Here is a 230,686-nt window from a genome sequence, read left to right on the forward strand (position 1 = left end):
GGAACCGACAGTGACGTCGTGGTCTCCACATCCACCGGAGCCGGATCCGAGACCGTCACCGTCTGAGCCGACGCCGAAGAACTCACAAACCCAGCACCGGCAGTGAAGTCAGCCGTAACACTCTGAGCACCAGCAGCATCAAACGCATGGCTCAATGTCGCAACACCCGAAGCAACTGCAACCGGAGAACCGATCGCAACACCGTTCGACTTGAACTGCACCGAACCAACAGCATTGTTCGGAGCAACCGTCGCCGTCAGATCAACCGCAGAACCCGTAACCGCAGTAGCCGGAACCGACAGTGACGTCGTGGTCTCCACATCCACCGGAGCCGGATCCGAGACCGTCACCGTCTGAGCCGACGCCGAAGAACTCACAAACCCAGCGCCAGCGGTGAAGTCAGCCGTAACACTCTGAGCACCAGCAACACCGAACGCATGCGACAGCGTCGCAACACCCGAAGCAACCGTCACCGGCGAACCGATCGCAACACCATTCGACTTGAACTGCACCGAACCAACAGCATTGTTCGGAGCAACCGTCGCCGTCAGATCAACCGCCGTACCCGTGACCGCCGAAGCCGGAACCGACAACGACGTCGTGGTCTCCACATCCACCGGAGCCGACTGAATGTTGATGGTCGCCAAGGGGCCTGCACCAGCATTGAGCGGTGCGTCCTTGTTGGCGCGCGGGGAGCATCTGGTCGGCGCCCACTGGGTACCGAGGAATGTGCTCGCCCGAGCAAGCTGCGTGCTGTAGTTCTCCATCGCACCAGCATTTCCGGCGTTTCCGGCTGTTCGCACCTTCGGCTGAATCACGCCGGATGCTCCCGCAATCACGTTGATGTCTACGGCTGGCAACTGGAACCATGTATCGCCGTTACTGCTGTTCGTTCCGTCAAGATTCTTCTTGGTCTTCGGTGCCCGGATACCGCCCTCGGAGTTCGTGCTCACCGTGGGACTGTTTCCAATCACTTGGTTGTTTCCAGAGATCCGCAGAATCTGACCAGCCCCGTCGGCTGCCCCCGCTTCGTTGACGCGAATTACGGAGGGCGCCACGCTGTCCAAGCCGATTGCTGTTCCACCGACGATGTTCGCGGAAACAAAGGTCGTGTTTTCGGGGATCATGAAATCAAATTTGATTCGTGAGAGATTCGTTGTGGTCGCGATGCTCTCTTTGTCCGGATACGAGCTCGGTCCGGGTTGCAGTCGGACAGTGAAGGCCTCGCCGGGGTCCACGGTGGCAGGCGCATCGACCCTCACCGAGGTTGCGGGGTTTTTGTACTGATCACCAATTGACGAACCGGCGATACATGCATTGGTGAAACTCGTGGTAGTTGGATCAGCCGACGCTGGTGCACCGACAAGCATCATTCCGGCAACCATTGCGGTTCCAGATATAGGCACGACAAATCTACGAAGGAGGGTTGCTGACACGGGCACTTCCTTTGGAAGGCGAACATGGACGAAGTGAAATTCGGACAAAACGTGTGCGCGCCGTCACAACATAACGAAAAAACTAGTACGTGTACTACTTTTGGCAAGACACTTGTCCAAATCACCCCGGACTCACCCTCACATCACCTGACGGGGGATGGAAAAGCAGGGTATGGAAACCCGATTGAACGCAAAACTATCGCCAAAGCGGCCCATCGACAACGCTTTTGGTGGTCAATTCGTCAATCGTCGGGAAAAAGTTGATTTTGCGTCAGTTCAGAAAAAGTTCCAAACCTACCAGTACGAAAGTACGAAAAGGGCCGCGACGGAGTCCGTCGCGGCCCTGATTGTGTTGGTTCAGCGTGTCAGCGAAGCACATCCGTGCCGACAAACGGCACCAATGCCTCGGGCACTCGCACCGAGCCGTCGGCCTGCTGATGGTTCTCGAGAATCGACACGATCCAGCGCGTCGTAGCCAAGGTGCCGTTGAGAGTGGCAGCCGTCTGCGGCTTGCCGTTCTCGTCGCGGTACCGAACTCCGAGGCGACGGGCCTGGAAGGTCGTGCAGTTGGACGTCGATGTCAGCTCGCGGTAGGTGCCCTGCGTCGGAACCCACGCTTCGCAGTCGAACTTACGCGCGGCCGAAGAACCGAGATCTCCGCCGGCGACGTCGATCACGCGGTACGGAACGTCGATGGCGGCCAACATGTCTCGCTCCCAGCCGAGAAGACGCTGGTGTTCGGCGTCGGCATCCTCGGGACGGCAGTACGTGAACATCTCGACCTTGTCGAACTGATGGACACGGATGATGCCGCGGGTGTCCTTGCCGTAGCTGCCGGCCTCACGGCGGAAGCACGAGGACCAACCGGCGTAGCGCTTCGGGCCTTCGTTCAGTTCGAGGATCTCGCCCGAGTGGTAGCCGGCCATCGGCACCTCGGAAGTTCCGACGAGGTACAGGTCGTCATCCTGCAGGTGGTAGATCTCGTCGGAGTGAGCACCGAGGAAGCCGGTACCGGCCATGATTTCCGGGCGCACGAGTACAGGCGGAATCATCATCGTGAAGCCGTTGGCGATCGCCTTCTGCGCGGCCAACTGCAGCAGTCCGAGCTGGAGCATGGCTCCGTAGCCGGTCATGAAGTAGAAGCGCGAACCCGAAACCTTGGCGCCGCGTTCCATGTCGATCAGGCCGAGCGACTCACCCAGTTCGAGGTGATCCTTCGGCTCGAAGTCGAACTTCGGAATCTCACCGACGTGTTCGAGCACGATGTAATCGTCCTCGCCACCGGCCGGCGCACCTTCTTGTACGACGTTGGAAATCGCGCGGTGTGCGGTGTCGAGCGCGGCCTGCGCCTCGTGCTGCGCGGCCTCGGCTTCCTTGACCTTTGCCGCCAGTTCCTTGGAACCCTCGAGCAGCGCGGGGCGCTCCTCCGGAGATGCCTGTCCGACCTTCTTGCCGAAGGCCTTCTGCTCTGCGCGGAGGTTGTCTCCGGTCAGGACGGCAGCGCGTCGGGACGCGTCGGCTTCGAGCAGAGCATCGACCAGTCCTGGATCTTCTCCACGGGTGCGCTGCGACTCGCGGACGATTTCGGGGTTCTCACGGAGAAACTTGAGGTCAATCACGACTTCGAACTTTACCCACTCACCGCAGCTCCCCGACGCTCACGTCCACGTCGAAGAGGGGGAGATCACGATTCGAGCAGACTCAGGTAATCCTCGCGTCCGAACATCCGAGCCGCGTCGACGGCAGTCGGGTGTCCGCCTTTCGGGTCGGCTCCACCGTTCACCAGCGCTTTCACCACCGCATCCTCGCCCTTGAAGACGGCTCCGGCGAGTGGTGTCTGATTCTTGTCGTTGGGCCGGTTGACGTCGGCGCCGCGATCGATCAAGGCAACGACGGCGTCAGCGTGACCGTGATACGCCGCCAACATGACGAGCGTGTCGCCGCTCTCGTTGGTCAGATTGACGGGAACTCCGGCATCGACGTACGACGCCAGCCCGGCTGCGTCGCCGGTTCGTGCCATGTCGAAGAGCCGGCCCGCCAGCTCGACAGCCTCGGGATCGAGTGGGGTGTTTTCGCTCATGACTACAAAATACTCACAGACGCGATTGTGAGTTTTGTAGTGAAGGTTCGATATCGCCACGGCAACAGGCATGATGGAATCGATGTCCGAAGACAAGATCGAGAAGTCGCCAGATCCGGCAGATCCCCAGGGGGCGCCGGCGAAGAAAACTGTCTCCGCGAGTCGCACCCGTCGGGTCCTGGCTGCCGTCGCGGTGGGTGCGGTGGTCGCCGCGATCGCAACGATCGCGATTTCCGGAGGATTGAACAAGGACGACTCGTCCTCGGTCAGTGTCAGTGGCGGCGGTCCAGCAGCGACGGGCTCCGCTCGCGACGACGCTTTCACCGCGGCTGCGGCCGGCGACTGCCTCAACTGGACGCCTGCGACCGAGTCGGGCGGGGACCGCACGGACATGTCGAAGGTTCAGTGCGGAAGTGAGCATCGCTTCGAGGTCGCCGGTCCACTCGACCTGTCGGTGTTCCCCGGCGCCGAATTCGGCCCCGGTTCCCGGTACCCGGGCGCCCTTCGATTCGCCGAACTCCGCGACGAGCACTGCACACCCATCGTCATGTCCTACCTCGGTTCGAAATTCGATCCCAAGGGCAAGTTCAGCGTCGGCCTGATGTTCCCGAGCGAATCCGGTTGGGCCTCGGGCGAGCGCGCACTGCGTTGCGGCTTGCAGTTCTCGACGACGACCGGCGAACTTCAACCGTTCGCGGGCCGCGTGGCGGATCAGGATCAGTCGAACGTGTGGGACGTCGGCACGTGCATCGGCATCAACCAGAACCTCCCGACCGATCCGGTCGACTGTGCGAAACCGCATGCATACGAAGTTATTTCGGTGATCGACCTCGGCACTCAGTTCCCCGGCGCGATGCCTTCGGTGGAAGATCAGGACCGCTATCTCGAAGGCGTCTGTACTCAGGCATCCAACGAGTACCTGGGTTCCGCAGACGCACTTCGCGACAAGACGCTGACGCTGTTCTGGGACAACATTTCACTGGAAAGCTGGTTGGCCGGTAGTCGCCGAGTCAATTGTTCGATCGGCAAAGAGGTCGAAACCGGCGGGTTTGCCGCGATCACCGGAAGCGCCAAGGGCGAGATCCTGATCAACGGTGCCGCTCCGGTTCCGCCACCCGCTGCACCGGAAGGTCGGTCGTTGCCGACGCCGTTGCCCGGCGCAGCTCCGCCGTCGTAAGCCATGACGGTGACTATGACGCCCGACCGGTTCGAGGAACTGGTCGGCGAGGCACTAGATCTGATTCCGCCCGAACTTGCGAAGGCCATCGACAATGTCGTGGTGCTGGTCGAAGCACGTGACGAGGAAGAACCGGGGCTGCTCGGTTTGTATCAGGGCGTCGCTCTGACCGAGCGGGATTCTCATTACGGTGGCTATCTGCCGGACACGGTCACGATCTTCCGCGATTCGATCCTCGACATCTGTGAATCCGAGGACGAGGTTGTTCACGAGGTTGCAGTGACCGTCATCCACGAGATCGCGCATTACTTCGGCATCGAAGAAGACAGGTTGCACGAACTCGGCTGGGGATAGGGGCAAAGTCGTCCGATTTTGGGGGGAACCAAAAGCGACCGGCATGCATCAAACTAGGTGCGGGGGGATTTCGACGGCTGTGTGCACGACCTCCCGACCACTTATCCGCCCTGGTCAGGAAGGAGTTCGGCACTATGTACGTCGATCCTCAAGCCCTAGTTGCCGCCGCAATAGAACTCGAGTCTGCGGCGACGCGCTTGCGCGGAATCGTCTCTACTGCGCAGCCGACGCTGCGCGTCCTTCCGGCCGGGTCCGAAGAAGTCTCCGGTAGCGCGGCACATTACTTCAACACCATCTCGGGCAGCCTTGCCTCGTCCACCGATCGGGCAATCGAGGAGCTCACCGCGGCTGCGGCGGCTCTGCGCAAGAATGCAGCTGCCTACGAGCTCGAAGACCAGCTCACCAAGACCAGCCTGGCTGCCGCACCGATCTGATCGACAGCGATCGAACTCGACAACTTCGAACTCGACAACTTCGAACTCGGCAACACAGTCACACTTCCTGGGGGGAAGAACAATGGTCGGCATCACGGGCGTCATCTGGTATCCGCGGGGCGCAGCACCCAACTCTGCAGCACTGGTCGCCGGGGCCGGGCCGGTCCCTCTCGGTGTGGCGGCCGGTGCTTGGTCCACCGTTTCGTCCGGACTTACCGACACCGCTGCGTCCATCTCTCGCGTGATGGCGGACCTTCGCACCGGGTGGTCAGGAGAAGCAGCCGATGCCGCGTTGAGCAAGTTCGCACCGTTCCAGGAATGGGCTGGTGCGGCCGCGCTGCTCGCGGGAGAAACTGCAGGTAAGGCCCAGGTGCAGTCCGGCTCGTACACGGTTGCCACCCTCGCCATGCCGTCCCTGCCCGAGATTGCAGCGGTTCAAGCGGCCAAGGTCGCCGCGTACTCCATCGGCGGGGCGCTGGTAGGCGGGGCCGCTGCAGCCGAGGCTGCCGAAGAAGCTCTCAAAATTCGAGCGGCGGTGACGATGGAAACGTACGACGCCGCAACGGCCCATCTGGCCGTGCAGCAGAACTTCGACTCACCACCGTCCATCGCGGAACCCACCGCTGGGGCATCCGCTTCGGCCGAAAGCCCAGGCAGCGCCGCTCGACAGTCCGTCGTGCACGCGGCATCCACGCTCGCTGACGTAATCGCGGATCCTGTGCGCGCCGCAACCGCTGCTGTCGCATCTGTAGTTTCCAGCCCGGTATTTGCCACCGCTGCCTCGCAGGCCGGTGCCATCGCCGGTGGAGCGGCTGCCGCCGCCGGGGCCACGACAACCGCAGTCACGGGCGCCACCAGTGCCGCATCAGCTCTCGCGACGGCAGGAGCAGGACTCACCGGACTGGGCGCCACAGGGCTGGGCGGCAGAGGACTCGGCGGCGCAGGGCTGGGCGCTTCCGCACCGTCACTGTTCGGCTCCCCGTCGGCAGGCCGGGCACCGGCACAGGTCAGCGCAGCATCCGCGACTACCGGAGTCGGAACAAGTGCAGGCTCGTCGTCGAGCGGCAGCATCGGCCGGCACGCTCTTCCCGATCCCTCCACCGGCCAGAGCGCCGCACGCCAGAACCCCGTGACCTCGCCGGTTCAGGGCACCGCGGATACCGTCAGAGTGGATCCCACCCGAACCGCAAGCGGATCTGCGCCAATCGCCGGCGGTCGTCATGCCGCCCAAGCGGAAGACGAGACCGAGCACGACACACCCGACTATCTCAAGCACTTCGAACACTTCGCCGACGGCCGGACGGTCATCCCTTCGGTGATCGGTGGCGCGCTTGAAACCGCAGAGCGTTGACGGTGGATCTCGGCACCTCACCTGACGGCTGGAATTTGCCGGTCGTCACGGTGTCGCAGGACGAAATCGACTATGTACGTGAGCGACTCGGTCTCGATGCGCTTCCCGTGGTTCTCGGTGGCGCGTCGGTCCACGGCAGTGCGAGCGCTCACCATACGGCGATGCAGTCCGCGGCGGATTCACTCTCCGAGCGCGATCTCCTCCCGGGTGGGGAGATCCATCACGAGCTCAGTGCCCGCCTGCGCGTCCTGACTCACCCCAAGTGGGAATTGGCGCTGCGTCGGCATGCCGGCGGAAGCATTTCACGCCTCTGCATCGCGCAGGGCGAATTCCATTGTGTCGAAGCAACATCAACCGAATCTTCGTTTGCACTACGCAGTGTCACGTCCGAACCGGCCGTACCCGTGGTCACCGCGCTCGGCAGCGCCGAAGCAATGCCGATCGCCGTGATCAACGCACCGACCGAAATGCTGAGCCTGGCATTCGGCGCCGGCCCGGATGCAGACAGCGTGACCTCTGCCTTGATCAACGCCGGGATACCCGAAGACGAAGCGCACCAACTGGGTAGCGCAATCGTCACCTGTACCGCTTTCGCCGAATTGGTCGGAATACCACACAGTTTGGGAGCGACGACGCTCATGACCGGCGCAGTGACGGTGTACGACACCTTGGCCGGCCGGCTCGTGGGTTCGACCACTCGGGCTGCCGACGGCACCGAATGGACATCCATCAGTTCCGGAACACCCCACCGCCTTCGGCAAGCCGTGAACGCGCTGGTAACCGAACTCGAGGAATCGACGCCGGACACTTCCGGGTAACCTCGGGGCGTCCCTTCAACGCCCGGAGCCTTACTTCAGCATGCAGTTCTCGCGTCAACCGTCGTCACCGGGCGAACAAGGCTCGGTCGGCACGATCGATCGGCCGACCGAAGAACGGGCAACAACACCTCACCGACAAGATCTGAACGGCCTGCGTGGCCTTGCCATCGGTTTGGTGGTCGTGTTCCACGTGTGGTTCGGACGGGTATCGGGCGGGGTGGATGTCTTCCTGGTTCTGTCCGGGTACTTCTTCGTCGGCTCACTGGTTCGACGCGCCGAAGCCGGGGGCTCGTCGAACCCGCTCCCAGCACTGCGGCGAGTGTTTCTGCGGCTGTTCCCTCTGATCGCGGTGGTCAGCGTCTTGACTGCGATCGGGACCGCGCTGCTGTTGCCGCGGACGCGCTGGGCAGATCTGGGTGATCAACTGATCGCGGTGCTCGGCTTCTTCCAGAACTGGCAGCTCGCCAGCACCGCAAGCGATTACCTGGCCGCCGATGGTTCGGTCACTCCCCTGCAGCATCTCTGGTCGATGGCCGTGCAAGGTCAGTTCTATCTCCTGGCCATTGCACTCGTCTCGGTGATCGCCTACCTGGCTTCGCGCGTGAATCCGAACTACTTTCGACCCTCGCTCGCGGTCACCCTCTTCGTTCTGGCCGCCGGATCTTTCCTCTACGCGCTCGCCAAATCGTCACGCCATCAAGCTTGGGCGTACTACGACTCCGGCGCCAGGTTGTGGGAATTGGCTCTCGGAGGGCTGCTCGCGGTTCTGATGACCAGCACGCGCAGTCGGCAGATCGCGTCGTTGCCGTTCTCGATCCGGGCGACAATCGGTTGGGCGGGTCTTTCGTCGATCCTGTTGTGCGGAGTCGTTCTCGACGGCGCGGCGCAGTTCCCCGGCCCGTGGGCGCTGGTACCGGTGCTGGCAACTCTTGCGCTGATCCTGTCCGGAGTCGGCGACGACGCACCCTGGACGTCGCAGACGCTCGCCCATCCGGCTCTGACGTGGCTCGGCTCGTTCGCGTTCGCGCTGTACCTGATTCACTGGCCCATCCTGGTGTTTGCACTCGTGATCACCGGACGCCCCGAAGCCGGCCCGCTCGGCGGGGCACTGATCATCGCCCTCTCCGTCGCCGGGGCGCTCGCACTCCGGCGCCTGGTCGAGGTTCCGGTGGAGCGCGGAGGCCGCTCGCGCCGATTCACCGTTCTGGCTTGTTTCATCACCGCTGCCGTGGTCCTCGCAGCTTCGGTCGCTTGGCAGTCGTACGCGAGCAGCCAGACGACGGGCCAACGGGCGGTCGACACCCTCGACCTCCCGACCCATCCCGGCGCACTCGCACTCACGGACGGTGCCGATGTACCCAAGGCGTCGATGGTTCCCTCGATCTTCGATGCGCCGCTGGACCTTCCGGCCAGCACGCTCGACGGTTGTATCGCCGATTTTCTCGAGCGGGACGTCGTCCACTGCGCCTACGGCGACGCCGAGGCCGACAGAACCATCGCTCTCGCGGGCGGTTCGCACTCCGAACACTGGCTCACTGCGCTCGACGAACTCGGCAAGAGCCACGGGTTCCGCGTCGACACGTATCTGAAGATGGGCTGCCCGCTCACCATCGACTCCATGCAGACGTTGTCGGACAACGACTATCCGGATTGCGTCGACTGGTCGCGTGGAGTGCTGACCGAGTTGGCCGACGCCTCACCCGATTTCGTGTTCACGACGGCAACCAGGCCGAGTTCCGACGGCCCTGGCGACGTGACGCCCGAGTCTTACGTACACGTGTGGGAGGAACTGGGGCGCGACGGTATCGACGTGCTCGCCATCCGCGATACCCCGTGGTTGCACCACGACGGCGTCGCCTACCGCGCGATCGACTGTCTGGCGACCACCACGTCACCCGATCACTGCGCGATGCCACGGTCGGAGATGCTCAGCGACGTCAATCCGGCGCCGTCGGCAATTGCCGATCTGACCAACGTCCGGCTACTCGACCTCAGCGACGGCGTGTGCGGACCGGAGTTGTGTCGCGTCGTGGAAGGAAATGTGTTGGTGTATCACGATTCCCACCACCTGACCGCCAGTTACGTGAGAACCCTGTCCGCCGAACTCGGGCGCCAACTGAGCGTCCAGACCGGCTGGTGGTGAAGCAGGCGGTCAGCCCATCACGTCGTCGGCACCGGGGATGAGCCGATGCTCGAACGGCGGATTCACAGCTCCCCAGCGCAGGCACTCCCAGCCGCCGTCGGCCGAGGGCAACAGTTCGACGGTCTCGGTGTTGGCCAGGTGGTTGTTGGCGGCGAACAGACCGGGGACACCGGCCAGTTGGGCGGCGACAAGACGGATCGCCGCACCATGACTGACCACGACGATGTCTCCGCCGTCGCGTGAGCCTTCGAGAAATTCTTCCCGCAACGCGTTGACCACGGGGACGTACCGTTCCAGCACGTCGTATCCCGTTTCGCCGCCGGGAATGCGGGCGCCGAGGTTCCCGGTGTGCCAGTGATGGAACGTCTCCATGAACAGTCGGTGCGCTGCTTCGTCGGTGCGATCCTCGAGATCCCCGGCCTGCACCTCGTGCAGTCCGTCCCGCACATCCAGGGAGACGCCCGCTGCCTGCTCCACGAAACCTGCTGTCTGCCGTGCACGCAACGCCAACGACGACACGAGTGCGAGGGGCGGGGCCGAAGCGAGGCCGATGCCCAACGTTTCGGCCTGCACCAATCCTGCCGGCGTGAGTTTTGCTCCAGGCAAGGCGGTGTCGAGACGCTTGGCGACATTCGCCTCCGTCTGACCGTGCCGAACGAGGATGAGCCTTCCGGTCATCGTTCTCCCTCTCCCCGCTTGAGCTCGTCGATCCAGTTGATTGCTTCTTCGTCCGAAGGTGGTTGTGGCCCGGTCGAATTCGCTGTTGCCCACGATCCGAGGAAGCGGACTCCGGATTTGCGATGCAGTGCACGCATCGCCTCGGCCACCAACGAGTCCTCGATGTGCCCGACGCAGTCCACGAAGAAGCGATAAGTACCCAATTCCGTTCGCATCGGCCGCGATTCGATCCGAGTCAGATCGATGCCGCGAGCTGCGAATTCGGAGAGTGCACGTACCAGGGAGCCCGGAGCGTTGTCGAGGTGAAGCACCAGCGCGGTGCGATCGGCACCGGTCCGCGGCGGAACCGGGGCCGGCTTGGTGACCAGCACGAAGCGTGTGCGGGCACCGCCCACATCGGCGACGTTGTCCGCGAGGCTGTCGAGTTCGAGCATCTGACCGGCCAGCGCCGTGGACACACCGGCGTCGACGGTTCCGGCCTGCACATCCAGGGCCGCACCGGCATTGGACGAGGCCAGCACCACCTCGGCTTGTGGAAGGTTCTCGGCGATCCATCCGCGGACCTGTGCGCCCGCATGTGGGTAGGCCCCGATCGTGCGGACCTGATCCGGGGTAGTCCCGGCCCGAACCAGGATGGAGAAGCTCACGTCCAGATCGGTTTCGGCCACGATCTGCAGCGGCGAACCGAGGGCCAGCGAATCGAGCGTCGGCGCTACGCCGCCTTCCACCGAGTTCTCGAAGGGAACCACGGCCCCGTCGACCGAACCCTCGCGAACCATGTCGAGCGTCGCCGGCGGACTTCCTGCCGGTACTCGCTCGACGATTTCGCCGAACGCGCCCTCAGCCTCCAACTGGGCGAGAGCTATCTCCGTGAAGGTTCCCGACGGACCGAAATACGCGATTCTTGGCACGCCTACGAGATTACGCACCGACCCGCGCCGGTCACTGCAAACCCGCGGCACGCAGAGCGGTTTCCACCGCCTGCGGATCCGCGACCTCGATCGTGAGCAGCACCTCGCGCATCGCGGACGCGGCTTCCGGGATCAGAGCAGTGAGTTTTTCCGGCTTCGGATCGACTATCGCGGCGCGAACGTCATCGCCGCGCAGTGCGGCGACGGTGCCACACAGCAGGGCGATCACCTCGTCGGCGTCGGCTGCGCGGGCGACGAAACCGACGGACTCGTGCGCGAGTACCGCCAGGAAATCGGCCACTTCGGTGGGAGTGCGACCGGCGGCGAGTCCGGGAATCCGGCCACCTTCGCACAGTCGCAGTGCCGCTTCGGCAGGCGTCAGTTCCTCCTCACCGCCGTCGACGTACACCGCGAGCGGAGCGGGCAGACGCAGCGCGATCGCGTCGTCGATCTGGTCGGTGGTGACGTCGAGGTCGAAACGTACGGCCTCGTACGACGCACCGGTGTCCGCACGTAGTTTCTCGGGATCGATGTCGAGACGGACGACCACCCGGCCCGCGGCTTCGGCGCCGATCAGGGCGGACGCCGGAACGACCGGGGGAAAGAGTGCTTCGAGGAGTCCGCGCGAGTTTCTCGGGGCGGGCAGCCCGAGTGAGAGAGGAATGGCCACGGACAAACCGTAACCCCGGCGAAGTCGACGGATTCCACGCGAGTTGCGTAAAAGTCTTGCGATTCACACCGGAGCACCTTAGGTTAGGGTTACCTCATCATCCGATGGAGTTCGAGAGAACACCCGCCAAGGGGGCAGCATGGCAACGAAGACCAGCACCGGCCCGTCCACCGCCGAACGCGTCCGCAGCGCCTGTGTGCGCGCACAGGACGCAGTTCTCGCCATCGAAGGCAGCGATCCCACCGTCACGTCGGTGCATCACCTGCGTTCGAACGGTGACGTCGTCGTTGCAGTCCCACATGCCTCCGCAGCTGCGGCTCTGGCCTGGAACTCCGGCGGCGGCGGCTTGCCTGCCGTCCTCGAGATCACCGATCACGCACCACTGCGACTGCGCGAGCCGGTGCGCTCCCTCGTGTGGCTTCGCGGCTCCTTGCACGCGGTGCCCGACTACGAGGCACGCGTTCTCGCCGACGACGTCGCATCCGAACATCCCCACCCGGGACTTCTCGACATCGGCCACACCTCGGTCCTTCTTCGTTTGAGCCTGGCCTCGGCTGTAGTCGCTGATTCGACGGGAGCAGAACCCGTCGCCGTGGACGAACTGCTGAACGCCAGCCCCGATCCCTTCTGGGAAATGGAAACGGCGTGGCTGCAGCATCTCGACGAAGACCACCGCGACCTCGTGGACCTGCTCGTGCGCAAGCTTCCCCCGTACATGCGCACCGGACGTGTTCGGCCACTCGGCATCGACCGCTACGGCCTGCGCCTGCGGGTCGAGGATCACACCGGTGACCGCGACGTGTGGATGCCGTTCGCCAACCCCGTCGACGACGCTCCCGCGCTGAGCCGCGCCATCCGCATGCTGGTCGGGTGCCCTTTCCTCAACGGCCTCCGATCGGGCGGCGCATCGAACGGCTAGCGTTGCGCGGGTGAATGCCCGCGAAACCGTCCGCACGTGGTTACGGCCGCCGTCTCCCGTTCCGGCCGGCCCGGCGCTCGATCCGGCCGCCAGACGCGGAGTCTGGATCGAGATCACGATCGTCCTGCTGGTCACCTTCGGACTCAGCGGATTGTCCGGGATCCTTTCGCTCGCCGAATCCTTGGCGACGCCGGTTGCGCTCTCGGATCAGACGGTTGCGCTCAATCCCTCGCGGGCCGCCATCGACTGGATCGACCTGGCGCGCCAATTACTGGGCGTCGCAAAGCTTCTCGCGTGGGCAGCGCTTGGGCTCTACCTACTGTGGCGTTCGGGGATCGGTCCGCGTGCTGCGGGGCTGACTCCCAAACCTCGATTGAGGCGCGACATAGCCCCGGGTTTCGGCTTGGCCGCCGTGATCGGTCTCCCCGGCCTGCTGTTCTACCTCGTGGCTCAGGCGCTCAGCGTCAACCTCACCGTCCAGGCCAGCGCGCTCGACGACCACTGGTGGCGGGTGCCGATCCTCGTACTGTCCGCAATCGCGAACTCCGGCGCCGAAGAGGTACTGGTCGTCGCCTACCTGATCACTCGCCTCCGAACGCTGGGTTGGAGCGAGAACAAATCACTGCTCGCATCGTCACTTCTGCGCGGCAGTTACCACCTCTATCAGGGGTTCGGCGGCGGCGTCGGAAACGTGATCATGGGGCTCGTGTTCGGCCGGTACTGGCAGCGCACCGGGAAACTCTGGCCACTGGTCATCGCCCACGCTCTCATCGACATGGTGGCGTTCATCGGTTACGCCCTCCTGCGCGATCACGTCTCCTGGCTGCCGTGACCGGTACCGTGAACTGGTGACCGGCGACTCCGAATATCCTCAGCGCCCTCCGCGGCGCCAGCCGCCAGGGCCACCTCCGCGTGGACCGATGCCTCCGAGGCAGAACCCTCCACGCCAGAATCCACCCCGTCAGGGCCCACCCCCGCAGCGGCGCCCACCGATGCCGCCGGAAGGCCCGACAGTCATTCGCCGCGACGGACGCCCGCCGCAGCAGAATCCGGCCAATCAGGCCTGGTCACAGGCCCCACAACAAGCTCCGCAGCAACCCAGGCGCGAGGACTGGGCACCGACCCAGCGCCCGCAGCCGTTCCAGGACGACCCCCGCCGTCAGGGTGGGCAGCGTCAGGATCCGCAGCGCCAGGCCAAGTACGCGCCCGCTCCGCCGCGCCGAACCCCGCCGAACGCCCCGCCGCGCCCTCCTGAACCACCGAAGCAGCGACGCCCACGTAAGCGTCGTAGCTGGGGTAAACGTATCGGCATCACGTTGTTGGTGTTGCTGCTCGCATTGGCCGGTGCGCTCTATTACGTCGACAGTTCGCTCAATCGAATCGACGCGCTGCCCGACTACGCAGGACGCGTCGCCGATACTCCGGGAACGAACTGGCTGATCGTCGGCTCCGACAGTCGTGAGGGGCTCACCCCCGAGCAGGAGCAAGCCCTTGCGACGGGCGGCGACACCGGACCCAAGCGCACTGACACGGTCATCTTGGTCCACGTCCCCAAGAGCGGGAAGACGACGATGATCAGCATCCCGCGCGACTCGTACGTTCCGATCCCCGGCTACGGCTCGGACAAGATCAACGCCGCCTTCGCCTTCGGTGGCGCTCCCTTGTTGGTGCAGACCGTCGAGGAGGCAACGGGGCTTCGCATCGACCACTACGCCGAAATCGGGTTCAGCGGGTTCGCGGGCATCGTCGACGCCGTCGGCGGCGTCAACGTGTGCCTGGCGCAGCCGATCGACGACCCGCTGGCCGGGATCAACCTCCCCGCCGGATGTCAGGACTTGAAAGGTTCGGACGCACTCGGGTTCGTGCGAACTCGCGCCACGGCGCTCGCCGACCTCGACCGCATGAACAACCAGCGCCAGTTCATGTCGGCGTTGCTGTCGAAGGCGACCAGTCCGACCACGTTCCTCAATCCGTTCCGGTTGTGGCCACTCGTCTCCGATACCGCCAAGTCCCTACAGGTCGACAAGGGCGATCACATCTGGAATCTGGCCTCACTCGCCTGGGCGCTTCGGGGAGGGATGACCACCACGACGGTTCCCGTTGCTGGTTTCGAGGACGTCGACGGTTCGGGCAACGTGCTGTTGTGGGACAAGGCACGCGCTTCCCAGTTCTTCGACGCCCTCGCCAACGATCAGCAGATTCCGCAGGATCTGATCACCACCGGGTGATCGCCCTGAGTTCCCGTCGTACCGAGGGAGGACAATCCGGGCCAACAAATCGCTTTTCGGCAGGACGCGGAATCGGCGGCCGAAAAATACCGTGAAGGTATGAACAAAACACACCACAGGTACCGCACTCTCGCCGTCGTGGCCGCCGCCGTCGGAGCTGCTGCACTCGTGACATCCTGCTCCGGAACCTTCGAGAAGTTCGACGACTCCAAGGCGTACAAGAAGACCGAAACCTTCTCGTTTGCACGAACATCCAACGGAATCGACACGCTGCCGAGTTGGGTTCCGGCCGGCGCGACGGATATCGACGAGATCATCCGCACCACCGGCAACGAACGCATCCTGCGAATGAAAGCGAACGTCGCGGAGATCGATCACAACATCTGTACTGCACTTCCCACTGCCGAAACGCGCCCGGCCTCCCTGTCCGCTCAGTGGTGGCCGGCGGGGATCGAAAAGAGCAGCTCGTTCCAGTGCGGCGACTGGTACGTCGGCGAAAAGGACTCGTTCGTCTACGGGTACCGACCGGAAACTGTCGGCTTCATCATCGATCAGCTCGACAAGAAGTAGCTCCCTCTCAGCGGCGACGACCCAGTAACCTGTTGGGATGACACAGGCGAAGAACTCGAGCGAATTCACCACTCTGCTGCGTCAGCAGATCCGTAACGAGTTCACTGCATCGCAGCAGTACATCGCGGTAGCGGTGTACTTCGATGCACACGATCTTCCGCAGATGGCCGCGCGCTTCTACAGCCAGGCCACCGAGGAACGCGGTCACGCGATGATGATGATCCAGTACCTGCTCGACAACGACCTCGACGTGGACGTACCCGGCATCGACGACGTCGTGACGAAGTTCGACAGCGTCCGGGCTCCGGTCGAATTGGCACTCGAGCAGGAGAAGACGGTCACCGAGCAGGTGACGCAGCTGGCACGTACAGCTCGCGATACCGGCGACTACCTGGGCGAGCAGTTCATGCAGTGGTTCCTCAAGGAACAGGTCGAGGAAGTGGCAAGCATGACAACACTTCTCACCATCGTCGACCGCGCCGGCGACAACCTGTTCCACCTCGAAACGTTTGTCGCACGCGAGATGAACACCCCGGCCGCTGCCGACGCAATGGCGCCGACGCCCGCCGGCGGCGGCGTCTGAGGGCCACCGGCCTACCGAGTCTCAGGCCGCTCGGCGGCGCTCAGTGATCTGAGGAAGTTGTTGTACGCCTCCAGATCACTGTCGCCGTCGATCTCGGCGCGACGGTCCAGGGCGGCATTCATCCGTTTGTCGTCCCGGTTCCAGCGCATCGCGAAGATCACGACCACCACCAGCGCGACGGGCTCTCCGTACGACCACGCGAGGGCGCCCGCGAGCTGCTGATCCTGCATGACGTCCACGCCCCACTCCGGAGGCGGATCCACGAACGTGGTCAGCAGCGGCTTTGTGGCCATCATGAGTACGACGCCGATGAACACGTGCAGCGGCATCTCCACGAACAGGTCGAAACAGCGCCCGAGGTAGCTCTGCCGCACCGGGAGTGGGCCGGTCGCGAGCACCGGCATGATGAAGAGCAGACCGCTGGCGAGAAAGAAGATCTCGAGCGAGACGTGTCCGGCCGGTAACGCCGAGACCGTATCGAAGATCGGCGACAGGTAGATCCCGTAGTAACTGAACAGAAATACCGGGATCGTGAAACCGGGGTGCAGCATCCACCGCGCCGGCGGGCTACGCAATGCCGAGAGGGCAAGCGCGAGAATGCCTTTCCCCATCCCTCGGTGCGGCGTCGAACGCAGTAGCAGCAGTCCCGGCGAGCCCAGTACCCAGAGCGGCGGGATCGCCATCGAGAGCGTCAGGTGTTGGAACATCCAGACACTGAAGAGTTCGTAGCCGTAGCTCTCGACCTTCAGTCCGGTTACCGCGATCAGCAGCAGGCACCCACCCAGGAAACACGCTGTCCGATGCCACGGCCACGGTCTCCCACTCGCGCGAACTCGCTGAGCGCCAGTCCAATACCAGAGTGCAAGAACAACTCCCAGCGCAGGAAGAAGCGGGAGGGACGAAGTATCCCACTCCAGCATCTGCCCGATCGACGGCGGCGGCGTGTCGTTCACGAACGCTTCACCGGCAGGTCCTCCTTCGTCTCCATGCGGGTACCGTCGACTCTACACCTAACTACTATGTTGGATAGTATTTAGGAATTCGACGGAAGGTCCAGGTGCACAGCAGTGTCCAGAAGCATGAAGATATCCGCCGCCCTGATCGCGGTGTTCGCGGTAGCACTGATCACGTTCATCACCATCGATCCGATCCGGGCGGACAACGAGAGCACCGATCGGGCAGCACAATCCACCGCCGTCCTCACCGACGACGCGTACCGATTGACCTCGGCCGCCGACGGCAAGGTGAACCTGGTCGAGTTCCTCGACTTCGAATGCGAGGCCTGCCGCGCGCTGTACCCGACGATGGAGCGAATCAGAGCCGAGTACGAGGATCGAATCACGTTCGGGATCAGATACTTTCCGATTCCGAGTCACACCAACAGCACTCTCGCGGCGCAGGTCGTCGAATCCGCATCTCGCCAGGGCAAGTTCGTCGAGATGTATCAACGGATGTACGAGACGCAGTCGCAGTGGGGTGAATCTGCCGAATCGCAGGAGGTGCTGTTCCGCTCCTACGCACAAGATCTCGGCCTGGACATGACCCGATTCGACTCCGACCTCGGCAGCCGCGGCGTCCGCGAGCGGGTCGAGCGCGACTTCGAAGAAGGTCGACGCCTCGGCGTCCAGGGCACGCCGACCCTCTTTCTGAACGATGTGAAACTGGCCCCGATGCCGACCTACGAAGATCTGAAAGCCCAGATCGACACCGTACTGGGACAATGAACTCCGTCCTCACCGGTCGCATTCTGGCTGTCGCCGGCCTTGCCGGCCTGATCGCGTCATTCGTCCTGACGCTCGAGAAGTTGGCAACGCTGAGCGACCCGGCGTACGTACCGTCGTGCAGCATCAACCCGATCATCAGTTGCGGCACCATCATGAGTTCACCGCAGGCCGAGGTGTTCGGATTCCCCAATCCGATATCGGGCCTGATCGGCTTCACCGCGCTCACCACTGTCGGGGTCCTCGCTGCTACCGGAGTATCTCTCCCGCGGTGGTGCTGGTTCGCCACACTCGCCGGGCTGGCCCTGGCCGCGACATTTGTTCACTGGTTGATCTTCGCGAGTCTCTATTCGATCCAGGCGCTGTGCCCCTACTGCATGATCGTCTGGATCTCGGTGGTGTGTTCACTCTGGTATTGCGCCCTGCACCTTGCGGTTTCGCGAACCAACAGTGCCATGGCCGCCACCGCCGCCAGATACCACTCGGTAGTGCCCACGGTATGGATGATTCTTGTGGTGCTTGCAATCACCGAGGCCTTCTGGTGGTACTGGCGGACACTCGCCTGAATACGGGATTCAGGTCAGAGCAGCGCAGATACCCGCCGAGACGGCTAACGTCACGGCTGCGGCAACGGCCGTCGTGACAGCCGCCGGCACACAGGCCGCCACCGCGCAGGTCAGTCGCCGAGGCGACGCCACGTCGCCGTCCACCAGGGAACGCAATCGCACTGCGGTCGCGCCGCCGCGATCGCCCAAGCTCCAGTCCGGCTGAGGAAGCGGCGATTTCGACACCACGACAAGAGCGGAACGCACCGCAGCCGGGCTGGTGACGCGAGCGGCGTGCCGGTCCGCCGACAGTTCCACGATCGCGCCGACGGCAGCAGGTGCCGCCGCGAACAACGGCACTCGCGGCAGAACAGCGGCCAAGACTTCGCACGCACCGACGATTCGGTGATGACCGCCGCTCAGGTGCGCACGCTCGTGCGCGAGAACCGCGTCACGCTCACCTCCGGTAAGAGCGGATGACAAGCCTTGCGTCGCAACAACAAATCCAGGCTTTCCGGCGACGCTGTAGGCCATCGGCAGAGGATGATCCAACCACAACACGTCGGACTCCGAGTTGTCGCGGCGCGCGACGATCGAGAGAACATCACGATGGAAATCTCGGACTCTCGCGTGCTCACGTGCCTGTTTGCGGCCGGCCGACACGATCCGAACGGCGATCAAACCCACCGCAGCAACGGCTGTACCGGTGATCAGTTCACCCACCCACGAACTCGTGCCGTGCGCGAAGGCGCTGAAGCACCGAGCAATACCGTCGACCAGCCCCTCGACCGGCGCGTGGCTCGGCCACACCAGAACCAAGACCGCGGAGAGAGCAAGATACAGAGCCGACGCCATACTGCCGAGCCACGCCGCGAGTAGCACCGCCGGTGACAACGCCGAGGAAACAGCTCGCAACACTCTCGGGACCAAAAATCCCACGAGTACCGCACCGAGAAGCATCGGCAACGCCAATGTCATTGCGCACCTTCCCCGGAAAGACCTCGGCGCAGGGCCTCGTTCTCGGCGTCCGTCATGGTCTTGGCAAAGTGCAACAGCACGGCAGCGGAATCGGAACTGCTGTCCAACAATTCGCGCAGGGCCCTGGAGGTGGCTTCTTCACGGCTGCGGCTCGGCCGATAGAAGTAGGCGCGACTCTTCTTCTCGCGACTCACCCAGCCCTTGTCGTAGAGATGCGTCACGACGGTCAGGATGGTGGTGTACGCGAGCTGTCGACGCTCACCCAGGATCTCGACCAGATCCTTGACCGAGAGCGCGTCGTCGGACTGCCAGAGCACATCCATGACCTCGGCTTCGAGTCCGCCCAGCCCCTGCATTGCTCCTCCATCGCGTCGTGACAGAACTTCAGTCGCCCGTGGTCTTCTCCCCGAACGACACGCCCCGAGAATTCAGATATGCGAGCGGATCGGTCTTCTGTCCGTCAGATTGCCACACCTCGTAGTGCAGGTGTGGTCCCGTCGATTGTCCACGATTGCCGACGGTCGCGATCAGCTCACCCGCCCGCACCTTCTGACCGGCAACCACGAGCGCCTCGTTGATGTGTCCGTAGACGCCGACTGTCCCGTCATCCTGCTGGATGCGGACCCAGAGCCCGAACCCCGCGGCGGGGCCGGATTCGAGCACAACTCCGTCGGTCGCGGACACGATGGGCGTTCCGATCGCGTTCGCGATGTCGAGACCGTAGTGGGTGGTTCCCCACCGTGGACCGAAGTTGGACGTCATCGTCCCGCTGACGGGGGCCATCACCTGTGGCTTCTCTGCCTCGTACGCCAGCGCCGCACGCTCGGATTCTAGTTGTCGCGTCTTGCCGAGTTGTTCGGCTATTCCGGCAAGATCCGTCGTACGAACAAGGTCGAGGATCTCCGGCACCGACACCGCCGCCACATCCTCGACTGCAACCGGCGGCGGCGATGCGTGCCCGATGGAAGTGCCGGACGCCAGGATTGCGCCCGTCGCCACGGAAACCGCGGCTATGCGCCCGCCGGGTCTGATCGGCTCGGCTTTTCGATGTCGTCCCACTTCTCGGTCCTCGCGTCGGTGACGAATGAAGGTCTACGCCGCCACCCTACAACTATGTTGCATAGTTTTTAAGACATGCACTATTGCGCATATATGCATATGTGTCTAGGCTGACGTCGACGAAAGGATCTTCGATGTCACACGGACACGGGCACGGAATCTCCCCCGCCGAGGCTGCGACCAGCAACAGCGGCAAGCATGTCAACAAACTGTGGATCGCCGCCGGCCTCGGGTTGGTGACGTTCGTGCTGCAGGTGACGGTCGGACTCTTCACCTCGTCGCTGGCACTGCTCTCGGACTCGGCGCACGTGTTCACCGACATCTTCGGCATCTTCATGGCGCTCGCCGCGATCCTCGTCGCACAGCGTGCCGCCCGGCGCCCCGACCGTACTTTCGGCATGTATCGCACGGAAGTGTTTGCGGCACTGGCCAATGCGATCCTGCTCTTCGCAGTCGCCGGATGGGTGCTCTACGAGGCTGCCAGCCGATTCTCGGATCCGCCCGAGGTTCCCGGCCTCCCCGTCGCGATAGTCGCCGTCGTCGGATTGGCGATGAACGTCATCGCCTTCCTGATGCTGCGCAGCGGCGCGAAGGAGAGTATCAACATCCGCGGCGCCTACCTCGAAGTCATGGCGGACATGGTCGGGTCCATCGGCGTCCTCGTCAGCGGCTTGGTCACGCTCGCGTTCGGTTGGCGTTACGCCGACCCCGTCATCGGCGTAGCCATCGGCCTTTTCGTCTTGCCGCGCGCCTTCAACCTGGGCCGCCATGCCGTCCGCATCCTGCTCCAGCAGGCCCCCGATCGCATCGACGTGACGTCGATCATCGAGCAGATCAACACCCTCCCGGGCGGCGTCGACGCGCATGATCTACACGTCTGGACGCTCACCTCGGGGATGGAGGTTGCTTCCGTTCACGTCACCGCGGTCAGTGACGCCGATCCCACAACGGTGCTCGCGGCCACCCAAACCTTGCTTGCCGAGGCCTTCGAACTGGAGCACGCCACCGTACAGGTGGAACTACAGGGAAGTGACGGTAAATGCGCGGAACTCGCCTGGTGAAATGGACATTCCTAAATGAAACATTCGATTTCACCGGGCTCGATAACCTCACCGAATTCGAAGAAAAATTAGGTCTTCTTTAGTTTGGGAACGCTTACCACAATAAGGTCAGACTGGGATGACAGGGCCTCTGACCTGCACTATCTTGGAATTCATGACTTCTGGGGAGACTCACATGACCAAATTCCACGCACTACTCCGAGACCAGATTCGCAACGAGTTCAACGCTTCGCATCAGTACATCGCGACAGCGGTTTACTTCGACAATGCGGATCTGCCACAGCTGGCAAAGCACTTCTACAAGCAGGCTGTGGAAGAGCGTAACCACGCCATGATGATCGTTCAGTATTTCCTCGATCGCGACATCAACGTCGAACTCACCGGCGTCGACGCTGCGAAGGCCGACTTCAAGGATGCCCGCGAGCCCATCGCTCTCGCGCTGACGCAGGAGAAGACGGTCACCGAGCAGATCGTCCAGCTCGCGAGCACTGCCCGCGAAGAAGGCGACTACCTCGGTGAGCAGTTCATGCAGTGGTTCCTCAAGGAGCAGGTCGAGGAAGTGGCAAGCATGACAACACTTCTCACCATCGCGGATCGCGCAGGCGCCAACCTGTTCGACCTCGAAGACTTCGTTTCCCGTGAGATGAGCACCGTCGGTGACACCACCGGTGCGCCGAACGCAGCAGGCGGAACCATCTAGCCTGCAGCACTCACAGATTTTGCCCTCGAGCCGAACGGTTCGCTTCCTGCCAGCAGGATCGAACTGATCAGCTCGGGGGCATCTGTCATCGGTACGTGCCCCAGACCGGGCAGAACCATCAACTTTGCCTGCGGGAACGGCTTTTTCACGCGCTGCGCCTGATACACGGGCAGGATGAGATCGCGTCGGCCCCACGCAACCGTCACCGGCACAGTGGGATCCACGATGGGCGGCAGCACGAAGTCCATCTCGAGACCGAGGTCGACGAGTTCGTTGGACACGAGCGAACGGCAGTCGGCCAATGCCGCCGCATACCCGACATGACTCGGATGAGCGAAGAACGCGGCGAGCGCCGGATAGCGAATCAGCTTGTACCGCAATGCGCGTGGCAATCCGTCGCCCATGAGCTTGGCCGTGCCGCGCAGTGCACGGAACGTGTTGATCGCTCGCACCTGATCGAGGTGATTGACAAAGAACCCGGCCGGCGAAAGAGCTGTTGCCGACGCGACGTCTCCGCGCGCCGCCAGCGAGAGTGCAATCCAGCCGCCGAGCGAGTTTCCGGCGACGTGGGCGCGCTCCCCTGCCGGAGTTACTTCCTTGACGAACTCACTGACATCGTCGATCAGCTGTCCCATGACGTCAGGACCGAGTTCGGGCAGCAGTGACTCTCCGTGACCCGGCAGGTCGACGGTGACGACGCGGCGGTACGGCGTCAGCTGGTCCAAAAGCGAATCCCACGCCTGCCGTCGATGGACGATTCCATGGACGAGCACAAGCGTGGGACCACTACCGGAGATGTCATGCGACAAGGTCATGTCGCCAACATTAACCGTAACTTTGCGTAACGCCTATAGCTCCGGCGAAAAAATCAGCGCAGCGTGACCTGACGACCACGAAGTCCGTCGCGCGAGCGAAGCTCGGCCGAGGTGAGCGGAGCATCGACGGCCAGAGCCTCGGCAAGACGCTCACCGAGCTCGACGGTTGCCGCTACCCACTCGTTTGCATGCTTTTCGCGGTCGAGGTCGAAGACGGGAACCAACAGGCCGTGGGTGCGGAACGAGCCTGCGTAGCGCGAGCCCTCACCCAGGTGCAGTCCACCGGTCGCGTGCACGCGCGCCAGCGCGAGCATCAGGTCGTCTTCGCTCTCGGGACGAACCCAACGCAGGTGCGCCTTCTCGCCGGCGTCTACCCACCACGCGGCAACGAGGCCGTCGCCTTCGAGGCGTGCAGAGGGCATGATTGCCGAGTTGGCGTGCTGCACGGTGGCGGCAACCTCGGGATCAGTTTCGACGCCTTCCGGAATCCACCAGTTGAAGTTCTGGTGCACGGTGATGTCGAGCAGCGCCGACGGATCGACGACAGCGGTGACCGCGGGGGTCTCGGAATCGGGGTTCGCGGCAGAAAGCGCGTCGCCGGGGGCCGCGTCCTTGATCCAGTTCACCGAAGCGGCGAGGTCTGCGCCGAGGTCGGCCGAGTGCGCCTGAACCTGGACACCGACAAATCCGGTGGCCGTCTCGCCCTCGTCGCGGACGAGTGCGGCAACAGCGCCGGGGAGGACCGTCGCCAACGTGACGGGACGGTCGGAGCCGATGACCGGCAACGGAGCCGTGGCGGACGGAACGAATTCACGCAGCGCGACCAGATCGCACTCGGCGGCAAGGCCCTCGAACGGGCGGCTGACTACGCCGGCAGCGGCTTCACGCTCTGCTTGGCGTGCCGCCAGCTTCTCTGCGCGTGCGCTGCCCTGCTTCGGTCCACTGTTTCTTTTGCTCTTCTTGGCCACGAGGGCAAAATCTACACGCTGCCCAGCCATTGCTTCGTGCGCCCGGGATGGTTGGTGGCAACCCAACTGACCCCGAGCTCACGACACAGGTCCACATCCGCCTTGTCGTCGACGGTCCAGCAGTACGTCGCGCGACCCGCAGCGGCGGCCCGATCGACCAGATCGGGATGTTCGCGCAGCGCCTTGATCGACGGCCCGATCGCCGTAGCGCCCACAGCCGTCGACGCACCGCCGCCGAGGTACCGCGACGCGTCACCGAGCAGGACCGTCGGCAGCAGCGGTGCCGAACGACGCACTCGCCACACCGCACTCGCCGAGAAAGACATGACCACTGCGCGCGAGTGATCGGCCGACGGCGGCGACGCGATCCCGAAGCGGTGCAGTTCCGCCAGGAGTTTGGCTTCGACCAATCCGCCGAAGCGCACGGGGTGCTTGGTCTCGATGAACAGCTTCACGGGGCGCGCAAAATCCAGAGCGAGGGTGATGAGGTCGGAGAGAGTCAGCAGTTCGGCCGGTTCGCTCGTCGACCCGTAGTCCAGAGCGTTCAGCGAATCGAGAGTCATCTCGCTGACGATCCCCGTGCCACTGGAGGTGCGGTCGACCTTGCGGTCGTGAACGCAGACCAGGTGTCCGTCGCGGGTGAGCCGGACGTCGCATTCGAGCCCGTCCGCACCCTCCTCGAGAGCTAGTTCGTAGGCGGCGAGGGTGTGCTCCGGCCGCGCAGCCGACGCACCTCGGTGCGCAACGACGAGTGGACCTCGGCGATCTGGGCTCACAGGGCAGCGGTCTCTTTCTGTTCCAACACCGTCTTCTCTTCCGACACCGTCTGCTCCTCCAGCACCGAGCGTGGCACCGGTACCCACCGGGTTTCCAATTCGGGCTCGCCACGCCAACTCTTGCGCTCGATCCGTCGGATCACGATGAGCGTCAACGCGGCGGTGACGGCAGCGATCAGCGCTATGAATGCGTTCAGCAGAACCCCGTCGGCCATTGCCTGAATCCCTGGGCGTGATCGCCAGTACGCGTTGACCACCAGCAGCAGAGCGCTGAATCCCCAGAAGCCCCACCAGATCTTGACCAGCAGGGTTCCGCGCGGATCGCGGCGAACCAGCTCGAGGAGATAGACGGCCGGCATCACGAGGTTGAGGATCGGCACAGCGCAGCCGACGACCACTTCCGAGGCGGTACGCGGATCGGATTCCCGGGTGCGTGCGAAGTGTTCACGACGCCGACGAAGCAGCCAGCACACGGCGGCGACGGCAGCGAGGGCGGAGACCAGCAGTCCACCCAACTGAGTGAAGTAGACGGCAGCGTCGGAGACCGTGAGCAACGTCTGCGGGATCAGCGTGGTGCGGTTGCGGACCAGGATCGCGTATCTGCCCAGTTCGGCGAACACCGCCAGTCCGTAGAGGATCGTCGCGAGCGTCAGCAACGGCCCGACTCGATCGGCCATCCGGTCCGCACGCGATGGCGGTACCGGTGAGGTGTCGACGACGTCCTGGAGTCCCCACTGCGGGACCGCGTCGTATCGCGGGGTGGAGAAGCTACGACGCACTGGTGCGTCCCCCACACCTCGTGGGTCGGACGGTGAGCGCGCGATCCAGCGGAAGCCTCGGCGGTTGGGCGGTTGGTAGATCTCGGTGCGGGTGGGGATGAGGAGAACGCCGCTGCAGCGCGGGCACCACTGCGTCGGGCCACCGACGACAGGCCAGCGTGCGGCGCACCGGGCGCAGACCTGAACGACACTCACAACTTCGATTCTGTCACGCCGTATCGGTAACGGCAGCAAATGGATTCACTCCCGATTTGTGATCGAACCTCCACCGCCTTCACCTGCATTGTTCGAATAATGTGACCTCCACCACTTAAAAACTCGAGTTATCCACAGTTTCCACAGGTTCATCCACAGTTCTGGATGAATGAATCGGGCTTTATCCACAGGTCACGGGCAAGACCCTGAGAATTCGCTGACAGGTGTTAGCGAACGATGCACAGGCTCGAGGATGAATTTGACACCGCAGGTCAGTGAACTTTTGGGCGTCGGCGTCATTTATCCCGGCAAAGTTCACAATCCATTCAGAAATTGCTCCCAAAAGGACAGAAAAGACCGTTATCCCCTTTTTCCGTGGAAGGCCGGTTTTTGACACACCTGGAAGCATGACCGTCGATGACTTCTCCGTCGATGACTTCTCCACAGCCCGAGCGAATTCTGACGTTCACCCCGAAACGGGTCACGCAGCTCGCGTTCGTGTTGATCGGATGTCAGCTCGTCATTCGCGCCTGGGTGGCCGCGAGCAACTACTTCTACTGGGACGACCTCATCCTGATGGGCCGGGGCGCACGCTTCCCGCTGTTCTCGAGCGAACTCCTGCTCTACGACCACGACGGTCACTTCATGCCCGCGGCCTTCTTCTTCACCGGGTTGATCGCACGCATCGCACCGTACAACTGGGCGCTGTCGGCGACACTTCTCGTCATCGGTCAGGCCGCCGCGTCGTTGGCGCTTCTGCGCACTCTTCGGTTGGTCCTCGGCTGGCGACCGGCGCTGTTGATTCCGCTGATCCTGTATCTGTTCGTCCCGCTGACACTTCCGGCATTCTCGTGGTGGGCGGCCGCACTCAATGCCTTGCCGCTACAGATCGCACTTGCCTGGGCGTGCGGGGATGCGATCAAGCTGTACCGCACCGGGCATGTGCGCTACGTGTTCTCGGGCACCGCAGTTTTTGTCGTCTCCCTACTGTTCTTCGAGAAAGCAGTGCTCGTTCCGTTCGTGGCACTCGCTTTTCTGGTGCTGTACTTGCGCACGCAAGGCGAAGGAACGCCGATCCGGAGTGCGATCACGAAGTGCCGACTCCTGTGGACGGCCTGCGCCGCTGTCCTCGCGATCTGGATACCGGTGTACCTGACCACCGTCGAATCTCCGGTCACCGGCTACGGCCGTTCCATGTCCACCGAACTGCTGCATCACGGCACGTCCTTGGGGATGCTTCCCACTCTTCTCGGCGGTCCCTGGCACTGGGAGCGGTGGATCCCCAGCCCCGCGTGGGCCGATCCGCCGACGGTATTGGTGGTCGCGGCCTGGGTCGCATTACTGACGACGCTCGTGGTGACAGTGCGTGCCAGACGCGGCGCCGCCTGGATCTGGGCCGCCGCGGCACTGTACTTCCTGGCCTCCGTCGTGGCGATGACTGCGACCCGATCCGACGCCGACACCACCTACGAATTGGCGCAGACCTTGCGCTACTACACGGATTCGGCGACGGTGTTCGCCCTCGCCGCCGCCCTGATTCTCGCCTCACCTCGGCGACGTCCGGCCCGCATGCCCGTCGCAGTCGCCGCCGGACTGTCAGTGCTCTTCGTTGTCAGTTCGCTCGTCTCGACTGTCACGTTCGTCGACATCTGGCGCGAGAACCCGACTCGCGACTACCTCGCCAACGCACGAATGTCGTTGTCCCAGAATCAGGACGCTCCGCTGCTCGAGCAACCCGTCGCGATCGCGGTACTTCTTCCCGTCGCCTTTCCGAACAATTTGGCAAGCAACGTTCTCGCCCCGTTGTCTGATCGACCCGAATTCTCTTCCAGCACTCCGATTCTGCGCACGATCGACGACAGCGGAAAGATTGTCGATGCCGAAGTGACCTGGACGAGAAGGATTCCCGAAGGAACGGCGCCGAACTGCGGCACCCGCTCCGAAGGCCCGATCGAACTCCCACTCGACGGCCCCCTTGCCGGCTGGGAATGGACGGTTCAGCTCAACTACCTCGCGAGCACCGACGGAACGATCGATGTTGCGTTGGAGTCCGGCGACGCCGTATCAGTACCCGTGACGCAAGGTTTGCACTCAGCGTTCGTACGCCTGGTCGGCCACGGAAACAGTGTGAAAATCACGCCGACAACGCCGGGACTGACCCTGTGTTTCGGCGGTGGACAAGTCGGTGCCGTCGTCCCGACCTCCGCAAAATAGTGGCAGAGTAGAAGTCATGGAGCTGCGTATATTCACCGAACCCCAGCAGGGCGCTACCTACGAACAACTACTGACTGTTGCCCAGACCGCCGAAAAACTCGGCTACGGCGCATTTTTCCGATCAGATCACTATCTCGCCATGAATACCGACGGCCTTCCCGGACCTACCGACGCGTGGATCACGCTCGCCGGTATCGCCCGCGAAACGTCCACCATCCGCCTCGGCACTCTGGTGACGTCGGCTACGTTCCGTCACGTCGGCCCGCTGGCCATCTCGGTCGCGCAGGTCGATCAGATGAGTGGTGGCCGCGTGGACCTCGGCATCGGTGCCGGTTGGTACGAGGAAGAGCACCAGGCGTACGGGATCCCGTTCCCCGCGCTCAAGGATCGCTTCGAACTGCTCGAGGAAACTCTCGACGTGGTGACCGGTCTGTGGCGTACGCCGGTCGGCGACACGTTCGACTACGACGGTAAGCACGTGCAGATCAAGAACTCTCCCGCGCTTCCCAAGCCGCACCAGGTCGACGGTCCGCCGATCCTGATCGGCGGCACGGGCAAGAAGAAGACTCCGGCGCTCGCCGCTCGGTTCGCGAACGAGTTCAACATCCCGTTCAAGTCCCTCGAAGAAACGAAGGACATCTTTGCGCGCGTTCGTCAGGCTTGCGTCGACATCGAGCGGGATCCGAACGAATTGGTGTACTCCAACGCTCTCGTCCTTTGCTGTGGCCGCGACGAGGCAGAGGTCAAGAAGCGCGCCGAGGCCATCGGGCGAGACGTGGACGAATTGCGTGAGAACGGTCTGGCCGGAACACCTTCGGAGCTGGTCGACAAGATCGGCACTTTCGCCGAGGCCGGTTCACAGCGCGTGTATCTGCAGACTCTCGATCTCGCCGATCTGGATCATCTCGAACTCGTCGCAAGCGAGGTCATGCCCCAACTGCAGTGAGATACGGCCGGGATCTACAGCGCGTTCGCGTCGAGGAATGCGCGTAGGTCCCGGTCCCACTGGGCCGAGCGCGAACGGTCGAGAAACACCCGCACCAGCATGAACGCGATGACCAGCAAGGACATCACGCTGAACCAGGTGAAAACCCCGGTCACCACGGCTGCGACGTCGGCAGCGCTCTGAGTGATCGGGGCTACGGACTTGTCACCTTGATCGTTGACGTAGATGTCGACCTCGGTACCGGCAGGCGTCGCTGAGTCGACAGTGATGTCGCTCGTGTGAACCTCACCGTTCCAGTTCCACTGTGCGCTGGCCATTTCCGTCGTCGGCGCAATGTAATCGGCGTTGGAGACGGTGGTTTGCTTCGAATCCGCCGTTGTCGTCGCCGAAAGGCTGTGCAGTTCCGAGGATTGTTTGGCGATCAGTGCGTTCTGGCTCGAAGCCGTCGCGGCACCGGCCCACACTGCGAGTGGCAGCAGCAGAATTGCGAAAATGATCAGACCGAAGGACATGAACCCTTCGATCCGATCACTGCGGCGAACCATCGGATCGTGGCCTACGTGAATGGTGCGTCGAAGCAGCGACGCAGTTCCTCGCGTACTACCTGACATTGTGAACTCAGTTCTCTCGACGACACACTGTTACTTCGAGATTCCCTTTGTTTCGATCTAGTTGCAAGTGTTAACGAGCTGAATCACATGTGTCCTCCAACACCTGTTCCAGTTATTCGCTCGGCGGAAGGATATCCGTCTGCGCCGGAACCTGATCCTGACGGAGTAATCCCACCGGGCAACTGACGCCCGTGGCATGCACCGGGCAGTAACCGCCGGGATTCTTCGCCAAATACTGCTGGTGGTAATCCTCCGCGTAGAAGAAGTCGCGCAGCGGACCGATTTCGGTGGTGATCGCCCCGTATCCCGCTTCGGCAAGCCTTTCGCCGAAAGCGACGGCCGACGCGTGAGCGATTTCTTCCTGCTCCGCGGACGTCGTGAAGATCGCCGAACGGTACTGCGAGCCCTGGTCGTTGCCCTGACGCATCCCCTGCGTCGGATCGTGGTTCTCCCAGAAGTGCGCCAGGATCTGCTCGTAGGAGATCACTGCGGGGTCGAAGACCACCAGCACTACTTCGGTGTGCCCCGTGCGGCCGGAGCACGTCTCTTCGTATGTCGGATTGGGAGTGAAGCCGCCCGCATAACCCGCAGCGGTCGTGTACACACCGGGAAGCTGCCAGAACTCCTTCTCGGCGCCCCAGAAACAACCCATACCTACGACGACGGTCTGCATTTCGGCCGGAAACGGCGGCGTCAACGGATGTCCGTTGACGTAGTGCGCGGTAGGTACCGGCATTTTCTGCTCTCGCCCGGGGAGGGCGTCCTCAGGCGCGATCAGCGTGGATTTTGCGGACGCTCGTCCCAGAATGTCGTCGTACCAGCTCATGCTTCGATGCTACGCGCGAGCGGCTGTTTCGCCACGCCGTGACCGCGCGAGCACCTGGCAGCTCCACCCAGCGGTAGCCGATTTCTGCTACCGCAGCCGTGACCAGAAGGAACAGTGCGAAGGCCAGCGTCGGTCCCACGTACATCACGGTGTTCTCGACGACGCGGTACAGGATCAGGGTGTGCACGAGATAGATGACGTAACTGCGCGTCGAGAGCCACTTCACGACCGACCAGCGCGTCGGGACGCCGTCGTAGCGGCCGATGAGGACAACCGCTGCGGCGACCACCGAGATGGTCCACAGGTAGTGCTCGCCGGCCCAGTACACGCGGAACTGGGTCGCCACGATGATGACGTGCATCTGCATGAGGACGGCCGCGATCAGCCAGCGGCCGGGAGCGAGCTTCGCCCACGCGAGGTACATGATCTGGCCGAGGAAGACGGCCGGCAGCGTCGCGGCGATCTTGGACAGCATCGGCACGGTGTACGGCAGCGGCGCGTAGACGTTGTAGAGCAGAACCAGTGAGCACAGCGCACCACCGGCGAGCGGCATGACGATCGGTCGCAGCCGCAGTATCGGACGAGCGGCGACGCACGCGAGATAGAAGAGGAATTGGACGGTGAGCGTCCAGGTCACTCCGAGAACTGCCACCTCGGGCTTGAGAAAGAATCCGCCGAGAAAGAAGCTCATCAACGCTTCGGTATCGGAAATACCTTCCTGACCGCTGAACATTCCGTTGATTCCGAGGCGGACCAGAAGAATGGCAATCGCGGTTGCCACCCAGAATGCGGGCAGCAGTCGACTGAATCGGTTGGTCAAGAACTTTCCGGGGCCGTCGCGAATCGCGGACCGCGTCACCAATGCGCCGGTAAGCATCATGAATACTGCGACGCCGACAAAAGAGAGGTGCTGGTTGAGTTCGGCCGGCTCGATCAAAACGCCGTAGACGACGTCGATCACCCACCAACCCGAGCCGAGATCGTCGATGACGTAAAAAGAGATGTGGGAGTAGATCACGGCGGCAACCGCCAGGGCTCGCAGCAGGTCAGCGCCCGGAAGATTCACCCGAGGCGCGGCCGCCTCTGGTGATTCCGGGAGGAAAACTGGTGCGGGCATCGCGCAAGTTTAAGGTTCCGTTCACCTTTACGACGAATTTGCGCATATTAGCTTACCCTTAGATCACGGTAAGTTCGGTTGCCCAAACTTTATTCTTTGGTGATTACTACCTGAGCCGGACTGTTGCGGACGGTGTACGAATGTTATTGGGTGGAAACCCGAAGAATGATTTGCACATACGCGAGTGACGTCACGCCGTGACCGGTGATCGACGCACTCTAAAGCACCAGGGCTCACCAGCCCGCAAAGAAGGGACCCTCGTGTCTGTTTACACGCTGCCGGAACTCCCCTACGACTACGCAGCCCTCGAGCCGCACATCTCGGGCAAGATCATGGAGCTGCATCACGACAAGCACCACGCGGCTTACGTTGCCGGTGCCAACGCTGCACTCGAGAAGCTGGCCGAGGCTCGTGAGAACGACACCATCGCAGCGCAGGCCAACCTGCTCGAGAAGAACCTGGCGTTCCACCTCGGTGGCCACACCAACCACACCGTTTTCTGGAACAACCTCAGCGCTGACGGTGGCGACAAGCCCGAAGGCGAACTCGCCGCAGCGATCGACGACAACTTCGGTTCGTTCGATCTCTTCCGCGCTCACTTCTCCGCGAACGCCAACGCCATCCAGGGCTCCGGCTGGTCCATCCTCGCGTGGGACTCGATCGGACAGCGTCTGATCATCGTCCAGCTCTACGATCAGCAGGGCAACATCTCCATCGGCCTCACGCCGCTGCTGCTCCTCGACATGTGGGAGCACGCCTTCTACCTCGACTACCAGAACGTCAAGGGCGACTACGTCAAGGCATTCTGGAACATCGTCAACTGGAACGACGTCTCGGCTCGCTTCGACCGTGCACGTACCCAGACCGCAGGTCTGATCGTCTAGTCACGCTCTTCTCGCGAACGGCGGCGCCTCACCAGGGGCGCCGCCGTTCGTGTCAGCAGAGCACCACCGAGCAAGACCGTCGTCGCTCCGAAGACCAATGCCAGTGTGCGAGTTCCGGAGTCACCACTGCTCGCGGTGGTCTGATTGACGGCCACCGGATCCGACAGCACCGAGGTCAGCTGAACCTGCTGCGGAGTGGTCATCGCGGGAATGCCGGATTTTGCGCCGTCGAGGCCCGTGACCAATGACTTGGCGATCCCTTGCAGCGTCGTGAATCCCTGGGTGATCTGGTCGGTCACGTCACCGAGCATCTGCGGCGCCTGATCGGCTATGGGGATGAGTCCGTCGTTCAATTGTCCGGCAGCACTGCTCAGTTGATCGCTCGCCCCTTGCAGCTGCCCGACGGCGGTGCGGACCAGATCACCGAGCTCCGTATCGGGTCCGACCGAACCACCCAACAGCGCCGGAACGGTGCCCAATTGCGCATTCAGCGCACCGAGATCCGAACTCACACCGGCCAGTTGCGCTGTCACGTCAGGCGGGATCGGAAGGCCGTTCAACGCGGTCTGCAACGTGTCGATTCGTGTCTTCAATTCCGCGGTCGAGGACGACGCCTCCCCCAGCGTCAAGCCCAGCGAATCAGCGCGCGTAGCCAACTCTTCCGCCGATCCCGATGCCTGATCGACAACACCGGATACCTGTTCCGCCACGCTCATCAACTCCAACGCCCCGGACCGTGCGGTCTCGAGATACGGCAGCAGTGTGCCGGCGCCCGCCTTCACCTGATCGATGGACATTCCGGCCTCGTTGGTTCCGGCGACCAGAATCTGTGCGGTGGTGAGGTTTTGATCGATCGAGCGTCTGGCGGCTGACGTCTGAGCCAGCAGACCCTTGATTCCGTCGGCGCCGACCTGCGCGGAGACCGCCCGAGTCAGTTCGGTCGACCTCTCCGGATCCGAGCCCTTCACCGCCAGCTCGACACTCGCCTGGCGGGGGTCCGTGCCGAACATCGACGCAACCGATTCACTGAAGTCTTCCGGCACCGTCAACGTCGCGAAGTAGTTGCCGCCGGGGTTGTCGACCACCTGGAAGTCGAAGTCTTCATTCTTGCCCAGAGTGTCCACCAGCGTGTCACCCGCTCGAAGTTCCTTGCCGTCGAGAGTGGTTCCGGCGTCTGCGTTCACGATCGCGACGGTGCGCGAATTGTCAGCACCACCGCCCGCGAAAATCACGAAGCCGATCCCCGCGACCGCAGCGGCGACTATCGCCGCTACACCACTCACCGCCAGCCGCCGACCGAGGCGTGACGGCTGGCGGTGGGTGTTCTCGGTGGTGTTCTCGGCGCTCATGGGCGAGACGATAAAGCAACAACTTGTAGAAACACTGAGAGTCGCGGAAGCCTGCAACCCTTCGTCCCCATCAGACTGCCTGTTGCCTGAGTCACACCTGTGAGCTAGTTTGAAAGTGAGACGAGGATGTCTAACACGAAAATGTCTAACACGGAGGACTAGTGAAGAGTGGGCGTTCTGTGACCTTCATCGGGAAAGCATCAACAGTCGGCTCGGGCGACATGCTCCTCAAACGCGTAGCGGGATACCGGAGTACGGCAATTGTTGCCACCTGCGCCGCACTGGTGATGGCCACCTTCGCCGCCGCGCCTGCCGGCGCCGCCCCCACTGCGGACCAGCCCGCCGTCTGCGCGGAGCCTGCGCCTGGCCAACTCGCCGCCCGCGAGGATCCGGAGGACCTGGGAATTGACGCGGCCGCCTTGGCGGAAGCGCTGGACTTCGGGCAGACGAAGGGCGCCGCCACCACCCAGGTTTATCGGCACGGTTGCCTCGCCGGCGACCGCACCGGAACGGGAAACCTTCCGATACCGTTGGCCAGCACCACAAAGGGCGTCGCCTCGGTAGCGGTCGGCCGTGCAATCACCATGGGGCTCTTCACACTCGACGACCCGCTCCGAAAGTTCTTCCCGCAGGCCGACGACGCCCACGGTGCCCTCACAGTCCGTCAGATCCTCACCCAGACGACAGGCCTGCATTTCAGCTGGCCGGCCGAGGGTGCAGGCATCGGCACCGATCAGATCCTCCAAACACTCAGCACACCAATTGATTTCCCGGCAGGAACGAAGTTCCAGTACGCACAGAACACGCTGGCCCTTCTGCCGAAGATCATCGAGATCACCGCACGATCGGATTTCCAGGACTTTGTGCAACGTGAGGTGTTCGGCCCGGTGGGAATCAGCCGCGACAGCTGGGTGTGGTTGCGCGATCGCAGCGGTAATACCGTGGTCAGCGGCGGATTGGCGATGCGCGCGGACGACCTGGCTCGACTCGGACGACTGATGTTGCAGAACGGAAGTTGGAACGGGCGCGAGATCGTCGACCCCGACTATGTCCGCGACGCCGCCCAGCCGACGGACGCCAACGGCGGCTACGGATTCCTGTTGTGGACCAATGTCGGTGATACTCACTGGCCTTCGTTCTCCGGTCGCTCGGTTCGCCGCATCGACCATCCGATTCTGCCGGGTTCCCCCCGCGACACGTATGCGTTCTCCGGGGCGCTCGGACAGCTCATTGTGGTGGTGCCCAGTCGCGACATGGTCATCGTCCGTCAAGGAATCCCTGTCAGCATCGATCCGAACAACCTGGGTGCCAACCTCGTTGGCACCGGAAACCCTGACAACCAGGAGCTGATCCGCAAGATCACGGCCAGTGTGCGAGATCTGCCGCCGGCACCGGTCGATGATCCGTACCGCTACAACGATTCGACCGGCCCACTGTTCCGAGAGCCGGCGGACGTCCTGTTCTGGTCGGACCCGGCCAACGTGCTGGCCATCCTGCTCGGCACCGGAGATTACGCCGACACCGGCTGCAATCTCCTGTGGTGCAACGGGAAGCCTCTACCGGTGGATCTGTCCGACACGGTCGTAGATGCCAGCGCCCAGATCGCGGCCGCAGTCGCAGCCAGCTCCCGCGGACCACGTTAAGAGCAGTTGAAAGCAGTTGAAAGCAGTTGAGAGAGAACGATGCCGACACAATTGGGGAGACGCTCGATGCGTAAATTGATCTTGGGAGTGGCGCTCGGTTTGACTCTGACACTTTCCGGTGCCGGAATTGCCTCCGGCGAGCCGAATGACGTTCCGGGACAGCAACCTGTACCAGGGCCTGGACCCGTTCTCGGAGCGGTGTTCCCGGCGACCGTCCAAGGCGCGATACACCAGAAATTTGCCGTCGCCGGAGCCCACGATGTGACCGTCTCGCAACAACTGACACAGTGCAACGACCTCTACGGAGGTTTGCAAAAGCTGCTCTCGCCACTGGCGGGAATGAAGGATCCGGAGCAGTTGCGATGCACCAACGCATTCCCACACGGTCCCGATTCACCAATCGGTGTCCTGTACTACTACCCCACGGATCTACAAGAAATGGCAGCGGCGCCTGCGTTGGTATGGGTACCGGGCATCGACGGCGACGCCGGCCAGTACGACGACGCGGCGCGACTGTGGGCAAGCCGCGGATTCATCGTGGCGATACCGTACAACTTTATCAATTCCACCACCACTGAACACTTGTGGGGGACGCAAGCACTGATCCAGGAGGAAGGCCGCCCCGGTTCACCTCTGCACGGGAAGGTCGATCTGTCCCGCGTGATCCTGGGTGGCCATTCCGGAGGCGCAGGTTCCCTCATCTACGCGGCGTCGTACCTCCCGCCGGTTCAACAACTGCTCGACCCGCGCCTGCGCATCGTCGGCGCGCTGAGCGTCGCTACCGGAATCCAGGCCCCCATCGGAGCCGCCATCACGGTGCCCACTCTGACGATCACAGGGACCCGCGATTGGGTCACGGCGCCATTCCTGTGGCCGTACTGGGCCTACGCCACCATGTTCCAGGCGCCCGCCTACAGCGCCCCCATGGTGAACGGCACCCACTTGAGCATCAACGACGATCTGCCGAACAATCCAGCCGCCAGTTTGTCCATGGCATGGTTCGAGCACCTCGTCGGCGGAAACCCGGAAGCGGACGCCGTGTTCGTCGGTCCACAGTGGGGTCTGGCGAGCGATCAAGCCTTCGTCGACGTCAAACGCAACGCCCCGGCCGATCGGCTGAATTAGCCCCGAAGCTACTTACTTGTTTGGTCAGGTCCACCGTTCGGCTCGGATTCTGCGGGTATTTTCGGCTTTTCAGGCTCCTCCGGTTTCTCCTTCGGCATGTCCCGAGGCCCGCTGATCAGGATGTCGGCCCAGCGTGTGGCTGGGTCGATGTCGAGCAGGACGGCCTTCACCAACAACGAAAGCGGGATCGCCAGCAACGCTCCGAGCGCCCCGAGTACCCACGACCAGAAGACAAGTGAGAGGAACGTCATCGTCACCGACAGTCCGACGGCGTCGCCGACGAACTTGGGTTGGATGATGGACTGGATCACGAAGTTGATGACGGAGTAGACGACGATCACCCAGAGCATCAGCCAGGGGCCGCCCTGCAAGAGCCCGAGAAGTGCCGGCGGGATGACGCCGATGACAAACCCGATGTTGGGGATGTAGTTGGTGATGAAGGACAGCAGCGCCCACAGAACGGGTAGCTGAATGCCCATCAGCCACAGCGCTCCACCGTCGAGTACCGCCACGATGAGGCCGAATACCGTCGAGACCACCAGGTACTTGCGAGTCCCTGCGGCAAAAGTGGAGAGCGCGTAGGAGATTTCGGGACGCTGCTCGGCCAGCACGCGCAACCGCGAGCGGATACTCATGCCGTCGAAGGCCATGAACAGCAACAGCGCGAGGATGAACACCAGATCCGACAGAATGCCGAGCAGACCCTCCAGCCCGCTTTCGAGTACACCCACTACCTTCGTGAGATCGATACTGCTGAGCGTGCTTTGGATCTGTTCGGTGCTCACTCCGAAGTCGGCCAACTTGTCGCGGCCCTCGTCGAGGAGGTTGGTCATCTCCTCGGAATACTGGGGCAAGATCGTCGCCAACTGTGCCGTCGACACGATCAACGAGGCAGCGAGCCCGAGCAGAATCAGATAGACGGTGACAAGCGAGCCCAACATTCCGACCCACTTGGGCCACCCTCGTCGCTGCGACCAATCCTGAATGGGTTGAACGGCAATCGTCAGCACCAGTGCGAGGAAGACCGGTCCGAGGATGCCGCCGAACACTTTCATTCCGCCGACGGCAACCACGGTGGCCGCGATACCGAGAAGGACGATCAAACCGCGAGGGATCGACCAGTTCTCACTACCGGACAGCGTGGGGATCGGAGCGGGAGCCGCGACGGCCGGCTTTCCCTTCTTAGAGAACACCGACTTCCTTTGCCCGGCTCCTGATCTGGAATGCTCCCACGATCATGAAGAGGCCGAACAAGATTGCGTACCAACCCAACAACCAGATGAGGCTGATGATGCCTTCGCCGGGCGCGACGAGAAGAATGATGCCGAAGATGACAGCGAGTACCGAGGCTGCGAGCAACCATCCCCAACTGGATCCGGGCAGCGCCTTCATCTTGAAGGCGCCGACGATTCCGAAGATTCCGAACATGATGGCGTAGAAGGCAATGATGTACAGCAGCACCAGCGCAGTGATGCCTGGCCAGACCAGAGCGACCACACCGGCTCCCACCGAAACGACGCCGGTGAACACCCACCATCCCCAAGAACTCAGGTGCTCGCGGTCCCGGATGGCTCGAACGATCGTGATCAAGCCGTCGGCAATGGAGTAGATACCGAACAGGAAGACCAACGCCACCACGGTGATTCCCGGCCACACCAGTGCGATGATTCCGAAGATCACACCGAAGATTCCGCGGATCAGGATCATCCACCAGATCTCTTTGCCGTACTGCACGAACGGATTCTGCGTGACCATCAGTAGCCTCCGAAGCAAGCGGGTGTCTCTGACCGATTCAACAGCTCTTCAAACAGGGCAATACCGACAGATCGTATGGCTATCGAGACCTTTCCGCCCATCGAAACGCGCGGCTGATACCGAGTTGTGCTCTTCGGGTACGAGGCGAGAGGACCTTCAGCCTGCTTCCTGAATACCTGCTTCCCGAATACCCGGCGCAGTCCACGATCCCGACAGCACTGCCGCCTTCGGCCAGTACAGGCGCAGAAAGACGTTGAAGTCACCGGACGGAGCCGGCAGCCAGTTCCGCTCCTTCTCACCACCAGGGGATTCGTGCTGGAGATAGATGTCGAGGGAACCGTCGTCGGCAAACACCAGATCGCTTCGATCACCGATCGCGTATCGGTCGATCGGGTTGTCCACGAAGAACTGCCGCTCGTTCATCATCGTGAGCGACCAGAAGCCCTCGACCGGCGGCAGTTCGTCCTTCTCGAAATGAAGTACGTACTTCTTCTCGCCGGTCAGAGGCTTCCCGTCGACGTCCGTGGTGGCGTGCGGGTACACGGCATCAGCGTCGAGGTTCGCGCCGAAACCGAGCCAGACGATCAAAGCTCGCTGAGCGTAATGAGTTCCGTAATGCCCCAAGCCGCGGTGCATCGTCCAGCCGTTCTTCGGACTACCCTCGGCCTCTTTGGCGATCTCGCTCAGCACGTCCATTCCGGTTCGTGCTGCTCGGTCGAGGGCATCACGCACCTCTTGCGGACGCGACTTCCAGGGCAGCGAGGAGCCGATTCCGATGTCGGACAGCTGTTTCATCATCTCGGTATCGTCCGGGCGGGGAGGATTGTCGTCGAGAAGTGCATCGAGTGTGGTGAAGAAGGCCTCGCCGTCCATGGCGGCCACCTGGTCCACCGGCGGCGTCCGGGTGTCGACGGCAGCGTTCACCGGCACTTCGCCGGGCGTGAAGTCCTGCGGGTCACCCATCCACTCCGACAGCGGTGTCAGTCGCGTCCGGTCCTGCAGGCTGTGCACTTCAGCCAGGTCCGTTCCCCCCGACGTCGCATAGCGGGCGACTATCCAGTTCATCGCCGTCGGAGAACGCAGCAGCGTCAAACCCTTGGGCACGTTGCCTTTCCAATTCGGCCCGGAAACCAGATACGGCCCCCCGGTGCGTCCCACCGTCCGAGATCCCGGCACCGTGAACACGTCGCTCCACGCGTCGAGGATGGGGACCAGCCAGTACCGCGTGCCGAAGTCCGGTAATGAGAGCACCTGCGGTTCCGTCGAGACGTCCAGCCACCCCGACGAGTAGAGAGTGTCCGCGTTGGGTGAGACGACATCGGTGAAGGTCGCGTCGGGCGTTGTACGCGCATAAGCAAACTGGTTGAGCGGGGCTTTCATCGCCACCGGGGCCGGCACCGCCGTCATGACGTCACGCGATACCGCCGCAATCAACAGTGGATACCCGAAGATCCACGCCTGCGTTGCCAGGTCTTCCAGCCGAGAACGGTTCTTCGACAGAGTCATGCCTGCGCATACCACCGCCCTCACCAGCGCAAACCTGGCTGGCACTCTCCCCGTCTTGTGTGCCAGTACCGAATGGGTGCATATTTCGATTACCCAACGAGGTGTGCCGGACCGACGCATGCGCGTCTGCCCGAGATTTGCCCCAGCACCGAGGGAGGAACAGAAATGAACAGAAACGAAGCAATAGGCATTTCTCCGTTCCAAGCCGCCGGATCTTTGCAGGGGTTTGTCATTTCCGGGCGTTGGCCGGACACCACCCAGGAGTGGGCTCAGCTTCTCGCCTTGGCTGTCCGAGTGGCCTCGATGCCGGGTATGTTGCCGACGACGACGGTCTTCGGGGTTCGTGAGGACGTTCCCGAGGACCCCCAGCCGGGCACTGTCGGTCTGGTGGTTGCCGAAGGTCCGGTGCTGGGCGATTTTGCCCTGACACCCGGCCGTTTCTCCGATCACCAGCCACCGGCCCTGATCATGCTGCACCCGCCGTCGGAAACCACGTCCAGCCTGCCGGAATGCGAGGGCAGCGCGTCGGGGTGCGTACTACTGCCCGGTCTTCCCTACCTGGGTTTGGAGCATCGCGCGGCCTGGGTCGAGGCAGAGCCGGACGGCACAGTCGTCTCCATGATCAGCCGTGTCGGCATCGATCCGATCAGCGATCCCGACACCGCTGTTTTGGCCATGCTCCTCGCCTCGTGACGGCCCCGGTAAGCGATAAGTTCGGACTCCCAAACTTGCTGCGCGCTTTGCCAATTCGTTTCGACCGCGCTAACGTGGGTAGCAACGAAGGGGAGTAGCCCCCAATCGCCTGTGTCGACATACTGGTTCGACGCGCTCCGTCATGTGCGGATCGCGAAGCACCCGGCCTGGCGAACCGAAGGTCCTGTGGCCTCGGTGGGCGAGACCTTCGGCCGGACAAGCGCACCCGCTGCGCCTGCCCAGGCCGGAGGCTCGCATTTTTCCTCCGACCTACACCGACCGGAGGAGTAAATCTTGCTTGCCGCAATACTTTTGAGTTTCGGCGTAATTTTCGTCGCGGAACTCGGCGACAAGTCGCAACTGATGGCAATGACGTTTGCCTTGCGCTATCGCTGGTGGGTCGTTCTCGGCGGAATCACCGTCGCCACCACCCTTGTTCACCTTGTCTCCGTCGCCGTCGGCCACTACGTCGGCGTCGCACTTCCGACCGCGGCAATATCGATCGTCGGCGGGATCGCGTTCCTGATCTTCGGCCTCTGGACGCTGCGCGGTGACGATCTCACCGACGACGAGCAGAACAAGGCCGGTCGCGTCACGCGGTCCGCCTTCATCGCCGTCGCATCGGCGTTCTTCCTGGCCGAACTCGGCGACAAGACCATGCTCGCCACCATCACTCTTGCCACCGACAACGACTGGATCGGCATCTGGATCGGATCGACCGTCGGCATGGTGGCGGCCGACGCTCTGGCCATCATCGTCGGCTCGGTACTGGGCAAGCACCTTCCGGAGGGATTCATCAAGATCGGTGCCGCGGTGCTGTTCTTCGTCTTCGGCGTCTGGCTGCTGCTCGAGGGCATTTTCCCGGACTCGTCGGCCGGCATCGTCGGCGGCGGCGTTGTCCTCGCAGTGTCCGTGGTGGGTGCGCTGGCCCGGATGATCTGGAAGCGCACCCACCCGAAGCCGCCGTCAGAGCTTCGCTCTGATCTCCTCGGCGATCGGTTGGAACTGCTCGAGGAACGTCAAGGCCCAACCGAATGAGGCGACACCCTCGTAGTCGAACGAGTACACCTGATCGTTCTTGACGGCGCGCAGACGCTGGAAGATGGTGTCGCCAGCCAACTTCTCGTCGATAGGCCCCTTGCCACTGTTGGTGATGATGACGTCGGCCTCGTCGAGTAGCTCCAACTGCTCCTTCGGGAACCACTCGTTGCTGCCGGCAGGAATTGCGAGCGAGCGGTCGTTGAACTGGAACCCGGCCTCGCTGATCACCGTCGTCTGATACTTCGTGGGCGAATACAGTGAGAAGCCACTCTCCTCGAAGTACGTGGTGTAGACGACCTTCACCTTGCTCAGCACATCAGCGTTGTCGCTGCGGAACTTGGCGATCCGCGCCTCGTACCGGTCTGCCAACTCCTGAACCTTCGCGCTCTGGTTGAGCGCGTCCGCGACCCCGAGGGCACGCTCTTTCCATGCGTACTGCCCGTCTTCGGCAAAAACCGCGGTCGGTGCGATCGACCGGATCTGCTCGTAAAGATCCGGGTTGTTCTGCGACAGCAGGTTGGTCATCACGATCAAGTCGGGAGACAAAGCCGCTATCGCCTCGGCGTTCGGCTCGTACCAGCGCCCCACCTTCGGGAGAGACCGCAGAGCAGACGCATAGGGTTCCGGGACGCCGTCGGCGTTCTCGTAGTCCACCGGCAGTCCGACGGGTGTGAATCCGGCGTCGAACATCGCGGGGCCCGTGTAGTAATCGGCGCTGACCACCCGTTGCGGGTTGGCGGGCACTTCCACCTGCCCGAGAGCGGTATTGATGGTGCGCATCGACCCTTCGGCAGACTCACTGGTGCTGGTTCCGCAGGCCGTGAGTAGACCGATCCCGGCCAAGGCGCCCGCTCCGAGAAAGCCGCGACGGGTAAGCGCGGCCGTAATGCGTGCGAACTCTGCGTCTGTGTCGAGAGTCGGCAAGAGAAGTGATGTCATGGGCTTCCTGACGGTATTCCGAATTAGGGTCGCCTAAAATTACTCTCACCTGCGCCGTTACGGTGAAGCTTGTTGGCCAAGGGGTATCTCTTTCACGCCAGAACTCAACTGGTAATACCACTTGACCTCTCACCAGCAAGCGCTTAAGGTCGGTACATGTTCCAACCCGTTGCACGCACCTCGGCCTCCGGCGCAGTCTTCGACCAGATTTCCGTGAAAGTGCTGGCCGGAGAGCTGGCTGCCGGCGAGACACTACCCAGCGAGCGCAAACTCGCCGAAGCATTCGGTGTCTCGAGGCCGGCAGTCCGAGAGGCTATTCAGAAGCTCGCCCAAGCCGGACTCGTCGAGGTCCGCCAGGGCGAATCCACGTCGGTGCGCGATTTTCGACGCCAGGCCGGACCAGAACTTCTCCCCCAACTGCTGGTTCGCGATGGCGTCCCCGACCTGACGGTGGTGCGCAGCGTCCTGGAAACTCGCGAGTTGATGGGACCGCAGATCGCGGTGCTGGCGGCTCGTCGCATCTCCGCGGAATCCGCCCGAGAACTCAACACGGCCGTTGATCAACTAGGCTCCACCGAAGATCCAGTGGAGTTGCAAGACCGCGCTCTGGCGTTCTGGGACGTCGTCGTCGACAGCGCAGATTCCATCGCCTTCCGTTTGATCTTCAACAGCCTTCGGGCTGCATACGAGCCGGCTATGACTGCACTTGCATCCGTCATGGTCGCCGAAGTCGGCCAGACCGACCTGTATCGAAAACTGGCCTCCGCCATCACTTCACACGACGAGCCAACTGCCGAGGCGTCAGCCGCACAGCTCCTTCACACCGGCACGACGGCAATCGGCGACGCTCTCACCTTCCTGGAAGGACTGAAACCATGAGCAAGCCTCTTACTCTGGCCGATGCCGCACGGACGTTTCGTAAGTCACCGACGCCGTGGATGATCGGCACCATGCTGCTGGCCGCCGCAACGGCGCGCATCGCATTGGGCGACTGGCAGATCACCGACGCACTTGTTCCGCTCGTGATGATCGCCGCATTCCCGTTCGTGGAGTGGATCATTCACGTCTTCGTTCTACATTGGAAGCCGCGGACCCTTGCCGGCGTCACACTCGATTCACGGCTGGCGCGCAGCCATCGGGAACACCACTTTGCGCCGCGAACCGTCTCACTCATCTTCATTCCGTGGCAGACGCTCCTGATCGTGATCCCCGTTCTGACAGCCGTCGCCCTCCTGGCGTTTCCCCGCGTCGAACTCGGTCTGACCTTCCTGACCTGCATTTCCGTGCTCGGCCTCGGTTACGAATGGACGCATTTCCTCATCCACAGTGACTACAAGCCGAAAACTGCTCTCTACCGGTCGGTTTGGCGCAACCACCGCAACCACCACTTCAAGAACGAGCACTACTGGTTCACCGTCACCACCGCGGGAACTGCCGATCGCGTACTGGGCACGTACCCCGATCCCAAAACCGTCGAGACATCCCCGACAGCCAAGAACCTGCACGGCGCAGCGTCCAAGCTGTGAAGGAAGGCCGGTTCCTGGCCCCCAGCTGGCAACAAACTTGAACTTGACTGTGTATCAGTCATTTTCGTTGAAACTCACCACAACCGTGCTTAGTGTCGTTGGAGTCAGAAGTTCGAAAAACGCTGTAACCGAAGGACACAAAACATGTTCAACGATGTATTCAACAACGTCATCCACCCGATGGTCACGAACTTCCAGCAGTTGGGCCCCCAGCAGTTCTTTCCGCAGCAGTTCATCCCACAGGGAGTGTTCCAGCAGGCGCCGCAGGCGGCCGAGCAGGCAGTAACGTTCTTCGGTAGCTGATACCGCAATCCACAGATAGCGCCACTCAGGGGTCGTCCGTCCAATATGCTGGACGGACGACCTGAGTGCCTCCGCCTGACAAGGATCCCCATGACCGCGAACACCCCCGTCCACGCTTTCACCGACGACGCCCTGAGCGACCTCGACGCCACCGGCGTCGCCGCCCGGATCGAATCGGGTGAGGTGACCGCACGGGAAGTCATGGAGGCGTCGATCGCCCGCGCCGAGGCCGTGCAGGGGCAATTGAACGGTCTGGCCTGCACTGATTTCGATCGTGCCCTCGCCAGGAGCAACCGGCCCGCCAAGGGCGTCTTTGCCGGTGTCCCCACCGCGATCAAGGACAACACCGACAGCGCCGGCCTTCCCACCCAGCAGGGCAGTACCGCCTTCACCGCGATCCCCGCCAAAGCCGACAGCGATTTCGGGAAGCAGTTCCTCTCCACCGGGGCCATTTCGATCGGCAAGACTCGACTACCCGAGTTCGGATTCAGTGCGTCCACCGAATACATGACGGAAGAACCCGTCCACAACCCGTGGAATCCGGCGTACTCGTCGGGCGCTTCCTCGGGTGGCGCAGCCGCGCTTGTTGCTGCCGGCGTACTCCCGATCGCGCACGCCAACGACGGCGGTGGATCGATTCGCATTCCCGCCGCTGCCTGCGGACTGGTCGGACTCAAACCCACTCGCGGTCGTACCGTTGCCGACCCCGCCGACAAGTCGATGCCGATCCGGCTGATCGCACAGGGCGCCGTCACCCGTACAGTTCGCGACACCGCCAGATGGATGTCAGCGGCTGAAAGTTATTACCGCAATCCACGACTCGCGCCGGTTCGCCTGATCGAAGGACCCAGCTCAACCCGATTGCGCGTCGGCGTCATCACCGATTCCGTGACCGTCACCAAGACGGACGACGAGACGCGTAAGTCCGTCGAAGCGACTGCGGAACTCCTTGCAAGCCTTGGCCATCACGTCGAGGATGCCGCATTGCCCGTCGGCCCGGAATTCATCAACGACTTCAGCATCTACTGGGGTTTCCTGTCTTTTGCCATCTCCACCGGTGGCAAACAGATGCTCGGACCCGACTTCGACAAGTCCGGCACCGACAATCTCACCAAGGGCCTCTACACGCTGTACCGGAAGAACCTCGCGAAGACGCCGCGCGTGCTCTACCGCTTGCGACGCCTTCAGCAGCAGTACAGCGCCATGTTCTTGAAGTACGACGTCGTGCTCTCGCCGGTACTTGGTCACACCACCCCCGAGCTCGGATACCTCTCCCCCGCTCAGCCTTTCGAGGAACTCTTCGACAAGTTGATCGCGTACACGTCGTTCACGCCACTGAACAACATCTCCGGTGGTCCCGCCATTTCCCTACCGCTGCATCAGACCAGCAATGGTTTGCCGTTGGCCTCGCATTTCTCCGCCGATCTCGGCGACGAGCGCACGCTCCTCGAATTGGCCTTCGAACTGGAAGAGGCTCAGCCCTGGAGACGAATCCAGGACTGAGCCCCACCCGGTGGAAACTGTCAGTCTCGCGGCAACCCGAGCATGCGCTCACCGATCACGTTGAGTTGCACCTCGGTCGTGCCACCGTAGATGGTGGTGGCACGGCCCGAAATGAGCTGCTCCATCGCCTTGTCGCTGGGCTGACCTGGGATGCTGACCGCTCCGGCAGCACCCAGTTCGGCGACGACGAATTCGGCGATCGACTGGCTGATCTTCATCGCCAACAGCTTGCCGACGCTCGATGTGGTACTCACGTCGATTCCCGAAAGTTGCTTGAGCACAACGCGGGAGCCGATGAGGTCGATCGCCTGACTTTCGGCAACCAGCTCACCGACACGGTAGCGACCGATCGGGCTCAGATCTGCTGACTTCGCGAACTTCAGCAGATCGGAGTCCGACGCGTACGCCTCCATCTTCTGGCTCAGTGCGACGCGCTCGCCGGCCAGCGTCGTGCGTGCGACGTTCCAGCCGTCGTTGACCTCGCCGACCACGTTCTCGTCGGGGATGAACACGTCGTCGAGGAACACTTCGTTGAACAGCGCCGAGCCCGTCATCTCACGCAGCGGGCGGACGGTGATGCCCGGTGTCGACATATCGAGCACGAAGTAGGTGATGCCCTGATGCTTCGGCTTGGTGGCGTCCGTGCGGGCAATCAGCATTGCCCAGTCGGAGAACTGAGCGACCGTCGTCCAAATCTTCTGACCGGTGATCTTCCAACCGCCGTCGACCTTTTCGGCCTTCGTCGACAGTGATGCGAGGTCGGAACCAGCACCGGGTTCACTGAAGAGCTGGCACCACACCAGCTCACCCTGCAGGGTCGGCAGCGCCAATTCCTGCTTCTGCTTGTCCGAACCATGCGCTACGACGGCCTGCACGGCCCAAGTTCCCATCAGGAGTTGCGGCATCGAGATACCCGCAGCCTTGATCTCCTGGGAGATGACGATCTGCTCGAGCGGAGCGGCGCTGCGTCCGTACGGCTTCGGCAGGTGCGGCTGAACCCAGCCTCCGTCGCCGAGTGCAATGAGCTGGTCGTCCTCGTCGAGATCGACCAACTTGGCCAGCTCAGCCGCGATGTCGCCGCGGATATCCTCCGCCTCGGGCGGAAGTTCGAGAACCGAAGCCCGGCTGACACCGTCAAGTGCCTGCTGCGCAACACGATTGGCACGATCCTCACGGGTGCCGAGAATGCCGCGGATCGAGAGCGCGCGGCGGTAGTACAGGTGCGCGTCGTGCTCCCACGTGAATCCGATGCCGCCATGGACCTGCACGCAGTCCTGCGCTACCCGCACTGCAGCGTCGGGAACGATGACCGCTGCGATGTCGGCGGCAAAATCTGCAGTGTCGTCGCCCTTGTCCAATGCGCTTGCCGCATCCCACACAACGGCGCGGGCCTGCTCGAGCGCAATGCCCATCTGCGCGCACTTGTGCTTGACGCCCTGGAACTGGCCGATGGGTCGTCCGAACTGCACACGGGTCTTGGCGTACTCCGACGCGGTGGAGACGCACCAGGACATGACGCCGACGTCTTCGGCGCCGAGAACGACTGCGGCAATGGACCGTACCCGCGCCTCGGTGAGACCGTCGAGTACCCGTTCGGCGCTGATCTGCACTCCATCAGCGTCGATTCGCGCACTGCCGCGAAGCACGTCGATGCTGTCCTGCACGGTGATCGAGACAACGCTGCTCTCGAGCACCGCGTAGCGAACGCCCTCGGGCAACTGGATCGGAATCAGCAGCACGTCGGCATGTTCACCGCCGAGCACACCGTCGAGTGCGCCCGTGACCGTGTACCCGCTGTCCGACGCCTCAGCTGCGAACGGTGCACCCAAGGCGACTGCAGCCGTACGGCTTCCGTCGATCAGGCCGGGCAGGAACTCGAGTCCCGCCTTGGAATCGGCGGCACCGAGAACGGCGCTTGCCAATACCGTCGGAACAAACGGGCCGGGAGAGACGGTGCGGCCCAGCGCTTCCAGTGCCACCGCCAAGGTCAGCAGACCGGCACCGTGGCCACCCTGCTCTTCCGGAACCGCGAGCCCGAGAAGGTCTTGCCCGACCAGTGCCGTCCAGAACTCGGGGAACTTGTCCTCGGTCCGCGACTCCACCGCCGCGCGCACCTGCTCGGTGGTGATGGTGCGCTCGGCGAAGGAGCGCACCGAATCTGCAAGCGCGGTGTGCTCCTCACTCAGCCCGAGGCCGAGTTCGTATGCGTTGCGTGCCATGCGCTTACAGACGTTCTGCGAGGTCGGCGGTGGTCCAGGGACCCTCGCTCTCGATGGTGTTCACGCCGTGCCAGCCGGCAAGTTCCGTGATGGCCCCACCCTGAACTGCATACACCTTGCCGGTGAGCTTGCAGTCCGCGGCCGCGAGATATGCCACGAGCGGCGAGATGTTGGACGGCGCAAACGCGTCGAACTCCCCCTCGGGAACCTCGGCCGCGAAGAGCGCACCCATACCGGGTGTCGCCAGCGTCAGTCGAGTACGCGCGATCGGCGCAATTGCGTTGACACGCACGCCGTATCGATCGAGCTCGTCTGCGGCCACCAAAGTCAGGGCTGCGATGCCCGCCTTGGCGGCGCCGTAGTTTCCCTGGCCCGCATTCGGCATGAAGGTACCCGAAGCCGAGGCGGTGTTGATGACCGAAGCATTGACGGTCTCGCCTGCCTTGCTCTGGTCCTTCCAGTACGCGGCAGCGTGGTGCAGCGTCGCTGCGTGCCCCTTGAGGTGCACGGCAATGACTGAGTCCCATTGGCTCTCGTCCATGCCCGCAATGAACGCGTCACGAAGAATGCCGGCGTTGTTGACCAGGACGTCGAGTCGGCCGAACTCGCTGACGGCCTGCTTGACGAGGCCCTCGGCGCCGTCCCAGGTAGCGATGTTGTCGGCGTTGGCGACGGCCTTGCCGCCTGCAGCGACGATCTCGTCGACTACCTGCTGCGCGGGGCCGGCATCTGCACCCGATCCGTCGTTTGCACCGCCGAGATCGTTGACCACGACGCTCGCACCCTCACGAGCGAAGAGCAGCGCATGCTCACGGCCGATGCCGCGTCCTGCTCCGGTGATGATCGCTACGCGACCGTCGAGACTTCCCATCAGTTCAGATTCCCATCAGTTCAGTTGTCGGACATGAAGACTCATTTGTCGGTGATGACAGCAAGGCCGTCCTTGATGACCAGGTCACCGACCGCGCTGGTTTCGTACGAGTACGACGTGGCTCCGTCTGCCGAGCCCGACTTGTAGAACACCGTCTCGATGTCTTGGGTCGGAAGCACGGGTTTCGCGAATCGCACTGCGAGACGACGCAACCGCTCGGTCTCGCCGCCGGCCAGTTCGGTCAGGGCTCCCCACGACGTGAACGCCATGGTGCACAGTCCGTGGTTGATAATTCCGGGGAGCCCGGACATGCGAGCGATCTCTTCGTCGAGGTGGATCGGCATCGGATCGCCGGACGCCGGCGAGTACCGGAACGTCTGGTCCTCGTCGATGTGCTGATTCACCACCGCTGCCGGACTACCCGCGCGAAGAGCGTCGTCGAATCGGTGTTCGGGAGCCTTCTCACCCAGGCCGGGGCCCGCGTCGACCTTGCGGAAGAACGCCGTCATCCACTGCTCGTTGACCAATTCGCCCTTGTCGGTTTTGGTTTCGACGTAGATGACGACGGTGGAACCGTTGTCGCGACCCTCGAAACCGATGGGCTTGGCGCGAGCGACCAGATGGTCACCGGGGTAGATCGGACGGTGGAACAGGAAATCCTGCTCACCGTGAACGAGCTTCATCAGCAGTTCCACCGGTGCCACCGACAGGGCAGCCGGTGCCATCGACATGAAGACGGGTACCACCGCGAAGACCGGCGGAGCGATCTCGCCCTTCAGATGTCGCTCGATGGGATCGTTGGTGGCAGCGGCGTATTCGGCGATACGCTCGGCTGTCACCTCGAAGTGCTCCGGATCAGTCCATACATCCAGTCCGGAAGTATCGAATTCGACCGCGTTGGTCTTCGGTGTCGTCATCGAGCGTTATCCGACCAGCTCGGCGAACTTCGCCAGCGAAGCCTCGAGGTCAGCCTTGGCGTTCTTGGCGACTGCCTTGCCGATCGGCCCGACAATCATGGTGCCCTTGAAGCTGGCGTCGACGGTTGCCTTCGAGCCCGCACCGTCGGCCTCGACCGAGAGGATGAATTCGACGGTGACACCGGCCATTCCGGTTCCGGCGATCTTGACCATCTTCGGAACCTCGACCTCTTCGACGGTCCATTCGATCTTGTTGGCCATACCCATCACGGAGACGACCTCGGTGAACTTGGCGCCCAGCGCAACCTCGGTGGGGAGTTCACTCTTCCAGCCCTGGTGAATGGTGAGCCACTCTTCCCAGCGAGACAGGTCGGAGAGCGCATCCCAGGTCTTCTCGGGGGACGCGGGCAGTACGGCGGAGACGGAAACGGAAGCCATGATGAAACTCCTAGTGGGTAGCTAGCGGGTTAAGGGTGTGATTCAGCGTGCGTAGGGCTTGTATGCGGTCACGACGACTGCGCCGCCGAGGCCGATGTTGTGCTGGAGTGCAACCTTCGCGCCGTCGACCTGACGCTTGTCGGCGGTACCGCGGAGCTGCCAGGTGAGTTCGGCGCACTGTGCGAGGCCCGTTGCTCCCAGGGGGTGACCCTTCGAGATGAGGCCGCCGGACGGGTTGACCACCCAGCGTCCGCCGTAGGTGGTGTCGTCGGCGTCGACGAGCTTGCCGCCGTCACCTTCGGCGCACAGCCCGAGCGCTTCGTAGGTCAGCAACTCGTTGGTGGAGAAGCAGTCGTGGAGTTCGATGACGTCGACGTCGTCGGCGGTGATCCCGGCCTGTGCATATACCTTCTCGGCGGCCTTACGGGTCATGTCGGCGCCGACGAGGCTGATGGCGCTCTTGCCCTCGAAAGTGCTGTTCATGTCGGTGACCATGGCCTGTCCGACGATCTCGATCGCCTGAGCAGCAAGCCCGTGCTTCTCGACAAATGCTTCGCTGGCGATGATCGCCGCGCCGGATCCGTCCGAGGTGGGCGAGCACTGGAGCTTGGTGAGCGGCCCGTGGATCTGGCGTGCTTCGAGGATCTGCTCGAGGGTGTACTCGTCCTGGAACTGCGCGTACGGGTTGTTGAGCGAGTGCTTGTGGTTCTTGACGGCGATCTTCGCGAACTGCTCAGCAGTGGTTCCGAAGCGTTCCATGTGCTCGACGCCGGCCGCGCCGAACATGTACGGAGCGGGCGGCATCGCGAACTCCTGCAGCTCGGCGAGAGCGAGGAGGTGCCGCATGAGTGGCTGTTCGCGGTCGTCGTAGGTGGATCCGAGCGACCCGGACTGCATCTTCTCGAAGCCCAGCGCCAATGCGCAGTCGGCCTGACCACTCTTGACTGCCTGCGTGGCGAGGTAGAGCGCGGTCGATCCCGTCGAACAGTTGTTGTTGACGTTGACGATGGGGATACCTGTCAGACCCAGCTCGTAGACAGCCCGCTGACCTGCGGTGGACTCGCCGTAGACGTAGCCGACGTATGCCTGCTCGACCTCGGAGTAGTCGATACCTGCGTCGTCGAGCGCCTTGGTACCCGACTCGCGTGCCATGTCGGGGTAGTCCCACTCGCGGGATCCCGGCTTCTCGAATTTCGTCATGCCGACGCCGACGACAAAAACCCTGTTACTCATTGCCACTCCTGAAGAGAACGGTATCTGTGTGTGACACGCTGTCCCACCAAAGTATGTGAGACATCTTGTCCAGTCAATGGCGGGGTGAGTATCGTTCGATTTATGACAAAGACAGCCGAGTCGGCGCAGCCCGACGGGCGCAGCACTCGCTGGAACGATCACAAGGAGCAGCGCAAAGCACGGATCCTCGACGCAGCCCTCGACGCAGTCAACGAAGGTGGCGCCGACGTCGGCGTCCAACAAATCGCCGAGCGCGCCGACGTCCCCCGTTCCGTTGTCTACCGGATCTTCAAGGATCGAGCCGACCTCGACGAGCAGCTGCGAGTCCGCATCCTCGAGATGATGATGACCGACCTGACCCCCACCCTCACGCCGCAAGGCACCGTCGGCGAGGCTATCTCGCGGGCCGTCGACACGTACCTTCGCTGGATTGTGAAATACCCACGACTGCACCACTTTTTAGGCAAGGGATCCCCGAGCACCCGAGCCACCGGTTCGAAAGTGGTGACCGGAACTAAGACGGCCATCGCCGTCCAGTTGGGAAACCTGTTGGGCGCGATCCTCGCCAGCCGCGGCAAACCGTCGAAGATGGCGGAGCCCTTGGCTTTCGGCGTGATCGGTTTGGTCGACGTCAGCGTCAACCGTTGGCTCAGCCAACCAGGTTCCGACGTGACCAGCGCAGAATTGGCCGAATTCCTCGAACGCTCCATCTGGCAGGTTCTCGACGGCAATCTCCGGAGTATCGGCGTCGATATAACGCTGTCGACCCCGATCGCCGACCTGTGACAGTCACCGAACTACCCTGGACTCTCGACGGACGGGGGCTTCGACTGATCCACGTCCCATCACCAGTCCTACACGCACTGGGTGATGATGACGCCACTCTCGCAATGGAACTCGCACCCGAAATCCTGACCCCGTATCTCCTCGGCGAAGAATGCCAGGGCTTGTGGCGCTACCGGAGCAAGCAGATAGCAGGGAATCCGCACGACAGCGCTTGGATCACCCGCATCGCGGTCGACACTCGGACGTCGACGCCGGTGGGGTTGGCAGGATTTCACGGCCGTCCCGACGCGCGCGGGATGGTCGAGATGGGATATCGCATCGACCCGGCGTTTCGACGACAGGGCTACGCACGAACCGCCCTCGAGATACTTCTCGACGTCGCGAGTCGCGAATCCGACGTACACGTCGTTCGCGCGACCATCAGCCCGGACAATGCCGCATCTCGAAACCTGATCAGCCAGTACAATTTTTGCGAAGTCGGTGAGCAGTGGGACGAAGAAGACGGTCTGGAAACCATCTTCGAAGTCAGTGCCTCTCGATCGGCCGAGGCCGCCAGCGATTGATCACACCGAATACCGACAAGGTAAGAATGTCGGGAGTCAACCGCACGGCAACATCACGCACCGCCGCCAGCGGGCGACTCGCCGGCATCACGACGGTTGACATGTGCCGCGAAATCCATTGAACAGCTAGAACTCTACGACGCCGAGCCTTTGTGTAGCCAGCGAGATCGTGCGCATAGGCAGCAAGAGTAACGGCGTCCTCGATCGCCAAAGCCGCACCTAGCCCGAGGTGAGGGCGCATGGCATGAGCGGCGTCGCCAATCAACGCAACTTTGCCGCGTGTCAACAGCTTCGGGGTCCGAATCTCGAGCAACTCGTTCTCGATGATGCGAGCCGGATCAGCGTTCGCGACCAGTTGCGACACCGGTTCGGGCCAGTCGGCAAAATGCGCGAGACTCTCGACGCCGCGTTGCGCACCCGCGAAGGCGTAGGTGCGGTTGCCCGCCAACGGGAGAATCCCGAACTCCCCTCGAACCCCCCACACCTGTCCTACAAAATTCGGCGGTGGGCCATCGACGATCCAGCGCCAAGCTGACACTCCGGTATGTACCACGGTTCCCTCGCCGGGCCAGAGCTGCTGTCGCACAACACTGTGCACACCATCCGCGGCAACGACAAGGTCGTATCGAGCGGTATCACCGTCGGTGACTATCTCGGCGCGGCCGTGATCTCCGCAGCCAACACCCGTCACCCTGGTTCCGGTGCGTAGACATTCGGCGGGGAGGGCGCGAACCAACACTTCAATCAGATCGGCGCGGTGGATTGTCACCAGATCGCGTCCGCCGGCGAGGTCACCAATTCTGCGCGTCACCAGATTTTGCCCGCGCAGATTCCTGATCGCGCCCGAGCTGTACGGAAGGGAATTCGCCCTGACCTGTTCGCCTACACCGATTTCGTCCAACGCTGCCAGCGCGTTGGGAAACAACACGACGGCGGCGCCTACCTCCGTGAACTCGGACGCACGCTCGTACACGGTGACATCCCAGCCTGCTTTGCGGAGCGCGATGGCAGCCGTCAGCCCGCCAATTCCCCCGCCGACGATTCCAGCGCTTTGTCCTTCCGGCACAGGTCAGATCCTCTCCGGAACTGTGACAGCCGTCAACCCGCTGGTGTTGTCGGTCCAGTGAATGGCTCGATCCTCCAGCATTACCGGCGTCCACAACCTGTATGTCTTCACCTGATGGTGATGACGACACAGGCATTGGAGGTTGCTCGCAATGGTCCACCCACCACGTTTCGGATCGGATGGATCAAATTCGGTGACGTGGTCGAGTTGGCACCTGTTCGCGGGCACCGAACAGCCAGGGAATCGGCAGTGCCCGTCGACAGCCCGTACCAATGCGGCCAGTGCCGCTCCCGGAGTGTAGGTCAGCGCGCCGGGAGGTGGATCGGGCTGGGCGCCATGCCCATCCGATCTTCGAACTATGTCCGGTGCGTTCGCAACCTTCAGTTGCATTGCCCGAATCCGATCGCCGCAGCCGTTCGGTTCGCGGCCCGGGCGATCAGGCCGGGTGACAGGCGGAAGGACAGCCGGAGCATGTTGCCGGCGCGGTCGATTTCCGGCGGTCTGGGCCCGGAAATCTACGAACAAAGCCTGCCAGGTGGAATCAGCAGCAAGCTCGCGAGCAAAATCAGGATCGATCGGTCCGTACCCGTCGATGCTCGCGGGATCTGACGTCAATCCGAGGAGCGTCGCCAGATCACACACGATGTGCAACAACGGCTTCCGACGTGAGAATGTAGTTGATTGGGCTGCCGTGGATGCAGCCTCGCACGTTTCGCTGCCACACTGGCAACGTAGCCCGTTCTCGCCGTGCAGGAGAGCGACCAGCGCATCGGCCCTACGGGTCGAGACATTTCGCGGATCGTTGGTGCAGACACTTCCGGCGGCCTCGTTGATCAGGCCGAGCGCTTCGACGGCCTCGCTGGCGCTGAGTGTTGCCTGCAACTGCGCGAGGCCGTGACGGTCGGCACGCGTACGAACATCGCGGTGCTCCAGCATCTTCCGGCGACGTTCGGCAGCAGCATCCGGATCGTAGGCAAAGAGCTGACGTTCGATGTCGCGCTCGAGTTGCCCGGGAGGAAGACGGTGCGCCGAGGCCAGTACCCGGCGCTCGAGTGCTGCGATCGCCTCGGGGTCGGCCCCGGTGAGTCCGTCGACAATCTTGCGCACACGCGCATAGTCCAGCTCGCCGGCGGCGAATGCGGCCTTGGTGAGCGGAAGGAACTCGCGTAGGGCGTCACCGATCTCGATGTGGACTTCGGCAGTACGACGTGAGCAAGTGAGCATGACCGCTATCTCGTTGCATGCGATCCGCCACGCCTTGTCGACATCACCGGACGCGTCAAGTTCGGCATTGAATCTCGACTCCGACAACATGGATGCGCCGAGCACCTTCTGCGCGGCAAGCATGTTCTCACTCTGCGCCGTTGCAAAGAGCATGTCCGGCAGCACGAGTGGATCGACGACAGGACGGCCGTCATCGACGGATGTCCCCACACCGCTCGTCAATCCATCATCGAACATACATTCGACACTAGACCCGCCCACCGACAAGAAAGCTAGAGTGCCGGTTTGTATCCCTTACCCTGCATCCACGCCAGCACGTCCAACACCCTGATGACCGGAACGGATTCGTCGAGACCTGCACGTGCACGTAGATCGAGGAGTCGACTCTGCAACTCGTCTTCCCGCATGGCTACGCGAACGGGTTCCAGGTGGGCCGACTTCGTTCCCAACTCTCGACCGATGACGTCGTCGTAGATCGGATAGAACCTCGGACGCTTGCGGGCGATGAGCTTGGACGCCATGGTGCGTCCGACGCCGTGAATCTCTCGAAGCGCCGTCTCCAAACGCCACACCGGAGATTCCGAGGTGAAGGGGTCTGGTTCGTTCGAGAGATCGCGATCCGGGCCGACGTCGGCCAGAAGGCGGTTCAATTCGGCGTTGTTTTCGCCGAGAAGGAAGAAGGCTCCCTGAGCCGGAACCTGTACCGACAGAAGCGTCACCGCAACAAGGTCTTCCGCGGTGAAGATGTTTGCATCACGCTCGCGATTGCCACTGGGATCCCAGGAATCCCACAGCGCGCCGGTCCGCAGATAACCCGTCTTGCGGAGCGGTCGCGTGAAGTATTCCTCCAACACGTCGAGCGCGCCGGAATCGTCCCCGTCACGCAGCACACGCGGGAGGCGGATGGGCAACTGATCAACCATGGTCGAGCGACCTTTCCAGTACATATTTGGCGAACCCGGAGTTGTGATATTGCCGAAATGGGCCCTTACCCTTGGCAACAAGATGCTCCGCGAGGGGACGAACCGTCTTCACGTCGACGGGCAGTTGAGCAAACTGCTCCAACGCATCCGAGTCCTCGAGACTGCAGTCGATCACGGTCCCGTCGCCGTCGGCCGACGCCAATTCCGTGCGTCTGATGGCGACCAGATCGTGCTTGGCGTCGAGTTCTTCGATGCTGCAGCCGGTTCGCGATTCCAGTGCCGAACTGGACACGTACACGGACATCACGTGCTCGATCGGCTCACCGCCGACGAGATGGCACTCGACGCTCAGAATCTCCATCGGACCGATGTTGAGTGTGAACAACCGATGGCGCTCCGCCGATCGGTTGGTCGAAGGCAGGCAACTGATCGTCCACTGTTCGATCTCGACGTCGGCCGGCGCGTCGAAAGCGTAGGAGAGAACCTCGGCAATCAGCTCGGCAAGATCTTCGAAGAGCGGGTCGCGCTGCAACCGCTCGAAATTCTCGACAGAAGCGGCGGGACGCACAGGCGCCTTGCTCACGCAGGTCCCCTCTCGTCCGGTGCTTTGCTCTCAGACCTCGCGTCCAAGGTACCCAGCCCTGCGCGGGTCTCGCGCGTTCGCCCTCACATACACCCTCGCGTTATGGTTCTCGACACGTACCACCGCCTTACCGATCGCTAACTCGAGGAGCACACGAAGTGGAAATCAAGGGAACCGCAGCACTGGTCACCGGAGCGGCATCAGGCCTCGGCGCCGCAACAGCCAAGCGCCTCGCCGACGCCGGCGCTACCGTCTTCGGCCTGGATCTGCCCGCGTCGATCGAGCGCGCAGGCGACAACGTCCCCGCCGGCGTCACCCTCATCCCCACCGACGTGACCAGCGGCGAAGAGGTCGAAGCAGCGATCAACCAGATCGTCGAGTCGGGCTCCCCGCTGCGCATCGTCGTCAACTGTGCCGGTGTCGGCTGGGCCGGACGCATCCTGTCCAAGAAGGGTCCGCACGACCTCGAGCTGTTCCGCACGGTCATCACCGTCAACCTGCTCGGCACCTTCAACGTCATGCGCCTGGCCGCCGACGCCATCGCCAAGACCGAGGCCGTCGACGAGTCGGGCCAGCGCGGCGTCGTCATCAACACCGCGTCCGTTGCCGCCTTCGAAGGACAGATCGGCCAGATCGCGTACTCCGCCTCCAAGGGCGGCGTGCACGGCATGACGGTTCCGGCTGCCCGTGACCTCGCACAGTTCGGCATCCGCGTCAACACGATCGCTCCCGGCATCATCGACACCCCGATGCTCGCAGGCGTCACCGACGAGTACCGCAAGGGCCTCGAAGCCGGCGTCCCGTTCCCGTCGCGTCTGGGCCAGCCGTCCGAGTACGCGCAGCTCGCGCAGATGATCGTCGAGCACGACTACCTCAACGGCGAGACCATCCGCATGGACGGCGCACTGCGCATGGCGCCGCGCTAACTTCCCTGCTGTGCGCCTTTATTAACCGCCCGCGGTTAATAAAGGCGCACAGTTGTCAGAACGAATGAAAATATCCACCATTGGTTTGTGCAGTTGCGCTCAGGTACTCGGCCACTTCCGTCGCCGGCATCGGTCGGCTGATGTAGTAGCCCTGGACCAATTCGCAACCGGCGGTACGCAAGAGCCTCAACTGGTCGGCAGTCTCCACTCCTTCTGCCAACGACTGCATTCCGAGCGCCTTCGCCACCTCGACCACAGACGTGACAACTGCCGAATCACCTTCGCTCAATTCGGTGATGAACGATCGGTCGATCTTGAGAATGTCCAATGGCAGTTTCTTCAAACTCTCGAAAGACGAATAGCCGGTTCCGAAGTCGTCCAAGGCAATCGCAATCCCGCTGGCGCGTAGGCGATCCAACTCGGCGACGGCAAGCTCCTCTACCGCTCCCGTTTCTGTGATTTCCAGCTGAAGTCGTTTGCTGGACAGACCGGTTGCCTCCAGCGCATCGTTGACTGCTGATCCGAAGCCGGACGACATCAATTGCACCGGAGAGACGTTCACCGTCACGTAGGTGTCGTCGGGCCACATCGTCGCCTCGGCGCACGCCATGTGCAGAACCTGAAGCCCCAACGGGACTATCAGGCCTGTCTCCTCCGCGACATCGATGAAAATGTGCGGCGCAAGCACTCCCCGCACCGGATGATTCCAGCGAAGCAGTGCCTCGAATCCCTCGACGCGTCCATTGTCTGCCAGAACCTGCGGTTGGTAGTACAGCTCGAACTGCCTGGACTCGATTGCAAGCCCAAGCTCTTGCAGGGCCGATGCTCGTTCCCTGGCCCGCGCCCGCAGCACCGGTGAGTATCTTTCCACCCGGTTCTTACCAGCGGATTTTGCCGCATACAGCGCCAGGTCGGCGGACATGACAAGAGTGTCGGCGTCTTCGGAGTCTGCCGGCGCGCCGGCATAACCAATCGATGCCCGAACCTCGATGCGATTTCCCCGCACGAAAAACGGCTCACGCAATGCGCCCAGATAACGTGCGAACACCGTGCCGCCGTCCTGCGACCCACGCACGACGAGCCCGAATTCATCACCACCGATTCGGGCACACATGGCGCCGTCAACCACCCGATTGAGCCGTGCAGCAACGGAAATCAACAATTTGTCTCCGACGGGGTGCCCTAGCGTGTCGTTCACCGACTTGAAATTGTCGAGGTCAAGGATGCCGACAAGAACCTGCTCGCCTGTACGGACGGTGCCGAGCGCGTTGGACAGCTCCGAGCCGAACGTCCGGCGATTCGGGAGCCCGGTCAGTCCGTCGGTTGCAGCAAGCCACAGAATTCGCCGCTCGTAGTTGTACTTCTCGGTGATGTCCGAGCCCACGCCTCGCCAACCCACGAACTCCGTGGCCTCGGATAGCCTGGGATGACCCGACAGAGACCACCATCGGTCGACGCCGTCGACACGAACGGGAATGACGACCTCTCGAAACGGCATGAGGCGGTCGAGGTGATCTCCGATGACCTGGACCGCGGCTCGACCACTCTTCGTCGAACCCACGTCGAGCCGATCCAACAATCCGCGCAGCGACAGGGTTCGCAGGTCGGAGACGGGAACTCCCGAGATCTGCGACAGCCGAGCGGAGGTGTGCGACAACGTCCCGGTGGTGTCGACTTCCCACAGCCAGTCGCGGGAACCGCCTTCGAAATCGTCGAGAAGCAAACTGACCGTCTGGCGCTCGGCAGCAGCCTCGAACTCGGCGAGACAACGACTTCGGAACGACGCCCACAGGTAGACGACACCAACGCACAGAATGCTGATGTAGACAACGAGCTGAAATGAAAGGACGAAGTATTCGGCTGTCGCCCCGGCAAGCATGACGAACAACAATCCCAGACCGTGCACCAGTATCCAGGCCAACCCCAGCGACCGAACCGTCGAGAGCGCAACTGCACCGGCACCCACCACACCGGCCATGGTCGCGATCAGAACCAGCTTTCGTGAACCGTCTATCACCGGAAGCATCTGAGCCGCGAGGATCGTGTACAGAACGCCCAGCAGTACCACTTCGAGCATGAGAGCCCAGTAGTCGTACCGAGTCGTGTGCTTGGGCGAATAGCTATCCCCCTGAATGACCCTGGGTAGCCATACACGCACCGAGTTGAGGATGACCGCGAGCGTTGCGGCTCCCCAGATCAGGCGGAACTCTTCGTACCCGGGAGGCACGACATAGGCCAACAAGGCGCACGCACTGAAGAAATTCGCGACGTTGGCCAGCGGAGCGACCGTTGTCACTTGACGGACTTGGCGAGAGAAGAGGTCGCGCCGCTCCACTTCGGACAGTTCGGCGTCGCTTCCACTCGAAGTCAGCCTGCTCAGCATTCAACACCCTCCATCGTGGAGCCGACCAGATGAAGGTAGCGCGTGCGCGCAGGAGAGACACCCTATGGGAGATAATTGGGTAGCGAACCCCCTTGCTAACTTGGGCATTTCATACTTTTAGGACATGTAAGGCGCTACGACGGATCGATCCACCCCAGATACTGCACACCCAAGGGCATTACCGGAGCCACAAACCTTTCGGCTGGCGCCGCAACTGCTCAGTCGGAGTCTCATAGATCCGCTCCGGAAACTGTTGCAACCACCAATCCTGGCACCCTGGCGGGATACCGTTGCCGCCATTCCCAAGGGGATTCGACGACCCCGAGAGATAATCAAAGGGCTGAATCTTCCATGACCCGAACACATCCCACGATGGCGACAACTCATTCGGCACAAAGTTGGCGAAGGCCGGAACTGCCTCTTGACTCGTTCCACCGCCATCGGCGTCCCATGTGCCGCAGGCGGATACGTTAAACATCGACGCGCACGCCACGAGAGACACGAAACTCCTCAGCCGATCACTGTTCCACTGCAGCGGTCAGGAGCGAGTGGGCCGACTATGTCTCATTCGCCGGACCGATCCACTCCGGGTACTGCACAGCCAACGGCATAGTCGGCATGACATACCCGGGCGGCGGCAGAACGGCTCTACTCCCTTGGGTGTCCAGGGTGAACGTCGGGAACTCCTGTTTCCACCAGTCGATACAGCCCTGCGAGATCGCGTTGCTCAGAATCGACGTGTAGCCCGTAATTTTCCAGTTCCCGAAAACATTCCAGACCGGTGTGCGTTGGGCACGAGGATCATGACCTTCCACATCGGTGTCTATGATTCCCGGCTTGCCTGGAAGTTCGGCGGTATTCGCCAAGGTTATCTGTGCAGAATCAGAAAGCACCATCGAACTATCAGATTTTCTCGGCTCCTGATACAGCCGGTAGCTACATACTGTCGCCGACACCGAATTCGAACTATCCGAGTAATCGATTATATGTCGAAACCACGTGTATACGTTTCCGTCGTTCGCTCTCCCATCGGTATGGAAACGAGGATTAGCGGGAGAAATCTTGCTATCGATATCACGAACCGCATCGAGGTAGCCAGGATAGGCGTATTCCATCCCGGCAGCGTACGCGCTATCAACGGATTCCTTAGTCGCACGAATCAACTCGGCACCGCGGCCGAACAGATCGATACCAGGGTCAGCAGACCACACAGTCGTATAGGGCAATGGTGAAACCGTCGCTACATCGGGAGAAACCGCAGGTGAGCCGCCGCCGCTTCCACACGCTTGAATAGAGACCACACAGACCAGGGCTACGGTCGCCGGCACCACTCGCCTACTGAGCATGGAATGTCACCTCGTCATAACTTTCCTGCATTCTCGAACCATGTCTATCGGTTGGATCACCAAACTTCGAAAAAATCGTGTCGATGTCGCCCAACTTTTCTGTATTGCTCCCTACTTCATCCAGAAGGCCATCCCAGGACATCAAGGTTCCGTCATGATTGAATGCCCACTTGAATTCATTCTTGAGTTCAGGTGACAATTCTGGTGCCGCATTCAGAATATTATGCGCCTGCCGAGCTGAATCGAAACCCGCAAGTTCAGCCGTATCGGGCCCTGAAGGCTGGGCACCGATTATCGACTCCTTCAACGGATCTCCTCCGGCACCGATCATAGTGTTGATGTAATCTCCGCCAGGTAAGTTTCCGATTCCCAGCGTTCCGAGACTCATCAAGGCACCATATGCATTGTTCTTGCGCGCATATATTTCGGCTGCCTGGGTCGCTTTGTCGTCGTAACCATCCTGGGTGCCGAGAAGCAATCCGACATCCGTCAGTCCGGCAAGTCTTCCCGCAGTATCCAGTTTGTTGACTGCACTCCCCTCTGTGGGGTTCAGCGCATACTCACCCTGCTTCGCGAGCATCTCTTGATACGCCGCCCGAGTAAAGTTCGTGCCAGCGGTTTCATCGGTATTCATCAGAGCGAACACGTTTGCCGAACCACTGAAGTGATGCTTTCCGTCCGGATCAGCCCATCCAACAGTTTCGAAACCCGGAAGATTCTCAGAAACTGCCCCGGCCAAATGGGACACATAGGGACTCATACTGTTCGAAACTGTCTGCAACAGATCGGGATTGAGCTGACCAGTCGACTGGCCCTCGGCTTCGGGAACATTGGACAGCAACTTCCACGCGTCGTCGGTACTGACCGCTTCCCCAACAGCTGACATGATGCTGCCGGTACGAGTTGCCGTGGCCACATCGTTGGGATCATCCGGATTCTCCGTTGTGGCATCACCATCCGGGAAATCGAAGAGCGTCGACGCAGCTTTACCGTCGTCAGTCCAGTTGTGGGACAGCACATCCTTCACGAAGTCGCTGCCGGTATCTGGATTGTTAACAGCGGCATCGACTGCAATTTTGTCATCTCCCACAGCGGCGAAGATCGGCTCGGTGATCGCCATGTCCTGGGTACCACGCCCATCGACCGTGAAGTACTCGAACTTGTGTTCCGGGTTCTGTTCATGAGCAACCTGCGCATCCAGGTATTTCTGCCCCACGTCGAGAAGCGCACTGTCGAGGGCACTGCCGCTCTTGTACTGATCGTCGCCCATCGAAACGATGTCGGCGATCGCGTGATTGTCGCCAACGCCGTTGAGTGCAATGCTGGGAAGGCCGGATCCGCCGACTACTTCAAAGCTGTTTACCACCAGGTCATCCCGAGTCAGAGACTCTCGCATCTTGTCGGGTAGAAGGTTCAGACCGCCCTTGGTCGGAACGTCCGGATCACCCTCCACCGACGCGCTGACATTCTCGTTGGACAGTATCTGCAGCGAGTTTGCGACCGAAGCCTGCGCATCGGGCGGTAACTTCGAGAGCAGGTCTTCGATCTCCTGGGGCGATTTCCCGTCCAGTGATCTTCCCAGTTGATTGAGGTACTCCATCTGCGACGCCGAAATTGTCGCGGTTTCACCCCGCTCCAACGCCGTAGCCTGTTCCGATGTCAGGTGGCCGGTTTCCGTGATCCGCTGCAATTGCTCGAGTGTCAGCGACGTTGGGTCGGTCGCGAGAGCGTCAGAATCACTCTTACCCTGCTCCCCACCCGAGGTAGCTGCGGATACGAATGTCACACGTAACCCGTCACGAGCGCCGGCCAGCGAGCTTCGCACAGTATTGTCCGCATTCTCGGTGGCATGTGCAGCGTCGGTCAGCTCACGTTGCCGTTCGACCATCAGGGCAACACGGGCGGCTTCCGGTTCGGCCGCGGTGTCCGTGAGCAGAAGCGCATCCGAGACCACAAATCGATCCGCTTCTGCTGCAAGAACAGCCATTCGAGCCCGCCGCAAGGGAGCGTCGATCTCGTAAAAGCCTTGCTGTGCGGTCTTTGCCAGAGCTTCGAGAGCATCGACAACCTCGCCGGCAGTCTTCCTGTCTGCGGCGGCCCTGTCCTGAGCCGCTTCCGCGGTCTTCCCTTCCCAGTAAGCACCGTGCACGGCGGTAACACTGCTGAGGTACCGGGAAAACAGATCTTCCACCTTGCTGCCCAAGGCAATCCAGGCGTCGGCAATGGCGGTGAGCGACGCTGGATCCCACGATTCGATCTGTGCACGCGTCGGGGTCATGCGGTCGGTTCCTGGGCGACCCAGGCGCCTGTGGCGTCGGTGTACGTGGTGGCAAGTTCGGCAGCAGACTGCTCGTCACGACTGCGGAACTTTTCGGCGACGTTGGCCATGATGTCGCCGGTCTCGCCCAACCGTTCCCGCAATGAGGGAACCAGCACCCCCTCGACAAGCTCGTGCGAGATCGCTGATGCTTCGAGAAAAGAGGTCAGCACCGTATTCGCAGGCGCAAAAGAAGAATTCCCGAGCAAGGGCCCAGGCGCCATGGGGACAAACGTGCCCCCAGCGGCCGGAGGAGCACCGGCCGACGGTCCCACGCTCAGCCGACCAGCTTCATCCGCGAGCCCGTGCAGCACCCCGCCCAAGCTTTTCAATTCAGCGATATCTGCCGCAAACGTACCCACGATCCCCCCCTCGGACGTACGAGTCAGCCCCCCTGACTCGTGCAACGTCGGCCAAGTATACGTCGAGGCTGCCGGCTTACAGGTCCGAGGCGAGTGGAATTTCCTTCTCCGCGCGGTCCGTCATCCACTCACGTAGGACCTTGGTGGCGATGACGTCGTCCTCGTTGTACTGCAGGATGCGTGTCCGCTGCGTCTCGTCCGGCTCACCGTCGTAGCCGACCGCCTCGCGGTACCACGCCATCGACGCTTCACCACCGGCTTCGGCGTCACGCCAGTTGAACCCGGCGACGGGGGCAATCTTCTTGAGTCCCTTGCCGTTCGGGCAGATGAACTGATCACTCACCGCTTGATAGATGTCGACCCACTGCGGACTGTCGATGAACTCACGGATCTCGTCCTTACTGGGAATCCCGGGTTCACCGGCAAACCTGCGCGCCGAGTCCAACAACCACTTGTCCTCGGCCGAACGCGAATAGCAGTACGCGGCAAAGGTTTTACCCGAAGCAGCGGCTGCGGCGCGCTCCGCCATCAGCCAGCCCCAGAACTCTGCGAACGACCGCGCCTCGTCACGCGTCGGCAGCGGATCCCACGTCGCAAATCCTCGATACATCGAGAAGCCGCCGACATTGAGCAACGTCCCCCACAGGTAGGCGCCGTGCTCCTGATAGCTCTCCATGTCGACGTCGATCTCGATGTCCGCCCGAGTCACCGAGATCTTCTCGAACCGCCGCACCAACGGAGCATCCACCAACCACGCCTTGGCGATCACCACTGCGTCGTCGAAATTTCCGTGCGGCCAATCTTCGAGCGGCTCACCGTCCCAGGCGGCCAGCTGATCGATCGTGTTGCAGCCGACGTCGCGCAGAAGCTCGGCCCGCGATCCGACAGCGACGAGGCTGACGTCGCGGTTGCGGACCAACTCCTGCTTGCATTCGGTCCACCACGGGCACGATTTGCACTCGCTCACCTGTGACGGAGACGTCAGCACCTCACCGCGGGCCACAGCGATACGGTCGGCGAAACGCTCGTCGTAATCGTCGAGAATCGCGCTGAGGTCGTGGACGAGGATGCAGTCTCCGTTGTATCCGATCGCCCCGGCGGTCAACGACGGGCTCGCCAGCCCACGACGCTCGAGCATCCGATAGACCTGCGCGACGCGCATCTGATCGCGGACCTGACTGCGGACCTTGCGTTTGGGATCGACCGCGGGCTCCCATTCGAAGAGCCCCGAGGTGATCGCGCCCTGACCCGGATCGGTCACCTTGTGATTGACGACAATGACGGGGATGTACCCGCCGCCCTCGTCGTCACGGATGAGCATTTCGCAGCGGCCCTTGCGGCCGGTATCGCGCTCGACCGGCAGGACCGCGCCCCAGATCCGGTCCGCGCCGGCCTCACAGGCAGCCAGAGTGTCGCGAGCCTGCGCCGACGCCGATTGATCGGGGTTGATCTTCACCCAACGCTCGGGAGCAGCGCCGATCACCAGGTCGGCGATCTCCGCGCGCTTCGCGATCGCGGCATCCTGGCGCTGCTTCACGCCGGTGTCGACGGGTTCCGAAGCCGATTTCCCGGGAAACAACCCGTCCAGACGCACCCGATGACGGCATCGGGTCAACGCCCCCGAATCGATGATCGGGAGCTGGGGCGCGGGGTTGTTAACGGAACACACGATGACGAAGATTATGTGCTCCCCTAGGCTGAAGCCGAAGCGCAGGTACCTGGCAACACACAAACACCTGGAAACGGGGTCCTTTTCGATGGGGTTGTTCAAGAAGCGAAAGTCTCGTGCCACCCGCAAGGCGGAGGCAAAGGCTCTCAAGCACAAGGCTGAGGTCGAGGCGAAGCTCAACGCCAAGAGCCAGCGTAAGCGCGACAAGGTCGAGACCAAGTCGCTCAAGAAGCTGGAGAAAGCCGAGATCGAGTCAGCGCACAAGATCGAGAAGGCGCAGATCGCGACCCTGAAGGCGCAGGAGAAGGCCGCTGCGAATCAGGGCCTGACCGTCGCCAAGGTGCGTAAGTACCTGGGTGTGGCACGTCTGCTTGCCCCCGTTCTCCTGCCGATCGCCTACCGTGCGGCCACGGCAGTGCGCGCCCAGCTCGACACCACGCGCGCACAGAAGATGGGCATCGCCGTCGACCAGCTCGGTGACTACACCGGTCACGGCGCGAAGTTGAGCGCTCGTATCGCCGGTGCCGAGAGCTCGGTCACCGAGATCCTCAGCCGCAAGCCCGACGACGCGGAGACGCAGCGTTTTGCCGCCGCCATCCGTGAGCGCCTCGGCGACCTCAGCACGGCAGTTCGCGCTGCGGAGCAGATGCCGCAGGCTCGCCGTAAGGCAGCTCATCAGGCAATTTCTTCCGAACTCGACGGCGTCGAAGCAGATCTGCTCGCACGTCTCGGCGTGCGCTAGACCTGAGTAAGCCAGTGAGAGCAGCCGAGCAGACCGCGACCCTCCGGGGGACAGCTGTCGGTTCCGCTTCGGCTGCTCTCGCTGTCGCTGCGCACGGAATCGGTGGAGGCGAGCTGCCACAGTCGTCGTCGCTGACCCTGCTGCTCGCGGTCTGCGCAACCGTCGGCGCGGTGACGGCCACCCTTCCCGCCCTCTCTCGGGGGCCCGCTGCACTGATCGTGGCTCTCGGCCTGGGTCAGCTTGCCGCGCACACCACCATGACGCTCTCCGGGCACGCTCATTCGCCCGCTCCGGGATTGGTGATGCTCGGTGCTCACGCCGGTGCCACCGTCGCCTGTGCGGTGGCGGTCCTGGCCGCCGAGCGCCTCTACCGGGTTGTCACCCACGCTCTTCACGTCGTCCTGGCGTCCCTGGCGCCTGCCGCCGTCACTTCCCGCGGTCACACCGTCTCGACCGGAATCCATCACGGACCCGTCGACGCTCTACTGCGCGCCAGCATCTCGCGGCGCGGTCCTCCTGCCCTGGTCTGAAGATTCGTAGAACTCCCCACCCCTTCACCAGACCAAGAGGACACTTCCCGACATGAAGAACACCCTGATTTCGCGTGCGGTTGTCACGACCGTTGCTACCGGCAGCGCCGTGCTGCTGGCCGCCGGAATTGCTTCAGCACACGTCAGCGTCGTCGCACCGGGAGCTACGCAGGGCGGATACTCCGTTCTCACGTTCCGCGTGCCCACCGAATCCGACACCGCTTCGACCACCAAGCTGACGGTGGCGCTCCCCGACCTCAAGTCGGCACGTACCGAACCGTTGCCCGGCTGGACCGCCGTCGTGGAGAAGGACCCCACCACGTTGGTCGCCAAGTCCGTGACCTGGACCGCCGACCCCGGCGTCGGAATCGCGCCCGGCCAGTTCCAGCAGTTCGTTCTTTCGGCCGGCCCGCTGCCGGAGCAGGAAGAGGTCGAGTTCAAGGCCGTACAGACGTACAGCGACGGGAACGTCGTCAACTGGGATCAGGAAGAGCTTGCCGACGGCAGTGAGCCGGACAAGCCCGCGCCGACGCTGACTCTCGCCGCATCCACCGGCGATGCCCACGGAGCCCCCTCTGCCGATAACACTGCCGAGACTTCCGCCGCATCCGAATCTTCTTCCTCGGACAACACCGCCCGCTGGCTCGGCGGCGTCGGCCTGGTGCTCGGCGCGTTGGGCGCTGCACTCGGCCTCGGCGCACTGGTCAGGAGCAAGCGCTGATGAGTACCCGAATCAAGGTCATCGCCGTCGGCATGCTCGCGATGCTGGCCACGATGCTCGGAATGGGCACTGCCAGTGCACACTCCGCGGTGGTCGGCTCCAACCCGGAAAACGGTGCGTCCGTTCAAGTTGCGCCTGACAAGGTTTCGGTCACGTTCAACGAGGCCCTGCAGGCGCAGTTCGCGGCACTGACCGTCACCGGCCCGGACGGCAACCTCTGGACCAAGAGCGATCCGTCCGTCGAAGGTCCCACTGTCAGTGCAGACCTCGGTGATCTCGGACCGACCGGTGTCTACACCATCGCGTACCGCGTCACCTCCGCTGACGGTCACCCCGTCAACGGAACCCTGACCTTCACCCTCACCGAGGCAGGGTCGGGAACTCCCGGCGCTGCCGCCGCGTCGAGCACAGGTGAGTCGGAGTCCGGCAGCATGCCGGTGTGGATCTTCATCGTCGCCGGCGTCGTCGTGTTCGGCGGTGCGCTGTTCTTCGTGCTCCGTAAGCCGAAGTCGAGCTGATCGCGTGACGGGTACGGCAAACAGGTGGTGGTTGCTGTTTGCCGTACCCACAGCTCTGCTGGGAGTCCTGATCGCCTGGGGTCTCGCCAGTCCGTCGGGACCCGAATCGTCGAGCACTGTCCGCGTCCTCGCAATCGGATGCGGCTCGTTGACGCTCGGTATCGCGACTCTCGCCTGGATGGGTCGCGGTGAACGCCGCCCGGCAACGAAGCCCGCTGTCATGTGGACCCAGCTCACCGCCGCGGCGGCGGTCTGGCTCGTTGCCGAGATCACGCTCCTCGTGCTCAATGCCGCAGCGGCCGACGGCGCCCCGGTCACCTCGCTGACCATCGGGCACTTCGGCGCATTCGTCTCCGAGGTCAACGTCGGCCGCGTCGGCGTCGCGATCATCACGTGCGCGTTTGCCGTCGTCTGCTACGGCGTCTACGGATTCACCAATCCCGAGACCGTTCCCGTCGCACCGGCATTGGTCGTCTCCGCGTTGGCCCTCGCTGCCCGCCCGATCACCGGGCACATGGCGCAGCAGAGCTTCGGATCGATCCTCGACGCCGTTCACGTCCTCGCTGCGGCCTTGTGGTTCGGCGTGCTGGCCGCACTCGCGCTTGCCGTACCGTCGCGCGGTGCGTGGGCGATCTGGTTGCCCAAGTACTCCGCCCTCGCCTGGCGATGCGTCCTCGCGCTGATCGTCACCGGTATCGTCAACGCCGTCGTGCGACTCGACTCGCTCTCCGCCTTCTACGACACCGCATACGGCCGGGTGATCCTCGCCAAGATCGTGGCGATCGCACTGCTCGTCGCACTGGGTTGGTGGTGGCGCCGGACGTGGGTGGTCGCAAGTGCCGCACACCGCATCAGTGCGGACGGATCCCTGCGCCGCGCCGTCGGTGAAGTTGTCTTCATGGCCATCGCTTTCGGGCTCGCCGCGGCCCTTGCGACAACTGCGTAAGACGTGCCTCAGCGCGACATTTCGTGACCCGCACATTTAACGTTTCACGTCGAGATTTAACCTCTGCGTGAGTTTATTTTCCCAGCTTGCGGCAGTTTCCGGCCCCCCTTAGCGTTGCTCGCATGACGGAGGCCCAACGCTCGTTTCTCGTCTGCGCTTCGCAGCGCAGCGGCAGTACTTTGCTGGTCGAATCCCTGCGAGCGACCGGGGTCGCGGGTGAGCCGGAAGAGTTCTTCCAGTACCTCCCCGAGACCTCGCGATCGCCGCAACCGAGGCAGTGGTTCGAGGACGTCACGGACGAGTCCGTCCTGGGTCTGCTCGCCCCGTTCCACCCGGGCACGCCGGACACTCGCACCTCCGAACAGTGGCGCACACAACTTCTCGAACTCGGCCGGACCCCCAACGGAGTCTGGGGTGGCAAGCTGATGTGGAATCAGACGCCACTCCTGCTCGATCGCGCGGCTGGATTGCCGTGGCGCAGTGGGACGGATCTACGTTCCGCGCTCCATGACACCCTCGATCACGACCTGCAGTTCATCCACGTCTATCGAGAAGATGTTGTCGCTCAGGCTGTGTCGATGTGGCGCGCCGTGCAGACGCAGGTCTGGCGCGACGACGCCACCCCACCGAATCTCTCCGACGGTGCGCAGTACAACGCACTCGGAATTGCACACCTGGTCACAATTCTCAGTGAGCAGGAACGACAGTGGAAGCGCTGGTTCGAAGAGGAGGACATCTCCCCCATCGAGATCGGGTTCCGCGATCTCACCGAAGACCCGCAGTCCGTGGTCGCAAAAACCCTCATCTCCCTCGGCCTCGACGGACAACTGGCCCCACCACCGCCGCTGCGTCGTCAGAGCGACGGGCGATCCCGCGAATGGGTGCAGCGCTATCGCATCGACGCCGAACAGAACGGATACCCCGTCACATGAGCACCGTCACCGATGTGGTCGACGAACTCCGAGTTCTCGAATCCGAAGCGGTTCACATCATTCGAGAGGTGGTGGCAGAACTCGAAAGACCGGTACTACTCTTCTCGGCGGGTAAGGACTCGATAGTCCTGCTTCGGCTCGCCGAGAAGGCGTTTCGACCGTCGCCGCTCCCCTTCCCCGTCCTGCACGTCGATACCGGTCACAATTTCGAGGAGGTCATCGAATTTCGCGACCGCCGAATCAAGGAGGGCGGACACACACTTCTGGTTGCCTCCGTTCAGGATTCGATCGACCAAGGGAGAGTGCAGGAGTCGACCGAGACCAGCGGATCGCGAAACCGACTGCAGACCAGAACCCTGCTCGACGCTCTCGAAGGTGGGCGATTCGACGCCGCATTCGGTGGCGCCCGCCGGGATGAAGAACGTGCGCGCGCCAAGGAAAGAGTGCTCAGCTTCCGGGACGAGTTCGGCCAGTGGGATCCACGGGCGCAACGTGCCGAACCGTGGTCGCTCTACAACGGGCGAATCAGACGCGGCGAGTCCGTTCGTGTCTTCCCACTGAGCAACTGGACCGAACTCGACATCTGGCGCTACATCGCCCAGGAGGAACTGGAACTGCCGTCCATCTACTTCGCGCACGAACGGCGGGTATTCGAGCGCGACGGAATGCTCCTCGCCGCTTCCGAATTCAGCACCGATGCTGAGAATGCCTCGGCTACCACCGAATGGGTGCGGTATCGAACCGTCGGCGATCTGACCATCACCGGCGCAGTTCGATCTCATGCCACCACCATCGACGACGTGGTCACCGAGATCTCGGCCGCGACGGTATCCGAACGAGGCGAGACTCGCGCAGACGACCGAACGTCGGTCGCCGCGATGGAAGACCGAAAGCGTGAGGGCTACTTCTGATGACCACCACCATCACTCGCCAACTCCTGCGACTGGCAACGGCGGGTAGCGTCGACGACGGCAAGAGCACCCTGATCGGCCGACTGTTGCACGACACCGGCAGCCTGCCCACCGATCACCTCGATTCCGTGACCGACGAGGATGGTGTCGCTGATCTGGCCGCACTCTCCGACGGACTGCGCGCCGAGCGTGAACAAGGAATCACGATCGACGTTGCCTACCGATTCTTCTCCACTCCCACACGAAGTTACGTCCTCGCCGATACTCCGGGACACGAGCGCTACACGCGCAACATGTTCACCGGCGCATCCAACGCACACGTTGCCGTCCTGTTGGTCGACGCGAGAACCGGAGTGCTGCGTCAGACGCGTCGGCACGCCAGAATCGCTGCGCTGCTCGGTGTTCCGAACCTTGTGGCAGTAGTGAACAAGATCGACCTGGTGGACTTCGACGAAGCGCGATTCGCTCAGGTACAGGAAGAACTGCGGGCCTTGGCGCGGCAAGTGGGACGCGAGGACGTACTCGCCATCCCGGTTTCCGCGAAAGCCGGCGACAACGTCGTGACCCGTTCGGAGAACACCGCGTGGTACGACGGTCCGACGCTCCTCGAGTACCTCGAAGGCGTTGAACTCCATGCGCCTGCGACCCGCACCGAAGAGCTCCGGCTTCCCGTGCAGTGGGTTTCGCGCCCCGATCCGCAGAACCGTCGCCGATACACCGGCCGAATTTCGGCAGGCACGCTGAGCGTCGGAGACGAAGTGGTGGTTCTGCCGTCCGGATCGAAGAGCACTGTGATCGGATTGGACACTCTCGACGACAACCGCATCACTGCCGTTGCACCACTGTCGGTTTCGGTGGAACTGGCCGACGACATCGACGTCGGACGCGGCGACGTTCTGGTCAGTGGCGGCGCGCAGGCTCATTTGCCCGTGCTGGCCCGAGAACTGGACGCCACGATCTGCTGGTTGTCCAACGCCCCGTTGCGCGCCGGTGACCGCATAGCACTCAAACACACGTCCCGGACCGTGCGAGCGACGGTTCAAGAGCTGCACACCCGACTCGACCCCGAGACACTCGACGAGCAGGACAGCCCGGTGGAGCTGGGGCTCAACGACATCGGAACGGTGACGCTCCGAACGAGTTCCGTGGTGGTCGCCGATACCTACGACCACAATCGGGACTCTGGTGCGTTCATTCTGATCGACGAGCAGAGCAACGACACCGTCGGCGCAGGCACCATTCTCGAACCCCGCGTCGTTGTTCCCGGCGAGCAGACCCGCAGTGACATCAAATGGCACCCGTCCTCACTCGAGCGTCAACGACGGTGGGCGTCGACTACACAGAAGGGCGCCACGATCTGGCTGACCGGCCTACCTGCCTCCGGAAAGTCCACCGTCGCCGTGGCTGTCGAACGTGCGCTGGTCGAGGCCGGGCGCACCGCGTATCTTCTGGACGGCGACAACGTGCGCCACGGCATCTCCGACGATCTCGGGTTCTCGCCGGGAGACCGGGCTGAGAACATCCGTCGCGTCGGGCATCTCACTCGACTGTTTGCCGACGCCGGCGTGGTGGCCATCGCGTCGATGGTCTCGCCGCTGCGTTCGGATCGAGCGATTGCGCGTGCTCTCAACGAAGCTGCCGGACTCACCTTCCTGGAAGTTGCCGTCACGACTCCCGTCGAGGAATGCGAACGTCGAGATCCCAAAGGCCTGTATGCACGTGCGCGGGCCGGTGAACTGAAGGGGCTCACCGGAATCGACGCACCGTACGAAACGCCGGAAGCTCCGGACCTGGCTTTCGACACGACCGGCGCTGACATCAGTGAACTGGTCGAGCGGGTCATCGCATTGTTGGAGGAGCGAGAGACCGCTCAAACCTAGGGGTTTTCGGTGTCCGACTCGAGATAGCCGCGGTCCGCGCTGTAGGCGGACCGCACGTTGGGCCGGACACCGATCTTCTCGAGGTACGCCGCCATGCGGTGCACGGCCATCGCACTACCCAGCGCTTCGTCGGGGAGACGATCGTCGGTTTCGGCGCGCCAGTTGTGAAGCTGCGAGGACAATTCCGCCTGTACCGCCGAGACTTCCGGTCGATCGATCAGATTGATCTTCTCGTCCGGATCGGTTCGTAGGTCGTACAGCTCCCGGGGTGCTCGTACCGCCAGATGCTCGGTGCCCAGGGCTTTTCCGGAAAGACTGTCCTCGATGTCGAGCGGTAGATCCAGAGCCGGGCGGACGGCGTAGTTCTCGATGTAGCTGTAGTCCTTGGTTCGCACGGCGCGAATGGGATCAAAGCTGTCGTGAAAGGTCTTCTCCGTGAACAGGGAATTCCGGACGGGTTCGGACGGCTCGGTTCCGCGATCGACGAGGGCATCGGCGTGCGAGCGCCCTTCCACCTCGGTGGGGACGTCGATTCCGAGGAGATCGAGAATGGTCGGAACAAGATCCACACCGCTGAACAGTGTCTCGTATTCCTTTCCGCCACTGCGATACCGCGCGGGAGGCCGAGCGATCAAGGCAATGCCGGTGCCGGGTGCATAGAGCGTCGATTTGGCGCGCGGGAACGCCGCGCCGTGATCGGTGAGGAAGAAGACCCACGTGTTCTCGTCGAGCCCCTCTTCCTCGAGGGTCGCGAGCAGATCACCCACTGCGGCGTCCGCTACCTCTACGCTGCCGTGGAACTCGGCCAGATCCTCGCGCACCTGCGGCACGTCGGGAAGGTATCCGGGAACCTCGAGCGCTGCGGTGTCCGCCGGGGTGTAGCGATCCGCCGGGTACGGCCGATGCGTTTCGAAGAATCCCGTGGTGAGCAGGAACGGCTCGGGCGGGAAGCGTCGTAGCCAGTTCTGGGCACGCGGAACCACGTAGTCGCAGAACGAGTTCGTGACGTCGTACTCGTGATAGCCCAGTCGCTTCGGATACGCAGTCTCGTGCTGCATGCCGAAGAGCGAGGTGTACCAACCGTTGTCGGAGAGGATCTGCGGAAGCGTCTGCACCTCCGCGTGGTACTCCCAGCCGTGGTGCGCCAACCCGATCAGACCGTTGTTGTGCGGATACCTGCCCGAGAAGAGCGATCCGCGCGAAGGCGAGCACAGCGGCGCCGTCGCGTGTGCGTCGGTGAACCGGATGCCTTCTGCCGCCAGCCGGTCGAGGTGGGGGCTGTTGACCCCGGCGACACCGTAACTCGCGAGGTGCCGCCCCAGGTCGTGCCAATGAATGATCAGGACGTTATCTCGCGCAGCCGACACGTGGGCAAGGCTAGTTGCCCTGCCCACGTGCGGCAACAGCTCGAATCAGCAGGATCTCAACTGTTTCTGCCGAGCTGTCTGATCCATCCGCGGGTATCGGCCGGATCGATGACGTCATCCAGTTCGAACGTGGTCGCCGCCATGAGCGCCTTGCCCTGTGCGTAGGCCAGTTCCACGAACTGACCGAACAGTGTTTCCCGAGCCACCGGATCTTCGACGGACTCGAGTTCCTTACGGAAACCGAGACGCACGGCGCCTTCCAGACCCATCGGCCCGATCTCGCCGGTCGGCCACGCCACCGTGAACTCGGGTGCGTGGAAGGAACCACCGGCCATCGCCATGGCGCCCAACCCGTAACCCTTGCGCAGGATGACCGTTCCGAACGGCACGGTGAGTCGAGCACCGGCCACGAAGAACCGGCCGAACCTTCGGACTGTCGCCTCCTCCTCCGAATCCGGGCCCACCATGAAACCCGGTGTATCGCACAGGGTCACCAGCGGGATGCGGTGTGCTTCGAGGAGTTCCAGGAAATCCGAGGCCTTGTCCGAGGCTTCCGCGTCGATCGCTCCGCCGAGATGCTCGCTGCTGTTGGCCAGCACACCGTACCGAACTCCTTCGACGCGAACGAGCGCAGTGACTACACCGCGTCCGTAGTCTCGACGCAGTTCCAGGACGCTGTCGACGTCCGCGATTGCGTCGATCGCTCCACGAACGTCGTACGAGCGCAGGCGATTCTCCGACACCACATGCCGGGAGAGCCGCGGATCCGGAGCCGTCCACTCTCCGCTCGCACCCTGGAAATAGCCGAGGTACTGCTTGGCCAGGGCCACCGCATGAGCGTCGTCGTCAGCGACCAGGTGTACGACGCCGTTACGGCGCTGCACGTCGATGGGGCCGATGTCCTCGGGGCGGAAGGTTCCGAGCCCGCCGCCCTCGACCATGGCAGGACCACCCATGCCGATATTGGCGTCCGGTGTTGCGATCAGCACGTCGCACGCGCCGGCCAGGGCCGCGTTGCCCGCGAAACAACGACCGGACACGACGGCGACCATGGGCACCCGCCCGCTCAGCGCCGCCATGGCGCGGAAGGTTCCCAGCTCGAGGCCCGCCCCGGCGCCCGCATCGGTGTCACCCGGGCGACCGCCGCCGCCTTCGGCGAACAGCACCACCGGAACTCGCTTGCGGTCGGCGATCTCGAGCAGGCGGTCGGTCTTGGCGTGATTACGCATGCCCTGGGTACCGGCGAGCACCGAGTAGTCGTACGAGATCACGACGCTCTCGCCGCCGCTGATGGTCGCCACTCCGCCGATCAAACCGTCAGCCGGAGTGTTGGCGATCAGGTCTTCCTCGCTGCGTCGACTGCGCTGCGCCGCCAGCGCGAGAGCGCCGTACTCGACCAGGCTGCCGTCGTCGACCAGGTCGTAGATGTTCTCGCGAGCCGTCCGGCGTCCCAGCTTGTGACGCTTCGCCACTGCCGCGGGCCGGGCCGCGTCCAGGGTCACCTCGTGGCGAGCGATGATCTCCGCGAGATCGGGACGCACGTCGTCGAGGTTCACCTCGTCGACCTCTGCGAGCTTCGATCCCGCGCTTGCACTACGGACGACGAGCAACGGTTCGCCCGCACCCACCGACCTCCCCGGTGACGACAGGACCCGGACCACTTCGAGATCACCGGGAGCCGAGAGAACATGCTGCATCTTCATCGCCTCGAGGACGGCAACCTGGCCACCCGCATGGACGCCGTCACCGACGGCGGCGAGTTCGACGACGATGCCCGCCATCTGCGCACGAACCACATCCTCGTCCGGTGCCACGTCTACAGCCGAGGAGGGCGTGTGTGGACCGGCTTCGGGAACGAGGTCCGCCAACCGCGAACCCAACCAGTCGACGTCGACCAAGCCGTCACGGAAGTCCTTGTCGGACAGAATTGCCTGCAGGAACTCGATGTTGGTCGCTACGCCGTCGATGGCGAACTCACTCAAAGCAGCAATCGACTTGCGCACCGCGGCAGGGAAATCCGATCGACGCGTGTGGGTGATCACCTTCGCCAGCAGGGAATCGTAACGTGCACTCGGCGAGAGCCCGACAGCGCCGAAGGTGTCCACTCGCACACCGGGCCCGCTCGGAGGAGTGAAGGTGTCGAGCGTGCCCGACGACGGCAACGCATTGCCGTCCGGCGTCATGGTTTCCATGTTGACGCGGGCCTGGATCGCGATTCCCGATGCGACTGCCACGGATCCGACTGTCTCCGAGTCCTTCTCGACAGCGGTGATTCCGGTTGGTAGGTCCAGGTTCTCGAACGGAACTCCGTCCGCGATCGCGAGCTGCACGGCGACGAGATCTATCCCGGTGACCTCCTCGGTTACCGTGTGCTCCACCTGAATTCGCGGATTAACTTCGAGGAAGACGAAGCCGCGTTCCTCGACGAGGAACTCGACCGTCGCGATTCCGCGGTAGCCGACCTCGGCACACAGCCTCGCGGCCGCGGCGTGCAGACGCTCGCGCAGGGCCCCCGACAGCCCCTGCGCGGGCGCTACCTCGATCAACTTCTGATGCCGACGTTGGACGCTGCAATCACGGTCACCCAGAGCGAGCGCATGGGTTCCGCCTTGCCCCGGTGCCGCCACGATCTGCACTTCGATGTGCCGAGCGTGCTCACTGAGTACCTCGGCGAACAGTGCCGAACTGCCGAATCCCGACTGGGCTTCGGCCGCACACACACGGTACGCGTCGTCGATTGCTTTCGGGTCACGCACCGCGCGCATGCCGCGGCCACCGCCGCCGCTGAGCGCCTTGATCATGATGCCGCGGGGGTTGCGCTCGAAGAATTCGCGCACCTCGTCGAGGGCGGCGTTCGCCGATGTCGACGGCAACACCGGTACGCCGGAGTCGACAGCCGCAGTGCGGGCGCTGGCTTTGTCTCCGAAAGTCCGGAGGACCTGGGCGTCCGGGCCCACGAAGACGATGCCTGCCTCTGTGCACGCCTGCGCAAATTCGGCGTTTTCACTGAGGAATCCGTAGCCGGGGTGCACGTGTGTGGCGCCCGTTTCGGCCGCGATCTTCAGCAAGCGGCCCTGATCGAGATAGACGGAAGCGCCCGAAGCTCCGAGCGGCACCGACTCCGTGGCCGCCGCGACGTGCGGGCTGGACGCGTCGTCCTCGGCGTAGACCGACACCGTCTCGATGCCGAGTTCACGGGCAGTTCGAATGATCCGCAGCGCAATTTCACCGCGGTTCGCAATCAGCAGTCTCATTTGTCCCCCTGAGTGGCCGGGGCCGCACATGAAGACTTCGTAGTGCGCTCGAACAGATCGCCCTTGCGCACCTTTCCTGTCGCAGTCATCGGAAGTGCCTCGAGCACTTCCACTTCGGGCACCTTGTACGTGGCCATGTTCTCCTTCGCCCACGAGACGATCTCGTCGGCCGCGGTGTCGGAACCCTCGACCAGCTGAACAAACGCAAAAGCCACCTGCCCCTTGTCCTGGTCCGGCTTCGGCACCACCGCAGCCTTTTCGATCGCGGGATGCAGCATCAGCAGCGCTTCCACCTCGGACGGGAAGACGCTCATGCCGTTGGTCTTGATCATTTCCTTGTTCCGCGCCAGGTAGTGCAAACCACCACGCTCACTGAACTTTCCGACGTCGCCGGTCTGCAACCAGCCGTCACGGATGGCGTCGGCCGTCGCAGCGTCGTTGCGGTAGTACGCAGAAAGGATCGACGGACTGCGCACGATGATTTGTCCGTGCTCGCCGACGGGAACCGGCCTGCCGTCGTGATCGACGATCAGAACGTCGGTGCCGGGCACCGGTATTCCGCAGAACACCGGCTCGCTTTTCAGGTCGTAGTCACCGTCCTGGAAGCCGAGGGTGATCGTGTCCGCGGTATGGGTTTCGGTCATGCCGTAGCTCGCTTCGCGCAGAACACCGCCGGTGGCCTCGCGCCACCGCTGGCGTGTGGCCGGATCGAGTTTGAGGACAAACGAGACTGCCATGGCGTTCTGGAGTGTCGAGAGATTTCGCTCCGCGAATCCTGGTGTGTCCATCAGTTCGACGTAATTGTCGACGGTTCCGACCAGTGAGGTCACGCCGTAAGCCTCGACAGCGTCGAGCGTGGTTTCCGCATCCCAACGATTCAGCAAGACAACGGTTCCGCCGTTGACGAGCGGAACCAGGATGCCGAAGTCCTCACCAGCGATCCAGAAGATCGGCAGAAACACCAGGGACACAGGCGGATTGGCGCCAACCTGGTCACCGCCGGCAAGCGTCGCCGTGGCCGCGGTGTAGACCATGTGGCGCTGAGTGTGCTCACAGCCCTTGGGCATTCCCGTCGTTCCGCCCGTGTAGTTCAGAGCAGCAAGGGAATCGAGATCGGTGGCAACCGGAGTCGCCCGCTCACTGGTGATGATCGACTGCCAGTCGCTCAGGCGCGGATCGTCCACCTCGAAGGGCAGTTCGACGGTCGGGATCGCGGTCAGCATGTCCGACACTGCGGTCTTCGCGACGTGTTCGAGCGGAGTCTGGGAGCGAACCTTCTTCACCAACTTCGAAAAAGTGTTCTGCGTCAGAAGAACCGTGACGCCCGCATCGTTGAGTTCGTGAATCAATTCGTGTTCACGGAAGAGCGGATTGATCGGCACGTGAACCGCGCCGACCTTCAGAATGCCGAGCATCGCGATATGGAACTGCGGGCAATTGACCAGGTGAACGCCGACGCGATCGCCGCGTTCGACGCCGAGCGAAAGCAGCCATCCGGCAAAGCGATCCGAAAGCTCGTCGTATTCGGAATACGTGATGACCCGGCCGTAGAAGACGATTGCGGGAGTATCCGGCCGCTCTGCCGCCCAATGCCGCAAGTAGTCGACAAGCCCCCCGCCTTCGAGCGGATACTCGACGGCACGGGGAATGCCGGCGGGCCAATGCGCTTGTTGCAGCGCGGAGATTTCCGCCAGAGCCGCTTCGAGCACGTCTTGTTCTGCCACCGATCACTCCATTCGTAAAAGAAATCTATTTCGACTCTTCGAACCCGATCAACCGCTCGGACATCGTCGTCATATCTGCGATGAACTGGTTCTGCTCGTCAGCACTCGCTTTGCTCAATCGTGCTCCACCGGCCATCTGCGCGTCCGAGATCATCTGCACGAGCACCGGAGGCGAAACGCAGGGATCTACGTCGTGAACCTGTCGAATACGTTCGACGAAGCGCACGTAGCGGCTCACGAGCTTTTCGCGGACCGCCGACCAACTGCGCTCGACCTCGGAATCCACCCGCGCCCGATGCTCGATGACTGCGAGCAGGTCCCCATAGGTGTACACGGCCGTGATGAACGCCGATGTGGTCGTTCTGAGAACTTCGCGTAGATCCTCGGCCGCTGGCCCCTCCATGTGCTGGGCATCGAGAAACCGTCGGCACATCATTTCGGCGACGGCGCGGAAGACCTCGTCCTTGGACGAGAAGTACGCGTAGAAGGTCGCCCGGGACACATCGGCCCTGGTCGTGATCGTCTCGACCGTCACGGCGTCGTATCCGAGTTCGCCGAAACAGAGCGCCGCGGTATCGAGCAAGCCGGCACGGCGTGGACCGTCCCCGAGCTTGCGGGCTGTCCGCGCTCGCTCCTGCGTTTCGCTGGTGGTCACCGTCACAGTGTGTGTTGACGTTGACGTCAATGTCAAGAATCGCAGCCCCGACGACCGACTTCGGCCTTTTGTTCGGGTTGGCCTTTCACAGCCCATATATCGGGTGTAAGACTCTGCCTCTAATGCTTTTCGCCTTTTCCAGAAGGAGTCAGTTCCGTGCCGGAAGAATCCGCGTCACCCTCCTATTCCACGATCAAGGAAACAGTTGCCGGTTTGATGCCGACTCTGGTGTCGGAACTAGTCGAACTTGTTCGCATCCCGTCGATAGCGACCGAGGGTTTCCCCAGCGAACCCCTCTTCGAGGCTCACGATCTGATCGTTTCTCTACTGGAAAAATCCGGAGTCACGAAGATAGAGAAACTCGAAATAACAGGTAAAACCGCGCCCGTCATCATTGCAACAGTTCCCGGCCCCGCCGGATCCCCGACGGTATTGATGTATTCGCATTACGACGTCGTTCCCGCCGACGACGTCGAACTCTGGGATTCTCCGCCTTTCGAACCGACCAAGCGTGATGGCGCGATTTACGGCCGCGGTACGGCAGATTCGAAGGCAAATGTCATCGGCATGATCGGTGCACTTCGAGTCTTCGACGGAAAGCCGCCGGTGACGGTCAAGCTCGTCATCGAGGGCCAGGAAGAATTCGGCAGCCCCTTCGACAACTATCCGCCGGAAGCCCCCGAATTGTTCGCGGCCGACGCAATGGTCATCGCCGACGTCGGCAGCGTTCGCCCCGGATCACCGACCCTGACCGTCGCACTGCGCGGATCCGCCCAGGTGATCGTCGAACTCACCACTCTCGGCGCCGACAAGCACAACGGCCTCTACGGCGGCGCCGCACCGGACGCCCGCCTCGCGCTCATCCGCGCACTGGCGTCGCTGCACGACGACAACGGGGACGTGGCAGTCGACGGCCTCCTACGCGAACCGTGGACCGGTAGCTCGTACACCGAGGAAGAGTTCCGCACCCTCGCCGAGATCCGCGACGGGCTCCCCCTGCTCGGGACCGGCGGCATCGGCGAACGCATCTGGTCGGGCCCGGCAATCACCGTGACCGGCATCGACGCTCCCCCGGTGGACGGTGCGGTCAACGCCGTCGCAAGCACAGCCCGCGCCGTGATCAATCTGCGCGTGCATCCGCGTCAGCCGGCGGTGGAGGCACAAGCTGCCCTGATACGGCATCTGGAAGCCCTGCGCCCCTTCGGTTTGCAACTGACCGTCACCGCGGGAGAAACCGGTGACGGATTCGCGGCAGCCGAAAGTGGACCGGCCTTCGACGCAGCGCTGTCGGCACTCTCGCAGTCGTGGGGTGAGCCGGCCGGCCTGATGGCTGGCGGCGGCTCGATCCCCCTCGTGATGGCTCTGGATACAGCAGTGCCCACCGCCGAGAAGCTGTTGTTCGGCGCCACCGACGGTTACGCAAACATCCACGGCCCCAACGAACGTGTACTGCTCGACGAGCTCGAGAAGGCCGTCGTCGCCAAAGCACTGTTCTTCCAGGAGTACGCCGACACCTTCGAGGGGAAGAAATGAGCACCGAAACCGACACCGGGTCCGCGCAAACGCCGGCCAAGAAGAAGTTCGAGTTTCCCGGTGCGGTCACGATGCTCGCGATCGTCACCATTCTCGTCTGGGTTGCGGCACTATTCATTCCGGCCGGGCGCTTCGGCGTCGACGTGGACGGCTCACCCGTTCCCGGCAGCTTCGAGACCGTCACGTCTCCGCTCTCGTTCTGGGAACGAATCCAGCAACTGATCCTCTCTCCCGTCAACGGCCTTTACGGCGTACAGGATTCGATCACCGGGTTCGTCGACACCGACAACATCGGACGGCTCTTCGGTTCGGTCGGCGTTGTCCTCTTCATCATGGCGCTCGGTGCGTTCATCTCGGTCAGCTTTGCCACCCGCAGCCTGGAAACCGCTGTCTCCCAGCTGGCTACCAAGCTCAGCGACAAGGGCTGGTTGCTCATCACTGTCATCATGGTGCTGTTCTCGCTGCTCGGTTCGACGATGGGCTTCTCGGTCGAGACGTTCGGCTTCTACGCCCTGCTCATCCCGCTGATGACGGCACTGGGTTACGACCGCATGGTCGCGGCGACGATGATCATCCTCGGCGCTCTGGTCGGAAACATGGCGTCGACGGTCAACCCGTTCTCGATCGGCGTCGCCTCCGGTGAGGCAGGCGTCTCCATCGGTGACGGCATCGTGTTGCGCGTGATCTTGTGGATCGTATTGACCGCGGTGGCAGTGGCATTCGTTCTCCGCTACGCCGCAAAGGTGAAGAAGGACCCCACGAAGTCGCTCGTCGGTTTCGACATCGAGGACGACAACGAAGAACCGGCCGAGCCGGTGGACATCGACGGCAAGCTCACCGGAACTCAGAAGTTGGTGCTGCTCATCACCGGACTCACATTCGGATTGATGATCTTCTCCGTCATCCCGTGGTCGAGCATCTTCGGCGCCACGACCGGGCCGGCCGAGTACGACGCGTACCACGTCACGGCAACCGAGCCCTACTGGTTCGAGTTGAACTGGTGGTTCCCGCAATTGGCGATGCTGTTCATCCTCGCGGCAGTTCTCGTCGGCATAGTAGCGAAGATGGGTGAGAAGAAGATCGTCTCCCTGATCACGCGTGGAGCCGGCGACATGGTCGGCCCGGCGATCGTCATCCTGCTCGCGCGAGGTGTCTCGGTGATCATGACGAACACCGAAACCCTCGACACCATCCTCAATGCGATGGAGCAGTTGGTCAGCGGTGCTTCGGCGGGAGTCTTCGCGATTCTCGTGATGCTCGTCAACATCCCGTTGGCGTTCCTGATCCCGTCCAGCTCCGGTCACGCCACCCTGGCGATGCCGCTGCTCGCCCCGCTGGGCGACTTCGCCGGCGTAAGCCGCGCACTCGTCATCACCGCCTTCCAGATGGGTCACGGCCTGATGCTGATGGTCGCCCCGACCAACGTCGTCGTTGTCGGCGGGCTGGCCATGGCGAAGGTCGGCTACGACAAGTTCCTGCGCTTCGTCTGGCCACTGTTACTGATCAACTTCGTGATCGTTGTCGTGGTGATCGGCGCGGCAGCAGTATTCGAATAGTTCAGGCGTGGTGGGCCTCGCGTGCCGCCGTCTCGAGACGGTCGGTGTACTCGGCCCACCACGCCTCATCGCCGGGAGCCAGATTGTTGTCGCCCGCCTTCATCCCAGCGGCGCCGTCGATCAGCTCCCGCACGATGTCCGCGTGGCCGGCGTGCCGATGGATCTCGGTGACAACGTGAACGAGTATCCGGTGCAATGTGACGTCGCGACGATCCTCCGGCCAATGCTTCACGAAGCCGGGGGCATCCAGATCGTGCTCCTCGATCGTGGCGTCGGCGAAAGCCCAGGTGCGGCGATAGGTTTCGACGATATCGACACTGGACTCGTCGGCGCGGGCCCACATGTCGACGTTGAGTTCCTCCGAACGCAACCACGCAGGCAGATCGGGAACCCGACGGCCGAACGTCGGACCGAAATACCCGAGCTCGACGCCGATCATGTGTTTGACCAGACCCAACAAGTTGGTCCCTGTCCGGGTCATCGGGCGCCGAATGTCATACTCCGACAGCCCGTCGAGCTTCCAGACGAGCGCGTCGCGCGCCGCCTGCAAGTACCGCTGGAGATCTTCCTTTTCCGAGTTGGTGGCCATGAACCAACCTAAACCGAGTGGAGTAAAAGTGACCGCGGTGGAGGATCTGACCGAGGTTGCCTCCCGGGCCGTCGCCGCCGAGCGTGACGCCAGGTCGGTGCGCTGGCACAACCCGGCAGCCGTCCGCAAGGCTGCCGCGTCCGTCCGTGATTCGCTCGACGACGAACGGTCAGCGCTGAGCCGACCGTCGTACAGCGGGTTGTCGCCGTCACCGCACATGGCTCGCCAACTCGAACTGATCACGACATTGCAGCCGCCACTGCCCGCCGACGCCGGCATCAGCACCGCCGCGCAGGCCGAGGCCGACGCCGTCGCCGCGGTGACCACCGCACGGATAGCCTTGCGCGCCGCCCACCTTGCGGTTCTCGAAGCACGCGTCGCCGCTCTCGACGCCGGTGACACGGATACCGTCGCCGCTGCGATCCGTGGTTACCTCCCGCTGAATTCGGGCAACCCCGTCGTCCGGCATGTGCAGGATCTTGGCTACCGGATCCGTGAGGAAGCACGGCACGTCGTGAGTGGTAAGCCTCGGTCGATCGCTTTTCGGCTGGGGCTGAGCCTCGGAATGGGCTTGGTGTACCTGGCATTCATTCGCCTCTTCCAGTGGGACGCCAAGGAAGATCGACTGCCTTACCTTGCGCTGTATGCACTCTCGGGTGTGGTCGGAAGCATCGTGTGCACCAATGCACTCAGCTTCGACGCCGGCCGCGTGCGCGCTGCGCTGTCCGGTGGAACGAGGCTCTGGCACGTGCTCGTCGCCAAGAACGCGGTGATGCTGCTCCTCGTCGGCAGCGCCGGGTTCCTGCTCAGCGTCATCCTCGCGTGGCGATCCGGAAGCAGTACAGATCTGGTCAAGGCCTGCGGCCAGGTGCTGACCATGATCCTGCTCTGGTTGGGAGTCGCCAACGTGATGTCGGTGAGCCTGCCGCTGCGGGCCGAACCGATGACGGCACGGCGCCACGACGGCACGTGGAAGCAGTTCCTGCTGTCCTTTGTCATCTCGTACGGTGTCGGACTGATCGTCAATCTGATGCTCTACTGGCGAGTCTGGGCCAAGACGACGCTGCTCGAGCAGATGGGTGGGCCGTGGATTCCGGTCCTGTTGCTCCTCGCGAGCGCGGCGGCGACCTGGCTGTTGCTGACCGTCCTGGCGGTACTCCTGGCCGACCAACCACGCTTCCGACGCGCCTTGCAACGGGAGATGGTGGTCTACCGCGAAGAAACCAACCGCCCGCAGGCGACCATTCAGCACAATTCCGGCTAATGTAACCGTGCGTGGCTGATCCGGGCACGTCGCGAGTACACGCAGTGTCGAGGAAGGCGTGACCCATCATGTCCGTAAAGCCTGGCGCGGCCGCCACATCGGCCGCCGTGAGCACCGCCTCCTGGCTACCACTCATCGTGGTAGTCCTCACCCAGATTCAAGCGTCGTTCGCCGTCAATGCTCTGACCGTCTCGATGGCCGGCATCACCACCGATCTCGACACGCCCGCAACAAGTGTCGGCACCGCGATCACCGCGGGCACCTTCGCCATGGCGGCCTTCATTCTGCTGGGAGCCAAGATCGGCGCCCGCTACGGAACGCGTTTGGTCTTCCAGATTGCCGTCGCGATTCACGGTCTCGCGATGGCCGCGGTCGCTTTGAGCCAGAGCCCGGCCATGCTGTTCGTGGCGCAAGCTGCGTCCGGCGCTGTGATCGCCCTCATTGCTCCCGCGTTGACGGTCTTCATCGCCACGAACTTCAGCGGCGATCAGCAGGCAAAGGCCATTGGTTACCTGGCAGCAGCAATCCCCGCGGCCGGAGTGCTGGCGCTGCTGATCGCCGGTTCCTTCGCGACGACGATCGGTTGGCGCTACTCGTTCGCCCTCGTCGTGGCTCTCGCTGTGGTCAACCTGATCCTCAGCTTCCGGGTCAAACCTGTTCCCCCGCAGAAGGACATCACTATCGACTGGGCCGGCGCCGCCATTGCTGCCGTTGCCGTCATCCTGCTCAGTTTCGGTTTCAGCGGCCTCAACTCGTGGGGCGTCATCCTCGCCACCGACGCTGCGCCGTTCTCGGTCATCGGTGTTTCACCCGCGGCCATCCTGATCGTCCTCGGCGCCATCTGCGCGCAAGGCTTCTTCCAGTGGACGCGAAACCGCAAGGCTCAGAACAAACCTCAGCTCTTCAACCTAGACGTTCTCAAGACCGGCGCGGAGCGCGCCACCACGATCTGCATGGCCACGATGATGTTCGTCGGAACCGCGGCCAACTTCCTCATCCCGCTGTACATGCAGATTATCCAGGGCCGCAGCAGCTTGCAGACGTCGTTCTCGATCATCCCGTACACACTCTCGATCTTCATCGCGAGCACCGTCGTCGCTCGTCTCTACAAGACGTACTCCCCGCGTCTGATCGCACGAGCCGGGTTTGTCGTCGTGGCCGCCGGGCTCATTCTGTTGGCCTTCACCATCCGCGGCGATTGGCATCAGATCTTTGTCGTCATCGGCCTGATCACACTCGGCCTCGGACAGGGCGCCATCGTCGCATTGGTGTTCAACACCCTCCTCACCGCAGCGCCCAAGGAACTCGCCGGTGACGTCGGCGCCTGGCGAGGACTGGTACACAACATGTCCGGCAGCGTCGGCATCGCGGTGGCCAGCGTGTTCGCCGTCGGAATACTCGGTTCTCTGGTCAGCTCGCAGCTGATCGACAACCCAACCATCCCGGCGTCACTCAAGGTCGAGTCCGGGATCAACCTCGACCAGGTCAACTTCGTACCCAACGATCAACTCGTCGTGACGCTCGAAAATACGTCGGCAACTCAGGCACAGATCGACGAAGCCATCCGGATCAACACCGAAGCACGCCTGCGTGCGCTGCGGACCTCGCTACTCGTCCTCGCCGGACTCTCCCTGCTCGCCATCATTCCCGCCGGCCGCATGCCCAACGAAGTACCTGCTCTGGAAGAACCGAAACTCACGAAGGGCAAGAAGTAACCGATGTCCAACCAAGACCAATTCGGCCCGATCGAATACGTAGCCGTCGAGTTTCCCGGCGGTGCACCGACTTCGGCAGGATTCGAACAGCTGCTCACTCTCGTCGACACCGGCGTGATCCGCATCCTCGACCTCGAGTTCGTCACCAAAGCCGCCGATGGATCAGTGGCCGTCGTACCAGCGTCGACCTTCGAGCTTGCGGATTTCGACTTGGCGCAGTTCGACGGCGCTGCCTCCGGACTGCTCGATGCCGGAGACATCACCGCCGTTGGTGAAGAGTTGGCCGCCGGAAGTGTTGCCGCCGTGCTCGTTTACGAGGAACTGGCGATACTGCCGGTGATCGACGCCTGGACCCGCAGCGGCGCAAAGATTGTCACCGAAGGTCACCTGACCTTGGACGAACTTGCTGTTGCACTCGACAATACGGAGAAGGACGCATGAGTTTCTTGAGGCGAGCCGGCCGGGTAGCCGTCGCCAGCTCCATTCACGGCAATGTTCAGCGCCGTCAGCGCACGCGTTGGGCGGCAGAAGATCAGGCCCGTGCAGCACAGGCCCAGCCGGTGCCACCGATTCCCGATCTACCACCCCTGCCGCAGCAGGCAGCTCCGTCAGCATCGATGGACTTGAAGCTCGAACAGCTCACCAAGCTGGGCGAACTCAAGAATGCGGGAGTGTTGACCGAGGCCGAGTTCGAGACCCAGAAGGCACGTATTCTCGCCTGAACTAGCTGCGCCTCCCGAGTGCAAAAGCCATGACGGGAAGCTGCGTCGTCGCGAGATTCAACAGAGATGCCACTCGCGCATCCGTGAATCCTGCGATGGCGCAGCCCGCAAGTCCCATTGCCTCGGTCACGAGGTACAGATTCTGAACCAGCACACCGGCATCCACGTGCATCGTGCGGTAGTGCCGCATCGCGTACTTCTCGAGCGGAGCTTCGACGTCGGCGACCACAAACAGAAGAACCGGGAACAGGTCGACAAACTCGGGCTGGAGAAGGCTCGCTCGAAGGTGCTCTCGCACTTCGCCTGGCCGGACAGCTTCGGCGCGGCCCTGGGCGTACCGGTACACCCCGACTCCGAGCGGATCACAGGGCCGGGTGAGACCCATCAACACCGTCAGTTCGCGCATCCCGCCCGCCGTCGGGCTGCTGACAAGACTGTGGTGCAACACGTTTGACAGCTCGCCTGCTCGGAGTGCCGTCTGTACGGGGTCGTAGCGGCTCCGTCGTGCCTGCAAGACGTCCGCGAACCCGCGGGCCGGCAGTGACGTCGGGGCCGGCAGTTCCACGAATTCACACGTCACCGGCGGCAATGCGTCCGCGTCGAACGGTAGCTCCGACGAACTCACCGTCCGGTCCAGCGCAGCATGCAGCGATACGACGGCCTCGATCCGCTCGAGTGCGGTCACGAACCCGGGTGCAGCAGGCGAGACACCTCGCCAGCCCCGTCGATCGAGACCAACTCGCCGGCGAACCACGCCTCCGGAACGGCAAAGATCGCATTCGACGCCGCGGCCGGGGTCCCGGCAAACGCCGTGCGCGCAGCCTCCAGCGTGGATTCCCGCGTCGATTCGGTGGAGTAGACGACGAGGATTGCCTTCGGCGACTTCGCGAGCACCGATTCGGTGGCTACCTGACCGAAGTACTTTCCGTCGGGAAGGTCGTTCTCGAAAAGATTGCTTCCCCCGGCGGCCTCGAGCACACTGCTGTAGAGGCCCCTGGCCAGAGCATAGGACTGTCCCTCCGAAACCTGAACCATCACAGTGGGAACCGGCTCTTTCCCGGCGACAGATGCCTCGGTTGCTGCGAGCGACTTCTTGCCGTCTGCCAGGAGAGTTGCTGCCTCCTCACGTGTTCCGGTCAAGGTACCGAGACCGTCGATGTCGGACCAGACGTCGTCGATCCGTCCCTCGGTGACTGCCTTGTGGCAATACCCGCTGTTCACGAAGATCGGGATGCCGAGGTCGCGCAATTCGTCCATGCTCTGCAATCGGTCACCGTCGAACCAGTATTCCCCGTCGGAGACGATCAGATCCGGACGGGCGTCGAGCAAGGCTTCTTTCGCGGGAACTCCGGTACTCAGTACCGGCACGGCGGCGAACTGTTGCGCGAGATCGGGGCTCGGTGGCGACAGGTCGGTATTCGACTGTCCGACAATGCGGTCGGCAGCACCTAGCTGAATGAGAAGCTCCGTCATCGACGGATACAGCGAGACTATCCTTTCGGCAGTCTTGGGCAACGTGATGTCGCGATCACAATTGGTGACGGTGATCTTCTCGGACGAGGCTGCCGCCGAATCGGCAGTGGAGTTCCCGCACGCGGTCAGTACGGCGGTGGTGGCCACGGCCGAGCAGAACAGCGCGGCAGTACGTATCGAGGTTTTCAAGAGACTGCTTCTTTCGTAGGTAGGAGAGGAGGGGCGAACGAGAGCAGGGGGCGCCCGGTCAACGGATGAGTACCGAGATGCACCTGAACCCCGAAAACTTCGGATAGCAGATCCTCGGTCAGGACCTCGGCGGTCGGTCCCGATGCGACAACTGCACCCTCTGAAAGCAGGCACACGTAGTCGCAATACGCTGCGGCCAAGGCGAGTTCATGGATCGCGACAATCGTCGTGGTACCGAGTTCGGCGACCAATTCCATCAATTCGAGTTGAGCACGGATGTCGAGGTGGTTGGTGGGCTCGTCCAGGACCAGCACCGACGGTTGTTGAGCGATCGCCCGGGCCAACATCACACGCTGCTTTTCTCCGCCGGACAGTTCGGCGAAGAGACGTGATCCAAAGCCCTGCATGCCGGTTCGCACCAGTGCTGCGCTGACGATGTCTCGGTCGATCTCACCGAGTCGAGAGAACGCGCTGTGATGCGGCGTCCGACCCGTTGCAACCACCTCGCGGACGCTGAACGAGAAATCGGATGAATGCTCCTGCCCCACAACACCAATGATGCGTGCCGCCGATCGAGGCGAGAGATCGTCCCAAACATTCACCTCGTCGACCTTCACGATTCCGCTTCTCGGCTTCATCGAGCGATACAACGCACGTAGGAGGGAGGACTTTCCACTGCCGTTCGGTCCGACGAGTCCGACCACGCTTCCCTCGGGCGCTTCGAGATCTACACCCGAAACCACCAGACGCCCACCCCGAACGACGTGAATCCCGCTGGCCGACAATCTCATGACTGCGCACCTCCGTCGCGTCGAAGTAACCAGAGGAAGAATGGTGCACCCAATCCGGCGGTGATGATCCCGAGTGGTAATTCGTTGGGCGCATCCAACATCCGAGCCGCTAGATCGACGATCACCAGGAAGGTGGCACCAACCAACGCGGTCGCGGGGAGCAGCTTGCCGTGATCGGAACCCACCAGAAGTCGTACGGCGTGCGGCACGAGTAGCCCCACGAAACCGATTCCCCCGGCAACGGATACGACAACCGCGGTCAGCAACGACGCGATCACCAGTAGTAGCAACCTGGTCCGGCGCACGTCCACGCCGACCGATTGCGCGCTCTCGTCTCCCATGGCCAACGCGTTGAGTTGGCGCGATTGTGTCAACAGAATTGCCGCACACACGGTGATAACCGCAGCGGGCACACCGAGATCCGACCAACTGGCCCCGCTCACCGAGCCCAGCAACCAGAAGAGCACTCCCGAAAGCTGACTCGGATCGGCGCGCAACTGCACAAAACTTGTTGCAGCCGAGAGCAGATAGCCAATGGCAACTCCGGCCAGGACCATGCGCAGCGGGACCAGCATTCCCTCTCGCCTACCCAGGACGAGAACCGCGATCAGGGAGACCATGGCCCCCAGGAAGGCTGCCACCGGGACACCGATCGACAGGCCGGTGCCGATGCCGGTCGTCATGATCAGTACTGCACCGAAGGATGCTCCGGAACCCACGCCCAGAATGTATGGATCGGCAATCGGGTTGCGCACCAACGCTTGCAGCACGGCGCCGGCCAGCGACAGCCCGGCGCCCGCCAACGCCGCAATCAGAATGCGCGGTACCCGCAATCCCCACACGATCCGATCGAGCAGCGGGTCGACCGGCGGACCACCGACGTGCGCGTACAGCACCGCGAATACGTCGGCAAAGGAGACCGACGCGGCACCCGACCACACCGCGACGGTGGAGACCGCGACAAGCACAACCGTCGTGGCCAACAGAAACGGGACGTACCCGCGCTCGCCGACGGGGTGTGCACGCGACGGCACTCGCGGTGCTGCCTCGCTGGTCAGCGTCATCGCACTCCTGAGTTAGGTGGGGTTCGCAGTCATGAACAGGTGGATCTAACCATAACGACAGTCGTTTTCATTAATAGTCACATGCTCATCTGTGCGGGTTAGGGTCGGTCCGCAGCGCACTCGCCCACGCGAAGAGCGCCCCGACCACCGCAAAGATGCACGCAACGAGGTAGGCGGTGCCGATGTCCCAGCGTCCTGCGATTGCCCCGGCAATCAAGGCGCCGACCGGCGAACCACCCCAGGCGACCATCCTCGCCGTGGTGTTCACCCGCCCCTGCAGACGATCCGGAGTCAGGCGCTGACGTGCACCGATGCCATTGAGGATGGTGACGGTCGCACAGCCGGAGTAGACGACGAGCGCCGTGATCGCGGCGCCGGTGTTGCCGGTTGTCGCAACGACGAACAGCACCACCGGGGCGATGGTCAGCGCACCGATCGTGATCGCCCCGACCGGCCACTGCGCCGGTAGGCGTGGAAGCACGAGCGCCCCGACCACTCCACCCACGGAGACGGCCGTCCACACGGCGCCGATCATCGGACTCGACGTCGAAATCCCCAGCCTCTCGGATGCGTACACCACCAGGAGCGCCGTAACAGCACCCTGCGTCAGCGAATTGACGAAGCCGATGCCGGTCAAGGCTCGCAGAAGCGGCATCTGCCAAAGGAAGCTGAGGCCCTCGCGTATGTCCCGCGCAATTCCAGGTTCCGACCTCTGCGCCGCAGCAGGGGCAACCGAGAACGAGGCTCCGATCGACGCCATGGCCAGTCCGGCCAAGACGTAGGCCAGCGCATCAGCGCCCAATGCGTAGGCCGGGCCGATCGAGGCCACAAGCACTCCCGCGATCGCCGGAAACGCAACATCGATCAACGTGCTTGACGTCCACAGCGCACTGTTGGCGGCCGGTATCGCGCGCCTTCCGACAAGCGCAGGCAGCGCTCCGAAAGCAGCGGCGTCGAACCACACGAAACACGTTCCGATGCACATCGATACGCCGACGGCATGCCACGCCGTCAATATGCCTAGTGCCTGCGCTGCCGGAATACTCGCCAAGGCAAGTGCAGCAACGGCCTGCGCACACAGGATAACCGTCCGCCGGTTGACTCGGTCTGCCACGGCGCCGGCAAACAAGCCGAACACGAGGTACGGCAGAACCGTCCCCGCAGCCGCGAGCGAGGTGAGAAACGGAGACCGACTGATGTCGAACACCAGAATCGGCATGGCCACGCCGGTGACCGCCGCACCGGCCACGGCAATGGTACGAGCCGTGAAGAACAATCGAAACGATCTGTCCCGAAACACATGTGGTTGCGTTTCGGCGGATCCCGTCGTCGGTGTCTCGCTCATGTATGCACTCTCTTGTACCTGTTGCTCTCCGTCGCGATCTTTCGTACGGTGGCATCGTAATGGAAATGGTTTCCATTACAGAAGGGATGACAATGAGCAACATTTCGTTCGACAGCGTCTCCAACTCGGCTCCGGCCAATGCACTCCAGGGCGTCGGCACCAACGCTCTCGTCGACAACCCGTTCACCTTCGAGCCGGTTGCCGAGGCAACGTCCGCACACGCTCTGCAGGGTGTGGGCACCAACGCCCTCGTCGACAACCCGTTCAGCTTCCAGAGCTGAAACCTTCCCTGATCCAGACTGTTTCGACAGTCTGATCTGCCGATGACCCCGCCCGCATCCGACTCGTCGGGTGCGGGCACCGACAAGGAGATCCGTGTACGCCCTCGCCGACGGACACCAGCTGTATCCGACACCGGACGGTACTTGGCATTACCTGACACCGGACGAGAACGCAGTCACGATCGGTGCTCCTGCCGAAGATCTCGCAGAACTCGACGACTTCCTCCGGCGGTCGAGTTCGCTGCTCGGTGCCGGCGCGAGCGAGATCGCCGACGCTCTCGTCGCTCGCGGCGTGCTGGTTGTTCCAGGCGACGTGCTGGAGATTCCGGGTCCACAGCGTGTGCTGATGGACGGGATCGGACCCGTAGTCGATGCCTGCATCGCTCTGCTCTCCAGGGCTCTTCCGGATCTCGACGTCGTATCCACCACTGCGCCTGACGAAACCGACGTGGCATCGTCGGACCTCGTATTCTCGGTTGCTGACGCTCCTCCTCACGACGAGTGGTCGGAACTCGATACCTGGTGCCGCCGAAACCAAACACCGTGGCAACGCGTCCATACGGAATTGGGTGAGATCTGCATCGGCCCGTTCTTCGACGGTATCGACAGCGCAAGCTACCGGGACGTCTGCGGTCGACGGCTTGCCGCGTCGCGTGTCCCGGAACATCTGCAGGCGCTGTGGAATCACCTCGCCGGCAGCGACCCTCGCCCGCTTGAACTTTCACCCACCGCAGCCGCAATGGCCAGTGCGCTTGCATGTTCGGACGTCGTGGCTGGTGCGCATGGCGCGCCGCCATCACACCTTCACCACCAGATCCGGATGAATCCGCGAACCCTCATGATGACTCGCCATCCCGTGCTACCACTGCCAGGCGGCGTTCTCGAACCCTCGCCGACGCTCCGGTGATCTCACTCGGAGTGAAGATCCCAGCGGCGGACGGTTCTTCGCTGGCTACGGATGTGCTTCTCCCATCAGAGTCTTCACCTCGCGGGCTGATCGTGATCCGCACCCCGTACGGGCGCGGGTGGCATCTGGCCGAGGGACTCGAATGGCGATCGCGAGGAATTGCCTTCATCTGTCAGGACGTACGCGGACGACACGATTCCGCCGGGTCTTGGGAACCGTACGTCCACGAGCGCGAGGACGGCGCCGCCCTCGCCGAGTGGCTGCAGGATCAGCCGTGGACTCCGAAGTGCGTCATCGCAAGCGGCGCTTCATACGCGGCAGGAACTGCCTGGGCGTTTGCCGCCGAGACCAACAGCGCCGATCGGTCATTTCGCGTTGGCGGCGTCGTCTCCAAAGTGCCGACCATCGGAAGTGATCGCGTCAAACGTGATCCCTCGGGGATACTTCTCCTCGCCGAGCATCTGGCGTGGTGGGGCGAGCACGGAGATTCGGCTTCCTCTCGTGAGGGTTTCATCCCTGCCCTGATGCGCTCGGATTCGTCATTGCTGGAACATCTCCCGGTGCAGTCGATGATCGAGAAAGTCGGTCTGACCTCCGATTCACCAGGTTGGAGGACGCCGATCAGCCGGGCTCGTGAACGCGAACCGTACGGCAGCGACGATCTCGTCTCCGCAGGCGAATTGTCCGAGCTCGATGTCGCCGGACTGCACGTCGGCGGTTGGGACGATGCGATGATCCGGGAGACGCTTCGGCACTTTGCATCCGTGGGGCACGGGCCACAAAGTTTGATCGTGGGTCCCTGGGCACATGACCTCCGCCCGGGAAGGGTCGGCGAGACAAGTTTCGGCCGCCTTCAGGTCGAGTGGATGGAATCGGTAATCGCTGCGCGGCCCCTGACCATCAATCGGGTATTCGACCGAGGCGCCGGCAATTGGTCGATCGCGCCGTATGTCACGGGTGCGAATTGCGTTCGTCTCGAACCAGATCGGAAGGATGCGGTCTACACCTTCCTGTATGACGCCTCAAGGGCCCGAAACGACTGTGTTTTCTGGACTTTCGATATCAAGCACGACTCCGTACTCTCCGGAACACCATCGGTGGAGCTGAAAGTGCACTCGCCCGAGGGCGAAGCCGATTGGATCGTCGAGCTGAGCGTTGTAGATGCCGCTGGAGTCACCAGGTCGATCGCACGGGGCGCGGGCGTCAGCCTGCAGCCGACGATGGTGACAATCGATCTGGATCCCGTGTTGCACACTGTGCGCGCGGGTGATGTCTTGACGCTGCGGATCGCCGGCTCGGACTTCCCACGACTCGCACGCAATCTCGGAGACGGTGATCGCTATCGAGGAACACGCAGTACCGCACTGCACCAATCATTTTCCGGGTCGTTGACCCTGCCGATACGCGGAGGAACTGACGGTGGATGACTTGCTGGTCGACGCCCGAAGCGGCGTGCTGACCTCACTGGAACTACACATTCGCTCGGACATGCCGACAGGCTGGGTCGGTTGGGCCGCGAGGGTGGCCGACACCAGAAACTTCGGTGGCAGCGGTTCACTGTTTCGCGCGGACCCTTACGGATTCGGGGCTTCGATACGCGACGATGCAGCAGCTCGCGGGGCGGCGACCGGTGAGGCCGTCGAAAGATATTGCGGCAACGTGGTCCCCGAGGATCTGGTCCGCAGCAGTGCGTCAGCGCTGGAACTGGCCGGCTCACGGGTCGTCGATCCCGCTGAATTTGCGTTGTACAGCGAGGATCAGTACCGCCTTCCCGGATTCCCCTTTGTTCCCTTCACCTCTGATCTGAACATTCGCTGGGCACTCGGTCACACCATGGACGAGAAAGTGCCCACCTATGTGCCTGCGGCCCTGACTTATCTCGGGTACTACACAGGCACCCGTCGCTGCGAGCCACCGATCGCGTCGTTGCAGTACGCCGGAATCGCAGCGGGACGCTCACGCGACGAGGCCGAGATGTCAGCTCTGCTGGAACTTCTCGAACGCGATGCCACCGCGCTGTGGTGGTGCGGGGACCGGTCACAGCCGGCGATCGAGCTTTCCGACTGGGAGCGGTTGCCTGCGCACCGCCAACTCGGGGATCTGGAGAGCCAGACCCGGAGCGTTCGAGTGCTGCTGCTTCCCTCCCCCTTCGGCATTCCCGTCGCCGCAGCGTGGATCCGCGATGACCGACGTGGACTGGTCGCGCTGGGCACAGCTTGTCGACCGACGGTGGATGCGGCAGTCTCGAAGGCACTGGTCGAGGCGTACGCGGTACTTGCCATCACGATCGACCTCGCCGACCCCGACGGGCCGACCTGGCGCAGCGTGGCGGACGGAACGCTGCCGGCGCACCTGTACAAACCCTTTCGGGCCGACCGTCGTTACCGGGACGAGTTCGATCCGCAATTGAAAGACGTCGTCGATCTGCCGACCGTCGCCCAGCTGTATCTTGATCCCACGATGGCGCTAGCCGCGGAGGAACATCTCTTCGACTACACCGAAACACTCTCGGTATCAGAGATTCCCGTCGAAGCGCCGGTGGATCTGGCTTCTCTCGTAGCGCTTCTGACCTCACGGGGACACCAGCCGATTTCCGTCGATCTCACCACCGGCGACATCTCGATTGCCGGGTTGCACGTCGTCCGCGTTCTGACTCCGGGCCTGTACAACAACGCCCCGGCAGCCTTTCCCCTTCTTGGAGGTAGCAGATTGACCAGCGCATCGACCACCCATCTGCATCTGCCGGTCCCCCTCGCATGACATCTTCGCTCGTCGACCGCCGAACTGGGATCATTCGAGAGCTGGTCGACGCCGTTGTTCCCCAGCACTTTCCACCCGAGTTCAAGCTGATTCACTCGTATGTCTGCGATTCGGCACGCTTTTCACCCTGGTCCAGTGACTCGGCCGGTGCCGGATACTGTTTCGACCTCGGCAACCGTGCTCGACCAACCGCTGCCGCGATAGGCGAAGCGGTGGAACGATATTGCGGCAACATCGTCGCCAAACCGATCGTCCGCGGGTCCGCTACCGCGTTGATCGGAGCAAGCATCGACCTTTCTCAGCTCGCGCGTTTCGACGCCACCCAGTACGCGCGGCCGGCGTTCCCGTTTGTCGAACCAACTGAGAATCTCGAGATGGACTGGACTCGCGGAATCGACCTGACCACGGATTCGGATGTCTGGGTACCGGCGGAACTCGTCTGGGGTTCGTATCCGCACTACGTCGCCCGGACCGGACGTGTGATCTCGCCAGTGGCTCAGGCGGGTCTTGCTGCCGGGCCCTCGGTGAAGTTCGCCATCGACAATGCCTTGCGCGAGATAGTCGAACGAGACGCGATGACGCTGTCCTGGACCGGGCGGCGTGGTGTTCGGATTGTCACCGGCGTTCCCGAGGTGCTTCGTCGGCTGGGCAATCACGACAGCCTCTCGACCAGATGGCTGGCATTCGAGAGTGATTTCGGGATCCCCGTCCTGGGCGCCCTGGTTTGCGATCGACTGACCGGATACTCGACGATGGGTACCGCTTGCCACGAAGACGCGCAGACGGCTGCGTTCAAGTCACTCGGCGAAGCGCTTCAGCTGCAACTCCTTTCCGCCGACTACGACGACCCCGACAGCGGCATCGGCCGAGCCGCGGCCTCCCCGACCAGCCCGCTTGCGCCTTGGCGGTCGGACCGCCACTATGCGGAGGTCTACCGATCGGACTTTGCCGACGTCATGGATTACGGGTGCCACTTGCAGCTCCACCTGGACCCGGAGATCCAAACACGATTCGAGAGTGAGCTGGCAGATGCCGTCGTCGGCGAGGTGGAACTCGACTCTTTGACGTCACCCACTGCTACCGAAAATGCCTTGACTGCAGCTGGTTTCAGACCGGCATGGGTCGATCTCACCACAACTGATGTTCTCCGCACCGGCCTGCATGTCGTCCGTGTCGTCGTTCCCGGCTGTCTCACCAATGCGGCCGCTGGATTGCCGTTTCTCGGCTCGTCCCGACTACTAGACAGTCTTGCCGGACGTCCGGCTCGCACCATCCCGTTGCCGCACTGACGCGTCGGCCTCGTCGAGTACCCGAAGTATGTTCGCTCCGTTCAGTTTGACCAGTTCGTCTACGGTCCATCCGCGGTGAACCAGTTCGTCGAGCAGGCGCGGATATCCCGACACGTCTTCGAGGCCGTCCACGAGGGCAGGGTAGCCGTCGTAGTCGCCGCCCAACCCGACGTGGTCGATCCCGACGACCTTGCGGGCGTACTCGATGTGATCGGCAACCTCGGTGATCCCGGCGGGCGGCGACGTTCCCTCTCTTCCGCCGTCGAACCAGCGAGCGTACTCGGCGGAGACAAATGTCGGCACGAAGGTGAGCATGAGGACACCACCATTGCCGGGCAGTCTGCGCAGTACGTCGTCGGGAACGTTACGAGGATGATCTGTGACTCCGCGAACCCCCGAGTGCGAGAAGATCACCGGTGCGGTCGAGACGTCCAGGGCGGCGTGCATGGTTTCAGGTGAGGTGTGCGAGAGGTCGACAAGCACGCCGGCGTCGTTGAGTTCGCGAATGAAATTGCGGCCCAGTTCGTTCAGACCATGATGGCGTGGGTTGTCGGTTCCCGAATCGGCCCACGCGGTGTTCGAGTTGTGAGTCAGGGTCACGTATCTGACGCCAAGTTCGGCGAAGATCCGCAGGATCGCCGGCGAACTTCCGAGTGAGTAACCTCCCTCGATGCCGAGCAGCGAGGCAATCTTGCCGTCGGCGATCGCGCTGCGGACCTGCGCGGAGGTTCGGGCAAGCACGAACGCATTCGGGTAGCGCGCGACGAGACGGTGGACAAAATCGATCTGTTCGAACGTCGCTTGGACCGCTTCGGCTTCACTGGTGTTCGACGGAACGAACAGCGACCAGAACTGCGCGCCGACGCCGCCCGCCCGCCCGCAGACGGGGAATGTCCGTGTGCAGATCGGGAACTCCGGTGTCCAACCCTTCCACCGAATAGTCCCGCTTGTACTTCGACGCGATCGGAAGATCGTTGTGCCCGTCCACGATCGGCTGAATGGAAAGTGCTTGTTCGGTGACGGTCTCTGTCATCGTGCTACCGCTTCCAGGCTGGGGATGGAATCGAGAAGTTCTCGGGTGTACGGGTGGGTGGGTCGGGCGAAGATGTCTTCCGCCGATCCGCTTTCGACTATTCGACCGTCCTTCATGACATGAACGTGGTCGCTGATATGGCTGATGACGCCGAGATCGTGGGAGATGAACAACAGCGCGAGCTTTCGAGTGGAGCGCAGTTCCAGGAGTAGGTCGAGAACTTGCGCCTGGATCGAGACATCGAGGGCAGAGACGGGTTCGTCGCAGATCAGGATCTCCGGATCGGTGGCGAGTGCCCGTGCGATGGCAACGCGTTGACGTTGACCGCCCGAGAGTTGGCGCGGATACCGGCTCAGATGTGCGGTCTCCAAGCCGACCTGCTCGAGTAATTCGACCGTCCGGCCCCGGTGATCGCCGTCGACACCGGACTCGGTCAACGCACGAGAGATCAGGCGCGCCACGTCGAACCGTGGATCGAACGAGCCGAGGGGATCCTGCGAGATGGGTTGAATCCGGCGGCGGTGCGGACGACGATCTTTCTCTCGGACAGCACCGGACGAGGAGTTCCAGAGCGTTCCATCCAAGGTGACGTTTCCGGAATCCGGAACGAGAAGCCCTAGCGCGATTCGGGAGACGGTGGTCTTGCCAGATCCGGATTCGCCGACAATGCCGACGACCTCGCCGCGCCGTAACGTCAAAGACACGTCGTCGACCGCTGTCCTGGTCTCACCGCGGCGACCGTGAAAGATCTTGCTCACTCCCGAGACGCTCAGCACCGGTTCGGCAGAGAGATCTTCGCGTGTGAACGCCCCGTTGCCGGTGAGGCGTCGACCACGGGTGTGAGAGCTGGGACTGGCCGCGAGCAAGGTCCGAGTGTAGGGGTGCACAGGTGCCGTCAGGATCTGTCGCGACGGCCCCTGCTCGACGATGCGCCCGTGTTGCATGACGGCAATCCGATCAGCCAGTGCCGCCACCACGGCGAGGTCGTGGCTGATGAGCAGTAGTGCCGTACCTTCTTGTCGCAGTCGGTCCAGAAGTGTGAGGATGCGCGCCTGAACTGTGACGTCGAGGGCTGTCGTCGGCTCGTCGGCAATCAGAACCTTCGGCCTCGCGGCCAGCGCCGATGCGATGAGTGCGCGCTGCCTGAGTCCCCCGGACAGTTCGTGTGGGGACGACGCCATGCGAGAAGCAGCATCGGGAATGCCGACCCCGGACAGCAGTTCCACTGCGGCATCGACACGTTCGTGCCGGGGGTGGGTGCGGTGGATCGACATGGGTTCGATCACCTCGCGGCCGACGGTGCGAAGTGGGTCGAGTGAAACCAATGCATCTTGCAGGACGAGACCGATCTTTCTGCCACGCAACGCTTTGAACTGTTTGTCTCCGTACCGGGAGACGTCGTCGCCGTCGATCACGAAGTTGTCGGCGCTGACCTGGGCGTCGCCGCCGACCAGACCCAACAGAGAGCGTCCGGTGACGGATTTTCCGGAGCCGGATTCGCCGACGAGCGCCAGGCATTCACCGGCCGCGAGATGGAAGTCGATGCCGGCAACTGCGGTCACCGCGGGGTGGTCGCGCCTCGCAGGAAAGGTCACCTGCAGATTGGTGACGGAGACTATGTCGTTCACGCGAGTCCTCGTTCGGCCAGGCGGCGCTGCGCGTGACGACCCAGAGTTGTTATGGAGACCACGGTCAGCACGACCGCGAGACCGGGAAACAGGGATGCCCACCAGGCCAGCCGTAAGAACTCTCGTCCCTGGGCGAGCATGACACCCCACTCGGCGTCGGGCGGTCTGACTCCCAGACCGAGGAAGCTGAGCGACGCGACCGAGATGATGGCCGTTCCGACGCTGATGGTGGCAACTGCGACGAGGGGAAGCAGTGCGTTGGGCAGAATGTGCAGGCCGACGATCCGGCGACGGGGGGTGCCCAGCGCTACGGCCGATTCCACGTATCCCGAAGCGGCGATCGGAAGTGTCTGAGCACGAATAACTCTCGCGAAACGCGGCACCATGCCCAGTGCAACCGCGATCAGTGTGTTGCGCGGGCCCGGCCCGAGGACGGCGATGACGAGCAGGGTCAGGAGCAGATCGGGAAATGCCATCGTGATGTCCACCATTCGTAGCAGACCTGCTCGCACCCAGCGTGGTCCGAGCACCGCCGATATTCCGACGAGAGTGCCGAGTAGCACCGCGACAGCGGTGGCACCCAGTCCGATGAGCAACGAGAACCGGGCGCCGTGCACGACTCGGGAGAAGATGTCGCGGCCCAGGTTGTCGGTACCGAACCAGTGCGCCGATCCCGGTCCGGCAAAGGGCGCGGCCGGGTTGGTGGCGTTCGGATCGACACCGGTGAGCAGTGACGGTGCCGCGACCGCCACGAGAGCGATCGCAGTAAAGAGCAGAGCGAGCGTCGTACCGAGGCTCGGGCCCTGCTTGTTTCGGAAGACGAACGACGGACGCCGCAGTACAGCGGTGAGAGTGGCCACGGAATCAGCCCTTTCGCAGGCGCGGATCGATTACCACGTACAACAGATCGAGAAGCGTGTTGACCACGATGAACACGAGTGCAGAGAGGACAACGATCCCCAACACGACCGGCATGTCCTTCGCTCCGATCGCCTGGAGTGTGACACGTCCCAGACCTGGTCGTGCGAAGACGGTTTCGGTCAGCACGGCACCACCCAGTGTCGCCCCGACGAAATAGGCGGCGAGGGTGGTGGCGGGCAGCAGAGCGTGCCGGAAGACGTGTCTGAGCAGGACCGTGGCACGGGAGGCCCCGCGAGCGCGGGAAGTCACGACAAACGGCTGCGCAAGTGCGTCCTCCACCCCGTCCCGGAGAACTTGCGACAACAAACCGGCGATGGGCAGAGCCAGAGTGATGATCGGCAGAACGAGAGAGATGTCGGTCTTGGCGCTCGAGGCCGGGAACCAGCCGAGGGCGAAAGCGAAGATCCAGAGCAGGAGAATACCGATCCAGAACGTGGGCACCGACACGGACAACAACTCGAACCCCGACGCGACAGTCCGCAGACGCGGTCGGCCGGCAGTCAGTAATGCGAGCGCCGAGGCGATCACGATTGCAAGCACGACGGCAGGTACGGCGAGCGCGACGGTAGGCCAGAGTTGTTCTCCCAGAACCTCCGTCACCGGCCTTTGCAGCTGGTACGAGTTTCCGAGGTCGCCGGTGAACACCCGCTTCAGATAGGTGAGGTACTGGACGACGATCGGCCGGTCCAGTCCATACGAGACGCGAATTGCTTCGCGGTCGCTCGGACGGACCACCGAATCGCCGCCGAGAATGATGTTCACCGGATCACCCTTGATGGTGTGCAGAGCGATGAAGGTGAGAGTGCCCGCGCCCCACACCACCAGAACCGCTGCACCGATCTTGGCGACGATCAGCCGCGACAGGGTTGCCGCGCGTCGACGCTGCTCAGTTGGTGAGGAAAGCATCGTAGAAGAGCGGTGAGGCGTTGGTGGCAAACGAGATTCCGTGAATATTGTTGTTCGTGCCGAGGCGGTACGCCTGGACGTAGACGGGAACGACGTACGCCGAGTCGATGACGTGATGCTGAATCGACGAGTAGATCGCCTCGCGCTCCGGGCCGTTGGGAACGGAAGCGGCCCGGGTGAGATTGGCGTCGAGTTCCGGGTCGACGGCGCGTGCATATGCACCACCGTTCGGCGGTACGTATGCGCTGGAGAAGACGGTGCGGAGGATATCGGGTTCCGGTCGCACGAAGAACAATGCTGCCGCCTCGTAGTCCCCCTTCGCCGCACGATCGGACAGCGTTCCGGTGTCCACGGGCTCGATGACCAAGTCGAATCCCACATCCTTCTTGACCTGATCCTGGAAAGCCTCGAGCAGGGGCGCGTTCTCGGCGAAGTAGCTGGACGAATCGTAGGGGAATCGGATGCTCAGACGTTTACCGTCCTTGGTCCGGTACCCGTCGGAATCGCGTGATGTCCAACCTGCTTCGTCGAGAAGCGAATTCGCCTTGTCGACGTCGTATCCCCAGTCGCCGGCGACGGTAGCGTCGTAGTACGGCGTCTTCGGTCCGAGGATGTTGTCGGCGGGTCGCAACTGGTCGAAGTAGACGCTCTTGACCAGGTCGGTGGAGTTGAGCGAACTCTGGAAAGCCTGTCGCACACGAATATCCGTGAACGGTGCGGCTTGGGTGTTGAGGAAGATGCTGTAGTTGATGCCTGGGTTCTCGTACTTGATCAGACGGAGGTTCGGATCCTTGTCCACTTGCGGCGCATTCGCCGACGGAACGGCCGCGATGGCATCGACCTCTCCGTTCTCCAGAGAGCCGAGGCGCGTGGCGTTTTCGGGCAGGATGCGGAAATTTAACTTCTCCAAATAGGCTGCACCTTGATGTTTGGCGTATCCGGGGCCCCAGTTGTAGTCGTCTCGGCGATTCAACTCGAATCCCACGCCCTTGGTGTAGTTGCCCAAGGTGAAGGCCCCCGACCCGACCAGAGTGGTGCAGTTCGCGTTGTCGGTCGAGCGCAGATGCGTCGGCGACTGAATGCCGAGGAACGGCAGTGAAGCACCCTGCAGGAACGACGGGTACGGCGCGGTGAACGCCACGCTGACTGTATTCGCGTCTACCACCGTAACCGTATCGAGCGGTCCGAGAAGCGATCTGGCGTACGCCGACTTGGTCGCCGGGTTGGAAACACGATCGAAGTTGAATTTCACGGCCTCCGCGTCGACCGGAGTTCCGTCGGAGAACGTGACGCCGTCACGCAGGGTGAAGGTGTACAGCTTCGCGTCCTCGGATTCGGTCCAGGAACTGGCCAACCACGGTGTGAACTCGTTGTTCTCGCCGTGCGCGACGAGGGAATCCACCACGTTTCGTGAGACCAGCGCTGCCACGGAGCTGCCGGTTTGTTGCGGATCGACGCAATCGACGTCGGAGTTGAGACCGAACGTGGACGTGCCGCCTGAGACCGGCGTCGCATTCTCGTCGAACGGCGTGCTGTCTGCCTTGGACGAGCAGGAGGTCAACAGTATCGCGAAGGTAACCGCCACAGCTCCGGTCGCACCAACGCGTCGATGAACACGAGTCAAGGTATTCGCTCTCTACAAAGGGCTCTTTCAAAGCCAGCGCTGACCGAACGGGGGTGCCCGTCGGCCTGGTCGTCATCCGGGGCACCCCGTCGCGTCGAAGGGTTGCCGACCAGCGAGCCGGAGCTTGTCACTGATTCTCATGACCGATTGGAATTCTAAGGCGACGCATAAGAGTAAACACGGATTAAACTCAGCGTGAGTGAGAGAGCTGTTCCATGCTCGCGCCAAATCTCCGATATGTCACCAATTTTGGCTTGCCCACCACTGAACCCGTCAATTACCCGCGACTGGTCGTCGATCTGGTTCGGTCGTCACGGAACGGCCAGGTTCAGAGCGATTGGCCCGGCAGCGGAAGGATCCCGAGATTGGCATCGAGGCCCCCGTCGACGACGAGTGTCGTGCCGGTGATGTAACTCGCCGCGGGGGACGAGAGGAACCAGATCGCCTCTGCCTGTTCCACAGGTTCAGCGAAGCGGCCCAGAGGGATTCGTCGCTCGATAGCGGAAAGCACCGCCGGATCGGAGGTAACGTTCGCGGTGATACCGGTCCGGGTCAGACCGGGCGCGAGGGCGTTGATCCGAACGCCGACGCCGGCGTAGTCGATTGCGAAGGCGCGCACCAGATTCACGAGTGCGCCCTTGGTGGCGTTGTATGCCCAGTTGCCTGGATCGCCCCGCAGGCCGGCGACGGAGGCCGTGAAAACGGCAGAACCCTTGCTTGCGCGCAGGGCCGGAATCGCGGCCCGTAGTCCGTGGATGGGACCCCGAAGGTTGACGCCGATGATGCGGTCGGCATTCTCGACGGCATCGGGAGACTCCAGCGGAGGTGTGCCTCCGGTCCCGGCGTTGAAGACGGCAGCGTCGAGTCGGCCGAAACGTTCGAGTGCGGTATCGACGGCCGCCTTGTTGACCTGCTCCTCGGTGACGCTACCGACCACCGTGACGACGCCGTCGAGTCGATTCAGAGATTCCAGTCCGCGTTCGGAGACATCGACGGCCACAACTGCATGCCCGCGTGAGACGAACAGTTCGACGGTGGCCCTACCGATTCCCGAGGCGGCTCCGGTGACCAGAGCGACCCGACGTGTGTCGGCGGACGATGTATTCATGGTGCGCCCTTCTGCAGGTGGAATGGACCGGGAACAGCCGCTTGCAACGACTCTGCCGTCTCCACCGAGTGATACCACGTCGGCTTCGAGATCGTTCGGTCTCGAATCAATTGCACGGCGCGCGCGGCGATAGCTGCCGTCGCTGCCGACTGGCTCCGCCCCGAAACCCACAGCGCCGGACCGGTGTCCGTTCGGGCCATCGCGACCCAACGATCAGAGCCCCACAGCTTCTTCGGTACTATCTTCCGGAGCGCGGGTACCCACGTCATGACAGCGAGCCCGAGCGTCGCAGCGGTCGTGTCCAATCGCAGGTACGTCCTGACCGGCACACCGAGGTCGCGCGTCAACGCATGCTGGTCCGAAAAATCGGCCCGCACAGCAGGACCGGTGCGGTACCCGGTCGCGTCGGCCGGCATTCGAAACGTCTTCATCCCGGAATAGTTCCGGATCGATCGACCGTCTGGGTCCGGAAACCTGGTGCCCAACATCCCGTAGGTCCACGCCGTCGCTGCTGGCCCGTGTAGTTCTCCGCCGCCAAGTCCGATCACGATGTCCACTGGCCCGTCGCCGAGTCGGTGCGCCGCTGCTGCGAGGACGCTGGTCAACCCCGGCGCCAAGCCGACGCCGATCAGAACGGGTCCGTCGACCGCTTCCAATTCTTCGCAGTAGCTCGAGGTCGCCGTGATGTCGACGAATGCCGCCCCGCCGCGTACCGCTTCGTCGGCCAGGCGAACGTCCTCGAAACCCGACGCGTTCACCACGACATCGAAGTCTCGAACCACAGTCGAATACGCGCCTGGTTCTTTAAGATCAACGACGACGTCCGCGCGGGCAGGATCACGGCCGGCGGAGTACGCGGAGATTTCGGGGACCTTCGCGAGTTGTTTCATCAGGGGAATCCCGACGGCACCGTAGCCACCAAGTACAAGAACCTTCGTCATTTTTTCGCCTCCCGAGTAGCTAGAGTTCGACTCTAGAGTTAGACTCTAATCATGACTGAGGTTCTTCGGGAAGATACGTCGGCGCGGCGCAAGATCATCGAGGCAGCGCGCGAAGTTTTTGTCGATCCCGGCTACGCGGCCGCCACGATCAAGCAGCTTGCCGCGGCGGCGGGCGTGTCGGTGCAGAGTGTCTATTTCGTGTTCGGCAACAAGCCGAGCGTGCTGTCAGCACTGCTCGACGTGGCTGTGGCGGGCGATGAGGAAAAGACGGCAACTCTGGACCGACCGTGGGTGGCGGCGGCACTCGGCGCCCCACATCCCCTCGGGCAACTCCGGATTCAGGTTCACCACGGGCGGCTGATTCTGGAGCGCACCGCGGACATCCTGTTGGCACTACGCGCCGCTGCTTCCGCGGACGACGATGCCGCCCGCTTGTGGCAAATCAACCGCACGCAGCGACGCACGGTGCAGGAACATCTGATGGTCGGCATCGTCGAAAAGGCGCCGACCGTCGACCTCGAGACAGCCGTGAACGTGGCACTGACACTGCTCAGCCCCGAGACGTACACAGACCTCGTGGTCGGCGCGGGTTGGACCGGGCAACAGTACGAAGAATGGGTGGTCAACACCCTTGCTGCAACCCTCGGCCTGGACCGAACCGTCAAATCCAGGAAGTAACTCGAACTACTTGGTGGGCTTGTCGTCGATGTGCCGTGGGTTGTTCCACAGGCGCTCCGTCAGATCGTGGAGGACGGCAAGGGTGATCGTGTCGTCGTCACGGCGAAGCAGCGACTGGCTGACCGTCGCCCGCACCAAAGTGCTGTCCGAGTGCACGAACTCCTTGACCGAGCCCGGTTCGGAACTCAGTTCACGATGGGCCTGCTCGGCACTGACGTCGTCGGCATCCTTGTCGTAAAGAATGTCCTGCAAACGCAACGCCGAGACGGCCTTCTTGGGGTATCCCAGCATGTCAGCGAAGGACGGATTGGCAAAAACGATGCTGCCGTCGCGGTGAACGGCCATGACCGGCACCGGAAGCCTGTCGAGGAGAATCAGGGCAGGCATCTGCTCCAGATCCGCAATCGGCGATTGTGGCGGCTGCGCAACGTTGCGGCGGCGTTCCATAACACGTCCTCTCAAGTTGCCCGAGTCGACAACAGTCTAACTGCCCAGCAAATCGCGGGTTGACTTCCCGCCCGGATGCAGTGACGAATGCCCGAATCGTGCCCGCCTGAGTTACGCCGCGAGCGCCTCCTGGTCCTCCGCCAAGGAACCGTCAACAACACGATAGACAGTATCCATCCGAGACAGGTGACTTCGGTCGTGTGTCACGAGAAGGGTTGCCGCCTCGTGTTCCCGCACCACCCCGATGATCAGATCCATGACGGCAGCACCGCGCTCCTGATCGAGCGCGCTGGTGGGCTCGTCGACCACCAGAAGCTGCGGATCGTTCATCAATGCCCGCGCGAGATTGACCCGCTGCCGCTGCCCGCCCGACAGCTGGGACGGCCGTTTTCCGCTCTGATCCGCCAGTCCGACAGCGTCCAGCAAATCCATCGCTTTTGATTTCACGGCCTTGCGACGGGCCCGCGACGTGAACACGGACTGCCCCAGATGCGCCATCACCTCGAGCTGCTCCAGTGCCGTCAACGACGACACCAGGTTGGACTGCTGGAAGACGATCCCGATCGACGAGCGTCGCAGCTCCGACGCAGCCCGCCGACTCAGCGCGGCAATGTCGGTGCTGCCCTCCGGCGTCCGGAGGTAGACGTGCCCGGAATCCGGACGGATCAGGGTCGACGCCACCGCCAACAGGCTGGACTTACCCGAACCCGAGGGCCCGGTGATCGCGGCGATCTCGCCGCGGTGCAGCCGCAGGGACACGTCGTCCAACGCTGTCACCCGCGATTGCCCGTCGGGAAACGTCAGGTCGACGTTCTGGATGTCGAGAACTGTGGTGCCGGTAGTCATGGTCATCGTGCGCTCCCCAATGCTGTGAGTGGATCGGTGGTCGAGAGGAATCGAAGTGCAAAGGCCGCGCCGAGCAGACCGAGTCCGATCAATGCCACGGCAGGTACGACGGTCGTAGATGCGTCCAGGACAAACGGCATGGCGTCACCGATCAGCGAACCGGCCACCGCTGTCAGCCCGATCCCGACGGTGACTCCGGCGATCAACACGATGAGTGCCTGACCCAATGCGTCGCGCACCAGAGAACCGGTAGTCGCGCCGAGTGCTTTCAGCGTCGCGATGTCCGGGGTTCGCTGGATCGTCCACACCGTGAAGAACGCACCGATCACCAGGGCCGAGATCGCGAACAACATGAGCGTCATCAACGTCAACGACCCGTTCTCCGACTTGTACGAACCGATCGCGTCGAGCGAACCGCTGACCGTCGTCGACGTCGTCGCGGCCGACTTGTCAGTTGCGGAAGCGTCAGAGGCTCCGCTCACAGCCAGCACTGTCGCGACTCCGCCGCGCGGATTGGCCGCCTGCCAGTCGTCAAGCGTCATCCAGACGACGGGTGAATGGCTGTACCAGTCGTCACCGCGAACGGCGCTGACGGTGAACTGCTGCGTACCGACGCTCACCTGATCGCCGGCGCTCGCCGCCAGATCGCGGGCGGCACCTTCGCTCAGCACCACCGTGCCTGGCGCTGACGGCGTCACGTCCCCGAAACCGCCGTCAGCACCGAACAGGGCGACCGACTTCTGATTTCCGCCGGCCAATCCTGCTTTCCCGCGGCCGATTCCAACGGGATCGACGTCCTTCGAGGTCGAGGTCCAGGCGTTGACCTGGTCCTGCGTGAGCGCCGATTCGTCGAACGACGCACCCGCGCCGGTGTCGGCGAACACCACCGTGTCGGCATTCATGGCCTCGATGGCGGACACGTTCTGATGGCGAAGTCCCGCAGTCAATCCGCTGAGAAAACTGACCAGAAGTGCAACCAACAGAACCACCACGGAGATCAACGCGAATCGACCTCGCGCTGCCCGTAAGTCCCTCATTGCGACAAACACTGTGAATTCCTTTCCTGTGCTTGCCTCTACGCTCCCGCGGATGCAGACTCTTTCCATCGCACCTCGGATCGACATTCCAGCGCTCGAAAGAACCATCCCGGTTTACAACTTTTGATGGATGATCCGAGGGCGAACCTCGCTAAGCTGGGCGAGATGCACAGATCTCCGCTCACGCCTGTCTTCGCCGGCCTACAACTGGGCCTGCATGTCCTTGTCATGGCGTTGGCCGGTGTCGTGTTTCTCCGAGCGCTGATCGACGAATCCGACCTGACCGCAACCATCACCGCACTGTCCGTGATCTTTGTCGCCGTCTATCTGTTCGGGGTCGCCAAAAGGTTGCGCGGCAACGCTGCCCGCTGGTGGCTGGCCATCCTGACCCTCGTCTGGATCGCGACGATGGCGGTATCCGCCGACGCCGCCTACCTCGCGTTCGGACTCTTCTTCCTCTATCTCCATCTTCTGCGACGCCCCTGGAGCCTTCTCGCCGTCACCGCGGCAACGGCTGTCGCCGTGATCGGCACCGGCCTGCATCGTGGATGGACGATTGCCGGCGCCGTCGGTCCGATCATCGGCGCCGCCGTAGCCGTTGCAATCGGCCTCGGATATCAAGCGCTGTACCGCGAGGCAGCCGAGCGCGGACGTCTCATCGACGAATTGATGAATACCCGTGAAGAATTGGCGTCGACGTCCCGCGATGCCGGAAAATTCGCGGAACGTGAAAGACTCGCCGCCGAGATCCACGACACCGTGGCCCAGGGACTTTCGAGCATTCAGATGCTCCTTCACGCTGCCGAACGCGCCGATCCGGACAGCCCGGCCATCCGGCAGATCAGCCTCGCACGGGAAACTGCCGCGGACAGTCTTGCCGAAACCCGCCAACTCATAGCCGAATTGACACCCGCGGCCCTCGACGGTCAGTCGCTCGCCGACGCGCTTCGTCGAATCTGCGAACGCGCGAGCAGCCCGGAACTGGAAGCGCGCTCCGTGGTCGAAGGCGAGGCAGTCCGGCTGCCGATGCCCCTCGAAGCAACATTGGTGCGCATCGCTCAGGGTGCGGTGTCCAATGTTCTCCGCCATGCGGATGCAACCAGAATGGCTGTGACACTGACGTATTCCGACGATACCGTCAGCCTCGACGTGGTCGACAACGGTCGCGGCTTCGACGTGGCAGTTCTCGAACGTGGGCCGGCGGAATCTTTTGGTCTCAATGCAATTCGCCGACGCGTCGAACTGCAGGGCGGGACTTTCTCCATCGAGTCCGAGCCGGGACACACGGCCGTCGCAGTGACGTTTCCCCTCGAAGTAGGTGAACAGTGATCCGCCTGCTGCTCGCCGACGATCACGCGATCGTGCGCGCCGGGTTACGAGCGCTGCTCGAAAGCGAAGCCGACATCGAGGTAGTCGGCGAAGCGGGCACCGCCGAGGAAGCCATAGCCTTCTGCGCCACCACGCCGGTCGACCTCGTGCTGATGGACCTGCGATTCGGCCCCGGGAAGACGGGCGTCGACGCCACCCGCGCGGTGTGCGCGTTGCCGAATCCGCCGCACGTACTCGTCGTGACCAACTACGACACGGACGCGGATATCTTGAGCGCCGTCGAGGCAGGGGCCAGCGGATACCTGCTCAAGGACACACCACCGGTCGAGTTGCTGTCGGCCGTCCGCGCCGCTGCGAGCGGGGACAGCGTTCTCTCCCCCGCGATCGCGTCGAAGCTCATGACCCGCGTACGTAAGCCCGAAACAAGCCTCAGCCCAAGGGAAATCGAAGTTCTGAAGCTAGTGGCGGCGGGTCGGTCCAACCGAGAGATCGGCAAAGAACTGTTCCTCAGCGAGACCACGGTCAAATCGCATCTGGTCCACATCTTCGGCAAGTTGGGAGTGAAGTCGAGGACGTCGGCCGTCGCCCGTGCGCGGGAGTTGGGTTCGATCTGACGTTTTGCCCGAAATGTCGAAAGTCGCTGAACAGCAGTCTATTTTGCGCATTTCAGCGTCTCATTGAACTTCTGTCGAACCTGACATCTCGTCGATCAGGTCCAAACCTTTCAAAGCCCAGTCGATTTCTGCCTGGGCCAGGGATATCATCCCTTCGTACGCAAAGGCTTTGAATGCCACGATGCGCTCGTGCTCATCCGATGAATATTTCTCGATTCTCTTGATCATCGTCGCGTTGGTTCGATCGAGGACACTCCCGAGGATGACCTTCCACTGAGCGAGCTGGGCAGTGTGATACTCGATGTGATGTCGGAGGTGCGCTCGGGCCTGATCACTGTCGGTCCACTCGAAATAGGCCGCCTGGAGATGGTGCACGTTGCGCGCGGGCGCGTACTCGATGGGTGTGCGCATCCATTCGCGAAACGCTTCGATGCCCTCGTCAGTGATCGAATACTGCTTCTTCGTACTCTTCGGACCCCAGGGCACGAGCTTGCCCTCAACCAATCCGTGCTGCTCCATACGCCGCAATTCAGGGTAGATCTGCGAGTCCGGCGCGTGCCAGACATGCCCGACAGACCCACTGAACCGCTTTGCCGCGTCGTAACCGGTCAGCGGTTCTGCCGTCAGCAGCGCCAGCAATGCGTACCGAAGGCTCATCCCCTCACTGCCACCCTCTCCGAAATCGCTGTTGCCAAACACTACATCGAGAGATAACGTGGCGCCGGTCACTCACTAACTATGTCGATAGTTAGTTTGTCGAGTTCGGGAGACACACACAATGAACAATTTCGGACCTACTGGGACAACCGCCAAAGTCAGGGCCTATCCGCTCAACACCTGGTACGCGGCAGCCTGGGCCCACGAGGTCACCAGCGGCGAGATCCTCGCACGCAATGTCGCCGGAAAGCCCCTCGCCCTCTACCGCACCACAACCGGACGACCGGTCGGTGTCGCGAACGCCTGCTGGCATCGCCTGGCGCCACTCTCCATGGGCAAGCTCGTCGGAAGCGACGAGATCCAATGCCCCTACCACGGCCTTCGCTTCAATTCCGCCGGTCGATGCACCTTTATGCCAGCACAGAAGACGATCAACCCCAGCGCCATGATCACCTCGTACCCCGTCGTCGAGCGTCACCGCTTCATCTGGGTGTGGACCGGTGACCCCTTGCTCGCAGACCCCAGCACCATTCCCGACATGTTCCAAATGGACTCCCCGGAATGGGCCGGCGACGGGGGGACAATCGAGGTCGACGCCAACTACCAGCTGATCATCGACAATCTCATGGATCTCACCCATGAGGAATTCGTACACACTTCGAGCATCGGACAGAACGAACTCAGCGAATCCGACTTCGAAGTCACGCACGACGATCGAACCGTCACCATGACTCGTTGGATGCATAATGTCGACGCCCCGCCGTTTCTGCTTCAGAACATGCGCGACAAGTTCCCCGGCTTCGAGGGCAAGGTCGATCGATGGCAGATCATCGAGTACCAAGCACCGAGCACGATCCGCATCGATGTCGGAGTTGCCAAAGCAGGTACCGGCGCACCCGAAGGAGATCGCAGCCAGGGCATCAACGGCTTCGTCATGAACACCATCACCCCCGCCAGCGAAAGAACCGCACACTATTTCTGGGCGTTCATGCGTAACTGGAGTTTGGACAGTCACGTGATCACCGTCAGAACTCGTGACGGCGTCGCACACGTCTTCGGCGAAGACGAAGACATGCTCGCCGCGCAACAGAAAGCAATCGACACCAACCCGGATTACGAGTTCTACAGCCTGAACATTGATGCCGGAGGCATGTGGACGCGTCGGCTGATTGAGCGGATGCTCGAAGCAGAACAACAGCTCGCCCTCAGCAATGATTCTGAAAAAACCAATGCCACAACGGAATCGGTGATCTAACATGAGGGGATACACCGAATCCTGGCGTGTGGGGCAGGTCGAAAGAGTCGACGACGCCGCTCATGGAATCCGAAGGATCGTCATTTCGACCGATCACGCCATTCGTGCCGAACCCGGATCTCACCTGGACGTCCGCATCGGCGCCGACCGCATTCGCTCGTACTCGATCGTGGAATGTGCAAATGGTGGAAGCACTTTCACTCTGGGCGTTCACCTATCCGCGACTTCACGTGGAGGTTCGAGATACATGCACAGCCTCCAAAGCGGAGACGAAATCCAGATCAACGGGCCCCTCCAGAATTTTCCGCTGCGGATCGGCGCGCAGAAATATGTACTCCTTGCGGGTGGGATCGGAATCACAGCTCTCGTGGCAATGGCGGCAACACTGGCTCGGCAAGGCGCCGACTACACCTTGATCTACCTGGGGCGACGACGGGAAGTCATGGCCTTTCTGCCGGAATTGACTGCTGCACATGGCGAACGCCTTCGACTCCAGATCGACGACGAAGGAACCCCGGTCGACGTCAAAACGCTGGTATCCGAATTGGCTGATTGCGACGACGCGCATGATACCGAGCTCTACATGTGCGGTCCGATCAGTCTGATGGACGCCGTGCAGCAGGCTTGGCGCAACGAACACTTACCGGCGGCGAATCTGCGCTACGAAACCTTCGGGAACAGCGGCCGATATCCCTCCGAGGAATTCGTCGTGCGAATCCCGCGCCTCGGCGCCGAGACCACAGTGCGCAGAAACGAATCCGTCCTAGACGCACTCGAGCGCAGCGGCGTCGAGGTCATGTACGACTGCCGTAAAGGCGAGTGCGGCCTGTGCCGGGTCAATGTCATCGACCTCGACGGTGAAATCGACCACCGCGATGTTTTTCTCGACGAGGAACAAAAGTGCGAGTCGCGTCGAATGTGCGTCTGCGTCTCACGCGTTGTCCGCCGATCATCCTCTCTCCCAATCGGTGTGCTCACTCTCGACCTCCCCTGACACAGAAAGCAGACAGATGAACTTACGTGAACGAATCGACGAATCTCCGATGGCGCCATATCAGTGGCTGATCGTCGGCCTGTGTGTCCTTCTCAATATGATCGACGGCTACGACGTTATGGCTCTCGCATTCACCGCCAAGAGTATCGGCGCTGAATTCGGTTTGAGCGCATCTCAGATCGGGCTTTTGTTGAGCAGCGGTCTGGTAGGAATGGCGGTGGGAGCTCTCGTCCTGTCCCCTCTGGCGGACAAGCTCGGACGTCGACCCATGGTTCTCACCTCAGTCGCACTCTCGACCGTCGGCATGGCCCTCTCCGCGACCGCCATTTCCGCCACCCAGTTGGGTATGTATCGATTCCTCACCGGACTTGGAGTAGGCGGAATCCTAGCCTGTGCAAACGTGATTGCCAGCGAATTCTCTTCGCGTAAGCGCCGAGGACTCGCCATTGCCGTCTACACCTCCGGCTACGGAATCGGTGCCACGCTGGGCGGCCTCGTCGCAGTTTTTCTGCAATCCGAACACGGTTGGCGGTCCGTCTTCGTCTTCGGCGCCGTCATCACCGGGTTCGCACTCCTTACAATGGTATTTCTTCTACCCGAGTCCGTAGACTTCTTGTACTCACGCCGAGACCGCGTCTCCCTCGATCGCATCAACCGCATCGCATTGCGCATGAAATACGAACCAATTGACAACCTGCCCGTCATCACAACTGATGCACCGAAACCTGCCGGCCGAATCTCTGACCTGTTCACCGGCGAAAACGCGCGCGCAACACTCCTACTGTGGACTGCCTTCTTCTCAGTTCTCTTCGGTACTTTCTTCGTGACGAGCTGGACGCCGAGTCTCCTCGAAACCGCAGGCCTCACAAAGCAACAGAGCACCACGGCCGGCATGATGCTCACCCTGGGCGGTACTGTGGGCGCCCTCGCCTTCGGCGTGGCCGCGAGCCGCTGGTCCGCCAGAATCCTGCTCATCGTGTTCACAGTGCTTTCTTCCGTCGCGATGGCGGTGTTCATCGTCGCCACGACCTTCCTCCCCCTCGCATTTGCAGTAGGCATCATCCTCGGAGGACTGTCGTACGGGTGCATCGCTGGGCTGTACACCCTTGGCCCTACCCTCTACCCGACACAAATTCGCGGTACCGGCGTCGGGTGGGCTATCGGTATCGGCCGCGTCGGTGCAATCCTCGCTCCGCTCGCTGCGGGCAAACTTCTGGATGCCGGCTGGAGTGCATCGAGTCTGTATGCGGCCGTCGGAGGTGTCGTACTACTCGGGGCGGTAGCCCTTGCCTTCATTCGCCCGCCCGTTCATTCCGAGGAGAACATCGCCTCGGGAGCGACCGTTGGTGGAACGGGTGTCGGACCGGTCGCTCACTGATATCTGCTCCTCGCCTTCGGCACCCCTCCCGATCCGGCGGAGCGTCAACCTCTCACTCGCACTGGTACACCCGACGGTGTTCCCGCGTCCAGACGACAAGGATCCCTCCAATGCACACTTCTGATGCTGAACCAGTCGATAATCCCGACCTGTATCAGCTCTACAAAGACTTCGAATCCGAGCACCTGGAACCGCTGTGGACCCAGCTTGGCAGTTTGATGCCGATCAGGCCGAGACCTAAAGCCGTTCCGTACGTGTGGAAATGGGCAACTCTGCATCCCTTGGCGCAGCGCGCGGGCAACCTGGTGCCGGTAGGGCGCGGCGGAGAACGGCGGGCGATCGCCCTCGCGAATCCGGGCCTGCCCGGCGTTCCGTACATCTCACCGACACTGTGGGCGGCGATTCAGTATCTTGGACCGAGGGAAACAGCACCCGAACATCGACACGCCCAGAATGCCTTTCGCTTCGTCGTCGAAGGCGAGGGGGTGTGGACGACCGTCAACGGCGACCCGGTTGCCATGCGCCGGGGGGACTTCTTGCTCACTCCCGGATGGCACTTCCACGGCCACCACAACGACACTGATGGTCCCATGGCTTGGATTGACGGACTCGACATTCCATTGGTGCATTACACGGACGCCGGATTTTTCGAGTTCGGATCCGACGGAGTCACCGACGAGTCCACCCCGGAGATATCACGTTCGGAACGATTGTGGGCTCATCCAGGTCTCAGGCCTTTGGTGGGTCTGGACGCCAAAACTTCCTCACCGATAGCAGCCTATCGGTGGGAGCATACCGACGCGGCGCTACGCGAGCAGTTGGCACTCGAAGACGAGGGATATGCAGCGACCACCGAGCCCGGGCATGCTGCGATCCGCTTCACGAATCCGACGACCGGTGGTGACGTGCTTCCGACCATTCGGGCCGAGTTCCACCGACTCCGTGCCGGCTCCCACACGCGCGCGAGACGCGACGTCGGATCCGCCGTCTTCCAAGTATTCGACGGCTCGGGCCGCGTGCATCTCGAGGACCAGGTGCACGCGCTCTCCAAGGGCGACCTCTTCGTGGTCCCGTCATGGACACAATGGTTAATCGAAGCCGACAGCCAGTTCGACCTGTTTGCATTCTCCGATGCGCCCGTCATCGAACGTCTAAACCTCGATCGCACCCAATTCTCCGAAGGAGCATGAAAACTCGTGAAGCTCGCCACTATTCGTCTCGGCGGTGGCACCGTCGCCGCGCGCGTCGACAGCGCCACCTCCGCCACCATTGTGGACGGTTACGCGGACCTGTCCGCGCTGCTATCCGACTCGGACTGGAAGAACATCGCTCAGAACGCATCCGGCAGAATTCTCGACCTCGACGACAGCACCGACTATTCCCCCGTGCTCCCGCGTCCCGGCAAAATCGTCTGCGTAGGCCTCAACTATGCGACCCATATCAAGGAGATGGGCCGCGAGTTGCCTCGATACCCGACGTTGTTCGCCAAGTTTGCCGAAGCACTCACCGGCCCGTACGACGACGTCATCGTTCCTGAATACGCAGCCGCGCAGCTCGATTGGGAAGCCGAGCTTGCCTTCGCAATCGGGAAACGTGCCTACCAGGTCACTGAAAACGATGCGAACGAATACATCGCCGGCTACTCGGTGATCAACGACTACACCATGCGCGACTACCAATACCGCACGCTGCAGTGGGACCAGGGCAAGACCTTTCAGAGCACCAGTGGATTCGGACCCCACTTGGTCACGGACTATGTACTGGGTTCTCGCATCGAAACTCGTCTCGACGGCGAGGTCATGCAGTCCGCGACGACCGACGATCTAGTCTTCACCCCGGCAAAGCTGGTGGAGTACATCTCGCACATCGTTACCCTGCAACCAGGCGACGTCATCATTACAGGGACGTCCGGTGGTGTCGGACACGCGCGTAAACCCGAGCGGTACATCCAGGACGGGCAGACTGTCGAGGTCACAGTCGACGGACTCGGATCTGTGAAAAACAAGACGATCGTCAAGTAGAACAGTCAAGTAGAACAATGGAAAACTTTCACGAACTGTCACTACCTGAGCAATTGTCGATAGCTCGACGCGGCACGGCGTACTTCGCGCAACGATTAGCTGCACTCACCGACAGTCAACTGTCCGCACCGTCGATATTGAACAGTTGGTCTCGTCGACACCTGCTCGCTCACGTCGGATACAACGCGGCGGCCTTGTGCCGACTGCTGGACTGGGCGGCCACCGGAGACGAGACCCCGATGTACGAATCCACCGCCCAGCGCGGTCGAGAGATCAAGGAAGGCGCAACACTCAGCGCTGCAGCGCTGCGAAATCTGTTCGACCACACAGTCGCTCGACTCGACGAGAAGTGGCGCCATCTCCCCGATTCTGCCTGGAATGCGCAAGTGCGCACCGCTCGAGGACGATTGGTACCGGTGTCGGAGACTGTATGGATGCGCAGCCGTGAAGTGTGGGTCCACGCTGTCGACCTCGGTAACGGCGGTCGGTTCGGCGATTTCCCGCAGGTCGTCCTCGACTCCCTCCTGACCGATATCGTCGGAACGTGGCGTCACAATGGCCTAGGTTGTGAGCTCGACTTAGCTGTGGACGGATCTTCGACCATTTCCGTGCAAACGGATTCGGCCCCACGGACTACTGTTGTCGGCCCGTTACCGGCCGTGGTGAGGTGGGCGGCCGGCCGTGGAGCTGTCGGATTAGGGAGCGTGGAAGCCCTCGGGACTCCTCCACCTTGGTTGTGAACGACACAGGCCGTTCATGGCTTTCCGACCTCGTCTTTGTCGGAAAGCAGTGTTCGATCTACCGGTGTCCGTCTTGCGACAGCATCTGTCTCCACTTCGACACGCAGGACCCATAGGGTCGAGGCATGTCTTTCTGTGAACCCGCCCGCGTTGTCACCGTCACGTCTCTGACCCCGCACATGCGGCGAATCAGCATCGAGGCAGAAGGCGACTGGCACTGGCCGACCGGCGGACAGGGCGACGAGCGCATCGACCTCGCGTTCCCGAAACCCGGTGAAACAGAAGCAGAATACGACTACTTCAACAATCCCGACTACGGCAAGGCCGACCTCGGAACCGAGCCACCGTGGCGGCATTACACCGTGCGCAAGGTGCACGACGGCGGCCGACGTCTGGACATCGACTTCGTCGTGCACCCTGGCGGTATTGCAGCAGATTGGGCCCTGCGGGCCGAACCAGGTCACCTACTCGGCGTCTTCTGGTCGGACAGTTCTCGTTCCCATTACCAAGCTCCGGCGGGTCCTCGCTGGCAGCTGCTGGTCGCAGACGCCACGGGTCTCCCCGGACTGGGCAGGATTGTCGAAGAACTTCGTGAAGGCGATGTCGCACAAGCGATCATCGAGGTCGAAACCGAAGAGGATCGACAGGAACTTGTCACTCGCGGCGATGTCACGTACACGTGGCTCGTGGGGAGTGGCCTCGGAAAGGCGCCGAGCGCGCTCTTCGAAGCTGTGGAGAAGGTCGAGTTTCCCGAATCCGAAACGGCCGACGTCTACGCGTGGGTGGCGTGCGAAAGCGCAACCAGCCGTCGTATTCGTAAGCATCTGAGGGAAGTTCGAGGAATTGCTCGCGACAAGCACAATGTTGTCGGGTACTGGCGAGAGGGCGCCGACGGCCACGTTTCCGGCATGAACAGCGAGGAAGTCACCGTCGGCGCCTGAGCGCCGTGATCACTCTGCCGGCAGTGTGTCGGTAGATTCTGCGGCTGTAGCTTCTGCGTCAGTCGGTTGTACATCGGCCGGCTTTTCCGCCAGCATCTCGAACAGTGCTCGGCGTGCCTCGGCAAGGATTGCCTCTGCCTTGGCTACCTGCTCAGCGGTCCCACCTGCGGCTACCGCGACGGCGGCACCTCGGAGTAGACCCATCGCGGGGCGGAGAGTTGCGCCGGCTTCACCGAAGTGAGAGCGGCCGTGTCCGCGCTGGTCGGTTCGACCGAATCCACGCTGGTCGGGCCGGCCGAATCCGCGCTGGTCGGGCCGGCCGAATCCGCGCTGGTCGGGCCGGCCGAATCCACGCTGACCGCCGCGGCTGCGTCGGCCTTCGGGGCGTCCTTCTTCTCGGTCTTCGAAGCGACCCTCGGGTCGCTCTCCCTCGAATCCTCGACGGAAACCGTGTCCACGATGCGGGCCTCGGCGGCCATGCTCGCGACGTTCTTGCATTTCTGGGTTGTTGTGTGGGGCGTACATGTTGTCCTCCTGGACTGTCTGTGTTTGTTTGACGTATCGACGATATATCGACAATAGATCGAACGCAAGGGTCCGGAGATTAATTCCCGCACCCTCGTCCGGATACGCTGAAGCCGTGAACACGGATCTACAAGCCCAGGCCGCGGACGTCCTTCGCCGCCTCGCACTCGACGAATCCCTGAAAGAACGCACCATGGCGGACGCTGCGACGGCAGCACTCGCACGGAAGGTCGCCGCTCGCTACATCGGCGGCGAAACCATCGACGACGCTTTCGACCGCCTCCCCTCGATCTTCGCGCGAGGACACAAGGCGAGCATCGAATACACCGGGGAAAGCGTCCGGGATCCCGAACTCGCGAACGCCGAAACCGATGTGTTCGTGGAATTGGCGGAACGGATCGGAACATCGGGCGTGGACAGCACCGTGTCGTTCGACCTCTCGCACATCGGCTTGGTGATCGATCCGGAGCAGTGCTTTCGCAATGTCGTGCGCCTGGCCGAGACCACGGAACGCGCCGGTGCTGAGCTGATCATCTCCGCCGAAGCGTCCGACCGCACCGCCCTGGTCCTCGATATGCACGCGCGACTGGCCGAGCGGTTCACTCACGTGGGGATCACCGTTCAGGCCCGACTGCACCGCACCGCAAAGGATCTCGCCGCGCTGCTCGACCGACCCGGCCGCATCCGGCTCGTGAAGGGCGCCTTCCTCGAATCCGAATCCGTCGCCTACCCGCGCGGTAGTGCCGAACTGCGCGACGCGTATCTCGACTACGCAGCCCGGATCGTCGACTCGGGTCACCAGGTTTCCATCGCGACGCATGACCGCGACATCCTCGAAGCGTTACGCGCCGAGCATGATTCGAAGCTCAGAGGCGAGCACGTCGAGTTCGAGATGCTGCTCGGCCTCGGCACCGAGCAGCTGGACGCCCTCCGAGCAGCGGGCTTCACCACACGCGAATACGTCATCTTCGGAACACAGTGGTGGCTGTACGTACTCAATCGCATCGCCGAAGAACCGGAGCGTGTCTACACCGCGCTCATCGACGCTGCGCTCATCAGCACTGCAAACTAGATCTCCAACAACAGGAGTGGGGCCGCACTCGAATCGAGTGCAGCCCCACTTGTGTCAGTTTCTAGCTCTCCAGAAACGCCTTGATGCGCGCCAGAGTGGTTTCCATTCCGGTTTGCATCAGCTGATCTCGACCCCGACCGAGCAGGCCGCTACCCGACATCATGCGCACGTAAAGCGCAGGCGTCGCGTAGATCTCACGAGTCTCGGTGAGCACAGTGCCCGTTCCCGAAGGCTCGAGCACATAGGTCCACCGCGCTTTCGGCTCGTCCGATTCGAAGGAGAACGTCCGGCAGTCGACGACGTCGACCACCGTGCAGTGCGTGCTCCAGCGAATCAGACCATGCTTGTTGGTGCCCTTGAACTTTGCACCCACAGTGCCCGGAGTTCCGGAAGTCCACGTGCCGCCGGTGTTTTCAGGACTGAAGCGACCCATACCCTCGATGTCGCTGACAACCTTCCACACCGATACCGGCGTTGCCTCGATGTAGGCGCTGGCGGTTTCCACCCGTTACCGGCCCGGAACCCAGGACATGATCTTGATGGCGTGAGGCATGAGCTTCGCCCACACCTTGGCCGGAAGTCCGCGCGGTCCACCGAGATTCATGACGCGAGTGGTGGCAACGGTCTGCGGTTCGGTGTACTTGATCAGACCCTCGGCGCCGTGACGACGACCGACGCCCGAGACACCCATGCCGCCCATCGGTGCAGCGGTGCTGCCCCAGGTGGGAGCGTAACCCTCGTCGACGTTGACGGTGCCGGCGTGAATGCGCGCTGCGATGGCTTCACCGGCAGCCTTACTTCCCGCCCACACACTGGCGTTGAGGCCGTATTCGGTGTCGTTGGCCTGAGCGATGGCCTCTTCGACGTCCTTGACCGGGTAAATCGAGACGAGCGGCCCGAAGGTTTCGTCGCGGTAGCACTCGGCGTCCTCGGGAACCCCGGTGAGCAGGGTGGGCTCGTAGAACAGCGGTCCGATGTCCGGGCGGGCCTTGCCGCCGGCAATGACGGTGGCGCCCTTGACGACTGCGTCGTCGACATGAGCGGAGATTGCCTTGACCTGTGCCTCGGAGACGAGGCTGCCCATCTCGATTCCGAATTCGTAACCGGCGGCGAGGTTCATCTTCTTGACGCGATCACCGAACATGCGGATGAACTCGGGTGCGATGGACTCTTCGACGTAGATGCGCTCGATGGAGATGCACAGCTGACCGGAGTTGGAGAAGCACGCACGTACAGCGGCGTCGGTGACCTCGCGCAGGTCTGCGCCGGCGGCGACGATCATCGGGTTCTTGCCACCGAGTTCGGCGGAGAAGCCGATCAGTCGACGGCCGGCCTGCTCGGCGAGGAGCTGACCGGTCGCGGTGGAGCCGGTGAACATGAGGTAGTCGGTGTTCTCGACCAGCGCGGTGCCGACGACGGAGCCCGGTCCGGGAACCACGGCGAAAAGGTCGCGGGGCAGGCCCGCCTTGTAGAGCAGTTCGACGCAGGCGAGCGCGCAGTACGGCGTCTGGCTGTCCGGCTTGAGGACAACGGCGTTACCGGCGAGCAGCGCGGCGATGGCGTCGGACACGGCCAGCGTCATCGGGTAGTTCCACGGCGAGATGACGCCGACGACACCCTTGGGCTGGTAGCGGACGACGGTCTTCGTCAGGCCCGGGAGCATGCCGGAGACGCGACGCGGACGCAGCAGCTTCGGCGCCACGCGTGCGTAGTGACGCGACGTCATCGAGATGTCGAGGACTTCTTCCTGAGCTGCGGTACGCGACTTTCCGGTCTCGGCCTGAGCCATGTCCATGAGTGCGTCGCGGTTCTCGAGGATGAGGTCGCGGTAGCGGTGGAAGACGGCAGCGCGATCGAGGACTGAGCGCTTGGCCCATTCCTTCTGGGCGACGCGCGCACGGGCGATGGCCGCAAGTGCGTCGTCGGCGGTGCCGACGGGGATGGTCGCCAGCTCTTTGCCGGTGAACACCTCGGTGATGGACTTCGTCGGGCGATCGGCAACATTGTCGATGGCGATCAGATCGGCGAGCCGCGAGAAGGTCGCAGCGGACGGAGCAGGCATTTCAGTACCCCTACTGGTGAGTAGTTCTTGGAGTTACACACAACTTACCCCGTCGGTGGTACCGATCACAGTGCCGAATCAGACAGAGTCAACCAATACTGCCTCTTTCGGACGTTTTGCGATCAACAACGACATGACTGCAGCGATCGCACACAGCGCGCCGGCCACGAAGAACGCGGCGTCGTACGAGCCGATCTGGTCGCGAACGAGACCGGCCAAGAAGGCCACCAGACCCGCACCGATCTGATGGGATGCCAGCACCCAACCGAACACGATGGGAGCGTCGGCGCCGAAGTGCTGACGGCACAGAGCGACGGTCGGCGGAACCGTCGCCACCCAATCGAGCCCGTAGAAGATGACAAACGCGATCATCGGCGGATTCACGGTGTTGGCGAGCAGCAAGGGCAGAAAGAGCAGCGAGATTCCGCGGAACAGGTAGTAGATGCCAAGAAGTTTTCGCGAGTCCATCCGGTCGGTGAACCAACCCGAAGCGATGGTGCCGACCATGTCGAGGATTCCGATCAATGCCAACAGTGACGCGGCCGTGGTGATCGGCATTCCGTGATCGTGCGACGCCGGAACGAAGTGCGTTCCGATCAGGCCGTTGGTGCTTGCGCCGCAGATCGCGAAGGTACCGGCGAGAAGCCAGAACACCTTGGTCTTCGACGCCATGACCAGCACCGAGATCGCGCGGGCTCCGGCACCCCCGCGCTGGTAAACAGGCTTGGCCGGTGGGGTGTAATCGGCGGGCGCGCCGTAGGGCGTCGCACCCACGTCGGACGGATAGTTGCGCAGGAACAGCAGAACGAACGGCACGACGGCCAGTGCGGCGAACGAGACAGTGAATGCGACGCTCTTCCAGTCGTAGGTTTCGGCGATCTTCGCAAGGACGGGCAGGAACACCAGCTGACCGGCCGCACCACCGGCGGTGAGGATGCCGGTCACAAGTCCGCGCTTCTCGACGAACCACCGATCGACGATGGTGGCAACAAACGCGAGCGCCATCGAACCCGTACCGAGGCCGACAAAGACGCCCCACAGCAGGATGAGCTGCCAACTCGAGGTCATGAATATCGTGAGACCACTGCCGAGTGAGATGAGCGCCAATGCCGAGGTGACGACCGCCCGGATACCGAACCTCTCCATCAAGGCAGCGGCGAACGGCGAGGTCAGCCCGTACAGAATCAGGTTGACCGAGACTGCGGCGGAGATGCTGGCGCGCGACCAACCGAAATCCTCGTGCAGCGGATCGATCAGCACCGAAGGGGCGGCGCGGAAGCTCGCTGCACCGACCAATGCCAGGAACGCCACGATCGCGACGGACCAGGCGCGGTGAAAGCGCGGCTGGCTCACCTGCTGTGGGCCTGATTCGGGGAGAGCGGTCTCAGAAGTCACAGAGAGAATTCTGCAGTTCGGATTCGATCGAGAACAGTGGCCAGATTGCCAATATATGAAAGAATCGAGCCATGTCTGGTCCGCATCGCGTAGTCGTCCTGGCTCTGAATGGAGTCATCCCCTTCGAACTCGGGATCCCCGCGCGCATCTTCGGGCGTGCCCTCGACGTCGAGGATCGGCCGCTGTACGAGATCCTGACCTGCACCGTCGACGGCAATCCCGTGAAGACCGACGCGGACTTCAGCATCTCGGTCGACCACGGGAGTGAACTGCTCGCCACCGCCGACACCGTCGTCATACCCGCGTCGTACGAGTTGGGTCCGGCCTACGAAGACGGTTACCTCTCCCCCGAGTTGGCCGCAGCTTTCCAACACATCCGGCCGGGCACTCGGCTGGTCTCGATCTGCACAGGCTCTTACATCCTTGCCGCGGCGGGTTTGCTCGACGGACTCCGCGCCACGACGCACTGGCGCAACACCGACCATTTCCAGCGTGTCTATCCCAAGGTGAACGTGGATCCGGACGTGCTGTTCGTCGACGAAGGCCACATCCTGACCTCGGCCGGGGTGGCGTCGGGAGTCGACCTCTGCCTGCACATCGTCAGGCGTGACCACGGCATGGAAGTGGCGAACACCGTCGCGAGGCGTTGCGTCGTACCGCCGTGGCGCGACGGTGGCCAAGCGCAGTACATCCGGCGCCCCCTGGCCGACAAGCCTTCGGAATCGACTGCCGACGCTCGGCACTGGGCCCTCGAACATCTAGGCGAGCCGATCACCCTGGCGGACCTGGCGACGCGCGCCAACATGAGCGTCCGCACGTTCAGCCGTCGATTCCGCGACGAAGTCGGAACCACACCGAACCGCTGGTTGACCAGCAGACGCGTCGATCGGGCGCGGGAACTACTGGAGGAATCCGATCTGTCGATCGATGCGATTGCTGCTCGAACCGGCTTCGGGACTGCGACATCCATGCGTCAACACATGAACGAGGCCCTCGGCGTTTCACCGAGCGCCTACCGACGCACGTTCAAGGCACCGGTGTAAGCGGCAGTACCAGGCACTATCCTGGAGGCCATGGCCGAACAGACTCGCCCGAACTTTCCTCAGTACTGCGGATACCTCCTGGGGAAGACGCTCCCCGACCGGTATCAGGACTGGGTTCGGAACGATCTGGTCGGCCCGGGTGCGCAGGCCCGCTACATCATCCGCTTCACCGTGCCGGCGACGCTGATTCTTCTGCTGTTCCTCTTGATCCCGGGACCGATCTGGATTCCCTTGGCCATGATGGCCTTGTTGCTCATCCCGCTCGCGTACTTCGTCGTGGCGCTCGGGACCATCTACCGCCGTCACCGCCTGCTGAGCCACGGACTCGATCCCGAACTGCTCGACGAGAAGGCCCAGCGCCGTGCCGATCGCACTCGCGAGGACTACGAGAAGCGGCACGGTCGCTGAGCACCCCTCAGCGGAACATCGTCACTGCGGCCTTGGCGAGGACCTTCGGATCCTTCTCGTAGTGATGCATCTTGGTGAGCTTGTCTTCCGGAATCCCCAGGAACTTGTAGACGGCCACCTGAGCGCAGCGCACCGAGTACTGCTCGGTGAACACCATGTCGAACGGCAGCTCCGCGAACTGACTGATGAACGCCAGGTTCTTGGAGTGCTTCGGCACCACCAGCGGCCGGTCGCCGACGGCGCGCCGATTGAACAGCGCACTGGCGTAAGGCATATGGCTGGGAATCGAATTCACGACGCTGTCCATGATCTCTTGTCGGCGCGCGGCGAGCGCACCGCTCTCGTCGAGCGCCTCGAGGTGTCCGAGCGTCTCTTCCAGCATTTCCCGCCCGGTCATCTCGATGAACGGCTTCTTCACGTAGTCGCCGTCCTTGCGCGGGAACAGACAGTAACCCCAGAAGACTCCTTCGTTCTCCTTCTGCGCGTGGTAGTGCGGCTGATGGTGGACCACGATCGACAGAAGCACGTTCGAGTCCACGAACGTGTTGAGCGCATTTCCGGGGAGCTGCTTGGTGATTCGGGAAATCTCGTTGATGAGTTCGTGTGACGACGTGGTGACGGTGAAGCTGGTCCACTCACTCTGCTCCCGATCCCCGAAGAACTTGTCGGGATTCCCGAGGTCGTAGAAATGCTCGGTAGCCTGCTTCCACAGCAGTGCACTCGGCGCGTACCTCATATCTTCCACGATCGGGGTATCCAGATCGCCGATCGACGAGCTGTCGGTGATGCTGCCGTTGGTGTCGAAGACGAAATCGCCCTCCGCTACGTCGATTCGGCCCTTCTCACCAGTGCGGACGTTTTCGTAGTCGAGTCCCGTCACGATGATCTCGTCTCGTAGCGGAGTGTCCTTGAACACGAACTCCGTGATCTTCAATTCGTTGACGAACTTCACGCCCTTACCTTCGAGGAAGGTCCGCATCGGCACGATGATGCTCTCGTACTGGTTGTATGGAGACCTGGTGACACCGGCGAGCGTCTGAATGCGACTGAACTCGAGAATCATTCGGTTCATGTACCGGCGAAGCTCCATCGCCGAACTCACCCGCTTGAAAGCAAATGTGGTCTCCCACATGTACCAGAAGTTGGTGGTGAAGAAGTGCGGAGTGTCCTCGAACCACTGCTCGATGCTGATGTCGTCCAGTTTTGCCTCGTCCGACTCCGGCATCGTCATCAGTTTCGTCAACAAGTAGCGATCCTTGTTGTCGAATTGCATGTGCTTGTAGTCGTTCTCACCCTTGTTGCGAATGCCGTCTCGGTCGATCAACCGTGCAACGTCGTGCGTCGGATGTGCGTGGTCGAAATCGAGGATGTCATCCGTCACCGATTTTCCCGGGTTGTCCAGCGACGGAACCGCACTCAGCACGTCCCAGAGGTTCTCGTAGGTCTCCTCGTTGAGCATGCGCCCGCCACGATTGATGAAACCCGCGTCGTTTCCGAGCTCGCGATGACCGTACTGGTGCTGGAAGGTAGCGGCAGATTCGCCGTCGTTCGCTCCATGCATGTCCAGCCCCATGATGGTGATGTCCGCACCATCCCACTCACCGTCTCGAATCAAATAGATCGCCGCCGAAAGGTTTCCGATGCCGGCGCCGATCATGTAGGCCTTGTGAGACAGCTTGGAAGACATTAGGTTTCGTTCCTTACTCGAGTCGCGGTACGGATACCTTCCAAGCATGGACCCGTTTGCGCGCAGGCGCATCACCCGAACCGGATGACGTCCGTCACGGTCTTCGGTAGCGCACCAGATCGAGCGCAAAACGCGCATAGTCGCGTGCGATTTCCTCGGGCGTTTGTGGTCCGCTCGGCCGATACCATTGCGCGACAGAGACACACATCACGACGATTGCACGCGCAGCCTGTCGCGGTCGATCCGTCCCGAACACACCGGCGGCGATTCCGTCGTCGACTTGCTTCGTCGTCAACCACTGCTGGTAGTTGCGTGATTCCGTGATGCGCAACCTGTTCTCGTCTGTGAGACTGCGCATTTCGCTGGCACCCAGGAAACCTTGATCGCGGCGATAGATATGGAACAAGGTCACACATTCGACGAGCAGAGCCAGCCTTTCAGAGGGACTTTCGCCCTCGTCGATTGCGGCCAACGATCTCGTGTTGAGTTCGGCCATGGTGAGGTCGAGAATTTCGGCCAACATTTGTTGCTTGCTGGAATAGTGGTGGTACAGACCCGGCACACTCATCTGCGCGCGCTTGGCGATCTCACGCATCGCAGCGCCGTGATATCCGGTCTTCACCATCTCCGCGAGCGCGGCCGCCAACACCGAATCGAATGAACTCGGGCCGAACCTTCGCCACTCGTTCGGTCGCATAGGTGCGCTCGGGTCCGCGTCGTCGCCACCCCATCGTGGCTGTTCCGGCGGACGCACTATCGCGGCCGGGAGCAGTGCGTCGAAACGCACTCCGAGGATCCCCCCGATCGCCGCCAACCTGTCGACGCTGACCCTGGTCTTTCCGGTCTCGACGGCGCTGAGGGTAGCCGCGCTGACATCGAGACGCCTGGCCAATTCGCGCAGCGAGAGCCCGCTGTGACGCCGCGCCTGCCGGATCGACGCTCCGATCAGGACGGCATTCTCGATTTCGGTCACGGTGTTCAGTATTGCCGAACATTGGATTTCCAACAATGCGATGACCACGGCAATCGGTGAACATGTTGACTACTGATTATCGGCCTGAACATGATGTGGATCACAGAGAACCAGGTCCGCCCGAGCGATCGTTCGGTGTCGGTAGCGAGAGGATCGAATCACCATGACCGAGGCGCCATATCTTGGAGAACTCCTGCGCGACGCACCCAGCAACTGGGGCAAGTGGGGAGAGTCCGACGAGGTCGGTTCACTGAACTACCTCGACGCCGGACAGGTGCTTCGTGGCGTCGGAACCATCAAGCAGGGTTCCGTGTTCACACTTCAACGGCTCATCGGCGATCCCAAGGGAGATCCGGTCTGGCCGGGACGCAGCCCTGCCGAGCGCACGCAGATCTTCGACGAGAGCAGCTGGGACGGCGACGACGCCCCCAACTTCCCCGGCGGCCTGCATTACGCGGACGACAAGATCGACGCATTCCTGCAGGGTTCGACGCAGTACGACGCACTCGGCCACGTCTGGTACGACGGTGCGCTGTGGAACGGATACTCCGCTGACACGACTGTCGGCGGCCTCGAGAAGGCCAGCGTCGAACCGATTGCCGACCGCGGCGTCGTCGGACGCGCAGTACTTCTCGACATGGCAAAGTTCCGCGGCAAGGAAAACCTCGACAAGGCCGAAACATTCACGCACCATGATCTTTTGGCCTGTGCCGAAGCGCAGGGCGTCACCATCGAGAAGCGTGACATCCTCGTCATCCGCACCAACTTCCTCAAGCTGTTCTTCGACCAGGGCGAAGCCTTCTACGAGGGCTTCTGCGAGCCCGGCCTGATCTACAGCCCCGAACTCGTCCAGTGGTTCCAGGACATGGAGATCCCCAACCTGGTCACCGACACCATCGCCAACGAGGTCACCACCGACCCCGAAAACGGTGTGGCACTGGTACTCCACAACGCTCTCATGCGCAACCTCGGAGTGGTGTTCACCGAGATCTGCGATCTGGAGAAGCTGGCCGCAGACTGCGCGGCCGACGGCCAGTACACGTTCCTGTACGTCGCCGCGCCACTCAAGGTTGCCAAGGCCAGCGGCTCTCCCGTGAATCCGGTTGCCATCAAATGACATACGAAGATCGCCCTTGGTTGGCGTTGTACCGCAACGACGTTCCCCCCGACATCGACGTCGAACACCCCACGATGCTCGAAATGTTGGCAGCGGCGGTCCGCTCTGATCCGGACGCCACGGCTGTGAAGTACTTCGACGGTCAACTCAGCTTCGCCGAACTGGATCAGCAGAGTGACGCGCTGGCCCGAGCACTCCGAGCCGGCGGACTCGTGAAGGGTGACCGCGTCGCCCTGTTCCTCCAGAATGTTCCGCAGTTCGTGCTCGCCCTCGCCGGAATCTGGAAAGCCGGCGGCGTCGCAGTCTCGATCAATCCCATGAGCCGTGAACGAGAACTGGGATACCAACTCGAAGATTCCGGAGCAGCGGTTCTCATCGCTCTCGAGGGGCTCTACGAGTCCGTGGGCCGCAACGTCGTCTCCGACTCGCCGGTCAGGCGAGTTATCACCACCTCGGAACTCGAGTACCAAAGTCGCAACGATCCAAGGATTTTCGACGGAATCGTCAAGAAGGACCTCGGCACGGACGATCTTGCGACCATGATCGACGAACATCGGCTCGGCGATCCGGTCACCACTGACGTCGCACCGGAAGACATCGCGGTACTGACCTATACGTCGGGAACCACCGGTCCGCCGAAGGGGGCGATGACCTCTCACGCGAACATGACCTTCAATTCCCAGGTGTACCGGGACTGGCTGGGGCTCACCCCGAAAGACACCGTTCTCGGCGTCGCACCGCTCTTCCACATCACGGGGTTGATCGGCCACATCGCTGTGTCCGTCCTGACGAGAATGCCGCTGGTGCTGGCCTACCGATTCCAACCCGAGGTGATGCTCGACGCGATTCGTGAGCACCAACCGACATTCACAGTCGGAGCCATCACCGCGTTCACCGCGCTGCTCAACACTCCGGGCTGCGCGCCGGAAGACTTCACCTCCATGCGGTTGCTCTACTCCGGCGGCGCACCCATCTCGCCGACTGCCGCCGAGGCCGTCCGCGCCATGACCGGTGCTGCGCTGCACAACATCTACGGGCTGACCGAGACCACGTCGCCCACTCACGCCGTTCCCGTCGGGGCGGATACGCCCGTCGACCCCACGTCCGGGGCACTGTCCGTCGGCGTTCCAGTACCCAACACCGTGGTCCGCATCGAAGACGAGGGCGGTGCGGTCCTGCCGATCGGAGAGATCGGCGAATTGGTCGTCCGTGGTCCACAGGTAGTGCGCGGTTACTGGAACAAGCCGGAGGAGAGTGCGTCGGCCATTCGCGACGGGTGGTTCCACACCGGCGACGTGGGGTTCATGGACGAAGCCGGCTGGTTCTACGTCGTCGACCGTAAGAAGGACATGATCATCGCGTCCGGCTACAAGGTGTGGCCACGCGAGGTCGAGGACGTTCTTGCCGAGCACCCCGCAGTCCGTGAGGCGGCAGTCGTCGGTATCGCCGACGAATACCGCGGTGAGACGGTGAAGGCGTTTGTCAGCCTCGTCGCGGGGGCATCGGTGACGCCGGACGAACTGATCGATCACTGCAAACAGCGGATGGCGGCGTACAAATACCCACGATCCGTGGTGCTCGTGGAGGAACTGCCCAAGACCGTCACCGGCAAGATACTGCGACGGGAACTGCGCACAACCTCCTGATCGACAACGGCAGGCGGGCCTCTTTCGGTCCGCCTGCTGTCTGATCGCGCACAGTTTCCGGTCGACCGCGCCATTGGGGTAATGGAACAGTAATATGTGCTGAGTACCCACAGACAAACGGGAGACATCAGTGAGCAAGTTCGGACGTAAGAAGCAGCCCACACCCAAGAGCTACCAGTGGCTGGCCATGACCCTCATAGCGTTGTCGCTCTCCGTGTCGATCGGGATTGCCGCCAAACCCTCCTGAGCTTCGCGAATCCGAAACTTGTAACCCCGCGTCCATCTGCACATGGGCAAATAGGAGCAATTCGGACGCTTAGCTGTTCTAACTTTCCTTCCGTCGTGTCACCTCGGCACCGACGGAGAGGATCAACTCACCATGCGAAGCTCACGCTTCGGCGTGCTGGCCGCTGCCGGCGCTGTCGGACTAGTGCTTGTCACCAGCAGCGTCCAGTCCATCGCCACGGCGTCACCGTTCGGTTCGCTCGAGGCCGGTTCGAGTTCCGGTTCGGCCGAGACCCCGGCGTCGACCGACGGCGGCTTCACGTCCAAGACGCCGTACTCCCCCGGCCAACGCATCGCCGATTATCAGGCCCCGCCGACGGGATACTCCCCGGTGTACACGGAAAGCGTTGCACGCCACGGTTCCCGGGCACTGTCGAGCCTGAAGTACGACGATCTGAGCCTGCAGCTGTGGGAAATCGCAGAAGCCGAGAACGCATTGACTCCCGTCGGCAAGGAGTTCGGCCCGGCGCTTCGTGATCTCATAGCCGCCAACAAAAAGCTCGGATACGGCAACCTCAGTGGACTCGGGGTCACCGAGCATCGGCAACTCGGAGCGCGGGTCACCGAGCGCCTCCCGCAACTGTTCGACGCCATCGCAGCGCGACAGGGAACCATCACGTTGACCTCGTCGGGTGTCGACCGTGCCGTGGACAGCGCTGACAACTTCGCTCAGGGCATGACCGGTGCGTTTCCAGCCGTCGCCGGCGATGTTGCACCGGTGACGACGGATGCCGATCTCCTCTACTTCCACGATTCCGACGCAAATGCCGACTACAAGGACTACGAAGAGTCCGATCCTCGACTGAAAGCCGTCGACGACCAGATCGCCGATCTGCCGCGCACCCGCGAGGTTTCACGGCACATGATGCTCAGGCTCTACTCGGAGGACTTCGTGAACCGCCTGAGCGCGGGTGAGTTCTCACTCGTCGACCGCGGCAAGGGTTCCAGCACGATCGACAACGAGGTCGACGCTGCATACATGCTGTACAACACGTACATCATCACTCCGGGCATGGCCGAAGAAGGCAAGTGGAATTTCGAGCGATTCATCGAACCTGCCGACGCACAATGGCTCGCGTACACGAACGATGCCGAGGACTTCTACGCCAAGGGCCCGGGCTTCACCGGTGAAGACGTCACCTATCGGATGGCAACCGTCCTGCGCGACGAGTTCCTGCGTGCCTTGCAGGAACACACCGATGACGACGCCGTACCGGGAGCGGACTTCCGGTTTGCACACGCAGAAACGATCATCCCCTTCGCCGCGCTCTTGAAACTGCCGGGAAGCACCGTCTCGCAGGCGGAGGGCGACCTCTACACCTATGCGAACAACCCCTGGCGCGGATCGCAGGTCAGCCCGATGGCTGCCAACGTGCAGTGGGACGTCTACGCCGGGCCGGACGGGAAGCGTCTGGTCCGAATGCTCTACAACGAGCGTGAGACAGCCTTTGCGGCGCCGTGCACTCCGGTGAGCGCCGGAAGCTTCTACTACACGCCGGACGAACTGACCCGCTGCCTACCGGAGATTTCACCAGCGGCCTGAGATCCGGCAACTCGGGATCCAGCCAGCGGTCGACGAGGGCGCGCCCATGCCTGATGCAATGCCAGCATGCGCGCCTTCTCGTCGTCTTCCATCAACAAGGCGTCGCAGATCCTCACGATGACCGGAGCCGAAACACCCACGGACGTACCCTGTTCCAACCGTTGGTAGTGGTTGAAACTGATGTCGGCGATCTGTGCGACATCACGCCGACTGAGGCCGTGCATGCGGCGAGCACCCTCGCATCGCATGCCGACCTTTTCGGGTGCAAGGCTGTTTCGTTTCTCGACGAGCATCTGGCTCATCAACTGACGCGCGCTCGACCCGTTCACGTCGCCACCTTTTCCATCCCTGAAATATGCCTTCACCTAACACGTTTCAGAATATGGGATTGGATGGGCGCGGCGGTATCTCCGAGATGACAGATAATCACGCGATACCGCCAACTCTGTGCCTGTTCAGGCTGTGAACCCTGTGACGATCAGGCTATGAACCTGCCGATCGTCGGATTCGACTGGCAGATGGGACTACTGCCCCAGTTGATCGAACCGAACGCCGTCGCAACGACATTGCCGACGCCGGTGTTCACCGTCGCGGAGAGGTACGGGTAAGTCCCTACCAGGTCGACGATTCCGGACTTGCCGGTGTCGGTGTTGACCCACGCAACGGTGACCTGTCCGGCCGCCGGGATAGGCGCAGCTGCCGGGAACGAATCGAAGCGAATGTCGCCCTTGGCAATGGGCGGATTGGCCTCTGGTCCGGACTGGCCGGTGAGACCGGTCAACGAAGCCAGCGACCCCTGATTCGGACACCCGATGGTGACGGCGGCGCCGCCGAAAGGATGTGGCGGATCAGCCGAGGCGACTCCGGCGAACATGACGCTCGCGGCAATCGGTAGTCCGATGGCCGCGAAAACCCCGGCCGTGCGTGTGACGCTCATAGCTGCTCCTCGGGTCGACAACACTTTCCGGATACCCCTGGTACAACGCCCGAAACGAAGGAAAGTCGACTATTCACACCCCCTAGACAACGCGTGTTGTCAGAACTACAGTCGGTGGTGCAGCTCACACCTACCTCTGCCGCATGCAGACCAGCCCCATGGAGTGTTCAGATGAAGCGCTACGACCTCCGCAGTCGCACGGATCGACTCGATCCCGAAACCGATTACGAAGAGATGTCGCGCATTCTCGCGGCACAGGAGTTTCCCTGGGACATCAATCAAGCGCTCAGCTTCGCGCTGTTTCGCACGTACGCAGTCCCCTCCATCGGCAAGCTCCTCTTCTCCACGGGCGAGTTCACCGACAAGGTTCAGAAACGCTACGACGACACCAGCCTGATCCTCGACGCCATCCTCGAGCACGGCCTCAGCAGCACCGAAGGCCGCAAGAGCGTCCGCCGAATGAATCAGATGCACGGCTCGTACGACATCTCCAACGACGACATGCTCTACGTCCTGGCCACCTTCGTCGTCACGCCGGTCAGATGGCTCGACGCATACGGCTGGCGAAAGATGACCGACAACGAGATCCTCGGGTCGACGAACTACTACCGCCACCTGGGTCGGTACATGAACATCAAGGACACGCCTGACACCTACGAGGGATTCGTCAAACTTCTCGACGACTATGAGCGCGAACACTTTTCATTCGACCCCGGCGCGCGAGCCGTCGCCGATTCCACCCTCGAACTGATGTGCACCTTCCCTCCCAACAACCTGGCACCGAAGGCTCTGGTCAAGGGATTCGCATTCGCCCTCATGGACGATCATCTCCTCGACGCCTTCCACTACAAGCACCCGAGCACCGCGATGCGCGTCGTCTCACGCGGAGCGCTGAAGGTCCGAGCGCGTCTGCTGCGATTCTTCCCGGTGCGCACGAAGCGGAAATTCGCCCGCGAACTGCCCAACATCCGCAGCTACCCGAGCGGTTACAAGGTCGAAGACCTCGGCACCTTCCCCGCCGGATGTCCGGTCAAGCACCTCCAGGCAGACCAGCAGGCTCAAGCGTAAACACGCTGGAACGCATCGGATTCACTCACGATTTTGTCCGCGGAACGTTCAGGAGGTGATGGTCATCATTCCGATACCGCCGTACGGACTCGGCGACAGTTGGAAGATCTGGACTCCCTGGTTGATTCCCATCGTGGAGTGGTGGAACTCCTGGCACCCCGCGCTGGGCTGAATAGCCTCACTCATGCCTGAATGCGGGAGGAGTCGCGACCAGTACGACGCAGGGTGATCAATTCATGGTTCGTCTCGGCGTCGTGTCGACGCCCCTCTTCTTCGAAGTCCATCAGTTCATAGAACCTGCGGGCGCGATCGTTGAGGGTGTAAACCTCGAGTGTCACCTCGCCGTGCAGGGTGGCAGCGTGTTCGACCAACGCCCGCCCGACACCCAACCCTTGTGATGCCGGCGCGACGAACAGTCCCCCGATTTCGGAGCCGATCATTCCCAACAGGCCAACGACTTCGGAGCTGTGCTCAGCCACCCAATTATCGGCCTGAATCAGATACACCTCTCGCATCTTCTGCTCACGTTCACCGGTCCCCTCACCCGCAAGGAACGGATGGGCTTCGCGGGCTGCACGAGACCACAGGTCGACGACCACGTCCTCATCCGAGGGCTGGTAGCGGCGAATGATCAGATCCTGGTTCACAATCCGACCATACCCTCAGGCAATTGAGGACTGTCCGGCACTGAAACTGTTCAATTCGCGGATCTACGCACGACGGCCTCGACATAAATCAGTGGGAACAATTCGATTCGTTGCCGCTCCGCAGACAATCAGCTGTGCAAGGGTTATCCGATGACTAGCGGCGATCCGATGACCGACGGTGGAGGCCCGGCATCTTGGTGGAAGGTGACAGCGATTGTCGCCGCAGTGCTTGTCGCCCTCACGTGCGGCGTCATCGTGTGGTCCTTCATGCCGCCGGTTGTGTACTTTCCGTTCTTTGCGCTCGCCGCCTCAGTATTGCTCGGTTTGGGCGGAGTGTGGTTGATACTCAGCCTGATTGGTTGGATGAAGTACAAGACACTGCGTTTGAGCACAATCGCGCCGGTGATAGTCCTCGTCACCGGCGCGCTCGTGACATTGTCCGTCCCTTCGCGTGTTGCGTTTGCATTGTCGAAAGATTCCCTCGAAGCAGTGGCCGCGGATTGCCAGAAGTCGATGGACAACCAAACAATTGGCGTCTATCGGGTCCTCCAGATCTGGCCCGTCGGCAACGGGTGCCGCTTCCACATCGAGGGTGGTCTGATCGATTCGATCGGATTGGCGTACTTGCCTGACGGCGCACCATATCTCGGCAAGCCCCGCCGCGACGGCGAGATCGGTTACCAGGAGTTCGACGGCGACTGGTACACCTTCGTTCAAGCGTTTCAGCAGCGTGAAACTAGCCGACCAGCTTGGCCTTCAGAAGCGCGATCGTGTCCGGGGTGAGTCCGAGACCTTCGGTGAGATAACCGTCGACGGTTCCGTAATCGCTGGTTATCTGCGCGAGTCCAGCTTCCAAATATGACGCGTCGACACCGAGGGCCGGCTCGAGATTGGCCGCTACCTGCGGGCTCAAGGCCTGAGAGATCTGCGCAAGGATCTTCTCGTTGGTCGCCTGAAGGTAGGTGTTGCTCAACAGATAGTCGTCCATGATCGTCTGGGCGGGGACACCGGCGATGGACTGCAGCAACATCGCGGTCCAACCCGTGCGGTCCTTGCCTGAGGTGCAATGGAACAACTGCACCCCGTCACTCGCAGCGATGTCCGAGAGGACCTGCTTGAAGCCGGCACGGCGAACGGGATCGGTGACAAAACTGCGGTTGGTATCGACCAAGAACTGCTTAGCCTCTTCCGGCGACTTGATGGTTGTGGCGAGCTGGGTGAGATCCTTGAACTCGATCGGGATGTTCGTGTACGTCACGCCCTCCGGAAGCTTATCTGCGCCACCGATGAACGGGTTGGAGGTCTCGGTTGCACCGCGCAGGTCATAGGCGTCGGCAAGTCCGAGGCCGGTGAGTGTCGCCTTGTCGGCGTCGCTGGTCGCGGTCAGCGCATTGGACCGGTAGATGACGCCGCGCTTGAGATGCGAGCCATCTGCGGTGGCGTATCCCCTCCCGTCGTTTCCTGCGATGTCGCGAAAGTTCGCCACGGAGGCCAAGTTCGGTGTCGGCGCGAGCACCGGTTCGAGCGAGCCGAGATCGACCGACCCGAGCGATCCCGTGTTCAGAGAACCCAAGTCGAGCGGGATGGCCGTAGCGGGAGCGGCAAACAACAGACCTCCGGTGACAACCAGTGCGGCGGCCTTCGCAGTGCGAGCGAACAATATTCGTGTGCGTGTGGACATGTGGCAGTACCTCTCTTTGTGGTTTGGTGATCTGTAGTCAAGGTGCGACGTCACCGATGCCGGTAAATCCGTATCGCTGATGGGGTCCGATGACTGCTGCCTCGAACAGGCCTGTCCCGGTGCGGGTTACGCCGTCCTCGACGAGGGTGAACCGGGCCAAGTTGTCAACCGGACACAGCATCTTCTTCCACGGTTCGATGTCCGAAACCTTCTCTCGCAGGCCCTGAACCACTAGCTCGCCCTGCCACATCCCGTGGCGCCAATCCTGCTCGAGTCCGTAGCCCGTGCCGACACCGATGTAGTTGGGCAGAATCGGTTCGCAGGTGATTTCCAGAATGTGGTCGGACTCGCCTGGTGCACCGGGACGCCGGAAGTACAGAGTTCCGCTCTTCACCTCGCGTGTACCGGAAATGAAGGTGAGTTGGTGGTCGGGTCGACCCAACCACTCCGGCTCCCGCGAGCGGTCCGCCCAGACGCGAGTGGCATCCTCGAGGATTCGGCGGCCCTGCTGATCTTCTTGAACGATCGTGACGACGGTGAAGTCGCCGAATTGCATGATCGAGTAAATCCAGAAGAAGTTCTGACTGCCTGCTATCGCCGGATCCGCTTTGCGCCCAGGCGGTTCCGCTTCACCGACCGGTCGAACACCCCAAGACCGATCGCGATTACCCCGCCACGTCTCCGGCGTGACGGGAATGACGTCGCCGTCCACGGTCAGAGATCCGGACCACGTGCCTGTCTGCACGAATCGTTGGGTGTCGAAGGTGACTCGTTCCAGCTGACGGTGGAAATGCCTGGCCTCGAGATTGGTCGGACCGTCGGACTCGAAGGTGAGGTCGAAGCTCAGATCCGGCGCCTCGGGGCTCGATTCCAACACCACACGTAGGCGGTGCAGACCCTCGATGATTTCGATTCGCAGTGGGCCTACTGACAGGTCCATTCGGTCGTCACCCAAGGCTCGGGATGCCCGGAAGACTATATGGTCTTCGCCGCGCCGAAGAACCGCAAAGCCGTCGCATACACCAAGATTGGGGTACTGACCGAGACCGATGATGAGAAACATCGGCTCGGTGTCGCCGTCGACGCCGGCATGAGCGTTGAAGTAGTAGCGATCGTAGAAGTTTCGATCCGAGGTGCCCACGTGGCGGATGGTCTCCGCGATCTGATGTACCGGGTAGTCGTCGAGCGGGGACAGTGTCATCGCGCTTCTCCTGTTGTGACCGGGGCTGATGTAACCGGTACTGTTGCGAGCGACTCCCAATAAGTGCCGTCGAGCATGGCTTCGAGCGTCTTGTGGTGCAGGATCATCTCGTCCGGGTTGTCGGGGAACTCTGCCTGACCGAAAGCCACTGCGCGGCTTTGGACTCGGAACATGATCACCGCATGCCGCAACGCGGCGTACACAATGTAGAAATCGAGATCCGCTACCTGGTGGCCGGACAGCGAGCGGTAGGCATCGGCCACGTCCTCACGACGCAGGAAGTCCGGCATCCCGGGGAGGCCGGCCATGGCCGCAAGATCCTCGAAGAACCTGTGCTGGAATATCATCCAGCCGAGGTCCAGCTCACGCGGCCCTAACGTTGCCATCTCCCAATCGAGGACCGCCGCCGGTTCGAAGTCGCGGTAGATGATGTTTCCGATCCGAGAGTCACCCCAGCAGAGCACCGCGGAACCGGCGTCGGCGGGGAAGTTCGCCTCGATCCAGTCGAAACCGCGCTCGATCAACGGGGATCCTGGTCCGTCGGCGGTTGCCCACTCGTAATAGCGGCGCTGCTCTTCGAGATGGGCGCGAAGTGCTTCTGTGCCAGTCGGTTCGGCACCGTCGCGACACAGTTCGGGGAGAGCCAGGTGCGGATCGGCCATCGCGTGCAACTCCGCAAGTACACGGACCGATGACTGCTGGAGTCGAGAACAGTCGTCGGCTGAAGCCTCCGAGAGCCAGGATCCGAACGTGTACGGCATGACGTCGGGCGGGATTTCACCGTCACGCCGCTCCATCACGAAGAACTCGCCGCCGAGCGCGTCCGGATTGCTCTCGGACCAGTACACCCGCGGGACCGGCACCGAAGTGTGAGCAGCGACGGCGCTCATCACCTGAAACTGCTGGTCCAAGTTGTACGAAGGGAAGATCGGCACCGCACTGTCTCGTGGAGCGATGCGGGCGACAAGGCGGTGCTCGGCTCGAACCCCGTCCTCGATCCATGTCGCATCGAAGAGCACAGTTTCGTTGGACATGCCGTTCGCGGCCGGCACCTCGACCGAGGTCACGGAAGGTTTCGAGCCTCGCCACAGCACGGTCGCGAGCCAGCTTTCGAGGCTGCGCCGCATCTCGGCTGGGTCGTTGCGGGATTCGCCGGGTCTGGCGAATTCGGCGTAGTCGGGATCTCCGCCTGAGGTTTCTGTTTCGGTTCGAAGGTTCATCACCACTCCTCGTGGTTCGGTGGCGCCGATGCGCAGGTGCCGATAGTCGATACAATATGTATCGACTAAAGCCGTGACAGAATGTAACGGCCATCACAGCGATACCGCAAGGGATTTGCCGAAAATGTCCAAAGATTTCGAAACTCAGCACCGCCTGGGCCCGCAGCGAAACCCTGCAATCGACGACGCAGTACTGGACGCGACCAGGCAACTGTTAGAAGAAAAGGGGTATGCGGGCACGTCCATCGACGCCATCGCCACCCGTGCCGGAGTAGGACGTCCAGCCATCTACCGTCGGTGGCCGTCGAAGGCGCACATCGTCAATGACGCGATTTACCCGGTGCTCGACGTCGAACAGGGCGCCGACATCGACACCGAACTCGGCACCGAGGGCACGATCACGGATCAGATCCGCGCGCTGGTGCACGGCGCGGTTGCACTGTTCGCAGCTCCCGCCACGCGAGCCGCTGCACCCGGGCTGATGAGCGAAGTGCGAACAAACGCGGAATTGCGTGAGGTTCTGGTGGTGCGGCAACTGGCCGGAGTCCGCCTCGAGCTGAACCGTCGATTGGACGCGGCGAGCGAACGCGGCGACATCCGAAGCGGTGTCGACGCCGACGCTCTTCTCGACATCATGGCGGGCGCTGCCATCTTCGCGATGTCCGTTCGGGACGTCCCAGACCCGGGACCGTATGCCGACTCACTCGCCGACATAGTGCTGAACGGCATACTTCCCGACGACAACTAGGCGCGAACCCCGCCGACTATCCTGTGGGGCATGACCGAGCCTGTAGCGACCGCTGACCTTGCCGACGAGATCGGACCCGACATCCGCAGCTGCGACACGCAGTTCACCCAGTTCGGTGGACGTGAAGTTTTTGCCGGCCCCATCACCACCATCAAGTGCTTCCAGGACAACCTGCTCGTGAAGCAGACCCTCAGCGAACCGGGCAACGGCGGAGTCCTCGTCGTCGACGGTGACGCAAGCATCCACACCGCCCTGGTCGGCGACATCATCGCCGGCCGCGGCGTCGACAACGGCTGGGCCGGCGTGATCGTCAACGGTGCTGTCCGCGACTCGGCGATCCTGCGCACCCTCGACATCGGCGTCAAGGCGTTGGGTACCAACCCGCGCAAGAGCACTCAGACCGGTTCGGGTGAGAAGAACGTGCCGATCGAAATCGGCGGCGTCACCTTCAACCCCGGCGAGATCGTCTACAGCGACCAGGACGGCGTCGTAGTTCGCGAAAGCTAGTCAGAAGTCGCGCGATCAGGCGGGGGCTTCCACTTTGGCGGCCATCCCGCCGATCTCGACGACATCTCCGTCACGAAGCTGACGGCCGCGGCGATCTTCGACCTCACCGTTGACCGAAACCATGCCGTCGGCGATCACTTCCTTGGCCTCCGCGCCCGATTCGATGAGGTTCGCGAGCTTGAGAAACTGACCGAGCCGAATCATTTCGTCGCGGATGGGTACTGCTGGAATGTTGTCGGTCATGTCAATCATCTTCCTCCTCCCACAAAACTGGACACGACAGACCACACTTAGCGTGAGGATCTGATCGACCGGTAGGAGAGGAAGCTCGATGGCACCATTGACCGAGGTATCGGACACCACAGCAGAGTTGGTGGAATCGCCACCCGAAAATCCGCGCCAGGCGCGTCGATTCCGCAAAGGGCGGTTCAGCCAGGTTCCCCATATCTCGGGATTGATCCTCGGAGTCTTCTCCGTACTGGTGTTCCTGTGGAGCATCTCGCCGGTACTGCGGCACATCCTGCGCGTCCCACGCGAATACATCGACAGCTACTACTTCGACGCACCGGATACGAGCCTGTCGTGGGCGCTCGTCGTCGCCTTGCTCGCCGCGGCTCTCGCGAGTCGCAAGCGCATCGCCTGGTGGCTGCTGACGATCTACCTGGCGCTGATCACCCTCACCAACATCGCCTCCGCGATCGTCGACAAGAACCCGAACAACGCCGTGGCCGTTGTGGTTCTGCTGATCGTGATCGGAATCCTGATCGCTGCGAGGCCCGAGTTCTACACACGCGTACGACGCGGTGCCGGCTGGAAAGCTCTCGGCGTACTGATCGGCGGCATGGCTGTCGCGACCGTGATCGGTTGGGGTCTGGTCGAACTCTTCCCGGGCGACCTGCCGCAGAACCAACGATTCCTGTGGGCTCTGAACCGCGTCACCGCTGCGGCTTCGGTCGACAACGAGGTGTTCGACGGTCACCCGCGCGTCTTCGTCAACACGGTCCTCGGTCTCCTCGGCGCCATCGCCCTACTCGCCGCCGTCATGACGCTCTTCCGCGCGCAACGCTCCAACAACGCCCTCACCGGAAACGACGAGTCCGCGATTCGCGGATTGATCCAGAACTTCGGCGCCGACGACTCGCTCGCCTACTTCGCCACCCGCCGCGACAAGGCGGTCATCTTCGCACCGAGCGGCAAGGCCGCCATCACGTACCGCGTCGAGATCGGCGTCTGCCTCGCCAGTGGTGATCCCATCGGCGATCCCGAAGCGTGGCCGCACGCCATCGAAGCGTGGCAGGGGCTCGCGTCGCAGTACGGCTGGGCGACGGCCGTCATGGGCGCCAGCGAAACCGGAGCGACGGCGTACAAGAAGGCGGGCCTGAGCGTCCTGCAACTCGGTGACGAAGCGATCCTGCGCACCCGCGAGTTCAATCTCAACGGACGCGACATGCGCCCCGTCCGTCAGGCCGTCACCCGAGTGAGGCGCCACGGCGTCACTGTCCGGATGCGACGCCATCGCGACGTCCCGCCGGAGGACATGGCGGCCGTCATCATCCGCGCCGACGACTGGCGCGACACAGACACCGAGCGCGGCTTCTCCATGGCGCTCGGCCGACTGGGCGATCACCTCGACGGCGACTGCCTCCTCGTCGAAGCCGTCATGGGTGAAGGCACCGAGGACGAAAGCGTCGTCGGCATGCTCTCGCTCGTGCCGTGGGGACCGAACGGCGTTTCGCTCGATCTGATGCGTCGCAAGCCGACTGCGCCCAACGGAGTCATCGAATTGATGGTCGCGGAGTTGGCCACACGCTCGGACGAGATCGGCGTCGTACGGGTCTCGCTCAACTTCGCAGTGTTCCGCTCGGTGTTCGAGGAAGGTTCGCGCATCGGCGCCGGCCCGATCCTCCGCATTTGGCGCTCGGTGCTCGTCTTCTTCTCGCGCTGGTGGCAGCTCGAAGCGCTGTACCGCTCGAATGTGAAGTACCAGCCTGATTGGGAGCCACGCTTCCTCTGCTTCGAAGACAACCGCGAACTGCCGCGCGTCGGATTCGCGTCGGCCATCGCCGAAGGCTTTGTGGTGCTGCCCAGTTTCGGGCGCAAGTCGAGCCAGGTCGTCAAACACACCGGCACGCATGTGGCGGTGCCCGCCGCTCTGGTGACGTCCGAAGGACTGCACGCCGACGGCAGTCCGCCGGACTCGGCGCCGTCGTTCACCACCAACGGCCCGCGTCGACCCGAACAGGTCCGAGTGCGCATGAACAAGCTCGCGCAACTCGCCGACGAAGGGATCGCCGCCTACCCCGTCGCCTACCCGCCGACGCACACGATCGCGGCCGCAGCAAAGTCACCGGAGGGCACCCGTGTACGAATCGCGGGACGCCTCCTGCGAGTCCGCGACTACGGCGGAGTCGTGTTCACGGACGTGCGCGACTGGTCCGGCGACATTCAGGTTCTGGTCGACCAGGACAACGTCGGCCGCGAGAAGTTGGCGGAGTTCGCCGCCGAGTTCGATCTCGGTGACCTGATCGAAGTCAGCGGAACCATCGGACGCAGCCGCAAGGGCGAGCTGTCGCTCATCGCCGTCGAGTGGCGCATGAACGGCAAGTGCCTGCACCCGCTGCCGGACAAGTGGAAGGGCCTCTCGGATCCCGAGACCCGAGTCCGCCAGCGGTACCTCGACATCGCCCTCAACCCGAAGGCCCGCGAACTGCTCGAGGCCCGAAGCGCCGTCGTGAAGTCGCTGCGCGATTCACTCGGTGGTCGCGGATACCTCGAAGTCGAGACCCCGATTCTGCAGCAGGTGCACGGCGGCGCGAATGCCGCTCCGTTCCTGACACACATCAACGCGTACAACCTCGACCTCTATCTCCGCATCGCACCCGAGCTGTACCTGAAGCGCCTGTGCGTCGCCGGTATGGAGAAGGTGTTCGAGATCGGCCGCGTGTTCCGCAACGAGGGCGTCGACTTCAAACACAATCCCGAGTTCACGATCCTCGAGGCGTACGAAGCCCACAGCGACTACGAGGGCATGATGCGGATGTGCCGCGAGCTGATCCAGGCGGCGGCCGTCGCAGCGTTCGGTCGCGAGATCATCATGCGTCCCGGCCCGGACGGCGAACTGGTCGAGGTCGACATCTCCGGCGAGTGGCCGGTGAAGACGATGCACGGCGCCGTCGCCGAAAAACTTGGTGTCGACGTCTCCCCCGAGACAAGTCTCGAAGACCTGCAGAAGCTGTGCGACGCCAACGAGATTCCGTACCAGTCCAGCTGGGACACCGGCGCCATCGCGCAGGAAATGTACGAGCACCTGGTCGAGGACTACACCGAGTTCCCGACGTTCTACACCAACTTCCCCACCTCGATGTCGCCGCTCACCCGGCCGCACCGCAGCATCCCCGGCGTCGCCGAGAAGTGGGACCTGGTGGCGTGGGGTGTCGAACTCGGAACCGCGTACAGCGAGCTGACGGACCCCGTGGATCAGCGCAACAGGCTCACCGAGCAGTCGATGCTGGCGGCCGGCGGTGACCCCGAAGCAATGGAATTGGACGAGGATTTCCTCCAGGCTCTCGAACACGCGATGCCGCCGACGGGTGGTCTCGGGATGGGCGTCGACCGAATCGTCATGCTGATCACGGGTGGCAGTATCCGCGAGACGCTGGCCTTCCCCCTCGCGAAACCGCGTCAGTAGTCCGGATTCTCGCGTGCCGGAATTGTTCCACGTGAAACCACCGGGCGAGATCTTGCAGGTCGGCGAGAGCCGACTGCATGTTCTTGCCGAAGGCGAGGGCCCCGTCGTCGTCCTGTGCGGCGGGCTGGCGGGCAACTGGTTCGACTGGGATGACTGCGCACGTCATCTCCAGTCGGACCACACCGTCGTCCGCTTCGATCGCCCGGGTTTCGGACTCAGTGAGCCGTCACCCGAAGTGCCGACCGTGCACGGTGAAGCTCAGCGGATCCTCGATGTTCTCGACGCTCTGGGGTTGGCGGGGCCGGCCGTCGTGGTCGGCCACTCCATCGCCGGCTTCTACGTCGAAGGCTTCGCGCGCCTGTTCCCCGATCGCGCGGCGGGCATGCTCCTCCTCGACTCCAGTGCCGAGAAAGAGCCGAAACGTCTTTTCCCCCGCGACCTGCTGCTGATCGCCTCCCGAGCCGCCGCGGCTTCGTTCAGCACCACCGGGCTCCAACGACTCCTCGGCACCACGACGCGCAAGATCCTCAACCAGTCCGTGCCGCCGAGCGGGTCGTCCGAAGCCACTCTCGAATGGGTCCGGAAGATCTACCGCGAGCCTCATTATCTGGAAGCGGCGATGATCGAATACGTCGCGTACACCGATATGGCGCTGGAGCTCACCGCTTTACGACGCTCGAGCAAGCATCCACTGCCAGACATCGACCTCAGCGTCGTCGCCGCGCACACGGGCCACACCACTCCCTGGTCCATCGCCTGGATGGCAAAGCAGCAAAAACTCGCCACCTACCTCGGCGGGAGTTTTCACGTCCTGCGTCCGGCGCATCACCACGCCATGATCGATCAGCCCGAGGAGTTGGCGGACTTGATTCGGCGTCTCACGCAGCCGAACCGTCGAGGATGATGCTTCAACCTACAACTCGGACAGTAGCCGGATCATTGCTAGTCTCGGACAGCTTCTGCTTTCTACGACAGGCTGACCATGGACCGTTCGACACGTCGGGTGCGCTCGTGCCTTATTTTCGTGGCGATCCTCGTTGTCGCCCTGGCGGGCATCGCCGCCCGTCCACCCGGGTTTCTGTCGACCTTCTGGCCCGCCAACGCGATCCTTCTGGGCATTCTCCTCCGTAACCCTCGCTCGTTTGCGCCGATCGGACTCGCCGTCGGCGGCGCCGCGCTGCTGACGGCGGATCTTTCGACCGGAAGTTCGGTGCAGCGGGCATTCGAATTGAACGGCATCAATCTGGTCGGGGTGACGACGGGATTGATCGCCGCGAACTTGCTCGGCTGCTTTCCGAGGCGGATCCCCGAGACCAAGTACACAACCAGAATCTTCCTCGTCTCCGTTCTGGCGTCGTTCACGGCCGGGTCCGCGAGCGCGCTACGCACTCAACTTCACGAAGGAAGCGGTGCGGCAACGGAATTGGTGGGGTGGTTCTTCGCCGACCTGTGTACGTATCTGATCGTGCTGCCGATCGTCCTTTCTGCACCGACGCTCGAACACATTCGTAGGACTTTCGGGCCGTCCGTGCGGCAGAGTCTGCGCTTGCGGCGGCTCGCACAGATCCTGGCACCTCTGGCCGCTTTACTGGCCTGTCTGCCACTCGCCCTGGAGGTTCAGGGAGCCCTTGCGCTGCTGCTGCCGATGCCGGCGCTCCTGTGGTGCGCAATGCGTGTCTCACTGTTCAGCACTTCGCTCCTGGCAGCCGGATGGGGCGCGTGGGCACTGGTCATGGCAGGCCAGGGGCGACTGGCACTCGCAGATCCGGTTCATCTGCTCAGCGAGGGTGTGACCACCCGGATCTCCGTCATTCTGATGGCACTCTCCCCCATCGCCGTAGCCGTCGCCACGGGCGCACAGCGACGCGCCGAGCGAGAACTCCAACGCATCGCCGAGTGCGACGCTCTGACCGGAACACTGAGTCGCCACGCGTTCTGGACCCAATCGCAGGAACTCCTCGACGCCCAGCACGCGGCGCAACGACCGATCGCCGTCATGATGCTCGATCTCGACCACTTCAAATCGATCAACGACAACCTCGGCCACCTCGCCGGCGATTCCGTCCTCGAACAGTTCGGTAACACCCTCCTCGCCACTACCGAAGGCCTGGGACTTTCCGGCCGCCTGGGTGGTGAAGAATTCGCCGTCGCGATAGCCGACTGCACCTTCGAGGAAGCAATCCAGCTCGCGGAGAAGATTCGGCTGACTCAGGAGTCCCACGCGCGATCCATTCGCGGTTTCGCGGGGACGGTCAGTATCGGCGTCGCCTGGGTCGACCGGGCGATGCCGGGGATGGAGACTCTGCTCGACATCGCAGACAACGCGATGTACCAGGCAAAACGCGACGGCCGAAACCTCGTGGTGGCGTTCGATCTCTACATGGCAGGGTGACGTAGGTGCAACTACTCCTGATCCGACACGCGCTCCCCGAACTAGCCGAGGTCACCGAAGGCCGCGCCGATCCCTCGCTGACCGACGAAGGCCGTGCCCAGGCACTTCGTCTTCCCGCAGCACTGGCGCCGTACCGGATCACCGGACTATTCAGCAGCCCGCAGAAGCGCGCACTCGAGACCGCGGCCCCGGTAGCGCAGGTAGTGGACCTTCCGGTCACTCAGCTCGAGGGTCTGGCGGAATACGACTACGAGCAGCCCCACTACATCCCGATGCACGAGGTCCTGGAGCGGGCACCGGAAACCTATGCGCGTATCAAAGCCGGCTGGCTCCCGGAGTCGGTGGACGGCGACGCATTTCGTGCGCGAGTCCTCGGTGCGATCGACGAGATAGTCGCGGCGACCGACAACGACGCCACCGTGGCGATCTTCTGCCACGGCGGCGTCGTCAACATCGTTTTGCAGGAACTGCTCGAGCTGGAACGCCCGTTGACCTTCCCGATCGAGTACGTCTCCGTCACGCGAATTCTTGTTTCCCGCAGTGGAAGCCGAAGGGTCGGGTCCATCAACGAAACAGGTCACGTGCGCAACATGTTGCGCGTCTAGCTCACACGTGATGGCACGCCACCTGATGGCCGCCCTCGACGAGACGAAGTTCGGGAACTTCCTCGGCGCAGAGATCAGTGGCCAGCGGGCACCGCGTGCGGAAGCGGCAGCCACTGGGCGGATTGAGCGGCGACGGCAGTTCGATGACCTTCTGCTCGACGTTCTGCGCCGCGGTGACGGTGGCGTCGGGATCGGGAATCGACGCCAGCAGTAGCTGCGTGTACGGATGCAGCGCGCGGTTCTGCATGTCTTCTGCGGGAACGATTTCGCACACGCGGCCCAGGTACATGATCATCACGCGGTCGCTGATGTTCTTCACGACGGCCATGTTGTGCGCGATGAACAGCAGAGACAGCCCGTGGCGCTTCTTCGCGTCCTCGAGCAGGTTCAGAATCTGCGCCTGCACGGACACGTCAAGGCTCGAGACCGGCTCGTCACAGATCAGGACCTTGGGGTCGAGCATCAATGCGCGGGCGATGCACACGCGCTGGCACTGACCACCCGAGAGTTCGCGTGGGGTTCGATCCCACACCATGTCCGGGTCCAGCCCGACCTCGGCAAGAACCTCGCGCGCCCGAGCTTCGATGGCGGCCTTGTCTTTTCCGCCCCAGATCGACGGACCCTCGGTGATGAGAGCCTTGACCTTGCGACGGGGGTTCAGGGAGGAGATGGGATCCTGAAAGATCATCTGCAACTGAGTGCGGCTGCGACGCAACTCCTCCGCACCCAGTGCCGTCATTTCCGTCTCTCCGAGGCGGATCGAGCCCGACGTCGGTGAGGGCAACTGCATGATCGCCCGGCCTGCCGTGGACTTGCCGCAGCCGGATTCACCGACCACACCCAAGGTTTCACCCGGAGCGACGGTGAAGCTGATCCCGGACACGGCGTGAACCGTCTGACCCTTGCCGACGTTGAATTCGACGACCAGGTCCTCGACGGTCAAGGCCGCGTCCACCGTCTCGGGCTTTCTGGTATCCACTGATGCAGTCATCAGACCATCTCCTTCACCGCGAGCGTCAGGCCCGCTGCGGTAGTGCCGGCCTTCTCGTTGGCGACCAATGCCGTTGTGCCTTCCGGGGTATCGACCGGGTAGTGGCACGCGAACGTATGACTTTCGGTTGTGTTGTCCCCAGGTCCGCCGGGAGCCAGAGCCGGGTCGCCGGTCAGGCAGTCGTCCTGGGCGTACCGGCAACGCGCGGCGAAGCGGCAACCGGTGATTGGCTTCGTCATGTCCGGGAGCCCACCCGGAATCGTCTGCAGCACTGTGTGCGTCGGCGATTCGAGTCGCGGAATCGCGGCCATCAACGCTTCGGTGTACGGATGACGCGGACGAGTGAACAGCTCTTCGGTTGCCGACGTCTCCACGACGGAACCGGCGTACATGACGGCGACGCGATCCGATCGACCCGAGACCACACCGAGGTCGTGGCTGATCAGGATGACGGCCATGTTGAGCTTGTCGTTGAGCGAGGCGAGCAGATCGAGGATCTGCTTCTGGACCGTCACGTCGAGGGCGGTGGTCGGCTCGTCGGCGATCAGCAGTTTCGGCTCGCAGGCCAGAGCCATGGCGATGACCACACGCTGTCGCATACCGCCCGAAAGTTCGTGGGGGTACTGATCGAGCCGACGCTTGGGCTCGGGGATACCCACCATCGACAGGAGTTCCGCAGCGCGATCACGGGCCGCGTCCTTCTTCAGACCAAGGTGGAACTTCAAGGATTCGGTGATGTGCGTACCGATGCGCTTGAACGGATTGAGCGAGGTCATCGGATCCTGGAAGACCATGGCGATCTCCGGTCCCCAGAAGTGCTTCATCTCCGACTTCTTCATCGTCGACATGTCGCGGCCGGCAAACGTCACCGTTCCGGTGATGTCGAGGGCCGGACCCTTCTGCAGCAGACCCATGATGGTGCGCCCGAGAACCGACTTGCCGGAACCGGATTCGCCCACGATGCCGAGAGTTTCACCAGCGGAGACGTGGATCGAGACACCGTCGACTGCTCGCAACTGGCCACGCGGAGTGGCGAATACGGTTCTGATGTTGTCCGCCTGCAGCAGCGGAACGCCGTTCTGAGCTGAAGTGGTCACAGCTTACTCCGATACTTCTCGCCGATGAGGTTGAAGGAGAACACCGTCAGGAAGAGGAAGACACCCGGCACCAGGACGATGAACGGATGCTTCTCCACGATCCCGCCCTGACCTTCGGCAATCATGTTGCCCCAGGTCGGATCGGGTTGTGCGATACCGAGTCCGAGGAAGCTCAGTGAGGCTTCCGCGACGATCAGACCGGAGACGGCCACCAAGCCGAGCGCGGCGACGGGAACGAGGACGTTGGGAACCAGCTCGCGCCAGATGACACGCCATTTGGTGGCGCCCATGGCACGGGCGGCCAGCACGAACTCCCGTTGGGCGACAACGATGGTGTTGGCCCTCGCGATTCGAACCATGCTGGGAATGCAGAGAATCGAGAGTGCGAGCGTGATGTTGCGCAGGTTCGACGTCAGCACCGCAGCCAGTGCGATGAGCAGGACCAGGGAAGGAATGGCCAGCAGCGAGTTGGTCAGGATTCCGACGACGGCGTCGACCTTGCCGCGGAAATAGCCGGCCATGACGCCGATGGTGCCACCGATGATCATGCCGATCAGTACGGCGCAGATTGCCACGGTCAAGGATGCTCGAGCCCCGAACAGGGCGCGGGCGAGGAGGTCGAGACCGAAGTTGTTGGTACCCAACGGGTGCTCGGAGAGCAGGCTCGGCGAGGCGAAGCCCGGCTCGGCCAAGGTCTTGACCGTGTCCTTGTACTCACCGAGCGGCAGCAGCGGCGCGAAGATCGCGGCCAGGATCAGGGCGACCAGCCAGATGCATGCCAACCAGTACGAGAGATCGAACTGACTGCCCCACTTGGACGTACCGAGTTTGCCGAGACCCTTGAAGAGGAAAACCAGGGCAACGAGCGCGAGCACGATCCGGACGGTCATCATGATGGCCGAACCGAAGAGCGCGGTGCCGAGCAGCGCAAAGCCGACCACCGTGAGAATCGACCCGATCAGGACCAGGTTCTTCGGCTGTTCCAGCGTTTCGACGGGACCGGGAGCCAGCAGGACTGTCTGCTGCCGGTATGTCATCACCTCGGACGGGGCCGGCGACGGGGCCGCTCCGTCTGGCGTCACTTCAGACATGGACACGACGACTCCTCGGGTCAAGATAGGTGTACAGAACATCGATCGCGCTGTTGACGAGGACGTAGATGACGGCGATCACGACCACCGCGCCCAGCAGCATCGGCGAATCACCTTGCTGCGCTGCGCGGACGATGAGCGTGCCCATTCCGGGCAGTGAGAACAGCGTCTCGACGATCACGGTGCTGCCGATCATGCCGCCGAGAGCCAGACCCATCATCGTGATGAGCGAGAACGACGACGGGCGGAGCGCGTCACTGAAAAGCACTCGCAGCGTGGGCATTCCCTTGGCCTTCGACGCGAGGATGTAATCCTCACGGAGCGTCGTCACCAGGTCGGATCGGAGAACGCGAGTGAACATCGCCATCTCGAGGAGGCTGATGGTGATCGCGGGAAGTATTGCGTGTGAAAGGTTTCCGGAGAGGCTGTCACCGATGCGCACCCACTGTGATCGCGGGAACCAGCCGAGCCAGTTGACGGTGACCATGATCAGCAACAGACCGGCAAGGAAGCTCGGGACAGACAGAACACCGAACGTCGCGGCGCTGATGACGCGGTCGATGACGCCGCCTTCGTGGTGTGCCGACCAGAGTGCCAGCGGAACTGCGACGACGAGGGCGATGACCAGACCCATCACTGCCAACTGAACGCTGACGGGGAGAGCGGAACTGATCGCCGTGAGGACGTCCTGCTGCGGGGGAACGAGCGAGTTGCCGAGATCGCCCTGCAGAGCACTGGTCAACCAGTCCCAATAACGAACCAGGAGTGGATCGTTGAGGCCGAGCTGCTGGCGAACTTCCTCGTACTCGGCTGGCGTGCGCCCCTCACCGAGGACGGAGACAGCGGGATCGCCGGGGATCAGTGATGCCAGCACGAAGGTTCCGAAGCTGACGATCAGGATCACAATGACGAGCTGGCCCAATTTCTTACCTATTGCGCCGATGTTCATCGATTTCGTCTCCTTCGGACAGCGAGCTCGCAATACACAGCAGTTCCTCTGATTTCATTTCTTCGTTCGCAGCCGGCCCCGATCCGCTGCAGTACGGGCGCGGGGCCGGCTGTGAACTTCAGGCTCTCTAGGACTTCCAAGCTCCGTCGAAGAGCACGATTCCGTCGAGGCTCTGCTCGAGTCCGTGAACGTTCTGGTTCCACACGTCGAGTGCGGCGACGTTGCCCCACACCTGCCACGGCACGGTCTCGTTGGCGCGTTCCTGGATCTGCGCCAGGACTGCCTTCTTGTCATCGTCGGTGGTTGCGACACCCAACTTGTCCAGGAGAGCATCCATTTCGGCGTCGGAGTAGCCGGTCGCGTTGTTGCGGCCACCGGACTTGATGCCCGTGTACAGACGCTCGAAGGGATCGGCCTCGGCGAGGCTCAGTGCTGCGGTGCTCATGTCGTAGTCGTGATCGGCATACATCCGCTTGACCAGATCGCCTGCACCGGTGACGTATTCGATCTGAGCGTCGAAGCCGACTGCGTTGAGCATCGCCTGGATGGCCAGAGCCGTTGCCTGCGCGGACGGTTCCTGGATGGACAGGAACGTGATCTTGCCGTCGTACCCGTCGGCCTTGGCCTGATCGAGCAGTTCCTTCGCCTTGGCGGGATCGACGCCGATCGGTGCGACGTCGTTGTGCCAGCGCGAGGTGTCCTGGAAGATCTCCTGGCCGGGCAGTCCCTTGCCGTTGTTGACGCGCGTGTTGAGCGTCTCCGGATCGACGGCCAGCGCCATCGCCTGTCGGACACGGACATCCGAGCCCGGGCGACCCGGGGCCATGTTCACGTTCGCGATGTAGCCGAGCGACGGGATGTCCACGAAGCCGGGGTAACCCGACTCGATCAGATCCAGGATCGGGGTGAGCGTACGCATGTATGCGGCGTCGATGCCGCCGGTCTTGAGGGCTTCGGCGGTGGGCTGAGCGCCGACGATGCTGATCAGCTTGAGCTTGTCGATGTTCGGTGCGCCGTCGTAGTAGTCGGGGCGAGCAGCCAAGAGCAGTTCCTCGTTGGGAGCGAACTTCTCGAGGGTGAACGCGCCGGCACCGATCGGGGTGAACTGGTCACCCTGCTGGGCGCTCGGGGCGACGATCATGCCGGGTCCGGTGGCGAGCATCGACTGGATGCCCGTCCACGGATCAACGAGGTTGAAGACAACCGTCGTCGCGTCCGGGGTGTCGATCGAGGCAACCTTGGAAGCCCAGAGGCTCGACTGAGGTCCTTTGTTGGTGACGTAGCGGTTGATGCTGTCGGTGACGGCCTTGGAATCGAAAGCTGTTCCATCGCTGAACTTCACACCGTCGCGCAACTTCAGCGTCCAGGTCTTGCTGTCCGCACTCGCCTCGAGCGACTGGGCGAGCTTGGGCTCGAACTTCTGCCCGATGGGGTCGTATCGCATGAGCACGTCGTAGATGGCGCTGAGCTCGCTGCCACCGGTGGCGCCGGCAACCTGAGCCTTCGCAGGATCGAGAGTCGTGACCGCGGAGTAGCCGCTGAACGTCAGCGTGCCGCCCTTGGTGGGAGTGCCGGGGTCGGCCTGCTCGTTGACCATGCCGATCTTCAGCGAGGAACCGGAATCAGCGGATTCGCCGTTGCCCGTGCCGTTGTCGGCGCACGACGCCAGGAACATACTTGCGGTGATCGCCAGCGCAGCCGCAGCCAATCTGCGACTTCCGCGGCGGGAACTACGACTCATTCGAATGCCTCCAAGGCGGGGTAAGACCATGACGTGATGTTGAACACGAAACAGTCTGTGACGGGAGGCACAGAAAATTGGATCGAGTCTCGCTCAGTGGAATCGGTTAAGTTGCAGGCCTCAACGGTCGGGTAAACCGACCCTGGCCAGCGAATACCCTCACCGAGATCAGACCAGCCGGTCTAGTCCAGATCTAGTCGCGATCCAGCGTCGCTTCCTCGAGATCGAGCTCTCGAAGTACCTTTCGGAGCACCTCGTCGTCGATCCGGCCGGCATCGCGCTCGGCGATGAAGACACCTCGCTCGGCATCGATCATCTCGAGGCGCAGCGAGCGGAAGGCATTCGACGGGCTCTCCCCCAGATCCTCGTCGCTGCGTCCCAGTCGCTCCCAGGCCGAGTTCGCCCGGTGGGTATTCCAGCTTCGCAAGATGTCTGCGGCACGATCCCGAACCTGTGGAACATCGTCGACGTCGGCTCCGACCAACTCGTCCAGCCGCGCCGCAGCAGCCCGCGCAGCCTTGTCCTGTGCTGCCGCCTCAGCGCGTGCGTCGGACTGCGCTTCGTTGCCCTGCACGCCGAGGACTCGGATGACCCACGGCAACGTCAGACCGTGCAGCAGTAGCGTGCCGACCACAACGACAAATGTCAGGAAGAGAATCAGCGAACGGCCGGGGAAGTCTTCGCCACTGTTGACCGTCAACGGAATCGCGAAGGCGGCCGCCAGTGACACGACCCCTCGCATACCGGCCCACGACACGACGAACACTGCCCGAGCCGAAATCTCCGGCTCCCTCGCTCGGATGCGAGGAGACAGCCAGCGCGGTACGTACGTGAACGGGAACACCCAGGCGATCCGCACCACCACCACGGTCACGAGCACGGCAACCGACGCCCAGACGACGATCGAGGTGCTGTACCCCTGCAATCCGTTGACGACGCTGGGCAATTGGAGACCGATCAACAGGAAGACGAACGACTCCAGAATCAGGTCGACGGCCTTCCACACTGCCGTGTCCTGCAAACGCGTCGCATAGCTCGCACGGGTGGAGCGCTGGCCGAGGAACAATCCGGCCACGACGACGGCGATGACGCCCGACGCGTGGACCTCCTCCGCAGCCAGGTAGGTGAAGAACGGCACCACCAATCCGATTCCGCTCTCCATCACCGGATCCTGGAGCTTGCCGCGAACCTTCGAGATGACAAACCCCACCGCGAGGCCGATCACCGTTCCACCGACCGCCGCGACGAGGAAGGTCTCGAAACCGCCGATCAGCGTCGCACCCGTACCGACGGCAGCCGCGAGAGCGACCTTGTACGCCGTCAGAGCGGTGGCGTCGTTGAGCAAGCTCTCGCCGCCCAGCAGGGTCATGATTCGGCGCGGCAGGCCGAGCTTGCGTCCGATTGCGCTCGCGGACACCGCGTCCGGCGGCGCCACGATCGCGCCGAGAACCAGAGCAGCCGCTATCGAGAACTCCGGCACGATCAGGTAGGCGACAAAGCCCACCGCAGCCGTCGTCGCCAGGGGAAGCCCCACCGCGAGAAATCCGATCGGACGCAGATTCGAGCGCAAAGCCAGGTATGAACTGTCCAGCGCTGCCGAGTACAGAAGTGGGGGCAACACGACAAACAGGACTAGGTCGGGATCGAGTTCCAACTCCGGAACACCCGGTATCTGACAGGCGATCAAACCGACCAGGACAAGGATCAGCGGCGAAGACAGCCCGAACCTTCGCGCGACCGCCGCCACCAGCAACGCCGCTACTACAACCCCCAGTAATATGCCGTTCACCCTGGCAGCATGCAGTATGGAAGGCGATGAAGAAAATCCTGAAGCGAGCAGCAGCTCGCACACAGCAGCCCGCACCCGCTCCGAGCGGTTGCGAGGAACTAACCAATGCGCCCGAAACGGACCCGGCGGCGCTGACGCCCGGCGTCTGCCAGGAGTGCGCCGAGTTGGGCGAGGATAACTGGTCTCACCTGCGCATGTGCCTGTCCTGCGGCCACGTCGGATGCTGCGATTCCAGCCCTCATCAGCACGCCACCAATCACTACCGCGAAACCGGGCACCCGGTCATGCGCTCACACGAGCCCGGCGAATCCTGGCGCTGGTGCTACGTCCACGATCTGATGGATTGATCGCTCTCGACACGCAGCGCACTGCGCATAGTGCCCACCTGTCACGGCACACAGCCCTCGGTGTTGCGCACATTGCTCAATCCACCGGGTAGCTATTGCCCAATCTGTATGCCGATGATGGACTTTGACGCAGAATCTGCACAACAGATCGACAGGTGCGGCTGGATTTTGCCGCACCGAACGGTTCGGCCTCAGGAAGTCCTGCCAAACATCACAACCACATCGTCGGCCCCACGATCTGGGGTACAGGCGGTGCGGTGATCGATGTCCACTATTGAAGGCAGGACCGGCCGTGAACAGCCCCAGCATCAACCAGAACGCTCCCGAGTCACTGGCGGAAATCGAGAAGCGCGTTCTGTGGTTGTCGACCGCGATGATCCATCACGCCAACCGTGTTCGGCCGAATCCCAGTGGGCTCAAGGTCGGCGGCCATCAGGCCTCGTGCGCGTCGATGGTCTCGATCATGACGTCGCTGTGGTTCGGCCAACTTCGTTCCGGCGACCGGGTTTCCGTCAAGCCGCACGCGGCTCCGGTGCTCCACGGCATCAACTATCTGCTCGGTGAACTCGACGAGTCCTACCTGACGACTCTGCGCGAGTTCGGGGGCCTGCAGAGCTACCCGAGTCGATCAAAAGATCCTGATCCGGTGGATTATTCGACCGGATCGGTGGGCATCGGCGCGACGGCTCCCATCTGGGGCGCCATTGCTCGCCGATACGTCGACGCCTCCCTCGGCGGCGCCGGAACCGGGCGTCAGTACTCCCTCGTCGGTGACGCCGAACTCGACGAGGGCGCTGTGTGGGAAGCAGTTCTCGATCATTCGGTTGCCGAACTGGGTGAGATCGTGTGGATAGTCGACCTCAACCGCCAGTCACTCGACCGGGTGGTGCCGAACATCGCGGCAACTCGCCTCGAGCGCATGTTCTCGGGCGCCGGCTGGCAGGTCATCACCGTGAAGTTCGGCGCTTTGCTGGAATCACTGTTCACCCGGCCAGGCGGCACCGCGCTGCGCGAACGAATCCTGGACATGCCGAATCCGGAGTACCAGCGTCTGCTGCGATGCACGGCCGACGAGGTTCGTCTGAGACTGCCCGGCGACGCGGCGGACGCCGACGCGATCACGGCGCTGATCAACGACCTCGACGACGCCACTGTGCTCGAGGCCATCCGCAATCTCGGTGGCCACGACCTCGACGCTCTGCGAGAGGCCTACGAGCAGATCGACGACACCCGCCCCACTGTGATCATCGCGTACACGATCAAGGGTCGGGGTCTGCCGACGCAGGGCCACCCGCAGAACCATTCGTCGCTGCTCACCACCGAGCAGTACGAGCACCTGGCGGCGGAACTCGGTATGGATCCGTCGAATCCCTGGGAACGGTTCGAGACCGACAGCCCGTCGGGCCGCATCTGCGCCGAAACCGCTGGGCGCCTGACTCGCCCGAAGGTGGAGCATCTGGTGCCCCCGGCAGTTCCGGAAGACATCGGCCGTACGCCCTCCGGCACGTCCACCACTCAGGCAGCTCTCGGCCGGGTACTACTCGACCTCAGCCGCGAAGCGCCGGACGCCGCGAAACGTGTTGTCACACTGAGCCCGGACGTCAGTTCCACCACGAACCTGGCGGGGTGGCTGAACAAGGTCGGGGTGTGGTCACCCAACGAGCGGCACAACTGGTTTGCCGACGACGCCGAAACGATCATGCACTGGCGTGAGAAGCCCACCGGTCAGCACATGGAACTCGGTATCGCCGAGACCAACCTGGTCGGGCTGATGGGCGAACTCGGCGCGACGTGGAGTCGTTGGGGCCAGCCGCTCTTCCCCATCGGCGTGATGTACGACCCCTTCATCGAGCGGGCTCTCGAACCGTGGTCGTACGGCATCTACGCCGGCGGACAGTCGATCATGGTCGGCACACCATCGGGCGTCACCTTGGCTGCCGAAGGCGGTGCGCACCAGTCGATCAAGACCCCGTCCATCGGACTCGAACAGCCGGGGTGCGTCAGTTTCGAACCGGCGTTTGCCGTCGACGTCGAGTGGACGCTCCTCGACAGCATCGGACGCCTGGGCCGACCGGACGGCAGCTCGTCGTACCTGCGTCTGTCGACCCGTCCGGTCGATCAGGCCATGGCCGCAGTACCGACCGATCCGGCGGCGCGAGAACGCCGTCGACGTCAGGTGGTCGCCGGGGCTTACACGCTGCGGCAAAATCCTGATCCTGCCGTCACTCTGGTCGGCATGGGTGCCACCGTCACCGAAACACTGGTCGCAGCCGAAAGACTCGGCGAGCAGGGCATTTCCGCCGACGTGGTGTGCGTGACCAGCCCGGGCTTGCTCTTCGAAGCGCTCCAGTCTCGGCGCGGCCTCGCGGACGGTCCGTCGTGGATCCTGGATCAGGTCTTTCCGAGTAGCCGGTCCGCGCCGATGGTGACCGTTCTCGACGGACACCCGCACACCCTCGCGTTCCTGACGGGAATCAACAACGTCCCGGGCGCTGCGCTCGGAGTGAGCCGGTTCGGTCAGGTCGGCTCACTCGAGGACGTCTACCGGTACCACGGCCTCGACTCCGACAGCATCGTCCGCGCCGCCCTCGATCTCACTTCTTGATCAATCACACTCTCTGATGCCGAGAAGCGTCCCCGCGGGGACGCTTCTCGGGTCAAGTCAGTTCTTCAGTTCTTCAGAGGCCTTCAGTTCTTCCAGGCCTTGTCGAAGAACATGATTCCGTCCAGGCTCTGCTGAATGCCGTGGACGTTCTGTCCCCACACACCGAGCCACGGGGTGTTGCCGTAAACCTGCCACGGCACAACCTCGTTGGCGCGCTCCTGAATCTTGGCGAGCACCTCGATCTTCGCGTCGGTCGACGTCGCGACACCCAACTGATCAAGCAGCGAATCGATCTCCGGATCGGAGAAGCTCGTGGCGTTGTTTCGTCCACCCGACTTGAGGTTCGAGTACAGACGCTCGAACGGATCGGCTTCCGCGAGGTTGGCGGAACCAGTTGCCATGTCGAAGTCGCGGTCGGCGTACAAGCGCTTGACGACGTCGGCAACCGAGTTGACGTACTCGATCTGGAAATCGAATCCGACGGCGTTGGCCATCGACTGCAGTGCCAGAGCCATCGCCTGCGCCGAATTCTCCTGCAGCGTCAGGTATGTGATCTTGCCGTCGTAACCGTCGGCCTTGGCCTCGTCGAGCAGCTGCTTCGCCTTGGCCGTGTCGACGCCGATCGGAGCGACGTCGTTGTGCCAGCGGGAGGTGTCCTGGAAGATGACCTGTCCGGGCAGACCCTTGCCCTCGTTGAGCCGGTTGTCGAGTGCGACGGGATCTGTTGCGAGCGCCAGTGCCTGACGGATGCGCACGTCGGCACCGGGACGACCGGGAGCCGTGTTGACCAGCGACAGGTACGACAGCGACGGAATGTCGACGAAGCCCGGGTAGCCGGAGTCGATCAGATCCAGCACGTTCGGTAGCGAACGCATGTATGCGACGTCGGTGCCGCCGCTCTTGAGCGATTCGGTGGTGGACTGCGAACCGACGATGCTGATCAACCGCAGCTTGTCCACGTTCGGGGCGCCGTCGAAGTAGTCCTCCCGAGCGTCGAGGATCAATTCCTCGTTGGGAGCGAACTTCTCGAGGGTGAAGGCACCCGCGCCGATCGGGGTGAACTGATCACCTTGCTGGGCGCTCGGCGCGACGATCATGCCGGGGCCCGTCGAGAGCAGTGACTCGATACCGGTCCACGGGTCGACGAGATTGAAGACGACCGTCGACGGATCCGGAGTGTCTACCGACGCGACCTTCGACGCGTACAGACTCGACTGCGGTCCCTTGTTGGTGACGTAGCGATTGAGGCTCGCCGAGACGGCCGCCGAATCCACCGGCGTCCCGTCGCTGAACTTCACACCGTCACGCAGTTCGAGGGTCCACGTCTTGAAATCGGAACTCGGCTCCATCGACTCTGCGAGCTTCGGAACGAATTCCTTGGACGCCGGGTCGTACCGCAGGAGCGTGTCGTAGATCGCGCCCAACTCCGAACCGGCGACCGAACCGGCGATCTGAGTCTTCGCCGGATCGAGATTGGTGACGGCGGAGTACCCGCTGAACGTGAGGGTGCCGCCCTTGACCGGATCGCCCTCGCCGGACTGCTCGTTGACCGGGCCGATGGACAATCCCGAACCGGAGTCCGGTGCGTCGCCGCTCCCACCCCCGTTCCCGCTGTCAGCGCACGACGAGACGAACAGGCCGGCGGAGACTGCCAGCGCGACGGCGGCAACCTTGCGGTGACCGCGCCGAGAACTGCGACTCATTCAAAACCTCCAGGTCAGAAACTGTGATGTGAAGCGTTGTCGAGACAGTTTGTGACTTAAGGCACATGTATTAGTCGCAGGTCCCGCTCAGTGGAATGGAGCGCGACGATTGGTCAGTTTTCGAGCGACATTCGCAGGTCAGACCCTTAGCGAAGGTCAGGAATTCATTCTGATTCAGGCGCCTTTCAACGGATGAATCGCCGGAGCGCCGTCGAGGAGCGGACCGGCAGCGGCAAGCGCAGCCTGCAAATGCGGGGACTGCATGTGGGCATCCAACTCCGCTTGCCCGCGCCAAGTTTCGATCGTGACGAACGTGCCGGGCGCAGCCGCTGACTCGAACAGTTCGTACGACACACAGCCGTCCTCGGACCGACTCGCCTCCGCGAGAGTTGTCAGAGCCGATCGGACGTCGTCCTCGGAACCGGACTTGGCCGGGATGGTTGCAACTACACGAAGCTCGCTCATCGGATACCTTTCGCAGAGGGGAAGTCAGCTAGAGACACACGCCACAAACGTACACACGAAAAGGGCAACCAATGGGGCTACTGAAGGACGTCACCGGCTGGCGACGCGGAGCGAAGTTGCAGCGTCGACTGCGCGATCTCACCGGCACGCTGGTGGTGATCACCGGTGCGGGCAGCGGCATCGGGCGTGAAACGGCCCTCGCCTTCGCGGCCCAGGGAGCAATCGTCGTCGTCTCCGACATCAACCTCGAAAGCGCGCAGGACACTGCGGCGCTCATCAACACACCCACTCAGGCCAGCGGAGCCGAAGCGGTGTTCGGTGGCGGTTCGCACGCCTACCAGGTCGACGTGTCCGACGAACAGGCCGTGATTCGTTTCGCGGAGACGGTCGCGGCACATCACGGCGTACCGGACATCGTCGTCAACAACGCCGGAATCGGGTTCTCCGGAACTTTCGCCGACACCGAGCAACGCCAGTTCGAGCACGTCATGGACATCAACTTCTGGGGAGTTGTCTACGGCTGCCGCGCCTTCACCCCGATGATGATCGACCGAGGAACCGGCGGGCACGTCGTCAATCTGTCCTCGGCCGCCGCGTACACGCCTCAGAAGGCCCTCACCGCGTATTCGACCAGCAAGGCAGCGGTATTCATGCTCTCGGATTGCCTACGGGCAGAACTGCTTCCACACGGCATCGGCGTCAGCACCATCTGCCCCGGCCTCGTTCACACGAACATCCTCAAGACCACCGAATTTGCCGGGACCACCGCCGAGGAGCAGCTCGAAAACCAGACCAAGGTCGACAACTTCTACCGCAAGCGCAACTTCACGCCTGATCGAGTGGCCAGCGCGCCATCGTGAAAGCAGTTCGCACGAACAAGGCCGTGGTACCCGTGACCGTCGAAGCCAAGCTCGGACGCACGATCAGCCGGTTGTCCCCCGGGTCGATGCGCGTCGGAGCTCGGTTCGAGATCTAGGTCAGCTGCCGAAGCTCAGGCTGCCCGTGAAACCCTGCTGCACATCGGCTTCCGAACGGGGAAGAACCTCGTAGGTGCTGGCGTACTGGCCACTGAAACCGGTGACGGTGATCGGGCGTCCCACTGCAATGGCGTCGACGTCGATTCCGGTCTGGGTGTTGACGAAGATGACAGTGTTTCCGTCGACGCCCGAGACCAGGATCTTGTGGCCGTACGGCAGATCGTCGACGACGGGTCCGCTCACGATTCCGGACACCGTCACGAGGCGCCCTTCGCTGGCCTCACCGATTGCATTGAGCGGCAGTCGCGCCGGGCTGATCTGGGTAGTCGTGCCGATTACCTCGACGGCAGTCGGGCGGACGACGAGCAGGCCTTCCTGATCCGCGAGGACTCCGGTGACCTGAACCTCATCGCCGAGAGCAATCCCGGAGTTGTTCGGATCGCTGATGTAGATGCCCGAATTGCCACTCTGGAGACCAAAGCCCTTGTCGTAGAAGCTGGATTCGAATACTCCGGACGGTGTAGTCGCGGTTCCCACGACGGTGACCGTCGTTCCGATGGCCTGCGCACGGGCTGCCGCGATGGAGTCCGCGGACACCTCACCGGCGACCGCTGTGGGCTCCGCCGTTGCTGCAGTGCCGACAAACATCGTGGCTGCGGCCGCCACTGCCAGTGCCGTCACACCCCGACGCAGGACCGGACTGGCAAGAACGCTGTCTCGAAACATGTTTGAGGACTCCCCTGTGATTTCGTGGCCGCGCAGGTCCTCCTGATGGAGTCCGCCTTCGCCCACCCTGAGGCACAGGTTATTACAGGTCGGACGCCGCAGCGGTGGTGACATTCCGTCACCACCGCTGCTTCAAGGCATCCGGGTTTTCAGGAACCGGAGCTTCCGGACGAACCGCTCGAGCCACTGGAACCGCTGGATCCTGTTCCGCCACCAAGATCGTCGAGAGGATCGCTACCGGTGAGGCCGCCCGGGTACAGGTAGGCGTCGGAGATCGTGCTGAGCGAGGTTCCGGACGTGGCCGGCACCTTTGCTCGCCAGTTGACGATCGGATTCAGGACGCCGAACGGTCCGCAACCACTGGCGGCGGGCAGCGCGAAGCCGGTGGCCTCGTTCCCGACCGGGCTCACCTTCAGCGCAGTCGACGGCAGCACCGTGTAGGTCGGTACCACCGACGGGTCAGGCGCGAGACGGAGATTCACCGGCGCAGCCGCGGAGCCCAGGTAGCAGTTGTCACCGAGGAACGCGTTGTTGATCTTCATCCGCACCGGGATGCTCAGATCCATGTCGGTGATGATGCCGTTGAGGGTCGGGGCAGCGGTCGCCTCCACCTCGGCGGTGACTGCGGCGAGGCCGAACAGATTGCCGAACGGGAGGTCGATTCCGAGAACTCCACCCGGAACGGTCAACGGCTTGGAGTAAACACCGTTATGTCCGTCGTCGCGAGGGAGTAGAACGGTGGACTCACCTTCACCGGAGCCGGCCTCGGCGGCGATAATCATGTCGCCTTTTCCGATCGGGAGGTTGAAGCCGTTGTTGTCGAAGGTTCCGCTCTGAACCACAACCGACACACAGGATTCGGCAGCAGCCGGACACACTGCGGCACCGGGTACCGAATTGTCGACCGGATCCTGAGCCGAGGCCATCGGCGCCGCGAACGCGAGGACCGCACCTGCGGTACCTGCAATAACGGCCACGCGCGTGCCGAGACGTCTGTTGCCGTTCTTGTGAGATTTCTGCACTGATTTCTCCCTGCCGTTTATGTGATGGGGGACGAAACTCGCAGTCATTGCTTGTGTTTCGACCGCCGCCGACAAGGTCTTGCGGTGTGCTCCTACTCACAAGTAACAACTGAACAGATGTATATCACAGGACTTCGACTTAAAAACAGGGCAAAAGGGAGTTTCCTTAAAACGGACAAACTAAGCGGTACGGTGTGTAACACTCACGGGTGATGAACACGAACAGACTGGTCCTCTGCGTCGCGGCAGCGGGCCTACTCCTCAGCGGCTGCAGCAGCCAATCCGACAGCGATGCAGCGGAATCCACATCTGCTGCTACCAGTACCACGGTGGCGGCGACGTCGAGTTCGACTGCCCCCAGTACGCTGTCCGAGCTGCCGACCAGCCCGCTTGCCGTAACTCCGGAAGCCGCGCCGAGCGTGGTCGAATCGACGCCCCCACCGGTAGCGCCACCGGCGAACGCAGTGCCCCTGCCAAACGCACCGATCGACGCACGCTCACCGGAAGAGATCGTCGCGAACGCCGGTGAGAAGGGGCAGCGGTACATCGCCGCCCTGCGTCTGGCCGGGATCCCGCCCGCCGGAATGGATTCCGCAGAGATCCTCTACGCCGACGGCACCTGCAAGGCTCTTGCCGACGGCATGCCTAGGTCCGAGGTGCTGGCGGAGTTCAACTCCGTGGGCGAGGTGTACTCGCAGATCACGCCGATGTCGTCGCAGCGCATCGCCGAGATCTACGTCGACACCGCGCAGCAGACGTACTGCTGATCAGGCCTTGCCGGCCAACCAGCCGTGCAGCCAGGATGTAGCCGAATTGCCCGCGCCGTCAACGACGTAACGCGTGTAGTCGGTGTGGACCTGCGAGCCGTAGAAGTCGACCAACTGATCAACGCGCCGCGAATTCGCGCCCGGATCGAGCTGAGCGATCAGCGCGGGGAGCCCACCAGCGGTCACCAGGTCGTTGACGATCACGGCGGCCTCGTCGCGCAGCGCGAGCGCACTTGCGGGAGTGGGATCGGACGCCTGAGCCATGAATCCGGCCAGACGCATCACAAAATCGTCCTTGGGCGTCGAGCAGTACAGGTCACCGACCGCGCACAGCGTCACCGTTTTGCCTGACAGCCAACCGAACCCACCGATGCGCGGGCCACTGGCGCCGTTACCACCGACAGCGGGTCCGATCAGGACGTCGGACTCGGAACGACGGGGATCGGACAGCAGGCCGACGCCCTCCACGCGAGTCGGGGGGACAACGCCGATGCCGGTTCCGATCTCGGCGGCGAGATCGCCTGCCGCGTCGGCACCCTGGCTGTATCCGACGATGGCGAAGCGAGTGTCACCGCACGAGGCTGCCATGGCGCCGATCATGCCGCGGGCATTGTCGACGGCCTGCTGCTTCGACTTGGCGTAGACGTTGGATTCCCAGGGGAACGCCGTCGCCGAGTAGGTGACGTAATCGGTGCGCACGGAGCCCGGAAGCCCGTTGGTCACCGGGGCAAGCATGCCGGCGCCGGGCCTGGTGCCCGACGGCTCCCACGTTCCCGGGATGGCCACGACGTAGAGGCTGGGGCAGGGATCAGCCGACGCCACAGGAGCACTGACAACCGGTACCACTACTGCCGCAGCAAGTGCCGACAACACCGCAACGAGACGCCTCGCACGCATGAAACTCCCCTGATTTACCTGAAACAACCCTTACACCACTGTCGATGCTCAGGAATCATACTGCCTGGGCGGTATGTCTGTCCGATGCACGATTGATGAAGGTTTGTTACAGATCGTACGAATTACGGGCAGAAACAAGTCCGCACCCCACCGTTGCGGTGGAGTGCGGACTTGCAAGAGCCTCTAGCGCTGCGGAGCCGCTGTCGGGTGGATCGGTGACGGAAGGGCGGTGACACCCTCGAGGTAGGTGTCCACAGCGGCTGCTGCGGAACGTCCCTCGGCGATGGCCCAGACGATCAGGGACTGACCGCGGCCCATGTCGCCTGCCACGAACACGCCGTCGACGTTGGTGTTCCACTTGGACGTGCGGGCGACGTTGCCGCGCTCGTTCAAGTCGACACCGAGATCGGTGAGCAGACCCGGCTTCTCGGGACCGACGAAGCCCATCGCCAGGAGAACGAGATCGGCTTCGAGCTCGAAGTCCGAGCCCTCGACCTTCTCGAAGCGACCCGACTTCATCTCGACCTCGTGAGCCTTGAGACCGGTGACCTTTCCGTTTTCACCGACGAAGTTCTCGGTGTTGACGGAGAACAGACGCTCGCCGCCCTCCTCGTGAGCCGAAGCCACGCGGAACATGAGCGGGTACGTCGGCCACGGAGTCTGCTCGGCGCGAGTCTCCGGCGGACGCGGCATGATCTCGAACTGGTGGACGCTGGCCGCACCCTGACGGTGCGAGGTGCCGAGGCAGTCCGCTCCGGTGTCGCCGCCGCCGATGATGACAACCTTCTTGCCCTCAGCGGTGATGGTGGGAGCGTCGAGGTCGCCCAACTGCACGCGGTTGGCGATCGGCAGGAACTCCATCGCCTGGTGGATGCCGCCCAGTTCGCGGCCCGGGATCGGAAGATCGCGAGCTGCGGTGGCGCCACCGGCCAGAACCACTGCGTCGAACTGCTCGCGCAGCTCGTCCGCGGTGATGTCCACGCCGACATTGACGTTGGTCTTGAAGACGGTGCCTTCGGCTTCCATCTGCTCGAGACGGCGGTCGATGTGCCGCTTCTCCATCTTGAACTCGGGGATGCCGTAGCGCAGCAGGCCGCCGATGCGGTCTGCCCGCTCGAAGACCGTCACTGCGTGACCGGCGCGGGTCAGCTGCTGCGCTGCAGCCAGACCGGCCGGACCACTGCCGACAACTGCGACCCTCTTGTTGGTGGCGTGCGCGGCGCGCACCGGCTTGACCCACCCTTCGTCGAAGGCCTTGTCGATGATCTCGACCTCGACCTGCTTGATGGTGACCGGATCCTGGTTGATGCCCAGGACACAGGACGCCTCACAGGGTGCGGGGCACAGACGACCGGTGAACTCCGGGAAGTTGTTGGTCGCGTGCAGACGCTCGATGGCGTCGTGCCAGTGGTCCTTGTAGACCAGGTCGTTCCACTCGGGAATCAAGTTTCCGAGAGGGCAACCGTTGTGGCAGAAAGGAATTCCACAGTCCATGCAACGGCTGGCCTGGGTCTTGAGGGTTTCCTTCGGGAACTCCTCGTAGACCTCTTTCCAGTCGAGCAGGCGCAACGGCACCGGCCGGCGAACCGGAAGTTCGCGCGACGTGTGCTTCAGGAAGCCGCTTGGATCACCCACGAGCTGCCTCCATAACTGCCTCGTCCACGTTCTTGCCATCCTTCTCTGCGGCCGCGATGGCCAAAAGAACCTTCTTGTAGTCGCGGGGCATCACCTTTGCGAAGTGACCCACCTGCTGCGACCAGTCAGCGAGGATGCGCGTGGCAACCTCGGAGCCGGTTTCGTCGCGATGACGTTCGATGGCGCCCTTCAACCAGGTGAAGTCGTCGCCCGAAAGATCCTCGAGGTCCACCAGTTCGGTGTTGAGGTTCTTCTCGAATGCCTTGTCGGGGTTGTAGATGTACGCGACGCCACCGGACATGCCGGCGCCGAAGTTACGTCCGGTGGCTCCGAGGATGACCACCTTTCCACCCGTCATGTACTCGCAACCATGATCGCCCACACCCTCGACGACGGCAGTGGCGCCGGAGTTACGGACTGCGAAGCGTTCACCGACGACACCGCGAAGCAGAGCCTCGCCGCTGGTGGCGCCGAACAGGATGACGTTGCCACCGATGATGTTGTCCTCGGCGACAAAGCCTTCCGCTGCATCCAGCGGCGGGCGTACGACGATGCGTCCACCCGAGAGGCCCTTGCCGACGAAGTCGTTGGCGTCGCCGTGCAGGCGCAGGGTCATACCGCTGGGCACGAAAGCACCGAAGCTGTTACCGGCGGAACCGGTGAACGTGATGTCGATGGTGCCCTCGGGCAAGCCCTCTCCACCGAACGCCTTGGTGACCTCGTGGCCGAGCATGGTGCCGACCGTGCGGTTGACGTTGGTGATCGCGGACTCGAAGGAGACCGCCTCACCCTTGTCGAGTGCGTTGCGGGCCGAGACGATCAACTGCTGATCGAGCGCCTTGTCGAGACCGTGATCCTGCGTGCCGGTGCAGTGGACGTCCTGGTCCATGAACGCGGACTCGACCTGGGTGAGGATCGGCGACAGATCGAGATTGCCTGCCTTGCTTCCCTTCCAGTGCTCGAGGGCGCGCTTGGTGTCCAGCATGTCGACCTGGCCGACTGCTTCGAGCAGCGTGCGGAAACCGAGTTCCGCGAGAAGCTCGCGAACCTCTTCGGCGATGAACATGAAGAAGTTCTCGACGAATTCCGGCTTGCCACTGAAACGCTGACGCAGCAACGGGTTCTGCGTCGCGACACCCACGGGGCAGGTGTCGAGATGGCAGACGCGCATCATGATGCAGCCCGAGACCACCAGCGGTGCGGTGGCGAAACCGAACTCCTCGCCGCCGAGCAGGGCAGCGACGACGACGTCGCGACCCGTCTTGAGCTGGCCGTCGACCTGCACGACGATGCGGTCACGAAGACCGTTGAGCAGCAACGTCTGCTGGGTCTCGGCGAGGCCGAGCTCCCACGGTGCGCCCGCGTGCTTGACGGAGGTCAGCGGGGTGGCACCGGTGCCACCGTCGTGACCGGAGATCAGAACGACGTCGGCATGTGCCTTGGAGACACCGGCCGCGACGGTTCCGACGCCGACCTCGGAGACCAGCTTCACGTGGATGCGGGCCTGCGGGTTGGCGTTCTTCAGGTCGTGGATCAGCTGAGCGAGATCCTCGATCGAGTAGATGTCGTGGTGCGGCGGCGGCGAAATCAGCCCGACGCCAGGTGTGGAGTGCCGAACCTCGGCCACCCACGGGTACACCTTGTGAGCCGGAAGCTGGCCGCCCTCACCGGGCTTGGCTCCCTGCGCCATCTTGATCTGGATGTCGGTGCAGTTGCTCAGGTAGTGCGAGGTGACACCGAAGCGTCCCGACGCGACCTGCTTGATGGCACTGCGACGCAGATCGCCGTTCTCGTCCGGCGTGAAGCGCGACGGGTTCTCGCCGCCCTCACCGGAATTGGAGCGAGCGCCCAGACGGTTCATCGCGATAGCGAGCGTCTCGTGAGCCTCGGCGGAGATGGAGCCGTAGCTCATCGCACCCGTCGAGAAACGCTTGACGATCTCGCTGGCCGGCTCTACCTCGTCGATCGAGATCGACGGCCGCTTGCCGATGTTGAAGTCGAACAGACCACGCAGAGCGGCAAGGCGCTCCGACTGGTCGTTGACCATGGTCGTGTACTCCTTGAACACCTCGTACTGGCCTGTGCGAGTTGCGTGCTGGAGCTTGAAGACCGTGTCCGGGTTGAACAGGTGGTACTCGCCTTCACGACGCCATTGGTACTCGCCGCCGACCTCGAGCTCGCGGTGAGCGCGCTCTTCGGGGCGATCCAGGTATGCGACGGCGTGACGTGCCTGGACGTCGGCTGCGATCTGGTCGAGGCCGATGCCACCGAGCTGCGACTGCAGACCGGTGAAGTACTCGTCCGTCAGCTCCTGCGAGAGGCCGATGACCTGGAACAGCTGAGCACCGGTGTACGACGCGAGCGTCGAGATGCCCATCTTGGACATCACCTTCAGGACACCCTTGCCGGCTGCCTTGATGTAGTTCGCGATGCCCTTCTCGAGGGTCAGACCCTCGAGCTCGCCGTTCTGCAGGAACTCGTCGATGGTCTCGAAAGCCATGTACGGGTTGACCGCTGCTGCACCGAAGCCGATGAGGAGCGCCATGTGGTGCACCTCGCGGGCGTCGCCGGCCTCGACGATGAGGCCGACCTTGGTGCGCGACTTCTCACGAACCAGGTGGTGGTGCACGGCCGAGGTGAGGAGCAGCGACGGGATCGGCGCGTAGTCCTCGGTGGACTCACGGTCCGAGAGCACGATGATGCGTGCGCCACCCTCGATTGCCTGCGAGACCTGGTACTTGATGCCCTCGAGCGCACGACGGATACCGTCGCCGCCTTCCTTGACGGGGTACAGGCCGCGGATCACGACACTGCGGAAGCCGGGAAATTCGCCGTCGTCGTTGACGTGAACGAGCTTCGACAGATCGTCGTTGTGCAGGATCGGCTGCGGGAGCGCAATCTGCTTGCAGGAGTCCGCATTCGGGTGCAGCAGGTCGCCTTCGGGGCCGATGGTCGCGCCGAGGCTGGTGACAACCTCTTCACGAATCGCGTCGAGAGGCGGGTTGGTGACCTGAGCGAAGAGCTGCGAGAAGTAGTCGAACAGCATCCGGGGACGTGACGAGAGCACGGCGATCGGAGTGTCGGTACCCATCGAGCCCAGTGCCTCGGCACCGGAGAGTGCCATCGGCTTGACAAGCAGGTTGACCTCTTCGTTGGTGAAACCGAAGAGCTGCTGGCGCAGGACGACGCGCTCGTGCGACATGTACGTGTACGGACGGTCCGGCAGGTCGTCCATGTGGATCAGACCTTCGTCGATCCACTGCTGGTACGGGTGCTCGGCAGCGAGTTCGTTCTTCAGTTCCTCGTCGCTGATGACCCGGCCCTGCGCGGTGTCCACGAGGAACATGCGGCCGGGCTGGAGGCGGACCTTGCGGACCACGGTGGACGGATCGATCGGCAGAACGCCGACTTCCGACGCCATGACGACGAGGCCGTCTTCGGTGATCCACAGACGCGACGGACGCAGACCGTTGCGGTCCAGCACGGCGCCGATGACGGTGCCGTCGGTGAAGCACACCGACGCCGGTCCGTCCCAGGGCTCCATGAGGGCCGAGTGGTACTCGTAGAACGCCCGACGAGCGGAGTCCATGCTCTCGTGCTTCTCCCAGGCTTCCGGGATCATCATGAGAACTGCGTGCGGCAGGCTGCGGCCGGCGAGGTGCAGCATCTCGAGCACCTCGTCGAAACGAGCGGTGTCACTGGCGCCCTGGGTGCAGATCGGGAAGATCTTGTCCAGGTTCTCGCGGCCACCGAAGACGTCACTGTCGATCAGGGACTCGCGAGCTCGCATCCAGTTCTCGTTGCCGGTGACGGTGTTGATCTCACCGTTGTGAGCGACCCGGCGGAACGGGTGCGCCAGCGGCCACGACGGGAACGTGTTGGTGGAGAAGCGCGAGTGGACCAGGCCCAGTGCGCTCTCGACACGATCGTCCTGCAGGTCGAGGTAGAAACCCTTGAGCTGCGGGGTGGTGAGCATGCCCTTGTAGACGAACGTCTGGCCGGACAGGCTGGGGAAGTACACGGTCTCGCTACCCGGGCCACCCTTGCCGGCGCCTTCGGAGCCGAGTTCGTGCTCGGTGCGCTTACGCACCACGTATGCACGACGCTCGAGATCCATGCCGGTGTACTTGTCACCCTCGGAGCCGATGAAGATCTGACGGAACGTCGGCATCGCGTCGCGCGCCAGTGCGCCCAGCGATGAGTCGTCGGTTCCGACTTCGCGCCAGCCGAGAACCTTCAGGCCCTCTTCGACGACGATCTTCTCGACTGCAGCAGCAGCCTCGTGTGCATCGGCGTCGCCCTGCGGGAGGAATGCGATACCGGTTGCGTACGCGCCTTCGGCGGGCAGCGCGAAGTCCACGACAGCTCGGAAGAACTTGTCGGGAACCTGCAGCAGAATGCCCGCACCGTCACCCGTGTTGGGTTCTGATCCGGCAGCGCCGCGATGCTCGAGGTTGACCAGAGCGGTGATCGCCTTTTCGACGATGTCCCTGCTGCGGCGACCATGCATGTCGACAACAAATGCGACTCCACAGGAGTCGTGCTCATTGGACGGGTGATAGAGGCCCTGGGGGCCTGGAAGTTGCTTCATACCCAGCCTTCGTATGCCATAAAGATGCACCGACGACCAGCAGCGCTGATGGCCATCAACTTGCAATGCAAGTCCTTCAAAGCACCGACACGACGATGTGTTCGGTACCACCGAAGTAGCCGCCCTGCGCAGACGCGATGGTGTGCGTTCTGGCACCCGGCGACGTGAGTCTTCGGTCGGTTGAAACTTTTGTGAGTCAACCGTGTAACGAAAACGATAATTCAGAACCCCGGCACGGGCGCAACTAAGGTAGCCCTATAATTGCTCTGAACTGCGGCGATGCAGGGAGCCAGAAGGCCCCTCGACAGATTTCGGAGCTGCGTCTGTGCAGAGAAGTTCCGATTCACAGGATACCGAATCCGCAGGAAACAGGCGCGATGGGCAATGAATGCAACAACTGGCCGCAGCGATAAGAATCAGCTGCGGCCAGTGCGCCTCGAACTGTAACAAAAGTTGATCGATCAACCAAGGTCTAGGCCTGAATTGTTTGCTCGCAGAATGCCATCGCTGTAATTTCCGTAGGCTCACCCTTGAGAAGACGGGTGGCGAAGAGCAAATGACGACAGCAGTAGTGGTGGGCAGTGGCCCCAACGGCCTCGCGGCGGCGATCGAACTCGCCCGCGCCGGAATCGACGTCCATGTCATCGAGGGTGCGGACAAGATCGGCGGTGGCACCCGCAGTAGCGAATACATAGTCGACGGACTCGTCCACGACGATTGCTCCGCCTTCCATCCCACGGCCTTGGCTTCTCCCTACTTCAAGGAACTCGACCGCGAATTCGGCCTCGCCAAGCATGGCCTGACGTGGCTGTGGCCCGAGATCGATCTGGTCCATCCACTCGACGACGGCACCGCCGGGGTTCTGTGGCGCGATATCAACCGGACCGCTGAAGGACTGGGTGTCGACGGTAAGCGGTGGCTCGACGTCTTCGGATACCTATCCGAGAACTTCGACGAGTTGGTGCAGGACGTCTTCCAGCCCATCGTGCACGTCCCGAAGCACCCGCTGATGCTCGCCCGTTTCGGGACGGGCGCTCTGCTTCCCGCGACGGGTTTCGCGCGGATGTTCAAGACTCCACAGGCGCGGGCGCTGTTCGGTGGTGTCGCGGCGCACATGTTCGGGACGCTGACCCTTCCACTCTCCAGTGCTGTCGGCTCGATGCTCACTGCTGGAGCCCATGCTCACGGTTGGCCTGTGGCACAAGGTGGTTCGGGCTCAATTGCAGCCGCCCTCGCCTCGATCCTGCGCAGCCTCGGTGGCACCATCGAAACCGGGAACTGGGTCACCAACTACTCCCAGATCGCCGGTTACGACATCGTGATGCTCGACATCGCACCAGACGCTGCCGGTCGTCTGCTCGACGGCCGGCAGCCCGACCGCATTGCCCGGGCCTACCGCAAATTCCGCTACGGCACCGCCGCGTACAAGGTCGACTACGCCGTGCGCGGTGACTCCGACGGAAGCGTCGTGCCGTGGACGAATCCGCACGCCCGCAAGGCCGGCACCCTGCACCTGTCCGGGACGATTTCGGAAACTGCTGCTGTCGAACGCCAGACCGTTCGGGGTCAGATGCCGGACAAGCCCTTCATTCTGTTGGGCCAGCAGTTCTTGGCCGACCCTTCCCGTTCCGTCGGAGACATCTACCCCGTGTGGGCGTATGCGCATGTGCCGCACGGCTATCCGGGTGACGCGACCGATGCGATCACGCGTCAGATCGAGCGGTTTGCGCCGGGGTTCCGGGACCGGATCGTGGGCGTCCACGTGCGCAATGTGCCGCAGATGCAGGCGTACAACCCAAACTATGTGGGCGGCGACATCTCCGCGGGGGCGAACACTGCGCGGCAGATCATCGCGCGCCCCCGGTTCGGGCTGGACCCCTATGCCACCGGGGCCCCGGGCGTCTACCTCTGCTCGTCCGCAACTCCCCCGGGCGGCGGGGTCCACGGGATGGGTGGGTTCAATGCGGCGCGGGCGGCGCTGAAGGCGCGGGGTTGAGGCGTCCCCGATGGGGACGACATTTCGGACAAACACCTTCGGAGAAGTCCCTAACCCTGCCGGCCAACACGGACGAAACGAAGATGCCCGGCCCAGTGGCCGAAGCGAACCCACGACAGAGCAACTAATGGCATGAGACGCAGGACAGGCATTGCTGGTCAGGCACCTCGCGGTTAGTGTCGAACCACCCCGCTCCGACCTCGAGAGACTCCGCGACAAGAGTGCGGATGCTGCGGATTCCCATGCTGTCGAACTCGCGCTCGGATGCCTCGATCTGGTCGAGTCCGGCGACTGCCGCCGGACCGGAGCCGATGACATCGGTGCGCGCGACAAACGCGAAGGTGGCCGGTGATCCGGTGCGAGCGATCATCACGACGGAATTGGCGGGGACGAATCCGAGCGATGCCGGGATTGCGGTTAAGACGTCGGTGGCGGTCCTCAAACGGATGTTCTGCATGTCGTTCCCCTTGCTGTGAAAGTGACCGGGCCTGCTGCCCCGCCAATTTTTCGCCTTCTGGCAAAGGGGTATCGCGTCGGTATGAGGGGTCGGAGTGCCGCCCCCCTGGGCCGAGAAAATTTCGGTGGGAGCGTGCGAGTGGCGAAAATTTCTCGGAGCCATCGGCCGGCGTTTGCGCCGCCAGGGGTTGCGCGCAGGTCACCGACGACGAGAAGCGGAAGGCCAGAAGTGAAAACAAATCTGCTTTTCACCGAACGGGGCGCAGCGGAGTTCATTACGGGGGACACCGAAGGTGGCCAACCGCCGGACAGGCGTCACCTTTCCGTCGTCAAGCGGAGACAATCATCGAAGCCCGAAAGCATTTGTGGGAGTCGCGGTTACATGCTCGGCCAGCTCGTACGCCAGGTTCAGGCTGAATTCATTCCTACGACACCGCGCTTATGTTGAAGCCGAATGCTTCCAGAGGGCTCAACGCTCGTCCTGTATTTTGGTTGTTCACTGCAAAGACGGTGATTCGTCCGCTCTCATCGACACTCGAGGCATAGAAACGCATGTGGTAGGCCACGAGGTCGTTCTGCATCTTGAAGTTCGAGTCGTATTCGAGAATGAAAATGGTCTCGCTACCGGTGGTGATGCATGTCGCGCCACCAGTCGCACCGGCGATCGTGGTTCCGTCGAAGAATTTTCCCGGCGGGCACACCGCTCGCAACCAATCCTCGGCACTTCCGTCAATCGCGTTGTCGTCGATCGCGGCCACGGATGCAGTGGAATCCCTGGTGTCACTGTTCTTATCTTCTGATGACAGTGCAAGGCCGGCGAACACGGCGCCGGCCACGAGTACGCCCGCCGATCCGATGGCGAGAGTACGTACATGCGTTGCCCGCCCCGCGGCCGGGCCGAGTGGATCGTGACGGGCCTTCGTGCGTGACTTCACGTAGAGGAAGAAGCCGCAGGCAGCCGCCACAACGGGAAATATGCCGAGCCGGATGTAGGTGCCTTGGGTGCTTGTGCCCCTGACGATCTGTCCCAATGCGATGAAGACAGCCCCCAGGGACAGCGCCATCAGTATCAGTGCGATCGACACGGCAGCAATCGTCGCCCAATGCCGATCTATCGGCTTCTGCCCGTGAGAGGTCGGAGTTGGACGCGTCGGCGCGGCATCGAGAGGCGCGGTGTGCGACGACCACGCTGTTCCGTCCCACCACTCGAGCACGTGGGAGTCGTGATCGGTATACCGGCCGGGACTCGCCTTCGGACCAGCGATGCCCGCCGATTCGGAATCTATGGATCTATCCCACAGATGTTGGAAGTTGCTGTGCGAGGACGTGTCACTTCCCGACCCCGAGGTGATTGGGTCACGGAAACCAGGGGTGGCTGGCATCTTCGGATCGGGGTGGGAAGTCACAGCTGTTGCCTCCATTTCAGGTGTGGTCGTATTCAAGCTCGAAATATGAATCAAAGCTATGCAATGAAGGGCGTCAGGTATCTGATCCATCCGTCTCCCAGCAGCGGGCCCTATAGCGACGGTTATCAGTTCGAGTGGCGGGCGATGGTGGCTTGTTTTGCTGCCGCGAATTCGGCGGCGTCGAGGATGCCTTGATGATGGAGATCGGCGAGGTTGTGGAGTTCGTCCGCCAGACTTGTCGAAGGCGCCGCGGCGGTAGCACCGGGGCTGTGCTGTACGTGGAATGTCGGGCGCTTGTAGTCGATGATTTTCTTCTGCAGTTCGGTCAGGCGCGGGAGCGCCAGTTTGTGCTGCGCTTTGGGGAGAGGCAGGCAGTTCGACAGAGTGAAGGGGCTCTCAGCGGCCTTGTTGGGGCTGGTGCCGGCCGATCTCCAATAGTCGTGGTTCGCGGTTCCCTGGTAGCTCGGGGTAAGTATTTCGAGAACACCGCTCATCATCCCGCTGTTGTATTCAATGTTGGTGATGTCGGAGTAGGGGAAGGTGGTAACTCGTCCACCGCCCATGGATCCGGTCATGAAGCCTGCCATGCCGCCGACTTTCGCAATGAGGAGACGGTCTTCGAATGCAGCGAGGATTCCTGCAGACCCGGAGTTGATGACGAACCAGGGCAATTCGTCTGGGGCCGTGTGCTCGTCGATGGTTCGCCACGCGACATCCTTGAGCGGCGCACCGATGATTTCGACGTCAAATCGTCCGGCTGCGCGTGCACGTACTGTGTCTGTGGCGGCAGCATCGCGGGCTCGAAGAGTCTCACGCATCCCGGGTGGGAAGCCCGCCGAAGCCAGATGGTGGAGGTAGTGACTGACGAAGTCGATGTCCGCGTCAGTGATCGCACCGAACTGATGCACCTGCTGAGCGAGATCGGTGACGTGGAGTTGCTTTCCTGTCATCTTTTTGACGAACTCGAACCGGGAAATATTGTCGGCCTCGACAGCGACTCGGGGTCCGCGGGTAGCTACGTCGATGCTGCTGAATGCCATGACACGGGCATTGGTGATTGCGAGTCCGTCCAGCACTGGCCGGACTTGATTGGTTTTCGACAAAGCCCAGATTTCCTCACCAGGAAAGAGCTGCCCCCGCAAGTTCGCCACCCACTTCTCGGCTACTTTTTCTTTCAACTTGGGGGCGTACTGAGGCGCCAAGGCTGCTCCTTTTGTCAAGGATTTCGAGATGCCGCGGAGCGGTCGATAGTCTCTGATCGAATACCTTATCGCCGGATCCGGCCGTGTTGTTTCGATCTTCTCGAAAAGCGCTTTCTTGCAGGATCTCTCCTACCGGTCAGGGGTCACACAGGACAGTCGATAGATCGCCGCGTCGGCGGCGTAGGCCGAGATAGGCCGAATCACCGCGAGTTTTCGCGTAGAGCACGACCTCCCACTGCCATAGTTGCCGGTGGAAATCATTCAGCCGCCTCATCGGTGGTCCAGGCACAAGAGGACGGCACCAATTCCGTCCGTTGACAGTGAGCCACTGTTGAACAGGGATCGGAAGGCCTTCCACTATCACGGCGTAAGAAAAGGCGTCGGAATGAACATGGGCAAAGGTGTCGGAAAGAATTGGACCGCCATCACCGCACACCCAACACCCAACACCCAACACCACAGACGATCTCGCAGGTCAGCGGCTCGGGTACGGCCGGCGGCTCGTGCTCACAATGGCGCCAGTGCGACCTGACGATGACCGATCCCTGATCGCTGACATTCGGTCCGCACGTTATGGGCAGCTTCCGCTGGAGTGTGTGAAACAGGACCAGACCGATATCGGCGAAGGCTCGGAAGATCGAGGCGGTAACCAATCCGCCGCACCGACCGATCCACAGAGGACGGGACGTCGGCAAGCCAAAGCGACTCTCTAGCGCAATCCGGTCCGTGCGATGAGGAGCTAATGGTGAAGAAGTTGGACTACGACCTGGTCGGTGAACGGTTGTTCTCGAACTACAAGGTCAGGGCGAGGATCGAGAGGGATTACAGCCTCCCGACAGATGCCGCCACCTCGTCGCAGTTTCTCGACTACGCGGTGCGCTATCTCGACCAAGAGGCAATGGACAACCCCCTCGCTCAGACGTACAGCAACCAGCAGGTCTTCAAAGCTGCAGTCAACGCCCTCGGCAGCAACTCCCGGAACTGGGCGAGTTTCGTCAAGGCCCGTGACCGGCACCTCGAAGGACTTCTCTACGACTTCGACCCCGACAAAACGCACACCGCCGTCCTCGACGGGACGTTAACGCTCGCCGACATCCGGGAGCATTTGAGCGGGCAGGGGGGCGCCGGTGATGCAAAAGCGATCCTCCGCTGGGCGAAGCTGCTGACCGATCATCCCAATTACTACGACCAGATCCTCGGAATCGCACGCGCCTTCGTCGCCCTCGCAGAGGATGCCGGCTACCAGCTCGGCAACCAGCATCTGATGATGATCCTCGCCGGCTACCTGATCTCACCCCCACGCCGGTGGCCCGGCGAAAAGCATCTCGACAGCGGCCTCGTTCGGATGACTCACCGCGAACGGGACCTACCGGGTATGGGGTATCCGCTCGCCAGCGAATTCCTCCGCAACCTGCATTGGAATGGTTTCAAACCCGACCGCCACGTCACCAGACTTCTCGGACTGTGGGTGCCCGAAATCAGGGAAACGGCAGAAGAGGACGTTGATCGTCTCTGTGCGTTGATCGGAAGCAAGGACCGATCACTCAACTACTTCCTGAGGTACTCACTGGTCGGAGTTGCGGTCACGCCGGACGGCAACTACTCACGCGCCGATAACCTCATCTGGATGCTCGGCGCCTATCTGGAGAAGAAGAACAAGGAATCGAACGTGGAGTACATCCACGAATGAAGATGTCGGACGGCCATCAGCCACACGGATCTCATTCGATATCCAGGCGACAGTGGGCGTGCATCGCCGTTGTCGTCATCGGAGCACTGGCTCTGGGAACAGGTGGCCCTTCGCTCTATCGGTGGGTGAGCACACGATCAGAACCACCCGCGACGGAGATCTCACGGTACTGCCGGGAAGTGAGCCCCGAACTGTGCATCGTCCCTGTATCCGCTTTCACCGGAAGATCGACCAGCGTCCCCGTCGAAAAGACCATGCCTCGCAGGAATTCGACATAGATTTCGACACGAATTATCGACAGATCCGAACAAGTCTGAACTGCACAAATCCAATCACCGACCGGGTGACGAAATCGGATCGATTTTCGACAGCCTTTAAATGAAGCGAAGTGGGGACTGCGTCCAAATTACGAAGTTGTACCCGATCCGTCTAATGTCCCCGGCAATGGGAATGTGGTGGGTTACGCAGCGACTTTGAGTGAAGACCTGCTCGCTATGCTTAGGTGTGAGAATAGCGATATGCGGCCATCTCAATTGCGCCGACGAAACCCCATCGGAGCAATTAGGTCGAGTTGCTGTCGAGCAGTTGCTTGGTGATCACGGTCTGCAACGCGTCTGCCAGAACGAACATCCAGGAGCGACCCTCGACTACCGTTCTTCTCAGACAGCTGTCGAAGTCAAGGAAATGCGAAGTGAGACTCTTGAGGCGTTTGATAACGCTTTCCAGGAGTCGGTAGGCGGCGTAATAACGTTTCCTGACCTGTCTCAAACGTGGTGGGTAATGCCCGATACCTCGGCAGCTGCCGGAGCATTCAGCGAACGTGTACCCGTCCCGAGACTAAAAGGGATCGCCCAGAGGCTTGGACCAATCCTCGTCGAGCTTGAAAAGAACGGCATCCGAGACGCACGTAAGGCGGACTGGAGGACCCAAGTCCGGATCGGGGCATTGCTGCATGGTGGTGCATGCTATGTCTTCGATAACGCCCCATTTGAACCAGGAATATTTCTCGCTGGCCATATGCACGGCCACGAACGGCCTTACGATATCGACACTGCGATACGAGACCGAGTTCAACACTGGCTCGACACCGAGTCGAGCAACATGCGGGCCTCCCTCGCAGAGGAAGTGGGTCTGCGATGCGGCGTCGTCGTAGCCCCCTTACGCGGCGCAGCCTTCTCTCTTGTGCGATCCCTCACAGAAGACTTCGACGCCCTGTCTGCCCTACCTAGCATGCCGCTGGATCTGCCCGGTGAGATCCAAACGCTTGTCGTTGTTGCTGGCTGCCACGCGCTGCGCTTCACGCCCCCGAATACATGGCATCGCAAGATTCTCGCTCTGTGACGGGTTACACGCCCTCTCATCGGCTGCGCGATCCCCGAACTACCGGACGGGGCCGTCTAGCAACGTCGGAGCGATCTCGGACTCAGGCTTGTGAGCAAGTCGCCCGTCGCAATCCTCAAGCTCCGGCATTAGCCTTCTCCTATTGGACTCCACAAGTAGGCATTCGCGGTCGTATTGCTCGCACCCGGCAACGGCCGCATTGCGTGCCCTATACCGCAATATTGTCTCGGTTCCGGTCGCAATTCTTTAACGCGAGTAAACCGGCGTGACCTAGCTTCACTCTCGTTTGTCTTGCCCGCGGAGCTGAGCCAGGACGGCGACTGACCTCGTTAACGGGCCACAGGCCGCACATGCTGTAGTTGAGCTGCGAGTCATACGTCTGGCACAGTCATTAAAGGAGATCGGCTTGAGCAAACTGGGGAACTTCGTCTGGGGCATCGCGGACCAGCTCCGCGGCGTGTACAAGCCGCATCAGTACGGCGGCGTGATCCTGCCCTTCACGGTCCTCCGACGTCTCGACTGCATCCTCGAGCCCACCCGTAGCGAGGTGCGGGCACTGGCCACGAGGTACGCAGACGGCGCCCTGGACATTCAAGTAAAGCGCAAGACCGGCCTGGCCTTCTACAACACCAGCCCGTTCGATTTCGAACATCTGCTTGAAGATCCCGAGGGATTGCGGGCTAACCTGATGGACTACATTGCCGGGTTCTCGGCCAACATCGACGTCTTCGAACGGTTCAAGTTCGAGAACGAGCTGGCGACCTTGGACGAGAAGAATCGCCTGTACCTGGTGACGTCACAGTTCGCCGAAGTCGACCTGCACCCGGACGTGGTGTCGAACGCCGAGATGGGTGACCTATTCGAGCACCTGATCTACAAGTTCGCGGAGGCATCCAATGAGGAGGCCGGAGAGCACTACACGCCGCGCGACGCGATCCGGCTCATGGTCGACCTTCTCTTCGCGGAGGACAACGAGGCCCTGCTAGAGCCGGGCACCGTCCGGACGATCTACGACCCCACCGCAGGCACTGGCGGGATGCTCTCTGTCGCGGAGGAGCGGCTGCTCGAGCGTAACCCGGACGCGCGGCTGCGACTGTACGGGCAGGAGATCAACGACCAGTCCTACGCAATCTGTAAGTCCGACATGATCGCCAAGGGTCAGGACGTCGGCAACATCAAACTCGGCGACACCCTGGCCGACGACCTGTTTTTCGACCGAACCTTCGACTTCTGCATGTCCAACCCGCCCTACGGCGTTGACTGGAAAGCCTCACAGGAGACCGTGAAGAACGAAGCGCTCGCACAGAACTCCCGCTTCTCCCACGGGCTCCCCTCCGTCGGTGACGGTCAGATGCTGTTCCTGAGTCACCTCGCGTCGAAGATGCGCCCCACACACGACGGCGGCGGCCGAGCCGGGATCGTCCTCAACGGCTCCCCCCTTTTCACCGGCGCCGCTGAGTCCGGCCCATCGAAGATTCGACAGTGGCTCCTCGAGTCCGACCTGGTCGAGGCGATCATCGCGCTGCCGACGAACATGTTCTTCAATACCGGCATTGCCACCTACATCTGGATCCTCGACAACACCAAGCGCCCCGAGCGCCAGGACAAGGTGCAACTGATCGACGCCACCTCGTTCTGGACCAAGATGAGCAAGAGCCTCGGCGCCAAGAGCCGCGAGCTCGATAAAAAGGCCCGCGACCACATTCTCGCCCTGTACGACGCTTTCGACGAAGCTGACCCTGACTACTCCCAGACGTTCACCGCCGCCGACTTCGCCTACTGGACCATCGCCGTCGAACAACCGCTCCTCGACGAGGACGGCAAACCGCTCCTCGACCGCAGCGGCAAGCCAAAGCCTGACACCAAAAAGCACGACACCGAAAAAATCCCCTTCACCTACGGCGGTAACACCGAAGGCCACATTGGCCGGGCGACGACTATCAAGGCGTACTTCGAAGCCGAGGTTCTGCCGCACGTGCCCGATGCCTGGATAGACACGAAGAAGACCAAGATCGGCTACGACATCCCATTCACCCGCCACTTCTCCAAGTACGTCCCACCCCGCCCGCTCGCCGAGATCGACGCGGATTTGGAGAAGCAGGTCGCCAAGATCATGAACCTGCTCAGGGAGGTCGAGGGGTGATGCGATCGACTCGATACCCTGCTTACACGCCGCATGATCGCCCCACGTTCAATGAACTCCCGTCACACTGGGACGTCGTTCGCGGGCGTCACCTTGTCAAAATTCAAACTGGCAGCGGCGACACGGTCGACGCCACCCCCGAGGGCGACTACCCGTTCTACGTTCGGTCCGACCAATCGCTGCGGTCGGACAGGTGGGAGTACGACACGACAGCTGTCCTTACGGCGGGCGACGGCGCTGGCGTAGCGAAGGTGTTTCACCTAGTGCACGGCCGTTTCATGGCACACCAACGGGTCTATGTTCTCAGTGAGTTCCGGCGTGTGACACCGCAATACTTTTACTTCGCCTTCAGCAGCATGTTTCATCTGATAGCCCTCGATGGGAGCGCTAAATCGACCGTAGACTCCGTGCGCCGCCCGATGATTGCTGATATGCCATTTCCCGTACCTCCAGTTGAGGAGCAGCAGCAGATCGCGGACTCGCTCGATCGCGAGACGGCACGGATTGACACGCTTATCGAGGAGCAGCAGCGGCTCATCGAGATGCTGTTGGACCGGCGCGGTGCTGTTGCTGATCAACTATTCAATCCAGATGCTCCTGGATTCCCGCTGAAGCGCTTCGTGGAAGAGGTGACCGTAGGAATAGTGGTCAATCCGTCGGCCTGGTACGTGCAGGAAGGCGTCCCGGCGCTTCGCGGCCTCAATGTACGCCCCGGGCATATAATTTCGGAAGATCTCGTCTACTTGTCACTGGAAGGTGATGCGCGGCACAAGAAGTCGCGCCTGCGGGCCGGCGACGTTGTGGTGGTACGTACAGGTCAGGCCGGTGCTGCTGCAGTGATACCACCGGATATGGCCGGAGTGAACGCCATTGACTTGCTGATCGTCCGACCGGGGCCTCACGTCGACTCCAACTTTCTTGCCGCCTACATCAACGCCCCGTCGACTAAATCTAAAATCACGCAGGGCTCCGTCGGAGCTATCCAGGGACACTTCAACGTGGGGGCTCTCAGGGAACTGGAGTTCCCCACGCTTGACGTTGTCGAACAGCGTCGTTGTGCCGAGGAATGGCTGGCGCGTGCGAGCGCGATCGACACCCTGATCGCCGAGACCAAGAAGTTCATCGGGCTTTCCCAGGAGCGCCGGAGCGCGCTCGTTACCGCAGCAGTGACCGGGCGGATTGATGTGCGGGAGGTTGTCTGATGGCGCAGCACAACGAGGTCGAGTTCGAGAAGGAGATCGCCGAGCATCTGCACGCCTATGGCTGGCAGTACTCCACGAATGACTCCGGCTATGACCGTGAACGTGCGATGTTTCCCGAGGATGTGCTCGGCTGGCTCACCGACACACAGCTGACGCAGTTGGACAAGGTCATCAAGCCCGGCTCGGGTGACGTCGCCAAGCAGCAGGATCAGTTACTGGACCGGGTCGTAAAGATCCTCGATACCCCATTGGAGAACGGTGGCGGAACGCTGAACCTGCTCCGCAAGGGCTTCTCACATCTGTCCGCAAAGTTCCAGATGTGCGTGTTCCGGCCGGAGTCGACACTGAACGAGAAGCGGAACGCCGAGTACGCGTCGGTGAGGCTACGGGTGATGCGGCAGGTGCACTTCTCAACCGCCGACAACCGCTCGGTCGACCTGGTCTTCTTCGTCAACGGCCTGCCTGTCGCCACGACGGAGTTGAAGACCGACTTCACCCAGACCGTCACCGATGCGATCACCCAGTACCGCACGTCGCGGCTGCCCAAGGACCCCGGTACAGGGAAGGCTCAGCCGCTGTTCGTGTCTGGTGCCCGCGCGCTGGTGCACTTCGCGGTGTCCAACGACGAGGTGTGGATGACCACCAAGCTCGCTGGGGGCAAAACCTATTTCCTTCCGTTCAACCGGGGCACGGAGGACGGCGGTGCAGGGAACCCGCTGAACCCGAACGGGTCGAGGACCTCATATTTGTGGGAGCGGGTGCTGCAGCGCGATGCCTGGCTGAACATCCTCGGCCGGCTGATGTACATCAAGCATGAGTCCAACACGGACCCGATCAGCGGCAAGACCAGCAAGTCCTCGACGCTGCGGTTCCCCCGGTTCCATCAGTGGGAAGCAGTCTCCGAACTCACCGCGACGGTCACCGCCGAAGGCGTCGGTAAGCGGTACCTGATCCAGCACTCCGCAGGTTCCGGGAAGACGGACTCGATCGCGTGGACCGCACACCGGATGGCGCGGCTGCAGGTTGAGAACAAAAAGGTCTTCGACTCGGTGATCGTAGTGACCGACCGCAACGTCCTCGATGCACAACTGCAGGACGCGATCAAACAGATCGACAACGATCAAGGCATCGTCGTCGCAATCGACCGAGATGAGGCTGCGAGAGCCGGCGGTTCGAAGTCGGGGCTGCTCGCGAAATCGCTGACCGACGGCAAACTGATCATCGTCGTCACCATCCAGACATTCCCGTTCGCGATGGAGGAAATCCGCAAGAACAAAGGCCTCAAAGGCAAAAAGTTCGCCGTGATCGCGGACGAGGCCCACTCGTCGCAGTCCGGGCAGGTCGCCGGCAAGCTGAAGGCCGTCCTAACCGCGGAGGAGCTGCAAGACATCAAAGACGGCGGCGATATCGACGTCGAGGCGGTACTCGCGACGGAGGCTACCGAGCGTGCAGCGTCGACGAACATCTCCTACTTCGCGTTCACCGCCACCCCGAAGGGCAAGACCCTGGAGCTGTTCGGACGCGAACCTGCGGCTGGCGGGAAGCCTGTGCCGTTCCACGTGTACACGATGAAGCAGGCCATCGAGGAGGGGTACATCCTCGATGTGCTGGCTGGCTATCACTCGTTCAAGCTGGCATTCCAGATCGGGCAGAACTCGGCCAGCGAGGACGAGGTGGACCAGTCGCAGGCCACCAAAGAAGTCATGCGCTGGGTAAAACTGAACCCACAGACCATCGCCCAGAAGGCCGCGATCATCGTCGAGCACTTCCGCGCCAACGTTGCCCACCTACTCGATGGGCACGCGAAAGCGATGGTCGTCACCGACTCCCGCAAAGCCGCCGTTCGCTACAAACTCGCGATCGACGACTTCATCGCCAAGAAGGGCTACGGATACGGCACCCTGGTCGCGTTCTCCGGCGCCGTCCAAGACCCAGCGTCCGGCCCCAAAGACTTCACCGAGGCCACCATGAACCCCGGAGTTCACGATCTGCGGACCGCTTTCACCGGTGATGCGTACAGGGTGATGATCGTCGCCAACAAGTTCCAGACCGGGTTCGACCAGCCCCTGCTTTGCGCGATGTACGTAGATCGGATCCTGTCTGGGGTCACCGCGGTCCAGACTCTTTCGCGGCTCAACCGAACGTACCGCACCCCGTCAGGAGTCTTGAAGACCGTGGCGATGACCCAAATCGTGGACTTCGTCAACGAGCCAACGGTGATCCGGGAGGCGTTCGAGCCGTACTTCACCGACGCGTTCCTCGAGACCGAGACCGACCCGAACCTGGTACACGATCTCGCGGCGAAGCTCGACACCGCCGCGATCTACACCCAAGCCGAGGTCGACCAGTGCGCGGAGGCGTTCGTCAAGGGCAGAGGCAACAGCGCTCTCGCCGCCGCGGTGGACCCGGGAAAGAAGCGGTTCGCCGAGCGCTACCAAGCGGCCTTGATTCACAATGGCGGTGAGGGAGACAAGGCGGCACTCGCTGAACTGGACATGTTCCGTAAGGACATCGGTTCGTTCGTGCGGCTCTACGACTTCATGTCCCAGATCATCGACTACGGCGACCCGGAATTGGAGAAGAAGCAGATCTATCTGCGCCATCTCGACAGGGTCATCCGGCCCGAAAACTACACCGCACCCATCGACTTGTCCGATGTTATTCTTCAGCGCGTCAAGCAGGTAGACCAGGGCAAGAGCGACATCAGCCTGGGCGCCAGAGTGGGGCTCACAGGTGTGACAGCGTCCGGTTCAGGAGAGAAGCATGACCCGACGATGGTCGCCTTCCGGCAGGTGCTCGACCGCCTCAACGACCTGTTCGGGTCCGACGACTTCACTCAGTCACAAAAGCTCTCGTTCCTCGAGGCACTGCTGCGGGCTCTGCTCGACGACGACTCCCTCGTACAGCAGGCGAAGGTCAACTCCACCAAGCAGTTCGTCGAGTCGCCGGACTTCGACGACGCTGTCACCGGCGCAGTAGCCGACAACCAGGGGGCTCACGTGAAGATGAGCGACTACTTCTTTACCAACGCCCCCGGCCGCTCTCACCTGATCTCCGACATTGCCAAGTGGTTTTACCAGGTCGTCGCCGAGGAGAACGTGGGCGCATAACGGGTACCGCTGGGCGCATAACGGGTACCGCCTCGCCGTGTGGTGAGCCCAGGACCACCCACCGAACGAACGCCACACCATCTCCGCGGATCGATCGACCCTCTAGAGAGGTATCCAAATGATCTGCGATGTTGCGCTGCAGAATCTAGGTGCTCGCCGTCGCAGCGGACCGTGTGAATCCCCCAACCGTTTCCATGTAACCCGCGACCCGCCGAGGACCAATCACACGTCCATCTGACGCTGAACATTCCACCACCGGGTGCTGCCGGTCTCGGCCGATTGGGCTCCCCTGGGGCCTCGCATAGCGAATGTTCTCAGCGCCAGCGGAACCCGTTCCAGACGAGGACGGTGACGCGCTCCTGGGGGTCCGTCTTCAGTTGCCGCTGCGGTCCGTCGACGATCGGCTTACGGACTGGCGACAACAGGCGGCCATTGTCAATCTTGTTGGCACGAGTGGAACAAACCCGAATCCAGAACCTCAGCTACGTACAACTCAATTTAGTCCAATCGTGGCAGGCGGAGCCCAGTGATCAAGGCCACCGAAAATGGGGGACGTAAGATACTCGAAAACTAATAACCAGGAGAGATGCATGTCAATCGACAACCCCGAAGATGGCCGTTTCTCCACTCCAGGACCAATCTCACCTGAGCCAACCTCGGGAGATTCGGTACGAGAAACGGAACACACGATCGCTGTCGCTCAAGTAACCTTCGAGGGCTTGTTCGCCCCCGACTCAGTCAGGCAGGCGGTCAATGAATCGTGGACTCCTGGACTGAACAAAGATCTTTATCGCAGGCGATGGATACTCACAAAAATTTTGGAGGAGTCAACTCAGGGGTACTTCGGAAAAATTGGGTTCGTTCGTGAAGATGAGGTCAACACACTTGCATACGATGAAGAAAAAGGCGACTTCATTGAGGGCCAAGCCCCTACAGGTGTTACGGTACCCTTTTTCCTCTCAAGCGATGGACGGATTAGCTTTCAGCTAATTTCGAACGTTGTACGGGAATCTACTTTTATTCGCGCATTCAGTGAACTTATGAACTCCAGCGATGCAAATTTTGATTGGGTTCTTACCCCTCTCGCGTACGAGTTCGAATACGATAACTGGATACAAACCGTGGAGCGCGTCACTCGATTTGATTTCACTCTCGATCGCCCCAACCCCCACTATGGAGATGACTATTTAATCGAAAAACTGGTCGAAGAAACTCGAGTCGAGCATCTGCGGCTGGCGGGAGTTGCACCGACCGATGGAGAGATAAATACAGATTCAGAACCTTTTTTGCAGGCACTGGATCATGTAATTCGTAACTATGGGCGAGCCACTTTGACTGGAGTGGACGACAAGAATGATGAAACAGTGTGGACGAAAGCTAAGGGAGTCGCATCCAAGACGCTGGCAAAAATTAGGACACGCGGTCCGGGCCCTCAAGCAACCCAAGACGAGCTCATATACGCTGTATCGACTTTACCTGCTGGTTCAACCCCCATGGTCATGAACGATGCTCCCGATGAAATCGCCGGGTAAGCAGGGCTGGCACGCACTTACGCGAAACTGGGACCTTTGCGTAAGTGCCTTGTTAGCCATTTCCTTCTGCGTCACTTCGTGGATTCGGGGCGAGGAACTCAAGGGAATTGGACCCATCTTGATCGCAGGAGTTGCGGCTGGCGTTGCAATTGGGGCGACAACACTAGTTGCGAGTCGATGGGTCACCGACTTACTTACTAAGGGGGAGTATGGCGAATTAGTTCGTGCGATCGATTGGGATGAATCAAGAGTTCGACACCCCTACGAGATTGTTTCTACCGCTTCGTTCTCCATGGCAAGTTTATCCATTGTCAACATCCTAATATATCAGGCAATCCCATCCAATCTTCTCATAATTTTAACTTCGATCATACTCGGATTGGGAATGTATGCAATTTTGGGATCAATTACACTTATTCGAATAACGCGACGCCATTCATCCCGTGCTGCGAAAATTAGATCCATCAAAGAAAAAAATGTTCGAGATCAAAGGATGTACAAGCGAAATAAGGAAAATGATAAGTAATTCACTTATCATTTTCGCGCAGGCCTTCCCGTCAAGGGAGACCTCAATGTCGCCAATCCTGTGTTGATCGGTTTGCGTCGAGATCGTCGACGAGTCGGCGAGTCGGCGAATGGCCATTCGGACACAGCAAATTCTCATCGCTGAATGCGGAATGAGTATCTCGTTACTATTATATGCAGTATCAGATACATCGATTTGTTTATTCTGTCGCCTCACCCACCGCTCACCACGCAGTCGGCCTCGAGCGCGCCAACAGCGGTCTCGGCAGCCGATCGGACCCGACTTTCGGCGTCACCGAACGATGTTTCATAAACGACCGTTTTTGAAACACCAGTGATCGTTGGCTGAGGAGGCGGCCTGGCGGCGTCTCTGCCAGAATCAGATCTATGCCCGACTCTGACGCTCAACCTACCGATCCCATCGCAGTCGGTTCCAGGGTCACCGTGATCCGGACCTCCGGATCACGGTCTCGCGATACCAAACCGCAGGTCGGCACCGTGGTCGAGGACTTCGCCGATACCGTCATCGACGACACTGACCTGGGTCGGGATTGGGCACCGGTGAAACGGTGGGCGATCGCCCCTCGACGACGGTCGATTGGTCTTCGCCGCCGAGGGCGGTCTCGAACTAGCCTGATATCAGCAAACGACGATGCGGTTCACAAGCCTCAGTGTGCGGCGTCGAAAGCATCGATGACGTCGGCTCTGACTCTTCCGCGTGGGGAGACGTCGAAGCCGTTCTTGCCAGCCCATTCCCGGATCGCTTTGAGCTGTTCGGCTGATCGACCGGAGCCTGACGGCTTGGTCGCAGCGGAGACTTTCGCACGGGCTTTGCCGGCAGAGGAGACTTTCTCGGCGACCTTGATATACGGGGCGAAGGCAGCTTCGATCTTGTCGGCATTGGTGGGCCGAAGATCAATTCGATAATCAGCACCCTGATAGGAGAAGGTGACCTCGTGCCCTAATCCCGTGTCGATAGGTTTCCCGTCGAGATCGTCGATAAGTTGACGAATAAATAGTTCAGCCACAGGGATTCCTCTTCGTTGCATGCCGAATGAATATCACGTTCATGTTATCCGAATTATCAAATAATATTGGACACCCTGCTGTCGCCGCGCGGGTCAGCAACCGTGCCGGCGACCTCAAGCACACACTCGTGTCGGGTTCGGCAGTCGATCGGCTCCGATTTTCGGCGTCATCGAACGACGTTTCATAAACGCTCGTATTTGAAACATCGAAGACAATTTTCTGTGAGCTGGTCGAAGATCTGTTCCGAAACTCGTGTCCAAAACCGATGGTCCAATATGTAGCCTGTCGGTGAGTTCTGGAAATTGCTGTCTCATGGGTGAACTTTTGGGCTACGCGAGGGTCTCGACTACCGATCAGAGCGTCGATCCGCAGAGCGACGCTTGAGCGCCGGCTGTTTCAAGGTCTGGGCCGAAACCGCATCCGGCGCAACCACCACCCGGCCGCAACTGATGGATCTCCTGTCGCATCTTCGCGACGGAGACACCCTTGTCGTCTGGCGCCTCGACCGGTTGGGACGCTAACTGCCCCACCTGCTGCAAACTGTCGAAGATCTCGCCGCCCGCGGAGTCGGCTTCAAATCGTTGACCGAAGCGATCGACACCACCACCTCCCGCGGGAAACTCATCTTCTCCTATCTTCTGCGCACTCGCAGAATTCGAACGCAACCTGATCCGAGAACGCACCCAAGTCGGCCTCGCCGCCGCACGAACCCGCACCGGCGGCCGGCCCCCGAAGATGACATCGACGAAACTCGCATAGGCACAACGTATGCGGGAAAATGGAATGCATCTCATCGACATCGCCGAAATCATCAGCGTCGGACGAACCACTCTGTACCGACACTTCAAGTAGATATGCGCACTTTCAGCCGGGCGGTTCGACGGACGCATCTCCCGGTAGTCCTAGGTTCCAGTACATCGTTCGCCCTGGGGGTATCGCACCAAAGGAGGACATATTTTCTTCATCCACACAGGGAACACTCTTACGATCCACTCCTCGCCAGCCTTCCAATACCATTTCGACGCGATGCCTCCTACCTGGCTCCGTGGTGATCCAGTTGGCCGGCGTCTTATTAATCGTCGTTCATGGTCGAATCTCTTTGTCGTTCTCGTGGCCTACGTCCATCCCCACAACTCCAGAACGGCGAAGCACTTCGTGCCGAACCACCCCACCATGGAGTGAATGTCCGTTATCTTCCTCGATAGTGGTTGCAATCTCCTGGCTGCTTGGCATCCCGCGCACGGATGCTGTCACCACGAAAGGGAGCACATCTGTGAATGGACCCGCAACGCCTACTCGTTTGTCCCGGACCACCGCGGCCCTCGGTGTCGGCGCGCTCGCTGCCGCGATCACCTTCGGCAGTGCAGTTGGTACTGCATCAGCCGACACCCCGGTCGCTGACTTCGGCAGTATCTCGTTCTCGGTGACCAACGGCCCCGACAACACCATCTACGACATCAACGCCATCATCAATCTCCCACCCGGCACATTGCCGCCAGGGATGATGAACCCTCAGATCACTGCGCCCGCCGCGGCCACTCAACCAGTCAACGACTCCTTTGAAGGCACCGCACTGGACTTCGTTCTGAGCTTCATTCAGGCTGCGGCCAGATAGCCGACAACAAAAACGAGGCTACAAACTCGCTAGAGTTTGTAGCCTCGTCTTGTGGTGGGCGAAGGGGGACTTGAACCCCCACGTCCCTAAGGACACTGGCACCTGAAGCCAGCGCGTCTGCCATTCCGCCACTCGCCCGAGCAACGCCGAAACATTATCACGACAAACTTTGAAAGTTCTATTCGTGCAGCTCAGGGCACGAATAGGTGAACACCGAGCACCCGAAAGCCCAGAACCGATACCATGCTGAAACAGCGGCCAGGTACTGCCGAAGCGACATTTGACAGTACCGTGGAACCTGTACAGCAGTTTGGACGACACGCGACAAGGCGGTGCCGGCGCTACTTGCCGAGCATTTTGCCGTCGTAGATGCGAGGCGAGAGGAGGGCCCGATGGGCATCGTGCAGCGTTTCGAACGAAAGCTCCAAGGAGCTGTCGGCGACGCATTCGCGCGGGTCTTCGGTGGTGGTGTTGTGCCGCAGGAAGTAGAGGCGGCGCTCCAGCAGGAGGCACGTGACCGCGTCGAGCACCTCGGCGGCGGAATCCTTCTCGCCCCCAACAACTACGTGATCACCATCAACAACTCCGATCACGAAGAGTTGGCAGCCGATCGCGAACTGACGACCAAAGCTTTCAGCCGACACCTGCAGGATTTCATCCGCGATCAGGGTTGGCAGACGTACGGCGACATCTCGGTCACTTTCGAGCCTTCGCCTACGCTCCACACCGGTCAGTTCCGCACCCGCGGAACCGTCGACCCGGATGGTGACGCCGAGCAGGCATCGCCGCCGTCGCATGTTCCGCAGGTTTCGTCGCGGCCTCCACAACGGCCGCCTCAGCGACCCGCACCGATTGTTCCCCCTGTTTCCAATCCAGTCCCGTCACAACCAGGAGCCGGCCCCATGACGCAGAACTCAGGCTACGAACCAAGCCGCGAACCGGCGGGTCGCCAGCCCGAACCGCAGCAGCCGGCACGGAACGGGTACTCCCACGACGACGGCGGTTACGCCGCTCCGCAGGGCCAGGAAGCGCCGTACCAGAACGGTTACGACCGCGGCGACGGTTACCGCACGGGCGACGACCAGCAGGGCTACAACCAGCAGCAGGGTGGCTACGACCAGCAGGCGTACCCGAACCAGCAGCAGCCGTACGAGCAGGCCGGTTACGACCAGCAGGGCTATGACCAGCAGGGCGGCGGCTACGACCAGCAGGGTTACCAGCAGCAGCCGTACGACCAGCAGGGCTACGGCCAGCAGGCGTACCAGGGTGGGTACGACCAGCAGGGCTACCAGCAGGGCGGCTACGACCAGCAGGGTTACCAGCAGCCGTACAACGGCCAGTCCTACGATCAGCCGGGCTACGACCAGCAGAGCTACCAGCAGGGCGGCTACGACCAGCAGGCGTACACACAGCAGCCGTACGAGCAGGGTGGCTACGAGCAGGGCGGCAACTTCGAGCAGACGCAGGCCTACCCGCAGCAGGGCTACGCCCAGCCGCAGGGCGGTTACGCACCGACGGCCCAGAGCCTGACGGCAACCTTGCAGCTCGAGGACGGCAGCGGACGTCACTTCCAGCTTCGCGACGGCAGCAATGTCATCGGCCGCGGCCAGGAAGCTCAGTTCCGCCTCCCGGACACCGGCGTCTCACGTCGCCACATCGACATCCGTTGGGACGGCCGCACCGCGATGCTGTCCGATTTGGGATCCACGAACGGCACCACCGTCAACGGAGCACCGGTCCAGGACTGGCAGCTGGCAGACGGCGACATCATTCGTGCAGGTCACTCGGAGATTCTGGTTCGCATTCTCTGAGCTGAGAAACGGACGCCAGGATTTTTCCGATAACAATCGAACATTCGGCGGTCCGTCGGCGCGCCGCCGTCACGCGGCTGTCAGTATCGTGATCTTCGGGGCCCAGAGCCCCCTATGATGCTGCCAGTCGACAATGCTCGAACCCCGCTGCGGCGGGGCTCGAGCCATAGAAGGAGGTGGACAGCCGTGCAGGGCCTGATTCTGCAACTCACACGGGCGGGCTTCCTGCTCCTACTGTGGCTGTTCGTCTGGGCAGTCCTCCGCACTCTCCGCTCCGATATCTATGCCGGCTCCGGGGTCAGGGTTCCGCCGCGGTACACCCGCGCCGGAAAGGTCCTGCCCTCGCTGGGCAAGGCGAAGGTGCCTCGGTACCTGGTGGTCACGCAGGGCGCCCTCGCCGGTACCCGCATCACCCTGGGTTCTCAGCCCGTCATGATCGGCCGCGCCGACGACTCGACGCTCGTTCTCACCGACGATTACGCGTCGACGCGCCATGCGAGGCTCTCGCAGCGCGGAGCTGATTGGTACGTCGAGGATCTCGGGTCGACCAACGGCACCTATCTGGACCGCGCCAAGGTCACAACTGCGGTGCGCGTCCCGCTGGGCACTCCGGTTCGCGTCGGCAAGACGGTAATCGAGCTACGCCCGTGACCCTTGTTCTCCGCTACGCGGCGCGCAGCGACCGCGGTCTCGTGCGCTCCAATAACGAAGATTCCGTGTACGCCGGTGCACGCCTGCTGGCCTTGGCCGACGGTATGGGCGGACACGCGGCCGGTGAGGTCGCGTCGCAGTTGATGATTGCCGCTCTGGCGCATCTCGACGACGACGAGCCCGGCGAGGATCTGCTCGGCAAGCTCGAGGCAGCCACCCGCGAGGGCAACGATTCCATCGCCGATCACGTCGAGGAAGAACCCGAACTCGACGGCATGGGCACCACGCTCACCGCGATCCTCTTCTCCGGCAGCAAGCTCGGCCTCGTGCACATCGGCGACTCGCGCGCCTACCTGCTGCGCGACGACAACCTGACGCAGATCACCCGCGACGACACGTTCGTTCAGTCGCTGGTCGACGAGGGCAGGATCACCGCCGAGCAGGCCCACACTCACCCGCAGCGATCCCTGATCATGCGGGCGTTGACCGGCAACGAGATCGAGCCGACGCTCACCGTGCGCGAAGCCCGCGCCGGCGATCGTTACCTGCTCTGCTCCGACGGCCTCTCCGACGTGGTCAGCGACGAGACCATCGAGAACACGATGCGCGAGGGCTCGCAGGAGCAGTGCGCCGACCGTCTCATCGAATTGGCGCTGCGCAGCGGCGGTCCCGACAACGTCACCGTCGTCGTCGCCGATGTCATCGACCTCGATTACGGCCAGTCGCATCCCATCGTCGCGGGTGCCGCGTCGACGGAAGAGGAAGAGGACTCTCCTCCGCCCAACACCGCTGCCGGCCGCGCCGCTGCCATGCGTCCGCCGCGCGCGACGCCCAAGCGAGTTGTCTCCCAACCCGAACCGGAACCGAAGAAGAAGCGGAACCGGTTGTGGTGGGCGGTTCTCGCCGTGGTGCTGATCGCGCTGGTCGGCGTCGGCGCTGTGATCGGCCGCGCCGTCATCCGCAACAACTACTACGTCGGCGAAGACAACGGCCGCGTGACGGTGCTGCGCGGAATCCCCGGTTCGGTGCTCGGATACTCGCTGCAAGACGCGGATCTGGTGGGTTGCGTCGGCGACGACGACGTCCTGACCCTCGTCTCCCCCGACGCGATTCCCAGCAACTGCAACATCCTCGAGGTGACGGATCTGCAGCCGTCGGCGCAGGAGCAGGTGCGCGCCGGGCTGCCGTCCGGCAAGCGTGAAGATGCGCAGAGCCAGATGATCCGTCTCATCGGCGGCGATCTGCTGCCTCGTTGTGAGCCGGTTCCGACGACGACGGCCACGCCCACTCCCCCGCCGGCACCGGAGACCACGCCGCCCCCCGCACCGCCCGCGGAGCCTGTTGCGCCGACAACGGCGGCACCCACAACTACGCCTACGCCGACCGAAGTTCCCGGTCAGACTTGCAGGACGGTCAACTGATGTCGTCCAACGCAGCTGCGGGGACTGCTTTTCCGAGTCCGCCCGGAGGTTTTGCCCCGGCGCCGGTCCAGTCGACCCGTCGAAACATGGAGCTGCTGCTCCTGGGCTTTGCCGTCATCATCACGACGGTCTCGCTTCTGCTCGTCGAGGCGAGCCAGGAACAGAAGATCACTCTCGATCTGGCCAAGTACGCGCTCGCGTACACGGGCCTGTTCCTGATCGCGCACTTGGCAATTCGGCGGTATGCGCCGTACGCCGATCCGCTGTTGCTCCCGATCGTCGCCCTGCTCAACGGCCTTGGGCTGGTGCTCATCCACCGACTCGACCTCGCCGACGAACAGACAGCGCTCTACAACGGCGTCGAAGCACCGTCTCCGGATGCGAACCAGCAAGTCATGTGGACTGCGCTGGCGATCACCGGTTTTGTGCTGCTGCTCGTGTTCTTGAAGGACTACCGCCTGATGGCGCGGTTCAGCTACACACTCGGCCTCGCGGGCCTGGTGTTCCTGGCGATTCCCGCGATCCTGCCGGCGAAGTTCTCGAGCGTGAACGGCGCGAAGATCTGGATTCGCCTGCCCGGTTTCAGCATTCAGCCAGGTGAGTTCGCGAAGATCCTGCTCATCATCTTCTTCGCGTCAGTGCTCGTCGCCAAGCGCGACCTGTTCACCTCGGCCGGTAAACACTTCCTGGGCATGGATTTTCCGCGTGCCCGCGACCTCGGCCCGATCCTGCTCGCCTGGATCGTCTCGGTGGGCGTTCTCGTCTTCGAAACCGACCTCGGTACGTCGCTGCTGCTCTTCAGCACCGTGCTGGTGATGCTCTACATCGCGACCGAACGTGTGGGCTGGCTGGTGATCGGCGGCGGACTGCTCGCCATCGGATTCTTCTTCGCCTACAAGATGTTCGGTCACGTGCGCGTGCGCGTCGACACCTGGCTGGACCCGCTCGGCGACTACGCCAACACCGGTTATCAGATCTCGCAGTCGCTGTTCGGCCTGGCCACTGGTGGTATCGCCGGAACAGGTCTGGGTAGTGGTCGGCCCAACCAGGTCCCGTTCGCGAAGACGGACTTCATCATCGCGACCATCGGCGAAGAGCTCGGCCTGATCGGCCTGGCGGCTGTGCTGATGCTGTTCCTGCTTCTCATCGTGCGCGGCCTGCGTACGGCGTTGGCGGTGCGCGACAGCTTCGGCAAACTGCTCGCCGCCGGTCTGTCGTTCACGATCGCGATCCAGATCTTTGTCGTCGTCGGCGGCGTCACCAAGCTGATCCCGCTGACGGGTCTGACAACACCGTTCATGTCGTACGGCGGCTCGTCGCTGCTCGCGAACTACCTACTGCTGGCCATCCTCGTCCGGATCTCGGACGCGGCTCGTGCGCCGGTAGTGACGAAGAAGAAAGGCCCGCCCCCAATCGCTGACGCCAATACCGAGATGATGCCGCGCGTATGAACACTCCACTGCGCCGCGTCGCGATGGCCGTCATGGTGATGGTCGTCGCGCTCCTCGCCAACGCCACGTACGTACAGGTCATCAAAGCTGACGACCTGCGAGCCGACCCGCGCAACTCACGGGTGCTGCTCGACGAGTACTCACGCCAGCGAGGTCAGATCTCGGCGGCCGGACAGGTACTGGCGGCCTCCCAGGCCACCGACGACCGGTACAAGTACCTGCGCCAGTATCCGAATCCGTACCCGTACGCACCGGTCACGGGCTTCTACTCGATGCAGTACGGCAGCGCCGGCCTCGAGCGCACCGAGGATCCGATTCTCAACGGCTCGGACAACCGGCTGTTCAGCCAGCGCTTCTTCGACTTGGTCTCCGGACGCGATCCGCGCGGCGGCAACGTCGTCACGACGCTCAATCCGGCCATGCAGCAGGTGGCATACGACCAGTTGACCAGCAAGGGCTACACCGGTTCCGTCGTTGCCATCGAGCCGAGCACCGGACGCATCCTGACGATGGTCAGCACCCCGAGCTACGACCCGAACCTGCTCGCCAGCCACGACGGCGCCGAAACCACGAGGGCGTGGGACGAGCTCAACGCCGATCCCAACGATCCGCTGGTCAACCGCGCGATCTCGCAGACCTACCCGCCCGGTTCGACGTTCAAGGTGCTCACCACCGCCGCAGCACTGGGCAACGGTGCGACCCCGGACGACCAGCTGACCGCGGCGCCGCAGATCACGCTGCCCGGCACCAGCACGACCCTCGAGAACTACAACGGCAGCACCTGCGGCCCCAATCCGACGGCGTCGTTGCGTGAAGCGTTTGCGCGCTCGTGCAACACGGCCTTCGTCGAACTGGGCATCAAGGACGGCGCCGACGCCATCAAGGACGAAGCCAGCGCTTTCGGCATCGGACCCAACACTCCCGCGATCCCGCTGCCGGTCGCAGACAGCACCGTCGGCGACATCTCCGACGACGCTGCCCTCGGCCAGACCAGCATCGGCCAGCGTGACGTCGCGGTGACCCCGCTCGAAAATGCGGTGATCGCCGCGACCGTCGCAAACGGTGGTGTGCGGATGCAGCCCAACCTGATCTCCCAGTTGCAGGCACCCGATCTGACCGATCTCAGTACGCCGTCACCGGTGTCGATGGGTCAGGCGATCTCGCCGGCAGTGGCGGCAACGCTGACCGATCTGATGATCGGCTCGGAGAACTTCACCGGCGGCGACGGCAAGATCCCCGGGGTTCAGATCGCGTCCAAGACCGGTACCGCCGAGCACGGCGTGAATCCGCGGGAAACTCCGCCGCACGCCTGGTACATCGCTTTTGCACCGGCGCAGAATCCGACGGTCGCCGTGGCCGTCATCGTCGAGAACGGTGGTGACCGCGGACTTGCCGCTACCGGTGGCTCGGTTGCTGCGCCGATCGGTCGTGCAGTCATCGCAGCCGGAATCCAAGGGGGCTGAACCGTGGCGTTGAACAACGGCGCTTTGATCGCCGATCGTTACCGATTGATCCGTCTCATCGCCACCGGTGGGATGGGTCAGGTGTGGGAAGCCACCGACTCCCGGCTCAACCGTCGCGTCGCCGTCAAGGTACTCAAGTCCGAGTTCTCTTCCGATCCGGAGTTCTTGGAGCGCTTCCGCTTCGAGGCCCGCACCACCGCACAGCTCAACCATCCCGGTATCGCCGGAATCTACGACTACGGCGAGACCCGCGACAGCTCGGGTGATTCCACGGCGTACCTGGTGATGGAACTCGTCAACGGTGAACCGCTCAACGCTGTCCTGGCACGCGTCGGCCGCCTGGCGGTTCCGCATGCCCTCGACATGCTCGAGCAGACCGGCCGCGCTCTGCAGGTCGCACACGACGCCGGTGTCGTGCACCGCGATGTGAAGCCGGGCAACATCCTCATCACACCGACGGGCCAGGTGAAGATCACGGACTTCGGCATCGCCAAGGCCGTCGAGAACTCACCTGTCACGCGCACGGGAATGGTGATGGGCACTGCCCAGTACATCGCGCCCGAGCAGGCTCTCGGTCAGGACGCGACCGCGGCGAGTGACGTGTACTCGCTGGGAATCGTCGGATACGAAGCACTTTCGGGTCGACGCCCGTTCACCGGTGACGGCGCGCTGACCGTCGCGATGAAGCACGTGCAGGAAACTCCGGCGCCGATGCCGGCCGACCTGCCGCCGAACATCCGCGAGCTCATCGACATCACGTTGACCAAGGATCCGGCCGGCCGCTACGCCAGCGGTGGCGAGTTCGCCGACGCCGTCGCAGCTGTCCGCGCGGGTAGGCGTCCGCCGCCTCCTGGCGTACTCGCTACCGGCGCCGCGAGCGCGTTGCCGGCTACGGGTGCCACGCAGGTCATGCCGCCGACGTACGCGGACCCGGTGACGGGCGCAGCTGTTGCGGACGACGCGGCAGCCGGCGGAATGACCAGTGGGCAGAAGGCCGTGGCGTGGGCCGGCGGCGGATTGATCTTGTTGGCGTTGATCATCGGTGGAGTCTGGATCGCGACCGACGGTCCGAGCGACCCGACGCCGCCCGTCGTCACGTCCACGACGTTGCCGACCACGACGACGACCAAGCCCACCACGACGACGACTCGGCCGACAACGACGACCACCGAGCCGACCACCACGACGACTCGGCCGACGACAACCACGACCGAGCCCACAACCACCACAACAACGCCGACCACGACAACAACCACTCCGACGACCACAACCACCACCACGACGACAACGACGACCACAACGACCACTGAGCCGTTGGCGGATCCCGGAGACGCTGAAGAACCGCTAGGACAAGACCAATGACGACACCCCGCAATCTCTCCTCCCGCTACGAGCTGGGTGAGATTCTCGGCTTCGGCGGAATGTCCGAGGTTCACCTGGCGCGCGATCTCCGACTCAGCCGCGACGTCGCGATCAAGGTGCTGCGTGCAGACCTCGCGCGCGACCCCACGTTCTACTTGCGGTTCCGTCGTGAGGCGCAGAACGCTGCCGCGCTGAACCATCCGGCGATCGTGGCCGTCTACGACACCGGTGAAGCCGAGACCGACGCCGGGCCGCTGCCGTACATCGTCATGGAGTACGTCGACGGCGACACGTTGCGTGACATCGTGCGCAGCACCGGGCCGATGACTCCGCGCAAGGCGATGGAAGTGATCGCGGACGTCTGTGCCGCGCTGGACTTCAGCCACCGCAACGGCATCGTGCACCGCGACGTCAAGCCCGCCAACATCATGATCAACCGCGCCGGCGCCGTGAAGGTGATGGACTTCGGTATCGCACGCGCGATCTCCGACGCGTCGAGCCCGATGACGCAGACGGCGGCCGTGATCGGCACCGCTCAGTACCTGTCGCCGGAGCAGGCGCGCGGTGAGCAGGTGGACGCGCGTTCGGACGTCTACTCGCTCGGTTGTGTGCTGTTCGAGATTCTGACGGGCGAGCCGCCGTTCAAGGGTGATTCACCCGTCGCCGTGGCGTACCAGCATGTTCGTGAGGATCCGCAGACGCCGTCGGAGATCAATCCCGACATTCCGCGCGAGCTGGATTCGATCATTCTCAAGGCGATGAGCAAGAACCCGGCCAACCGCTACCAGAGCGCCGGCGACATGCGCAGCGACTTGGTGCGTGTCCTGGGCGGTCAGCGTCCGAGTGCGCCGATGGTGATGAACGACGAGGACCGCACCACCATCCTCGGCGCCGTCGGCTCCGACACCGGGAACTACCGCACTGCTCCTGATCCGGTCGAGCCGGTTGCTACGAGGACAACTCGCGCTGCCGAGCCGCCTGCCAAGAAGAAGGGCGGACGCTACGCCCTGATGGGCATCGCGGCGCTTCTGGTGATCGGTCTGGTGACGTTCTTCCTCATTCGGGTGAACTCGCCGAAGGTCGAGATGGTGACCGTTCCGGGTGACCTGACCAACCAGCCCGCCGACGTCGCCGAGGCGACGCTGACAAACGCCGGATTCCAGGTGGAGCGTCAGCAGAAGACGGACAAGGTGATCGCCGCCGGAAACGTCATCACGACGCGTCCGGTTGCCGGGGTGCGCATCGAGAAGGGCAGCACCGTCACCATCGACGTGTCCACCGGACCCGAGCAGGTCGCGATCCCGCGCCTGACCGGCCTGAGCCAGGACGACGCCGAGAAGAAGCTCAACTCCGTCGGACTCCGACTTGATCCGACCATCGGCAAGGCCGCGTCGACCATTGCCGAGGTCGACAAGATCGTCAATCAGGATCCTGCCGTCGGAGTGTCGGTTGTTCTCGATTCCGCGGTCTCGATCACCGTCGGCACCGGTCCGGAGCAGGTTCGTGTCCCGGATGTGACCGGTCAGCGTGAAGAGGTGGCGAGGCCCAACATCGAAGGGGCCGGGTTCGTCGTGCAGATCACGGAGATCGATTCGGGTCTGCCGAAGGGACAGGTTGTTTCGACCGACCCGACTGGTGGCACTTCGGCCACCAAGGGTTCGACCGTGACGCTGCGAGTGTCCAACGGCAACCAGGTCTCGATGCCTGATCTCACGAACAAGACTATTTCGGAGGCGTTGACCGCGCTTCGGGCGGCCGGCTGGGCGGGAACCGCATCGCAGCTGGTGCAGAACCAGACCACGACGCTCGTCCCGGAAATGGTGGGCAAGATCGCCTCGCAGACGCAGCCTCCGGGCTCGGAGATCTCCAAGGACGCGGTCATCACCGTCAGCGTCGGAGCGCTCGGAATCCCCGGCCGCTAGCAAAGTGAAAAAAGTGCCTCCCGGAGATTTCCGGGAGGCACTTTTTTGTGGACGGGTGTCAGAGAATTGCGGGCAATGCGCCACCGAGCGCCGACGCGACCTCGGCCTCGAGGGCTGCGACGAGTCCTTCCGGCGGCGCCTCACCGCAGACTGCGAGCCAGTTCGCGAGCATCCGGTGTCCACCCTGGGTGAGGACGGATTCGGGGTGGAACTGGACGCCGTGAATCGGCAGTTCGCGGTGACGCATCGCCATCACGACGCCGCTCTCGGTGTGGGCAGTCACCTCGAGTTCCTCGGGAATGGTGTCCTCGAGAACTGTCAGCGAGTGGTAGCGGGTAGCGGTGAACGGATCGGGCAGTCCGGCCAGGACGCCGACGTCCTTGTGGTGCACCAGACTCGTCTTGCCGTGAAGCAGTTCGGGAGCGCGGTCGACGGTTCCGCCGAAGGCCGCACCGATCGCCTGATGTCCGAGACAGACGCCGAGCAGCGGGGTCTTGGTGTCGGCGCAGACCTTCACCAGATCCATTGTCGCTCCCGCGCGCTGTGGAGTTCCGGGGCCCGGGCTCAGGAGAATGCCGTCGAACTGAGCTACTGCACCTTCGAGGTCGGCCGTCAGTTGTGGATCGTCGTTGCGCCAGACCACGGCTTCGGTTCCGAGCTGGCCGAGGTACTGCACCAGGTTGAACACAAAGCTGTCGTAGTTGTCGACGACGAGAATCCTCATGAGAGCAGGGTAAACGCCCGTGCTATCCGCCGGTATAGGCGGGGACCGTGATCTGCGACGGCGTTGCCTGCGTGTACCCGAGGCCGAAGCGGGTCGCGTACTGCTTGTAGATCCGAATGCCCGGTTCGGCAGCGAGGGCCGCCTCGAGGCGAGCAACGTCGCCGATGGCGCTCATCACGTACGGCGGGCTGTAGGTACGTCCGTGAAGAAGGAGAGTGTTTCCGATGCACCGCGGCGCCGACGTACTGATGATCCGTTGGTCCTGCATGCCCACCGCTTCGGCACCGCCCGCCCACAGCGCGTTCAGGACGCTCTGGACGTCCTGCTGATGCACGACGAGGTCGTCCGGGGTGGCGTCGACCGGATACTTGCCGTCGGCGTTGCGCGGAGCGTCCGTCATCGTGACCACGACACCAGGGCCGGTCATCTCCGTCAGTCCCGCGTCGGCGGAGATGTTCTTGATGTCACCGAGCGCCGCTGCCACGCCGGCATCGGACCGAGCGGCGTCCTGCTGCAGCGAATCGAGCTGGGCGGCAAGTTCGTCCCGGTCGGCCGAAACTTTCTCGGCATTGGCCTGGGCACTGCGAACCAGATCGGAGAGCCTGGTGCTTTCGGTGACCTGCAGCTGGTTTTCCTCGGCGGATCGTTGCGCCGTGGCGACCATCAGACCGGCTACCAGGCAGACGGCAAGTACACCGATGTGCCAGACGGTTCGTGAAGATTCACCCGAAGACACGTGGCTCCTCCCGGATTGTGCAGGTCGGCCGGTGACCAACTGGACACAGCTACGTTAGCGTGTAGGTAACACATGCAGGTCACACCGTAGAGCGAGGACGTCATGCCCAAGTCGAAGGTCCGTAAGAAGAACGACTACACAGTCAACCCGGCAAACCGCACTCCGGTGAAGGTGAAGATGGGTCCGTCGAGCACGTTGTACGTCTCGGTGATGCTCGGATTCATGCTTGTCGGCCTGGCGTGGCTGATTGTGTACTACTTGGCCGCGGATTCGATCACGTGGATGAACGACTTGGGAAACTATAACTTCCTCGTCGGCTTCGGTTTCATGGTTGTCGGCCTTGTCATGACCATGAGATGGCGCTGACCAGCGAGTATCTGATTCGACCCGGATCGTGACCGTCTTTCAATTACATGGGTGTCATTCATCCCCATTGTGGATAACTCCTGTGGACAACCTAGGAAGTTATCCACATGCTCGAGGATGAATTTCATCCACAGCCTCGTGACAACGCCACGGAGGTCGTCTCGTGGGCCACTCCGATGGGTGTTGTCTACGCGATGTTCGGCGGCGGAATTGCCCTCGCGATCGCCTCGATCGTCGCGCCCACGGAGCCGGCCGGACGCTTCCTGCTCGCCCTCGCGGTGATCGGGCTGTTCGTGATGGGCGGCCTCGCCCTGCGTCAGCGTCCCCGCCTGGCCGTGATCGAAGACGCGGGAGCCAAGTCGATCGCGGTGCAGCGACTGCGCGCCCGGCACACGTTCACTCGCGAACAGATCGACCGCGTGCGGCTTGTCCGCTACCCGCGTCTGGGTCGACGCGTCCCGATGCTCGAGATCGACATCGTCGACCGGCCCACCGACACCGAGAGGCTGTTGATCTTCGGACGCTGGGATCTCGGTACCTCGCCGGAGGACGTCCTCGACGTGCTCGCTGTCCACGGTTTGGTGCCGCCCGAGAAGTAGGGTCGAGCGGTGAGTAGTCCACCCGGGTCGCAAAGCGGTTCAGAACGCGACCGCCTTCTCGACCTCGCCGCCGACTACGTCCTCGAGTTCGGCGTCTCCTCCGCAACGCTTCGGGGGCTCAGCCGCGCACTCGGTTCCAACAATCGCATGCTTCTGTACTACTTCGGGAGCAAGGCCGGACTGCTCCTCGAGGCACTGCGCCGCGCCGGGCTTCGCTTTCCCGGGATCGCCCATCTCCTCGATCTGATCCGCGATTCCGAGATCCCCATCGCGGACCGTCTACACGACGCGTGGGGCATCCTCGCCGACCCCGAACTTGTTGCCTACCATCGACTCTTCTTCGAACTCTTCGGTGTGGCCGCATTCGACTCGGAGCAGTACCGCCCGCTCCTCGAGGGCGTAGCCAACGAATGGGCCGACGAAACTGCCCGCGCCATAGCCGAAACCGGCGTCGACGCCGAGCTTGCCGAAACGCTCGGACACGAGATCGTCGCCGCCTGGCGCGGTTTCCAGATGACGCTGATCGGTGGCGGCGACCGCGCAGTGGTCGACCGTGCCGCCCGGCATCTGACGGAATCGATTGTTGCCACCGTGCATTCTGCGGCGAGGTCGATCACATAGCGAGCGCCGCCAGGTCTGGTTGCACGATGTCGAGAGCCTGCTGCGGCACTGCCACGGCGTCGCTCGACCATCCCCAGATCGAGTACAGCTCACGGCCGGGGTCGGTGTATCCGTCGCGGCCGTGAAGCACCCGGTAGTTGTCGATGCAGATCATCTCGCCGGCTTCGGCACGGAACATCGGCCCGCTGTCTCGCACGTGAATCACGGCCTCACTCCACTGCTTCACCAGCGGCCACTGCGCTTCTTCCGATTCGCCGGCGATCGGCGCGAGATATGGGTGATACCGAACCTGGTTGCGTCCACTCGGCACCGTCCGGGCGATCGGCGCGAATGTGTTCTGCGGGAAGTTCGGTTCCGAATGGTCGATGTCTGTGCTCCAACAGAATTCGGCCAGCTCCGCAGTTGCGGGATCGAAGGCGAGCAATCGCGTCAGTTTGACCGCATCGATGAGAAACGAGTCGCCGCCACTCGGGTACGCCGGGCGCTTGCACCACAGAAACAGATAGTCGGGCGCGTAGTCACCGAACGCAAAACCGTCGTTGTGGGCAGTCATCCGCTCGCCGGAGATGCCGAACGAGCGCTTCCTGCCGCGTTCGTCCACCGGTTGGGTGTCGACGACGGCGGCCTCGGCATCCTGACTTCTTGCGCTTGCCTCGAACTGTCGGCCGACGCGAATGTACTTCTCACCGAGCAACTTCGACGCAAAGGCAATCGCGTCCTCCTCGGTGTGCAGCCCGCCGTAAACCGCGGCGCCGTCGAGTGCGATCGCAGCCCGAACCGCTGCCACCGTGTCCGCGCGCCGGGGAACGACACTTGCCTGCGTCAAGTCGGAAGAGAACATCCGTGACTCCTTACATCGAGTTGAACCAAGTGGTTCAACTCAGCGTAGGGACTCGCCGTTTCGGCGGTGTAACTCCGGAAACCGATTCGGTTACGGAGCCGGCTCTTCAGATCACCTTGCCGGGGTTCATAATTCCGTGTGGGTCGAGTGCGCCTTTGATCGCGTGATGCATCGCAACAACCGCCGGAGATAGTTCCTGCGCCAGGCCGCCCATCTTCAGCAGGCCGACTCCGTGCTCGCCGGTGACGGTTCCGCCCAGTTCGAGAGCGTTGTCGATGATCTCGGCAAAAGCGGCCTGAGCGCGTCGACGTGCCGCCTCGTCGTCGTGGGGCGTGATCAACAGCGGATGCAGGTTGCCGTCACCCGCGTGCGCGATGTTCGCGATGTGTGTGTCGTGACGGGCCGAGATGGCTTCGATCCGCGCCAACATTTCCGGGACGGCTGCCTTGGGGACGCAGATGTCCTCGGTGAGCACCGGGCCGAGCCGCTCGAGGGCGGGGTATGCCAGACGCCGGGCGGAGAACAGGGCGTCGGCTTCCTCCTGGTCGGTGGATCTCGCGCTCCAGGTTGCCCCGGACCGGTTGAAGCAGGCCAACATTCGCTCGGCTTCGGCGTCGCCGATCTCGCCCGGTGTGTCGATGCGGCCGAGCAGGACCACCTCGGCGTCGGCCGAGAGGCCCATGTTCTTCCAGGCGTCGACGGCAAGCAGGCACTGTCGGTCGATCAGCTCGAGAGCAGAGGGCGTGAGACCGTCGGCGGCTACGGCTTCGACAGCCTTACCCGCAGCGACGATGGAGTCGAAGTACCCGACGATGGTGCGTTCGGGATCGCGCTGAGGACGAAGTTTGACGGTCACCTCGGTGATCACACCGAGAGTTCCTTCGGAGCCGACCATGAGCGCCGAGAGATCAAACCCGGCCACGCCCTTGGCAGTTCGACGCCCGAGCCGAACCAGCTCGCCGGTTCCGGTGACCACCTGCATGCCCAGCACGTAGTCCTTGGTGACGCCGTACTTGACGCAGCACAGGCCGCCGGCATTGGTCGCGACATTGCCGCCGATCGTCGACCAAGGCGCGCTGGCCGGATCGGGCGGGTACCAGAGTCCGTGCTCGGCGCAGGCGTCGCGGAGGTGATCGTTGACCACTCCGGGTTCGACCACAGCCAAACGCTCGAGGGTGTTGATCTCCTTGATGGCATTCATCGCGTCGAAGGCGATCACGACGCCACCAGCGACCGCGTTGGCTCCGCCCGACAATCCGGTACCGGCGCCGCGCGTCACGACGGGCGCACCGTGGGCGATGCACGCCTGCACAACCGTCTGTACCTGCTCGGCTGTGCGCGGACGGACCACGGCGACCGGCATCTCGTAGGGAGCCCACTCGGCGTCGTCGTGGATGTAGCTCGCCATGATGTCGGGGTCGGTGATCAGTCGATCCGCATCGATCTGCGAGCTGAGCGCCTCGAGGAGTGTCATGCCTCCACGATAGTGACGGCGGCTACACCACCCCATGTAGATTTACTCCGCGAAACCGGAAACCGTATGGACATTCTCTCCATACTCATCGTTGGCCTGACAAGTTGGCCTTACAAGGGAGTGCGGATGCACGAGAACTGGCTACAGCTTCTCTTGGCCGAGGCATCCACCGAGGAACTGATCGAGCATCGCGATCAACTGGCCGCAGGCTCAGGCCCCGAGGCCGCCGCCGAGATCGAGCGAGAAGCCCGCTCGGCACTTCAGCTACGAAGTCTCCTGGCTCAGCGCCGACAGCGCGCCACCGAACTGGGGGCACTCAACGACATCGCGTCGCTGCTGACCACGATGCACGATCACCATGCCCTCCTGCAAGAGATCGTGGACCAGGCCAAACGACTACTCGGCGTCGACCTTTCGTACCTTGCTCTGATTCACGACGACATCTTGATCATCGAGGTTACGAGTGGGGCGTACACGTCCCAGCTACTCGGCCTCACGGTTCCCTTCCACGAAGGTCTGATTGGTCGCGTAGTCGAGAACTCTTCTCCCGCTTGGTCTTCCGACTACCGCAACGATCCCTCGTTTGCACACATCGGACCGGCCGACGACGCAGCGCGAGCCGAGAACATGCGCGGCCTGCTGGCCGTGCCACTGACATTGAACGGCAAGATCCTGGGTGCGCTGTGCGCCTGTAAGCGTCAGGAGCGTCGATTCGGCAATGAAGAAGTTGCGTTGCTGTCCGCACTCGCAGCCCATGCCTCGGTGGCCATCGAGAATGCCCGCTCTCTCGAACGCTATCGCGCGACGGTTGCGGAAGTGAACGCCGCGAACACCGAACTCGCCGAGCGCACAGCACTTCTCGAACAGACCCTGACCTGGGACCGTTCGCTCACTCAGGTTGTCCTGCGCGGCGGTGGTGTGCGCGAACTCGTGGAGGAAACCTCGGCGTCGACGGGCTCTCCGGTGTTCTTCGTGACCGGAACATCCGAGGTCCCGCCAGGGTTGCAACGGGTGAGCGAGAGCGTGCATCGGGTCTTCGACATCTTTTCCGCAGACCGACGCGAGCAGGAAGTGACGCTGATTGTCGGTGAGCAGTTCCTGTTCGCCACCGAAGTACGCAGTGCCGGTGACCAACTCGGAGTTCTGTTCCTACTCTCGCGCCAGGAACCCACCGCCGCAATGAGATTGGCACTCGAAAGGTCTGCTCCCGCCATTGCGCTGGCACTGGTCGGCGAGCGGGCAGCCCGCGAAGCCACCCGCCGAGCACGCGACGCGTTCCTCGTCGATCTGATCACCAGGCCTGCGCCGACGCCGGCCGAAGTCACCGGGCAGTTCCGCCTGGCCGGGCTCAATCCCGACCGCTCGTACACCGTCGTGGTGGCCCGCCCGGCCGACGCCGTAGACCGTACGCGTCGCAGTATCGAGGAAATTACATTCCCGTCGGGAACCGTTGTTGCCGAGCATGGTTCACGGGTCATCGCTTTGATTCCGGGGATGTCACCGTCAGAAGTTGCGGCAGCGTGGGTGCAGCCGGCGGAGAACCCGACCGTCGGAATCGCCGATCCCGCGGTGGGAGCGGAAGGTCTGGCGCGAGCGTATGTCGAGGCGCAGCACACCGTCGACGTCCTCGAGACGCTCGGACGGGCCTCACACGTGGAACCGGCAAGTTCACTCGGTATCTACCGAATTCTCCTCAGCCGCACCGGCCGCGACGAACTCGAATCGCTGACGCAGCGTTCCCTCGGCCCACTCCTCGAGGAGGAGCAACGACGCGGCGTTCCACTATTGGACACCCTGGCGTCATACCTCTCACACAATTGCAAGCACTCCGCGACCGCCGCCGCGCTCGCGATTCACGCCAACACCCTGTACCAACGCCTCGAGTCCATCGACAGGTTGATCGGAACACAGTGGCGTCAGCCGGACCAGGCGCTCGATCTTGCGCTCCTGATCCGGCTGCGTGCCAGTGCGGGGAAACTCGGTCAGATCTGAGCAGGCTTGCTCGATCGCTTCGCCAGCACCACTACAAGGATTGCGGCACAGAGCATCACGGCGCCCACCACCCACAGACCTGCCTTGGCATTTCCGGTCACATCGGTGAGCCAGCCGGTGATGTACGGAGCACCGAAGCCCGACGCATTGCCGATCGAGTTGATCATGGCGATACCCGCGGCCGCACTGGCACCCGTCAGGAACGTGGTGGGCAGGTACCAGAAGACGGGGAGCGCACAGAGGACACCGACAGCGGTGAGCGAGACCGCGATCATGACGGTGAACGGCGAATCCAGATACAGCGCAATCGGAATGGACACCGCACCCAAGAGCGTCGGGGCTGCGACGTGCCACATTCGTTCTCCGGTCTTGTCGGAATGGCGGCTCCACAGCACCATCGCGACGGCGCCGATCGCGTAGGGGACCGCCACGATCAGGCCTGTCTCGACGAGCGAGAAATCGGTGTCGAACGTCTGCTTGAATCCCGCGACGATGCTGGGCAGGAAGAAGCTCAAAGCGTAAAGGCCGTATGTAATTCCGAAGTAGACCAGACCGAAACCGATGACGCGGGGATCGCGCAGGGTCTTACCGGCCGACTGGTGACCGGCGTCGCCGAGTTCTTTTTCCTCGTCGGCCATCGACTTCATCAGCCAGGTGCGCTCCTCGAGGGTCAACCACTTTGCGTCGGCGGGACGATCGGTGAGGTAGAACCAGACGACAAACGCCAAGATCACGGCGGGCAGACCCTCGATCAGGTACATCACGCGCCATCCGGCCAGGCCGAACAGACCGTCGCCGTACTGGATGATGGCGGCCGAGAGTGGGGCGCCGAGCGCCGACGAGAGCGGAAGCGTCAGCAGGAACAGGCCCATCAGGCGTACGCGGTACTTCTTCGGGAACCAGAAGGTCAGGTAGAGAAGAACTCCGGGGAAGAAGCCGGCCTCGGCGATTCCCTCCAGGATGCGCAGGAAATAGAGACTGCCCACGTTGGGTACGAATGCGAGCGCAGCGGCGAGGATGCCCCAGGTGAGCATGATGCGCGCGATCCACAGCCGGGCGCCGAAGCGGTGCAGGGCCAGGTTGCTCGGCACCTCGAACAGCAGGTAGCCGACGAAGAAGAGTCCGGAGGCGAGCCCGAACATCGTCTCGGTCATCCCGAGGTCTGCGCTCATGGTGAGCTTCGCGAAAGCGATGTTCGTACGATCCAGATAGTTCACGAAATAGAGCAGGATCAGGAAGGGAATCAGCCGTCGCGCTACCTTCTTCACCACGCGAGATTCGATCTCGCTCGGCGCAACCCCACCGTCAGTGGTGGTGCTATCGGTGGAGGTCATAGCAGGGGTACTCCTCGGAAAAGGTCAGTGGTGCTATCTACGAAGTGACTCAAGCCACAGTAGAAGGACCACCGAGCTCAACCTATGTGGACAATCTCTACAGAAGCCGTCCTCGCATGTGCGTTTACTCCCAACGATCCGGAGGACGACCAGCAGCAGCCTGACGAACGCCCCTGAAACAGTCGAAGACGACAAACCCGTCTGAGCTGGGGGTTTAGAGCTACGAGCACCGAGTCAGTGGTTAGTGTTGTCGCCGAAATAGCCAGAACAAGTGCGGACGCACCGCGTGACTTGAAGGACAGAACATGACGAAGATGGTTCGGACCACGATGACCCACCGGTCCTCCACCGCTTTCGCTGCCACCATCGCGGCGGTCGCTCTATTCGCCTCCGCCTGCGGCAGCGACTCCGACAAGACTGGCTCGGACGAAACCGCTGCCGTCGCTTCCTCCGCTACGTCCTCGGTCACCGTCGGCGGGGAGACGCTTGACGCCACGTTCGAGACGAAATGTGCAAAGGACGGCGACACGACAGTTATGACACTGCTCGACGCGGAAAATGCCACCTACGGCAGGTTGACCGTCTCTGCCATCGTCGATGAATCCGGCGCGGTTCAGACTGCTGGAATCGCCGGAAGCGAGGGTGGATCGAACGGTCTGCCGTACACCGCCGGATTTGCACCGGGCCTGCCCGGCGGGTCTGCCAGTGCCAAGCAGGACGGCAATACCTTCGTGGTGACGGGCGAGGGAATCGGCGCCCGGGACAGGAGCAACCCGACCGCGACTTCCAGCTTCGAGATCACGTTCGCCTGCAAGTCCGTCATCGGCGGCTGAGCGATAGAACGGCTGGGCCATAGATTCTTGCTAACTGATTCCCAGCTGTTCGCGCAGTTGGACGACGCGCAGCACTATGACTCCCAACGTCACCACGGTGACGGCACCAAAAGCGATCCAGCCGATACGTACGGCCTTCACGCGGTTCTCACCGGCGCCCAACCACTGCGGGGCGTACAGGAAGGCAGCGGCCGTTGCGGCACCTGCCACCAGACCTCCCGCGTGACCCCAGAACGAGATCCCGGGCAGCGAAATGCTGATGATCACATTGATCGCGATCACCGAGATGATCGGGACCGGGCTTCGACGCAAACGCAGAAGAAGGACGGCCTGTGCGCCCATGATGCCGAAGATCGCACCCGACGCTCCAGCGGTCCAGGACAGGGCCGTGAGCGAGGAGAACACCGGCTGGAACGCCATCACGGATGCAGATCCGCCGAGGAGCGAAACCAGATAGATGCCGATGTACCGCGAGCGGCCCATCACGATTTCGGTGTCGCGCCCCAGAATGTAGAGGGCGTACATGTTGACCGCGAGGTGCAGGATTCCGAAGTGCAGGAACCCGGAGCCGATGAGCCGGAACCAGTCACCGCTGGCGACCAGACCCGGATTGAGTGCCCAGTTCGCGAAGATCGACGAGCCGACCTGATTGTTCATGATGCTTCGCGACTGCGCGAAGGTGGCGAGGAACGCCAGGACGTTGAGCCCCATCAAGGTGTACGTCACGACCGGGACCGCGCGGGTGGGGCTCACGGTGTTTCCGGCGACGCCCCGAACGGGGCGGACATCACGCTGACCGGCAGCTACACAGTCAACACATTGGTATCCCACCGCCGCCTCGCGGAGACAGTCCGGGCACGCCGGGCGTCCACAACGATTGCAGGAAAGTGCGGTAGGTCGATCTGGATGGCGGACGCACCGCGGTTGGGGCGGGATGCCCTCACTCGCACCGCCGCCCCAACCGGGGTTCGTCATCTGCTTGTTTTACCTGTTCAGGAGATGGTGATGCTGTTGATCACGACGGGCTCGACCGGACGATCGCCACGATCGACCGAGGTGGAGGAGATGGCGTCGACAACCTTCTTGGAATCGTCGTCGAGAACCTCACCGAAGATGGTGTGGCGACGGTTCAGGTGCGGCGTCGGGCCGGTGGTGATGAAGAACTGCGAGCCGTTGGTTCCCGGGCCTGCGTTGGCCATGGCCAGCAGGTAGGAGCGGTCGAACTGCAGTTCCGGGTGGAACTCGTCACCGAACTTGTAGCCCGGGCCGCCGGTGCCGGTTCCGGTGGGGTCGCCACCCTGGATCATGAAGCCGTCGATGACGCGGTGGAAGATGGCACCGTCGTAGAACGGGCCGGTCTTGGTGCCGGCGGCGTTTGCGGTGGTGTACTCCTTCGAGCCGTCGGCGAGGCCGACGAAGTTCTCGACGGTCTTCGGCGCATGGTTGCCGAACAGAGCGATCTTGATGTCGCCGCGGTTCGTGTGCAGCGTTGCGGTTGCGGTCTGATGAGTTGAAGTCACACCACCATCGTGCCATTGCCGGCGTTCTCGTGGATGTGAGCCTGCCAATTCCGTGCGACGGGGCACGCGTCACTGCAGTTCGATGTCGGCGGCAACGACCGGATCGGAAATGTCGATTCCGTCCGCAGCTGCGCGTTGGTACAGCCGGTACAGAGCATGATCGAACTCGTCGCGCGTTCGCCCCGCCGACCAGTACGGCAATGCGACAATCCGGGACGGCGGTAGGCCGTTTTCGATCGCTTGGCTGCGCAAGCGGGCGACACAGCTTTTCTCTCCGCCGATCCACAACATTGTCGATTCTGCCTGCGCCTCGGTCCGATCGACTATGTCCACCCACTCGATATCAGGGAATCCGTGCTCGCCTGACGGACCCGTGAAACTGTGTATTCGGACTTGTTCGGCGAGATTCGTCAAGGATCCGACAGCAGGGCGCGCAGATCTGTCGCCGACTGCAACGACGTCAGTGACGCCCGGAACAAGGACGAGTTCGTGTTTGAATCCGATCACCCCAACGCGACTGCCTACGCCCGTCCGGTTGAGCCACCAACCCGGCTTCCCGAGATCCATGACATCGAACGTGATCCTTCGATCGCCAGGATTGAAATCGATTGCTGTGTAGGAACGCCCGATCGGACGCCGGGGGTCGGCCTCCCAACTGGGAACCGCGAGTTTGTCCGACCCCAAGGTGGGGAGCATCATCTCGTCCGCCGGCTCCCGAGGCACGAACACCTTGAACACCGGCGCCGCCCCACGAACGCTCAGGTTTCCGAACTCGCTCGACTGCAACACAACTCGAACGGTGTCGTCCGCGCGCTGTTCAACCTCGGCAATCGAGGCAACGGTCATGACCATGCCCGCAGGTAACCGGGATACTCTCGCCCTGTCCATGCTCGACTAACCCAACTGTCCCAACGCGGTACCCAGGTTTCCCGGCAGCCACGTCTTTCCAAGTACACCCGCATTGTTGATCGCCTCACCCTGCGCATCACTGAGCCATACGACGCGGGATTTCAGATTCGACTCCCAGAAAGGCGATTGTTCGAGGTTCGCGATGGAATCCCGTGGCGACGGCATCAGAAGTACCGCTTCACCGTCGACGTCACCCGCGGTCTCACCCGAATACGTCACCGGAGTTCCCGTCGATTCCACCGCGGATTGGTCCTCCGCCGGCTTCATTCCGAAGAGGCGCAGTATGTTTCCGCCCGATCCCAACGAAATCTGCTCCTTGTAGTAGAGCCCGAATGAGTACGGCCGCTTCGCAAGTCCTGGGTTCGACTCAGCCACACCCGTAAATTCGTCGACTGCCGAGGTGATCAACTCGCCACCCTGCTCGGATTTTCCCAACGCATCCGCGACCTGCTGAACGCCGACTCTCCAATCGTTGTCTGCGTCCTGCATGTCGAATATCAAAGTGGGAGCGATCGTTCGGAGCCGCTCCAACGTGGCGGGCTCGGTGAAAACCGGCCAGGCAGGCGCGATGATGAGATCCGGTTCGACCGCAAGCATCCGCTCGAAATTCACTTGCCCCGCATAGATGTCAGCCAAGGACTCGTCGAGCGCCTCGTTTCCCACGTAGTCCGCCAGATAAGGAAGCTTGTCGATGTTGGTCACGCTCGCGGCCACGGGGTGCGATCCCAGCGCCACGACGTTCTCGAACGCCGGGTTCCCCAAGGTCACGATCCGTTCAGGTGCCGACTCGATGATCACGTCTCCGGATTCCGTGCTCACGGTCACCGGATAGCTTCCCCTCGCTGCGGGACTTCCGTCAGCGTCCGGGTTCGTGTTCGATGACGAACATCCAGCGAGCGCGAGCACTAACGCGGCCCCGGCCGCGCCGAGGAATCTTGGCCTCCACCTGTGTCTATTCATAATTGCCACAGTAGCAATAATTAATGTGGGTTGCCTTACCTTCCTGTCCAGGAAGGGCATCAGTGATCCGAAATGTGAGTCCAAGAAGCGTCAGGAGTTGGAACGACCGTAGGAACGAGGCCGGAATCGATCATCTTTTCGGCACCGACAAGGAAGGCGTCGAGCGTCCAGGAAACAACAGCCGAGAGAGTCTCAGGCTTCGGATACTGCGAATCCGGGTAACGATTGCGCGCCGGTGTATGCAGTGCCGCCGAAATGATCAGTGTCCGAGAGCCGAGCAAATGTGCTGTTGCACGGTCGAATTCAGGCTTCCGTAGAAGTACCTCATTCATGATTCGCTCGAACTGCTCCAGAGTGCGCTCTTCGTAAGGCCCTCGAAGCACGTAGTCCTCGAGCCCAGGCGTGGCAGTCACGAGTTCAGCGAAGCGCTGACCTAACGTCCGAAGGTAGTCCTGCCAGGACTTCGAATCCGAATCCAACTGCAGACGTCCGAAAGCTCTCGCACACGCCAACGAGTACAGACGATCGGTCGAGTCGACGTGATGGCGAATCGTCGCAGCGGAAACGCCCAGGACCTGTGCGACCTCCGCCCGCGTCAGGCGGTCCAAACCCACCCGTTCCGCTGCATCGAGAATCTCGTCCGTCGACGTAATCGCAGGTCGGCCTGGGCTTCGACGGGACCGTGCAGGGGAGGTCGACATTCATCCATCGTAAGTCCGATCTGCGACCGACCTACCCCGGTACAGCCCTTGTGGCAAAGTGAAGTCATGACACGAGTGACCGAGTCCCTCAGCACGCAGTTGCCCGACACCTTCGATCACGCGCGCGCCCGCGTCGAGGACACCTTCGACGAGACCGCCGCCTACCTCGAAGAGACAGCGGCTCGTATCAAGGAGTCCGAGGCAGCCGACAACGCTCGCCGTATCGCCGCGGTGGTCGCGACGTCGGTCGCTCGCGGCGCCGGACAGGTCGGGTTGTTCCTGGGTCGTCAGGGCAAAGTCCTCGCCAAGAAGGGCGTCGAGCGCGCCAAGGCCATCCCGGCAAAGTCCGCGGAACGCGCCGAGAAGCCTCGCGGCCGCAAGCGCGTCACCGTGTTCGTCATCGCCGGTGCTGCGGTGATCGGTGGCGCGGTGTTCTTCAAGAGCCGCCGACGCGAACATCCGCCGGTCGCTTCCGCACCCCCGCGCCTCGAGGAGAACTCGGCCGAGAAGACCGCTTAGTCGACATACAAAAAGCCCCGGAACACAGTGTGTTCCGGGGCTTTTCGATGCCTGGCCGTCAGCAGTTGGACGGTGCCGGGACGTTGTTGAAGCGATCGATCATGTACCCGACGGATTCGGGGGTACCGACCAGATACGGCGTCGCGTGATTGATTGCCAGTCCCGGAATGATCGGGGGCAGTTCGTTGACGGAGAACTGCACCGTCGCGCCCTTGCCGCACCAGTCTTGCGCCAATTGCTGTCCCTGGCCGAACGGAACGATGTCGTCGGAGCGGCCGTGCTGGATCAACACGGGCGACTCCGGCGTCAGCTTGCCGATCTTCTGTTCGTCGAGGATCGCCTGCGCCATGGGTAGACGCGCCAGAACTGCGGAGAGCGATTCACCGGAATTGGTGAAGCTCGACGACTGCTGGAAGCCGAACTGCAGACCACTTTCGGCGACGCACTGGTTCTTGGTGGCGGCCAACATCTGTCGGCCACGATCGTTGATCTCGGCGTCGAGCAACGGCTGGACCTCGGGGTACTGCGCAACGATTCCGTTGAGCGCGTAGCCGATCACTCCGGTGAGGAACGTGCCGTCGACCTGCTGAAGCGTCGCCGCCAGATCAGCGGGCGGTGCGCCTGCGTACGTTCCCTTGAGATCAAGTTCGGGAGCGTACGACGGCTTCAATTCCGTTGCGGCAGCGGCAGCTCCACCACCTTGCGAGTAACCCCACAGTCCGACGGGGCCGTCGGCGGGAATGCTCGTGTTCGGGAGTTGCTGAGCGGCGCGCACCGAGTCCAGAACGGCATGCGCTTCGGCTTCACGGTTGACGTAGGTGTGATCGCCCGGAGTTCCGAGACCCTCGTAGTCGGTGACGACAACGGCAATGCCGTTGAGCAGCAACGTGTTCACCCAGATGGACTCGTAGCCGACCATGACGTCCGTCGGGAACTGATACTCGATACCGGTGTTGAACAGCTTGGACGGTGCGCACTGATCGCCCTGTCCATGCGTTCCCACCGCTGCGGCAACCAGTGGACGCGCCCCCTGCCCGGTCCACGGATTCGACGGTTCGAGATAGGTGCCCGTCACGGCAACGGGGGCGCCTTTGGCGTCCTCGCTTCGGTACATGATCTTGGTGGCAGTCGCCGGCCATGCACCGTTCGATCCGGGCACGCTCAGCAGCAGTGGTGACGGCTCGCTCTTGATGAGATCTCCGTTGGCACCTGCCGGAAGCTCGGACGGCGGTGTGTAGAAATCTGCCGGCTCAGCCATTGCGGCAGGGGCCGTCACAGCACCCATGACCAGTGCTGCGACGGAGACCCCGGCCGCCCACCATGCTCTGCTCTTCACGTTTCGATCTCCCCACGTTCGCCTGCGCTGTGGCTTGGCACACAGCGAACGCAGAGTAACACATACCTCACGTAACACGTTTTCGTGAGGTTTTTGCCTTAACAGGCTGTATTACAACCCTTTACGACTACTTCGTGGGCTCCAGATTCGATGTCAGTAGCGAACGAAGCTTGTCGGTATCGGCCGGGGTCCACGCCTCGGGATGCAGGATCTTGGCCCACATGTCTGCCGCATCCTCGCCGTAGTTGTGACCGTGCCCGGACGGGACGTCAGCCGAGAACACCATGTCGAGGGTGACCTGCCAGAACGTCACGAGCGGCACCCACGTCATTCCCGGATCCACGTCTCGACCCAACGGTTCCTTGAGCCAATCCGGCTTGTTGAGCAGCAGGTCGAAGGACCACCACGTGATCGGGTCGCTGGCGTGCTGCCAGTACACGATGCGGTCGTCGTCCCAATCCGACTTCAGCTCCAGATCCTCCGGATCACCGGCAAACCGAATGGCGCGTCCACCGTCGATCACCGGCAGAATTTCCTTCGAACCCGAGTCACGACTGTCCGTGATTTCCTGCCACTGAGCAGTGAAGTTGGGGGTTCCGACCCACAGAGCGCCGTCGACGCGCGTCATCATGTCCTGGGCGCCGGCAAATGCGGCCTGGCCACCGTAGGAGCCGAGGCTCTCACCGAAGACAACCAGCTCGGGTCGCGTCTCCACAGGCAGGTCGATCCACTTGGCGTACACGGCGTTGAACAGCGCGCGCCCGGCGATCATCGGCGTCTCGCGGTCGGCGATGAAGGCCAACGGACTCGGAAGGAACGAGTACTGCATCGACGCGATTGCCGTGTCGCCGCCCTCGACGTACTCGAACGCCGACGCGACGTCCTCGTTCACCCAACCGCGGCCGGTGGTCGTCACGACTGCGAGGGTTCCGCGGTCGAATCCGCCGGTGCGCTCCAACTCGTCGACGACCCGCTGTGCCACACCGTTGATCGAGTCCGAGGATTCGCGTCCGGCATACACCCGGATCGGTTGCTTCGCTTCACGTCCGGTCAACGCAGAGATCTCGGCTGCGGTGGGACCGCTGCCCATGAAGGTGCGCCCCTCCTGGCCGAGAGAATCCCAAGCCTCGCCGGACATCGGTGAACCACTGCGCTCGGCGATCATGGGTTGTTCGATGCCGTCCGGAGTTTCGTGGTCGGCACCCGAGAAACTCCAGTTCGCAAACGCGACCAGCCCGTTGTACAGCGCACCGTTCACGATGAAGATTCCGAGAGCGAAGATGACGATCAAGCTGCCGACCTTCGCCGCTTCGAGGGGAACGAACCGAAGCGCGACTGCGGTGAGCTTGTTGGTGGTGAAACGAAGACCCCGACCGGCCTCGAGCAGGATGAACCAGATTCCGAGCGAAATCATTAGCACCAGAAGGTAATTCGCCTGATTGGTGCGTGGAGCTTCCACGAGATCGCGAACGATCTGCTGCCACCACGAACCGAGGACCAAGAACGTCGGAACCAGAATGACGGCCGCGACCAGCAGGATTCGCCAGCCGATCTTCTTGGTGCGATCGGACCATTGCGGTTCGACGCCGCACTTGCGGATCATCCAGGCAACCGTGACGCCGACGCCGTATCCCATCGCGAGCGAGATGCCCGTCGCAACGCCCTGGAGGTACCACGCGCGCGGCAACAGGGACGGACTCATCGACCAGGTGAAGAAGACCAGAGCAAAGGCAAGCCCGACCGGGTGCAGCGTCTTGCAATAGAGGCGCAGCCGTTCCCACACACGTTTCATGCCGGAATCGTATGCGCCCCGTGCCCGAATCAGGTCACGAGGCGCACACGCGTCCAGTCTGTTTACGGAGCGAAGCGCAAAATCGCGGCAACTGCGCCGCCGCCCGGAATGTCCTCCGCGCGAACAGCGAGCACCCGAGCACCGGTCAAGAGCGAACGACGAGCGATCTCGTCGACGACACCATAGGTGCTTCCGTTGGTCGACTCACCGGTCGTGAGAGCGCCCGTCTGGGGATCGAGACTTCCGGGTACGACGGAATCGATGTCGATGAAAACGGTGTCGATCTGTCCGTACGTCGCGGCTGTTGCCACGTCTGCGACGTCCGTCTGCGTGCGCCCCTGTTCCGTGCGCACATTGAAGGTGTCCCGCACCGCCGCAAGCTGCTCGGCATGGAAAACGTCGAGCGCCGGACGCGAACCGTCCGCCACTTCCTGCGTCGACAAGGCTTCCGGGTTTCCCTCGACGGTTTTGTCGACCAGGTGGCGGTACGAATTCACGGAGCGATACACCGACGCAATGGGTTCGGCAGCGGCCAGGATCAAGGGGACATCACGGCCGGCGAGTACACCGCGGACCTCGTGATCGACTGCGCGGGCGTACTGATTGACGCGCAACTTTCGGCTGTCCGACCCCGACAACCGACCCGCTTCGGTACGGCTGTTGATCGACGACTTGCCCGCGTGATCCGCAGCGTTCTTCGGCATGCCCTGAACACGGACCTCGTCGGCGGGCTGATCGGCGGCGATCTCGATCAGTCGCACCGAACCCTCTGCCAGGGCGAGAACAAACGCCGTCTGGGGGAACGTCACCGAACGGAGCAGTGGCTTGAGGTGGAACCGATCGCTGACCGTTTCGAGCGCCTGCAGACGGTTGGGGAGGCGGAAGGTCACCAGACGCTCCGGCGTCGCGTACGTGACCAATGAGCGCGACTGGAAGCGCCAGAAATCGTCGTCGTCGTCGAGCTCTGCGTATTCGGCCTCGAACTGCTTGCGCTCGGTGGGATCCTCCACCGATGCGAGTGCCGAGCGGACCTGGTCCTTGAAGGCTATGCGCGCTTTGTCGTAATCCTGAGGCGCATCTTCAGTCGGAGTAACGATGGTGATGCAGGTGGGCCCCTCCACCTCCGCGAGTGCGGCAATTTCACCGTGGCTGGGAATGTCGTTGTGAAGCACTACGAACCTCCTGAAATTGGGTTCTCCCCACGGTACGCCCAGCTGGTTATGACCACTAGACTTTCCGGAGAATTCGGGACGAACGGTCCATAGTGGGCGCGGTTCTGGCCACCCCACTCCGAGCGAACGGCATGTTCATCGCCTTCAGTGCGCCGAAAGTGCCGTTCGCTCAAAAACGGGGCACACAAGTCGGGCACGACTGGGCAGACAAGGCAGACGCCGGGTACATCGGCATACAAAAACACCCTCCCGGATCCCGGGAGGGTGTTTTCTTACTGTGGAGCCTAGGAGATTCGAACTCCTGACATCTGCCTTGCAAAGGCAGCGCTCTACCAACTGAGCTAAGGCCCCGTTCGGTTTTCTGACCGGAGTCAGAGTACCTAGGTTCTATCCTGTTTCCAAATCGTGCCAAACCTTGTCTCCGCGCTGACTTTTGATCAGCTTGGTGACCCCGAGAGCTACCAGAATTCCGGCCCCGACAAGCAGGAAAACCTTCATTCCAGCAACCCTTCTTCGGCACATGGGAGTGGGCCTAGGAGGACTTGAACCTCCGACCTCTTCATTATCAGTAAAGCGCTCTAACCACCTGAGCTATAGGCCCCTGAACCGATTCCAAAGATTACCCCACCGGGCCGCTGACACCAAAACGGGCCCGGCGGAGCAATGTTTTCGCAGGTCAGTCGCGGTCGGCGAGAGTTACCTCTACGCCGCCAACCAGGTCGCTGCAGAGGTTGTAGATGAACGATCCGATCGTGACGAGTGCCGTGAAAAGCACCATGTTCGCGATACCGATCAGCGCCGCGTAGCCGAACACCTGGCCCGCCGTCACCAGACCGTCGGAGCCGCCGTCGGCAACGATGTCGGTGAACGCGTTGTTCAGACGATCCCAGACGCCCATACCGTCGAGGACGACGTAGAGCAGCCCGACGGCCACCATCCACACGAAGAACAGCGACACCGAGATCACGGACGTGATCTTCAGCGTGGACCACGGGTCGATACGACGGATCTGAACCGTCGCGCGCAGCGGCGCACCGTCGACGACCGAAGCCGATACGGCGTGAGTTTTCTCACCCTTCACCGCAGCAGGCAACGGATGCTTGGCCTCGGAGAGGTCAGGCATGTCCTTCGGCAAATCCTTGCGATCGATGTGCCGGGTGGGCCCGTCGATCGCAGCAGCTTTTGCTTTCGGATTTGCGACCGTGGGATTGGCGACTGTGGCATTTGCAGCCTTGGGATTTGCACCCGAGGGTGTAACTGCCTTGGCTGCTGCCGCACCAGCGACGCCACCGGTAGCTGCGGCCGCCGCCGTTCCCGTCACGACGGGACGTGCCGATGGGTTGCCCGTAGGACGACCCGCCTGTGCACCCGTAGGACGACCCGCCTGAGGCTGTCCCTGCGGTGCACCACCCTGCGCGGGGTTTTTGGCCAGACCACCCTGCGCCGGGCCACCCTGCGCCGGGCCGGCCGCTGCAGGACGCTGCGGACCGGCAGGCGGCTTACCCCCGGCAGGAGCTGCCGGTCGACCCGCCGGAGCACCAGCGCCGGCTGGGCGCGTGATGTTGGTCTGCGGCTGACTTTGCGGTGCCTGATTCTGCGGTGCCTGAGCCTTGGATGCCGGACTCTGGGCAGCCGGATTCTGAGCTGGCTGCCCCTGCGGCTGCCCTGACGGCTGGGGTCCGCGTTGCCAGGGCGGTGCCTGGCTGCCACGAGCCTGATTGGAAACCGGTTGCGGCGGAGCCTGACCGTCACCCTTGGCCGGAGTTACCGGCGCAGCCGGAGCCACCGGAGGAGCGGAAGGAGCCTGACCCTTGGCCGCACCCGCAGCGTCGGGAGCCCCACCCGCCGGCTTCTGAGCCGATGGGCCGCGAGGCGGCTCAGGTGCCTTGGGCGCCGGAGCTGCCTCGGAAGCTTTGGGTCCGCCGTCCGCTGGAGCTGCAGGTTTCGAGGTCTGCGGCCCCGCCGGAGCAGTTGCCTGCTCCGGCTTCGGTGGCGTCGAACCTGAAGGGCTTCCGCTCTTCTGGTCACTGCCCGGCTGGTTGGGAGTGCTCACTAGGACTCCTTAGCTCCATCGGCATTGTCTGCGTTGTCGGTGGTCTCTGCAGCGAGCTCTTCGGGCTCGTCGGCGTTGCGCGCAATCGCGAGCAGTGTGTCGCCTTCGCCGAGGTTCATCAGACGCACGCCCTTGGTCTGGCGTCCCGCCTTACGAACCTGTTTGGCAGCCGTCCTGATGACGCCGCCGCCCGAGGTGATCGCGTACAGCTCGTCGTCGTCGTCGACGATGAGCGCACCGACCAGAGTGCCACGTTTCTTGTCGTACTGAATCGTGAGCACGCCCTTGCCGCCGCGACCCTGCACCGGGTAGTCCTCCATGCCGGTTCGCTTGGAGTAACCGCCCGAGGTGGCGACCAGGAGGAACGTGCCTTCACGAACAACGTTGAGCGAGAGCAGCTCGTCGTCACCGTTGAAGCGCATGCCCTGGACGCCGGACGTTGCGCGGCCCATCGGACGCAGTGCCTCGTCGGTGGCCGAGAAGCGGATCGACTGGCCCTGTGCCGAAACGAGAAGCAGGTCGTCTTCGGCGGAGCAAAGAACAGCGCCGACCAGTTCGTCTTCACCGCGCAGGTTGATGGCGACGATGCCACCGCTGCGGTTGGAGTCGAAGTCGGTGAGCTTGGACTTCTTGACCAGACCGTTGCGAGTGGCGAGCACCAGGTATGGCGCGTCTTCGTACGTCTTGATCTGGATGACGGACTGGATGCGCTCGTCCGGCTGGAAGGCCAGCAGGTTCGCCACGTGCTGACCGCGAGCGGTACGGCTCGCCTCGGGCAGTTCGTAAGCCTTGGCGCGGTAGACGCGGCCCTTCGTGGTGAAGAACAGCAGCCAGTCGTGCGTCGAGGTGACGAAGAAGTGCGAGACGATGTCGTCCTGCTTGAGGCCGGCGCCCTGAACACCCTTGCCGCCGCGCTTCTGCGAGCGGTAGAGGTCGGTCTTGGTGCGCTTGGCGTAGCCGGTCTCGGTGATCGTGACGACGACGTCTTCGCGGGCGATCAGATCCTCGTCGTTGACGTCTCCGTCGGCGGCGATGATGCGGGTACGACGGTCGTCGCCGTACTTGTCGACGATTTCCTTGAGCTCGTCACGAACGATCGCGCGCTGACGCTCCGGGCGAGCCAGAATGTCTTCGAGGTCCGCGATTTCGAGTTCGATCTCGGCCAACTCGTCGACGATCTTCTGACGCTCGAGGGCGGCCAGACGACGAAGCTGCATGCCGAGGATGGCGTCGGCCTGGATCTCGTCGACGTCGAGGAGTTCCATCAATCCGGCGCGAGCGATGTCGACGGTCTGCGACGCACGGATCAAGGCGATGACCTCGTCCAGAGCGTCGAGCGCCTTGACCAGACCGCGCAGGATGTGGGCGCGCTCCTGCGCCTTGCGAAGCAGGTACCTGGTACGACGAACGATGACCTCGAGCTGATGCGTCGTGTAGAGACGGATCATCTGGTCGAGGCGCAGCGTGCGCGGTACTCCGTCGACGATGGAGAGCATGTTGCAGCCGAAGCTGGTCTGCAGCTGGGTGTGCTTGTAGAGGTTGTTCAGCACGACCTTGGCAACGGCGTCACGCTTGACGGTGACGACGATGCGCATGCCGACGCGGTCCGAGGACTCGTCGTGGATGTCGGAGATGCCACCGATCTTGGCGTCACGAACCTGCTCCGCGATGGAGGTGATCAGGTTGTCCGGGTTGACCTGGTAGGGCAGCTCGGTGATGACGATCGTGGTGCGGCCCTTGGCATCTTCTTCGATCTCGACGACGCCGCGCATACGAACGGATCCACGACCGGTGGTGTAGGCGTCCTGGATGCCCTGTCCACCGACGATGAGACCGTGCGTCGGGAAGTCGGGTCCCTTGATGCGCTCCATGACGGCCGCGAGGGTGGCTTCCTCGTCCGCCTCGAAGTTCTCGAGCGCCCAGTAGATGGCGTCGGCAACTTCACGCAGGTTGTGCGGCGGAATGTTGGTGGCCATACCGACGGCGATGCCGTTGGAACCGTTGATCAGAAGGTTCGGGATACGGCTGGGCAGAACCGTCGGTTCCTGCGTCTTGCCGTCGTAGTTCGGGGTGAAATCGACTGTCTCGTGGTCGATTTCGCGCAGCATTTCCATCGCGAGCGGCGTGAGCCTGCACTCGGTGTAACGCATGGCGGCTGCGCCGTCGTTGCCTCGGGAGCCGAAGTTTCCCTGACCGTCGACGAGCGGGTAGCGCAGCGACCACGGCTGGGCCATACGGACCAACGTGTCGTAGATCGAGGAGTCGCCGTGGGGGTGGTAGTTACCCATGGTCTCGGCGACCGGTCGGGCAGACTTCACGTATCCGCGGTCGGGGCGATATCCGTTGTCGTACATCGCGTAGAGCACGCGGCGGTGCACCGGCTTGAGTCCGTCGCGGACATCCGGCAGAGCGCGACCGACGATGACGCTCATGGCGTAGTCGATGTAGCTGTTCTGCATTTCCTGCTGGATGTCGACCGGTTCGATCCGGTCGTGTTGCGGACCGTCCGGTGGCAACGTGGTGTCGGTCATGAGCTCACTTTCTTAAAAGAGGGGGCAAGCCCCTGTGCGCGGAAAAGGAGCCCGGGGACTCCTCAACCGCTCACAGGGCCGCAGGCCCTACACGTCGAGGAAACGAACGTCCCGGGCATTGCGGGTGATGAAGCTGCGTCGTGCTTCGACGTCTTCGCCCATCAGCACGCTGAACAGCTCGTCGGCAGCAGCCGCGTCGTCGAGCGTGACGAGACGCAGAACGCGCACCGTCGGGTCCATCGTGGTTTCCCACAGCTCCTTGGCGTTCATCTCGCCGAGGCCTTTGTAGCGCTGGATGCCGTCGTCCTTGTTGATCTTCTTACCGGACTCGAGGCCGGCCTTGACCATCGCGTCGCGCTCGCGGTCGGAGTACGCGAATTCCGGCTGCGCACCCTTCTGCCACTTGAGCTTGTACAGCGGCGGCTGCGCGAGGTAGACCTTGCCGTGCTCGACGAGCGGCCGCATGAAGCGGAACAGCAGTGTGAGCAGCAGCGTTGCGATGTGCTGACCGTCGACGTCGGCGTCGGCCATGAGCACGATCTTGTGATAGCGCAGCTTGGCGATGTCGAACTCGTCGTGGATGCCCGTGCCGAACGCGGTGATGATCGACTGGACTTCGGTGTTCTTGAGGACGCGATCGATACGCGCCTTCTCGACGTTGATGATCTTTCCGCGAAGCGGGAGGATCGCCTGGTACATCGAGTCTCGGCCGGACTTGGCCGAGCCGCCTGCGGAGTCGCCCTCCACGATGTAGATCTCGGACTTCTCCGGATCGTTGGAGCGGCAGTCGGCGAGCTTGCCGGGCAGGCCACCGAGGTCGGTCGCGCTCTTACGACGGACCAGTTCACGCGCCTTACGCGCGGCGACGCGGGCCTGCGCCGACGAAACAGCCTTGTTCACAATGGTTTTCGCGTCGGCGGGGTTCGCCTCGAACCAGTGCGCGAGGTGCTCGTTGCACGCCTTCTGCACGAAGGACTTGACCTCGGTGTTGCCGAGCTTGGTCTTGGTCTGACCCTCGAACTGGGGTTCGCCGACCTTCACCGAGATGATGGCCGCGAGTCCTTCACGGATGTCGTCACCGGTGAGCTTGGGATCCTTGTCCTTGAGCAGCTTCTTTTCGAGCGCGTACTTGTTGACCGTTGCGGTCAGTGCGGCGCGGAAGCCCTCTTCGTGGGTACCACCCTCGTGGGTGTTGATGGTGTTGGCGAAGGTGTGGACGGACTCCGAGTAACCGGAGTTCCACTGCATTGCGACCTCGAGCTCGTGGCCGGTGCCCTTGGCGGTGAATCCGACGACCGAGTTGTGGATCGGGGTCTTGCTCTTGTTGATGTGCCGGACGTAGTCCTCGAGTCCACCGGGGTAGTGGTAGACGCGGGTCTTGGACTTACGCGGCGCTGCATGAGCAGCTTCTTCGGCTTCTTCGGCAGCAGACTTGGGAGCCTCGGCTACCTCGGCAGCTTCGTCGTCGATGACCTCGGCGCGCTCGTCGGTCAGCGTGATGGTCAGGCCCTTGTTGAGGAAGGCCATTTCCTGCAGACGACGCGCAACGGTCTCGAAGTTGTAGCGGGTGGTCTCGAAGATCTCGGGATCGGCCCAGAAACTGACGGTGGTGCCGGTCTCCTTCGTCGGGTCGCCCTGTACGAGCTCTCCCGGCTTGGAATCGGTGTACGTCTGCTGCCACCGGTAGCCGTCGACCTTGATGTCGACGTCGAGCCGGGTGGAGAGCGCGTTGACCACCGAGATACCGACGCCGTGCAGACCACCGGAGACGGCGTAGGAGTCGGAGTCGAACTTGCCGCCGGCGTGCAGCTGGGTCAGCACGACCTCGACGGTGGGGACTCCGGAGGCGTGCATGCCGACCGGGATGCCACGGCCGTCGTCGATGACGCGGATTCCGCCGTCTTCGAGGAGGGTGACCTCGACCTTGGTGGCGTGTCCGGCCATCGCCTCGTCGACCGAGTTGTCGACGACCTCCCAAATGAGGTGGTGCAGGCCGCGTTCACCGGTGGAACCGATGTACATGCCTGGACGCTTACGTACCGCCTCGAGTCCTTCGAGGACGGTGATGGACGACGCGTTGTAGTCCTTGCTGGAAGTGCTTGTATCTGACTTCTGGGCAGCCACGGGTGGGTAGCTCTCCTTCTCCGTCAATACTCGAGCGCAGCCGTCAGCAAGCCCTTGCGGGTGTCGTCGGAGCGGGTTCGAGAATGTTGCCGCTAGTTACCGTTGACCATCTTACTGGTAAGCACCGACTAGAAGCGGCCAATGACACCCCTGGCTGCGCCGCAGACGAATTTTTACGATCCCCTGAAGGTGAAACGCTAGGAACTTTGCTTCTCCGAGCGACGCTCTCTCAGGCTCGCGATAAATGCCCGCGCATGTTCGGCAACCTCGCCCGGATGTGAAAACGGCGACCAGTGTCCCGCGGGAATTTCACGTCGCTGCAGGTCGGAGACCCATTTTTCGGCGTCCTCGTATCCCACCGGACGAACGGCTTTGTCGTACTTGTTCAAAATGAGCTGAACGGGCACGTCCGTGTACCGATCCCGCGGCTTGCCGAGAGACGGCCGGATGTTCGCGCGATAAAGCTTGAGTCCGTTCACCATGTCGTCGGCGATGGTGGGCGCGGTGTTGACCACACGGGGGTCCAGACCGTCGAAGAACCCCAGAAATGCCGGCCAGTGCTTGGAGAACCACAGACGCAACGGAAGGGTGCACAGGCCGGGAATCTGGAACAGAACGGTGTAGGCCGACGCAATTCCCTGCGCCGCCGGGCCGAGGAAACGACGCTTGGACGCGCTCGCCCGGATCCACTTACCGAGGTGATCGAGATTCGGGCCCGAGATGGACGAGAACGACGCGATCTTCTCTTCGGCACCCGGCTCGCAGACCGCTTCCCAGGTTTCGACGGATCCCCAGTCGTGGGCAAGGACGTGTACCGGCTTGCCCGGGCTGACCGCGTCGATGACGGCGAACAGATCGCCGGCCAATGCGCTCAGTTGGTAGTCCTGGACCCTCGAGGGGATCGTGCTCTCGCCGGCCCCGCGACTGTCGTAGCTGACGACGCGGAACTCGTCTGCGAGCAAAGGCACGACGCGGTTCCACAGTTCATGGGTGTCGGGCCAACCATGCACCAGAACGATGGTCTCGCCGTCCGCTTTTCCCTGCTCGAACACGGCGAGGCTGACGGAACCGTTGGTCACCCGACGCGCGGTCACGGCATGGACAGGAGAGTGCTTGGACATTGTTGAACCCTTCGGAGTTAATCCTTCGGACTGAGAAATCTAGAGATCGAGAACGAGACGTCCACCGTCGGAACGAGATACGCAGATGAGCATCTCCGTTTCCTGCTCGGTGTCGGTCAGACGCCTTTCGCGGTGATCGGGTTTACCTGCGAGTACCTTCACGCGACAGGTTCCGCAGAAACCCTGCTGACACGAGTACCCGACCCCGGGCAAGGTCTTCTTGATGACGTCGAGCGCGGACTCGTCGGCCGGCACGGTGAGCACCTGACCCGAATTGACCAGCTGCACTTCGAATTCCTTGCCGTCGATCACCGGCGGAGCCCCGAACCGCTCGAAATGCAAAGCGGTGGAGGGTGTATCGCGGAATCCGCGGCGGACGGCGTCGAGCATCGGCGTCGGGCCGCAGCAGTACACGGCACCGCCGACCGGTGCTCGTCCGAGAAGGTCTGCGGTGGTGGGTAATCCGAACTCGTCGTCCGGGCGCACGAAGACACGCTCGGGTTCCCAGGTCGCGATCTCGTCGAGGAACGGCATGGATTCACGGGATCGGCCCGAGTACACGAAGTACCAGTCCATCCCCAATTCTCTTGCCGCACGGACCATTGCGATGATCGGCGTGATACCGATACCGCCGGCGACGAACAGCGCACTGCCTTCACCCACAAAGGGAAATCCGTTGCGAGGGCCGCGTACCGTGACGTGCTCACCGGGCTGGAGAGCGTGCATCTCGATGGAACCGCCACCGCCGTCGGGGATCCGGCGCACCGCGACGCTGTATCCCGTGCGATCGGCCGGGTCGCCGCACAGCGAATACTGACGCCGCAGACCCGAAGGTAGATGGAAGTCCAGGTGCGAACCCGGATGCCACGGCGGAATCGGTGAGCCGTCGGCGGATTCGAAGCGCAGGCGAACGACGTTCTCGTCGGTGGCCACCACCTCACGCGTGCTGACCACCATGTTCATGGCCGTGTCAGGGTTGTGGCCCGCGATCTCGGGGTTGTAGTCGTAGGCCGTCAACACCCGAAGGTACTTGTCCGCCAACAACTCCGTGATGCGCATGGCGCGGTCGGGACGGTTCTTGCCGGACAGATCGGGTGGCGCCGGAAACCGCGGCAACCCGTCGTGACCGGAAATGACGTCCTTGACCCTCGAGAGTGAAATCACCGTGCAGCCGCCTGTGCTGCGGGTGACGACGCGAGGTACTGCACCGCCTGGGCGGTCGAGCCCTCTTTGCTGGGGTGGTACGACTTGCTGAAGTACGTCGACATCCGCTTGACCAGCTCGAACGAGGTGGGAACCGTGCCTCGCTTACCCGCCGCGATGAAATCGGACAGGTGGGGGCGTCGACGGCTGGGAGCCTGAGCGGCAAGTTCGGGATCGTTGCGCATGAGGAACCTGGTGCCACGAATCCACAGCCACACCAGTACCGGCGTGACGACAATCTGCGTTCGGATGCGGCGTGTCTCGCGCTTGTCGAAGTAGCGCATCACGTCGTACGCGACGGAGCGGTGTTCGACCTCTTCGGCGCCATGCCAGCGGAGCAGATCGAGCATGGTCGGGTGCATGCCGGCTTTGTCGAGTCCCTTGGCGTTGAGCACCCAGTCGCCGAGAAAAGCGGTGATGTGTTCGATGGCCGCGATGATCGCCAAACGCTCCACCAGGTGGTTTTCGGCGCGCAGTCCCGTCATCGGGCGCGGACCGAGCAGCTTCGAGAAGGTCCATTCCATCTGCTGCGTGTACGGCGTCGGATCGAGGCCGTTCTCCCTGAGATGGACCAGGACGCCCGAGTGCGCGTTGGAGTGCATCGCCTCCTGGCCGATGAATCCGACGACGTCTTCGCGGAGCTTTTCGTCCTCGATCAGAGGAAGAGCTTCCTTGAAAGTCTCGACAAACCATTCCTCACCGGCAGGGAGGAGAAGGTGAAGCACGTTGAGAACGTGTGTGCTGAACGGATCGCCCGGAATCCAGTGCATGGGCAGATCAGACCAGTCGAACTCGACATTGCGAGCCTGCAACAGGATGTGATCCGGCTCGGCGAACGACGAAGCGGGTGTCGATATCTTCTGCGACATCTGGCTACTCCTTCATGCCTGCCGAACGGTGGGGAACGACAGCCTTGTGACACAGTTCACTCACTAGCGAGTTTTAACTGTAACACGAAGTAATAGGTAGAACCAGGGCCTGGTTGAGTTTTCCTCAGCCGTACGTATCGCGAGGTCCGCGGCCTTTCACATGCCTTTCACCCTTGCGCCAGCTCGGCGCGCTCGGTCCGGTGATACGCAGCGTCTTCACGACGCCGTCACCCACGGCAGCGGCAATTTTCGCCAGGATCTGCGACTGCATCATGCGCAACTGGGTCGCCCACGCCGTCGACTCGGCGGAGATGCTGAGTACACCTTCTTTCAGCGAAATCGGCTCGGCATGTGCAGAGATGTCTTCACCGACAACCTGCGGCCACCGGCCGAGGACCGTGCCCTCGGACACCTTGGGGGACCACCCACGCGACTTGGAGATCGCACTGGTGAGGGCACCGAACGGCTGAGGGTCCCGCGCATCCGGGCCGGGGCCGGACCAACCGCTGCGCCGACGCGGGCGGCCGCTTCCGTATTTGGGCGACGAACGCCCCTGCCCGACGGCCTTGCCGTTGGCCTTGGCCGTCGCGCGCGCCTCCTCGAGGGCACGGCGCGCCAGATCGATCCCTTTGAGCTCGGGCTCCGGAGCCGTGCTGCTGTCTTCAGTCATCGAACTCGACCTCCTGATCTGTCGAGCCTACGGGCACTATCCGGGATATCCGACCGTCTCCGGTATCGGAGGCCTCGACGCCGAACTTGGCCGCCTCGAGTTCGTCCGGTACGTCCTCAGGAACAGCAGCCGTGATCAGTACCTGTTCGGCGGTAGCGGCAACAGCGGCGAGCGCACGACGGCGACGACGGTCCAATTCCGCGAACACGTCGTCGAGCATCAGGACCGGGTCGCTGCCGTCTGCCCGCAGTAAGGCAAAACCTGCCAGTCTCAGCGAAAGCGCAAAAGACCACGATTCACCATGGCTGGCAAAGCCTTTCGCCGGACTATCGCCGAGAATCAGCTCCAGATCGTCCCGATGCGGACCGACCAGACACACTCCACGATCGATTTCCTTCGACCGCATCTGCGCCAACTCGAGATGGAATCGCTCCTCGAGGTACGCGACGTCATCGATGCCGGAAATCCTTGCAGGGTCGGTGAATTCGGGATCCAACGACGCACCGAGGCTGCTCTTGTATCGAATCGACGCCGGCCGCGATTCGGGTGCGATGGAACGATACGACTCTGCCAGGTGCGGCGCCAGATCGTGGACCAACTCGAGGCGCCCGGCCAACAATTGTGCGCCGTGAGCAGCCAGATGCCCGTCCCACACCTCGAGGGTGGAGAGGACGTTGTCGGACTCGCCACCTCGAGAACCGCGACGCAAAGCCGCACCGGCAGTTTTGAGCAGCGCCGAACGCTGGCGTAGCACCTTGTCGTAATCCGCACGGACAGCGGCCATTCGGGGAATCCGGGACGTCAACAACTCGTCGAGATAGCGTCGACGATCACCAGGATCGCCGCGTACCAACGACAAATCCTCCGGCGCGAACATCACCGACTGCAGAATCCCCAGCACTTCACGCGGACGACGCGTCGGAGACTGATTTATCCTGGCGCGGTTGGACTTTCCCTCGATCAGTTCGACATCGATGGTCAGTTCGCGCCCGTTGTTGACCACCGTTGCACCGGCAAAGGCACTGGCGGAACCACTGCGGATCATCGGTGCATCCGCGGACACTCGATGTGACGACAGTGTCGACAGATACCCGAGCGATTCGAGGACGTTCGTTTTACCGTGCCCGTTCGAACCGAGGAACACGGTTGTTCCCGGCGTGAGGTCGAGCGTCAGCGAATCCCAGGATCGGAAGTCACGCAGCGAAAATCTACGAACGAACACTTAGCTTCCAGAAGCCGAATTCTTGGGCGAAGCACTCTTGACCGCGTGACCACCGAACTGATTGCGCAAGGCCGACACCGCCTTCATGGCCGGTGAATCATCCTGTCGTGAAGCAAATCTCGCGAACAGCGCAGCGGAGATGACGGGAGCGGGGACAGCGTGCTTAATGGCTTCCTCTACCGTCCAGCGGCCCTCACCGGAATCCTCGGTATAGCCCGTGATCTGCGCGAGCTCCGGATCTTCCTCGAGGGCGTCGACAAGCAGATCGAGCAACCACGAACGTACGACGGTTCCCTTCGACCAAGCTCGGAGAACACCCGGAACGTCCGCGATCAGGCTTTCCGCCTCGAGGAGCTCGTACCCTTCGGCATACGCCTGCATCAGCCCGTATTCGATGCCGTTGTGCACCATTTTCGCGTAGTGACCAGCACCGACCGGGCCGGCATGGACAAAACCGTCGGCAGCGTCGCCGTCGGGGCGCAGAGCGTCGAAGATCGGCATTGCCTTCGCCACGTCGGGCTCGGATCCGCCCACCATCAGGCCGTAGCCGTTCTCACGGCCCCAGATGCCACCGGAGACACCGCAGTCGAGGAAACCGATCCCACGGGCGCCCAACAGCTCCGCATGGACAGCGTCGTCGGTGTAGCGAGAGTTTCCACCGTCGATGACCAGATCGCCGCCCTCGAGGGAATCCGCCAGTTCGGCAATGGTGCTCTGGGTGATTTCACCAGCCGGAACCATCACCCAGACGACTCGAGGCCCCTCGAGGGAAGCAGCGAGT

General features: G+C 62.5%; 208 protein-coding genes, 3 tRNA genes, 3 pseudogenes and 1 riboswitch (1 of these 215 running past the window's edge). Of the genes and pseudogenes, 99 read left to right on the forward strand and 115 right to left on the reverse strand.

Translation table 11 applies throughout. From position 1 onward, the window contains the following. From ACWF6P_RS01325 to ACWF6P_RS01335, 3 genes are all read right to left on the reverse strand, one after another. Window positions 1-953, reverse strand: a 953-nt coding sequence (locus ACWF6P_RS01325) for an Ig-like domain-containing protein (protein ID WP_452619685.1), incomplete at its 3' end; no start/stop codon positions are given. A gap of 848 nt (window positions 954-1,801) precedes the next feature. Beyond that, the gene (gene serS / locus ACWF6P_RS01330; protein WP_378445531.1) at window positions 1,802-3,055 is read right to left on the reverse strand and encodes a serine--tRNA ligase; all 1,254 of its coding nucleotides are present in this window, start codon (window positions 3,053-3,055) and stop codon (window positions 1,802-1,804) included. Between the two features lie 65 nt (window positions 3,056-3,120). Continuing rightward, window positions 3,121-3,516, reverse strand: a complete 396-nt coding sequence (locus tag ACWF6P_RS01335) for an ankyrin repeat domain-containing protein (protein ID WP_230816040.1) — start codon at window positions 3,514-3,516, stop codon at window positions 3,121-3,123. Between the two features lie 70 nt (window positions 3,517-3,586). Between ACWF6P_RS01335 and ACWF6P_RS01340 the strand changes: the two genes are divergently transcribed. From ACWF6P_RS01340 to ACWF6P_RS01365, 6 genes are all read left to right on the forward strand, one after another. Beyond that, on the forward strand, window positions 3,587-4,693 hold the full coding sequence (locus tag ACWF6P_RS01340; RefSeq protein ID WP_081557200.1) for a septum formation family protein: 1,107 nt from the start codon (window positions 3,587-3,589) through the stop codon (window positions 4,691-4,693). Between the two features lie 3 nt (window positions 4,694-4,696). After that, window positions 4,697-5,047: a metallopeptidase family protein gene (locus ACWF6P_RS01345; protein ID WP_452619686.1), complete on the forward strand. Its 351-nt coding sequence runs from the start codon at window positions 4,697-4,699 to the stop codon at window positions 5,045-5,047. Between the two features lie 134 nt (window positions 5,048-5,181). Further along, window positions 5,182-5,481, forward strand: coding sequence for a PE family protein (locus ACWF6P_RS01350; RefSeq protein ID WP_378445529.1), 300 nt, complete (start codon window positions 5,182-5,184; stop codon window positions 5,479-5,481). 82 nt (window positions 5,482-5,563) lie between these two features. Beyond that, window positions 5,564-6,832 (forward strand): PPE domain-containing protein, encoded by a 1,269-nt coding sequence (locus tag ACWF6P_RS01355; protein ID WP_452619687.1) that lies wholly within the window; start codon window positions 5,564-5,566, stop codon window positions 6,830-6,832. A 2-nt stretch (window positions 6,833-6,834) separates the two neighbouring features. Then, complete coding sequence (locus ACWF6P_RS01360; protein ID WP_452619688.1) at window positions 6,835-7,650, forward strand: ESX secretion-associated protein EspG; 816 nt, start codon at window positions 6,835-6,837, stop codon at window positions 7,648-7,650. Window positions 7,651-7,690: 40 nt separating this feature from the next. Next, on the forward strand, window positions 7,691-9,793 hold the full coding sequence (locus tag ACWF6P_RS01365) for an acyltransferase family protein (protein ID WP_452619689.1): 2,103 nt from the start codon (window positions 7,691-7,693) through the stop codon (window positions 9,791-9,793). Window positions 9,794-9,802: 9 nt separating this feature from the next. Here ACWF6P_RS01365 and ACWF6P_RS01370 read toward each other — a convergent pair whose 3' ends face one another. Genes ACWF6P_RS01370 through ACWF6P_RS01380 form a run of 3 tightly spaced genes read right to left on the reverse strand, consistent with a single transcriptional unit; the run spans window position 9,803 to window position 12,052 of the window. Beyond that, on the reverse strand, window positions 9,803-10,471 hold the full coding sequence (locus ACWF6P_RS01370; RefSeq protein WP_452619690.1) for a histidine phosphatase family protein: 669 nt from the start codon (window positions 10,469-10,471) through the stop codon (window positions 9,803-9,805). After that, a complete protein-coding gene (gene pheA, locus ACWF6P_RS01375; protein ID WP_452619691.1) occupies window positions 10,468-11,382 on the reverse strand; it encodes a prephenate dehydratase in 915 nt (304 codons plus the stop codon). The genes ACWF6P_RS01370 and pheA overlap by 4 nt, the downstream gene beginning before the upstream one ends. Window positions 11,383-11,413: 31 nt before the next feature. Next, a complete protein-coding gene (locus ACWF6P_RS01380) occupies window positions 11,414-12,052 on the reverse strand; it encodes a hypothetical protein (protein ID WP_452619692.1) in 639 nt (212 codons plus the stop codon). A 139-nt stretch (window positions 12,053-12,191) separates the two neighbouring features. On the opposite strand from ACWF6P_RS01380, the gene ACWF6P_RS01385 reads away from it, so the two are divergent. The 5 genes from ACWF6P_RS01385 to ACWF6P_RS01405 all read left to right on the forward strand — a co-directional run bounded on the left by ACWF6P_RS01385 (window position 12,192) and on the right by ACWF6P_RS01405 (window position 16,352). Next, window positions 12,192-12,971 (forward strand): DUF2470 domain-containing protein, encoded by a 780-nt coding sequence (locus tag ACWF6P_RS01385; RefSeq protein WP_003945406.1) that lies wholly within the window; start codon window positions 12,192-12,194, stop codon window positions 12,969-12,971. Between the two features lie 10 nt (window positions 12,972-12,981). Continuing rightward, window positions 12,982-13,803, forward strand: coding sequence for a CPBP family intramembrane glutamic endopeptidase (locus ACWF6P_RS01390; protein WP_452619693.1), 822 nt, complete (start codon window positions 12,982-12,984; stop codon window positions 13,801-13,803). Window positions 13,804-13,963: 160 nt separating this feature from the next. Further along, window positions 13,964-15,199 carry an LCP family protein gene (locus tag ACWF6P_RS01395; RefSeq protein WP_452619694.1) on the forward strand — a complete coding sequence of 412 codons (1,236 nt, stop codon included), beginning with the start codon at window positions 13,964-13,966 and terminating at the stop codon, window positions 15,197-15,199. 99 nt (window positions 15,200-15,298) lie between these two features. Further along, window positions 15,299-15,769, forward strand: coding sequence for a hypothetical protein (locus tag ACWF6P_RS01400; protein ID WP_452619695.1), 471 nt, complete (start codon window positions 15,299-15,301; stop codon window positions 15,767-15,769). A 37-nt stretch (window positions 15,770-15,806) separates the two neighbouring features. Next, window positions 15,807-16,352 carry a ferritin gene (locus ACWF6P_RS01405; protein ID WP_378445519.1) on the forward strand — a complete coding sequence of 182 codons (546 nt, stop codon included), beginning with the start codon at window positions 15,807-15,809 and terminating at the stop codon, window positions 16,350-16,352. 11 nt (window positions 16,353-16,363) lie between these two features. On the opposite strand, the gene ACWF6P_RS01410 is transcribed toward ACWF6P_RS01405, so the two are convergent. Continuing rightward, window positions 16,364-17,305, reverse strand: coding sequence for a cytochrome c oxidase assembly protein (locus ACWF6P_RS01410; protein ID WP_452619696.1), 942 nt, complete (start codon window positions 17,303-17,305; stop codon window positions 16,364-16,366). A gap of 126 nt (window positions 17,306-17,431) precedes the next feature. On the opposite strand from ACWF6P_RS01410, the gene ACWF6P_RS01415 reads away from it, so the two are divergent. Next, window positions 17,432-18,076 (forward strand): DsbA family protein, encoded by a 645-nt coding sequence (locus ACWF6P_RS01415; RefSeq protein WP_452619697.1) that lies wholly within the window; start codon window positions 17,432-17,434, stop codon window positions 18,074-18,076. Beyond that, the gene (locus tag ACWF6P_RS01420) at window positions 18,073-18,639 is read left to right on the forward strand and encodes a vitamin K epoxide reductase family protein (RefSeq protein WP_452619698.1); all 567 of its coding nucleotides are present in this window, start codon (window positions 18,073-18,075) and stop codon (window positions 18,637-18,639) included. The genes ACWF6P_RS01415 and ACWF6P_RS01420 overlap by 4 nt, the downstream gene beginning before the upstream one ends. A 9-nt stretch (window positions 18,640-18,648) precedes the next feature. Here ACWF6P_RS01420 and ACWF6P_RS01425 read toward each other — a convergent pair whose 3' ends face one another. Genes ACWF6P_RS01425 through ACWF6P_RS01435 form a run of 3 tightly spaced genes read right to left on the reverse strand, consistent with a single transcriptional unit; the run spans window position 18,649 to window position 20,610 of the window. Then, the gene (locus ACWF6P_RS01425; RefSeq protein WP_452619699.1) at window positions 18,649-19,596 is read right to left on the reverse strand and encodes a M56 family metallopeptidase; all 948 of its coding nucleotides are present in this window, start codon (window positions 19,594-19,596) and stop codon (window positions 18,649-18,651) included. Further along, window positions 19,593-19,952, reverse strand: a complete 360-nt coding sequence (locus ACWF6P_RS01430) for a BlaI/MecI/CopY family transcriptional regulator (RefSeq protein ID WP_019746375.1) — start codon at window positions 19,950-19,952, stop codon at window positions 19,593-19,595. Before ACWF6P_RS01430 ends, ACWF6P_RS01425 begins: the two co-directional genes overlap by 4 nt. A 28-nt stretch (window positions 19,953-19,980) precedes the next feature. Further along, window positions 19,981-20,610 (reverse strand): M23 family metallopeptidase, encoded by a 630-nt coding sequence (locus ACWF6P_RS01435; RefSeq protein ID WP_452620428.1) that lies wholly within the window; start codon window positions 20,608-20,610, stop codon window positions 19,981-19,983. 179 nt (window positions 20,611-20,789) lie between these two features. Between ACWF6P_RS01435 and ACWF6P_RS01440 the strand changes: the two genes are divergently transcribed. Then, window positions 20,790-21,716, forward strand: a complete 927-nt coding sequence (locus ACWF6P_RS01440) for a cation diffusion facilitator family transporter (RefSeq protein ID WP_452619700.1) — start codon at window positions 20,790-20,792, stop codon at window positions 21,714-21,716. Window positions 21,717-21,870: 154 nt separating this feature from the next. Then, complete coding sequence (locus ACWF6P_RS01445) at window positions 21,871-22,416, forward strand: ferritin (RefSeq protein WP_024487904.1); 546 nt, start codon at window positions 21,871-21,873, stop codon at window positions 22,414-22,416. Here the strand turns inward: ACWF6P_RS01445 and ACWF6P_RS01450 are convergent. Genes ACWF6P_RS01450 through ACWF6P_RS01465 form a run of 4 tightly spaced genes read right to left on the reverse strand, consistent with a single transcriptional unit; the run spans window position 22,413 to window position 25,949 of the window. Beyond that, the gene (locus tag ACWF6P_RS01450; RefSeq protein WP_003944129.1) at window positions 22,413-23,231 is read right to left on the reverse strand and encodes an alpha/beta fold hydrolase; all 819 of its coding nucleotides are present in this window, start codon (window positions 23,229-23,231) and stop codon (window positions 22,413-22,415) included. The two genes, ACWF6P_RS01445 and ACWF6P_RS01450, sit on opposite strands and share 4 nt — an antisense overlap. A 53-nt stretch (window positions 23,232-23,284) precedes the next feature. After that, on the reverse strand, window positions 23,285-24,199 hold the full coding sequence (locus ACWF6P_RS01455; RefSeq protein ID WP_003944127.1) for a DUF5926 family protein: 915 nt from the start codon (window positions 24,197-24,199) through the stop codon (window positions 23,285-23,287). Window positions 24,200-24,210: 11 nt separating this feature from the next. Then, window positions 24,211-24,975 (reverse strand): glycerophosphodiester phosphodiesterase, encoded by a 765-nt coding sequence (locus ACWF6P_RS01460; RefSeq protein WP_003944175.1) that lies wholly within the window; start codon window positions 24,973-24,975, stop codon window positions 24,211-24,213. Beyond that, window positions 24,972-25,949, reverse strand: a complete 978-nt coding sequence (locus ACWF6P_RS01465) for a DUF4328 domain-containing protein (protein WP_378633537.1) — start codon at window positions 25,947-25,949, stop codon at window positions 24,972-24,974. Before ACWF6P_RS01465 ends, ACWF6P_RS01460 begins: the two co-directional genes overlap by 4 nt. A gap of 432 nt (window positions 25,950-26,381) precedes the next feature. Between ACWF6P_RS01465 and ACWF6P_RS01470 the strand changes: the two genes are divergently transcribed. Both ACWF6P_RS01470 and ACWF6P_RS01475 read left to right on the forward strand, forming a co-directional pair. Then, window positions 26,382-28,163, forward strand: coding sequence for a hypothetical protein (locus tag ACWF6P_RS01470; protein WP_452619701.1), 1,782 nt, complete (start codon window positions 26,382-26,384; stop codon window positions 28,161-28,163). Between the two features lie 16 nt (window positions 28,164-28,179). After that, window positions 28,180-29,109, forward strand: a complete 930-nt coding sequence (locus ACWF6P_RS01475) for an LLM class F420-dependent oxidoreductase (RefSeq protein ID WP_452619702.1) — start codon at window positions 28,180-28,182, stop codon at window positions 29,107-29,109. A gap of 14 nt (window positions 29,110-29,123) precedes the next feature. Here the strand turns inward: ACWF6P_RS01475 and ACWF6P_RS01480 are convergent, their stop codons facing one another. The 3 genes from ACWF6P_RS01480 to ACWF6P_RS01490 all read right to left on the reverse strand — a co-directional run bounded on the left by ACWF6P_RS01480 (window position 29,124) and on the right by ACWF6P_RS01490 (window position 31,663). After that, the gene (locus ACWF6P_RS01480; protein WP_452619703.1) at window positions 29,124-29,720 is read right to left on the reverse strand and encodes an Rv1733c family protein; all 597 of its coding nucleotides are present in this window, start codon (window positions 29,718-29,720) and stop codon (window positions 29,124-29,126) included. Window positions 29,721-29,832: 112 nt separating this feature from the next. After that, window positions 29,833-30,546, reverse strand: coding sequence for a peptide-methionine (S)-S-oxide reductase MsrA (gene msrA / locus ACWF6P_RS01485; protein WP_452619704.1), 714 nt, complete (start codon window positions 30,544-30,546; stop codon window positions 29,833-29,835). Continuing rightward, window positions 30,485-31,663, reverse strand: a complete 1,179-nt coding sequence (locus tag ACWF6P_RS01490; RefSeq protein ID WP_378445506.1) for an acyltransferase family protein — start codon at window positions 31,661-31,663, stop codon at window positions 30,485-30,487. Before ACWF6P_RS01490 ends, msrA begins: the two co-directional genes overlap by 62 nt. Before the next feature lie 260 nt (window positions 31,664-31,923). Here ACWF6P_RS01490 and ACWF6P_RS01495 point away from each other — a divergent pair, with 260 nt between their 5' ends. Continuing rightward, entirely contained in the window at window positions 31,924-32,547 is a 624-nt protein-coding gene (locus tag ACWF6P_RS01495; protein ID WP_003944189.1) for a superoxide dismutase, read from the forward strand. On the opposite strand, the gene ACWF6P_RS01500 is transcribed toward ACWF6P_RS01495, so the two are convergent. After that, window positions 32,544-33,896 carry a hypothetical protein gene (locus tag ACWF6P_RS01500; RefSeq protein WP_452619705.1) on the reverse strand — a complete coding sequence of 451 codons (1,353 nt, stop codon included), beginning with the start codon at window positions 33,894-33,896 and terminating at the stop codon, window positions 32,544-32,546. The genes ACWF6P_RS01495 and ACWF6P_RS01500 overlap by 4 nt on opposite strands. 179 nt (window positions 33,897-34,075) lie before the next feature. Here ACWF6P_RS01500 and ACWF6P_RS01505 point away from each other — a divergent pair, with 179 nt between their 5' ends. Next, on the forward strand, window positions 34,076-35,539 hold the full coding sequence (locus ACWF6P_RS01505; protein WP_452619706.1) for a serine hydrolase domain-containing protein: 1,464 nt from the start codon (window positions 34,076-34,078) through the stop codon (window positions 35,537-35,539). Window positions 35,540-35,605: 66 nt separating this feature from the next. Further along, complete coding sequence (locus ACWF6P_RS01510; RefSeq protein ID WP_452619707.1) at window positions 35,606-36,664, forward strand: poly(ethylene terephthalate) hydrolase family protein; 1,059 nt, start codon at window positions 35,606-35,608, stop codon at window positions 36,662-36,664. A gap of 8 nt (window positions 36,665-36,672) precedes the next feature. Here the strand turns inward: ACWF6P_RS01510 and ACWF6P_RS01515 are convergent, their stop codons facing one another. The 3 genes from ACWF6P_RS01515 to ACWF6P_RS01525 all read right to left on the reverse strand — a co-directional run bounded on the left by ACWF6P_RS01515 (window position 36,673) and on the right by ACWF6P_RS01525 (window position 39,925). Then, a complete protein-coding gene (locus tag ACWF6P_RS01515; protein WP_452619708.1) occupies window positions 36,673-37,857 on the reverse strand; it encodes an AI-2E family transporter in 1,185 nt (394 codons plus the stop codon). Further along, window positions 37,847-38,419: an HdeD family acid-resistance protein gene (locus tag ACWF6P_RS01520; RefSeq protein WP_452619709.1), complete on the reverse strand. Its 573-nt coding sequence runs from the start codon at window positions 38,417-38,419 to the stop codon at window positions 37,847-37,849. The genes ACWF6P_RS01515 and ACWF6P_RS01520 overlap by 11 nt, the downstream gene beginning before the upstream one ends. 156 nt (window positions 38,420-38,575) lie before the next feature. Continuing rightward, window positions 38,576-39,925 (reverse strand): DUF1254 domain-containing protein, encoded by a 1,350-nt coding sequence (locus ACWF6P_RS01525; RefSeq protein ID WP_452619710.1) that lies wholly within the window; start codon window positions 39,923-39,925, stop codon window positions 38,576-38,578. A 165-nt stretch (window positions 39,926-40,090) separates the two neighbouring features. Here ACWF6P_RS01525 and ACWF6P_RS01530 point away from each other — a divergent pair, with 165 nt between their 5' ends. After that, on the forward strand, window positions 40,091-40,618 hold the full coding sequence (locus tag ACWF6P_RS01530) for a peptidase (RefSeq protein WP_452619711.1): 528 nt from the start codon (window positions 40,091-40,093) through the stop codon (window positions 40,616-40,618). A gap of 294 nt (window positions 40,619-40,912) precedes the next feature. Beyond that, a complete protein-coding gene (locus tag ACWF6P_RS01535; protein WP_452619712.1) occupies window positions 40,913-41,656 on the forward strand; it encodes a TMEM165/GDT1 family protein in 744 nt (247 codons plus the stop codon). Here ACWF6P_RS01535 and ACWF6P_RS01540 read toward each other — a convergent pair. After that, entirely contained in the window at window positions 41,585-42,598 is a 1,014-nt protein-coding gene (locus tag ACWF6P_RS01540; protein WP_452619713.1) for an ABC transporter substrate-binding protein, read from the reverse strand. The two genes, ACWF6P_RS01535 and ACWF6P_RS01540, sit on opposite strands and share 72 nt — an antisense overlap. A gap of 156 nt (window positions 42,599-42,754) precedes the next feature. Between ACWF6P_RS01540 and ACWF6P_RS01545 the strand changes: the two genes are divergently transcribed. The 4 genes from ACWF6P_RS01545 to ACWF6P_RS01560 all read left to right on the forward strand — a co-directional run bounded on the left by ACWF6P_RS01545 (window position 42,755) and on the right by ACWF6P_RS01560 (window position 45,930). Then, on the forward strand, window positions 42,755-43,477 hold the full coding sequence (locus ACWF6P_RS01545) for a FadR/GntR family transcriptional regulator (protein WP_452619714.1): 723 nt from the start codon (window positions 42,755-42,757) through the stop codon (window positions 43,475-43,477). After that, window positions 43,474-44,124, forward strand: coding sequence for a sterol desaturase family protein (locus ACWF6P_RS01550; protein WP_452619715.1), 651 nt, complete (start codon window positions 43,474-43,476; stop codon window positions 44,122-44,124). Before ACWF6P_RS01545 ends, ACWF6P_RS01550 begins: the two co-directional genes overlap by 4 nt. 144 nt (window positions 44,125-44,268) lie before the next feature. Beyond that, window positions 44,269-44,427 (forward strand): hypothetical protein, encoded by a 159-nt coding sequence (locus tag ACWF6P_RS01555; protein ID WP_452619716.1) that lies wholly within the window; start codon window positions 44,269-44,271, stop codon window positions 44,425-44,427. A gap of 90 nt (window positions 44,428-44,517) precedes the next feature. Continuing rightward, the gene (locus ACWF6P_RS01560; protein WP_452619717.1) at window positions 44,518-45,930 is read left to right on the forward strand and encodes an amidase; all 1,413 of its coding nucleotides are present in this window, start codon (window positions 44,518-44,520) and stop codon (window positions 45,928-45,930) included. A gap of 20 nt (window positions 45,931-45,950) precedes the next feature. On the opposite strand, the gene ACWF6P_RS01565 is transcribed toward ACWF6P_RS01560, so the two are convergent. Genes ACWF6P_RS01565 through ACWF6P_RS01585 form a run of 5 tightly spaced genes read right to left on the reverse strand, consistent with a single transcriptional unit; the run spans window position 45,951 to window position 51,608 of the window. Beyond that, window positions 45,951-48,149 (reverse strand): acyl-CoA dehydrogenase, encoded by a 2,199-nt coding sequence (locus tag ACWF6P_RS01565; RefSeq protein WP_452619718.1) that lies wholly within the window; start codon window positions 48,147-48,149, stop codon window positions 45,951-45,953. Window positions 48,150-48,153: 4 nt separating this feature from the next. Then, complete coding sequence (locus ACWF6P_RS01570; protein WP_452619719.1) at window positions 48,154-49,020, reverse strand: SDR family oxidoreductase; 867 nt, start codon at window positions 49,018-49,020, stop codon at window positions 48,154-48,156. Window positions 49,021-49,061: 41 nt separating this feature from the next. Beyond that, entirely contained in the window at window positions 49,062-49,937 is an 876-nt protein-coding gene (locus ACWF6P_RS01575; protein WP_378536437.1) for a MaoC/PaaZ C-terminal domain-containing protein, read from the reverse strand. Window positions 49,938-49,943: 6 nt separating this feature from the next. Beyond that, window positions 49,944-50,375, reverse strand: coding sequence for a type II toxin-antitoxin system Rv0910 family toxin (locus ACWF6P_RS01580; RefSeq protein WP_030535858.1), 432 nt, complete (start codon window positions 50,373-50,375; stop codon window positions 49,944-49,946). Window positions 50,376-50,417: 42 nt separating this feature from the next. After that, window positions 50,418-51,608, reverse strand: a complete 1,191-nt coding sequence (locus ACWF6P_RS01585) for a lipid-transfer protein (RefSeq protein ID WP_452619720.1) — start codon at window positions 51,606-51,608, stop codon at window positions 50,418-50,420. A gap of 102 nt (window positions 51,609-51,710) precedes the next feature. On the opposite strand from ACWF6P_RS01585, the gene ACWF6P_RS01590 reads away from it, so the two are divergent. Both ACWF6P_RS01590 and ACWF6P_RS01595 read left to right on the forward strand, forming a co-directional pair. Continuing rightward, entirely contained in the window at window positions 51,711-52,394 is a 684-nt protein-coding gene (locus ACWF6P_RS01590) for a TetR/AcrR family transcriptional regulator (RefSeq protein ID WP_378633491.1), read from the forward strand. A 104-nt stretch (window positions 52,395-52,498) separates the two neighbouring features. Continuing rightward, window positions 52,499-52,957, forward strand: coding sequence for a GNAT family N-acetyltransferase (locus ACWF6P_RS01595; RefSeq protein WP_452619721.1), 459 nt, complete (start codon window positions 52,499-52,501; stop codon window positions 52,955-52,957). On the opposite strand, the gene ACWF6P_RS01600 is transcribed toward ACWF6P_RS01595, so the two are convergent. Genes ACWF6P_RS01600 through ACWF6P_RS01615 form a run of 4 tightly spaced genes read right to left on the reverse strand, consistent with a single transcriptional unit; the run spans window position 52,920 to window position 56,753 of the window. Beyond that, complete coding sequence (locus ACWF6P_RS01600) at window positions 52,920-54,023, reverse strand: FAD-dependent monooxygenase (RefSeq protein WP_452619722.1); 1,104 nt, start codon at window positions 54,021-54,023, stop codon at window positions 52,920-52,922. The two genes, ACWF6P_RS01595 and ACWF6P_RS01600, sit on opposite strands and share 38 nt — an antisense overlap. 3 nt (window positions 54,024-54,026) lie before the next feature. After that, the gene (locus ACWF6P_RS01605; protein WP_452619723.1) at window positions 54,027-55,484 is read right to left on the reverse strand and encodes a DUF222 domain-containing protein; all 1,458 of its coding nucleotides are present in this window, start codon (window positions 55,482-55,484) and stop codon (window positions 54,027-54,029) included. Window positions 55,485-55,519: 35 nt separating this feature from the next. Then, the gene (locus ACWF6P_RS01610; protein WP_452619724.1) at window positions 55,520-56,170 is read right to left on the reverse strand and encodes a DUF6308 family protein; all 651 of its coding nucleotides are present in this window, start codon (window positions 56,168-56,170) and stop codon (window positions 55,520-55,522) included. Continuing rightward, complete coding sequence (locus ACWF6P_RS01615) at window positions 56,163-56,753, reverse strand: hypothetical protein (protein ID WP_452619725.1); 591 nt, start codon at window positions 56,751-56,753, stop codon at window positions 56,163-56,165. The genes ACWF6P_RS01610 and ACWF6P_RS01615 overlap by 8 nt, the downstream gene beginning before the upstream one ends. Before the next feature lie 158 nt (window positions 56,754-56,911). On the opposite strand from ACWF6P_RS01615, the gene ACWF6P_RS01620 reads away from it, so the two are divergent. Further along, window positions 56,912-57,679, forward strand: coding sequence for an SDR family NAD(P)-dependent oxidoreductase (locus ACWF6P_RS01620; RefSeq protein WP_003944195.1), 768 nt, complete (start codon window positions 56,912-56,914; stop codon window positions 57,677-57,679). Window positions 57,680-57,734: 55 nt separating this feature from the next. Here the strand turns inward: ACWF6P_RS01620 and ACWF6P_RS01625 are convergent, their stop codons facing one another. The 5 genes from ACWF6P_RS01625 to ACWF6P_RS01645 form a co-directional block, all read right to left on the reverse strand. Beyond that, entirely contained in the window at window positions 57,735-60,062 is a 2,328-nt protein-coding gene (locus ACWF6P_RS01625) for a putative bifunctional diguanylate cyclase/phosphodiesterase (RefSeq protein WP_452619726.1), read from the reverse strand. Window positions 60,063-60,619: 557 nt separating this feature from the next. Next, entirely contained in the window at window positions 60,620-61,390 is a 771-nt protein-coding gene (locus ACWF6P_RS01630) for a hypothetical protein (RefSeq protein ID WP_452619727.1), read from the reverse strand. 7 nt (window positions 61,391-61,397) lie between these two features. Continuing rightward, window positions 61,398-63,611 carry a TPR repeat region-containing protein gene (locus ACWF6P_RS01635; RefSeq protein WP_452619728.1) on the reverse strand — a complete coding sequence of 738 codons (2,214 nt, stop codon included), beginning with the start codon at window positions 63,609-63,611 and terminating at the stop codon, window positions 61,398-61,400. Between the two features lie 71 nt (window positions 63,612-63,682). Next, the gene (locus ACWF6P_RS01640) at window positions 63,683-64,087 is read right to left on the reverse strand and encodes a hypothetical protein (protein WP_452619729.1); all 405 of its coding nucleotides are present in this window, start codon (window positions 64,085-64,087) and stop codon (window positions 63,683-63,685) included. A gap of 76 nt (window positions 64,088-64,163) precedes the next feature. Then, on the reverse strand, window positions 64,164-65,720 hold the full coding sequence (locus ACWF6P_RS01645; RefSeq protein WP_378445765.1) for a TM0106 family RecB-like putative nuclease: 1,557 nt from the start codon (window positions 65,718-65,720) through the stop codon (window positions 64,164-64,166). Between the two features lie 124 nt (window positions 65,721-65,844). On the opposite strand from ACWF6P_RS01645, the gene ACWF6P_RS01650 reads away from it, so the two are divergent. From ACWF6P_RS01650 to cysC, 8 genes are all read left to right on the forward strand, one after another. Next, on the forward strand, window positions 65,845-66,498 hold the full coding sequence (locus tag ACWF6P_RS01650) for a DUF6474 family protein (RefSeq protein ID WP_378445457.1): 654 nt from the start codon (window positions 65,845-65,847) through the stop codon (window positions 66,496-66,498). Between the two features lie 14 nt (window positions 66,499-66,512). Next, complete coding sequence (locus ACWF6P_RS01655; RefSeq protein ID WP_452619730.1) at window positions 66,513-67,028, forward strand: hypothetical protein; 516 nt, start codon at window positions 66,513-66,515, stop codon at window positions 67,026-67,028. A gap of 52 nt (window positions 67,029-67,080) precedes the next feature. Further along, window positions 67,081-67,749 (forward strand): YcnI family copper-binding membrane protein, encoded by a 669-nt coding sequence (locus tag ACWF6P_RS01660; RefSeq protein ID WP_378536415.1) that lies wholly within the window; start codon window positions 67,081-67,083, stop codon window positions 67,747-67,749. Continuing rightward, window positions 67,749-68,267: a copper resistance CopC family protein gene (locus ACWF6P_RS01665; RefSeq protein ID WP_283305760.1), complete on the forward strand. Its 519-nt coding sequence runs from the start codon at window positions 67,749-67,751 to the stop codon at window positions 68,265-68,267. Before ACWF6P_RS01660 ends, ACWF6P_RS01665 begins: the two co-directional genes overlap by 1 nt. Window positions 68,268-68,271: 4 nt before the next feature. After that, window positions 68,272-69,213, forward strand: coding sequence for a copper resistance D family protein (locus tag ACWF6P_RS01670; RefSeq protein ID WP_452619731.1), 942 nt, complete (start codon window positions 68,272-68,274; stop codon window positions 69,211-69,213). A gap of 122 nt (window positions 69,214-69,335) precedes the next feature. Further along, window positions 69,336-70,145: a trehalose 2-sulfotransferase gene (stf0, locus tag ACWF6P_RS01675; RefSeq protein WP_452619732.1), complete on the forward strand. Its 810-nt coding sequence runs from the start codon at window positions 69,336-69,338 to the stop codon at window positions 70,143-70,145. Then, window positions 70,142-71,056, forward strand: coding sequence for a sulfate adenylyltransferase subunit CysD (cysD, locus tag ACWF6P_RS01680; protein ID WP_452619733.1), 915 nt, complete (start codon window positions 70,142-70,144; stop codon window positions 71,054-71,056). Before stf0 ends, cysD begins: the two co-directional genes overlap by 4 nt. Beyond that, window positions 71,056-72,936, forward strand: coding sequence for an adenylyl-sulfate kinase (cysC, locus tag ACWF6P_RS01685; protein WP_378642618.1), 1,881 nt, complete (start codon window positions 71,056-71,058; stop codon window positions 72,934-72,936). The genes cysD and cysC overlap by 1 nt, the downstream gene beginning before the upstream one ends. Here cysC and ACWF6P_RS01690 read toward each other — a convergent pair. From ACWF6P_RS01690 to ACWF6P_RS01705, 4 genes are read right to left on the reverse strand one after another with little or no spacing between them, the layout of a single operon-like run. Next, window positions 72,933-74,303 (reverse strand): sulfatase family protein, encoded by a 1,371-nt coding sequence (locus tag ACWF6P_RS01690; RefSeq protein WP_452619734.1) that lies wholly within the window; start codon window positions 74,301-74,303, stop codon window positions 72,933-72,935. The two genes, cysC and ACWF6P_RS01690, sit on opposite strands and share 4 nt — an antisense overlap. A 56-nt stretch (window positions 74,304-74,359) precedes the next feature. Beyond that, on the reverse strand, window positions 74,360-77,557 hold the full coding sequence (locus ACWF6P_RS01695; protein WP_452619735.1) for a carboxyl transferase domain-containing protein: 3,198 nt from the start codon (window positions 77,555-77,557) through the stop codon (window positions 74,360-74,362). Further along, window positions 77,554-79,281, reverse strand: a complete 1,728-nt coding sequence (locus ACWF6P_RS01700; protein ID WP_452619736.1) for an AMP-binding protein — start codon at window positions 79,279-79,281, stop codon at window positions 77,554-77,556. Before ACWF6P_RS01700 ends, ACWF6P_RS01695 begins: the two co-directional genes overlap by 4 nt. Before the next feature lie 25 nt (window positions 79,282-79,306). Further along, window positions 79,307-79,942 carry a TetR/AcrR family transcriptional regulator gene (locus tag ACWF6P_RS01705; RefSeq protein ID WP_214887201.1) on the reverse strand — a complete coding sequence of 212 codons (636 nt, stop codon included), beginning with the start codon at window positions 79,940-79,942 and terminating at the stop codon, window positions 79,307-79,309. Window positions 79,943-80,092: 150 nt separating this feature from the next. Here ACWF6P_RS01705 and ACWF6P_RS01710 point away from each other — a divergent pair, with 150 nt between their 5' ends. Both ACWF6P_RS01710 and ACWF6P_RS01715 read left to right on the forward strand, forming a co-directional pair. Next, the gene (locus ACWF6P_RS01710) at window positions 80,093-81,469 is read left to right on the forward strand and encodes a M20/M25/M40 family metallo-hydrolase (RefSeq protein WP_452619737.1); all 1,377 of its coding nucleotides are present in this window, start codon (window positions 80,093-80,095) and stop codon (window positions 81,467-81,469) included. Further along, the gene (locus tag ACWF6P_RS01715; RefSeq protein ID WP_452619738.1) at window positions 81,466-83,025 is read left to right on the forward strand and encodes a YfcC family protein; all 1,560 of its coding nucleotides are present in this window, start codon (window positions 81,466-81,468) and stop codon (window positions 83,023-83,025) included. Before ACWF6P_RS01710 ends, ACWF6P_RS01715 begins: the two co-directional genes overlap by 4 nt. Before the next feature lies 1 nt (window position 83,026). On the opposite strand, the gene ACWF6P_RS01720 is transcribed toward ACWF6P_RS01715, so the two are convergent. Beyond that, window positions 83,027-83,614, reverse strand: coding sequence for a DinB family protein (locus ACWF6P_RS01720; protein ID WP_452619739.1), 588 nt, complete (start codon window positions 83,612-83,614; stop codon window positions 83,027-83,029). Window positions 83,615-83,642: 28 nt separating this feature from the next. Here ACWF6P_RS01720 and ACWF6P_RS01725 point away from each other — a divergent pair, with 28 nt between their 5' ends. The 4 genes from ACWF6P_RS01725 (at window position 83,643) to ACWF6P_RS01740 (ending at window position 87,315) form a co-directional block, all read left to right on the forward strand. Next, window positions 83,643-84,878, forward strand: coding sequence for a hypothetical protein (locus ACWF6P_RS01725; RefSeq protein WP_452619740.1), 1,236 nt, complete (start codon window positions 83,643-83,645; stop codon window positions 84,876-84,878). A gap of 68 nt (window positions 84,879-84,946) precedes the next feature. Further along, window positions 84,947-86,593 carry an MFS transporter gene (locus ACWF6P_RS01730; protein WP_452619741.1) on the forward strand — a complete coding sequence of 549 codons (1,647 nt, stop codon included), beginning with the start codon at window positions 84,947-84,949 and terminating at the stop codon, window positions 86,591-86,593. Window positions 86,594-86,596: 3 nt separating this feature from the next. Further along, window positions 86,597-87,034, forward strand: coding sequence for a DUF6325 family protein (locus tag ACWF6P_RS01735; RefSeq protein ID WP_378445427.1), 438 nt, complete (start codon window positions 86,597-86,599; stop codon window positions 87,032-87,034). Beyond that, the gene (locus ACWF6P_RS01740; RefSeq protein ID WP_452619742.1) at window positions 87,031-87,315 is read left to right on the forward strand and encodes an SHOCT domain-containing protein; all 285 of its coding nucleotides are present in this window, start codon (window positions 87,031-87,033) and stop codon (window positions 87,313-87,315) included. Before ACWF6P_RS01735 ends, ACWF6P_RS01740 begins: the two co-directional genes overlap by 4 nt. 1 nt (window position 87,316) lies before the next feature. Here the strand turns inward: ACWF6P_RS01740 and ACWF6P_RS01745 are convergent, their stop codons facing one another. From ACWF6P_RS01745 to ACWF6P_RS01765, 5 genes are all read right to left on the reverse strand, one after another. Next, window positions 87,317-88,000, reverse strand: coding sequence for a SagB family peptide dehydrogenase (locus ACWF6P_RS01745; RefSeq protein ID WP_452619743.1), 684 nt, complete (start codon window positions 87,998-88,000; stop codon window positions 87,317-87,319). Next, window positions 87,997-88,977 (reverse strand): ABC transporter substrate-binding protein, encoded by a 981-nt coding sequence (locus tag ACWF6P_RS01750; RefSeq protein WP_452619744.1) that lies wholly within the window; start codon window positions 88,975-88,977, stop codon window positions 87,997-87,999. The genes ACWF6P_RS01745 and ACWF6P_RS01750 overlap by 4 nt, the downstream gene beginning before the upstream one ends. Then, window positions 88,974-89,768, reverse strand: a complete 795-nt coding sequence (locus tag ACWF6P_RS01755; RefSeq protein WP_452619745.1) for an ABC transporter ATP-binding protein — start codon at window positions 89,766-89,768, stop codon at window positions 88,974-88,976. The genes ACWF6P_RS01750 and ACWF6P_RS01755 overlap by 4 nt, the downstream gene beginning before the upstream one ends. Then, the gene (locus ACWF6P_RS01760; protein ID WP_378540989.1) at window positions 89,765-90,832 is read right to left on the reverse strand and encodes a FecCD family ABC transporter permease; all 1,068 of its coding nucleotides are present in this window, start codon (window positions 90,830-90,832) and stop codon (window positions 89,765-89,767) included. Before ACWF6P_RS01760 ends, ACWF6P_RS01755 begins: the two co-directional genes overlap by 4 nt. 85 nt (window positions 90,833-90,917) lie before the next feature. After that, complete coding sequence (locus ACWF6P_RS01765) at window positions 90,918-92,177, reverse strand: MFS transporter (protein ID WP_452619746.1); 1,260 nt, start codon at window positions 92,175-92,177, stop codon at window positions 90,918-90,920. A 92-nt stretch (window positions 92,178-92,269) separates the two neighbouring features. Between ACWF6P_RS01765 and ACWF6P_RS01770 the strand changes: the two genes are divergently transcribed. From ACWF6P_RS01770 to ACWF6P_RS01790, 5 genes are all read left to right on the forward strand, one after another. Further along, on the forward strand, window positions 92,270-92,458 hold the full coding sequence (locus ACWF6P_RS01770) for a streptamidine-related RiPP repeat protein (RefSeq protein WP_003943543.1): 189 nt from the start codon (window positions 92,270-92,272) through the stop codon (window positions 92,456-92,458). A gap of 94 nt (window positions 92,459-92,552) precedes the next feature. After that, the gene (locus ACWF6P_RS01775; RefSeq protein WP_452619747.1) at window positions 92,553-93,365 is read left to right on the forward strand and encodes a hypothetical protein; all 813 of its coding nucleotides are present in this window, start codon (window positions 92,553-92,555) and stop codon (window positions 93,363-93,365) included. 11 nt (window positions 93,366-93,376) lie between these two features. Further along, window positions 93,377-94,792, forward strand: coding sequence for a CocE/NonD family hydrolase (locus ACWF6P_RS01780; RefSeq protein ID WP_452619748.1), 1,416 nt, complete (start codon window positions 93,377-93,379; stop codon window positions 94,790-94,792). Further along, the gene (locus ACWF6P_RS01785; RefSeq protein ID WP_452619749.1) at window positions 94,785-96,125 is read left to right on the forward strand and encodes a YcaO-like family protein; all 1,341 of its coding nucleotides are present in this window, start codon (window positions 94,785-94,787) and stop codon (window positions 96,123-96,125) included. Before ACWF6P_RS01780 ends, ACWF6P_RS01785 begins: the two co-directional genes overlap by 8 nt. Continuing rightward, complete coding sequence (locus ACWF6P_RS01790) at window positions 96,122-97,414, forward strand: YcaO-like family protein (RefSeq protein ID WP_452619750.1); 1,293 nt, start codon at window positions 96,122-96,124, stop codon at window positions 97,412-97,414. The genes ACWF6P_RS01785 and ACWF6P_RS01790 overlap by 4 nt, the downstream gene beginning before the upstream one ends. Here ACWF6P_RS01790 and ACWF6P_RS01795 read toward each other — a convergent pair. The 8 genes from ACWF6P_RS01795 to ACWF6P_RS01830 all read right to left on the reverse strand — a co-directional run bounded on the left by ACWF6P_RS01795 (window position 97,364) and on the right by ACWF6P_RS01830 (window position 105,575). Further along, window positions 97,364-98,320: a dipeptidase gene (locus ACWF6P_RS01795; protein WP_452620429.1), complete on the reverse strand. Its 957-nt coding sequence runs from the start codon at window positions 98,318-98,320 to the stop codon at window positions 97,364-97,366. The genes ACWF6P_RS01790 and ACWF6P_RS01795 overlap by 51 nt on opposite strands. Further along, window positions 98,232-98,447: a hypothetical protein gene (locus ACWF6P_RS01800; RefSeq protein ID WP_452619751.1), complete on the reverse strand. Its 216-nt coding sequence runs from the start codon at window positions 98,445-98,447 to the stop codon at window positions 98,232-98,234. Before ACWF6P_RS01800 ends, ACWF6P_RS01795 begins: the two co-directional genes overlap by 89 nt. After that, the gene (locus ACWF6P_RS01805; protein ID WP_452619752.1) at window positions 98,444-100,075 is read right to left on the reverse strand and encodes a dipeptide ABC transporter ATP-binding protein; all 1,632 of its coding nucleotides are present in this window, start codon (window positions 100,073-100,075) and stop codon (window positions 98,444-98,446) included. Before ACWF6P_RS01805 ends, ACWF6P_RS01800 begins: the two co-directional genes overlap by 4 nt. After that, a complete protein-coding gene (locus ACWF6P_RS01810; protein WP_378633357.1) occupies window positions 100,072-100,935 on the reverse strand; it encodes an ABC transporter permease in 864 nt (287 codons plus the stop codon). Before ACWF6P_RS01810 ends, ACWF6P_RS01805 begins: the two co-directional genes overlap by 4 nt. A 4-nt stretch (window positions 100,936-100,939) precedes the next feature. Then, the gene (locus tag ACWF6P_RS01815; RefSeq protein WP_452619753.1) at window positions 100,940-101,902 is read right to left on the reverse strand and encodes an ABC transporter permease; all 963 of its coding nucleotides are present in this window, start codon (window positions 101,900-101,902) and stop codon (window positions 100,940-100,942) included. Then, entirely contained in the window at window positions 101,883-103,487 is a 1,605-nt protein-coding gene (locus ACWF6P_RS01820) for an ABC transporter substrate-binding protein (RefSeq protein WP_452619754.1), read from the reverse strand. Before ACWF6P_RS01820 ends, ACWF6P_RS01815 begins: the two co-directional genes overlap by 20 nt. Window positions 103,488-103,557: 70 nt before the next feature. Further along, window positions 103,558-103,671, reverse strand: a riboswitch (SAM riboswitch). A 183-nt stretch (window positions 103,672-103,854) separates the two neighbouring features. Next, the gene (locus tag ACWF6P_RS01825) at window positions 103,855-104,634 is read right to left on the reverse strand and encodes an SDR family NAD(P)-dependent oxidoreductase (protein ID WP_378536353.1); all 780 of its coding nucleotides are present in this window, start codon (window positions 104,632-104,634) and stop codon (window positions 103,855-103,857) included. Further along, on the reverse strand, window positions 104,631-105,575 hold the full coding sequence (locus ACWF6P_RS01830; RefSeq protein ID WP_452619755.1) for a hypothetical protein: 945 nt from the start codon (window positions 105,573-105,575) through the stop codon (window positions 104,631-104,633). Before ACWF6P_RS01830 ends, ACWF6P_RS01825 begins: the two co-directional genes overlap by 4 nt. Window positions 105,576-105,626: 51 nt before the next feature. Here ACWF6P_RS01830 and ACWF6P_RS01835 point away from each other — a divergent pair, with 51 nt between their 5' ends. Continuing rightward, a complete protein-coding gene (locus tag ACWF6P_RS01835; protein ID WP_283305739.1) occupies window positions 105,627-106,253 on the forward strand; it encodes a TetR/AcrR family transcriptional regulator in 627 nt (208 codons plus the stop codon). A gap of 6 nt (window positions 106,254-106,259) precedes the next feature. On the opposite strand, the gene ACWF6P_RS01840 is transcribed toward ACWF6P_RS01835, so the two are convergent. From ACWF6P_RS01840 to ACWF6P_RS01850, 3 genes are all read right to left on the reverse strand, one after another. Further along, the gene (locus tag ACWF6P_RS01840) at window positions 106,260-106,700 is read right to left on the reverse strand and encodes a PAS domain S-box protein (protein ID WP_003943598.1); all 441 of its coding nucleotides are present in this window, start codon (window positions 106,698-106,700) and stop codon (window positions 106,260-106,262) included. Between the two features lie 111 nt (window positions 106,701-106,811). Continuing rightward, complete coding sequence (locus ACWF6P_RS01845; RefSeq protein ID WP_214887181.1) at window positions 106,812-107,552, reverse strand: ABC transporter ATP-binding protein; 741 nt, start codon at window positions 107,550-107,552, stop codon at window positions 106,812-106,814. Further along, complete coding sequence (locus ACWF6P_RS01850; protein WP_452619756.1) at window positions 107,549-108,595, reverse strand: ABC transporter permease; 1,047 nt, start codon at window positions 108,593-108,595, stop codon at window positions 107,549-107,551. Before ACWF6P_RS01850 ends, ACWF6P_RS01845 begins: the two co-directional genes overlap by 4 nt. Window positions 108,596-108,709: 114 nt before the next feature. Here ACWF6P_RS01850 and ACWF6P_RS01855 point away from each other — a divergent pair, with 114 nt between their 5' ends. Both ACWF6P_RS01855 and ACWF6P_RS01860 read left to right on the forward strand, forming a co-directional pair. Beyond that, the gene (locus ACWF6P_RS01855; protein WP_452619757.1) at window positions 108,710-109,912 is read left to right on the forward strand and encodes a sensor histidine kinase; all 1,203 of its coding nucleotides are present in this window, start codon (window positions 108,710-108,712) and stop codon (window positions 109,910-109,912) included. Then, a complete protein-coding gene (locus ACWF6P_RS01860; protein ID WP_003943536.1) occupies window positions 109,909-110,526 on the forward strand; it encodes a response regulator in 618 nt (205 codons plus the stop codon). The genes ACWF6P_RS01855 and ACWF6P_RS01860 overlap by 4 nt, the downstream gene beginning before the upstream one ends. 60 nt (window positions 110,527-110,586) lie before the next feature. Here ACWF6P_RS01860 and ACWF6P_RS01865 read toward each other — a convergent pair whose 3' ends face one another. Beyond that, window positions 110,587-111,183 carry a PadR family transcriptional regulator gene (locus tag ACWF6P_RS01865; RefSeq protein WP_452620430.1) on the reverse strand — a complete coding sequence of 199 codons (597 nt, stop codon included), beginning with the start codon at window positions 111,181-111,183 and terminating at the stop codon, window positions 110,587-110,589. Between the two features lie 121 nt (window positions 111,184-111,304). Between ACWF6P_RS01865 and ACWF6P_RS01870 the strand changes: the two genes are divergently transcribed. From ACWF6P_RS01870 to ACWF6P_RS01900, 7 genes are all read left to right on the forward strand, one after another. Continuing rightward, window positions 111,305-112,438 carry an aromatic ring-hydroxylating dioxygenase subunit alpha gene (locus ACWF6P_RS01870; protein ID WP_452619758.1) on the forward strand — a complete coding sequence of 378 codons (1,134 nt, stop codon included), beginning with the start codon at window positions 111,305-111,307 and terminating at the stop codon, window positions 112,436-112,438. Between the two features lies 1 nt (window position 112,439). Beyond that, on the forward strand, window positions 112,440-113,432 hold the full coding sequence (locus ACWF6P_RS01875; protein ID WP_452619759.1) for a PDR/VanB family oxidoreductase: 993 nt from the start codon (window positions 112,440-112,442) through the stop codon (window positions 113,430-113,432). Window positions 113,433-113,448: 16 nt separating this feature from the next. After that, on the forward strand, window positions 113,449-114,810 hold the full coding sequence (locus ACWF6P_RS01880; protein WP_452619760.1) for an MFS transporter: 1,362 nt from the start codon (window positions 113,449-113,451) through the stop codon (window positions 114,808-114,810). Window positions 114,811-114,920: 110 nt separating this feature from the next. Continuing rightward, window positions 114,921-116,000 (forward strand): cupin domain-containing protein, encoded by a 1,080-nt coding sequence (locus ACWF6P_RS01885; RefSeq protein WP_452619761.1) that lies wholly within the window; start codon window positions 114,921-114,923, stop codon window positions 115,998-116,000. Window positions 116,001-116,006: 6 nt separating this feature from the next. Then, entirely contained in the window at window positions 116,007-116,831 is an 825-nt protein-coding gene (locus ACWF6P_RS01890) for a fumarylacetoacetate hydrolase family protein (protein ID WP_452619762.1), read from the forward strand. Window positions 116,832-116,848: 17 nt separating this feature from the next. After that, the gene (locus ACWF6P_RS01895; protein ID WP_452619763.1) at window positions 116,849-117,571 is read left to right on the forward strand and encodes a maleylpyruvate isomerase family mycothiol-dependent enzyme; all 723 of its coding nucleotides are present in this window, start codon (window positions 116,849-116,851) and stop codon (window positions 117,569-117,571) included. 125 nt (window positions 117,572-117,696) lie between these two features. After that, complete coding sequence (locus ACWF6P_RS01900; RefSeq protein ID WP_283305732.1) at window positions 117,697-118,512, forward strand: siderophore-interacting protein; 816 nt, start codon at window positions 117,697-117,699, stop codon at window positions 118,510-118,512. Window positions 118,513-118,521: 9 nt separating this feature from the next. Here the strand turns inward: ACWF6P_RS01900 and ACWF6P_RS01905 are convergent, their stop codons facing one another. Together ACWF6P_RS01905 and ACWF6P_RS01910 are read right to left on the reverse strand one after the other, a co-directional pair. Continuing rightward, window positions 118,522-118,716, reverse strand: coding sequence for a hypothetical protein (locus ACWF6P_RS01905; RefSeq protein WP_452619764.1), 195 nt, complete (start codon window positions 118,714-118,716; stop codon window positions 118,522-118,524). Then, on the reverse strand, window positions 118,683-118,991 hold the full coding sequence (locus tag ACWF6P_RS01910; protein ID WP_452619765.1) for a hypothetical protein: 309 nt from the start codon (window positions 118,989-118,991) through the stop codon (window positions 118,683-118,685). Before ACWF6P_RS01910 ends, ACWF6P_RS01905 begins: the two co-directional genes overlap by 34 nt. A 161-nt stretch (window positions 118,992-119,152) precedes the next feature. On the opposite strand from ACWF6P_RS01910, the gene ACWF6P_RS01915 reads away from it, so the two are divergent. Then, window positions 119,153-120,109: a proline dehydrogenase family protein gene (locus ACWF6P_RS01915; RefSeq protein WP_452619766.1), complete on the forward strand. Its 957-nt coding sequence runs from the start codon at window positions 119,153-119,155 to the stop codon at window positions 120,107-120,109. 61 nt (window positions 120,110-120,170) lie between these two features. On the opposite strand, the gene ACWF6P_RS01920 is transcribed toward ACWF6P_RS01915, so the two are convergent. From ACWF6P_RS01920 to ACWF6P_RS01930, 3 genes are all read right to left on the reverse strand, one after another. Next, on the reverse strand, window positions 120,171-120,614 hold the full coding sequence (locus ACWF6P_RS01920; RefSeq protein ID WP_452619767.1) for an SRPBCC family protein: 444 nt from the start codon (window positions 120,612-120,614) through the stop codon (window positions 120,171-120,173). A 3-nt stretch (window positions 120,615-120,617) separates the two neighbouring features. Then, complete coding sequence (locus ACWF6P_RS01925; protein WP_095969378.1) at window positions 120,618-122,171, reverse strand: succinic semialdehyde dehydrogenase; 1,554 nt, start codon at window positions 122,169-122,171, stop codon at window positions 120,618-120,620. A gap of 78 nt (window positions 122,172-122,249) precedes the next feature. Continuing rightward, window positions 122,250-123,566, reverse strand: coding sequence for an MFS transporter (locus ACWF6P_RS01930; RefSeq protein ID WP_452619768.1), 1,317 nt, complete (start codon window positions 123,564-123,566; stop codon window positions 122,250-122,252). Between the two features lie 71 nt (window positions 123,567-123,637). On the opposite strand from ACWF6P_RS01930, the gene ACWF6P_RS01935 reads away from it, so the two are divergent. Beyond that, window positions 123,638-124,609, forward strand: a complete 972-nt coding sequence (locus ACWF6P_RS01935) for a GlxA family transcriptional regulator (RefSeq protein WP_452619769.1) — start codon at window positions 123,638-123,640, stop codon at window positions 124,607-124,609. Window positions 124,610-124,639: 30 nt separating this feature from the next. Next, window positions 124,640-125,017 (forward strand): DUF5313 family protein, encoded by a 378-nt coding sequence (locus tag ACWF6P_RS01940; protein WP_003943558.1) that lies wholly within the window; start codon window positions 124,640-124,642, stop codon window positions 125,015-125,017. A gap of 7 nt (window positions 125,018-125,024) precedes the next feature. Here the strand turns inward: ACWF6P_RS01940 and ACWF6P_RS01945 are convergent, their stop codons facing one another. Together ACWF6P_RS01945 and ACWF6P_RS01950 are read right to left on the reverse strand one after the other, a co-directional pair. Continuing rightward, the gene (locus ACWF6P_RS01945) at window positions 125,025-126,704 is read right to left on the reverse strand and encodes an oleate hydratase (protein WP_452619770.1); all 1,680 of its coding nucleotides are present in this window, start codon (window positions 126,702-126,704) and stop codon (window positions 125,025-125,027) included. 94 nt (window positions 126,705-126,798) lie between these two features. Then, window positions 126,799-127,677 carry a TetR family transcriptional regulator gene (locus tag ACWF6P_RS01950; RefSeq protein WP_452619771.1) on the reverse strand — a complete coding sequence of 293 codons (879 nt, stop codon included), beginning with the start codon at window positions 127,675-127,677 and terminating at the stop codon, window positions 126,799-126,801. Between the two features lie 163 nt (window positions 127,678-127,840). Here ACWF6P_RS01950 and ACWF6P_RS01955 point away from each other — a divergent pair, with 163 nt between their 5' ends. The 3 genes from ACWF6P_RS01955 to ACWF6P_RS01965 all read left to right on the forward strand — a co-directional run bounded on the left by ACWF6P_RS01955 (window position 127,841) and on the right by ACWF6P_RS01965 (window position 132,268). Beyond that, window positions 127,841-128,794: a cyclase family protein gene (locus ACWF6P_RS01955; protein ID WP_007735859.1), complete on the forward strand. Its 954-nt coding sequence runs from the start codon at window positions 127,841-127,843 to the stop codon at window positions 128,792-128,794. Then, window positions 128,791-130,440: a class I adenylate-forming enzyme family protein gene (locus tag ACWF6P_RS01960; protein ID WP_452619772.1), complete on the forward strand. Its 1,650-nt coding sequence runs from the start codon at window positions 128,791-128,793 to the stop codon at window positions 130,438-130,440. The genes ACWF6P_RS01955 and ACWF6P_RS01960 overlap by 4 nt, the downstream gene beginning before the upstream one ends. A gap of 379 nt (window positions 130,441-130,819) precedes the next feature. Continuing rightward, entirely contained in the window at window positions 130,820-132,268 is a 1,449-nt protein-coding gene (locus tag ACWF6P_RS01965) for a histidine-type phosphatase (RefSeq protein ID WP_452619773.1), read from the forward strand. On the opposite strand, the gene ACWF6P_RS01970 is transcribed toward ACWF6P_RS01965, so the two are convergent. Next, entirely contained in the window at window positions 132,214-132,597 is a 384-nt protein-coding gene (locus ACWF6P_RS01970) for a helix-turn-helix domain-containing protein (RefSeq protein WP_452619774.1), read from the reverse strand. The two genes, ACWF6P_RS01965 and ACWF6P_RS01970, sit on opposite strands and share 55 nt — an antisense overlap. 149 nt (window positions 132,598-132,746) lie before the next feature. Then, the gene (locus ACWF6P_RS01975) at window positions 132,747-133,205 is read right to left on the reverse strand and encodes a hypothetical protein (protein ID WP_230816135.1); all 459 of its coding nucleotides are present in this window, start codon (window positions 133,203-133,205) and stop codon (window positions 132,747-132,749) included. Window positions 133,206-133,376: 171 nt separating this feature from the next. On the opposite strand from ACWF6P_RS01975, the gene ACWF6P_RS01980 reads away from it, so the two are divergent. After that, the gene (locus ACWF6P_RS01980; protein WP_452619775.1) at window positions 133,377-134,273 is read left to right on the forward strand and encodes an oxygenase MpaB family protein; all 897 of its coding nucleotides are present in this window, start codon (window positions 133,377-133,379) and stop codon (window positions 134,271-134,273) included. Between the two features lie 48 nt (window positions 134,274-134,321). Here ACWF6P_RS01980 and ACWF6P_RS01985 read toward each other — a convergent pair whose 3' ends face one another. Both ACWF6P_RS01985 and ACWF6P_RS01990 read right to left on the reverse strand, forming a co-directional pair. Next, on the reverse strand, window positions 134,322-134,459 hold the full coding sequence (locus ACWF6P_RS01985; RefSeq protein WP_452619776.1) for a hypothetical protein: 138 nt from the start codon (window positions 134,457-134,459) through the stop codon (window positions 134,322-134,324). Continuing rightward, window positions 134,456-134,920 (reverse strand): GNAT family N-acetyltransferase, encoded by a 465-nt coding sequence (locus ACWF6P_RS01990; RefSeq protein ID WP_452619777.1) that lies wholly within the window; start codon window positions 134,918-134,920, stop codon window positions 134,456-134,458. Before ACWF6P_RS01990 ends, ACWF6P_RS01985 begins: the two co-directional genes overlap by 4 nt. A gap of 150 nt (window positions 134,921-135,070) precedes the next feature. On the opposite strand from ACWF6P_RS01990, the gene ACWF6P_RS01995 reads away from it, so the two are divergent. Further along, a complete protein-coding gene (locus ACWF6P_RS01995; RefSeq protein ID WP_452619778.1) occupies window positions 135,071-135,703 on the forward strand; it encodes a hypothetical protein in 633 nt (210 codons plus the stop codon). Here ACWF6P_RS01995 and ACWF6P_RS02000 read toward each other — a convergent pair. Genes ACWF6P_RS02000 through ACWF6P_RS02010 form a run of 3 tightly spaced genes read right to left on the reverse strand, consistent with a single transcriptional unit; the run spans window position 135,657 to window position 139,022 of the window. Next, window positions 135,657-136,601 (reverse strand): tyrosine-protein phosphatase, encoded by a 945-nt coding sequence (locus ACWF6P_RS02000; protein ID WP_452619779.1) that lies wholly within the window; start codon window positions 136,599-136,601, stop codon window positions 135,657-135,659. The genes ACWF6P_RS01995 and ACWF6P_RS02000 overlap by 47 nt on opposite strands. A 37-nt stretch (window positions 136,602-136,638) precedes the next feature. Then, window positions 136,639-137,802, reverse strand: coding sequence for a hypothetical protein (locus tag ACWF6P_RS02005; protein WP_452619780.1), 1,164 nt, complete (start codon window positions 137,800-137,802; stop codon window positions 136,639-136,641). Further along, window positions 137,799-139,022 (reverse strand): phosphotransferase family protein, encoded by a 1,224-nt coding sequence (locus ACWF6P_RS02010; protein WP_452619781.1) that lies wholly within the window; start codon window positions 139,020-139,022, stop codon window positions 137,799-137,801. Before ACWF6P_RS02010 ends, ACWF6P_RS02005 begins: the two co-directional genes overlap by 4 nt. A 124-nt stretch (window positions 139,023-139,146) precedes the next feature. Here ACWF6P_RS02010 and ACWF6P_RS02015 point away from each other — a divergent pair, with 124 nt between their 5' ends. After that, window positions 139,147-139,770 (forward strand): TetR/AcrR family transcriptional regulator, encoded by a 624-nt coding sequence (locus tag ACWF6P_RS02015; protein ID WP_452619782.1) that lies wholly within the window; start codon window positions 139,147-139,149, stop codon window positions 139,768-139,770. 30 nt (window positions 139,771-139,800) lie between these two features. Continuing rightward, window positions 139,801-140,277: a ribonuclease E activity regulator RraA gene (gene rraA / locus ACWF6P_RS02020; protein ID WP_003943552.1), complete on the forward strand. Its 477-nt coding sequence runs from the start codon at window positions 139,801-139,803 to the stop codon at window positions 140,275-140,277. 15 nt (window positions 140,278-140,292) lie between these two features. Here rraA and ACWF6P_RS02025 read toward each other — a convergent pair whose 3' ends face one another. After that, the gene (locus ACWF6P_RS02025; protein WP_003943569.1) at window positions 140,293-140,520 is read right to left on the reverse strand and encodes an RNA-binding S4 domain-containing protein; all 228 of its coding nucleotides are present in this window, start codon (window positions 140,518-140,520) and stop codon (window positions 140,293-140,295) included. 88 nt (window positions 140,521-140,608) lie between these two features. On the opposite strand from ACWF6P_RS02025, the gene lysX reads away from it, so the two are divergent. The 4 genes from lysX to ACWF6P_RS02045 all read left to right on the forward strand — a co-directional run bounded on the left by lysX (window position 140,609) and on the right by ACWF6P_RS02045 (window position 146,962). After that, window positions 140,609-143,965, forward strand: coding sequence for a bifunctional lysylphosphatidylglycerol synthetase/lysine--tRNA ligase LysX (gene lysX, locus ACWF6P_RS02030; RefSeq protein WP_452619783.1), 3,357 nt, complete (start codon window positions 140,609-140,611; stop codon window positions 143,963-143,965). A 13-nt stretch (window positions 143,966-143,978) separates the two neighbouring features. Then, a complete protein-coding gene (locus tag ACWF6P_RS02035) occupies window positions 143,979-144,869 on the forward strand; it encodes an alpha/beta fold hydrolase (RefSeq protein ID WP_452619784.1) in 891 nt (296 codons plus the stop codon). 78 nt (window positions 144,870-144,947) lie between these two features. Next, window positions 144,948-146,357: a diguanylate cyclase gene (locus ACWF6P_RS02040; RefSeq protein WP_452619785.1), complete on the forward strand. Its 1,410-nt coding sequence runs from the start codon at window positions 144,948-144,950 to the stop codon at window positions 146,355-146,357. A 5-nt stretch (window positions 146,358-146,362) separates the two neighbouring features. Next, entirely contained in the window at window positions 146,363-146,962 is a 600-nt protein-coding gene (locus ACWF6P_RS02045) for a histidine phosphatase family protein (RefSeq protein WP_452619786.1), read from the forward strand. Between the two features lies 1 nt (window position 146,963). Here ACWF6P_RS02045 and ACWF6P_RS02050 read toward each other — a convergent pair whose 3' ends face one another. From ACWF6P_RS02050 to ACWF6P_RS02075, 6 genes are all read right to left on the reverse strand, one after another. Beyond that, a complete protein-coding gene (locus ACWF6P_RS02050; RefSeq protein ID WP_007735815.1) occupies window positions 146,964-147,953 on the reverse strand; it encodes an ABC transporter ATP-binding protein in 990 nt (329 codons plus the stop codon). Then, complete coding sequence (locus ACWF6P_RS02055) at window positions 147,953-149,050, reverse strand: ABC transporter ATP-binding protein (RefSeq protein WP_452619787.1); 1,098 nt, start codon at window positions 149,048-149,050, stop codon at window positions 147,953-147,955. Before ACWF6P_RS02055 ends, ACWF6P_RS02050 begins: the two co-directional genes overlap by 1 nt. Beyond that, window positions 149,047-150,141: an ABC transporter permease gene (locus ACWF6P_RS02060; RefSeq protein WP_378445764.1), complete on the reverse strand. Its 1,095-nt coding sequence runs from the start codon at window positions 150,139-150,141 to the stop codon at window positions 149,047-149,049. Before ACWF6P_RS02060 ends, ACWF6P_RS02055 begins: the two co-directional genes overlap by 4 nt. Then, complete coding sequence (locus ACWF6P_RS02065; protein WP_003943571.1) at window positions 150,134-151,090, reverse strand: ABC transporter permease; 957 nt, start codon at window positions 151,088-151,090, stop codon at window positions 150,134-150,136. Before ACWF6P_RS02065 ends, ACWF6P_RS02060 begins: the two co-directional genes overlap by 8 nt. A 127-nt stretch (window positions 151,091-151,217) precedes the next feature. Then, complete coding sequence (locus ACWF6P_RS02070) at window positions 151,218-152,831, reverse strand: ABC transporter substrate-binding protein (RefSeq protein WP_452619788.1); 1,614 nt, start codon at window positions 152,829-152,831, stop codon at window positions 151,218-151,220. Window positions 152,832-153,024: 193 nt separating this feature from the next. After that, complete coding sequence (locus ACWF6P_RS02075; RefSeq protein WP_452619789.1) at window positions 153,025-154,620, reverse strand: Na+/H+ antiporter; 1,596 nt, start codon at window positions 154,618-154,620, stop codon at window positions 153,025-153,027. A 26-nt stretch (window positions 154,621-154,646) separates the two neighbouring features. Between ACWF6P_RS02075 and ACWF6P_RS02080 the strand changes: the two genes are divergently transcribed. Together ACWF6P_RS02080 and ACWF6P_RS02085 are read left to right on the forward strand one after the other, a co-directional pair. Then, a complete protein-coding gene (locus ACWF6P_RS02080) occupies window positions 154,647-154,967 on the forward strand; it encodes a UBP-type zinc finger domain-containing protein (RefSeq protein WP_162114219.1) in 321 nt (106 codons plus the stop codon). Between the two features lie 292 nt (window positions 154,968-155,259). Next, window positions 155,260-157,572 carry a transketolase-like TK C-terminal-containing protein gene (locus ACWF6P_RS02085; protein WP_452619790.1) on the forward strand — a complete coding sequence of 771 codons (2,313 nt, stop codon included), beginning with the start codon at window positions 155,260-155,262 and terminating at the stop codon, window positions 157,570-157,572. An 83-nt stretch (window positions 157,573-157,655) separates the two neighbouring features. On the opposite strand, the gene ACWF6P_RS02090 is transcribed toward ACWF6P_RS02085, so the two are convergent. Beyond that, window positions 157,656-159,275: an ABC transporter substrate-binding protein gene (locus tag ACWF6P_RS02090; RefSeq protein ID WP_003943604.1), complete on the reverse strand. Its 1,620-nt coding sequence runs from the start codon at window positions 159,273-159,275 to the stop codon at window positions 157,656-157,658. Between the two features lie 174 nt (window positions 159,276-159,449). Then, window positions 159,450-159,740 carry a putative quinol monooxygenase gene (locus ACWF6P_RS02095; RefSeq protein WP_452619791.1) on the reverse strand — a complete coding sequence of 97 codons (291 nt, stop codon included), beginning with the start codon at window positions 159,738-159,740 and terminating at the stop codon, window positions 159,450-159,452. Window positions 159,741-159,811: 71 nt separating this feature from the next. On the opposite strand from ACWF6P_RS02095, the pseudogene ACWF6P_RS02100 reads away from it, so the two are divergent. After that, window positions 159,812-160,716 (forward strand): annotated as a pseudogene (locus ACWF6P_RS02100) (SDR family NAD(P)-dependent oxidoreductase). A gap of 1 nt (window position 160,717) precedes the next feature. On the opposite strand, the gene ACWF6P_RS02105 reads toward ACWF6P_RS02100, so the two are convergent. Both ACWF6P_RS02105 and ACWF6P_RS02110 read right to left on the reverse strand, forming a co-directional pair. Further along, on the reverse strand, window positions 160,718-161,443 hold the full coding sequence (locus ACWF6P_RS02105; protein ID WP_452619792.1) for a hypothetical protein: 726 nt from the start codon (window positions 161,441-161,443) through the stop codon (window positions 160,718-160,720). 149 nt (window positions 161,444-161,592) lie between these two features. Next, window positions 161,593-162,465 carry a hypothetical protein gene (locus ACWF6P_RS02110; RefSeq protein ID WP_378536264.1) on the reverse strand — a complete coding sequence of 291 codons (873 nt, stop codon included), beginning with the start codon at window positions 162,463-162,465 and terminating at the stop codon, window positions 161,593-161,595. Window positions 162,466-162,677: 212 nt separating this feature from the next. Between ACWF6P_RS02110 and ACWF6P_RS02115 the strand changes: the two genes are divergently transcribed. Further along, a complete protein-coding gene (locus tag ACWF6P_RS02115; RefSeq protein ID WP_452619793.1) occupies window positions 162,678-163,232 on the forward strand; it encodes a DUF732 domain-containing protein in 555 nt (184 codons plus the stop codon). Here ACWF6P_RS02115 and ACWF6P_RS02120 read toward each other — a convergent pair whose 3' ends face one another. The 3 genes from ACWF6P_RS02120 to gltB all read right to left on the reverse strand — a co-directional run bounded on the left by ACWF6P_RS02120 (window position 163,233) and on the right by gltB (window position 170,355). After that, window positions 163,233-164,129, reverse strand: a complete 897-nt coding sequence (locus tag ACWF6P_RS02120) for a cutinase family protein (protein ID WP_230816160.1) — start codon at window positions 164,127-164,129, stop codon at window positions 163,233-163,235. A gap of 183 nt (window positions 164,130-164,312) precedes the next feature. Next, entirely contained in the window at window positions 164,313-165,764 is a 1,452-nt protein-coding gene (locus ACWF6P_RS02125) for a glutamate synthase subunit beta (protein WP_452619794.1), read from the reverse strand. Next, window positions 165,757-170,355, reverse strand: a complete 4,599-nt coding sequence (gene gltB / locus ACWF6P_RS02130; protein ID WP_452619795.1) for a glutamate synthase large subunit — start codon at window positions 170,353-170,355, stop codon at window positions 165,757-165,759. The genes ACWF6P_RS02125 and gltB overlap by 8 nt, the downstream gene beginning before the upstream one ends. A gap of 556 nt (window positions 170,356-170,911) precedes the next feature. Here gltB and ACWF6P_RS02135 point away from each other — a divergent pair. Beyond that, window positions 170,912-172,351, forward strand: a complete 1,440-nt coding sequence (locus ACWF6P_RS02135) for a phytoene desaturase family protein (protein ID WP_452619796.1) — start codon at window positions 170,912-170,914, stop codon at window positions 172,349-172,351. 124 nt (window positions 172,352-172,475) lie between these two features. Here the strand turns inward: ACWF6P_RS02135 and ACWF6P_RS02140 are convergent, their stop codons facing one another. The 3 genes from ACWF6P_RS02140 to ACWF6P_RS02150 form a co-directional block, all read right to left on the reverse strand. Further along, window positions 172,476-172,808: a DUF4192 family protein gene (locus ACWF6P_RS02140; protein ID WP_452619797.1), complete on the reverse strand. Its 333-nt coding sequence runs from the start codon at window positions 172,806-172,808 to the stop codon at window positions 172,476-172,478. Window positions 172,809-173,232: 424 nt separating this feature from the next. Then, window positions 173,233-174,213, reverse strand: coding sequence for a DUF2510 domain-containing protein (locus ACWF6P_RS02145; protein WP_452619798.1), 981 nt, complete (start codon window positions 174,211-174,213; stop codon window positions 173,233-173,235). 125 nt (window positions 174,214-174,338) lie between these two features. Next, complete coding sequence (locus ACWF6P_RS02150) at window positions 174,339-175,415, reverse strand: SHOCT domain-containing protein (protein WP_452619799.1); 1,077 nt, start codon at window positions 175,413-175,415, stop codon at window positions 174,339-174,341. A gap of 745 nt (window positions 175,416-176,160) precedes the next feature. Between ACWF6P_RS02150 and ACWF6P_RS02155 the strand changes: the two genes are divergently transcribed. From ACWF6P_RS02155 to ACWF6P_RS02185, 7 genes and pseudogenes are all read left to right on the forward strand, one after another. Continuing rightward, the gene (locus ACWF6P_RS02155; protein ID WP_452619800.1) at window positions 176,161-177,105 is read left to right on the forward strand and encodes a hypothetical protein; all 945 of its coding nucleotides are present in this window, start codon (window positions 176,161-176,163) and stop codon (window positions 177,103-177,105) included. 504 nt (window positions 177,106-177,609) lie between these two features. Beyond that, window positions 177,610-178,446 (forward strand): hypothetical protein, encoded by an 837-nt coding sequence (locus ACWF6P_RS02160; protein WP_452619801.1) that lies wholly within the window; start codon window positions 177,610-177,612, stop codon window positions 178,444-178,446. Window positions 178,447-178,852: 406 nt separating this feature from the next. Continuing rightward, complete coding sequence (locus ACWF6P_RS02165; protein ID WP_452619802.1) at window positions 178,853-180,589, forward strand: type I restriction-modification system subunit M; 1,737 nt, start codon at window positions 178,853-178,855, stop codon at window positions 180,587-180,589. Continuing rightward, complete coding sequence (locus ACWF6P_RS02170) at window positions 180,589-181,791, forward strand: restriction endonuclease subunit S (protein ID WP_452620431.1); 1,203 nt, start codon at window positions 180,589-180,591, stop codon at window positions 181,789-181,791. The genes ACWF6P_RS02165 and ACWF6P_RS02170 overlap by 1 nt, the downstream gene beginning before the upstream one ends. Then, window positions 181,791-184,901 (forward strand): type I restriction endonuclease subunit R, encoded by a 3,111-nt coding sequence (locus tag ACWF6P_RS02175; RefSeq protein WP_452619803.1) that lies wholly within the window; start codon window positions 181,791-181,793, stop codon window positions 184,899-184,901. Before ACWF6P_RS02170 ends, ACWF6P_RS02175 begins: the two co-directional genes overlap by 1 nt. 590 nt (window positions 184,902-185,491) lie before the next feature. Continuing rightward, window positions 185,492-186,433 (forward strand): hypothetical protein, encoded by a 942-nt coding sequence (locus tag ACWF6P_RS02180; RefSeq protein ID WP_452619804.1) that lies wholly within the window; start codon window positions 185,492-185,494, stop codon window positions 186,431-186,433. A gap of 912 nt (window positions 186,434-187,345) precedes the next feature. Further along, window positions 187,346-187,595 (forward strand): annotated as a pseudogene (locus ACWF6P_RS02185) (hypothetical protein). A gap of 31 nt (window positions 187,596-187,626) precedes the next feature. On the opposite strand, the gene ACWF6P_RS02190 reads toward ACWF6P_RS02185, so the two are convergent. Beyond that, window positions 187,627-187,986, reverse strand: a complete 360-nt coding sequence (locus ACWF6P_RS02190; RefSeq protein WP_452619805.1) for a histone-like nucleoid-structuring protein Lsr2 — start codon at window positions 187,984-187,986, stop codon at window positions 187,627-187,629. A gap of 313 nt (window positions 187,987-188,299) precedes the next feature. On the opposite strand from ACWF6P_RS02190, the pseudogene ACWF6P_RS02195 reads away from it, so the two are divergent. Both ACWF6P_RS02195 and ACWF6P_RS02200 read left to right on the forward strand, forming a co-directional pair. After that, window positions 188,300-188,839 (forward strand): annotated as a pseudogene (locus ACWF6P_RS02195) (recombinase family protein). Window positions 188,840-189,260: 421 nt separating this feature from the next. Next, complete coding sequence (locus tag ACWF6P_RS02200) at window positions 189,261-189,602, forward strand: hypothetical protein (RefSeq protein WP_452619806.1); 342 nt, start codon at window positions 189,261-189,263, stop codon at window positions 189,600-189,602. Between the two features lie 52 nt (window positions 189,603-189,654). Here ACWF6P_RS02200 and ACWF6P_RS02205 read toward each other — a convergent pair. Next, window positions 189,655-189,740 (reverse strand) — tRNA-Leu (locus ACWF6P_RS02205). A gap of 254 nt (window positions 189,741-189,994) precedes the next feature. On the opposite strand from ACWF6P_RS02205, the gene ACWF6P_RS02210 reads away from it, so the two are divergent. From ACWF6P_RS02210 to pknB, 7 genes are all read left to right on the forward strand, one after another. Beyond that, complete coding sequence (locus ACWF6P_RS02210) at window positions 189,995-191,413, forward strand: DUF3662 and FHA domain-containing protein (RefSeq protein ID WP_050656362.1); 1,419 nt, start codon at window positions 189,995-189,997, stop codon at window positions 191,411-191,413. Between the two features lie 186 nt (window positions 191,414-191,599). Beyond that, complete coding sequence (locus ACWF6P_RS02215) at window positions 191,600-192,064, forward strand: FHA domain-containing protein FhaB/FipA (protein WP_003943418.1); 465 nt, start codon at window positions 191,600-191,602, stop codon at window positions 192,062-192,064. Continuing rightward, window positions 192,061-193,485, forward strand: coding sequence for a protein phosphatase 2C domain-containing protein (locus tag ACWF6P_RS02220; protein WP_452619808.1), 1,425 nt, complete (start codon window positions 192,061-192,063; stop codon window positions 193,483-193,485). The genes ACWF6P_RS02215 and ACWF6P_RS02220 overlap by 4 nt, the downstream gene beginning before the upstream one ends. Beyond that, entirely contained in the window at window positions 193,485-194,936 is a 1,452-nt protein-coding gene (locus ACWF6P_RS02225; protein WP_007735775.1) for an FtsW/RodA/SpoVE family cell cycle protein, read from the forward strand. Before ACWF6P_RS02220 ends, ACWF6P_RS02225 begins: the two co-directional genes overlap by 1 nt. Further along, complete coding sequence (locus ACWF6P_RS02230) at window positions 194,933-196,399, forward strand: peptidoglycan D,D-transpeptidase FtsI family protein (protein WP_452619809.1); 1,467 nt, start codon at window positions 194,933-194,935, stop codon at window positions 196,397-196,399. Before ACWF6P_RS02225 ends, ACWF6P_RS02230 begins: the two co-directional genes overlap by 4 nt. A gap of 3 nt (window positions 196,400-196,402) precedes the next feature. Then, window positions 196,403-197,761, forward strand: a complete 1,359-nt coding sequence (locus ACWF6P_RS02235; RefSeq protein ID WP_452619810.1) for a protein kinase domain-containing protein — start codon at window positions 196,403-196,405, stop codon at window positions 197,759-197,761. Continuing rightward, window positions 197,758-199,683, forward strand: coding sequence for a Stk1 family PASTA domain-containing Ser/Thr kinase (gene pknB / locus ACWF6P_RS02240; protein ID WP_452619811.1), 1,926 nt, complete (start codon window positions 197,758-197,760; stop codon window positions 199,681-199,683). The genes ACWF6P_RS02235 and pknB overlap by 4 nt, the downstream gene beginning before the upstream one ends. 58 nt (window positions 199,684-199,741) lie before the next feature. Here pknB and ACWF6P_RS02245 read toward each other — a convergent pair whose 3' ends face one another. Continuing rightward, on the reverse strand, window positions 199,742-200,407 hold the full coding sequence (locus tag ACWF6P_RS02245) for an aminodeoxychorismate/anthranilate synthase component II (RefSeq protein ID WP_003942537.1): 666 nt from the start codon (window positions 200,405-200,407) through the stop codon (window positions 199,742-199,744). Window positions 200,408-200,429: 22 nt separating this feature from the next. Next, a complete protein-coding gene (locus ACWF6P_RS02250; RefSeq protein WP_003942461.1) occupies window positions 200,430-201,143 on the reverse strand; it encodes a DUF881 domain-containing protein in 714 nt (237 codons plus the stop codon). Window positions 201,144-201,245: 102 nt separating this feature from the next. Here ACWF6P_RS02250 and crgA point away from each other — a divergent pair, with 102 nt between their 5' ends. From crgA to ACWF6P_RS02265, 3 genes are all read left to right on the forward strand, one after another. Beyond that, window positions 201,246-201,509: a cell division protein CrgA gene (gene crgA, locus ACWF6P_RS02255; RefSeq protein ID WP_003942576.1), complete on the forward strand. Its 264-nt coding sequence runs from the start codon at window positions 201,246-201,248 to the stop codon at window positions 201,507-201,509. Between the two features lie 107 nt (window positions 201,510-201,616). Then, window positions 201,617-202,108, forward strand: a complete 492-nt coding sequence (locus tag ACWF6P_RS02260) for a PH domain-containing protein (protein WP_452619812.1) — start codon at window positions 201,617-201,619, stop codon at window positions 202,106-202,108. Between the two features lie 9 nt (window positions 202,109-202,117). Continuing rightward, on the forward strand, window positions 202,118-202,729 hold the full coding sequence (locus tag ACWF6P_RS02265; protein ID WP_452619813.1) for a TetR/AcrR family transcriptional regulator: 612 nt from the start codon (window positions 202,118-202,120) through the stop codon (window positions 202,727-202,729). Here the strand turns inward: ACWF6P_RS02265 and ACWF6P_RS02270 are convergent. Together ACWF6P_RS02270 and ACWF6P_RS02275 are read right to left on the reverse strand one after the other, a co-directional pair. Continuing rightward, on the reverse strand, window positions 202,722-203,570 hold the full coding sequence (locus ACWF6P_RS02270) for a TauD/TfdA family dioxygenase (protein ID WP_452619814.1): 849 nt from the start codon (window positions 203,568-203,570) through the stop codon (window positions 202,722-202,724). The two genes, ACWF6P_RS02265 and ACWF6P_RS02270, sit on opposite strands and share 8 nt — an antisense overlap. A 106-nt stretch (window positions 203,571-203,676) precedes the next feature. Continuing rightward, a complete protein-coding gene (locus tag ACWF6P_RS02275) occupies window positions 203,677-205,044 on the reverse strand; it encodes an FAD-binding oxidoreductase (RefSeq protein ID WP_378647435.1) in 1,368 nt (455 codons plus the stop codon). 126 nt (window positions 205,045-205,170) lie between these two features. On the opposite strand from ACWF6P_RS02275, the gene ACWF6P_RS02280 reads away from it, so the two are divergent. After that, the gene (locus ACWF6P_RS02280) at window positions 205,171-207,036 is read left to right on the forward strand and encodes a helix-turn-helix domain-containing protein (RefSeq protein WP_452619815.1); all 1,866 of its coding nucleotides are present in this window, start codon (window positions 205,171-205,173) and stop codon (window positions 207,034-207,036) included. Here ACWF6P_RS02280 and ACWF6P_RS02285 read toward each other — a convergent pair. Then, a complete protein-coding gene (locus tag ACWF6P_RS02285; RefSeq protein ID WP_452619816.1) occupies window positions 207,027-208,370 on the reverse strand; it encodes an MFS transporter in 1,344 nt (447 codons plus the stop codon). The genes ACWF6P_RS02280 and ACWF6P_RS02285 overlap by 10 nt on opposite strands. 305 nt (window positions 208,371-208,675) lie before the next feature. Here ACWF6P_RS02285 and ACWF6P_RS02290 point away from each other — a divergent pair, with 305 nt between their 5' ends. Continuing rightward, window positions 208,676-209,203, forward strand: coding sequence for a lipoprotein LpqH (locus ACWF6P_RS02290; RefSeq protein WP_452619817.1), 528 nt, complete (start codon window positions 208,676-208,678; stop codon window positions 209,201-209,203). Between the two features lie 30 nt (window positions 209,204-209,233). Here the strand turns inward: ACWF6P_RS02290 and ACWF6P_RS02295 are convergent, their stop codons facing one another. From ACWF6P_RS02295 to ACWF6P_RS02315, 5 genes are all read right to left on the reverse strand, one after another. Continuing rightward, window positions 209,234-210,178 carry a rhomboid family intramembrane serine protease gene (locus tag ACWF6P_RS02295; protein ID WP_065351693.1) on the reverse strand — a complete coding sequence of 315 codons (945 nt, stop codon included), beginning with the start codon at window positions 210,176-210,178 and terminating at the stop codon, window positions 209,234-209,236. 17 nt (window positions 210,179-210,195) lie between these two features. Continuing rightward, a complete protein-coding gene (locus ACWF6P_RS02300; RefSeq protein WP_283305660.1) occupies window positions 210,196-210,723 on the reverse strand; it encodes a peptidylprolyl isomerase in 528 nt (175 codons plus the stop codon). Window positions 210,724-210,792: 69 nt separating this feature from the next. Next, a complete protein-coding gene (locus ACWF6P_RS02305) occupies window positions 210,793-211,575 on the reverse strand; it encodes a siderophore-interacting protein (protein ID WP_452619818.1) in 783 nt (260 codons plus the stop codon). Window positions 211,576-211,617: 42 nt separating this feature from the next. Then, entirely contained in the window at window positions 211,618-212,457 is an 840-nt protein-coding gene (locus tag ACWF6P_RS02310) for an ABC transporter substrate-binding protein (protein WP_230359329.1), read from the reverse strand. A gap of 194 nt (window positions 212,458-212,651) precedes the next feature. Next, complete coding sequence (locus ACWF6P_RS02315) at window positions 212,652-213,293, reverse strand: TetR/AcrR family transcriptional regulator (RefSeq protein WP_134932158.1); 642 nt, start codon at window positions 213,291-213,293, stop codon at window positions 212,652-212,654. A 66-nt stretch (window positions 213,294-213,359) separates the two neighbouring features. Between ACWF6P_RS02315 and ACWF6P_RS02320 the strand changes: the two genes are divergently transcribed. Further along, a complete protein-coding gene (locus ACWF6P_RS02320; protein WP_452619819.1) occupies window positions 213,360-213,812 on the forward strand; it encodes a hypothetical protein in 453 nt (150 codons plus the stop codon). Between the two features lie 58 nt (window positions 213,813-213,870). On the opposite strand, the gene ACWF6P_RS02325 is transcribed toward ACWF6P_RS02320, so the two are convergent. From ACWF6P_RS02325 to gnd, 14 genes are all read right to left on the reverse strand, one after another. Continuing rightward, window positions 213,871-215,148, reverse strand: a complete 1,278-nt coding sequence (locus tag ACWF6P_RS02325; RefSeq protein WP_452619820.1) for a lipase family protein — start codon at window positions 215,146-215,148, stop codon at window positions 213,871-213,873. A gap of 127 nt (window positions 215,149-215,275) precedes the next feature. Further along, window positions 215,276-216,940, reverse strand: coding sequence for an alpha/beta hydrolase (locus ACWF6P_RS02330; RefSeq protein WP_452619821.1), 1,665 nt, complete (start codon window positions 216,938-216,940; stop codon window positions 215,276-215,278). A 62-nt stretch (window positions 216,941-217,002) separates the two neighbouring features. Continuing rightward, on the reverse strand, window positions 217,003-218,112 hold the full coding sequence (locus ACWF6P_RS02335) for a baeRF11 domain-containing protein (RefSeq protein ID WP_452619822.1): 1,110 nt from the start codon (window positions 218,110-218,112) through the stop codon (window positions 217,003-217,005). Between the two features lie 278 nt (window positions 218,113-218,390). Then, a tRNA-Ala gene (locus ACWF6P_RS02340) sits at window positions 218,391-218,463 on the reverse strand. 176 nt (window positions 218,464-218,639) lie between these two features. Continuing rightward, window positions 218,640-218,713: transfer RNA gene (locus ACWF6P_RS02345), tRNA-Ile, on the reverse strand. A gap of 75 nt (window positions 218,714-218,788) precedes the next feature. After that, window positions 218,789-220,165 (reverse strand): DUF3566 domain-containing protein, encoded by a 1,377-nt coding sequence (locus ACWF6P_RS02350; RefSeq protein ID WP_452619823.1) that lies wholly within the window; start codon window positions 220,163-220,165, stop codon window positions 218,789-218,791. After that, entirely contained in the window at window positions 220,165-222,696 is a 2,532-nt protein-coding gene (gene gyrA, locus ACWF6P_RS02355) for a DNA gyrase subunit A (RefSeq protein ID WP_452619824.1), read from the reverse strand. Before gyrA ends, ACWF6P_RS02350 begins: the two co-directional genes overlap by 1 nt. Before the next feature lie 87 nt (window positions 222,697-222,783). Beyond that, window positions 222,784-224,820 (reverse strand): DNA topoisomerase (ATP-hydrolyzing) subunit B, encoded by a 2,037-nt coding sequence (gene gyrB, locus ACWF6P_RS02360; protein WP_378445277.1) that lies wholly within the window; start codon window positions 224,818-224,820, stop codon window positions 222,784-222,786. A gap of 197 nt (window positions 224,821-225,017) precedes the next feature. Continuing rightward, window positions 225,018-225,941 carry an alpha/beta fold hydrolase gene (locus ACWF6P_RS02365; RefSeq protein ID WP_452619825.1) on the reverse strand — a complete coding sequence of 308 codons (924 nt, stop codon included), beginning with the start codon at window positions 225,939-225,941 and terminating at the stop codon, window positions 225,018-225,020. 39 nt (window positions 225,942-225,980) lie between these two features. Further along, a complete protein-coding gene (locus tag ACWF6P_RS02370; RefSeq protein ID WP_452620432.1) occupies window positions 225,981-227,102 on the reverse strand; it encodes a PDR/VanB family oxidoreductase in 1,122 nt (373 codons plus the stop codon). Further along, the gene (locus ACWF6P_RS02375; protein WP_378445273.1) at window positions 227,102-228,013 is read right to left on the reverse strand and encodes a metal-dependent hydrolase; all 912 of its coding nucleotides are present in this window, start codon (window positions 228,011-228,013) and stop codon (window positions 227,102-227,104) included. Before ACWF6P_RS02375 ends, ACWF6P_RS02370 begins: the two co-directional genes overlap by 1 nt. Window positions 228,014-228,137: 124 nt before the next feature. Continuing rightward, window positions 228,138-228,683: a DUF721 family protein gene (locus tag ACWF6P_RS02380; protein ID WP_452619826.1), complete on the reverse strand. Its 546-nt coding sequence runs from the start codon at window positions 228,681-228,683 to the stop codon at window positions 228,138-228,140. After that, window positions 228,676-229,905, reverse strand: coding sequence for a DNA replication/repair protein RecF (recF, locus tag ACWF6P_RS02385; protein ID WP_452619827.1), 1,230 nt, complete (start codon window positions 229,903-229,905; stop codon window positions 228,676-228,678). The genes ACWF6P_RS02380 and recF overlap by 8 nt, the downstream gene beginning before the upstream one ends. Next, window positions 229,906-230,686 carry the 3' portion of a phosphogluconate dehydrogenase (NAD(+)-dependent, decarboxylating) gene (gene gnd, locus ACWF6P_RS02390; RefSeq protein ID WP_452619828.1) on the reverse strand. It continues 128 nt past the right edge of the window, so only the last 781 of its 909 coding nucleotides appear in the window; the start codon falls outside the window, past its right edge; the stop codon is at window positions 229,906-229,908.

The sequence above is a fragment of the Rhodococcus sp. NPDC055024 genome, from assembly GCF_053608585.1.

Excerpts from the sequence above, each read along its gene's own strand:
- ACWF6P_RS01555 (WP_452619716.1), top strand. The coding sequence starts at position 44,269 with ATGTTCAACGATGTATTCAACAACGTCATCCACCCGATGGTCACGAAC.
- ACWF6P_RS01365 (WP_452619689.1), top strand. The coding sequence starts at position 7,691 with ATGCAGTTCTCGCGTCAACCGTCGTCACCGGGCGAACAAGGCTCGGTC.
- ACWF6P_RS01825 (WP_378536353.1), bottom strand. The coding sequence starts at position 104,634 with ATGAATACATCGTCCGCCGACACACGTCGGGTCGCTCTGGTCACCGGA.
- ACWF6P_RS02095 (WP_452619791.1), bottom strand. The coding sequence starts at position 159,740 with ATGAGCGAGCTTCGTGTAGTTGCAACCATCCCGGCCAAGTCCGGTTCC.
- ACWF6P_RS02005 (WP_452619780.1), bottom strand. The coding sequence starts at position 137,802 with ATGACACTGTCCCCGCTCGACGACTACCCGGTACATCAGATCGCGGAG.
- rraA (WP_003943552.1), top strand. The coding sequence starts at position 139,801 with ATGACCGAGCCTGTAGCGACCGCTGACCTTGCCGACGAGATCGGACCC.
- lysX (WP_452619783.1), top strand. The coding sequence starts at position 140,609 with ATGGCACCATTGACCGAGGTATCGGACACCACAGCAGAGTTGGTGGAA.
- ACWF6P_RS01575 (WP_378536437.1), bottom strand. The coding sequence starts at position 49,937 with ATGACGACACCGAAGACCAACGCGGTCGAATTCGATACTTCCGGACTG.
- pknB (WP_452619811.1), top strand. The coding sequence starts at position 197,758 with ATGACGACACCCCGCAATCTCTCCTCCCGCTACGAGCTGGGTGAGATT.
- gltB (WP_452619795.1), bottom strand. The coding sequence starts at position 170,355 with ATGAAGCAACTTCCAGGCCCCCAGGGCCTCTATCACCCGTCCAATGAG.
- ACWF6P_RS01500 (WP_452619705.1), bottom strand. The coding sequence starts at position 33,896 with ATGAGCGCCGAGAACACCACCGAGAACACCCACCGCCAGCCGTCACGC.
- ACWF6P_RS01800 (WP_452619751.1), bottom strand. The coding sequence starts at position 98,447 with ATGACAGAGACCGTCACCGAACAAGCACTTTCCATTCAGCCGATCGTG.
- crgA (WP_003942576.1), top strand. The coding sequence starts at position 201,246 with ATGCCCAAGTCGAAGGTCCGTAAGAAGAACGACTACACAGTCAACCCG.
- ACWF6P_RS01480 (WP_452619703.1), bottom strand. The coding sequence starts at position 29,720 with ATGTCAGGTAGTACGCGAGGAACTGCGTCGCTGCTTCGACGCACCATT.
- ACWF6P_RS01420 (WP_452619698.1), top strand. The coding sequence starts at position 18,073 with ATGAACTCCGTCCTCACCGGTCGCATTCTGGCTGTCGCCGGCCTTGCC.
- ACWF6P_RS02025 (WP_003943569.1), bottom strand. The coding sequence starts at position 140,520 with ATGACCGACAACATTCCAGCAGTACCCATCCGCGACGAAATGATTCGG.
- ACWF6P_RS02060 (WP_378445764.1), bottom strand. The coding sequence starts at position 150,141 with ATGTCTGAAGTGACGCCAGACGGAGCGGCCCCGTCGCCGGCCCCGTCC.
- ACWF6P_RS01735 (WP_378445427.1), top strand. The coding sequence starts at position 86,597 with ATGTCCAACCAAGACCAATTCGGCCCGATCGAATACGTAGCCGTCGAG.
- ACWF6P_RS02275 (WP_378647435.1), bottom strand. The coding sequence starts at position 205,044 with ATGACACTCCTCGAGGCGCTCAGCTCGCAGATCGATGCGGATCGACTG.
- ACWF6P_RS01450 (WP_003944129.1), bottom strand. The coding sequence starts at position 23,231 with ATGACCTTGTCGCATGACATCTCCGGTAGTGGTCCCACGCTTGTGCTC.
- ACWF6P_RS02230 (WP_452619809.1), top strand. The coding sequence starts at position 194,933 with ATGAACACTCCACTGCGCCGCGTCGCGATGGCCGTCATGGTGATGGTC.
- ACWF6P_RS02375 (WP_378445273.1), bottom strand. The coding sequence starts at position 228,013 with ATGTCGCAGAAGATATCGACACCCGCTTCGTCGTTCGCCGAGCCGGAT.
- ACWF6P_RS01945 (WP_452619770.1), bottom strand. The coding sequence starts at position 126,704 with ATGTCTTCCAAGCTGTCTCACAAGGCCTACATGATCGGCGCCGGCATC.
- ACWF6P_RS02330 (WP_452619821.1), bottom strand. The coding sequence starts at position 216,940 with ATGAAACGTGTGTGGGAACGGCTGCGCCTCTATTGCAAGACGCTGCAC.
- ACWF6P_RS01760 (WP_378540989.1), bottom strand. The coding sequence starts at position 90,832 with ATGACGCTGACCAGCGAGGCAGCACCGCGAGTGCCGTCGCGTGCACAC.
- ACWF6P_RS01440 (WP_452619700.1), top strand. The coding sequence starts at position 20,790 with ATGTCACACGGACACGGGCACGGAATCTCCCCCGCCGAGGCTGCGACC.
- ACWF6P_RS01830 (WP_452619755.1), bottom strand. The coding sequence starts at position 105,575 with ATGACGAAGGTTCTTGTACTTGGTGGCTACGGTGCCGTCGGGATTCCC.
- ACWF6P_RS02290 (WP_452619817.1), top strand. The coding sequence starts at position 208,676 with ATGACGAAGATGGTTCGGACCACGATGACCCACCGGTCCTCCACCGCT.
- msrA (WP_452619704.1), bottom strand. The coding sequence starts at position 30,546 with ATGAGCTGGTACGACGACATTCTGGGACGAGCGTCCGCAAAATCCACG.
- cysD (WP_452619733.1), top strand. The coding sequence starts at position 70,142 with ATGAGCACCGTCACCGATGTGGTCGACGAACTCCGAGTTCTCGAATCC.
- ACWF6P_RS01585 (WP_452619720.1), bottom strand. The coding sequence starts at position 51,608 with ATGAGTAACAGGGTTTTTGTCGTCGGCGTCGGCATGACGAAATTCGAG.
- ACWF6P_RS01545 (WP_452619714.1), top strand. The coding sequence starts at position 42,755 with ATGTTCCAACCCGTTGCACGCACCTCGGCCTCCGGCGCAGTCTTCGAC.
- ACWF6P_RS02115 (WP_452619793.1), top strand. The coding sequence starts at position 162,678 with ATGAACACGAACAGACTGGTCCTCTGCGTCGCGGCAGCGGGCCTACTC.
- ACWF6P_RS01715 (WP_452619738.1), top strand. The coding sequence starts at position 81,466 with ATGAGCACCGAAACCGACACCGGGTCCGCGCAAACGCCGGCCAAGAAG.
- ACWF6P_RS01525 (WP_452619710.1), bottom strand. The coding sequence starts at position 39,925 with ATGACTCTGTCGAAGAACCGTTCTCGGCTGGAAGACCTGGCAACGCAG.
- ACWF6P_RS02245 (WP_003942537.1), bottom strand. The coding sequence starts at position 200,407 with ATGAGGATTCTCGTCGTCGACAACTACGACAGCTTTGTGTTCAACCTG.
- ACWF6P_RS01965 (WP_452619773.1), top strand. The coding sequence starts at position 130,820 with ATGCGAAGCTCACGCTTCGGCGTGCTGGCCGCTGCCGGCGCTGTCGGA.
- ACWF6P_RS02120 (WP_230816160.1), bottom strand. The coding sequence starts at position 164,129 with ATGCGTGCGAGGCGTCTCGTTGCGGTGTTGTCGGCACTTGCTGCGGCA.
- ACWF6P_RS01490 (WP_378445506.1), bottom strand. The coding sequence starts at position 31,663 with ATGCCCGCACCAGTTTTCCTCCCGGAATCACCAGAGGCGGCCGCGCCT.
- ACWF6P_RS01560 (WP_452619717.1), top strand. The coding sequence starts at position 44,518 with ATGACCGCGAACACCCCCGTCCACGCTTTCACCGACGACGCCCTGAGC.
- ACWF6P_RS02365 (WP_452619825.1), bottom strand. The coding sequence starts at position 225,941 with ATGTCCAAGCACTCTCCTGTCCATGCCGTGACCGCGCGTCGGGTGACC.
- ACWF6P_RS02315 (WP_134932158.1), bottom strand. The coding sequence starts at position 213,293 with ATGTCGACCTCCCCTGCACGGTCCCGTCGAAGCCCAGGCCGACCTGCG.
- ACWF6P_RS01355 (WP_452619687.1), top strand. The coding sequence starts at position 5,564 with ATGGTCGGCATCACGGGCGTCATCTGGTATCCGCGGGGCGCAGCACCC.
- ACWF6P_RS01980 (WP_452619775.1), top strand. The coding sequence starts at position 133,377 with ATGAAGCGCTACGACCTCCGCAGTCGCACGGATCGACTCGATCCCGAA.
- ACWF6P_RS02135 (WP_452619796.1), top strand. The coding sequence starts at position 170,912 with ATGACGACAGCAGTAGTGGTGGGCAGTGGCCCCAACGGCCTCGCGGCG.
- ACWF6P_RS01580 (WP_030535858.1), bottom strand. The coding sequence starts at position 50,375 with ATGGCTTCCGTTTCCGTCTCCGCCGTACTGCCCGCGTCCCCCGAGAAG.
- ACWF6P_RS02305 (WP_452619818.1), bottom strand. The coding sequence starts at position 211,575 with ATGGTCATGACCGTTGCCTCGATTGCCGAGGTTGAACAGCGCGCGGAC.
- ACWF6P_RS02065 (WP_003943571.1), bottom strand. The coding sequence starts at position 151,090 with ATGAACATCGGCGCAATAGGTAAGAAATTGGGCCAGCTCGTCATTGTG.
- ACWF6P_RS01415 (WP_452619697.1), top strand. The coding sequence starts at position 17,432 with ATGAAGATATCCGCCGCCCTGATCGCGGTGTTCGCGGTAGCACTGATC.
- ACWF6P_RS02285 (WP_452619816.1), bottom strand. The coding sequence starts at position 208,370 with ATGACCTCCACCGATAGCACCACCACTGACGGTGGGGTTGCGCCGAGC.
- ACWF6P_RS02105 (WP_452619792.1), bottom strand. The coding sequence starts at position 161,443 with ATGTTTCGAGACAGCGTTCTTGCCAGTCCGGTCCTGCGTCGGGGTGTG.
- ACWF6P_RS02210 (WP_050656362.1), top strand. The coding sequence starts at position 189,995 with ATGGGCATCGTGCAGCGTTTCGAACGAAAGCTCCAAGGAGCTGTCGGC.
- ACWF6P_RS01470 (WP_452619701.1), top strand. The coding sequence starts at position 26,382 with ATGACTTCTCCACAGCCCGAGCGAATTCTGACGTTCACCCCGAAACGG.
- ACWF6P_RS01395 (WP_452619694.1), top strand. The coding sequence starts at position 13,964 with ATGCCGCCGGAAGGCCCGACAGTCATTCGCCGCGACGGACGCCCGCCG.
- ACWF6P_RS01430 (WP_019746375.1), bottom strand. The coding sequence starts at position 19,952 with ATGCAGGGGCTGGGCGGACTCGAAGCCGAGGTCATGGATGTGCTCTGG.
- ACWF6P_RS01940 (WP_003943558.1), top strand. The coding sequence starts at position 124,640 with ATGGCCGAACAGACTCGCCCGAACTTTCCTCAGTACTGCGGATACCTC.
- ACWF6P_RS02270 (WP_452619814.1), bottom strand. The coding sequence starts at position 203,570 with ATGTTCTCTTCCGACTTGACGCAGGCAAGTGTCGTTCCCCGGCGCGCG.
- ACWF6P_RS01855 (WP_452619757.1), top strand. The coding sequence starts at position 108,710 with ATGGATGATCCGAGGGCGAACCTCGCTAAGCTGGGCGAGATGCACAGA.
- ACWF6P_RS01385 (WP_003945406.1), top strand. The coding sequence starts at position 12,192 with ATGGCAACGAAGACCAGCACCGGCCCGTCCACCGCCGAACGCGTCCGC.
- ACWF6P_RS01845 (WP_214887181.1), bottom strand. The coding sequence starts at position 107,552 with ATGACCATGACTACCGGCACCACAGTTCTCGACATCCAGAACGTCGAC.
- ACWF6P_RS02070 (WP_452619788.1), bottom strand. The coding sequence starts at position 152,831 with ATGAGTCGTAGTTCCCGCCGCGGAAGTCGCAGATTGGCTGCGGCTGCG.
- ACWF6P_RS02280 (WP_452619815.1), top strand. The coding sequence starts at position 205,171 with ATGCACGAGAACTGGCTACAGCTTCTCTTGGCCGAGGCATCCACCGAG.
- ACWF6P_RS01475 (WP_452619702.1), top strand. The coding sequence starts at position 28,180 with ATGGAGCTGCGTATATTCACCGAACCCCAGCAGGGCGCTACCTACGAA.
- ACWF6P_RS01730 (WP_452619741.1), top strand. The coding sequence starts at position 84,947 with ATGTCCGTAAAGCCTGGCGCGGCCGCCACATCGGCCGCCGTGAGCACC.
- ACWF6P_RS01345 (WP_452619686.1), top strand. The coding sequence starts at position 4,697 with ATGACGGTGACTATGACGCCCGACCGGTTCGAGGAACTGGTCGGCGAG.
- ACWF6P_RS01755 (WP_452619745.1), bottom strand. The coding sequence starts at position 89,768 with ATGAGATTGTCGGCCAGCGGGATTCACGTCGTTCGGGGTGGGCGTCTG.
- ACWF6P_RS01695 (WP_452619735.1), bottom strand. The coding sequence starts at position 77,557 with ATGAGACTGCTGATTGCGAACCGCGGTGAAATTGCGCTGCGGATCATT.
- ACWF6P_RS01590 (WP_378633491.1), top strand. The coding sequence starts at position 51,711 with ATGACAAAGACAGCCGAGTCGGCGCAGCCCGACGGGCGCAGCACTCGC.
- ACWF6P_RS01865 (WP_452620430.1), bottom strand. The coding sequence starts at position 111,183 with ATGAGCCTTCGGTACGCATTGCTGGCGCTGCTGACGGCAGAACCGCTG.
- ACWF6P_RS02170 (WP_452620431.1), top strand. The coding sequence starts at position 180,589 with ATGCGATCGACTCGATACCCTGCTTACACGCCGCATGATCGCCCCACG.
- ACWF6P_RS01955 (WP_007735859.1), top strand. The coding sequence starts at position 127,841 with ATGACCGAGGCGCCATATCTTGGAGAACTCCTGCGCGACGCACCCAGC.
- gyrA (WP_452619824.1), bottom strand. The coding sequence starts at position 222,696 with ATGACCGACACCACGTTGCCACCGGACGGTCCGCAACACGACCGGATC.
- ACWF6P_RS01530 (WP_452619711.1), top strand. The coding sequence starts at position 40,091 with ATGAACAGAAACGAAGCAATAGGCATTTCTCCGTTCCAAGCCGCCGGA.
- ACWF6P_RS02175 (WP_452619803.1), top strand. The coding sequence starts at position 181,791 with ATGGCGCAGCACAACGAGGTCGAGTTCGAGAAGGAGATCGCCGAGCAT.
- ACWF6P_RS02180 (WP_452619804.1), top strand. The coding sequence starts at position 185,492 with ATGTCAATCGACAACCCCGAAGATGGCCGTTTCTCCACTCCAGGACCA.
- ACWF6P_RS01595 (WP_452619721.1), top strand. The coding sequence starts at position 52,499 with ATGGAACTCGCACCCGAAATCCTGACCCCGTATCTCCTCGGCGAAGAA.
- ACWF6P_RS01885 (WP_452619761.1), top strand. The coding sequence starts at position 114,921 with ATGCACACTTCTGATGCTGAACCAGTCGATAATCCCGACCTGTATCAG.
- ACWF6P_RS01790 (WP_452619750.1), top strand. The coding sequence starts at position 96,122 with ATGACATCTTCGCTCGTCGACCGCCGAACTGGGATCATTCGAGAGCTG.
- ACWF6P_RS01900 (WP_283305732.1), top strand. The coding sequence starts at position 117,697 with ATGTCTTTCTGTGAACCCGCCCGCGTTGTCACCGTCACGTCTCTGACC.
- ACWF6P_RS01985 (WP_452619776.1), bottom strand. The coding sequence starts at position 134,459 with ATGAGTGAGGCTATTCAGCCCAGCGCGGGGTGCCAGGAGTTCCACCAC.
- ACWF6P_RS01405 (WP_378445519.1), top strand. The coding sequence starts at position 15,807 with ATGACACAGGCGAAGAACTCGAGCGAATTCACCACTCTGCTGCGTCAG.
- ACWF6P_RS01650 (WP_378445457.1), top strand. The coding sequence starts at position 65,845 with ATGGGGTTGTTCAAGAAGCGAAAGTCTCGTGCCACCCGCAAGGCGGAG.
- ACWF6P_RS01770 (WP_003943543.1), top strand. The coding sequence starts at position 92,270 with ATGAGCAACATTTCGTTCGACAGCGTCTCCAACTCGGCTCCGGCCAAT.
- ACWF6P_RS01665 (WP_283305760.1), top strand. The coding sequence starts at position 67,749 with ATGAGTACCCGAATCAAGGTCATCGCCGTCGGCATGCTCGCGATGCTG.
- ACWF6P_RS01720 (WP_452619739.1), bottom strand. The coding sequence starts at position 83,614 with ATGGCCACCAACTCGGAAAAGGAAGATCTCCAGCGGTACTTGCAGGCG.
- ACWF6P_RS02010 (WP_452619781.1), bottom strand. The coding sequence starts at position 139,022 with ATGAACCTTCGAACCGAAACAGAAACCTCAGGCGGAGATCCCGACTAC.
- ACWF6P_RS01520 (WP_452619709.1), bottom strand. The coding sequence starts at position 38,419 with ATGGTCACGCAGAATCCGTTCGTGCAGTACGGCAAAGAGATCTGGTGG.
- ACWF6P_RS02050 (WP_007735815.1), bottom strand. The coding sequence starts at position 147,953 with ATGACTGCATCAGTGGATACCAGAAAGCCCGAGACGGTGGACGCGGCC.
- ACWF6P_RS01660 (WP_378536415.1), top strand. The coding sequence starts at position 67,081 with ATGAAGAACACCCTGATTTCGCGTGCGGTTGTCACGACCGTTGCTACC.
- ACWF6P_RS01370 (WP_452619690.1), bottom strand. The coding sequence starts at position 10,471 with ATGACCGGAAGGCTCATCCTCGTTCGGCACGGTCAGACGGAGGCGAAT.
- ACWF6P_RS01895 (WP_452619763.1), top strand. The coding sequence starts at position 116,849 with ATGGAAAACTTTCACGAACTGTCACTACCTGAGCAATTGTCGATAGCT.
- ACWF6P_RS01445 (WP_024487904.1), top strand. The coding sequence starts at position 21,871 with ATGACTTCTGGGGAGACTCACATGACCAAATTCCACGCACTACTCCGA.
- ACWF6P_RS01765 (WP_452619746.1), bottom strand. The coding sequence starts at position 92,177 with ATGAGCGAGACACCGACGACGGGATCCGCCGAAACGCAACCACATGTG.
- ACWF6P_RS01935 (WP_452619769.1), top strand. The coding sequence starts at position 123,638 with ATGTCTGGTCCGCATCGCGTAGTCGTCCTGGCTCTGAATGGAGTCATC.
- ACWF6P_RS01740 (WP_452619742.1), top strand. The coding sequence starts at position 87,031 with ATGAGTTTCTTGAGGCGAGCCGGCCGGGTAGCCGTCGCCAGCTCCATT.
- ACWF6P_RS01335 (WP_230816040.1), bottom strand. The coding sequence starts at position 3,516 with ATGAGCGAAAACACCCCACTCGATCCCGAGGCTGTCGAGCTGGCGGGC.
- ACWF6P_RS02320 (WP_452619819.1), top strand. The coding sequence starts at position 213,360 with ATGACACGAGTGACCGAGTCCCTCAGCACGCAGTTGCCCGACACCTTC.
- ACWF6P_RS02015 (WP_452619782.1), top strand. The coding sequence starts at position 139,147 with ATGTCCAAAGATTTCGAAACTCAGCACCGCCTGGGCCCGCAGCGAAAC.
- cysC (WP_378642618.1), top strand. The coding sequence starts at position 71,056 with ATGACCACCACCATCACTCGCCAACTCCTGCGACTGGCAACGGCGGGT.
- ACWF6P_RS01835 (WP_283305739.1), top strand. The coding sequence starts at position 105,627 with ATGACTGAGGTTCTTCGGGAAGATACGTCGGCGCGGCGCAAGATCATC.
- ACWF6P_RS01340 (WP_081557200.1), top strand. The coding sequence starts at position 3,587 with ATGATGGAATCGATGTCCGAAGACAAGATCGAGAAGTCGCCAGATCCG.
- ACWF6P_RS01995 (WP_452619778.1), top strand. The coding sequence starts at position 135,071 with ATGACTAGCGGCGATCCGATGACCGACGGTGGAGGCCCGGCATCTTGG.
- ACWF6P_RS02260 (WP_452619812.1), top strand. The coding sequence starts at position 201,617 with ATGCTCGAGGATGAATTTCATCCACAGCCTCGTGACAACGCCACGGAG.
- ACWF6P_RS01350 (WP_378445529.1), top strand. The coding sequence starts at position 5,182 with ATGTACGTCGATCCTCAAGCCCTAGTTGCCGCCGCAATAGAACTCGAG.
- ACWF6P_RS02140 (WP_452619797.1), bottom strand. The coding sequence starts at position 172,808 with ATGCAGAACATCCGTTTGAGGACCGCCACCGACGTCTTAACCGCAATC.
- ACWF6P_RS02040 (WP_452619785.1), top strand. The coding sequence starts at position 144,948 with ATGGACCGTTCGACACGTCGGGTGCGCTCGTGCCTTATTTTCGTGGCG.
- ACWF6P_RS01570 (WP_452619719.1), bottom strand. The coding sequence starts at position 49,020 with ATGGGAAGTCTCGACGGTCGCGTAGCGATCATCACCGGAGCAGGACGC.
- stf0 (WP_452619732.1), top strand. The coding sequence starts at position 69,336 with ATGACGGAGGCCCAACGCTCGTTTCTCGTCTGCGCTTCGCAGCGCAGC.
- ACWF6P_RS01625 (WP_452619726.1), bottom strand. The coding sequence starts at position 60,062 with ATGCTGAGCAGGCTGACTTCGAGTGGAAGCGACGCCGAACTGTCCGAA.
- ACWF6P_RS01975 (WP_230816135.1), bottom strand. The coding sequence starts at position 133,205 with ATGAGCGTCACACGCACGGCCGGGGTTTTCGCGGCCATCGGACTACCG.
- ACWF6P_RS01880 (WP_452619760.1), top strand. The coding sequence starts at position 113,449 with ATGAACTTACGTGAACGAATCGACGAATCTCCGATGGCGCCATATCAG.
- ACWF6P_RS01565 (WP_452619718.1), bottom strand. The coding sequence starts at position 48,149 with ATGGCACGCAACGCATACGAACTCGGCCTCGGGCTGAGTGAGGAGCAC.
- ACWF6P_RS01550 (WP_452619715.1), top strand. The coding sequence starts at position 43,474 with ATGAGCAAGCCTCTTACTCTGGCCGATGCCGCACGGACGTTTCGTAAG.
- ACWF6P_RS01910 (WP_452619765.1), bottom strand. The coding sequence starts at position 118,991 with ATGGCCGCCGAGGCCCGCATCGTGGACACGGTTTCCGTCGAGGATTCG.
- ACWF6P_RS02000 (WP_452619779.1), bottom strand. The coding sequence starts at position 136,601 with ATGTCCACACGCACACGAATATTGTTCGCTCGCACTGCGAAGGCCGCC.
- ACWF6P_RS01425 (WP_452619699.1), bottom strand. The coding sequence starts at position 19,596 with ATGACATTGGCGTTGCCGATGCTTCTCGGTGCGGTACTCGTGGGATTT.
- ACWF6P_RS01400 (WP_452619695.1), top strand. The coding sequence starts at position 15,299 with ATGAACAAAACACACCACAGGTACCGCACTCTCGCCGTCGTGGCCGCC.
- ACWF6P_RS01905 (WP_452619764.1), bottom strand. The coding sequence starts at position 118,716 with ATGGGTCTACTCCGAGGTGCCGCCGTCGCGGTAGCCGCAGGTGGGACC.
- ACWF6P_RS02380 (WP_452619826.1), bottom strand. The coding sequence starts at position 228,683 with ATGACTGAAGACAGCAGCACGGCTCCGGAGCCCGAGCTCAAAGGGATC.
- ACWF6P_RS01875 (WP_452619759.1), top strand. The coding sequence starts at position 112,440 with ATGAGGGGATACACCGAATCCTGGCGTGTGGGGCAGGTCGAAAGAGTC.
- ACWF6P_RS01605 (WP_452619723.1), bottom strand. The coding sequence starts at position 55,484 with ATGTTCGATGATGGATTGACGAGCGGTGTGGGGACATCCGTCGATGAC.
- ACWF6P_RS02090 (WP_003943604.1), bottom strand. The coding sequence starts at position 159,275 with ATGAGTCGCAGTTCTCGGCGCGGTCACCGCAAGGTTGCCGCCGTCGCG.
- ACWF6P_RS01870 (WP_452619758.1), top strand. The coding sequence starts at position 111,305 with ATGAACAATTTCGGACCTACTGGGACAACCGCCAAAGTCAGGGCCTAT.
- ACWF6P_RS01510 (WP_452619707.1), top strand. The coding sequence starts at position 35,606 with ATGCGTAAATTGATCTTGGGAGTGGCGCTCGGTTTGACTCTGACACTT.
- ACWF6P_RS01815 (WP_452619753.1), bottom strand. The coding sequence starts at position 101,902 with ATGCTTTCCTCACCAACTGAGCAGCGTCGACGCGCGGCAACCCTGTCG.
- ACWF6P_RS01610 (WP_452619724.1), bottom strand. The coding sequence starts at position 56,170 with ATGGTTGATCAGTTGCCCATCCGCCTCCCGCGTGTGCTGCGTGACGGG.
- ACWF6P_RS01925 (WP_095969378.1), bottom strand. The coding sequence starts at position 122,171 with ATGCCTGCTCCGTCCGCTGCGACCTTCTCGCGGCTCGCCGATCTGATC.
- ACWF6P_RS01960 (WP_452619772.1), top strand. The coding sequence starts at position 128,791 with ATGACATACGAAGATCGCCCTTGGTTGGCGTTGTACCGCAACGACGTT.
- ACWF6P_RS02295 (WP_065351693.1), bottom strand. The coding sequence starts at position 210,178 with ATGACGAACCCCGGTTGGGGCGGCGGTGCGAGTGAGGGCATCCCGCCC.
- ACWF6P_RS01840 (WP_003943598.1), bottom strand. The coding sequence starts at position 106,700 with ATGGAACGCCGCCGCAACGTTGCGCAGCCGCCACAATCGCCGATTGCG.
- ACWF6P_RS02080 (WP_162114219.1), top strand. The coding sequence starts at position 154,647 with ATGAAGAAAATCCTGAAGCGAGCAGCAGCTCGCACACAGCAGCCCGCA.
- ACWF6P_RS01540 (WP_452619713.1), bottom strand. The coding sequence starts at position 42,598 with ATGACATCACTTCTCTTGCCGACTCTCGACACAGACGCAGAGTTCGCA.
- ACWF6P_RS02225 (WP_007735775.1), top strand. The coding sequence starts at position 193,485 with ATGTCGTCCAACGCAGCTGCGGGGACTGCTTTTCCGAGTCCGCCCGGA.